We start from the raw sequence: 230,686 nt of genomic DNA, 5'->3' as shown, positions 1-230,686 counted from the left end.
CACGGGCTGGGGCCGGTTCCGCCACGTCACCCTGCCTATGCTCAGCCCGACCCTGTTCTACGTGCTGGTCACCGGGCTGATCGGCGCCTTGCAGATGTTCACCCAGGCGTTCTTCATCGAGACGCCGCGCTCCACCGTCACCTTCCTGCAGGTTTACATCTACCAGGAGGCCTTCGGACTCCGGCACATGGGCTACGCCTCGGCCATGGCCTGGGCCTTCCTGCTGGTGATCCTGGGGTTGACGCTGCTGGTGTTCCGCTCGTCGCCCCTTTGGGTGTATTACGAGAGCGAGGTGCGAGGTGAGGACCGTGCCGCGCGAGGTGCAAAGGCGCCTGGCCGACGCCTTGACGTATTTCGTGCTGGCCTTCGGCGGCGCCTTCGTGCTGGTGCCCCTGCTGTGGATGATCAGCACGTCGCTTAAGGGCCGGGACCAGCTCTACGTCTACCCGCCGCAGTGGATCCCCTCGCCGGTGCGGTGGGAGAACTACGTGGAGGTCTGGACGACCCTGCCCTTTGCCCGGTTCTTCCTGAACAGCCTGTTCATCACCATCCTGGCCACGGTGGCCGAGGTGGCCAGCGTGGCGGTGGTCGCCTACGGCTTTGCACGTTTCAACTTCCGCGGGCGGCACTTCCTGTTCATGTTGATGCTGAGCACCATGATGCTGCCCAGCGTCATCGGGATGATCCCCACCTTCCTCATCTGGCGCGAGCTGGGGCGGCTCGACACCTTCACCCCCCTGACGGCACCCGCCTGGTTCGCCTGGGGGCCGGCCAGCGTCTTCATGCTGCGCCAGTTCCTCCTGAGCCTGCCCCGGGATTTCGAAGACGCGGCGGTGCTGGACGGGGCCGGGCCCCTGCAGGTGCTGCGGCACGTGGTGCTGCCCATGGTGCGGCCGGCCTTGCTGGTGATCGCGCTGCTGGCCTTCCAGGGCAACTGGACCAACTTCATGGCGCCGCTGCTGTACCTGAACACGCCGGACAAGTTCCCGGTCACCCTGGGCCTCAAGTTCCTGGAGACGTCGCTGGGGCCGGGCAGCGAGGCGCCCATGTGGAACCTGATGATGGTCGTCTCGCTGCTGGTGGCGCTGCCGATCCTGGTGCTCTACGCCCTGGCCCAGCGGGCCTTCATCGAAGGGATCCGGCTGGGCGGGACCAAGGGCTGAGGGCTGAGGGCTGATATTCCCGAAAGGAGTTGTAGCGGTTGCTTCGCGTCCTCGATCCGCAGCACGCCAGGGCCTATCTTCTGGGGCCCTTTGCGAAACACCCCGGGAACCCCATCCTGGGTCCCCAGGGCACCACCTGGGAGGCCAAGGACGTCTTCAACCCTGCCGCGGTGGTCAAAGACGGGCGGGTGTACATGCTCTACCGGGCCGAGGACCACACGGGCCCCGGCCAGTGGAACGGGACGTCCCGCATCGGCCTGGCCGTCAGCGACGACGGGATTCACTTCGAGCGCTACCCCGACCCGGTGCTGGAACCCACGGAACCGTACGAGCTGCCCGGCGGCTGCGAGGACCCGCGGATCACGTGCATCGACGGGCGGTTCTTCCTGACCTACACGGCCTACGACGGCACCTCCGCGCGGCTTTGCCTGGCCACCTCGGACGACCTGGTGCGCTGGGAAAAGCACGGCGTGCTGTTCCCCGAATGGGACGGGGGAACGGGCCGCATCTGGTCCAAGTCCGGGGCCATCTGCCCGGTGAAGATCGACGGCCGCTACGTGATGTACTTCGGGGACACCTCCATCTGGATCGCCACCTCGGAAGACGGCCTGCGCTGGCAGCCGGAACCCGAGCCGGTTCTTCAGGTCCGCACGGCCGGCGACGCCTTTGACACCCTGCTGGTCGAACCCGGCCCCTCGCCCCTGGTCACGGACCGGGGCATCCTGCTGATCTACAACGCCGCCCACCGCCTGGCGGACGCCCCGCGGGTCCGCCGCCGCGTCCAGGCCGCCATGGCCGGGAACGGGGCCGGCGGCCCGGCGACGGAGCTCGAGGGAGAGAACCCGGTCGCCGTGGGCCAGCCTGCCGCCGGCCGGGCGCCCGGCGCGGAGCAGCCTGCCGCCGCGGGCCAACCGGCCGTCCCGGGCGAGCCCCCCGCCTACGGGGGACCCGCGGGCTCGGGCTATGTACGCTACGCCGCGGGGCAGGCGCTGTTCGACCTGAAGGATCCGCGCAAGCTGATCTGGCGGTCGGAGATCCCCTTCTTTGAACCCGAAACGCCCGAGGAGATCCGCGGCCAGGTGGACCACGTGGTCTTCGTCGAAGGCCTGGTCGAGCACCACGGCACCTGGTTTTTGTACTACGGGATGGCCGATTCCCGCATCGGCGTCGCCACCTACCGGCCCCAATCCTGACATGAGGTGAAGCCATTGGCCAGCGAGATCCTATCGCCGATTCAGGGCGCGGCCCCCCAGCCGGGGGCCGCGCTGGGTGCCGGCATACGGCCCGGCGCCCCGGCCCGGCCGGCCTCGTCCTTCTGGCTGGGCGTCAACTACTGGGCCAGCGGCCAGGGGGTGGCCATGTGGCAAGACTGGCAGCCTGAGGCCATCGCCGCCGAACTCCGGGCTCTGGCCGCAGCCGGCTGCCGGGTGGTCCGGTTCTTCCTCAGGTGGGTCCACTTCCAGCCTGAAGAGGATCGCGTGGACCCCACCGCCCTGGCCCGGCTCAAGGCCTTTTGCGACCTGGCCCATGGGGTCGGCCTGGCCGTCATCCCCACCTTTTTCACCGGCCACATGAGCGGAGAGAACTGGGACGTGCCGTGGCGGCGGGGTCGCTGCCCCTACACCGACCCGGCCATGCTGCGGGCCCAGGTGCGCCTGATCCGGGCCGTGGCCGAGACCATCGGGCACCACCCCGCGCTGCTGGCCTGGGACCTGGCCAACGAGCCGGACATCTTCGCCCGGCCGCCCTCGCCCGACGCCGGCTGGCTGTGGTGCCGGCTGCTCTACCGGGAGCTGAAGTCCGTGACCCCGGGGGTTCCCGTGACCCTGGGGATCCACGTGGCCTCCCTTGTGGACGACTGCGGCTTCCGGCCTGCCGACGTGGCCGAAGCGGCGGACTTCCTCTGCATGCACCTCTACCCCATCTACTCGCCCTGGTGCCCCGATCCCGTGGGGACGATCCGGCCCAACCTGCTGGTGCCCTTCGGCGACCGCCTGGTGGCCGCCATGGGGCAACGGCCGGCCCTGGCCGAGGAGTTCGGCGGGACGACCCTGATGATGTCGCCCGCCCGTCACGGCCGTTACGTCAGCGCCGTGCTGGGCAGCCTGCTCCTCCACGGCAGCATGGGGGCCGTCGCCTGGTGCGGCCTGGATTTCCGCTGCCAGGAAGACCTGCCCTACGACAGCACGCCCTACGAGGTGGCCTTCGGGATCCTGGACGATGAGGGCCGGCCCAAGCCTGCCGGCGAGGCTTTCGGCCGCTTCGCCCGGCTGCTGGAGCGGCTGCCCGGGGGACTGGTGCCTGCCCCGCGCCCCGCGGCCATCCTGCTGCCCGAGCGCTATTACGAGAACCAGGACCCCGACATCACGCCGGAGCGCAACTTCGCCGTGCTGTTCAACGCCTTCGTCCTGGCCCGGCGGGCCGGCCTGCCCGTGGACCTGGTGCGCCCCGACGCCGACTGGACCGGTTACAGGCTCCTGATCGTCCCCTGCCTGCCCCGGCGCAACAGCCTGTCCAACCGGACGTGGAACCGGCTGCGCCGCTGGGTGGAGCAGGGCGGCACCCTCTACCTCTCCTACGACGGGGCCGCCCTGCCCGGGATGGAGGCCGTCTTCGGCATCCGCATCGAGGACGCTTACCCGCGGGAAGCCGTTCACGGGCCGGGCCCGTGGGATCTGGTCCTGGACCTCGACCTGCGGCCGGAGCCGCAGAGCGGCCCGGAGACGCGGTGCGGCCCGGGGCCGCGTGGCGGTCCGGAGCCGCAGACCAGCGGCAAAAGCAGCCGGGACGGTGCCGCATTGGGGACACTGGCGCACTCCGGCCTGCAGCCTGTGGTCCGCCTGATCCCCGCGCCCCGGCCTGCCCCCCGCAAAAGGCTGGTGGCCTCGCCCGCCGGCGCCCGCGTAGCCGGTTGGATCCGCCCGGCCCCCGCCACCGGCACAGGCCCAGCGGGTCCGGTCCACCCTCCGGCCGCCGCGGCCCACGGCGGTCACCCCACAGGGCCCCTGGAGGAACCGGCCGTGTTCGTCCACCGGTACGGGCGGGGATGGGCGGTGCTGGTCACCGACCCCCTGGAATGGATCCTGGCGTGCACGCCCGGCGCCTATGGGAGCCAGGCCCACGGGAGCAGCGCCTGCGGGAGCGGCGCCTTCGGGAGCAGCGCCTACGGGAGCAGCGCCTGCGGAGTCGGCGCCAGCGGGAGCGGTGGCGAACACCACGGGCCCGAACCACACCGCGGGTACGGGAGAAGCCAGGATGGCCCCGGCAGCAAGGGGGGCGCAGGACCCGAGGGCGAAGCGCGGGCTGAAGCACCCGCAAGCTCTTCCGGCCTCGCCACCGCCGGCCGCACCCGACCGGAACAGGTGTACCGGCTGGCCGCCCGCCTGGCCGGCATCGTCCCTGAATGGGAGGCCGACCACCCGGATGTGGAGGTGGGGGTTCTGGTCCAGGGCGCGCCGGGCCAGCCCTTGACCGGCGGACTCGAGCCGGGCAGCCGGGCCACCGGAACCGTTCCCGAAAGCCTGCCCGTCACCGGGCCCGCCCGCTATCTCGTGGTGGTCAGCCACCACCCGCAACCCGTGAGCGTGGTCCTGTCAGGGCTGGCACCTGCCCGGCTGGTCGACGCCGAAACCGGCGCCACCCTCTACGCCCGCGCCGAAACCGCTCCACAGCGTGGTGCGATACATACGAACGGCCGAAGGCCCGTACCAGCCCCCTGGCCCCGCGCCGCCGTTCCCGACCCTGGTGCCAGGCCGGCTCCCGGCACCAACTGGGCCGCGGAGGCCCCTCCGGCGGGCGCAGGTGCTCCCCACCCCTGGAGCCATGGCGCGAGCCATGGCGAGGCGGGGCGCTGGCAAACGCCCCCCGTGCGGCTGGAACCGGGCAGCTGGCGGGTGTTTCGCATCGAAGACCTGGACCAGGAGATCCCCCGTGGCGATGACCCGCCTTGTCAATCGTCCAATCCAGATGTTGCGATCCAGGTTCATCACCGCTGACAGCCAGGGCCGAAGGTGCTGAACAGCCCGCTCACCGGTGACGGACACCCCGGCCGAACCCCCGGCCGGAGCCGGGGCCGGCACCGGCGCCCGTCCGGGACAGATACCGGCGGGCGCCGGGCCGGTTCCTCCGGTGAAGCTGGCGGAAGGTCGAAGGATGCCGCCGCAACCACAAGGCCAGTTCAACCAGGCTTTGCAGGCTGTGGGCCGGCGCCAGGACATCGATGTGGGGAAGGGCCACCTGCATGCCCCGGGCCAGCGGTTCGTAGCGAGGATCTCCCGCCAGGGGGTTCATCCAGACCACGGCCCGCACCCGGCGGCGGCACCAGCGCAAGGCCCGGTCCAGCAGGTCCAGGTTGCCCCGGTCGAGCCCGTCGCTGATGACCAGCAGCACGGTGTCGGTGTCGAGCAAATATGCGTACCGCTGCGCCAGGACCCAGAGTCCCTCGCCGAGCCGGGTTCCGCCGGACCAGTCCACGGTCACCACAGCGGCCCGGGCCATGGCGATCTCCGGCCGCGGGGTGCGCAGGACAGGCGTCAGCCGGGTCAGCCGCGTGCCGAGGGCGAAGGTTTCAACCCGCCCGCCCTGCTGCTGCAGGCCGTGAAGGAAGTGCAGGAAGAGCTGGCTGTAGACGTCCATCGACCCGGACACGTCCAGGACGGCGACGAGGCGCAGCTGGCCGGGACGCCGGCGCCGGCGGGGCCAGCGGAACAGGTCGCCCGCCTTGCGGGCCGCCTCCCTGAGGGCACGGCGGCCATCGATGGGGCCCTTCCGTGCCCGGACGAACCGGCGAGACGGGCGCGTGGCCAGCCAGCGCCCCAGCTCGCGGGCCGCGGCCATGACCAGGCGGCGGCTGGCGTCGTCCAGCAAATGGACGTCGCGGCGAGTGAGGACCGCCAAGGGGCTGTAGCCGCCGGGGCTTCCTCCTGCCCGTGCCCGCCAGGCGAGGCTGCTGGCTGGCGCGTCCTCTGACCCGGGGCTGCCTCCCTGGCCGCCGGGTCCCTGGCCGCTCGGCCCCTGGCCGCCCGGCGCCTCGCCTCCCGCACCCGCAGCCGAGGGGTCGTGCCCGCCCGCATCCCGCTGGCCCGGGCCCCGGCTGGGCTCATGCCCTGCGGTGTGCGGGTCATCCGGATTCGGGCTGCCTGCGCCTTGAGCTCCCGAACCCCAGCCGCCGCCGGGGGTATCGGGGCCGGGACCGGTGGCGTCACCGCGGGCACCCGGGGCACCGTCCGGCCCCCCCAGGGACACGGTGCCCGCCGGCGAGAGCAGGACCATGATGAGGTAATCCGCCAGCTCGGCCGGATCGACCACGAGGTTCGTGCCGTAGGATTCGTGTCGATCGCCGGGCTGGCGGGGAAGGGCGGTGATGTCGGGCACTCCGGGGTCCACCCCGGCCAGGCTGGGGTCATGCACGGGGAAACCTGCCGGCCCGTACGGGGAACCCAGGCCGGGGATGGAGCCGGGGCCGGCGGCGGCCATTGCCTCGCTGGGCGAGGCTGCGGTGGCGGCGGGTGCACCTGCGGAGGATGCGGCAGCGGCATCTGCGCTGGCGGCATCGACGCTGGCGGCAGCAGCGCCGGCCGAGGCCGCGTTGGCGTTGGCGGCGCCGGCCAAGTCCGCAACTGACGGCGGAGCTCCGGTCGGCGGCTCACCATCACCCGCCCCCCAGGGACCACCAGCGGGATCGCCCGGATACCCTGAAGGGCCTGAATCCGCCACCGGGCCTGCCTGGCCCGGGCGCCGGCGGGCCAGCCATTCGGGAACCCGCCGGTTCACCGGTTCACCCCAGAAGAAGGCATCCAGCGCCCGCTCCAAGACAGCCAGGTGCTCGGGCCGGCGGGCCAGGATCACCCGCAAGGCCGCTCGCACTTCCGCCGGATCCTCAAGGTCCACGTGCTCGAGCGCAGCGAGGACGTTGACCGCGTCGGCCGGACTTGTGGGAACTCCCGCGGCCCGCAAGCGACGCACCAGGTGGATCACGTGGTCCCGCAAGGTCTTGGCCGGCGCCTCCAAGGGATCATCCCCCCCGCGATGTTTTCGGCGCTCTTTTCGGTGCTGGTCCGTAGGATCGGCTTTTCATGCAGCTGTTTCCGGTTGTTCGCGCAGCCGCGCCCGTAGGCGTCTCTGTAACCGTTGCCGCAGTCAGTGTCCACCTACCCTAATGTTTTCTGTCGACCTCCGAATTCCCCCAAACCCCCGGAGGTCGACAGCAGGACCCACGTTTTTCCACCCCTTGGCCAGCAAGGCTTTGTCGCCTATTTGCATACATGAGGACCCAGTTGACCATTTTCTGGATCGACAGCACTGCCGTCGGTGAAGCCAAGAAGGACAAGGCTTCGGCGGGGCGAATGACGGGTTTGTAGGGTACCTATGAGGGATCGAAACCTACGCCCGCCACCCGGTCGCCTTCGTGCGGCACGTACGTTTGTAGGGTACCTATGAGGGATCGAAACGGCACGTCTCCTGACCGGAGACGTCCTATTCCCAGTTTGTAGGGTACCTATGAGGGATCGAAACAGTGGTGCGCCCCTGTGGGCCGTCCAGCTGAGCCAGGTTTGTAGGGTACCTATGAGGGATCGAAACCGGCGTCCTGCACGGCGTCGGGGCCGACACGGCGGTGTTTGTAGGGGTACCTATGAGGGATCGAAACGGTAGATCTCCGGATGCTCCTTGCGCAGCCGTGCGGTGTCGAGTTTGTAGGGTACCTATGAGGGATCGAAACAGATCACGCCGCTGGGCAAGGGATGGTTCTGCATCGTTTGTAGGGTACCTATGAGGGATCGAAACTTCCTCATCCTGCGAGACAGGATATTCGCCATAACCGTTTGTAGGGTACCTATGAGGGATCGAAACAATTTCGTCGTGGCCGGGCGCCGGATGCGGGCCAGGAGTTTGTAGGGTACCTATGAGGGATCGAAACGCGGCGGGGTTGAGGCATGGCGAGGAGGTCGGCGGCGTTTGTAGGGTACCTATGAGGGATCGAAACCGCCGACATGATGGCCACCCGGTCGCGCCGGGTCGGTTTGTAGGGTACCTATGAGGGATCGAAACCGGTCGCTGCCGGAGCGTGTCAGCGGCATCCTTTCGGTTTGTAGGGTACCTATGAGGGATCGAAACCCGTCATAGGTCAGGTTCGTCGTCTTGACCACTGTAGTTTGTAGGGTACCTATGAGGGATCGAAACGCCATAGCCATCCTCCCGTGGTACACTGGGGACAGAGTTTGTAGGGTACCTATGAGGGATCGAAACGGCCGAAACGTGGACGTGTAGCCCGGCGTCGTCGGGGAGTTTGTAGGGTACCTATGAGGGATCGAAACCCCACGCCGTGGCCGGATCGGACGGCGACGTTGCGGGTTTGTAGGGTACCTATGAGGGATCGAAACCAACATCGAGCACCCCACCATCGGCGTGACAGGCTCGTTTGTAGGGTACCTATGAGGTGTGCGTGCTAATCGAAAACTTGACCACCGTGCTAACCTAATTGTTGACCACCCCGGTGTCGGATTTAGAGGTTCGTCAGCCGGAGACGCCCTCCTTTCGCAGGCGCTGCTGGCTTTCGCGGAACCGGTAGGACTCGCCGTTGAACAGCAGCACATGGGACCGGTGGGTGAGCCGGTCGAGCAAGGCCGAGGTCAAGGCGGCGTCGCCAAAGACCTCGACCCAACGCGAGAATTCCAGGTAGGTCGTGATGAGCAGGCTGCCGCGCTCATAGCGGTGCGCGCAGAACTGGAACAGCAGCGGGCCCGCGGGACCCAGCCCCAGGTACCCCAGTTCGTCCAGAATCACCAGATCAAAGCGATCCCATGTCTTCAGGGCCTTGGGCAGGCGGGCCTCGTCGTGGGCCTGGAGCAGCTCTTGTCCCAGGGCCACGGCCGTGGTGAACCGGACCCGCCAGCCTGCATGGATGGCGGCCACGCCGAGGGCGTATGGGTCTTCTCCGTGCCCGGCGGGCGCAGGCAAACCACGTTCTCCCAGGCCGGACGGCCGCGGTCGGCCACAGCCATGGTCTCCATGCCAGTGCTCGGAAGCAAGAGTCATGATGTCCATCCCAACGCAGGGATCCGGGCGGGCACAAGGCAGGAAACGTGCCTAAAGAATATGATCTTCACCACCCTTCCGAATCCCCAATCGTTGCTGACGACTATACCGGAGGGTTTCAAATATATACGCCAGGATGCTGTCATGCTCCTTATCAACAATTTGTTCTAGACGTTTCCACAATATTTTAAACTTGGCTTCCGATATCTCACCTTCGAACACGGAGTTCTGTACCCAGGACAAATACTCCCGGCAGGTCTTAAGTACCTTTGCCACACGCTTAACGTGAACATCATATACAATGATTACAAACACCTGAAATCCACCCACCCTCCGCGCATCCCCACCAACTCCATCAATCCGCTATCACGACGACTCACCGGTACTCTTCAACTCACCGCTCGCTCACACTTCCAACTCTAAATCACCATTCGCTCACAAAGGGTTCGTATACGCCATCACCCGTCACATGCCTCTGGACCTTGTACACTTCTAGGCGAATCAAGCGTCGATAAGAAACCTGGCGGCGAAGCTTGCGTACCTTGATCGTGGTCCTGAGGCGCTTTTCATACTCCTCCACAATCACCTTTAAGGCTGACTCGCTTAAAAAGATGCCGCCTGCCTGATGGCGGAAATCAGCGGGCCTGATCATGCGTCGCCCAATAAGCGTAAAGATCAGCCGATCCACAATAATCGGTTTAAAGATTTCGGCAATATCCAGATTCAAAGAAAACCTGCGGAAGTTGGTTTCATGGAGATAGCCGATTCTTGGATCAAGGTGGGTTTTGTAAATATCAGACAAGACGGTAGTATACAAGAGGGAGTTTAAAAAGCTCAAAAGGGCGTTCGTTCGGTTCTCTGGTGGCCTTTTTGAGCGCTGCCCAAATTGAAAATCCGGATGGTCGATAATCTTATCCCAAGCGCCAAAGTAGGCCACGCGGGCATTTCCCTCCACGGCCATGAGCTCGGGAATCGATCGGGGCCGATCAAGCTGGCTTTCCAAAGTCTCCAAAGCGTTGACACTGGATTCAATGTGGGTTCCACGTCGGTTATAGTATCCGAGGACCTTCTGCATATTTCGAATGCTCCCACTCACAAACAACCTGGCCAGCTTGAGTCTTTCCCCCAAATCAAGGTATGCAGCGGCCTGCTTCAGAATAATATAGCCGGAGTTGTAATGTTCTCGGGGGTAAAACGTTCCCATATAATAGCCATGGTGACTAAAATAGTGCAATAGGATTTCATGCTGCGACAGGAACTCCAGCAGGCGTTTGTTGAACTCCACCTCGCCAAACACCATGATGTCCCGCACGGCCTCCACGGGGACGAAGCGGGTCCCACTGGCTGTTTCCAGGCCGAGGGTGTTTCCCTTGCGTACCAGCTTCCCCTTGGAAAAGAGGTACAGGGTTCGTTCCAAACCTGCGTCCTCCTCTTTCTGGTCCTTCAGGTCCAGCAATACTCCGCATATGCACACCTCGCACACCAGGAAATGCGTTTCGGCGGTGGCGGCGCGGGTTGTTCCACGAGGTCCTGGAGATCGCGTCGCACCTGCAAGACTTTGCGGCGGAGAGCATCGTCCAGCCGGACCCGCTCCCGCTTTTTCTGCTCCGGGAAATGCAGTTCTCCCTCGGTTCGGACGCCGTGTTCTTCCAACGTAAGGAGATAATGGGCCAACTGGAGCCGGGCACTGTCGCGGAACCGGTCGGATTTCTTCACTTCGACAACCACCACGTGCCCGTTCTCCTGGACCACCAGATCAAGCCGGTTGCCGGCGATCAGCACCTCCCGTTGAGACTTCCTTGGCGCCGCCGTATTCCGGTACCACTGGTGTAGGAAACGCCCGTAGACGATGTTGGGATCATCTTCGTCCGGTAAAATGGCGTGGGCCATAAGCCAGGCTTGCCGGCGGCAGATACTGTAATACCAAACCAGCGTGCCCCCGATCTGCCGCGGTTCCGGGGGTGTGGCCAGCCTGTCCAGGGTTTCTGGTGCATTGTTCAGCGGTTCTGCTACTTCGCTCATCGGTTCAGCTCCCTTCCCCGCCCGTGGCCCCGGATCGCCTGTGGTGGGGCTTACCTGTGGGTTCGCCGGCTGTTGGTCCCGGTGCGATGTCGGTCCCGGTGCGGCCGCGCTCCCAGGGTTGGGTGATTGGCCGCCACGGACCAGAGGATATTACCATGGCTAGGGACCCACGGCGCTTACCAGATGTCAACCGCCACCCCAGCAACGCCATCTTCGCCCGCGGTCACCTGACGCCACCTTCCAAACCCTGTATCTAGGTCGTAGGCTTGCAGATCGACGAGACAGAGGATTCGCCGGCCGGGGTGAGGGCTGGCCACCTGGTGAGCAAGGGAGAAGGGCACCGCGACAACGTAACGCTCCAGCAATCCGAGAAACCGGCGCCGCTCGCCCTGGCGCCGGCTGGATAGCCAACCAGGGCGTACGTAAAGCTGGTACAGGTCCTTTAGCGAAGCGACCCCCCAGCTGTCCAGCACAGCCCGGTCGTCGCAGGTCAACAGGTCATCGATGGGCACGAAAACCGGTATGCGCGGAGGCCCCTCATCGAAGGGCAATAGCCCGCCCAGGGCCGACCAGGTCCCGGTCGCCGCCTCGGATAGAGGTCCCCAGGCGTCGCTACCCGGCTTGCGCTCCCACCACCGCCGGTAATACTCCTCCACTGCCCGGTCCAGCTGGCGTTCCTTCCACACCTGCCCGGGGCGGAGCAGGGCATCGGTTTCATCCCGGGCGATGGGGTCGCGATAGACCCAGGGCCTGCTGTCTTTCCCGTCGGCCCGGATAAAGTCGAAGACCACCACCTGGGCGGGCTGGCGTAAGCCATGGCGGTTTGCACGTCCCGCCGCCTGAACCACCGAGGGCATCACGGGCCGGGCCCGGTAGAGGCGGTCAAAATCCAGGTCGACCCCGGCCTCGAGGGCCTGGGTTGCAACAACGATGGGGGCCCCTTTGGGTGCTCGCACGCGTTTCGCGCAACCCTGGAGGCGGGCACCGTCGTTCCAACGGCCGCAGCCAGGGCGGAGAGAACGATCCGAATCGCCGTCCTCCGTTCCGTTGGTTGGCCCGTCCGGTGCTACCGCTTTGCCCTCGAGGGCGCGGCGGATGGCCTCAACCTGCCTCGCCTTGTGGGCCGGGACCATCAGACCGTGGACCAGGAGCACACCGCCTGTGGCGGTATGACCCGTTGTGGCATTCTGGCCGAGCGCTGCGAGGTGTTGCCGCACAGCTTCATACACGCTCTGGGCATCGGCGATGGTGTTAAGAATGGCCGCCACCCGCAGACCCGCGGCGGCTTCGGCCACTAGGCGCCGGGCCAGGGTCTCGGGGTCCCAGCCCGGGTTACCTGAACCGTTTTCCTCCCGGCTGTGGTCGACCACCCGAAGCACATAGCGGCTCGGCAGCTGCACGGGTACGGACAGATCCACCGGCGTCACGTGCCGCGGTGGCCAGGGTGGCATGGTGGCCGTCATGATGAGGACCTGCATATGCCACGCCTCGCAGGCTGCCGCCAGCATCTCGGCCAGGAGCGCCCAGCTCCCTGGGTCCATGATCTGAGGCTCATCAAGGATCACGAAGGCGTCCCGCAAGGCCGGGATGCGCAACGTGTGCTGGGCGCGCCGTGGAAATAGGGCCCGGAAGAATTGGTGAAAGGTCACGGCCACCACAGGCGCCTGCCAGCTCTCCAGAACCAGGAAGGCCCGTTCTTCGTCCGTTGGGACGGCATCGGGGCCCGCCTCGTCGCCCGGCTCTGGGCCGGCAGGGTGTGTCTCGGGCACGGCCAGGTGGTGGTGGATCAGGACAGGCAACCCCGTATGGCGCCGGAACTGCTCGGCAGCCTGTTCGACCACCGTCAGGTACGGCCCCACGTAGACGATCCGCTTCCGCTCACCCCGCTGGCACCCTTCGAGAGCCACCCGGAAGGCTGTCAAGGTCTTGCCGCTGCCCGTGGGAAGAATCAGCACGTACAGCGGGGCGTGGGGCTGCCTCTGGAAGCCCTCCAGGACGGCCTTCTGCAACCGGCGGCGCTCACCGCCAATTCCCCGGGTGGCCCCGGACCCGGTGGTATCACCGTCGGCCGAACCCGCAGCACCCAGGGACGCTTCGAGCCGTTCGATGGCAGCCGCCGCCTCACCAGGCAGCAGCGCTTCGGGTTCGATCCCGGCTACCGAAAACCGGTCGGCCTGGATCAGCCGCGCCGTATGGTGGCGAAGGAGGCGCCGGACCTCCAGCGATGCGGTTTGTCTGCGGCGTTGCAGGCGGACGACCGCCCGCCCCCATGCACCCCGAGCCAGATCGACCCAGCGCCCCCATTCGGCACCGTCGCGAGGCCATCGGCCGGCGGCGATGGGGAGATTGGCCGCCCGCACGAGCCGGAGGAGTCCCTCCACGTCCATCTCGGCCAGTACGCCAGGGGTCCATAAAGCCTGCCATGGGGTGTCGGTCTCCAGGTCCGCCAGCGTTCCATGGTGATCCGCGATGTCCCGCGTCAACGCCAGCAGCCGGTCGACGGCCAGCGTGGCCGAAGGGGTGACGGTTCTGCCGGCACCCGCCTGCACGCCGGAGCCCCGGTTCCACTGAAGAACCAGCGCAGCGAACAGGGCGGATCCGACGAAGGCGTGGGGGCCCACGGGTCCCCTGCGCTGGGGATCCAGTAGCCGTTCCTGCCAGCTGCGACGTGCTTTGCCGGCATCGTGCAGCAGGCCCGCCAGATAGAGGAGTTGGTCGTCCACGGAGCCCTGCGGATCGCCCGCGCGGCGGGCCACTTCGGCCAGGTGATCGACCAGGGGGTAGGCGCGGCCCCCCTCGGGAGGCCGCGCCACACACCTTTCAAGAGGTATCCAGCCTCGCGCCGTGTTCATCTCCTGGCGGGCACCTCCGCCTGCCACCCTTCCCGTGGACTCCGCACCCGAACCGGAGCCACTCGGCCGCGCTACCAGAGACAAACCAGCCCATCCGAGCAGCGCACCCAGCGTACGGGAGGATCGTAGGGCCCCAGGGCCGGTCGGAACCGCAAGCTGCCCCCGTTGGGCTCGTAGAGGAAGCTCATCGAGCGCCGGAAACGCCGGCCACCTAGGTGGGTGTGCAGGACACCGCCGACCCGGGCGTAGACCCGTCCGGGAACGGGTTCAACGGCCTCGACGCAATGCGCAGGTACCACTGCGGGCGACTCCACAACGGCGGCACCCGCCACCTCGGAGGCCCTTTCCAGTTCCTCGGCTTGCTCCACTGTCACAAACCGCGGCACCGTCAAGGCAAAGGCGGAGCCGAGGTATGTCGGGTAGACGCTTTGCCGGTTGCGGATGCGTTCCGCCAGGTCATCGGCGTCAGGCCCAGCGTAGTAGACCCGGTAGGCGGGCTCCACCACCAGCTCGATGGCCGTCGGCCGGTTGAAACTATCGCTCCCGCCCAGCCATCCCTTTCCGAGCAAGGACAGTTCCTGGGAGCGGGTACGAATCGGGCGCAAGCACCGGACGCCCGTCCAGGCTTCCCGGGTGGTCCACTCGGGCAGCCCCAGTATGGCCCCCAACATGCCCCGTAAGGCGGTGCGGGTCGGAAAGGGATAGGTGGCATGAGTCACGGCGGTGTCCGGGCGCCGGTAATGGGCGATGGACCCGGCGACATCAAACACCAGCAACGGCAAGGACCGTGCCATGATCACCCCACCTACATGGCGGGCTGGGGCTCGCCGCCCAGTTCCCGCAGTGCTGCATCGCCCTGCAACCGGAAGGCCGGGTTCAGCCAGTAGCGGACCCGGGCAATGCGGTCATGAAATTCTAGCAGGCGCTGGCCGAGAGCCTGGACATCCAGGCTCACCTCGGCTACCGACGTGGGTCGCGACGGCTGGAGCCAGGCCTCCCGGCCCGGTTCCAGCCGAACCAGGCGGTCCAGGTCGCCGATGCGGAAGAAGGGATCCTGGTATTCCACGTGGAGCAGGAAGAGCGGCTCCTGAATGCCACGGCCCCGGGCCTGGCGGAACCGGGTTCCCTTCCAAAGGCCCTCCAGCACCAGGTCGACATCCTCACTGGACAATCCGGTCTCCTTCGCTAGGGTTGCGTTGATGATCCCATGCATGGCAAAGACGGCGAAAGGAACGATGTAAGTGGTCCAGATGGTGCCCTGTTCCTTGCCGCGGTCGTCCTCAGACGCCATGACCACCGTTCCCTGTACGTACCGGCTCTCCACGGGATGCAGGGAGTGGGCCCAGGCGAACTGCACCGGGCCGGTGAGGTGGAAGGACACATCCCGGACAGAGTAGACGACACCGAAGGCCCGGACGTCGAAGGCCTTGCGCGGCAACTCGGCCCGGGCCTCACCAGGGTTGATCCCGAGGACCTGTTCCGCCAGAGCCTTGCGCCCCAGCAGCTTCCCGTCGGCCGACCGGGCCTCCCGGACGTAGATATGGCGGGTACCGTCACCCCCATCTGGATACCGGGCCAGCACGTAATCCCGTACGTCCCGCTTGATGCTGACGTCCGAAAGGCTGATGCGCCCGTCCTCCTCGTCGAACAGCCGGCGCGCATCGCTATCGTTGAGCGGATCCCGGTTGGGAATACCGTCCTTCACCGACTTGACGAAGAGCAGTTCCCCGCTTCGAACGGCCATGGCTTCTCCTCCCCGCTTAGAACTCGATCTTTGTTCACTTCAGAACCCGTCATGCGGTCGCGCCGGAAGCCTCGTCCTCCAGCTCCCCGTCATACTCCCCGTTCTCGCTGCCAGCGCCCGGGCGGTTGGCATCCGCCAGGAGGTAGCCGGCCCAGAAGCCGGCCAGGAACCGGTCTGGCTGCGCCTGAATCTCACGGCGGGCCTGCTGCGCCTTGACCAGAAGCACACCGTTCAGGTGACGGAAACGCTCCGACAGGGCCATATTGAGGCGGGCAGCGTACTCGGGGAACCGGGTCAGAGCCCGTGTAATGATGGCCTCCGGCGTCAGGTTGGTGCCAAAGGTCATCACCCGGTGTTTGAGAAACTCCTTCCCCCGAGTGGCAGCATAATACTGCCGGGAGAACTGCCGGGTCAGGTCGCCAATGGCGAAGCCCAGTTCCTCGACATCCTGCAAGTCCAGTTCGTGCGGAGGAATGGACCGCAGCTCAGCCTGCAACTCCTGCCAGGGACGAATAGCAAACACCTCCCCTGCCGGCCACTGGCCGGCAATGTCGCGGTGATAGCGCTGCCAGAAGTCGCGAAACACCACGTAGAGGCGAACCTCAGCCTGCATGCGGTACATGGCCTGGCGGTCACCCAGCCGGTGAGCCAGCTCCGTCAGGCGAAGCGCCAGGTTGCGTACGAAGCGCCGGTAAGAGACGGGCCGCCGACGCAGTACGGACTCCATGCCCTGCCAGACGTAACCGGGGCCGTAGGCATTGATCAGTAGCGAAGGAAGGGAGCGGAGCCGCCGGAGGGCTTCATCGGCGAAGCGGTGGCCTCCCCGGATCAGCTCCTCGTGGGTGCTGACCACTTCATGCAGAACATCGCGCATCTCCGACGCCACCGCAGGGACGACATCCTCGATCATTGCCCGCAGGTGGATATCACCCCGTTCCGGCGCACCGCTGAAGTAGACCAGCGTGATGCGATAGTGGTCGGTAAAGAAGTCGTCGGCCACAGCAAACTCGAAACCGGCGACGGACTCCAGGTGCCGGGTCCAGCCGGCCTCCCCGGTCCGCATGTACATGAACCCCGTGCAAAACTGCTCCACCGCCTCAGGATCCCGGAGGATGCTGTCGGCCAGAGGGAGAACAAAACCCGTTCCATAAATGGTCCCGGGCATCCGCCCGCGCTCGGCCATCTCTCGGCCGCCGGGGCTGTCGGCGGGCGCGAACAGCTCCCGCGTGAGCCACATGGGCAGCGGTCGAGTCAACGCGTTGAAGACCTGAGCGCCCTGGGTCAGGGCTGCGTAGCAATCGGTGCAAAGGGCGGCACCCTCCACCAGTTCGTCCTTGGCAAGGGTCTCCGGAAAGGGGGCCTCCCACGTTGGTGCAAACCACGGCCAGGCCTTGGAGTAGATCGAGACCACATCGCCTTCCCGGTGACAAAGGGTGCACGGACCCTGCATCTGACCCAGGGTCGCCCCTTCCTCCGCCTTGGCCGCCCACACCAGGGGCACCAGGGCAGGCAGGTAAGCCACCACCCGGCGGCCGGGATATAACCGACTCGACCCCAGTTCCACTAGGGTGGTCGGGTCGGCAACCGGGCCCTCGACGTAGCGATAGGGTCCTTCGCCGGTGACGGGCAGTATCAAAAGGAGCCCCATAACCTTACGTCCCTTGCCGGCCTTGCCGAGGGAGGCACCGGTCACCATGGCCGCAGCAGCCCTGGCGATGCTTCCGACTGCGGCATCGGAACGGTGCAGGGTCCTTTCCCACCGGCCCTGAATGAAGCGTTCCACCGCACCCCCGTCGTGAAAGGTTGCCAGGTCGCCTTCGTAAATGATGTAGGCCGGGACAGGGTAGCGACCCTGGGCGTGGCGAGGGTTCCCACCCCGGGGCACTGTAAAAGGGGCGGCGACCGCGATATCCAGTTTCGTTTCGGCGACCTCGCCTTTGCCCTGGACGCGCCGGGAGGTCCAGTCCAGGATGGGCCACGCCGCAATGGGCTTATCAGGGTGGCTCTCATCAACTTCCACGATGATGACGTTGCAGAAGAAACCCACAGCCTGTGGGCTGCCCACGTCGGTGACGTCCAGGAGGGTCTCCCGGGCCGCCGCACTTTGGCCCAGAAACGGGCGCCCCAGCCGGACGAGGTTCTCAATCAGCACCCTCTTCCACCTCCTTGGCCACGGCCACCTCCGCCGCCGATGCGGTCTCCACACCGTTGCGGAAGGCGGGTACAGGCTGCCCGGTAGCGCGGCCATTCCCCTGGTACGGAGCCTGAGACCGCGGGGGCAGGAGGTCACACAACCCGAACCCCTGGGCGTTCTTCGAACCGAAGCCGGCTTCCAGGCCGAGGGCGATCAGGGCCGGGTCGCCCGTTACCTCGAAGGTGCCGGTATAGCCCTTGATGATCCCGTGGCGAAATCGGGCGACATGGCCGCGGGCTGTGCCCCGCCAGAGGATCTGAATACCTGGCCCCTGGTAGGTGCGCCCGGTGAAGGCCTCCCACTTGCGAACCAGGTTCTCGGCCACCAGCCGCTCGAACTCCCCGCTGCGCGGCTCGAAGAAGTACGTGAAGCGGCTGCCGTCGGGCCGGTTCACGGTGCTGTACACGGTGATGGGCGTCCGCGCCCGCAGGGTGACGGGCGGGGTGATGGAAGGCAGCTCTTCAAAGCGAACCGACTCGATTTCCACCAGCTGGCTGCCAAGCCGGAGCGTACCCAGCTGCAGGGCCCGGGAGGCCAGGGCATGGGCCACCGGAGCAAAGGGCGAGCTCACCGTGAGGCGGACGCTCCCGGCAAAGCGGATCACCTTGCTGCCGGTGGACCCGCTGGGGCCGTTGCCGTTGCTGAGGCCGGTGCCGTTGTTGGGGCCGTGGCCCTTGTCGGGGCCGCTGCTGCCGCCGGTGCCGCCCGTGATGTTGACGCCACTGGAGCCGGTGCCGGAGGTGCCGGAGGCACCGCTGGTGCCGCTGGCACCGTCGAGGCCCGTGCTGGCCGCACTGCCGGTTCCGCTGGCGAGGCCAGCCTCACCGGTTTCGCCGGCAATGCCGCCACCGCTGGCATGGGTTGTGCCGGAGGTTCCGGCCGAACCGGGGATGCCAGCGGTGCCGCTGGCGCCGGTGGTACCGCTCGCCTCGCCCTTGCGGTTCGGGCTGCCGTCCGAGCCCCGGCCGCCACGGGTTCCATGCCCAGCGGGCCCTCCGGGCGACCGCTCGATGGTGTACAGCCCCTCCAGCCGGGAGAAGGTGAACATCTTGTACCGGCGGGCACCGCGGGTAAAACCCTGGTCATGGAGGAACCCCGCCACATCGGTGCCTTCGAGAAGGTGGTAGACCAGCCCCTGGAGTAGACCGTTGTACTGTAGCGGCAAAACCAGCTGGCCCGAAACCGGTCGCAACTCCATGATGACCCGCACGGATGACTCCCCCCTGCTCCCCCCACTGGGGACATCAGTCGCCTGCCCCTCGTCCTTCCGCTCCTTGGGCCCGTGCCCAGCGGCCCCCGCCGGTAAGCCCCGTGGCGCACCGCCTCACCGCTCCGCGCCGGCCCCGACGCCCCGTTGGTCCGGCCGGGCTCGGTACCAAACCGCTGCCCGCCACCCCCTTCCCCGCCCGCACGTCAAGCCCTTGCGCCATCTCCCCCCGGGTATCCGGGTGTCTTCAAAGGTACGGGACCCGGGCTGACAAAACGTGTCATCCCCACCCGCGCCCTGGACTGGACCTGTTTTCGGGCCCTCCGCTACCCCGCCGCCATCCCGCCGCTCCGGGCTGCGCTCACCGGTAGAGCGCTCCGGGCTGCGCTCACCGGTAGAGGCGCACCATGGCCTCGGCTTCCGCAACCATGGCCTCCCGCAGGGAGGCGGGTTCCAACACCTCGACCCCAGCCCCAAACTGCAAGAGCCAGCGCATGATCTCTTCCGTTCCGAGCACCCGGAAGGATAGCACCAGCGATCCGTCCGGCTCTTCCCGGGACTCCTGGCTGGGATGCCAGGTCCGGCCCCGGACGTAACGGGCCTGGGGCGGATGGAACCGCACCACCACCTTCTGACGCTCGGCGCCCCTCTGCAGGCGCCAGGCCTCGCCGAAGTAGACATCGGGGGAAAAGCGATCGGGGGTCGGAGGAGGGAAGGTTTCCGCCAGCACCTGGATCTCCCGGATCCGGTCGACGGCAAAGGTCCGCACGTCCTGGCGCCAGCGGCAGAACCCCGCCACGTACCAGGCACCGTCGTAGTACCGCAGGTGGTACGGTTCGACCAGGCGCGTGGTCTCCTGGTCCCGGGAGGCGGTGTAATACCGCAGCCGGACCACCCGGCACGCCTCGATGGCGGCCCGCAGGGCTCCCAGCCGCTCGCCCACGGCTGCCGGGTCGCCGCGGGCCGGCTCGAAGAAGAAGGACACCTGGTGGGCCAGGGACGCCAGGTCGACCGTCACCTGGTCCGGCAGCAATTCGGGCAGCCGTTGCAAAAGCGCCCGGAAGGCGTCTTCCAGCCCGTGGGCCCGCACCGCCTCCAGGGCCTGCAGGCCCAAAACCAGCGCCAGGGCCTCACCGGCGCCCAGCCGGGCCAGCCCCGCGCCCACCGGCGGCTGCCACCCCGGGTCCGCCAGGTAATAGCCGTTGCGGCGGCGGTCGAACTCCAGCGGAGCGTGCCAGTCGTCGCGGAGCACGTCCAGGTCGCGGTGGATGGTCCGGGAGGTCACCTCCAGTTTCTCCGCCAGGGTACGGGCATTGGGATAGCGTTTCGCCCGCAGCTCGTCGACGATGTGCACCAGCCGGTGGAGCTGGGCACGGTTCATCGGCATCGGGTTCCCCCACCCCCAGGAACTCCCCCGAAAAACGGTAAAATCTCCCCCTGTGCGATATGACGCACCAGGAAAGAATTCCAAGGGATGGGTCAACTTCCTGCCGAATGTTGGCGCGAATTGTCGTGCATTGTCCAAATCAGCGAATGTGAACAAAAGCGCCGGGTAAGCCGCCCGAGGCGGCCCACCCGGCGCAGCCACGCTCGCCACCCGCCGCAGGCGGCCGGCAATCCAACGAGGCGGACGCCACCAGTTGCCGGTACCGGTCGCCAGCTCTGACAGCCTCTACCCCCCAACCTCTTGCGGCCTGCTCGCACTCCGGACGAACCCGGTTCGCTCCAGTTGCTCCCGGTCACGCCGCTCCCCGGCCGGACCTTGCGGCCCTCTCGCGCTCCGGACGAACCCGGTTCGCGACCTGGGCACACAAGGCCCGGGACCGGGACGAACCCGGCCCCGGGGCCGGCGTCAGCGGGATGCAAACATCAGGCGGTACAGGGCCCGGGCGTAGATCCGGACGCAGCGCACCAGGTCGTCGATGCTCCAGTACTCGTCGGGCTCGTGGGCCAGCTCCCGCTGCCCGGGGAACAGCGGACCGAAGGCCACGCCGTTCCTGAGCACCCGGGCGTAGGTCCCGCCGCCGATGGCCAGGGGCCGGGCCGCGGCATCCCCCGCCTCCTCCCGGTAGACGGCCAGCAGCTGGCGCACGATCTCGCTGTCCTCGGGCACGTGGTGGGGCGGCATGTCCTCCCGGGATTCGAACCGCCAGCCGGTTCCCGCCAGGGCGGCCACGACGCGCCGGGCCAATTCCTGGGCCAAAGCCGTGACCGGGTAGCGCACGTTGCAGTCGGCGTAGAGGATGGCAGCCGCCGTCCCGGCCCGCACGGCACCCCGGGAGGCCTGGGGCGCCGCCTCCCCCGGCGGATCACCGGGCAGGCGCGCCGCCCCTGGCGCCGGATCGTCCCCCACCAGCCGGATCAGGCCCAGGTTGACGGTGAGCGGCCCCGACACCGGGTCCGCCACGGCGATCCCAAAGCCCGAGCCGTCGGTCCGCACCCCCGCCCCGGCCAGGAACGCCAGGTCGGACGAGCGCGGCAGGGCGGGGCCCAGCGCCCGCACCAGGGCGTTCAGCAGACCGGCTACGGCGTTGATGCCCTTCTCCGGGTGCATCGCATGGGCCGCGGCGCCGCGGGCCTCGACCACCAGCCGTTCCCCCTCCACCCGGGCCGTGATGCGGGCCCGCCCCGGCCCGCCGCCGTCCTGGAGGCGGCGGGCCAGTTCGTCCAGGGAGGGGGCCCCGGGACCCTCGACGACCAGTTCCGCTGTGGCATGTTCGGGTACCACGTTGACCCGGGTACCGCCCTCCAGGCGGAGCAGGCGGGCGCGCCAGCCGGCGCCCGCGGCCTGGGCCTCACCGGGCAGCTCCAGGCTGAGGCGGAAGGTCCAGATCCCCTTCTCCGCGTTGACCAGCGGGAACATAGCGTCGGGGCTGAAGCCCAGGGCGGGCTGGGGCTCGCGGGCGAAGTAGTACTTGACGCACTCGAAACCCGACTCTTCGTTGCCACCCACCACCAGGCGGGCGCGGCGGGCAGGCCGGCGGCCTCTGGCCAGGGCCAGATCGGCCACGGCCTTCAGCGCATAGAGAGCCGCCACCGTGGGGCCCTTGTCGTCGACGACGCCACGGGCGTAGATGCGGCCGTCGTGGATCTCCGCCCCGTACGGCGGGTAGGTCCAGCCCGTGCCTTCGGGCACCACGTCCACGTGGCCGAGGACGGCGATCCACTCCTCCCCCTCGCCGATCTCGGCATCGACGGCATAGCCGTCGATGTTCCGGGTTCGGAAGCCCATGGCCTCGGCATGCCGGCGGATCCACTCCAGCGCTTCGGCCACCCCGGGCCCGAAGGGCTGGCCGGGGGCCGGTTCGTCCTGCACGCTGCGGATGCGGCAGAGGGCCTGGACGGCCTCGATCATGGCCTGGCGGTGCTCGCCCAGCCAGCGGTCGAGCTCGGCAACGAAATGGGCCTCGCCGGCAGCATCCTCGCCGGCCTGAGGCCCATGCCCGGCACCGCCTGCGTTGTCGCGCACCTCACCCTCGCCTGCCACGGCTGGCACTCCTTCCTGAACGGCAATGGCCCGGCACGGCACCGGTCGGGGGCGGATCAAGCCTGGGCGTGCCAGAGGACCCGGCCCAGGAAATCCCGGGCCCGCGGGTGGCCGGGATCGCGGAAGAACTGCTCCGGCGGCACGTCCAGCAGCACGCGCCCGTCGTCCATGAACACGATGCGGTGGGCCACCTCCCGGGCAAAGCCCATCTCGTGGGTGACCACCACCATGGTATACCCCTGCCGGGCCACGTCGAGCATCACGTTCAGCACCTCGCCCGTCAGCTCGGGATCCAGGGCGGAGGTGGGCTCGTCGAAGAGGATGACCTTGGGCCGCATGGCCAGGGCCCGGGCGATGGCCACCCGCTGCTGCTGGCCGCCGGAAAGTTTGGACGGGCGGTGGTGCATCCGGTCCGCCAGCCCCACCCGGGCCAGCGTCTCCCGCGCGATGCGCTCCGCCTCCTGGCGGGGCATGCGGCGCACGGTCACCAGCCCCTCCATGACGTTCTCGAGGGCCGTCATGTGGGGGAACAGGTTGAACTGCTGGAATACCATGCCGATCTCCTGGCGCTTGCGGTTGATCTCGGCCGGGGAGTCTTCCACCCAGCGGTTGCCCTGGCGGCGCCGCCCGATAGGCTCGCCGTCGACCAGGATCTCCCCTTCCTGCACCGGCTCCAGGTAGTTGATGGTGCGCAGGAGGGTGGACTTGCCGCTGCCGCTGGGACCGGCGACGACCACGACCTCGCCGCGGCCGATGGTCAGGTTGATGTCCTTGAGCACGTGCAGGTCGCCGAACCACTTGTTGACGCCACGGAATTCGATCATGGGCGCCTCACTCATACTCCTTCAACTTCCTTTCCAGCCACGACCCCAGGGTGGTGAAAAGCGTCGTCATCACCAGGTAGTAGAACGCGGCATAACCGAAGAACCATACCGACTTCAGCGTGGCAGAGGCAAACTGCCGCGAGTTGAGCATGATCTCTTGCAGCCCAATGACGGACACCAGGGACGAGTCCTTGAGCAGGATGACGAACTCGTTCACCATGGGCGGGATCATGCGGCGGTACGCCTGCGGCAGGATGACCCGGCGCATGGCCTGGCCATAGCTCATCCCCAGGGACCGGGCGGCTTCCATCTGGCCCCGCGGGATGGACTCGATGCCCGCCCGGATAATCTCCGCCAGGTAGGCTCCCGAGTTGATGGACAGCGCGGCCACTCCCGCGGGGAAGGCTTCCAGAACGATCCCGTAGTCCGACAAGCCAAAGTAGATGAGGTAGATCTGGACCAGCAGGGGCGTCCCGCGAATGATCCACGTGTAGGCGGAGCCGATGGTCCGCAACACCCCGAAGCGAGAGAGTTTCATGAGGGCCACCAGCAAGCCGATGGCCAGGCCGAGGGCGATCGAGACCACCGTCAGCTTCAACGTCAACCAGGCACCGGCCAGGTAAATCGGTGTTACCCGGTGCAACGCACCCCACAAGCCCAGATCCACCAGGCCTTCTTGCGGCATCTTCTGTCGCCGTCCTCCCATCCCCCGGGGTCGAGAGCCCGCCCGGCCCCGCACGCGGCTCCGGAAACCGCACGCCGGCGCTGCGGTTGCCGCGCGCCGGCGTGGCTCGTGCTCCGGACTCTCATCTCACCCGGCGTTGTGTGCTGATCGTGGTGGCGCAGGCGGGCCGGCCCACCTGCGGCCCGCCGGGCGGCCGCTCACTGCCCACCGAACCACTTGGCGTAGATCTGGTCGTAGGTCCCGTCCTGCTTCAACTCGTCCAGGGCCTTCTGGATCGCCTGCACCAGGTCCTCGTGGCCCTTTGCCACGGCGATCCCCACCGGCGCCCGCTCAAACGGTTCGCCCACGAACTCGTACTTGTCACCCTCGATGTTGGCGTAGTAACGGGCCACCGGCTCGTCCAGGATGGTGGCGTCAGCCCGCCCCACGTGGACCTCCTTCAAGGCGTCGGGGAAGGTCTGGAAGGTCTTCACCGTCGCGCCCTCGATCCCCCGGGCAATCTCTTCGTTGGTGGTGCCGATCTGGACGGCGATGACCTTGCCCTTCAGGTCATCCAGCGAGTGGATGCCCTTGGGGTTCCCCTTCGCCACGACGATCATCTGGCCCATTTCGAAGTACTGGACGAAGTCGGCGCTCTTCTGCCGCTCCTCGGTGATGTTCATGGAGCTCATCACCACGTCGTAGCGGCCGGACTCCAGACCTGCCAGGATGCCGTCCCAGTCCACCACCACCGCCCGGTGCTCCACGCCCAGCTTCTCGGCGATGGCCTTCCCCAGATCGATGTCGAACCCGATCAGCTCGCTGGGGTTCTCCGGGTCGGGGAACTCCATGGGCGGGTACGCGCCGTCGGTGGCGAAGGTCATGTACCCGCGCTCCTTGATCTCATCCAGCAGCGACTTCTCGCCACTTTCGCTCCCGGCGCCGGTGCCCGTGCCGCTGCTGGTACCGGAGCTGCTGCCCGAGTCCCCCGCGGCCGGCTGGCCGGATCCACCGCATCCGGCGACGATCACCAGGGCGGCCACCAGGGCCAGGGCGGCCCACAGCCGGGCCATGCGCCCCCTACGACCGAAGATTGCCAACACGTTCTCCCACCCTTCCTGCCGGAAACGCATAAAAATACAAGCAACACGTTTGAAAATAAAGATTCGGGGCCGGCTCGTCAACTCCTTGTGGACAGCGGCGAATTTCTGTCGTTTTTCGTTGCGGGGCCCGGTGGTTTCCAGAGGGAACGGCGCACCCGCGGCGAATCGCTGACGGGTTACGACAGCGATCGACACCGGCCCGGAGGCGCCCACGGGACCGGCCCGGACGTGCCCATCGATCCTGGCGCGGAGGGGCCCCAGGGTGGCCCCGCCGGGCCGGCCGGCGAAAGGAGGCATGTCCTTTGCAGGTCGAGGTCGTCATCGTGGGCGGCGGCATCACCGGCCTGCAGGCCGCCTGGCACCTGCGCGAGACGGGGATCCGGCGGATCGCCGTCATCGAGCAAGGGACTGTGGGGGGCGGCGCCACCTCCCACGGGGCGGGGTTCCTCTCCCACTTCACGTGGAACCCGCTGGACGCCCACCTGGTCCGGCGCAGCGCGGAGCTGTACGCGGCCCAGCAGGCGGAACTGGGCGGCACCTTTTTCCGGGTGACGGGCTCGTACGTGGTGGTGTCGCGGGCCGTGCCGCAGCCGGGGGCCACCGGCGGCCAGGCGAACCAGGGTGGTGCGCCAGACCAGGAGCCCATGGACGAGGCAGGCCGGGAGCACAGGGCCGAACAGGTCGCCCGCCAGCTGGCCGCGCGGGCTGCCATGGTGCGGGAAGCCGGCATCGCCGTCCACGACCTGACCCCCGCCGAAGGTGCGACGGCGGTGCCCGCCTGGAACTGGGCGGACGTGGAGGCGGCCTGGTTCGTCCCCGGAGACGGCACCTTGCTGCCAGGCGAGGTGGCCCGCACCCTGGCCCGGCGGCTGCGCCAGCGGGAGGTGGCCATCCTGGAGGAAACGCCCGCCCTGGAGCTGGGGCTGGGGCACGGTGCCGGCGGCCCGGCGGTGGCCGGGGTCCGCACCCCCCAGGGCCCCGTGGCGGCCGATGCGGTGGTGGTGGCCACGGGCGTCTGGACCCGCCGGCTGCTGCAGACGGCGGGACTGGACGCGCCCATCAAGCCCTATCGCACCCAGCTGTCCTTCTGGGCGCTGCCCGCCGGTCTTGACCCCTCCACCGTGCCGCCCCTGCACGACGTCACGGGCGAGTATTACTGGCTGCCCCGGGAGGGCTTCCTGGCCGTGGGCGACGGCACCCAGCTGGTGGAACAGGACCCTGCCGCCTTCCGCCGCGAGCCCGACCCCGAGTTCATCGCAGCCTGCCGGGCACGGCTCGAGCACCGGCTGCCGGCGGCCCGGGGCGCCGAGCTGGTTCACGGCTGGGCTCACCTGTGCGACGCCACCCCGGACCGGCGCCCGCTGCTGGGTCCCTACGGAGGCGTTGAAGGCCTGCACCTGGCGGTGGGTTTCAACGGCTTCGGCGTGATGCGAGCACCGGCGGTGGGGGAGCTGGTCGCCCGGTTCGTCCTGGGGGAAGAACCGGCGCTGGGCGGCCGCCCGCTGGAAGGCACCGAAGCCCTCCGCGCCAGCCGGTTCAGCGGCTATACCGACTTTGAGATGGGGCAGGGCTTCAACACGGCCGGCGAGGGCTAGCGGGTGGCGGCGCGATAGCGCGGGTGCGGACAGGAGCGGGCCGGGCGCCCCACCAGGCCCGCAGCCCCGGCCAGCGCCGGGTTCGGCAGGAACCGGGCCGCCCGCCCCTAAGCAATCACAAAGGACAGCCGTTCAAGGAATCTTCGCGCGCCTTCGACTTTCGGGTCGCGTCGTCTGGAGGGTCATGCCCGTGGACAAGCAGATTCCGGCCCCTGCCGCGGCCGCGGCGGGGGCCATCGACCTCTCCTGGTGCCGGGCGGAGTTCCCCGCCCTGGAGCTGACCGTCAACGGCCATCCTGCCGCCTTCCTGGACGGGCCCGGCGGGACCCAGGTCCCCCAGGCGGTGATCGAGGCCATGGCCGCCTACCTGGTCAAGAAGAACGCCAACACCCACGGCGCCTTCCTGACCAGCCGGGCCACCGACGAAACCATCGCCGAGGCCCGGGCTGCCCTGGCCGACTTCCTGGGGGCTACGCCCGCCGAGATCGCCTTCGGTGCCAACATGACCACCCTCAACTTCAACCTGGCGCGGGCCATCGGCCGCACCCTGCGCCCGGGCGACGAGATCGTGGTGACCGAGCTGGACCACGACGCCAACGTCAGCCCCTGGCTGGCCCTGGAGGAACAGGGGGCCGTCATCCGCTGGCTGCCCGTGGACCCGGAGACCTGCACCCTGGACCTGGATCAGCTGGCAGGCCTGCTGGGGCGCCGCACCCGGGTGGTGGCCATCGGCTGGGCCTCCAACGCGGTGGGCACCATCAACGACGTGGCCCGGGCCGTGCGCATGGCCCACGATGCCGGCGCCCTGGCGGTGGTCGACGCCGTCCACTACGCGCCCCACGGGCCCGTCGACGTCCGGGCCGTCGGCTGCGACTTCCTGCTCTGCTCGGCCTACAAGTTCTTCGGCCCCCACGTGGGCGTGCTCTACGGGCGCCGGGCGGCCTTCGAGGCGCTGGCCACCTACCGGGTGCGGCCCCAGTCGCCCTCGGCGCCGGAGAAGATCGAGACGGGGACCCTGAACCACGAGGGGCTGGCCGGGGTGGTCGCGGCCATCGACTTCATCGCCCGCCTGGGCCGCCGCTACCTGGACACCTTCCGGCCGGTGCTGGGCGAGGCCACCGGCCGCCGGGCCGAGATCCTGGCCGGCATGCACGCCATCGAGGCCCACGAGGCGCCCCTGGCGGCGCGGCTGCGGGAGGGGCTGGCGAGCCTGCCCGGGGTGCGGGTGTACGGCCCGCCCGAGGGTCATCCCCGCACGCCCACGGTGTCCTTCACGGTGGCGGGCCGCCACCCCGCGGACGTGGCGCGCCACCTGGCCGAGCGCGGCCTGTTCGTCTGGGACGGCGACTTCTACGCGGTGACCCTGATCGAGCGCCTGGGCCTCAAGGAGTCGGGCGGCCTGGTGCGGGTGGGCCTGGCACCTTACAACACCGCGGAGGAGATCGACCGGCTGCTGGCCGCCGTGGAGGAGCTCACCCGGAAGGGGTGATGGGGATGAACGCCGGGAGCGGGGATCCCGGCAGGCGGCGGGGCCGGCGGCGGCGCCGCCTGCGGCGGTACCGGTTCGTCCCCGTGGACTTCGAGACGTTCACGGCCTGGGCGGAGGAAATCGTCGACGACCTGCCTCCCCGCCTGCTGGAGGATCTGGAAGGCGGGGTGCAGGTCGACCCCGAGGCGCGGCGCAACCCGTCGGACCCGCCCGGGGTCTACCTGCTCGGGGAGTACATCACCGAGCCCTACCTGGGCCGGTTCATCCGGATCTACTACGGTTCCTTCGAGCGGGTCATGGCCGACGAGCCGCCCGCCGTCTGGTACGACGAGCTGGAGGAGACGATCCTCCACGAGCTCCGGCACCACGTGGAGGCGCTGGCCGGAGTCGACTGGCTGGGGCTGGAGGACCTGCGCCAGCTCCAGCAGCTCTGGGAGGAGGCGCGGCGGGGCGCCCGGGAGCGGGGCAAGCCCCCGGGTGCGGATCCCGGCCGGCCGGGTGGCGAGGGCGCACGCGCCGGCACAGGTGCCGAGGAAGCAGGCGGCGGCACGGGTGCCGAGGACGCAGGCGGCGGCACGGATGGCGACGGCAAGGGCCGCGGCAGCCCAGGCGGCCACGGTCCGGCCGGCGGCACGGGCCGCGACTCCGTCAAAGGTGACCGTCAAAGGTGACAAGGGAACGGACTCCGGGGACGAACGCGGCCCCGGGGCGCGCTGAATGCAGGCACGGCGGCGATGCAGGTCCGTGGCCGGCGCCCGCCAGCGTTCCACCCGGGCCCTGCCCTGAGCGGAGGGCCGCGCCGGCGACGCGCCGGTCCGCGTTGCATGCGGGGAGGAGGAAGCCGAGGTGAAGGGCCGTCAGGGACCCCTGCAGGGCATCCGCGTGCTGGACCTGTCGCGGGTGCTCAGCGGGCCGTACTGCACCATGATGCTGGCCGACTTCGGCGCCGACGTGATCAAGATCGAGCGGCCCGAGACGGGCGACGACACCCGGGCCTGGGGACCGCCCTTCGTCAACGGGGAGGCGGCCTACTTCCTGTCGGTCAACCGCAACAAGCGCAGCGTGGTGGTCGACCTCAAGGCGCCCGAGGGCCGCGACCTGGTCCGGCGCATGGCGCGGCAGTGCGACGTGGTGGTGGAGAACTTCCGCCCGGGCACCGCCGCCAAGCTGGGCATCGGGCCCGACGACCTGCTGCGGGAGAACCCGCGACTGGTCTACGCCTCCATCTCGGGCTTCGGCCAGGACGGGCCCTACCGGGACAAGCCCGGCTATGACGCCATCGCCCAGGCCATGGGCGGCATCATGCACGTCACCGGCGAGCCCGACCGGCCGCCGGTGCGGGCCGGCGTGGCCATCGCCGACATCGGCGCCGGCATGTGGGCCGCCTTCGGCATCCTGGCCGCCCTGTGGGAGCGGGAGCAGTCGGGCCGGGGCCAGGTGGTGGACGTCTCCCTGCTGGAAGGCCAGATCGCCTGGCTGACCTACGTGGCGGGCAACTATTTCGCCACGGGCCAGGTGCCGCGCCGGTACGGCTCGGCCCACCCCAACCTGGTCCCTTACCAGGCCTTCGAGACCGCCGACGGGCACCTGATCGTGGCGGTGGGCAACGACAGCCTCTGGCGGCGCTTCTGCGAGGCGGCGGAACGGCCCGACCTGGCCGCCGACCCGCGCTACGCCACCAACGCCGGGCGCGTGGAGCACCGGGACCAGCTGCTGCCGGAGCTCGAGGCCCTGATGCGCAGCCGGACCACCGCCCAGTGGCTCGAGCGCCTGGACCGGGCCGGGGTACCGGCGGGTCCCATCCTCAGCATCGCCGACCTGGCCCAGGACCCCCACGTGCAGCACCGGCAGATGATCGTCTCCCTGGAGCACCCCCGGGCCGGGGTCATCCGGGTGACGGGCATCCCGGTCAAGCTCTCGGCCACCCCGGGCGCCATCTACGCACCCCCGCCCCTGCTCGGCCAGCACACCGACCAGGTGCTGGAGGAACTCGGCCTGCCGGCCGAGGAGCGCCGGCGGCTGCGGGAGGCCGGGGTGATCGGCTGACGACCGCCCTGGCGGCCTCCCCGGCGCAGGGCCGGGCCGGGCGGGGCGGAGGACGAGCCAGCGGAACCGCCACCACATCCCAGAGAAACCGGATCGAGGAGAGGTGAGCATCCCCTGCGGCGAGAGCCGGTGACGCGCAACCCTTCCTTCGACGAAGTCCTCGAGTCGCTGGGGGAGGTCCTCGAGGCCGCACCCGAGCGGATCTTCTGGCGGGGTCGCGACTACGCCGACGACGGGCGCGTGCTGGACCTGGCCTGGGGGCCGGGGCCGGCGCTCCGGGCGCAGGTCGAAGGAACCGCCCGCGAGCCGTACCGGGTCGCCGTCTGGTGGGACCCCACCTCCGACTGCTGGCAGGCGACCTGCTCGTGCCCGTATGAGGGGTGGCCCTGCAAGCACGTGGTGGCGGCCATCCTCCGTTTCATGGACCGGTTCGAGGCAGGGGAAGACCTGCCGGACGACCCCGGGACCACCGGGCCCACCGCCGCCACGGCGGGTGACGGGACGCCCCCGCCGGCTGGGGCCCGGCCTGGGGAACCGGCAGGCGGCCTGGAACGTGCCATGGCTGCGGGCGGGCCGGCCCGAGCCGTGGCCTCCAGCGGACCGGACCGGGTCCCGGCCCCCGGCGGACCGGACCGAGCCGTACCCTCTGGCGGATCGGCGCCTGCGCCCGCATCGTCTCCCCCGCCTGGACCGCCGGCATCGGCACCGCCAGCGGGCTCGGCGCCGGCCGGCCGGCCCGGTTCCGCCGGGTGGCGTGCCGAGGTGGACCGGTGGCTCGAGCGGGCGGGGTCGGATGCTCCGGCCGGCCGCGGCCCGCAGTCCGGCCGTGACGGCCACCCCGGTGCCGGGCCGCAGCCCGGGACCGACCAGGTGGTGGTCCGCCTCTATTTCTACCCCGACGGCCTGCGGATCGCCATCCACCGCGCCCGCTGGGGCAAGCAGGGGCTTGGCAAGGAGCGGCCGCTGCACTTCGACCCCCTGTCGCCGTGGCTGCCCTCGCCGGCCGGGCCCCTGCACCGCCTGCTCTTCCGGATGCTGGAGCATCCCGTCCCCCACCCGGGACGGCCGGGGGCCGCCACCTACGACCCCCTCTACGAGATCCCGCCCGGGATGGTCGACCTCTGCCTGGAGCTCCTCGGCCGGTTGCCCTTCGTGTTCGCCGGGGACGGGCGCGAGCCGTTGCGCATCGAGCACGAGCCCTACCGGGTGGAGGTCGTCGCCGTCCCTGCGGGGGACGATCTGACCCTCACCACCCGCTGGTTCACCGGCGACGGTCGGCCGTGGTCGCCGCCCGCCGGCAGCGTCGGCATCCCGGGCGAGCGCTACCTGTGGGTCCAATGGGGGCCGGTCCTGCGGCCCGTGCTCACCGCTGGCGACGTGGCCCTCCACCTGGCCGTGGGCGCCCGGCCGGTGACCGTCCCGGCCGCCGAGGTGCCCGACTTCATCGGCCGGTACCTGCCCCGGCTCCAGCGGCGGGCGCGGATCCAGCTGCCGGGCGTCTTGCAGCAGCAGATCCGCGACGGGGCGCCCCGCCCCGTGATCCTGCTGTCCGAGCAGGAAGGCGCCCTGGTGGTGGAACTGGCCTTTGCCTACGGCGACGGCGAGCCCTCGATCCGCGCCGGCGACGACGAGCCGGCCCTGGTGCCGGGAGGCGTCCGGGTCTGGTACCGCCGCCGCCCGGACCTGGAGCGGGCGGCGTGGGACCAGTTCGCCGCCGCCATGGCGGCCGTCAACGCCCCGCCCGGGCCCGACGGCCGGGCCCTGCTCTTCGGCGACCAGGCCCTCGACTTCCTGGCCGAGACGCTGCCTCGCCTGGCCCAGCGCTGGGAGGTCCGGGGACAGGAACGGCTGGTCCGCTTCCGGGTGAGCCGCAGCCCCCTGCGATCCCAGGTCCGGATCGCCACCGGCATCGACTGGCTGGATCTGGACGTGACCTTCGCATCCCCGGAGGGCGCGGCCGGTTGGGAGGCGCTGCTCGACGCGCTGCAGCGGCACTCCCGGTACGTGCGTCTGGATTCGGGGGTCATGGCGCGCCTGCCCGAGGCGTGGCTGCAGCGGCTGGGCGTCCTGGCCGAGCACGCCCGCCATCACCGGCGGCGCCGGGGGGCGGGCGGCGAGCCGCGTTCGTCCGGGGAGGAACCGCTGCGCCTCAGCCGCTGGGCATTCGGCGTCGCCGCCCACCTGCTGGAGGCCGCCGACCGCCGCGAGGCGGACGAGGGCTTCCGCCACCTGGCCCGGCTGCTGGACGGCTTCGAGGGCATCCCCGAGATGCCGCTGCCCCGGGATCTCAAGGCGCGGCTGCGGCCGTACCAGGTCCGGGGTTACCACTGGCTGTGCTTTTTGCGTGACCACGGCCTGCACGGCATCCTGGCCGACGACATGGGGCTCGGCAAGACCGTCCAGGTCCTGGCCCTGCTCTTGGCGGAGAAGGAGGCCGGCCGGGCCGCGGCACCCAGCCTGGTGGTGGTGCCCACCTCGCTGGTCTTCAACTGGGTCGAGGAAGCCCGGCGGTTCGCGCCCGACTTGCGGGTGCTGGCCTTGACGGGACCGCGGCGGGCGCCCCTGTTCCGCCAGGCCGGGGAATACGACCTGCTGATCACCACCTATCCCCTGATCTGGCGGGACATCGCGCACCTGGAAGCGCGCGACTACCACTACCTGATCCTCGACGAGGCCCAGCACGTGAAGAACCCGGACACCCAGACCTGGCAGGCCCTGCGGCGGCTTCGCGCCCGCCACCGGCTGGCCCTGACCGGAACGCCCGTGGAGAACCACGTCCTGGACCTGTGGGCCCTGTTCGAGATCCTGATGCCGGGGTACCTGGGCCGGCAGGAGGCCTTCGTGCGCCGGTACGCGGGGGCTGCCGCGGAGCCGGCCCCGGCGGACGGTCGCCCCGACCCGCGGGTGGCGGAGCTCCGGCGCCGGGTCTTCCCCTTCATCCTGCGCCGGGTCAAGGACGAGGTGGCCCGCGACCTGCCGCCCCGCACCGAGGTGGTGCAGTACTGCGAGATGCTGCCCGCCCAGCGAAAGCTCTACCGCGAGCTGCTGGCCGCCTACCGCGCCCGCGTCCTGGCCGAGGTCGACCGGGCGGGCATCGCCCGCAGCCGCATGACCATCCTGGAAGCCCTGCTGCGCCTCCGGCAGGCCTGCTGCCACCCGGCGCTGCTGGACCTTCCGGGCTGCCGCAACGCGGGCTCCGCCAAGCTGGAAACCTTCCGGGAGCTGGTCCATCATGTGGCCGGCGGCGGCGGCAAGGTGCTGGTCTTCAGCCAGTTCACCAGCATGCTGGACATCCTGCAGCGGGAGCTGGACCGGCTGGGGCTGGGCTGGGAGCGCCTGGACGGGCGGGTCCGCAACCGCGAGGAGCGGGTGCGGCGGTTCCAGGAAGGCGACGTGCCGGTCTTCCTCATCAGCCTCAAGGCCGGCGGCACCGGCCTCAACCTGACCGCCGCCTCCTACGTGATCCACTACGACCCGTGGTGGAACCCGGCCGCGGAGGAACAGGCCACGGGCCGTGCCCACCGCATCGGCCAGGACCGGCCGGTGTTCAGCTACAAGCTGATCACCCGGGGCACGGTGGAGGAGAAGATCCTGCAGCTCCAGGAGCAGAAGCGGGCGCTGGCCGGCGCCCTGCTGGCGGGCGACGGCAAACTGGGCAAGGACCTGACCCGGGAAGACCTGGAGTTCCTGCTGGCGCCGGATTGATTTCCGGCGGGCCGTTCCGGCATGGTGGGACCGGACGGGCACGGGACGGGAGCGGTGGGATCGGCACGTCCCCGCCCACGGACCCGGAAGAACCGGACGGTGGTACGCCCAGCCGGACGAACCGGCTCTGCCGGCGCGGCCGGACGCGCCGGCTCACGGCGGGGACGACGGGAAGAACCGGCCCGCAGCGGGCGAGGGAGGGAGCCCGGCGGCATGAGCAAGCGTGATGACGGAATCCCCCAGACAGGGACGACGGCCGCAGCGGCATCCCCGGCCGCGTCGAGGACGGGCGAACCCGGTTCGGATGCCTTCCCGGTGCCGCCTGACGTCCGGCGGCGCCGGCGGCGCATCGCCCTGGCCGTGGCCCTGGTGCTGGCCGCCGCCTTCCTGGTGGGGGTCCGGTCCATGGGGCACATCCTGGCCTCGGCACCGGCACCGGGCAAGCCTGCGCCCGACTTCACCCTGCCCCAGCTGGACGGCCCGCCAGTGCGGCTCTCCGACCTGCGCGGCCGGGTGGTGGTCCTCAACTTCTGGGCTTCCTGGTGCATTCCGTGCCGCGAAGAGACGCCGGCCCTCAAGGCCTTCTACCAGCAGTACGGCGACCGGGTGGCCTTCTACGCCATCAACGTCGCGGAACCCGTGGACACCGTGCGCGCCTTCCTGGCGGAGTTCGGCGCCACCTACCCCGTGCTGCTGGACCGGGACAAGACCGTTTACCGCCAGTATCGGGTCACGGGGTACCCGGAGACCTTCTGGATCGACGAGCAAGGGATCGTGCGGATTCACTGGCGCGGCCCCATGACCCTGGAAGACATGGAGCGCTTCTACCGGGAGACGGCCGCGGCGGGCCGTTCGAGCAACCCGCCGCCGGCCGGGTGAGCGGCGGGCGCATCACCCGCCGAACAGGACGTCCAGGATCGTCGAAAGGGTGCCGCACTTGCCGCCCAGGATGCGGGGGTCGTACACCTCGGTGTAGCCGCAGTGGAGGCACGAGACAAAAGGGTAGTGGTTGTGCTGGATGTCGAAGAGCTTGCTGAGCCCCGTACCGGTCATGGCCAATTCCTTGACCCGTGCCTGGTCGTTGCCGCACTTGCTGCACTTGAACCGCTCCTGGATCGACGCCGCCACGTCCACCGGCACCGCCTGCTTCGCTTCGGGCAGGATCCCGACCGGGTCGCGTCGCCATCGGGTCGTCATCAGGGCAAGGATTCGGCCCGGGGTGCGCGGCCTCCTGTAACGTCCACCGGATGGCGAATGGATCGACGAAGGGATAGAAAACGGCCCGGGGCACCGGCATCCGCATGACCCATGCTGGATGCCGGTCGCCGCCGGGCCACATCGGACCGCCAAGCCTGGCGGGTCGCCCGTAGGGGCGCCTGCGCACCAACTCCGGCGCTCTGGTTCCAAGCGCCTTGAGGCGTTACGCCACCTCGTAGCCGGCGTCCTCGACGGCCTCCCGAACCCGGGTGTCGTCCAGGTCGCCCTCGTAGGTCACCGTCACACGGCCGGTGGCCAGGTCGACCTCCACATCCTTCACGCCCGCAATCCCGGAGATCGCCTTCTTGACCGCGGACTTGCAGTGGTCGCAGGACATGCCCTTGACCTGGTAGACCCGCGTCGCCATGGGATCCCCTCCTTGCATGCGACCGGCAGGCCCTGCAGGGCCCGACCGGATGCCCCCGGCGTTTAGGATAGCCCCAGGGGACGACTCCCCTGACGGAGCGGCTCCAAGCGGAACATACCCCGTAGGGGTATTCTGCATTCATGGTAGACCAGGGTCTCCTACCCTGTCAAACCCACCTATCGCCACCGGCCTGGGCCGGTGTTCGCACCCACCGTTGACTCAATATACCCCATGGGGGTATGATCGTGGCGAACGTCGCGTGAGTCCACGTCGAAGGCGCACCGCGGAACCAACGGGAGGGAACCACTTGACCGGCCGAAACGAGAGTGTGGCGACCGAAGACGCACGCCGGCAGCCCGCGGGGGCAGCCGGTCATCCTATCCGTGAACATTGCCATCCCGTGGTGCAGGCCGGGCTCCGCGATGATCGCGGTCCCGACGAACCCGGCACCGGCGGCACCGGACGGAACGCGACCGGTGCCGCCGGCGGGAGTGGAACGGACGCCGCCGGAAGGGGCGACGACGGCGCGGGCGGGGTGCAGGCGGGCGGGAACCGGCAGCGCCGGATGACGCCCTACGCCGACCGCAAGAAGCTGCTGGACCGCCTCCGCCGCATCGAGGGCCAGGTCCGCGGCCTGCAGCGCATGGTGGAAGAGGAGCGCTACTGCGTGGACGTGCTGGTCCAGGTGGCGGCGGTACGGGCCGCCCTGGACGCCGTCGCCCTGCAGCTCCTCGAGCAGCACACCCACCACTGCGTCCAGGAGGCCGTGCGCAGCGGCGACGGCGACGCCGCCATCGACGAGGTCATGGCGGTAGTACAGCGGCTGCTCCGGACCCCGTAGCCACGCCGTCTTCAGCCCGCTGGCCTGTTCACAGCAAGACAGCCTGTAAGGAGGTTCCCCCATGGCCGATACCAGCTTGCTTCACCAGCGCGCCGGCGCCGGGACCGGCCCCACGCCTCGCCCCGGCCCGGGTACCGGCACCGGCGACCGAACCGGCGACGGCGTCAGCCACCACACCGGCCACGGTACCGGCGGCCCCACCGGCCCCGGCAACGGCACGGTGGGCAACGGCACGGTGGACGGCGCCCGGAACCCGCGTGCCAGCGCCGACGGTGCAAGCGCCGCGACACCCTCCGCCTCCACGGCCGAGGTCACCCTGCCCATCGAGGGCATGACCTGCGCCGCCTGCGCCAACCGCATCGAGCGGGGGCTGAAGAAGATGGACGGCGTCGCCGACGCCGCCGTCAACCTGGCGCTGGCCCGGGCGCGGGTCCGGTTCGACCCCAGCCGGGTGACGGTGACCGACATGGCGGCGCGGGTGCGGGATCTGGGGTATGACGTCCCCCTGGAGAGCATCCAGCTGGCCGTCACCGGGATGACCTGCGCCGCCTGCGTCAACCGGGTCGAACGGGCCCTGCGCCGGGTCCCCGGCGTGGTCGACGCCGCCGTCAACCTGGCCACGGGCACGGCCACCGTACGGCTCATCCCCGGGGCGGCGGCGGCCGGCGACCTGACCGCCGCCGTCCAGGCGGCCGGCTACGAAGCCCAGCCCGTAGGAGAAACCCGCGACGAGGCCGAGGCGGCCCGCCAGCGGGAGATCCGCGGCTGGTGGAACCGGTTCCTGCTGGGCGCGGTGCTGTCCCTGCCCCTGGTGCTGGCCATGGCGGCCCACCTCTTCGGCTGGCACGGGCCGGCCGCCGCCGTCCTGCAGAACGGCTGGCTCCAGCTGGTCCTGGCCACGCCCGTGCAGTTCTACGTGGGCTGGGTCTTCTACCGCGACAGCTACTTCAACCTGAAGAACCGCAACGCCAACATGTCGGTGCTGGTCGCCCTGGGCACCACGGCGGCCTACCTGTACAGCGTGGTGGCCCTGCTCTGGCCGGGCCTCGGCACCACGGGCCTTTACTTCGAGACCAGCGCCGTCCTCATCACCCTGGTGGCGCTGGGCAAGTACCTGGAGGCCGTCGCCAAGGGACGCACGTCGGCCGCCATCAAAAAGCTCCTGGGCCTGCAGGCCCGCACGGCCCGGGTGATCCGGGACGGGCGCGAGATGGACGTCCCGGTGGAAGACGTGGCCGTGGGCGACGTGGTGGTGGTCCGGCCCGGCGAGAAGATCCCCGTGGACGGGGTGGTGCTGGAGGGCCGCTCGGCGGTGGACGAGTCGATGCTCACCGGCGAGAGCCTGCCCGTGGAGAAGGGCCCGGGCGATGAAGTGATCGGCGCCACCGTCAACACCACCGGCAGCTTCAAGTTCCGGGCCACCCGGGTCGGGCGGGACACGGCCCTGGCCCAGATCGTGCGCATCGTGGAGGAGGCCCAGGCCTCCAAGGCGCCCATCCAGGCCTTTGCGGACCGGGTGTCGGGCGTGTTCGTCCCCGCGGTCATCGCCGTGGCCCTGGTGACCTTCGGCGGCTGGCTCGCGGTGACCGGCGACTTCACCCGCGCTTTGCTGGCCGCCACCGCGGTGCTGGTCATCGCCTGCCCGTGTGCCCTGGGTCTCGCCACCCCCACGGCGGTCATGGTGGGCACCGGGCGCGGCGCGGAGAACGGCATCCTCTTCCGCGGCGGCGAGCACCTGGAGGCGGCCGCCACCCTGGACGCCGTCCTGCTGGACAAGACCGGGACCCTCACCGTGGGCAAGCCGTCGGTGACCGACGTGGTGGTGCTGGCGCTGCCGGACGGCCTCGATGCACGGGATGCCGGTCCAGCCGCCGGCCGCGAAGCCGCGAGCGGTGAGGCAGCCCCCGGCCGCGGCGGGGCCGGGTCGTCCGGCCTGGATGCCGCCCAACGGGCCCTGCTGCGCCTTGTCGCCTCGGTGGAACGGGCCTCCGAACACCCCCTGGCCGCTGCCGTCGTCGAGCGGGCCCGGGAAGCCGGCCTCGACCTGGACGAACCGGCCGCCTTCGAGGCCGTCCCCGGCCACGGGGTGACGGCGCAGGTGGCCGGCCGCCAGGTGGCGGTGGGCAACCGGCGGCTGATGGAGGCGCGGGGCGTCGCCGTGGACGCCGCGGCGGACCGGCTGGCCGCCCTGGAGGAACAGGGCAAGACGGTCATGCTGGTGGCGGTGGACGGCCGCCTGGCGGGCCTCATCGCCGTGGCCGACACCCTCAAGGAGACGGCCCCCGAGGCGGTGGCCGCCTTGCACGAGATGGGCCTCGAAGTCTGGATGATCACCGGCGACAACGCCCGCACGGCCCGCGCCGTCGCCCGGCAGGCGGGGATTCCCGCCGAGCGCGTCCTGGCCGAGGTGCTGCCGGCCGACAAGGCCGCCAAGGTGCGGGAGCTGCAGGAGCGGGGCCTCAAGGTCGCCATGGTGGGCGACGGGATCAACGACGCCCCCGCTCTGGCGGCGGCCGACGTGGGCATCGCCATCGGCACGGGCACCGACGTGGCCATCGAGGCGGCCGGCGTCACCCTGATGCGGGGCGACCTGCGCACCCTGGCGGCCGCCATCGACCTCAGCCGCGCCACCCTGGCCAAGATCCGCCAGAACCTGTTCTGGGCGCTGATCTACAACACCTTGGGCATCCCGGTGGCCGCCCTGGGCTACCTGAGCCCCGTGCTGGCCGGGGCGGCCATGGCGCTGAGCTCCGTCTCGGTCACGACCAACTCCACCCTGCTGAAGCGTTTCGATCCCATGCGGCGCTTCCGCCGCGATGAAAGGAGCCCGGCGTCATGAGCCGCCAGGGCCGCCGCAAGGGCCGCGGTTCGTCGCGAACAGGGCGCTGGCGAAGAACCGGCGTGTGGGTGGCCGTCATGTTGGCCGTGGCCGCCGTGGCCGGCGTCATGGTGGCGGGCGGGGTCCTGGGGTGGGGCGGGGCGGTCTCGTCCCCGTCCATCCGCCACGTCCACGGCATGGCGGTGGATCCCGGGGATCCAAACCGGCTCTGGGTGGCCACCCACGACGGCCTGCTGGTCTGGGAAGAACCCGGTGGCTGGCGCGGCCGCGTGGGCCCGGTGGCGGACCTGATGAGCTTTTCCGCGGGGCCGGACGGCCGCCTCTACGCCAGCGGGCACCCGGGACCGCAGTTGAACCTGGACAACCCCCTGGGCCTCGCCCGCAGCGAGGACGGCGGCCGGAGCTGGGAACCCGTCAGCTTGCAGGGCGTCGTCGACTTCCATGCGATGGCGGTGAGCCCGGCCCGCCCCGGCCTGATCTACGGTTACTTTTACGGTGACGGCCAGCTCTACCGCAGTGAAGACGGCGGGCAGACGTGGACCCGCGCCCCCGCTCCGGATCTGGCCGGCCCCCGCGGCCTGGGCCCGCTGCAGTTGGTGGCCCATCCGACCGATCCCGCGACGCTGCTGGCGGCCGGGGAGAACGGGCTGCTCCTGAGCACGGACGGCGGGCGAACCTGGGAACGGCTGCGGGACGGGGTGGTGACCGCGGCGGCTTTCGTTCCCGGAACGGACCGTGGGACCATCCTGGTCTACGACGCCGCCGAGGGGCTCCTCCGCTCCACCGACGGCGGCCGGACGTGGCAGCCCGCGGGGTCGGGCTTGCGGGTGGACCCACAAGACCCGCTGGCCGCCCTGGCGGCCCGCCCCGACGCTCCGCAGCGGATCTACGCCATCACCATGACCGGCACGCTCTGGCGCAGTACCGACGGCGGCGGGACATGGGAAACGATCGGGGCACCGCAATGACCCACGGCGCGCCCATTTTGACGGCTCCCAGCGCACCCTCCTTGCCCTCAGGCCATAGGTTGCGGACAGGTGGGGCCACGTCCGCCGCGGCCCCACCTGTTATCGCCGGGGATCCCTGGCAGACCTGTGGCGAAAGGAGCGGTGTGCGATGCCCATGCCGGACGTCGCGGGGCAAGAGGGTCACCTCGAGCAAGCCAAGGCGCCCCGTTGCCTGCCGCTGGCCGCGGACACCCACCACACCACCCGGGTGGCGGGCCGGCACCCCATCGCGACCAGCGTGGCCGCGTCGCAGACGGCGTTCCCCGACCCGTCCGTCCCCGAACTTCGTCCCGGTGTCGCCATCCTGGCCCGAGGCGACGAGGACCACTTTCAGGACGCCCTGGTCGCGTCTCCTCTGATGCATCACCCGCGCAACGGGCCGATTCTGCTGACCCTCCCCGACGAACTGGACCCGCTCGTCCGCGACGAGCTCCTCCGGCTGCGCCCTCCGGGTGTGGGCGCGCAGCCAGGGCACGGCACGGCGCCCGGTGCGGCGGAACCGGCCGGAACACCAGCGGGTATGGTCGCAGAGGGCACGGACTCCGGTCCCCTGCCGGAACTGGAGCCTGCCCCCGCCCCCGGTCCGGCGGAAGGCACGCACCAGGGTCCCGTCCAGGTGTTCCTGGTCGGCGACTTGTCGCACGCCGTCGAGCACCAGGTCCGGCGGCTGGGCTTCCGGTCCCTGCGCCTGCGAGGCCGCAACGTCTTCGAGACGGCCGCCCAGGTAGCGCAATTCGTCGGTGTAGGCAGGACCGTCATCGTCGTATCCGGCGAAGAGTTCGCCGAGGGGCTGGCGGCGGCGGCGTGGTCGGCCCACACGGGTCAGCCCATCCTGTTGACGCGCCGTGACACGCTACCCCTGGCCACGGCGCGGGTCATCGCCCTCGCCCGCAATCCCAACGTCTACATCGTGGGCAGCGAGCGGACCGTATCTCGAGAAGTGGAGCGAGCCATCCGAGGTCTTACGACCGGTCTGGTCCACCGGATCACCGGGGCGTCACCCTTCGCCATCTCCGTGGAACTGTCCCGCTTCCTCAGCCCGGCGGGCGACTTCGGCTGGGGCAAAACCGAACCCGCGGGTCACTTCTTCCGTTTCTCCGCCGTCGACGCCTGGCAGTCCGCCATCGTCGGCAACCTTTTCTCGCACCTCGCCTCCCACGCGCCGCTGCTGCTGGTTGAACGCGGGCAAGTCCCCGACGTGGTCCGCACCTATATCCTGAGCGTCAACCCTCGCCACACGGAGCCCGCCCCTCCGTTCATGCACGGCTACATCGTCGGCCCGCCCGGCGAGGTGGCCTGCCGGGTCCAATTCGAGCTGGAGGTGCTCCTCCGCACGGTCATCGAATGAAGCAGGCCGGCCGCATCAGGCCGGCCCGTCCGCCAAGGAGAGGCATGGCGCCCGCCGCCGGCGGCCCATGCCTCTCCCCTTGCTCAGCCCGCTCTCCCGCCGCTCACTCGAGCCGCAGTCGCCGCAGCAGCATCGCGTTGACCGCCACCGCGACCGTCGACAGGCTCATGAACACCGCGCCCATGGCCGGTGAGAGCAGGAGTCCCCACGCGGCGCCGACGCCTGCCGCCAGTGGCAGGGCGACGGTGTTGTACCCGGTCGCCCAGAACAGGTTCTGGACCATCTTCCGGTAGGTGGCTCGCGATACTTGCAGCGCACCCGCCACGTCCAGCGGATCGTCTTCGATCAGGACCAGGTCCGCCGACTCGATGGCGACGTTGGTACCGGCTCCGATGGCCACGCCCAGATCGGCTTCCAGCAGCGCCGGGGCATCGTTGATGCCGTCGCCCACAAAGGCCGTCGGACCTTCCTGCTTGAGCTGGCGAACGATCTTCGCCTTTTCTTCCGGCAATACCCGGGCGTGGTACCGCTGGATCCCCAGTTCCGAGGCGACCGAGCGGGCCACCGCCTCCGCGTCGCCGGTGATCATCACGACCTGGATGCCCATCTGCCGCAGCCTGTGCACGGCCTCCCGGGCCCGCCCCCGCACTTTGTCGGCAAGGGCGAACAAGGCCAGTGCGCCCTGCTCGTCCATCAGGGCGATGACGCTCTCGCCGCGAGCTTCCGCTTCATCCAGACCCCGGCGCAATGCGACGGGCAGTTCCAGCCCGAGCTCGGCGATCCACTCGGGGCGACCGATCCGATAGACCTTCCCGCCCACCGAACCGACCACCCCCTTGCCGGCGACCACCCGGAAGTCCTCCACCGCCGGGACTTGCAGATTCCGCTGGTCCGCCAGTTCGACCACCGCCCGGGCGAGGGGGTGCTCAGAACGCCGTTCCAGCGCCGCGCCGATGCGCAAGGCTTCCTCTTCCGGCAAGCCGGCTGTGTAGATGCCGCGCACGCCGAACTTGCCTTCCGTCAGCGTGCCCGTCTTGTCGAAGGCGACGATCTTCAGGTCCCGTGCCCGCTCGAAAGCTTCCCGGTTCCGCACGAGGATGCCCGCGCGCGCCGCCATCGACGTGGCGTTGACCGTCACCAGCGGAATCGCCAATCCGAGGGCGTGGGGGCAGGCGATGACCAGCACGGCCACCGCCCGCGTCAGCGCGAAGTCCAGGGGCTCCCCGGACGCCCACCAGGCCAGGAAGGTCAGGGCGCCGGCGCCGATGGCGATGTAGGTCAACCAGCCCGCCGCCCGGTCGGCCAGGTTCTGAAAGCGGCTGCGGGACGCCTGGGCTTCCCGCACCAGGCGCTGGATCTGGCTCAGGGTCGTGTCGTCGCCGGTGCGCGTGACCCGGACCGTCAGGGCGCCTTCGCCGTTGACCGACCCGGCGACCACCTCGTCGCCCGGTTCCTTGGGAACCGGCCGCGATTCCCCGGTCAGGAACGCCTCGTTGACACTGGAGCTGCCTTCCTCGACCACACCGTCCACCGGTACCTGCTCGCCGGGCCGGATCAGAATGCGATCCCCTTCCTTCAGCTGTTCCACCGGCACGTCGGTCACCGTACCGCCTTCCAGCTTGTGGGCCCGGGAGGGTACCAGCGCCGCCAGGTGCTCCAGCGCCCGGCTGGCTCCCTGGACCGACGACATCTCGATCCAGTGGCCGAGCAGCATGATGGTCACCAGTGTGGCCAGCTCCCAGTACAGCGGCATCCCCTTGAAGCCAAAGGTCACCGCCACGCTGTAGACGAAGGCCACCGTGATGGCCAGCGAGATGAGGGTCATCATGCCCGGGGCGCGCGCCCGCAGCTCGTGAGCCGCGCCTTTGATGAACACCAGTCCGCCGTACACGTAAATGGCAGTGGCCAGGAGGGCTTGGACCCATTCCGCCCCGGGAAGTTGGACCGCCCGGTAGCCCAGCCATTCCTGGGTGAGGGGTGCGAAGTAGAGGATCGGCACGGTGAGAGCAAGACAGACCCAGAACCGGTCCCGGAACATCTCCGGGCTGTGACCCGCGTGCTTGTCGTGGGCGCCGTGGTGGTCATGGGCACCGTGATGATGGTCTACACTTTGCGCGTCGCGGAGGTCACGGCCGTGGACACCTTTCTCAAGCCCTTGGGCTTCGGATGCAGAGACGGCCCTTTGAAGTGGAGATCGACCACCGTCGCTCCGGGAAGGCTTGTCCTCCGGCGAAACACTCTTCGCCGCAGGATGGGAAGGGTGGTGATGGTGGTGATGCGGGTGATGGGGTGGATGGGAGTGCACCGGATCGTGCGGGGCGTGCTCACCGCGATGGCGGTGTGGGCTCGATTCATCCATGTCATCGACGACCTCCTATGACCCTATGACCGGCCCGGCCACCTGGGGGATGACGGCTGTCGACGACACGATACCCCTACGGGGTATCACAGCCATGAATAACTTACCATCCGACGAGTGGGGAAGCAAGACGAGAGCCGGCCATCCCACGCCGACCCCGCGGCGGTCGGCCGTGGGGCACCGGCCGCTGTAGCGCGGCCTTCCGACGCCGATCGAGGAGGAGCGGCGAAGGAAAGCCCCGTCCTCCCGCACCCGGGATACGGGGCCGCACCGGGCGTTGATCGAGCATGGCGGGGGTGGAACAACCCCGGCGCGAGAGCGGAAGGCCGCTGGAGGATCCAGCGGCCTTCCGCTGCGCTGTCCCAGTCCCGTCCCGCCACGCGGCGAACGCGGTCACGCGGCCATCCGCCGGCACTCCTCGGCGCACGCGCGGCACTCGCGCGCGCACTCCTGGCAGTGCTCGTCTTGGAACCGGCCGCATTCCTGGGCGCAGGCTTCACAGATCTCGGCACAGACCCGGCAAATGGCCCCGGCAAAGTCGCTGCCTCGGGACATCACCCGGGAAGCCAGCGCACAAATGTCTGCACAATCGCGCAACAGCTGCACGCACCGGCCGCGCTGCGCGGCGTCCGGCTCCTTCAGGCAGGCCGTCAGGCATTGCTCGCAGGCCTGCATGCAGCTGTTGCAGGCGTCAATGCACTTTTTGTACTGCTGCACGTCCGTGTGAACAACCGCCACCCCGATACCCCCTTTCTTCCATAGGCTAGGATCGTGCCGGCCCGATTCCCGCGCCGGCACGATCCCCGTGGATAACGTCCTGCCAGGGCCGTCGCGCCATGCTGGCAATATACGGAACGAGAGACGGGTACCTCTCCGGGTTCTTCACTTCGTGACGGTGCTTGTCGCCCAAGGTTTCCGCCCGCTCCTCACGCCGGGCGCAGAGGCAGCCAAACGCGGAACGTCGCCCCTTGCCCGCATCTGCTTTCCGCATGGACCCGGCCACCGTGCAGCTCGACGATGCGCCTGACGATGGCCAAGCCGAGCCCCGCCCCTCCGCCGGCGCGGGAGCGCGACTTGTCGACCCGGTAGAGGCGCTCCCAGATATGCGGCAAGTCGTCGGGTGGAATGCCTTCCCCCGTGTCCCGCACGGTCACCACCGCCTCCCTCCCCTCGCGGCCGATGCTAACCGTCACCTCTCCTCCGGAAGGGGTGTGCCGGCGCGCATTGTCCAGCAGGTTGATCCACACTTGTTCCAGCCGTTCGCCGTCACCGTCCACCCAAAGATCCTCCGACGCATCCACCCGAAGGTTCACACCCTTTTCCGCAAAGGCCGGCAACAGGCGCGCCACCACCGCTTTGACGGTCTGGCCCACTTCCACCGGCTGGCGACGGAGGGAGAAGGTCGGCTCCTCCAGCCGCACCAGGGTGAACAGGTCCTGAAGGAGGCGGGTCAACCGGCCCGCCTCCTGGTGAATGGTGGCCGCCATCACCCGGCGCTGGGCTTCGTCCCCGTAACCTTTGACGAGGGCCTCGCTGTAACCCTGGATGTACGTCAGCGGAGTCCGCAGTTCGTGCGATACGTCGGCCAGGAACGCCGACTGCTGGGCGCGGTACGTTTGCAGGCTTTCGGCCATCCGGTTGATGGAAGCGGCCAGGCGAGCGATCTCGTCGTTGCCACGAATCGCCACGCGCTGCGTGTAGTCCCCTGCGGCAATGGCGGACGTGACGGCCGTCATCTGCCGCAACGGTCGGGTCAATCGTCTCGACAACACGACCGTCACCGCCGTTGCCAAGACCGCCATGATGCCGAGGGCGATCCAGCTGGCGACCTTGAACGCCTCCAGGTCACGTCGGAAGGGTTCCGTGGGTTCGAAGAGGACCACCGTGGCCACCCACTCACCGTTTCTGAACACGGGCGACCATACAACGAGGTAGGGTTCCTCTCGCCAGTCGCCACTGACGACGGCCCCTTCCGGCGTGGCGAGGGCACGGCCGTCTACCTGGAGGTAGCGCGCCTGCTCGGGGCCCAGCGGTTCCGAGGACGCCAGGACCGTTCCCCCACGATCCACGACGGCTGCGATCAGGGGGGTCTGTCGCTCCATGGCGACCACGTGGTTCAGGGCCTCCGGCCCCCACCGGCCGCTGAGCGCTTCGGCATGCCCGTGGCCGCGGTGCAATAGATCCGCCGCCGCCTGGGCCACCAGGGAGCGGCTGAAGACCACGTAGAGGACGGCGAGCAGGATCAGGCAGAGCGAGCTGAACAGGGCGAACAACAATAGCCCCAGTTTGGTCGACAGTTGCAGACGACTCATGGGATGGTCCCACCACGTCCGTCGTGGTGCGGGTTCAAACGGTACCCGATGCTGCGCACGGTCTCGATCAGGTGCCGGGAACAGCCGGCTGCGACCAATTTGGCGCGCAACGTCTTGACGTGGGTGTCGACGGTGCGCACGTCGCCGTCGTAATCCCAGCCCCATACCCGCTCGATGATCCGCGCGCGGTCCAGCACCTGCCCCGGATGCCGTGCCAACAAGGCCAGGAGATCGAACTCCTTAGGCGTCAGATTCAAACGGCGTCCATGGCAGTATGCCTCCCGGGCCGGCACGTCGATGAGCAGGGGCCCGGCGATCACCCGGTCGGCCGGTCGCCCCTCGACCCTTGGGGTGCGGCGCAGGACCGCTCGAATGCGGGCCAACAGTTCTTCTTCTGCAAAGGGTTTGACGAGGTAGTCGTCCGCCCCGGCTTCGAGACCGGAGACCCGGTCCCGGACGTCGTCCCGGGCCGTCAGCATGATGACCGGAACATCACTCTCCCTCCGGAGGATCCGGCACACCGCCCAGCCGTCGATGCCCGGCAGCATGATGTCCAGCAGAACCAGATCCGGTCGCTCGGTCCGGACGCGCTCCAATGCCTCATACCCGTCTTCCGCCTCGGAGACCGCAAACCCGTGCTGCTCGAGGAACAGCCGGAGCAAGGCGCGCATCGGAGCCTCGTCGTCGACCACCAGGATGCGCATGGTCTGCCCTCCCCGCCGCCTGGAGGATGCAGCGGCCCCGTTCCCCGGAACGCACCACCGGCCGCTGATCCCCGATCCGCTCCCCTTCAGCTTGACAACGGCGGCATCGACGGACAACCCGGCCTTGGCCGGCGCGCATCGTTTCCGTCCCAACAACAAACGGAAGACCAGAAGGGAGGCACCCCTTCTGGTCTTCCACGTCCCGCAACGGCTGGCGTCATTCCGGCCTGGCGTCGGGTTCCGGCTGCACGTTGCTTACGTATCCGTCGTAGAGCACTTGTGTCACCATGCCGCCCGCGGCGTGATGCAACTCGTGGCAATGGAACACCCAGTTACCCGGGTTGTCCGCACGGAAGGCAATCACGTATTCTTCGCCGGGCTTGACATTCAGCGTGTCCTTGATCACCGGGGCACCCGTCAAGGGCTTTCCGTTCCTGCTCAGAACCTGGAAGAAGTGTCCATGGAGGTGCATCGGGTGCTCATCGGTCGGGGAGCGGTTCACGATGCGTACCTGTACCAGATCGCCCTCCTTGACGCGGATGGGCGGCGTGTCCGGGAACGTCTTGCCGTTGATGGTGTAGATGACCCCGTTCTCGCCCATGCCCGTGCCCAGCTCCATCGTGTACTGGACGTCATATTCCTGGTCCAGGGTGAAGGGCCCCTGCTCATCCTGCCCATAATTCAGCAAATCGACCACCGGAAGCTGTGCCGTCTCGTTGGGCTGGCCCGTCTGCTGCGAGGCGCCGTCGTAGGCGATGGCCACCTTCATCCCCGAAGCGGCCGCAGCGCCCGCGTCGTGGGCCTCAAGGTACCACGTACCCGGATTGTCCGCCGCAAAGGCGATGTCGACACGCTCACCGGGCGCGATCGAGATCAGTTGATCCTTCAACGGTCGGCCCCCGGCCACGGGCTGACCGTCACGGGCCACCACGGTGAAGGAATGCCCGTGGAGATGCAGGTCATGCCGGAGGTATCCCATGTTGATCAGGCGGATCCGAACCCGTTCCCCTTCCGTCACCGTCAGGGGCTGCACCAGGGAACCCGACTTGCCGTTGATGGTGAAGATGTCGTACTGCATCGTGTGCATGGGCATCGACATATCCTGCGGGCTACCCATCCCGTCGTGGTTCGTGTCCCCGGACATGCCCGGCATGTCGCCCATGCCCTGCATGCCCTGCATTCCCTGCATCCCTTGCATGCCTTGCATGCCTTGCATGCCCTGCATGCCCTGCGCTTCCGTTCCCTGGCTCGATGGGCCCGACATGCCCCCCATGCTCCCGTGATCCATCCCGGTCCCGGCCGGTTCTGCGTTGCTTTCTCCCGCCTTGGTCCACTCGTCGAGAATCAGCGCGAAATCACGATCGTACGCGGATTCGGGTTCCTCCACCACCAGCGCACCGTACAGTCCCCTGTCGACCTGTTCGGCGCTCTCCTGGTGGGAATGGTACATGTACGTCCCCGCAACGGTCGCCTTGAACTCGTAGACGAACTCCTCGCCCGGCTTGACCAGGTTTTGCGTCACACCCGGTACGCCGTCCATTTCATTGGGGACCGGATACCCGTGCCAGTGGATGGTCGTCGGGACCGGAAGCTCGTTCTTGAACCGGACGCGAATCGTCTCGCCCTGCTTGACGCGGATTTCCGGCCCCGGAACGCTGCCGTTGTAGGCCCAGACTTCCTTCTCGACGCCCGGGGCGACTTCCAGCCTCGCCGGCTTGGCCACCAGGCGGATCTCACCGTTTGCATCGGGGCGCAAGATCGCCGGCGCCGTCGCCATCTCGCTGCCGGCAGTGTCGACCGGTGCCGCGCCGTCGCCGCCGCCCGCTGCGGGGCCGGCCGGTCCGACGCTCGAGCAGCCGGCCAGCAAGGCCAGCCCCGCGGCAAGCAACGCCGCGGTCCATCTCCTCCGCAACACGCGCATCGCTGGCTCCTCCTCGATGAGAGTGGAACTCTGAACCCGCCTCGACGGGTTCGACCACCCCGCTTGGCCGCTCGGGCCGCCACTGCGCGCTCCGATGCGGCCCGATGCGGCCCGCGCCGGCGATTTTAGGCCAGTCGTGTGAGAAGCGTGTGAAGAACGAGGGGAGAGCGTGCGCCCCACGGTGGCGAGGCGCCCTGCCTCGCCGGGGCGCGGCGCTGCACGCCACCTTGCCGTGCGCCGCGTCTGGCGCTTCCTTGCTGAGGAGGGTCACGGTTCCTTGACGACGGGGTGCTGCGGTTCCCCGCGCTCCGCTCTCCCGCGGGCCCGTGCGATGGCCACGGCGGCCCCATAGGCCAGCAGGCCGGTGATCGCGGCCATGACCTGGAAACGGCTGATGCCGCCAAGCATGACCGCTGCCGGGCGGAAGAAATCCGCTCCGACAGCCGCCACGCTGGCCAGAACGACGCCAGCCAAAGCGGCATGGCCCGGGAACGAAGCCAGTGGACGCAAGCGGGCGAGGATCCCTGCCGCCAGCACGAGACCCGTCGCCAGGGGAAATGCGCGCGGGTCGCGCAGCCCCAGCGCGACGACGCCCAGGCCCAGAAGCAACGGCGTCGCGACCACGTCAAGAACGGCCGGGATCTCGCGCCACCGCCGCGCCAAGGGACCGGCCAACAGCAAGGCTCCGATCAAGGCCCCGATCGCGGCGGTGGAACCGCCGGGCCAGGCGATCAGCAGGCGGGGGTTGTGGATGTAACTGGACGGCGAGCCCAGGATGTCGGCTGCCTTGGCGCCCAGCAAGAGACCGATGGCCACCCGTGTGAACAGCCGGTCGACGAGGGCCGGATCGGCAACCGGGGAAGGGGCCTGCGGGGAATGCGGCACCGTGGCCGGGGACGGTGCGGGCGCCGCCGGTCCCGCCGGGCCGGCGCGCGCGTCCGCTCGCTCGGCGAGCTTGACCGAGAGGACGTACGCCACCAGCGTACCGGCCACAGTGGCCAGGGGCCCGGTCGGGAAAGCCAGCGGGCCGAGGCCGATCACGTCAGGTAGAACCGGCAGCGACAAGCACCGTCCCTCCCTTGTCGACCATGCAGCGCGGGGCACCCGCCGGGGTTCACCCTCCCTGGCGCGCCCGTTCTACGTAGCTTTCCATGACCGGCAGGCTCATCGGCCCGATATACTTTGCCCAGACGATGCCATCCGGCCCGATGAAGTAGCTGGTCGGCAGGTAGACCACCCTGTAGATGCGGGCCACACGGCTGCCCGCATCGTAAGGAACGCGCCAGGTGAAGCCGTTCCGCTCCATGAAGGCCTTGACCTCGGCGGGCGTGGCCGGATCGCTGGTGTTCACGCCCAGCACCACCAGGTCCGGGACGCCCTTGTCGACCAGCCGCTGGATCTCCGGCATCTCCTCGCGGCAGGGCGGGCACCAGGTGGCCCAGAAGTTCAGGAAGACCACCTTGCCGCGGTAATCCGAAAGCCGCACCGTGCGACCCGTGACGTCCTGCAGTTCGAAGTCGGGTGCGGGCATGCCGACGGCGATCACCGGCGGGGACGGTTCCTGCGCCGTCCCGCCCTGCCCGGCGGGCGGCGGCGTCCCCTCGGGCGCCGGTGCCAGGCGCAAGTCCCCCGGCGGAGGGGCCGAAGGCGCCTCCGGCCTAAGGCTTCCGCCGGCAAGCAACATGGCCACGAGCAGCAGGACAGCTCCCCCGAGAATCCGGTTCATCGAGACCCTCCCCGTACCGGCGCGGCCGCGGCCCGAGGGGGCGCAGCGGCGGATCGACTATGAACGGCCGCCTCCCGGAGAACGGCCGCCGCCTGGACCACGCCCGCCTCCGGGAACGCGAAACAGGGGCAACGCGCCGTCCCCGGATGTCACCATGCAAGCACCCTTCCTCGTGTCTACACCGGGCGCCGCGCCACACCGAAAGCCTGCGGCCTGACGGGACCACCCACCGACAGGTCGAACCGCTCCAGCTCCTCCAGGACGAAGCCCACGGCCTCGATCACCTCCGTCGTCCGCCGGTTGGGATGGCATCCGGCGGCGACGAAGCGCCATACCGGGGTCAGGCGGTCCTGCCAGCGGGCCGCCCGTTCATCCCGGGCCCGCACGTGTTCGAGGAACCGGAAGGTCCCGCCCGGCCGGAGCACCCGGAAGACCTCGCGCAAGGCCCGCTCCAGGTCGCTGACGCTGCAGAATACATGGGTGGCCACCGCGGTATCGAAGGATTGATCCGCAAAGGGCATGTTCTCCGCCGGAGCGGCGACCAGTTCCATGGGGATGCCGAGGCGGCGGGCCCGGGCCGCCGCCCGCCGGCGCATGTGGGGGTCGGGCTCAAGCCCGACCAGCCGCGTGATTCGCTCCATCCGGTAAAACGGCAGGTTGAGGCCCGTACCGACACCGATCTCCAGCACGCGGCCGGTCGCCCCACCCGCCACGCGCCGGCGCCAGGGATCGATCAGGGGCGCCGCCGGGCGCTGGAACAGGTCGTACACGGCCGCGAAGAATGGGTGGCCTGCCACGGTGACTCCTCCCCTGGCCGTGGTCGTACCGGGTTCGGGAGTTCCCGGCCGCGATGCCGAAGACCCGCCCACCCCGCAACCGTACCGGCGGCCCGGCGTCGGGGTAGGCTTCTCGCTCCGGCCCGACCCCTCCTACCTTTTCACCGGACACCCTTCATTTCATTGTACCCCCCGGTCCCTCCGCTGCGGCGTTCCCCGGGGACGCCGGGTTGCCGCTTCGGAGCCCCCCGGGAGGCCGTTGGACGGCAACCACGGGATGGGATCGAAAGCCCCTGCCGCGCATACGGCATAAGTGACGGCCCGGGCGGAAGGCCACCCCTGGAAACTATCCCCCTTCTCCGCGCCTGACAGTGGCCTGTGCAGCCCGCTCGCGGCCCGCCGCACCTCGGCATCACGGGGAGGTGGCGCGGTGCTTGGTGACGCCCTGTTCCAGCGTTCGGCCTGGGCCGGGCTGATCGGGAGCTTCCTCGACCACAGCCTGTCGCTGCACGGGTTGCTGGCAACCGTGCTCGCCCTGGCCGCGCCGCTGACGGTGCGGCCCGCGGCGGAGGAGGAACATGCGGCCATGACCCTGGCCGGGCTTGGCGCTCTCGCCGGGAGCGCCCTGGCGGCGGCATCGACGACGTTCATGGACCTCTGGTCCGGCACGGCGGCGCACGGGCTCTCCGCCAGCGTGATGATCACCATGGGCGCGTCCATGGGCGGCATGCTGGGTGGCGGCTGGCACCTCTGGCGGTGGCGACGTCACCGCTGATCTTCGCCCGGAGCCCACCGCGGGCCACCCCGTGGGACGGAGGCACGGTCGGCAGGAGAGCAAGGTCCGCTGCCCAGAAGCGCCCGGCGGGCAAGCGCACTGGTCAGGCAAGCCCCCTCCTACCCCCGCACCGCACCGTGGGCGTCCCCTGCCGGCTCTTCCATGCCAACCGTGCGTGGCCAACCTTGCGCGGAACCAGCCCCTACGGCGGTAACAGGAAGCGGGGTGGACGCCACTGCCGCGCCGTCTCCCAACGTGGCACCGCGCCCCCACACCTCAACCACGGCCGCCCGGTTGCGCGCCGCGGGCGAAGGCATAGCACGCCTGCAGGATGGTCCACACGACCTCCAGCTCATCGTCGTCCCGGGGACCGTAGACCATCATCGCCGTGGGCGGCAGCCAGCCCCGGCGGGCAACCGGATGCAACTCGCCCCAACCCTTGGCGACCACCACGCGGGCCGTGGCTTCGGGCAGCATGAGATGCAGGCTCCCGTCGTAGGGCGGGTGCAGGTGGGCGAACTCCCGGCCGATCATGAACGCCTCCGGTGGCCCCGCCGCCAGCTCCTCATCGAGGATGAAGGCCCGGGCTCCCGGAACGGAAATCCCGCTAGGCCCCACGCGCACCCCGGGCAGAGCCCGGGCCCGCTCAAACAGCGCCTCCTGCAGCCGGGGGGGAGCGTTCTGGTCCAGCTGCTGGTGGGGGTTCGCCGGGGTGGTCCGGGGCCGTGGACCCCGTCGTTCGGGCAAGGAATCGATTGCCGGCATGGATACCGCCATCACCAGGCCCCCTTGTCCATGCCTACTCCACCTCGATACAGGTGACCGGAGAGGGCAAGCCCGCGATCCGGCGAGAGCCCTCTCCGGTGGCTGCGGTTCGGCCCCTACGGGCCGGTCTAGCGGCAGCACCTACAGGTCGATCCAGCGGCAGGGCGGGCCCCTGCCGGAAGGTTACTGCCCCGGCCCGGCCGGTTCTTCCGTGCTTCCCGGCTGCCCGGGGTGCAGATCCAGCGCCCGCCAGATGGCCGACCAGAGATAGTCCTCCGGCACCGCGCCCTCGAATGAGACACGGTCGTTGATCACCGTCTTGGGCACGGCGAATACCTGGTACTGCTGGGCCAGCTGCGGGTAGGAGGTGGCCTCCACGGCTTCGGCGGTCACCAGCGGGCTCTGCATGGCCAGGTTGATCGCGGAGCGCACGGCCCGCGGGCAATGCGGTCAGGTGGGGGTGAAGAAGACCCGCAGGTGAACGGGCCGGCCCGCCTCGCCAAGCAGGGCCAGAGCTTCGGCCTGGTGACCGGCCTGGCTCCCCGCCCCGCCGGCAGCGGGTGCGTCGCCCCCGGCACCTTCACCGCCGGCGGGCACTGGCGCCGAGGCCTCGATCAGCGCTTCGACCAGCGTCGCGAACTCGTAGCCGAGGGGCGGTCCGACGAACCGCACCCGGCCGCCGGCCCGGCCGTGGATCACCACCGTGGGCGGCCGCTCGACGCCCAGTTCCCTCGCCCGCTGGCTCTCCCGGTCGATGTCCCTGACCTGAAGGCGGACCGAAGGATGTAGCTGGGCCAGCTCCTTCATCAGCTCGACCGTTTCCTCGCAGCCGGGACACTCGCGGCCGGGAACGAACAGCCGCATGTCACGGGTGAATACCTCCACATCGACGGGGCCCGCCAGGTCCTGGAGCCGTTCCTGCAGCACCTTCCGGTCCTGCTCGCGAATCAGCGCCATGCCATCGCCTCCGCTGTGGGGGCCAGCCCGAGCCCCGTCCCGGCCGGCGACGGGGTTCGTCGCCGGGTGTTGGCTCCCCGGCGCGGCCCACCTTTCCGCCACGAGCACCGGCGCTAGCGGGCGCCGTCATGGCCGCGGCCGCCCGCACCTTCTTGTGACTCCCGCGCGTAACTTCCAGCCCCAGCATAGCCTGGGCGCGGAGGCGGCTCAAGGCACCACCGGCACTGGGGAGGGCCACGCCCTGGCCAGCGGCCGGGACGGAACGCCGGATACGGGTCCGGACTGGCGGGTTTCCTGCGCGCAGGACACGGGGGCATGCGGGCGCCCCCTGGTGCACCGTCCCCCGTCACTTCGTGGCCGCCGCAGCGCCGCTGGTCATGGCGGTGTGGTGGGCCTGGCAGAGGCGGATCATCTCGTCATACGACATGTTCATCATGGTCTGGTGCATCGCGTCCATGCCGGCCCCGGCCATGGGTCCCCGGGACGAACCGGCCCTCGCGGCCGCCATGGCCGGATGGTGAACGGCGCGCATGCCCGCCGGCACTGCAGCCCCGTTGGGCCCCCGCGGTCCGGCATTGCCGGACGCGGCCAAGGCGGCGGAGTACGCGCCCAGCACGAGAACCAGCCCCAACAGCAGCGTCCAACCTCTCCTCACCACGCGCTTCATCCCCTGCACCTCCTGTCGCTGGTGCCTGTCGCTGGTACCGGCCGTTTCGCGGCGGGCCAGCCGTTCCGGAGCAGCCCGGCCTTCCCGGCGTGGAAGGCCGGGACAGGTTGGCGGGGCCCTGCTGTGCCGGCCCCGGCCCACCGGTACCGTAACACGCCCCTGTGGAAGTCCAGTGCCGGCGGTGGGGAGAATCGGTGGAGGCGCGAAGGGCCTTCTTCATGCTTTCTGCACAGATTCTGCACCCGGGTCGCACACGCGGGCGGTACACTGGCCCTGGGAGGCGGGCCGGATCGCGGCGGGGTATCTGGCGTGCCCGGCCGGTTCGCCGGGCAGGCGGGTCACGCCGGAACCCTGGCGAGTCGCAACGGCGCTGGATCCCCGGCGACCTGGAACGGAAGGGCGGATCGACCGGTGCGTCCAAAGCCGCTGTTCCTCAGCCTGTGGGCCTTCGGCGCGGGCTTGAGCCTGCTGACCGCCCTGGTCCTCGGCTTCGTGTTCATCCCCGTGGCCGCCCAGGCCGGTCCGGCCGGTCGTGGCGGGGAGGCGGTGCTGCGGACCGTCATGGTGGTCATGGTCCTGGCTTCGGCCGGTGCCCTGTCCGTGGCCACCGGCCTCGCCTGGTTGATCTCCCGCCGGCTGGCCCGGCCCCTGGAACGGCTGGGCCAGGCCGCCCGAACCATTGCCCGGCAGCCCCTGGGCTACGTGGTCCAGCTTCCGCCGGCCCCATACCGGGAGGTCGCGGATCTGGCCCGGGCCCTGGAGACCCTGTCGGCCGAACTGGCCCGGGAACAGGCCCAGAAGGACGCCTTCCTGGCGGCGGTGGCCCACGAGTTGCGCACGCCCCTGACCTACCTCCAGGGTTACGCCCGGTCGTTGCTTGACGGCATGGTGGCCGACCCGGAGGCCGTGCGCGACCACCTGACGGTCATCGACCGGGAGGCCCGGCGGTTGGGGCGGATGGTCGGGGATCTACTGGATCGGGAAGCCCTGGCCTCGGGGCGCGTCTCCCTGCGTACCGGGCCGGTCGACCTGGCCGTCCTGGCGGGCGAGGCCGTTGAGGATGCGGCCCCGGCCGCCCGGGAAAAGGGCGTGGACCTCGAGCTGGAGGTGCACCCGCCCGTCCCCGCCGTGCAGGCGGACGCCGACCGGCTGCGCCAGGTGCTGTGGAACCTGCTCGACAACGCGCTGGCCCACACCCCACCGGGCGGCCGGATCTGGGTGGAGGTCTGCCGCGCCGGGCAAACGGTCGAGGTGACGGTCCACGACACGGGCACCGGTTTCGACCCCGCGGAGAGCGAGAACATCTGGCGCCCGTTCTACCGCGTGGACAGGGCTTCCGGAGGCCCCCGGCCCCCGGGGCGGCGGGGTTACGGCCTCGGGCTGGCCACGGTGCGGCAGGTCATTGAAGCCCATGGCGGTACGGTCCATGCCGACGGCCGGCCCGGGCAGGGTGCCTCGGTGGGCTTTCGCCTGCCGGTGATGCTGCCGGCCGGCGTTCCCGCCACGACGGCGCCGGCCGCCCGGCCAGGGAGGGCGATCCCCGGTGCTGCGGGCGATGGCGGTGATGGGGTCCTCCCAGCGGACGAACCCGGCCGCCGGGCGGCGTCCGGTCTCGGGCCACGCGCCTCCGTGCAAAAGCCGGCCCCGGGGCCGCTGCCGAGGGCCGGGGACCGTGCCTGGGCCGGCGGCGAGTCCCTGGTCGCCGTGCTCTTGGTGATCGTGGGCGTTCTGGCGCTGGCGACGGCCGCGCTCCTGCCCCGGCTGGTATCCCTGGCGGGGGCCAGAGGCTTTGCCGACCTGTTGATCATCGCCCTGACGGGAGCCGTTAGCACCGTTTTGCTGGCGGGCATTATCGCCCTCTTATACAGGGCCTGGATGGGAGGCCGGTCGACATGATGATGCATCCCGGGTGGAGCAACGGCTGGGGCCTGTGGGGGATGTGGCTGGCCATGGTGGCCTTCTGGCTCGTGCCGCTGGTGGTGGTTGCCGGCATCTTCTGGCTCTTCCTGGGACGGGACCGCCATCGTGGGGACCGGGGGTCCGAGCCAGCGGTTTTCGACGAGAACCGCCGGGCCCTCGCCATCCTCAAGGAACGGTACGCCCGGGGGGAGATCAGCCGCGAGGAGTTCGAACGGATCAAGGACGACATCACGAAATCGTAGGTGGCACAGGTCGCTCAGGTTGCGTAGGTCGCTCGCTCTTCGGATGGCGCCTTCGCGATGCGTTCGGGCTGCCGGCCCGGCGGGTGGCGGCCACGAGGACCGCCCCCGCCGCGGCACCGGCGTGGACGTCCTGGGGAGGTCACCCGGGAAATGGGGACGGGAGACCACCGCCACAATACCGGTGATGCACCTCCACCGGAGCGCCCGCCCGGCCAGGATGCCCTGGCCGTGCTGGTGGTCGACGACGAGGCAGAGATCCGGCGCCTGCTCCGGCTGTACCTGGAACGGGCCGGGTTCGTCGTGATGGAGGCCGGCGATGGTCCGTCCGCCCTGGCGGCTTTCGATGCCGCCGGGCGGCAAGGCCGCCCCGTGGCGGCGGTGGTGCTCGACCTGATGCTGCCCGGCATGGACGGGTGGGAGGTCTGCGAACGGCTCCGGGAACGCAGCCCGGTGCCCATCCTCATGCTGACCGCCCGCGGTGAGATCCACGAGCGGCTGCACGGCTTCCACCTGGGGGCCGACGACTATGTGGTCAAACCCTTCGACCCGCGGGAGATCGTGGCCCGCGTCCGGGCCCTCCTCCGCCGCGGGATACCGGCTGCCGGGGCGACCCGGCCCCCGGGGGCCGAACCGGCCCTTGAACTCGGCCGGCTGGTCATCGATCCCGGCGCCCGCACGGTGACGGTCGACGGGCAACCCGTCCCGCTGACCCGCACCGAGTTCGACCTTCTCTACATCCTGGCCCGCCACCGCGGCCAGACGCTGGGCCGCCAGCAGATCCTGGACCGCCTGCGGGGCGGCGACTATTTCGGCGACGAGCGGGTCGTCGACAGCCACGTTCGCAACCTGCGAGAGAAGCTGGAGCCGTTCGGGCTGCGCCACCTCATCGCCACCGTCTGGGGCGTGGGGTACCGCTTTGATGGTTAGGGCGATTGCAGCGCCCGGCCCTGCAGGCCCCTACCCCGAGCCCAGCCGTTGTCGCAGCACATGCCGTTGCAGCTTGCCGCTGGCGGTGCGCGGCAGGGGTTCGGAGGTGAAGAGGACCCGGCGGGGCACCTTGTACCGCGCCAGCCGCTCGGCGCAGAAGCGCAAGAGAGCCTCTTCCGTCACCGGAGACGGGTGCCGGGCCGGATCAGGGGCCGGGGACCCGTACCGGCTCGGTTGCGCAGCCAGGACGGGGGCTGAGGCGCGGCTCGGCTCCGGGTCCCGGGCAGGGGCCGCAGGAGCCGAAGTGCGGTCCGGTCGCACCCCTGGGGCCGGGGTCGAGATGCGGCCCGGTTCCGCTTCCGGGGCAGGGACTGGGGTTCGGCCCGGTTGCACCTCTCGGGCAGGGGCTGGAGTGCGACCCGCTTCCGGGACCGCGTGCCTCCCGGAGCCAAGGCCCGCATCCGGTGCGGCATCCAGGTGGGGGTCACGCAGCCGCACCACCGCCACCGGCACATGCCCCCACTCCGGATCCGGCACCCCGACCACCCCGGCCTCCTCCACCGCCGGGTGGGCCAGCAGCACCGCTTCCACCTCCGCCGGGTAGACGTTCTCGCCGCCGGAGATGATCAGGTCGTCCCGGCGGTCGGCCACGTAGAGGTAGCCCTCCTCATCCACATAGCCCAGGTCGCCGGTGTGGAACCAGCCCTCCCGCCAGGCGCGGGCGGTCGCGTCGGGCCGGCGGTGGTACCCCGGGCTGACCGTGGGGCCCTGCACGGCGATCTCCCCCACCTGGCCGGGCGGCAGGTCGCGCCCGCGTTCGTCCACGATGCGCAGCCGGTTGAAGAACAGCGGTTTGCCGGCCGAGCCCAGCTTGCGCAGGGCGTCGGCAGGAGCCAGGGTGGCGAACTGGGAGGCCGTCTCCGTCATGCCGTAGGTCTGCACCACGGGGATGCCGCGGGCGGCACAGGCCTCCAGCAGCGGCCGCGGGGCCGGCCCGCCGCCCAGCAGCACGCAGCGCAGGTGCTCGGGATAGGGCCGGGGGCCGCGCTCGTCCAGCATGCGCTGGAGCATGGTGGCCACCACGGAGATCACCGTCACCCGGTGCCGCTCGATGGAGGCGTTGACCGCCGCCGGGTCGAACCGCCGGTGCAGCACCATGGGGATCCCGTAGATCGCCGACCGGAAGACGATGGACAGCCCGCTGACGTGGAAGAGGGGCACGCAGCAGAGCCAGCGGTCGTCCCGGTGCAGGCCCAGGTTCAGGGCCGACTGGACGGCGCTCCAGAAGTGGTTGCCGTAGGTCAGGACGGCGCCCTTGGGCCGGCCCGTGGTCCCCGAGGTGTAGATGATGCAGTGGGGTGCCGCCAGGTCGATGGCGGCGCGAAGCCCCGCGGTCGAGGCGGTGGACGGCACCGCGGCAGAAGCCGGGACCCCGGCGGCCCCCGTGTCCCCGGTGGAAGGTGGGGCGGCGGGACCGGCGGAAGCCGCCGCAGCGGGCCCGGCACCGGCCAGATCGGCCAGGGAGAGAAGGCAAGGCCGCCCTTTCGAGCGGGACGGTGCCCGGTTGGCTTGCGCCGGCTCGGAAGAAGGGTGGGCCGCCACCGCCGCTGCGGTCTCCCCGAACCCCTGGCCGTAGATCAGCCAGCCGGCGCCGCTGTCGGCCACCTGCCAGGCCAGTTCGGCCGGCGTCAGGCGCACGTTGAGGGGGACTAGCACAGCGCCCGCCCGAATCAGGGCGTGGATCAGCACGACGTACCCGGGCTCGTTGGCCGCCAGCGCCGCGACGGTCTGGCCCGGCTGGACACCGGCTGCCCGGAGCCGCTCGGCCAGCGCCGTCGCCGCGGCGTCCAGTTCCGCGAAGGTCCAGCAGCGTTCGTCACGGCTCGCGGCCGGATCGCCGGCCACCAGCAAGGCCAGCCCGCCGGGTTGCAGTTCCGCCTGCCGGTGAAGCCACTCGGGCATCGGCCCGGTCCATGCCCAGGTAGCCGGCCCCCCGGCCGTCCCGGGTCGACCCGGCCCACCGTGCTCCGGCCGTTCCGCCTGATCGGGAAGGGGGGATTGGGGCGTGGTCACCTTTCGACCTCCACCTGCCTCTTCGGCGTCATGGCCGGGCAGCGGTCACGGCCGCCCTGCGCACCACCACACCACCACCATCATAGGACTCGTCACCGGACCAAGACAGGCCTTTCCCCGGTCGCCACCGAAATGGCATCCAGGGACACCATGCCGTTTGCAAGGAGGGAACCCCATGGCCCACACCATCCACTCCCGTCACGTCCACTACGGCTGGGACAACGGCCTTGAGCCGGTGCTGGAGGTCGAACCCGGCGAGGCGGTTGAGTTCGAGGTGGTCGATGCCTCGGGCGGCCAGCTGAACCCCGGTTCGACCGCCGCGGACGTGGCGCGGCTCGACTTCGAGCGGGTCAATCCCGTCACCGGACCGGTGTTCATCAAGGGGGCGAAGCCGGGGGACGTGCTGGAGGTCGAGATCCTGGAGTTCGGTCCCGCCCGCTGGGGCTGGACGGCCATCATCCCCGGGTTTGGCCTTCTGGCCGACGAGTTCCCGGAACCCTACCTCAAGATCTGGGACCTGTCGGGGCCCGGTGAGCGTGCCTGGTTCAACGACCGCATCGCCGTGCCCCTCGCCCCCTTCCCGGGCACCATCGGTGTCGCCCTGCCCGAGCCGGGGCGGCACAGCATCGTCCCGCCGCGGAAGAACGGCGGCAACATGGACATCCGCCACCTGACCGCCGGCACCCGGCTGCTCCTGCCGGTGTGGGTCGAGGGGGCGCTCTTCTCCATCGGCGACACCCACGCCGCCCAGGGGGACGGGGAGGTGTGCGGCACGGCCATCGAGGCGGCCATGCAGGTGGCCTGCCGCTTCCGCATCCGCCGCGACCTGCGCCTGGACGAACCGGCCTTCATCGTGCCGGGGCCGCTGGCGTCGGGCCAGGACCCGCGGGGCTACTTCGTCACCACCGGGATCAGCGACGACCTGATGGAGGCCACCCGCAAGGCCGTGCGGGCGATGATCCGCTATCTGGGGGAGACCTACCATCTGGAGCCTGCGGAGGCCTACGCCCTGGCCAGCGTGGCCGTGGACCTCAAGATCAGCGAGGTGGTCGACGCGCCCAACTGGTTGGTCTCGGCCTTCCTCCCCCAGTCCCTGTTCGTCCGGTGAGGGCCGGTGGGCAGGGCCGCGGAGGGATATCGACCGCGGCGTGCGGCCGGCAGCAGGGGGCGGTGCGGGCGGGACTCGCGCCGCCCCGACACGTTGGTCTGTAAGGGGCGCTCGGTCGATGTTCACGACAACTTCGCCTGACTGTCTCGTCTCCTGACCCACCGCTCCACCCATCGTGCCAGTTCCCGCTCATCCATGTGACCAACCGCTACCCGTTCCATGACCTCAACCGCCTCCGCTGGTGGCGGATCGAAGACGAGACCTTCGGACGCAAGCCAGAGGCCGAGTGCCAAGAAAGCCGTCCGCTTGTTTCCATCCACAAACGGGTGGTCGCGCACAAGGGCATAGGCACACGCCGCTGCCTGTGCAACAGGCGTCAGGTAAGCAGGTTGTCCACCGACAGTCTGGAGCGCCCTCGCAACAGCCACCTCAACGCGACCTACGTCAAGAACCCCTGGCGCGCCACCGCCGAACTCGAGGGCCAGGTCGTGTAAATAGAGGATCTGAGCGGGGGTGAGACTCATCGCCGGGCGAGCTCTTCGAGGATGACCCGATGCCTTTCGGCGAATCGCCGGGCCTCCTCGACAAACGACGGGTCAACGCCTGTCGCGGAGTCCAAGGGCCGGATGACCACCTGCCGCTGGACACGATCCACCTCGACCTCGACCGGAGCACCCTCCTTCAGCCCCAGCTCATGAAGCTCCCGGGCGGGCAGGGTAACACCAAGGCTCTGGCCGATCCGTAAGATTCGCCGGATCCCCATGGCCAACCCTCCCACGCAGATCCTGATGAAAACATTCTAACACCTGGTAGGTCCAGCTGCCGCCGCTGTTCCTGGGGTTCCTGGCGCTGGCGGTCCTGACCGTGACCCGCCGCGACGTGGTCTGAGCCCGCCCCTTTGGTCATCCTATCGGACAGGCCGCCGGGCAGCGGAGCACGGATGCGGCAGCCGCCGCGAGGGAGGATCGCCGCCATGCCGACCCTCTGGCCCTGGGTCATCACCTGGGGACTGATCGTTGCCGCCGGAATCGCCCTGTGGGCCTTCATGCGCCGGGCCCACTACCAGCGCCAGCGCCGGGACAAGATCTAGCGGCCGGTACCAGCGCATCGAGCCGCCGGTACTGGCGCATCGAGTCGCCCACCGGCGCAAGGGGTCCTAGGCGGCACCGGCCGGGAAGAACACGCCCGGATTGAGCACCCCCGCCGGGTCGAGGGCGGCCTTCAGCGCCCGCAGGGCCGCCACGTGCCCGGGGCCGTGCTCCCGCTCGAAGAACGGTGCAAAGTCGCGGCCGGTGCCGTGGTGGTGGCTGAGGGTGGCGCCGTGGGCAAGGAAGGCCTCGAACCCTGCCTGTTGCACGTCCCGCCACGCCGCCCACATCGCCTCCCGCGGCGGCCGGGTGATGAAGGTGAAGTAGAGCGAGCAGCCGTCGGGGTACGCGTGGGTCACGCGGCAGAGGACCATGGCCACCGGCGACCACCGTTCCATGCGCCGGAACAGCGCCTCCCGCACCGCCCCCCGCAGGGCCGCCGCCCGGGACCACACCGTCGCCGTCTCCAGGGTATCCACCACCAGCCCGTGGTCGATCATCACGTCCCGCCAGTAGGGCTGTTGGACGAACCCCTCCCGCCACGCCTGGACCCCCGTCGGCGGCACCTCCCGCCCGCCCGCAGTCCGGCAGAGGCGCGTGGCCTCCTCCCAGGCCGCCGTCACCGCCCGCTCGACGTCGGAGTCCGTCACCTCGAAGCCCAGGTGCAGGAAGGCGCCGGGCTCCATCCCCGCCCGGCCCCAGAAGGCCACCATGGCCTCATACTCGTCCAGCAGGCGCAGCACCGGCGGGTAGATCCCAGCCTGCACGATACGCCGCACCGCCTCGAGCCCGTCGGCGAAGGCGGGGAACCGGAACCCGGTGGCCAGCTTCCGCACCGGAGGAACCTGCAACCGCAGCACCGCCTCGGTAATCACGCCCAGGGCCCCCTCGGAGCCGACGAACCAGGCCTTGCCGTCGGGGCCGGAGGCCGACTGGGGCACCTCCCGGGTCTCGATCCGCCCCCGCGGCGTCATCACACGCAGGGCTTCCACGGCCGTCTCGATCTTGCCGTACAGGGTGGCGAAGTGACCGCCGGCCCGGGCGGCGATCCACCCGCCGACGGTGGAGCAGGCGTAGGACTGGGGGTAATGGCGGAAGGCCAGGCCCTCCCGGCGCAGGGCGTCTTCCAGGTCCGGGCCCAGGGTGCCCGCCCGCACCCGAGCGCGCCGGCTCACCCGGTCGATGTGCAGGACTCCCTTGAGGTCGCGGAGGTCCACGCTGATCACCCCGGTGTAAGCCGGGGGCACGTCGGGCTCGATGCCCCCCACCACCGAGCTGCCGCCGCCCGTGGGGATCAGGGCCACCTGCCGGGCTGCGGCGTACTCCAGGAGGCGCAGGACGTCCTCCTCGTCAGCCGGGTAGGCCACCAGGTCGGGGAAGCGCAGGTTCGTACCGGTGCGCAGGCGGATCAGGTCCCCGGTGCTCCGGCCGGCGGCGTGCAGGGCCCGCTCGTAGGGGGTGGCGGCCAGGCGCCCCCGGAACCCCTGCAGGCCAGGTAGACACCCCGCCCCGTCTAGTTCGAGGCGCGCCGGAGGCAGGCGCAGGCCGTCCAGCGGTACCGGTGACCGGTAATCCTCCGCCCGCACGCCGGCCAGCACTCCCAGCGACCGCCGCCAGCGCTCCACGGCCTCCGGGCCGGGTTCTTCCCCGGCATAGCCCCACCCGTTCCAGTGCCGCACCTTGCCCGCCCACGAGGGCATGACCATCCCCCTCCCTCTCCCGGCTTGAGCGGTTCTTTCGCCCTCCCCCGCAGCGGCCCCTGGTCGCCTCCCCCATACCCTGGCGGAAAGGCGGGCCGCCGGTTCCCCCTTGGGAACCGGCGGCCCGCAGGCCGGCGCGTCCCGGCCCGTCCAAAGCTGTCCTCTCTATTCCCGCCGCGTCCCGCCGCGATGCCCGCCGGGCTCTCGACCCGCCGGGCCTTCCAAACCCTTGCAGGCTTCCGGCGCTCAGGCGCCCACCCGGACGCCGGCTTCCGCCCCGGTCCCGGTCCCCGGGCCTGGCACCCGGCGCCCGCGGTACACGTCAACGTCCAGGCGTCCCGCCAGGCGGCTGGTCAGGATCCCCGCCGTCATGGCGCCGCTGACGTTGAGAGCCGTGCGCCCCATGTCGATCAGGGGCTCCACCGAGATCAGCAGGCCCGCCAGCCCCACGGGCAGGTTCAGCATGGACAGCACCAGCAGCGACGCAAACGTGGCGCCGCCGCCCACGCCCGCCACGCCGAAGGAGCTGATGGCCACCACGCCGACCACGCTGAGCAAAAAGCCCGGCGTCCAGGGGTCGATGCCGGCCAAAGGCGCCGCCATGACCGCCAGCATGGCGGGATAGACGCCGGCGCAGCCGTTCTGCCCGATGGACAGGCCCAGGGACCCGGCCAGGTTGGCGATGCCCTGGGGTACGCCGAGTTCCTCCACCTGGGTGCGGACGTTGAGCGGCAGGGTCGCCGCGCTCGACCGGGACGAGAAGGCGAAGGTGAGCACGGGCAGCGCCTTGCGCACGTAGGCCGCCGGGCTCAGGCCGGCCGCCCCCAAGAACAGCAGGTGCAGAAGGAACATGGCCACCAGCGCCGCGTAGGAGGCGACGACGAACTTGCCCAGTTGCCAGATGGCGCCGTAGTCGCTGGTGGCGGCCACCCGGGTCATGATGGCCAGGATGCCGTAGGGCGTGAGCCGGATCACCTGCCGCACCATGCCCATGACCACGCCCTCCAGCGCCCGGACGATCCCGGCGAAGGTCTCGGCCGCCTGGGGGTCCCGGTGCCGCAGGCCCAGGTACGCCGAGCCGACGAAGGCCGCAAAGATCACCACGGCGATGGTCGAAGCACGCCGCTGCCCGGTGAAGTCGAGGAAGGGGTTGGCGGGCAGCAGCTCCAGCAGCCGCTCGGGCGCCGACATCTGCTGCAGCTCGCCGAAGGTCTGCTCCAGCTGCTGGATGCGCTGGGCCTCCGCCTGGCCCTGGTGGAACTGGCTGGCGTCAAGGCCGAACAGGCCGACGGACCCGATGCCCAGGACGGCCGCGATGGCCGTGGTGGCCACCAGGATCGCGACCACGGTCAGGGCCAGCCGGCCGGTGTTGTCGGCCAGTTCCATGCGGGTGAAGGCGGAGACGATGGCGACGAACACCAGCGGGATGGTCACCATCTGGAGCAGCTTGACGTAGCCCGTCCCCACCAGGTTGAACCACTCCACCGAGGCAGGGATCACCCCGGGCTGCGCCTCGTAGGCGGTGTGCAAGACGAGTCCGTAGATCACGCCGAGCCCGAGGCCGGCGAACACCCGGCTGGAAAAGCTGAACCCGCGGCCCTTCATCCAGTAGAGCACCGCGATCAGGACGAACAGGCCCGCGACGTTCAGCGCCACGGGAAGCCATGCCATTGCGGGATCCTCCTTACCTGCCCGGTTTCCCCTGCTGCGGCCGCCGCGGTGGTCCCGCAGCATCCCTCCTAATCCGCTCGGCATACTCATTACATCCCAGGGCGCTCCCGGGCGCAAGGGACACCGGTCACGGTAACCCGGCCTGCACCGAACCCGCTGCAGCCGTGCCTACTTGAAGCAACACAATGGCCCCGCGGAACAGCGGGGCCTCCGGTCAACATCGGTGGGCGGACCGAACCCATGCATGGAACCGCGGTGTGCCCATCAGGGAAACCGCGGGAACTTGCTCCAGTCGGGCTTGCGCTTCTCCAGAAAGGCCCGCTGGCCTTCCTTGGCCTCGTCGGTGAGGTAGTAGATCAAGGTGGCGTCGCCCGCCAGCTGCTGCAGGCCCGCCAGGCCGTCGGTGTCGGCGTTGAAGGCCGCCTTGAGCATGCGGATGGCGATGGGGCTCTTGTCCAGGATCTCCCGGGCCCACTTGACGCCCTCCGCCTCCAGCTGGTCGGCGGGCACCACGGCGTTGACCAGCCCCATCTCCAGGGCTTCCTGGGCGGTGTACTGGCGGCAGAGGTACCAGATCTCGCGGGCCTTCTTGTGCCCCACGATGCGCGCCAGCAGGCCGGCGCCGTAACCGCCGTCGAAGCTGCCGACCCGGGGCCCCGCCTGGCCGAAGCGGGCGTTGTCCGCGGCGATGGTCAGGTCGCAAACCACGTGCAGCACATGGCCGCCGCCGATGGCGTAACCGGCCACCAGGGCGATGACCGGCTTGGGCAGCGTGCGGATCTGGCGCTGCAGGTCCAGCACGTTGAGCCGCGCCATGCCCCCTTCGTCCACGTAGCCGCCGTGGCCCCGCACCTTCTGGTCGCCGCCGCTGCAGAAGTTGCCTCCCGCCCCCGTCAGCAGGACCACGCCGATGCGCGGGTCGTTGCGGGCGTCGGTGAAGGCGTCCTGCATCTCCATGACCGTCTCGGGCCGGAAGGCGTTGAGCACGTGGGGCCGGTTGATGGTGATCTTGGCGATGCCCTCGCCGTCGGCCTTCTCGTAGATGATGTCCTCGTAATCCTTGACCTTGATCCAGCGCGGAAGCTGGACGTCCGTCGCCATCCCCTTCCCTCCCCGGTGACTCTGTCCCTTCGGGCTGCCTGTCCATCGTAGCACGCCATGGTACCTACCACGCCGTGGTACCCGCCGCGCCATCGTAGCACGCCGGGCGGACCTTGGGCGGGCCGGACTCTTGGGGCGGCGGCGACCCGCGCCGCACCGGCAACCGGGCGGCGGGGCCATCCTCCGGCTGCCCGGGGCCCGCCAGGGCTTTCGCGCCCGGGCTTTCCCGGATCACGGCCGGTGCTCCCGCCAGAAGGCTCCCACCTCCCGGACGAAGGCGGCCGGTTCTTCCAGGTGGACGGTGTGCCCTGCCCCCGGGACGATCACCGCCCGCCCGCGCGGAATCCGCTCGGCCATGGTGCGGGCCAGGGCGGCGTATTTGGCATCGGCCGCGCCCGCCAGGCAGAGCACCGGCATGGGCAGGTCCGGCAGGCGGTCCCAGAGGGGCGGCTGAACCCCGGCCCCCATGCCCCGCAGGCTGCCGGCCAGCCCCCGCGGCCGCTGGGCCAGGCGGGCGGCCCGGACCGACGCCCGGGCCGCGGGGTCGAGGTCCTTAAGCCCGGCAAAGAGGGGCAGCTCTTCCCAGGCCCGGGTGAAGGCCCCGACCCCCTCCTCCTCGATCCGGCGCGCCAGGGCCTCGTCGGACCGGCGGCGGGCCTCCCGCTCGGCGGGATCGGCCAGCCCGGGCGACGACGACTCCAGCACCAGCGAAGCCACCCGCTCCGGCGCCGCGGCCGCCAGGCTCAGGGCCACCCGCCCGCCCATGGAGTAGCCCACCAGGTGCACCCGCCCGATGCCCAGCCGGTCCAGCAGGGCCAAAAGGTCGGCGACCTGCTCCTCCATGCGGTACCGGTCCGGGCCGGCCGGCGCCGCCGAGCGGCCGTGGCCCAGAAGGTCCACGGCCAGCAGCGGCCCCGCGGCGGCCAGCTGGGACCAGACCCCCGCCCAGGTGGCGGTGTTGCCGGTGAAGCCGTGGAGCAGCAGCGCCGGCTCCGGGAGCCTGAAGCTGCCCCCTGCCGGCAGGAGCGCCGGTAGGAGCGGCCCCAGCTCCAGATGGTGGCGGAGTGGCCAGCCTTCGGCTTCGACGTAATAGCGGGCCCCGCGGACCCGGACGAACCCGGCCCGGGCGCCCCCGGCCGGCGGCGCAACCCCAGGCTCTGGAGCCTTCCCACCGGCTCCCTGGGCTCGAACCTGCCCGCCGGCCACTGCCAGCACCTCTGCCGGCCGGGATGCCGGGTCCTCCTGGCCTGGCCCCCCCCTGCCTTCCGCTGCCGGGGGGGTTGAACCCGCCGCAGCCCCATCGCCGGCGGGCTCCAGGGCCCGGGCGGTGGCCGCCTCCGGCGGCGCGCCGGCCAGCCCAGCCTCTGCCAGCGCGGCCGCCACCGCCTGCCAGATCTGCCGGTGGTGGTCCACATTGCGCTGCCGGTTCGTCCGGATCTCGATGATGGACGGGCCAGGGATGCTGGCGTCCGCAGGGCCGGTGCCCTCCGCGGGGGTACCCGCGGCGCCCGGGAGGCCGGTTCCACCGCCGCCCCGCGCCCGGTCCAGCGCCTCCTGCATGGCCGTCTGGAATTCGTCCCAGGTGTCGACCCGGCGGTAGGGGATCCCGTACAGGGCCGCTGCATGGCGAAAGTCAAGCCCGTGGGGCGTGCCCCAGAGCGCCTCGAACTCCGCCGGATCCAGCCGGCTCTGGGCCAGGAAGGAAAAGATCCCGCCGCCGTCGTTGTTCACCACCACCGTGACCAGGGGCAGGCCGTAGCGGGCGGCCGCCCAGAGACCGTTGAGGTCGTGATAGAAGGAGAGGTCGCCGATCAGCAGCACCACGGGCCCCTCGCCGGCCGCCGCCACCCCTGCGGCGGTGGAGACCACCCCGTCGATGCCGGCGGCGCCCCGGTTGGCCAGGATGCGGACGGGGCGCGGCCCCGCCGGGAAGAAGGTGTCCACGTCCCGGACGGGCATGCTGTTGCCGGCAAAGAGCAGGGTGCCCGCAGGCAAGAGCCGGGCCAGCTCCGCCGCCACCCGGGGCTCGGCCGGTTCGTCCCACCGGGCCAGCTGGCGGGCCATGGCCTGGCGGGCGATGTGGTTGAGGCGCTGCCAGAGGCCCAGCCAGGAACCTGCACCCGCCGGACTCAAGGCATCGCCGGGCACCGGTACGGGATCCGCCGGACCGCCGGCGGCTGCCGAACCGGCCGGGACGATCGCGCTGGAGAAACCTGTGGAGGAACCGGCGGCCCCCGGGCTGGACAGCGCGCCCTGATCCCGGGTCGCCGGCGGGCCGCCCGCCCGGGATGCCATCCCCGTCCCGGCGGGCTCCGTCCCCGCTACGGCTTCGGCCCCCGTCCCCGGGGGTCGCAGGGTCTGCGTCCCCGCGACGGCTCCGGCCCCCGTCCCGGCGCACCGCCGGGTCTCCGTCCCCGGGGCGGCTTCACCCGCCGCACCAGCCAGGGCCTGGGGCTCGCCTTGCCCGGCCGCCGGCTGGTCCTGCCGGGCCCGGGCCGGTTCGTCCCCGCCATGGGCCGCCGCTAGCTGCGCCAGCTGCCAGCAGGCCTGCACGGGGTCCGCCCGTACCACCAGCGCTGCCCCGTGGCTGGGGTCGGGCCAGCCGCCCTCGTCGATCACCACCTGCACGGCCCCGGGGTGCCGCTCCAGGAACTGGGCCAGCGGCTTGGACACCGGCATGCCGCCCAGGCGCAGGACCACGTCGGGGGCCAGGGCCTTTGCCAGGCCGGGGACCCGCAGGAACGCGTCGTAGGCGTCGATGATGGGGCCCGGGACCGGCCCCGGCACCACATGGGAGCCACACCGCACCCCGGATAGGGGGTCCGCCAACACGGGCAGCCCAAGGCGCTGGGCCAGCCGGGTCACCGCCACGGCCAGGGGCGGCCCCTCCGCGGGGGCGGCCGGCGCGCCGCCGGGGCCGCCTGCCGCCGGCCCCACGCCCGGAGCCGCCGCCAGCACGGGGGAAAGGGGCCCGCAGACGATGAGCCCCCGCCGCGCGCCGGCCAGCAAGCTGAAGAGCTCGTGGGCCTGGGCTTCCGTCAGGGCACCGGCCCCCAGCCGCGGCTCGACGGGCCGCGGCCGGGCAGGCCCCGGCGGGGCCTGCGGCGATGGGGCCTGCAGCCTTGGGGCCGGCGGCGGCACCTGCCACACCCCCGCCGGACGGGGTTCAACCGGCGCCTCGGGCACCAGGGGCTCCCGGAAGGGCACGTTCAGGTGGACGGGGCCCGCCGGGGCCGCCAGGGCCTCGGTCACGGCGCGCACCGCCGCCCGGGTCACGTAGGCGCGGGCAGCGGGGGCGTCTTCCGGCAGGGGCAGGTCGGCGAACCACTTGGCGTGCCGGCCGTAGAGGTGGATCTGGTCGACGGTCTGGGAGGCGCCGAACTCCCGCAGCTCGTGGGGGCGGTCGGCGGAGAGGACCACCAGCGGAACCCGGCCGTAGCGCGCTTCGATCACCGCCGGGTAGAAGTTGGCCGGCGCCGTCCCCGACGTGGCCACCACCGCCGCCGGCCGGCCCGTGGCGCGCCCGAGCCCCAGGGCGAAGAAGGCCGCCGAGCGCTCGTCCAGCTGCACCCAGAGCCGCACGCCCGGATGCCGGGCCGCCGCCAGGGCCAGGGGCGTGGACCGGGACCCCGGGCACACCACCACGTGCTCGACCCCCGCGCTCACCAGGCCGTCCACCAGGGCCAGGGCCCAGACCAGGTTGATCCGGCCCCGGTCCGGTTCCCCGAGGGCGGCAGATCCGGGCGCCACGGCGGGCGCAATGGCCCCCGGGCCGGAGGGCCCGGCGGACCCAGCAGGCCCGGCCGGCACGGCTGCCCCTCCAAGATCTCCAGGCCCGGCCGAACCGCCACGGCCGGCACGTAAAGCAGCCCCTGCCGGGCCCGCATGCCCCGCGGATCCACCCGGACCGCCAGGCACGGCAGCCCCGCCTGGACCCACGGGCGCAGCCGCCCCAGCGGCGCCCCAGGCTCCCGCGGTCCTGCTGCCGACATCGCCCCCGCCGGAGGATGCACCGGCCACCGCACCCCCCGCGGCGGGCCCGGCCGCGGCGCCGGCCCTTCCTGCGCCGGGCTCCTCCCGCTGCCCTTGGGGGCCCGCTCCCACCGGCTCAGCCACCGTGGTCCACCTCCGGGGCGCCGGGTTCCACCCCCAGGGCGGAGGCCAGCGGCTGCAGCTTCAGGGCCGTCTCGTGCCATTCGCGCCCGGGGTCCGACCCCGCCACCACGCCGCAGCCGGCAAAGAGCCACGCCTCGGGCCCCCGCACCACCCCCGAGCGGATGGCCACCGCCATCTCCCCCTCCCCCCGGTGGTCGAACCAGCCCAGGGGAGCCGCGTACCAGCCCCGGCTTCCGCCCTCCCAGCGGCGGATGAACTCCAGGGCCCGCTCCCGCGGCCAGCCGCCCAGGGCCGGTGTGGGATGCAGCCGCGCCACCAGCTCCGGCACCGTGGCGCCGTCGACCACCCCCGTGATGGGCGTGTACAGGTGCTGCACGTTCCGCAGCTGGAGCAGGCGGGGCTCCGCCGGGACGTCCAGCACCCGGCACACCGGCCCCAGGGTGTCCCGCAGCATCCGCACCACCAGCGCGTGTTCTTCCCGTTCCTTGGGACTGGCCAGCAGTTCCCGGGCCAGGGCAGCGTCGGCCTCAGGGGTCGCCCCCCGCGCGGTCGAACCGGCCACCGCGGCCGTCTCGACCCGCCGGTCCCGCAGCCGCACCAGCCGTTCGGGCGTGGCCCCCAGGAAGACGGTCCGGTCTCGGGCCACGGCGAAGATGAAGCATTCGGGGTAACCGGCCTGGAGCCGGCGCAGGGCCGTCCCGGGATCGAAGGCCGCCGCGGCCCGCAGGTGCAGGCGGCGCGCCAGGACCACCTTGGCCAGCTCGCCCCGGCCGATGGCGTCCAGCGCCGCGCCGAGCATCGCCTCCCACTCGTCCCGGCCGGGCACCGCCCGCGCACCCAGCAGGGACGGGAATCCACCGGCCCCGTGCGGCCGGGCGGACGAACCGGACCCCTCCCGACCGCCGGCTGACCCAGGCCAGCCCGGTGCACCGGGCGCAGCACCGAGCCCTGCGGCTCCGGCCAGTTGAAGACCGGCCCGGCCGCCTGGCCCGGCCTCCGCCTTGCCCGGCCCGCCAGGGCCCGCGGCACCGGCAGGCCCTCGGGGGTCCGTCCCGCCGCTTTCCGGGCCCCGCCCGGCCGTGGAAGCGACGGCCAGCAGCGAGAGCCAGCGGCGACCGCGCTCGCCGGCGGCGGTGGTGGCCGCCACGGGCACGCGCAGCCGGATGCCCCCGGGGAAAACCCACCCGGCTCCCTCGCCACCCGCGCCTGCGGCATCCGGGGTTCCGGCCCCCCTCTCCGCCGCCGTCACCACCCCGGGGACCACCACCCGGTTGAAGGTGAGCCAGGTCCCGCCGCCTGTCCGGGTGACCAGCAGCTCCGGCAGGACGAAGCGCGCCGCGGGGAAGCCGGCCCACAGCAAATCCGCCGCCTCCTGGGGGTCGAAGGCGAAGCCCCCCACCACCACCGGTCCCGTTCCCCACACGCCGTGGGGCGCATCGATGAGCGCACCCTCGCACAGGGCCTGCCAGGCGGAAGCCAGGGCTGGGGCGATGGCGGCCAGGGGCGCGCCGGGGCCGGCTCCCGCCGCTTCCGGCCCGGCCGGCGCATCCGGACCTGGAGCGGATTCCAGGACGGCTGCCGCCCCCAGCGCGACCATGGCCATGGTGCCGCCCGGAGCCGACCAGAGCGCCCGCTCGTGGGTCAGGATGGCGGCGCCCTCCCACAGCGCGACGGGGTCCAGGTCCTCGGCGGCGACGGTGAAGCTCACCACGGCAGGCCGCCGCCCGCGCCGGGCCTGGTCCCGGGCGCGGGCATGGAGCCGGTCCAGATCGCGACTGACGGGTCCCGTGAGGGACGCAAGACGGGGCACTTCCCTGGCCAAGGATGTCATCCCTCTATCCTAAGGATCGTAAGTTCGCCGAACCCGGCGGATTGCTGGTTCCTTGAATCGGCAACGGCTGGCGTCCCCGGTGAACTCTGGGTGAACATTCATTCACCGGCGACCCAAAGCAGGGATGTTCGTGAGCGAGGCCCAGATCCCTTCCTCAAGGCCACCCGGCCGGGCAGGGTCCGCCACACCCGTGCGCCCGCCTCGCCCGGCGGCTCGCCCCGCCCGGCTGCCGGCTGCGCCGTCCGCAACCCCGTTGCACCCAGGTCGCCGGGACTCTCAAGACCGGCGGCCCCGGCGATGGGCTCGGCCCATGGCGGGCGGGTGGGCCCGGCCGGCCGGCTCGCTCCCGCAAACCCCCGGTCCTGTCAGGACCACAGGGCCGATCGCAGCCACCACCAGCCGTATCCCGCCACCAGCGAGACCCCCGCCGCCTTGTAGAGCCCCAGGGCCAGCCGGCCCAGGCGGTAAAGGTCCTGGTGCCGGTAGGGTCGGGCCAGGAAGAGCGGGGCCTGCCGCAGGCAGCGGGCCGCGGGCACCAGCGTGACCAGCACCAGGGCGGGCAGCCGCCCGGCCGCCACCCCGGCGACGATCAGCACCGCCGTGGCCGCCACCCACCCGAAGTACAGGCGCAGGGCGCGCGTCTCTCCGAGCCGCGCCGCCACGGTCATCTTGCCGGTGGCCCGGTCTTCTTCGATGTCGTGGATCGACTCGGCATAGAGGATCAGGGCCACCAGGGACACCAGGGGCAAGGAGGCCACCAGCGCCTCCGGGGAAAGGGTGCGGGCCTGGACGTAGTACGAACCCAGCACCAGCACCGCGCCCATGTTGAGTCCCACCATGACCTCGCCGAGCCCGCGGTAGCCGTAGCGGACGGGCGGAGCCGTGTAGAAGAGTCCGCTGGCGATGCCCAGCAGGCCGAAGGCCAGGGCGGGCCAGCCCGTGCGGGCGGCCAGGTAGCCGCCCACCAGAGCGCCGAAGCCGAAGGTGGCCCAGGCTCCCCGGCGCAGGCTGTCCGGGCTGAGCCACCCCGCCTGGATCACGCCGCTGCCGCCGGTGAAGGGCGCATCGCCCTCGTACATGATGTAGTCGAAGTAGTCGTTGGCCATGTCGGTGCCGGCGTGGATGGCCAGGCTGCCCAGCATGGTGAGCAGCGCCAGCCACGGGTCGAAGTGGCCCTCCCCGCCGGCCACCAGGATCCCCACCAGCACGGGGATGATGGTGACCGGCTTGAGGTGGGGGCGGCTGGCCTGGAACCAGGCCCGGGCCAGCAGGCGCCAGGAGCGGGCGGTGGGCGCCTCGGCCCCTGCGCCCGCGGCCGCCGCCCGTGCCATGGCCGGGCCGTGTTCGTCCGCCTGGTGCACCGGATCTCTCCCCCATCCCGCGCCCGCCGGCCGGGTCACGCTCCCGTCCGGGTGGCCAGTGTACCGTTCCAGGTGCCCTGTTGCACGTCTCTTATTGTAACGAAGGACGCGCGTTCCGCCCTGTTGCCGGGATGGCGGAACCCGGCTATACTGTCCCTAATCTCCATTGACAACGCATGCGGCCGGCCGAGCCGGCCGACCCCTCTCTTATCCAGAGCGGTCGAGGGACGGGCCCGATGACGCCGCGGCAACCGGCGACCTTGGTCGTGCGGTGCCAACTCCCGCGGCTCCCTCCGGGAGCCGAGAGATGAGAGAAGGGGGACGGGGACCCTGCTGCGATCACCAAGCCCCTTCCTCCTTCGGAAGGGGCTTCTTCTTTGGCCGCCAGAGCTTAAGGGACCGGGGACCCCAGGTACCCAGGGGTCCCGGAGCCCGGCGAGCCAGGGGCCGGTGGGGCCGGGAAGGGCCCGTTCCCCCCCATCCTGCAGCGCCGAGCGCCGTGCGGAAGCCCAGGCACCCCGTGCCGGGGCGCTGTCGCCGGCGCCGCGAACTGGAGGTGACGACCAGGGTGACCCAGCCCTTCCGGCCGGCCGCCGGACCGCGACCTGCCCACCCGGCCACGGCCGACTCCCAGCCCGACGACGCGGCTCCGCCGCGGGCGGCCTTCCCTGCCGCGGGCCACCCGCCCGAGGACAACGGCCCTGCGGGCCCTGCCGGCCTCCCTCCGGCACGCCCGGTTTCAGGGGGCGGGGGCGGAGGAACCTTCGTGCCCTTCGCCCCGGATCCGGCTCCCCGAACCCTGCCGGTGGTGAGTCCTGGACCCGTCTTGCCCGCCCTGGCCGATGGCGACCCCTCCTGGGCCCTGGCCGCCCGCCCGGTCCGGCCCTCCCCCGCGGGCGACAGCCCGTCCGGCGGCGGACCCGCGCCGTCCCAGCCTGGCCCCGGGGCGCCCGGGGGGCCCCGGGGCACGGCCCGGGAGGAGGAAGAACCGGCTCCGGGCACCGCCCTCCTGCCCCTCACCGAACCCGCCGCGGTGGAAGGCGTCCACCTGGCGGCCATCCGGGCCGGGGCCCGCCTGGTCCGCACCGCCACCCGCTGGGCCAGCCCCTGGTGGCTGCCGTCCACGCCCCCGGAGCGGATCGAGGAGACCAACCTCTGGGCCGCCAAGCTGGCGCGATCCGCCCGGGAACTGGCCGGGCGGCCTTGCCTGGTGGCGGGGTTGTTGGGACCGCTGCCCGCCACCGCCGCTGCCGGCGGCGGTGCCGAGCCGGAGGCCGTCCTGGAAGGATACCGCTGCCAGGTGGCCGGGCTGCTGGCAGGGGGCGTCGACCTGTTCTGGGTCGAAGCCCGCCACCCCCTGGAGGCCGGCCTCGCCCTGAAGGCCGTGCGGGAGGCGGCCCGGTTGCCGGTGGGTGTCCTGCTGGTGGGGGAGGGGGAGCCGCCGGATGCCCTCCCCTCCCCCTGGCTGGAGGCGTTCCACTCGGCCGGCTGGCCCGACGCCCTGGGTGTGGCCACCGGCGGCGGGCCGGCGCGAGCAGCCCGCTGGCTGGCGGCGGTGCGGCGGGCCGGGTGGAGCGGCCCGCTGTGGGTCACCCTGGGACGGCTGAACGGCGGGGCCGCACCCGGGGCCCGTGGGCTGGCCGGGCCCAAGCCGGCCACCCAGGACACCGGCGGGTGGGATGCGTGGGATGCCCTGCGCCTTCTCGGACCCGGCTGGGTGGGTGGAACCGGCGCCTGGCAGCCTGCGGACCTGGAAGCTCTGGCCGCCCGCATCCAAGCGGTCCACCCGGAGCCGGAGGGCCCGGCCCCGGCCCTGCCGGTCCCCGGCCCTCTGAACCGGACGGGTCCGGGCAGCGGCCCCGCCGGGCCGGGCGCCGGCCATCCTGACGCCGGCCATCCTGACGCCGGCAAGCAGGCCGCCTCCTTGCCCGCCGCTGCCCTTTGGGGCAGGAGCCGGCCTGCCGGTGCATGCTCCCTCCCAGGCGCAACCACCAGCGGCGCGGGCGGGGCCACCGGCCCCGGAAGACCCGCTCCGCTGCGGGAGAAGCTGGGGCGCCGGTTCGTCATCAGCGTCGAGCTGGATCCGCCGCGGGGTCCGGTGGCCACCAAGTTCCTGGCCGATGCCCGCACTGTGGCGGCGGCCGGAGCCGATGCCGTCAACGTGGGCGACAGCCCCATGGCCCGGCCGCGGATGGCGGCCTGGGCCGGTGCCCTGCTGGCCCGCAGCGCCGGCATCGACGCCATCATGCACTGCACCACCCGGGACCGGAACCTGATGGCCCTGCAGGCCGACCTGCTGGCCGCCCATGCCCTGGGCGTCCGCAACGTCCTGGCCCTGACGGGCGACCATCCCCGCCTGGGTTCCAGCGGCACCTCCCCGGTCTACGACGTGGACTCCATCGGCCTGCTGGAGGTGCTGGCGGCCCTGCGCCGGGGCGAGGATCCCCGGGGCAACGCCCTGGGGGCGCCGGCCGACTTCACCGTGGCCTGCGCCCTGAGCCCGTCGGCGGACGACCTGGACCAGGAGCTGGACCGCTTCCGCCGCAAGCTGGCGGTGGGCGTGGTGGACTTCGTCATGACCCAGCCCCTCTACGAGCTGGAGCCCCTGGAGCGGGTCCTGGACCGGCTGGGCGGGTGCCCGGTACCCCTCGTCATGGGCGTGATGCCCCTGCACAGCGGCCGTCACGCCCATTACCTGCACCACCAGGTGCCCGGCATCTCCATCCCCGCCCGGATCCGCGAGGCCCTGGACCGGGCCGGCGAGCGGGGTCTGGAGGTGGGCCTCCAGCTGGCCGAGGAAGTGGTGGAGGCCGCCCGGCCCTACATTGCCGGGGTCTACGTCGTGATCTCCTACGGGAAGGCGGAGCCGGTGGCCGAGTTCGTCCGGCGCTTGCGGGCGCGGCTAGACGGCCCCCTTCCCGCGGCGGCAGCCCGGGGCCCGGCAGCCCGGAGCCCGGAGGAGGTGCGCCACCATGCCGGTTGAACCGGTCCCCGCCCGGTCCCAGGGCGGGGCGGTCCCGGACCCGGAGGGGACCCGCCCCGTCCCCCGGCTGCAGCCCGCCACCCGGGTGGTGCACGCGGGCGTGCGCCGCGACCCCCGCACCGGGTCCGTGGCCGTGCCCATCTACCAGACGGCCACCTACGAGCACCCGGGGCCCGGCCAGACCACCGGCTGGGATTACAGCCGGCTGCACAACCCCACGCGGGAGGCCTTCGAAGCGGCGGTCAACGGGCTGGAAGAAGGCTTCGCCGCCCTGGCCTTCGCCTCAGGTATGGCTGCCCTCACGGCGGTGCTGCACCTCTTCCGGCCCGGCGACCACCTGGTGGTGACCGAGGACCTGTACGGCCACACCTGGCGGGTGCTGGACGAGCTGTTCCGCCACCTGGGCATCGGCTACACCCTGGCCGACACCACCGACGCCGCGGCCGTGGCGGAGGCTCTGACGCCGGCGACCCGGGCCGTGCTGGTGGAGAGCCCGACCAACCCCCTCATGCGGGTGGCCGACCTGGACGGGCTGGCCGCCCTGTGCCGGCACCATCGCCTGTGGCTGCTGGTGGATTCGACCCTGTTCACGCCCCTCTTCCAGCGGCCCCTCACCCGGGGCGCCGACGTGGTGATCCACAGCGCCAGCAAGTACCTGGCCGGCCACAACGACCTGGTGGCGGGCGTGGCCGTGGCGGCGACCCCGGCCCTGGCGGACGAACTGACCTCCGTGCGCACCGTCACGGGCGGTATCCTGGGGCCCCACGACGCCTGGCTGGCCGTGCGGGGCCTCAAGACCCTGGCGCTGCGCATGGCCCAGGCCCAGCACAACGCCCTGACCCTGGCCCTCTGGCTGGAGGCCCACCCGGCGGTGGCGGCGGTGTACTATCCGGGGCTGCCGTCAAGCCCCTTCTTCCGGCGCTGCCGGCAGCAGGCGGAGGGCTTCGGGGCGATGCTCAGCTTCCGCCTGCAGGATGCCGGCCGGGCCGGCGACGTGCTGCAGCGGCTCCGGCTCATTCTCTTCGCGGAAAGCTTCGGCGGCGTGGAGAGCTTGATCACCCACCCCGCCAGCACCACCCACAGGGAGATGCCTGCCGCCTTGCGGGAGCGGCTGGGCATCGACGAGGGGCTGCTGCGGCTTTCGGTGGGCATCGAAGCGGTGGACGACCTGGCCGCCGACCTGGAGCAGGCGCTGGAGGGGCCGTCGGCCCTGTCCCTGGCGGAGGCCCGCGCCCGGGCCGAAGCCATCCTGGCCGGCCGGGCGCGGCAGGAGGCGTGAGAGCGGAGCCCCCCGTGCTCCCGGCTGGCCGGAGGCCTGTGCCGGCGGCTCGCCCGCATGGCGGCCCGGCCCCTGGGCTCGAGGCCCCCGGCCTCGAGCCCAGGGGCCTCGAGCCCCGCCTCGGCCTCGCCCTCAGCCCAAGGACGAGCCTTACGGCGTAACGCCGGTCAGTTCGGCATACACCACCAGCCGCTGCCGGGACGAACCCGGCGGGTGGCACGTGGTGAGGATGAGCCCCGGCCGGGGCCCCTCCAGCACCGCCCGCCAGTCGTTGCGGTGGGTGGCGAAGACGCGGCGGGCAGTGTACCGGTACCAGCGCCCCTGATACCACAGGGCAAGGGCGTCGCCGGGCTGCAGCCGGTCGAGGTGGCGGAACCAGCCGCCATAGGTGGTCCGGTGGGCGGCGATGGCCACCCGGGCCTGGGCGCCGGGCAGCTCGGCCTCCGGGTAGATGCCGGGTCCGCGCGCCAGGACGGCCCGGCTCGTACCGTAAAGGACCACGGCGTCCACACCGGCCCGCGGGATCACCAGCCGCGCCACGGGCTGCCCCGGTTCTAGGGCGGCCGCTTCGCGGCCAGCCGCCGCGTCTCCGCCGGCGCCTCCGGCGCCCCGCCCGGCTGCTGCCTGGAGCCGCTCCCCGCCGCGGAGCTCCCCGGAGCCAGGGACGGCCGCCGTGGCGGCCAGGCCGGGGTCTTCCCACCACCAGGCCAGCCACCCGTCAGGCACGCCCGCCCCGGTCAGACGCTCCCGCAACCAGCCGAGAAGCCTTTCGAGCCCGCCCAACCAGCGGCCCAGGAGCTCGAGGAGCCGGTCCGCGGCGGGGGACGCCCAGATCCGGCCGGCAGGCCCCAAGCCCGGCGGCGCGGGCTCCTCCGGGTCCCCGCCCGGATCATCCGGACCCGGCGGTACCAGCTGCGCCTGCAGGTGGGCCTGCCAGCCGGCGCCGTACACCCACTGCAAGGCGGGCGCCGTGGCCAGGGCGACCCCCACCAGGACGAGCACCCAGCCCGCCAGGGTTCCCCACCACCGGCGCGTGAACCGCACTGCCACGGCGCTTTCGTCTCCCATCAGGCTGGGATCCGCCCGCTGGGTCAGCAGGAAGGGGAGGGCTCGCCGTCCTCTGGCGGTGCGGGCGCGCCGGCCGCCATGCCGGCGGGGAATGGGCCGGCAACACCCGCCTCCGTCATCGTCCCGCAGGCTGCCCGCACGCCCCGGGCGCCACCGTTCAGTGCCCACCGCCGAACGGCCAGGCCGGCGCCGGCCGCCAAGGAGCCGGCGAGCAGAAAGGCCAGGCCGTTGCCGCCGGTGAACGGCAGGCTGCCCCAGCTGGCCCGCTCGTCGCCGGTACCGCCGCCGCCGCCGGGGCCGCTGCCGGTGGACCCGCCACCTGACCCGCCCGTGCCCGGTCCCGTACCAGGGCCGGGAGTGCCACCGCCCGGGCCGCCGGGTGGCGATCCCCCGTCACCGTCCTCACCGGGCTGATCGCCGGGAGGGTTCTGGGGGCCGGTGCTGGCGCGCTCCAGGCAGACCTTCACCGTGGCCGTGCCGTCGGGCCCCAGGGTGACGGGGCCGGAAGTAGTCACGGCGTATCCTCCGGCGCTGGCGGTGATGGTCAACCGGCCGCTGGAGGTGCGTCCGATGTCCAGGCTGAAGTTCCCGCCCAGGTCGGTCCGGGCGATGCCCAGGGCGGCGCCCAGTTCCTCACCCACCGACACCGTGGCGCCCGGGATGGGAAGACCGCTCAGGGCGTCGCATACCAGGCCGGTGATGGTGCCCGTGGGCAGGTCGGCCCGCACCGGCTCATCCCCTCCCCCGCCGGACGGGCCGCCACCGCCGGACCCGCCGCCGGATCCGCCGCTGCCGGCCTGGTCCCCATTGCCGCCGCCCGAACCTGACAGGAGCCCGCCCGTCGGGTCCGGGCTGATGCGGAGGCCGCCGTCCAGGCTGACCTCCACGTTCTGGTCGCCGATCTGCAGGTTCAAGGAGGGCCCGCCACCCGTGTTGCCGTCCTGGTCTCCGCCTCCCCCCGTGGACAGGAGGTCGCCGGCCGTGTCCAAGATGGCGCCGGTCAGGGTGCCGGCGGCGCCTTCCACGGTCCCGGCCACCCCCTCCACCAGGGAGCCGAGCGGGTCTCCCGCCAGGGTCCCGGCCGCCCCACCGGCCGTCTGGCCCGCCTGGTCCACCGTGCCCTCGACCGCCTCACCGCCTGTCCCTCCGGTCAGGGCGCCCGCCAGCTGGCCGGCGGCCTCGCCGGCGGTGGCGGCGATGGTGCCGGCGGTTCCTGCGGCGGTCCCGGTCACCGTGCTCAGGGCACCGGACAGCGTGCCCGTCGCAGCCGCCACCGTCCCGCCGGCTGCCGCTCCCGCATCCCGAGCCGCACTCCCGCCCGTGGCCAGAAGCCCCTGGGTCGCCTCCTGCACCTTCTCCGAGCCGGGCAGGCGCGGGCCGGCTGCCTTGGCCACCGGTCCTCCTCCCAGCAGGACGCCGCCCCCGGTGGCCACCACCAGGGCCACGCTGGCGACCCAGGCCACCGGGTGCCGCCAGCGGGAGCCCTGTTCCGCTTGCCGCATGCTCCCCCTCCCCCATACCGACTAAATGGACGTTTAGTATTTAGGATTCGTTGGGCTTGGCCTTTTTATGGTAGGTGTACGCTTTTAAAAGAAATTGTTTGATTCGACGCGGTATTGAGGCACAGTAGCGTCCATAAACAAGTCATTATTCGACAAAGAGTCCATCACGCTTATACGATACTTGCCGAAAATGCAGAGGACGGCTTCCCCTTCCCAGGGAAGCCGTCCCCATACCCCTGCCGGCCCCTTGCCGGTTGTCGAACCCTGTCGCCATCCGTCGCCTGCGGGCTGCAGGCTCCGGCCTACCGGCCGCCGGCCGCGGGAGCGGGTGCCCACTCCTCCCGCAGTTCCCGGGCCGCCTGGACCATGTGCCGCAGGGCCGGTTCGACCTCCTCGTAACGCCGGGTCTTGAGGCCGCAGTCCGGGTTCACCCAGAGCTGGCCCGGGTCGAGCACCGCGGCCGCCTTGCGCAGCAGCGCCTTGATCTCGTCCACCGGCGGCACCCGGGGCGAGTGGATGTCATACACCCCGGGGCCGATGTCGCTGGGGTAGCGGTGCTGTACGAAGGCGTCCAGCAGCTCCATGCCCGAGCGCGAGGCCTCGATCAGGATCACGTCGGCGTCCAGGGCGGCGATAGCGTCCAGGATGTCGTTGAACTCCGAGTAGCACATGTGGGTGTGGATCTGGGTCTCCTCCCGCACCCCGCCGGTGACCAGGCGGAAGCACTCGGTGGCCCAGGCCAGGTAGGCGGGCCGGTCCGCCTGCCGCAGGGGCATGGCCTCCCGGAAGGCCGGCTCGTCGATCTGGATGACCCGGATGCCCGCCGCCTCCAGGTCCTGGACCTCGTCGCGGATGGCCAGGGCGATCTGGCGGCAAGTCACCTCCCGGGGCTGGTCGTCCCGGACGAAGGACCACTGCAGGATGGTGACGGGCCCCGTCAGCATGCCCTTGACCGGCCGGTCCGTCAGCGACTGGGCGTAGGTGATCCACCGCACGGTCATGGGGCCGGGCCGGGCCACGTCGCCGTAGAGGATGGGCGGCTTGACGCAGCGGCTGCCGTAGCTCTGCACCCAGCCGTGGCGGGTGAAGGCGAAGCCCTCCAGCTGCTCGGCGAAGTACTCCACCATGTCGTTGCGCTCGGCCTCGCCGTGAACCAGCACGTCCAGGCCCAGCTCCTCCTGCAGCCGGATCACCCGGCGGATCTCGGCGCGGATGCCCTCTTCGTAGGTGGCGGTGTCGATCTCCCCGCGCCGCCAGCGCGCCCGCAGCCGGCGCACCTCCGGAGTCTGGGGGAAGGAGCCGATGGTGGTGGTGGGCAGGGGCGGGAGGCCCAGCCGCTCCCGCTGCAGCGACCGCCGCTGGGGCGCCCGGGAGGGCCTGCGGGCCTCGTCCGGGTTGAGCCGCGCCAACCGCTCCTGCACCTCCGGCCGGGTGCGCCGGGGCGAGCGGCGCCGGGCCTCCACCGCCGCCCGGCTGGCCTCGAGGGCGCCGGCCACGGCCTGCCGGCCCTGGTTCAAGGCGCGGGTCAGGACCGCCACTTCCTCCAGCTTCTGCTTCGCGAAGGCAAGCCAGCCCTTGATCTCCGGATCCAGATCCGTCTCCAGGTCCAGGTCGATGGGCACGTGCAGCAGCGAGCAGGAGGGGGCGACGAAGAGCCGCCCGGCCCCCAGGGCGTCCCGGGCCCGCTCCAGAAGGGCCAGGGCCGCCTCCAGGTCCGCCCGCCAGACGTTGCGGCCGTCCACCACCCCCAGGGAGAGGTGCAGGGTGGACGGAACCCCGGCGGCCAGCACCTGCTCCAGCTGGCCGGGGTCCCGCACCAGATCCAGGTGCAGGGCCTGCACCGGCAGGCTCAAGGCCAGCTCCAGGTTGTCCCGCAACCCCTCGAAGTAGGTGGCCAGGAAGAGCCGGAGCCCCGGGGCCGCCTGGGCCAAGGTGGCGTAGGCGCGGCGGTAGGCGGCCCGGGCCGGTTCGTCCAGGTCCAGGGCCAGGAACGGCTCATCCAGCTGGACCCAGGTGGCGCCGGCGGCCGCCAGCTCCCGCAGCACCTGCCCGTACACGGGCAGCAGGCCGTCCAGCAAGGCAAGGCGCGGCCCGGCGACCCCTTCCCCGCCGGAGGAACCGGCCGCCCCGCCGCCCAGACCCCCGGCCTCGCCGCGGCTCACCTCCGGGGCCCGGCCGGCGGCGCCCGCCCCGGCCGGAGTGCGGAGCTTGGCCAGCAGCAGGAAGCTGACCGGCCCCAGCAGCACAGGGCGGGCCTCAAAACCCAGGGAGCGGGCCTCGCGGAACTCCTCCACCACCTTGCGGGACGCCAGCTGGAAGGCCTGTCCCGGTTCCAGCTCGGGTACGATGTAGTGGTAGTTGGTGTCGAACCACTTGGTCATCTCCAGGGCGGGGACGCCCCGGCCGGGGGTGCCCCGGGCCATGGCGAAGTAGACGTCCAGGGGGACCTCCCCGGCAGCCGCGGCGGCCGCCGCGCCCGGGCCCGCCTCCGCCCTCTGGCCCGCCGCGGGGGTGGCCCGGCCCGCGCCGGCGGCATCGCCACCAGGAGCCGGGGGGATTGCGGCGCCGGCTTCCGCTGAAGGGGCCCACCCGTAACGGGCGGGCACGGCCCCCACCATGCAGGCGGTGTCCAGCACGTGGTCGTAGAGGGAGAAGTCCCCCACGGGCACCACGTCGATCCCCGCCGCCCGCTGCAGCTCCCAGTGCCGCCGCCGCAAGGCCGCCGCCGTCGCCAGCAGGGCGTCCGCGGAAATCTTGCCGTCCCAGTAGGCCTCCAGGGCCTGTTTCAACTCCCGGCCGGCCCCGATGCGGGGGAAGCCCAGGTTGGTTGCCACGGCCATGGGTTCTCGCCTCCTTCGCGGAATGGGTCCTTTGTGGGATGGGACTGAAAATGAAAAACCTCTCCGGGAAAGGAGAGGTTCCTCGCCTTTCCCTATCTCCCGGGAACGCCTCCCGCGGGAATTGGCACCGTGCCGCCTGGTTGGAGCGGCGGCCGGTTGCCGTGGCGTCATCGGGCCCGTCCCTCGGCCACTCTCGATAGGGCTTTGTCCGGTCATTCCCTTGTCAGCGACCGCGGGGTTGCAGGCGCTGCGGCCTGCAAGGCCCCCCGGGTTTCCGCATCCCGCAGCCAAGGAAGGGGCCCATGGCCTCGCGGCCTGCGGTGCGTCATCGCGGTCCGCGGCCCTCCGGGTCTCGTCCGGCCGGCGTGGGCCCGGTGGGCTTGCAAGGCCCGTTGCCCAGGTGCGGCCTGGCGCCCCGGCCCCGCAGCGGGCCGGAACCCTCGCGCGGGATGCGGGCATTGGGGACTGCTATTCGGGGCCGGAGACGAAAGTCCTGCTGCCCCCACACCCCAGGGCGGGCTGAAACCGCGCCATCCCCGGCGGTCGCCCGCTGCGGGCCCTGCCGGCCGCCGGCGTGCCATTGCGGCCCGGGCTCTGCCGGCCCGAGGTGGCCCGCATCCTGCCGGCGGCAGCCTATAAGCCTATAATTGAAGGGAAAACGGCGCAAGGAGGCAGCCCAGCCATGGACCGCCTGCAGCCCGGCGGCGCCGCGACGGGGGGCGGGGCGGCACCGGCCCCCGCCGGCGCCGTGACCCCCGAGGCAGCCGCCCAGCATCCTGACGCCGCCCTGGTGGTGGTGGACGTCCAGAACGACTTCTGTCCCGGCGGTGCCCTGGCCGTGCCCCAGGGCGACCAGGTGGTGCCCGTCCTCAACCGCTGGATCGAGGCCTTCCATGCGGCAGGCCGGCCCGTGGTCTTCACCCAGGACTGGCATCCCTCCGGCCATGTGAGCTTCCGCGAGCAGGGCGGGCCCTGGCCGGTCCACTGCGTGCAGGGCAGCCCGGGGGCCGCCTTCCACCCGGACCTGCAGGTCCGGGGCACCATCTTCCGCAAGGGGTTCGACCCCGACCGGGAGGCCTACAGCGGCTTCGACGGCGCCCTGGCCGCCGGTGAGGCCGGGGTCCGCCCCGAGGTCACCCTGGCCGGCTGGCTGCGGCAGCAGGGGGTCCGGCACCTGTACGTGGGCGGCCTGGCCACCGACTACTGCGTGCGGGCCACGGTGCTGGACGGCCTGCGGGAGGGTTTTCGGGTCACGGTGCCGGTTCCGGCCGTGCGGGCCGTCGACGTGACCCCGGGGGACGGGGAGCGCGCCCTGGCGGAGATGGAGGCCCACGGGGCCCTGCTGGCCGCCGGGGACGCCGGGGAGGCCCGGTGACGGTGTTCTTGCGGGACGAACGCGGCCGCGGCGAGCCGGCGGGCCCGGCCCACGATGCGGGCCAGGCCCGGCCCCCGGCCCGCCGCCTTCCCGCCGGGCCACCGGCGCCGGCGGCCGCCTCCACCCCAAACGCCCGCCCGGCGCCGGCTTCCGCCGGCGGCAAGCCCTCCGCCCTGGCGCCGGCAGCCCCCGCCGCCCGGCCCGGCCCCGGTCCGGACGGGCCGGCACCGGCCGGTCCCACCGTGCTGGTGGTGGACGACGAGGAGTCCCTGCTGGAACTGGTGGCGTACAACCTGCAGCGCAACGGCATGGCACCGGTGCTGGCCCGGGACGGTGCCGAGGCCCTGCGCCGCCTGGAGGAGCGCCGGCCCCAGGTGATCATCCTGGACGTCATGCTGCCCGATACCGACGGCTTCACCCTCTGCCGCCACCTGCGGGAGCGGGGCATTCAGACGCCCATCCTCATGCTGACCGCCCGGGACAGCGAGATCGACAAGGTGCTGGGGCTGGAGCTGGGCGCCGACGACTACGTGACCAAGCCCTTCAGCCCCCGGGAGCTGGTGGCGCGGATCAAGGCGCTGCTGCGCCGCACCGAGGGCCGGCGCCAGCAGATCGGCCCCATCGTGATCGACTACGCCGGCCATGAGGTCTACCGGGACGGCCAGCGGGTGGCCCTGACCCCCACGGAGTTCAAGCTGCTGGCCACGCTGGCTGCCGAGCCGGGCCGGGCCTTCACCCGGCAGGAGCTGCTGGACAGGGTCTGGGGTGAAGAGGCCTTCGGCGACCCGCGGACCGTGGACGTCCACGTGCGCCACCTGCGGGAGAAGCTGGAGCGCAACCCCAGCCAGCCGGAGTGGATCCTCACCGTGCGGGGACACGGCTACAAGCTGAACTCCCCGGTGGCCGGGCTGTGAGCCGGGGGGCCGGTTCCGGCGTGGTCCAGCGCTGGCGGGAGGCCTGGCTGCGCCGGCGCATGCCCCGGCCGGGCCGGGAAGCGCCGGACTTCACCCTGCCCCTGGCCGGGACCGGCGACGAATTCTTGCGGCTGCGCGATCTCAGGGGTCGCCCGCTGGTCCTGCTGTTCTTCCCCTTTGCCTTCAGCCCCGGCTGCTGCAACGAGATCGAGGACTTCACCGCCCGCTACCCGGACTTCGCCTCCCGGGGCGCCCAGGTGGTGGGGATCAGCACCGACAGTCCCTATGCGCTCCGGGCGTGGGCCGACCGCTACCAGGTGCCCTTCCCCCTGGCCAGCGATTACAACCGGCGGGTGATCCGGCGCTACGGTGTGGCCATCAGCCGCTGGGGCCTGGGCGATTTTGCCGACCGGGCCGTGTTCGTCCTGGATGAACGCGGCGTCGTGCGCTGGGTCTGGCGGGCCCCGGATCTGGGCTACCTGCCCGATCCGGACCAGGTGCTGGCCCACTTGCCCGATCCGCCCGGTGACCGGCCCGGCCCGGCCGGCCACCGCCCGGGCCGGCGCTGAGGGTCGCTGCCGGCAGCCGAGCGCGGAGGGGAACGCCGCGGCGAGGGGCATGGCGCAGCGCGGAGATGGTCCTCAACGTGGCGGTGGGCCTGGCGTCGCACGGAGATGGCCCCGAAGTCGCATCGCCCCGGCCCCGGCGCAGCAAGGGGCCGCCGCCGCGGCCCCTTGCCGGTTCGTTCTCGCAGCCGCGCAACCCCCAGCCCCGTGGGCCGGACCGTGAGAAGCGCCCCGCGGCCCGGACCGTCAGAAGCCCTCCCGCCAGGCGTGCATGGCCTGCACCTGGCTGAGGTACGCGGCCACCTCACCGTCCCGCCGCTCCTCGTCCCAGCCCAGGATCTCGCCCATGGCCGCCGCCGCGTCCGCCGCCACCCCGCGCCCGTTGTCGGTGCTCCAGAGGGCCTCGGGCACCCGCCGCCAGAGGGCGTCGGCCAGGGTCTGGGCCATCTCCTCCGCGGCGGCGTACCGGGCCGCCGCCCGGACCCGGGCCGCCCGCGGCCCCGCCTGCAGGTCTTCGGGGCGCAGGTAGCCCAGGACCCGGTCGATCTCATCGCCGTAGTGGCGGGCCAGCCACTGCAGTTCCTCCACGGGCAAGCCCGTCTGGGCCGCCTTCTGCCGCAATTCGGCCTCCGCCGGCACGCGGGCGCCGCCGGGCAGGGGCTCCTCGTCCACCGGTGCCCCTTGGGTCTCGGGGAACACCTGATCGACGATGTTGCGGGCCATGGCCTTGTAGGCCGTCAGCTTCCCGCCGGCCACCGTCACCAGGCCCGAAGGGCTGGTGTAAAGCTTGTAGTCCCGGGAGATGGCGCTGGGATCCCGCGTATCCCCCGGGTCGATGAGCGGCCGCAGGCCCGCCCAGGCGCTGATCACGTCGTCCGGTCCCAGGCGGGTGGTGGGGAAGGTGCGGTTGAGGGCGTCCAGCACGTAGCGGACGTCGGCGGCCTCGGGCCGGGGACGGGCCGGATCGTCCCGGTATACGGTGTCGGTGGTACCGGCATAGGCGAAGGCTCCCCGGGGCACGGCGAACATGATGCGCCCGTCCGGGCCGCGCATGGTCACCGCGTGGCGGATGGGCAACCGGTCGCGGGTGAAGGCGATGTGGATGCCCTTGGTCAGCCGCAGGAGGCGCGGCGAGCCGGGGTCGTCCAGCTGGCGCACCCGGTCGGCCCAGGGACCCGTGGCGTTGAGGATCCGGCGGGCCCGGATGACGAACTCGGCACCGCCGGCGCCCGCTTGGCCGGCCGCACCTCCGGCAGCCGCCTGACCGGCCGCCTGCACCGCCGGGCCGCCGGCGGCCCTCTCCTGCCCCGGCGTAGCCCCTTGGCCCGCCCCGGGCGCGACCTCGGCGCCGCCTGCCTCCGGCGTGCCGGCCGCCGCCGTCCCTACCCCGGTCCCGCCGCCCGCCAGCAGGTCCCGGACCCGGACGCCCACCACCTGCCCGCCCGCGTCCTTGACAAACCCGGTCACCTCGGCGTAGTTGACCACCACCGCCCCTGCGGCCACGGCCTGGCGCGCCACCGCCGCCGTCAGGCGCGCGTCGTCGGTGACGGCGTCGACGTACATGCCGGCCCCCACCAGCCCTTCCTGGCGCAGCAGGGGCTCCTCCTGCTGCACGCGGGCCGGGCTGAGGATCCGGTGCCGCAGGGTGCCCAGGCTCCGGCCGGCGTACCGGTCATAAAGCCAGAGGCCGATGCGCAGTTGCCACAGCGGGTCGGGGTCACCCCGGTACACGGGAAAGACGAACCACTCCGGCCGCACCAGGTGGGGTGCCAGGCGCAGCAGGCGCATGCGCTCCACCACCGCTTCGTGGACCAGCCGGAAGTCCCGCTCCTTGAGGTAACGCAGCCCGCCGTGGATCAGCTTGGTCGAGCGGCTGCTGGTCCCGGCGGCAAAGTCCCGCGCCTCCACCACCGCGACCCGGAGCCCCCGGTGCGCTGCCTCCCGGGCCACGCCGGTACCCGTGATGCCGCCCCCGATGATGAGCAGGTCGAAGGTCTCCCGCTGCAGTTGGGCCAGCGCCTGCTGGCGATTCACTGCCACCGCCTCCCACCGTCGAACTGCCGGCCGCTGCCGGCTGCCACTCCTTCCCCAGGGCGTGCGGGGCGGCCGGTCTGCCGGCCGCCCCGCCGCCCCCTCACTGGGCCGGTTCTTCCCAGCCCTTGGCCCGCTCCACCGCCCGCTTCCAGCCGGCGTAGAGCTTCTCCCGCACGTCCTCCGGCATGGCCGGCTCGAACCGCCGGTCCCGCTGCCAGAACTGCTCGATCTCCTCGCGATTCCGCCAGAAGCCCACCGCCAGGCCGGCCAGGTAGGCGGCGCCCAGGGCCGTGGTCTCGTTGACCACCGGCCGGTCCACCGGCACCCCCAACAGATCGGCCTGGAACTGCATGAGGAAGTTGTTGACCACGGCGCCCCCGTCGACCCGCAGGGCGCTCAGGGACAGGCCCGAGTCGGCCTCCATGGCGCCCAGCACGTCGCGGGTCTTGTAGGCGATGGACTCCAGGGCCGCCCGGGCCAGGTGGGCACGCCCCGTGCCCCGGGTGATGCCGACGATGGTGCCGCGGGCGTAGGGATCCCAGTAGGGCGCGCCCAGCCCGGCGAAAGCGGGTACCAGGTAGACGCCGCCCGTGTCGTCCACCGACCGGGCCAGGGGCTCGGTGTCGGCCGCCTTCTCGATGATCTTGAGCTCGTCCCGCAGCCACTGGACCACGGCGCCGGCGATGAAGATCGAGCCCTCCAGGGCGTACTCCACCTTGCCGTCCACGCCCCAGGCCACGGTGGTGATCAGGCCGTGCTCGGAGCGGGCAGGCCGGTCGCCGGTGTTCATCAGCACGAAGGCGCCGGTGCCGTAGGTGTTCTTGGCCATGCCGGGCCGGAAGCAGGCCTGGCCGAAGAGGGCGGCCTGCTGGTCGCCGGCGATCCCGGCGATGGGAATGGCGCCGCCGAGCCAGGCCGGGTCCGTCTCGCCGTAGACCTGGCTGGACGGCCGGGCCTCGGGCAGCATGGCCCGCGGGATGTTGAGCTCCTGCAGCAGCTCGTCGTCCCAGTCCAGGGTGTGGATGTTGAAGATCAGGGTCCGGGAGGCGTTGGAGTAGTCGGTGACGTGGACCCGGCCGCCCGTCAGCTTCCACACCAGCCAGGTGTCCACGGTGCCGAAGATCACCTCGCCGCGCTCGGCCCGCTCCCGCACCCCCGGCACGTTGTCCAGGATCCAGGCGATCTTGGTGCCCGAGAAATACGGGTCGACCACCAGGCCGGTCTTCTCCCGGAACAAAGCTTCCCGCCCGCGGCGCTTGAGGTCGGTGCACAGGTCGGCGGTGCGCCGGTCCTGCCAGACGATGGCGTTGTACACGGGGTCGCCCGTGGCCTTGTCCCACACGATGGTGGTCTCCCGCTGGTTCGTCACGCCGATGGCGGCGATGTCATCCGGGGTGGCACCGGCTTCCTTGAGCACCGCCCGGGCCACGGCCAGCTGCGAATCCCAGATGTCCAGGGGGTCGTGCTCGACCCAGCCCGGCCGGGGGTAGATCTGGCGGAACTCCTGGTTGCGCACCGCCACCACGGTGCCCTGGCGGTCGAACAGGATCGCCCGCGAGCTGGTGGTGCCCTGGTCCAGGGCGAGGACGTAACGTGCCATGTCCCTATCCCTCCTGGGCTTCTCCGCCCCGCGGGGACCGGCCGCTCCTGCGCCCGGTCCCCGGTGCTGGGTGTTCCGCACGCGTCGCCAGTGCTTTCCGGCGACGGCCCGTCAACGGCTTCCTTCCGCCGGAGGAACCGGCTCTTCAGGCACCTTGCGCATGCCCCGGGCCTCCTCGGCCCGCTCCCGCACGGCGGCCGCCCCGTCCCCCACCGAAGCCGCCACCGCCGCGATCACCGCGCCTTCCGCCAGGGGCGCGTCGGCCAGGACCACCCGACCGCGCTTCTCCTCGGGCAGCAGGTCCAGGGCGGTGGCGGTGTTCAGGTAGGCGCTGCCCAGGTCGAACAGGACCACCGCCTCCCTTGCCTGCTCGAGGGCCGCCTCGAGGGTGGACAGGATGGCGGCCGCGTCGGTCCCCAGGCTGCCGTCCTCCAGCCCGGCGGCGGTGAGGATGGGGACGCCGGGTCCTGCCATCTGGGCGGCCAGTTCCCGGACCCCTTCGGCCAGGGTGCGGCTGTGGGAGACCAGCACCAGGGCGGTGGGGGCGGCCGGCCCGGTCATGACGCCGGCCCCCCCGCCAGGGTCTCGGCTGCCGCTTCCATCATCAGGGTGGCGCTCAGGGAGCCCGGGTCGCGGTGGCCCCGGGAACGCTCGCCCAGGTAGCTGGCCCGCCCCTTGGTGGCCACCAGGGGAATGGTGGCATCGGAGCCCTCCCGGGCCGCGCGGGCGGCCTCCGCCAGGGCCTCGCCCAGGGAAGCCCCGCGGGCCAGGGCCGCGTCCAGGGCCTCCACCGCCGGCGCCAGGGCGTCGACCATGGTCTTCTCACCGCGGCCGGCCTTTCCCCGTTCCTGGATACCGGCCAGGGCCGCCTTGAAAAGGGCCGCCACGTCCCCCGGCTCCAGGGTGGCCTTGCCCGCCACCGCGGCGGCGGCCCGCAGGAAGGCCGTGCCGTAGAGCGGGCCCGAGGCCCCGCCCACCTTCGAGATCAGGGCCATGGCGACGGCCTTGAGCAGGTCGCCGGGTGCAGCGCCTTCCCCGGGCAGCCGCTCCAGGGCCGCCTGCAGGCCGCGGTCCATGTTGGTGCCGTGGTCCGCGTCGCCGATGGCCGCGTCCAGGGCCGTCAGCTCGTCCTTCTGGGCGGCCACCTTCTCGGCGAAGCGGCGGATGAAGGCCCGGATCCGCTCGCCGTCGACCGCCGCCGCTGCGTCCCCTGCCACCGGCGTCACCTCACACGCCCCACCGCAGGGCCGGCGTGTGGACGGGCGCGTCCCACAGCCGCAAGAGCTCGTCGTCGGCCCGCAGCAGGGTGATGGAACAGCCCTGCATCTCCAGGCTGGTGATGTAGTTGCCGACCAGGTTGCGGGCGATGGTGATGCCCCGCTGCCCGAGGATCTCCGCCAGCTTGCGGTACACGATGTAGAGCTCCAGCAGCGGCGTGCCGCCCATGCCGTTGACCATGGCGATCACCTGCTCGCCCTGCTTGAGGCCCAGGTCGTCGATCACGGGGCCGGCAAGCATCTCGGTGATCTCGTCGGCGGGCCGCAGCTTCATCCGCTCCCGGCCGGGTTCCCCGTGGATGCCGATGCCGATCTCCATCTCGTCGTCGCCCAGCTCGAAGGTGGGGGTGCCCTTGGCCGGCACCGTGCAGGAGGTCAGGGCCATGCCCATGGAGCGCACGTTGTCGCTGACCTTGCGGGCGATGCGCTCCACCTCGTCCAGGGAAGCCCCTGCTTCGGCGGCGGCCCCTGCGATCTTCTCGACGAACACGGTTCCGCCCACGCCCCGCCGGCCGGCGGTATAGAGAGAGTTCTCCACCGCCACGCCGTCGGCCACCAGCACCGAGCGCACGGCGATGCCCTCGGCCTGCAGGAGTTCCGCGGCCAGCTCGAAGTTCATCACGTCGCCGGTGTAGTTCTTGACGATGAAAAGGACCCCGGCGCCGCCGTGCACCGCCTTGGCCGCCTCGACCATCTGGTCCGGCACGGGGCTGGTGAACACCTCGCCGGGGCAGGCCGCATCCAGCATGCCGCGGCCCACGTAGCCCCCGTGCAGGGGCTCGTGGCCGGAACCGCCGCCGGAGATCAGGGCCACCTTGCCCTGCACCGGCGCGTCCGCCCGGGCCACGAAGCGCGGCTCGGCCTGGACCCGCACCAGATCGGGGTGGGCCAGTCCGAGACCCTGGGTGGCCTCGTCCACCACCGCTTCCACCCGGTTGATCAGCTTCTTCACAGTGGACCTCCTTCCCCCGGGCACCCGCGCCCCCTGGGGCGACCTCCCCGCTGCGAGGCGGTGCCCCGCTGGGGCGGCCGCCCTCCGGGCGGGCGGCCGCCGGTCACGCGCCAGGGGGCCGGGTTCGTCCGGAACCATCAGCCAAAGGGGTGAACTGCCCCAGGCATCAGCCGAACAGGCTCTGGAAGAGCACAGCGCCTACGATGCCGCCGATGACCGGCCCCACCACGGGAATCCAGGCGTAGCCCCAGTCGGAGCTGCCCTTGCCGGGGATGGGCAGGACGGCGTGGGCAATGCGCGGCCCCAGGTCGCGGGCCGGGTTGATGGCATAACCCGTGGGGCCGCCCAGGGAGAGGCCGATGGCCCAGACCAGGAAGCCCACCAGCAAGGGGTTGAGGCCGCCCGCCAGGTTGTTGGCCGGGTGGCCGATGCCCAGGATGCCCAACACCAGCGCCGCCGTGCCGATGATCTCCGTCACCAGGTTGGCGGCGGGGCTGCGCACCGCCGGCCCTGTCGAGAAGACCGCCAGCTTAAGTTCGGGATCGTCGGTGATGCCCCAGTGGGGCAGGTAGGTCACGTAGACCAGCACCGCGCCCAGGAAGGCGCCGATCAACTGGGCGATGATGTAGGACGGCACCTGGGCCCAGTCGAACTGGCCGATGGAGGCCAGGGCGATGGTCACCGCCGGGTTGATGTGGGCACCGCTGACGTGTCCCACCACATAGACCGCCACGGTCACGGCCAGGGCCCAGCCCGTGGTGATCACGATCCACCCCGAGTTCTGGCCCTTGGACCGGTTGAGCAGCACGTTGGCCACGACACCGTCGCCCAGCAGGATCAGGATCGCGGTGCCGAGGACTTCCCCAAGAAACGGGCTCACAGATCAACCCCCCTGAATGTTGTGGGCGGTCGCTCCCCTTCTTATCCCTGCTCCTTCAGCCCTGCCCGCCCCGCGGGCTCCGTCCCCGCCGGGCGGCCGGCGCGGCCTGGCCCCTGGCGCCGCCGCGCCCCACCCCTCCCCCCTTCCTGCCCGCCGGCGCGCCACCCGTCACCGCCCCGGCCGGTGGCCCGTCTCCGCACCGGGCCCAAAACAGGAAAGCCCTGCGCGAAGCGTGGTGCGCCTCGCGCAGGGCCTTTCTCCCAGGTCTCCGGCCCATGCCAACGGGTGCCGCGCCTTGAGGCAGCGGATTTTGCATGATGAATCCTGTTCTGCAAGGAAGGTTTCGCGGCAGGCTGCTCATCTCCTGCCGGCCGCCGGCCCCGTCCCCCACAGGGCGGGGTTGCTGGTCGACACGGCGGTGGCGCCGGCCGCCAGGACCTTCTTGATGTCCGGCCGCGTGCGCACCAGGCCCCCCGCCACCAGCGGCCCGCCGTGAACCGTGCGGATCTCGGCGAACACCCAGGCGGGCAGGGACGCCGGCAGCACTTCCACCGCGCCCGGCTGGGTCCGGCGGATCACCTGCACCGCCGTGGCCACCGCGGCGCTATCCAGGGCAAAGATGCGCAGGATGGTCTCCAGGCCGGCCTCCAGGCTGTAGCGGGCCACGCTGCTGCGGGTGGTGATGATGCCGTCGGGCCGGGCGTAGCGGGCCAGGAACTCCACTCCGCTGCGGTCCCCCGCCAGTCCCTCCACGAGATCGTAATGGACGAACACGGCCTTGCCGGCCCGCCGGCACCGGTCCAGAACCGCCGGCAGTCCCAGCAGGGTGGCGTGCAGGAGGAACACGGCCCCCGCCGGGCTGGCCAGGGCGGCTTCCAGGTCGTCCTCCCGGCGCACCGCCGGCAGGACGGGATAGCGGTGCAGGGCCTGGCGGGGGTGGGGCGTGGTGCCCGGCATCGGCTTCTCTCCCTTCGCCGGCAGCCCGTGCCGGAGACTTGCGCCGCAAGGGTTCGACCTTACGCGTCCTGAACCTCCCGCACCCACTCCTCCAGGCGCCGGGCCAGCTCGTCTCTCACCCGGCGGAAGGCGGCCAGGCGCTCGGCAGGAGGACCCTCCACCCGGGCCGGGTCGGGCAGGTCCCAGTGCCGGTGGACCGCCCCCGGGGGCGGGGCAGGGCAACGCTCGCGAGCATCGCCGCAGAGGGTGATCACCCAGCGTGCCCGGCCCAGTATGGCCGGGTCGATGCCCTTGGACGCCTGGCTTCGTATGTCGATGCCGAGCTCGTCCATCACCTGGACGGCCAGGGGGTGCACACCCCTCGGCTCGAGGCCCGCGCTGTGGACCTCCCATCCGGGGCCGAGAAGGCGCCGCGCCAGCCCCTCGGCCATCTGGCTCCGTGCCGAGTTGCCCGTGCAGAGGAACAGCACGACCCGGCCGGAGCGCAAGCCCTTCCCTTCAGCGGTCCCCTCCGGTTGTGCCATCTCGCTGCCTCCCGCCGGTGTCCCGCCGCCCACGGCCTGTCCGGACCGCGGCGGGCTCACCATCGTAAGGAACGGTCGCCGCCGAGCAACGGTTGGCCGCCCGCATCCGTCGTCATCAGTCGTTCAGTTCCTGCCGCACGCCCGTCACCAGGTAGATCACCCACTCCGCCAGGTTGGTGGCGTGGTCGCCGATGCGCTCCAGGTGCGACGCCACCATGAGCAGCTGGGTCGCCTGTTCCACCGTCCCCGGCTTTTCCCGCATGATCATCAGGAGCTCGCGGAAGATCTGGTTGAACAGGTGGTCCAGCTCGTCGTCCCGGGCCACCATGGCCCGCGCCAGCTCCACGTCGCCCTCCACGAAGGCCTTGAGCCCGTCCCGGACCATCTTCTCGGCGATCTCCGCCATGCGCGGGATGTCGACCAGGGGCTTGATGAGGGGCTCGCCACCCAGCCGCAGGGTCACCTTGGCGATGTCGTGGGCGTGGTCGGCCATGCGCTCCAGGTCGGTGATCACCTTCAAGGTCATGCCGATCTGGCGCAGGTCGCCGGCCATGGGCTGCTGCAGGGCGATGAGGTTGAGGCAGCGCCGCTCGATGTCGAGTTCCATGCGGTCGGCCTGGTCTTCCAGTTCGAGGACCCGCCGGGCCTTGGCCTCATCCCGTTCCTTGAGGGAGTCGACGGCCAGGCGGATCGCCTCCTCCACCTGGGTCCCCATGCGCAGCAGGTCCTGGCGCAGGGCATCCAGCTCGGCGTGATAAGAAATCCGTGCCATTCGCGGTCCTCCTCCTGGCGGCCACACCGCCCCTGGCGGCGGCGCGCCGGCGGGCCGGCCGGAATGCCGGGACGGGACCCGGCCGGGGCACCGGCCGCCTTCACCCGAAGCGGCCGGTGATGTAATCCTCCGTCCGGCGGTCCCGAGGCCGGGTGAACATCTCCGACGTAGGCCCGTACTCGATGAGCTCGCCGTTCAGGAAGAACGCGGTACGGTCGGCCACCCGCGCCGCCTGCTGCATGTTGTGCGTGACGATCACGATGGTGTACTGCTTCTTCAACTCGGTGATGAGATCCTCGATGCGGGCCGTGGCCGCAGGGTCCAGGGCCGAGGTGGGCTCGTCCATCAGCAGCACCTCGGGCTGGACGGCCAGCGCCCGGGCAATGCAGAGGCGCTGCTGCTGGCCGCCGGACAGGCTGTAGGCCGAGCGGCGCAGGTCGTCCTTCACCTCGTCCCACAAGGCCGCTTGCCGCAGGCTGCTTTCCACGATCTCGTCCAGGCGCCGCCGGTCGCGGATGCCGTGGATCCGCGGGCCGTAGGCGACGTTGTCGTAGATGCTCTTGGGGAACGGGTTGGGCTGCTGGAAGACCATCCCCACCCGCGCCCGCAGCTCCTCGACCTCCATGGCCCCGCTGTAGATGTCCACGTCCCGCAGCCAGACCTTGCCCTCGATGCGGACGCCCTTGATCATGTCGTTCATCCGGTTCAGGGTTCGCAGGAAGGTCGACTTGCCGCAGCCCGAAGGCCCGATCAGGGCCGTGATGGACCGCGCCGGGATGGCAAGGCTGATCCCCTTGAGGGCGTGGAAGGTGCCGTAATAAAGGTTGAGGTTCTCCACCCGCACCACGGGCTCCGCATCCTCTCCCCGGGCGGCCTGGCCGGCCGCGCCCGCGGGGGAGCCTTCGCCCGCCAGGGCAGCCGCCGCCGGGTTCGTCCCGTCCCCGGCTCCGGCCCGCTCCCCTGCTCGCCGGACCGTCGCGACGGGCAACGGGCTTCCCTCCGTTCCCGCCCGGGTGCCGTTGGCGGAAGCGGCCGGGCCGCCGGGTGCTCCGCCCGGGGCGACCCCCGGGGTCACCAGGGCCGCCCCCGCAGGAGCCCGGCCCTCGCGCTCTTCTCGGGTTTCTGCCACCGTCTTCATCCTCCCATCACCACCGCTGCTGGTAGCGGTTGCGCAGGTAGATCGCCGCGCCGTTCAGCAGCAAAAGCAGCACCAGCAGCACCACGATGCCGGCCGCCGCCAGCTCCTTGAACACATCCTGCGGCAGCATGATCCAGCTGTAGATCTGGATGGGGAGCACGGTGTAGGGGTCGAACAGGCTGGCGGGCACGAAGCGCACGAAGGTCACGGCCCCCACCACGATGAGGGGCGCCGTCTCGCCGATGGCCCGGGACAGGGCCAGGATGGTGCCCGTCATGATGCCCGGCAGGGCCGCCGGCAGCACCACCCGCCAGGTGGTCTGCCAGCGGGTGGCCCCCAGGGCGTAGGAAGCGTGGCGCAAGGAGGCCGGCACCGCCCGCAGCGCCTCCTGGGTGGCGACGATCACCACCGGCAGCACCAGCAGGGCCATGGTCAGGGCGCCGGCCAGCACCACCGTGCCCAGGCCAAGCCCCCGGACGAACAGGGCCAGGCCCAGGATCCCGTAGATGATGGAGGGCACGCCCGCCAGGTTGTCGATGTTGATCTTGATCAGGCGGGCCCAGAAGCTGTCCCCGCCGTACTCCTCCAGGTAGACGGCCGTGCCGACCCCCAGCAGGAGCAGCAGCGGCGCCGCCACGCCGACCACCCACAGGCTTCCCATCAGGGCCGCGTAAATGCCCGCCCGCTCGGCCACCCGCGAGTTGAAGTGGGTCAGGAACTGCCAGTCCAGGTGGCGCCAGCCGTCGGCCAGCACATCGGCCAGCAGGATCACCAGCACCGCCAGGCCCGTCAGGGTCGCCGCCAGGCACAACCCCCGGAAGAAGCGGTCCACCCGGCGCCGCCGGCGCAGGTGGGCCGCCGCGCGATCCGCGCCCCGCCGGAGGTCGAGGCCGGCTTCCATCACCCTTGCCATGCCGCCATCACCCGCGCCTTCACTGGTACTCCTCCCGGAACCGGCCCCGGATGTACAGGGCAAGCAGGTTCATCCCCAGGGTGAAGAGGAACAGGGTCATGCCCACGGCAAAGAGGCTGGTGTACTCCAGGCCGCCGTGGGCGACGTCGCCCAGGGCGGCCTGCACGATGTAGCCCGTCATGGTCTGGACGCTCTCCAGGGGGTTCCACGTCAGGCGGGGCGTCGAACCCGCGGCCACGGCCACGATCATCGTCTCGCCGATGGCGCGGGAGAAGGCCAGGACCACCGACGAGACGACCCCCGACAGGGCCGCCGGCAGCACCACCTGGGAGGCCACCTCCCAGCGGGTGGCGCCCAGGGCGTAGGCCCCGTCCCGCAGCCGCCGGGGCACGGCCGCCATGGCATCCTCGCTGAGGGACGAGATCAGGGGCGTCACCATGATCCCCACGGCGATCCCCGCGCTGAGGGCGTTGAAGACGCTGATGTCGGGGAACAGGCGCTTGAGCACCACCTGGGTGATGAAGGTCAGGGCAAAGTACCCGTAGACGATGGTCGGGATCCCCGCCAGCAGCTCCAGGACGGGCTTGAGGACCCGCCGGGCGCGGTCGCTGGCGTACTCGCTCAGGTAGATGGCGCTGCCGAGCCCCAGGGGGATGGCGATGAGCAGCGCGATGGCCGTGATCATCAGCGTCCCCGACAGCAAGGGCAGGATCCCGAAATGCTTGTCGGCAAAGAGCGGCGTCCACTGGCGGCCCGTCAGGAACTCCACCGGGCTCACCGAGCGGAAGAACACGGCCGTCTCGCCCGCCAGGGTCGCCACGATGCCCAGGGTGGTGACCACCGACACCAGGCTCAGCACCAGCAGCAGCCGCGGCATCCAGCGATCAGCCAGCCGGGGGCGCGGCCGCGCCACCGGCGCGGCCTGCCCCCCCGGGCGCTGCTGGTCCCATCCCGTCGCGGGACCTGCCATCCCGCTCCCTCCTCACACCCGTCGTCGCCGCCGCGCCGCCCCCGTCACTGCAGGGCGGCCAGCTTGTCCCGCTGCTGCTGGAGGCGCTCCTCCGGCAGCGCCACGTATCCCACGGCCGGCGCCATCTCCCCGGCAACCTCCAGGTAGAAGTCGACGAAGGCCTTGACCTCCGGCCGCGTGCGGTAGGCCTCATTGTTCACGTAGATGTAGATCGGCCGGGACAAGGGGGAGTAACTGCCGTCGGCGATGGTCTCTTCCGTGGGCGACACGGGGCCCTGCCCGCCGTCGATGGGCACCGCCTTGAGCTGGTTGCGGTTTTCCGCGTAATAGGCGAAGCCGAAGTAGCCGAGGGCATACTTGTCATTGGCCACGCCCGTGACGAGCTGGTTGTCGTCCTCGCTGGCCGTATAGTCGGTGCGGCTGGCCCCCTCCTCGCCGACGATGGCCGAGGTGAAGTAGTCGAAGGTTCCCGAGTCGGTCCCGGGCCCGTAGAGGCGGATGGGCTCGTCCGGCCAGGACGGCCGCACGTCCTTCCAGGTCTTCACCTTGCTGCCCGGTTCCCAGATCTTCTTGAGCTCTTCCACCGTCAGGTGATCGACCCAGTCGTTCTGCGGATGCACCACGACCGCGATGCCGTCCAGGGCGACCTGCAGCTCCGTGTACTCGACCCCCGCTTGCGCCGCCTGGGCCTGTTCGTCGGCTTCGATGGGCCGGGAGGCGTTGCTGATGTCGGTCTCCCCGCGGGTGAACTTCTGGAAGCCGCCGCCCGTGCCGGAAACGCCCACGGTGATGTTGACGCCGGGGTGCTCGATCATGAATTCTTCCGCCACTGCCTGGGTGATGGGGTACACCGTGCTGGATCCGTCGATGCGGATGGTGCCCGAGAGCCCTTGGGCATCCTGCGCGCCGCGCCCGCAGGCCGCCAGCAACAGGGCCGAACCGGCCGCCATGGCCGCCAGCCAGCGCCGCGCCTCACGGCGTCCTGTGACCCGCCGCCGGCGACCCGTCCCTTCCGCCAGGTCCACTTGCCCGTTCCGTCGCAAAGGCGACCCTCCCGTGGCTGAGTGTTTGCCGCACCTTTAGGGTAGTCCACGGGGCGGCCGCTGCAGGTTACGGGCTGATGGGACTTCCGCAAAGATTTTGTGAAGGTGTCTTAATCTGTCGAACCCGTGCCTGGCGCGCCGGCGCCCGCGTCCGGCCCCGGCCCGGTGCCATCCGGCGGGACCTGGAGGGGCAACCGGAACCGCACGGTGGTACCTCGCCCCGGGGCGCTCTCGGCCTCCACCGTGCCCCCATGGGCTTCCACCACATGTTTGACGATGGCCAGCCCAAGGCCGGTGCCGCCTGCCGCCCGGCTGCGGCCGGGGTCGACCCGGTAGAACCGCTCGAAGATGCGGGGCAGCGCCTCCAGGGGAATGCCCCGGCCCGTGTCCCGCACCTCGCCCACGGCCCAGCCCGCGCCGGGCCCGCGGTCGCGCCCGCCGGCCGGCGGGCCGCCCGTCCGGCCTCCCGGAGCGCCGTCCCCCGGCACCCGGCTGCGGGTCCCACGGTCCTGGGGGTGGTCCCGGAGATGGTCCTGGCCCCCGTTCCCCCCCGTACCCGCAGTCCCTTCGCCGGGCCGGGCCGATACGCCTTCCTCTCCCGGCTCCTCCCGGTACACCGCCACGGTGACGGTGCCCCCTTCCGGCGTGTGCTGGCGGGCGTTCTCCAGAAGGTTCGTCCAGACCTGTTCCAGCCGGTGCGGATCGGCCCACACCGGCACGGGCTCGGGCGGGAGTTCCAAGACCAGGTCGAGACCCGCCGCCTGCAGCTGGGGGCGCCACCGCTGCGCCACCGAGCGCGCGCTCTCCCGCAGGTCCAGGTGCTCCTGCTGCAGCCCGGGTTCCGCCGACTCCAGGCGCGCCAGGTCCAGCAGGTCCTGCACCAGCCGGCCCATGCGCTCCGCCTCCCGGTGGATCACCCGCGCGAAGTGTTCCGCCGCCGCGGGGTCGTCGTGCAGCGTGCCCTCGAGCAGCGTTTCGGCAAAGCCCTGGATGGCCGCCACGGGGGTGCGCAGCTCGTGGGAGACGTTGGCCACGAAGTCGCGGCGGATCTGCTCCAGCCGCCGGATGTCCGTCACGTCGTGGAGGACCACCACCACCCCCTGGGGAGCGGCGGGATCGCCGCCCGGGCCGGCCGCTCCCGTCACGGCGGCGGGCACCGTCACCACCGTCACCCGCAGGTGGCGGGGCGAGCCGCCGGGATCGGCCGGCAGCACGATCTCTTCCTCCACGGTACCGCCGCCCTGAAGGCCGGCCTCGACGGCCCGCACCAGGGGGTAGAACCGGGTCACGCTGAAGTAGTCCCGCCCTTCCGGCCGGGGCGGCAGGTCCAGCATCTTGCGGGCGGCCGGGTTGGCCAGGCGCAGCCGGCCGTCCCGGGCGATGAAGAGGACCCCGCTGGTCATCGCCGCCAGCACCGTGGCCAGCCGCTCCCGCTCGGCATCCAGTTCCTCCACCGTGGCCCGAAGCCGGGCGGCCATGTCGTTGAAGGTCCGGGCCAGGTCGACCAGCTCGTCGGGCCCGTCCACCTGGACCCGGCGGTGGAACTCGCCCGCCGCCAGCCGGCGCGCGCCAGCCACCAGCTCCCGTACCGGCCGGGTCACGCGCTCCGCCATGGCCCAGCCCAGGCCGGCGCCCGTCAAGGCCGCCACCACGAGGCCCAGGATCAGCGTGGGCAAGAAGGCCCGTGAAAAGAGCTGGGGGATCTCCCCCAGCAGCAGGGCGGTCACGGTCCCCACCACCGCCACGCCCAGGGGGAAGTACACCGCCAGCCGCCAGGCCAGGTATCGCCGCAGCCCCCCCGCCATGGTGCCGCCTCCTTCCGGAAGCCTCCCCGTCAACACCTCGGGCCGCACGGCCGGGCGCGGGGCGCCGGGTCTGCCGGGACGGGTGCCGGCGTACAACTGGGATGAACGGGCCCCGCGGAACGCGCGCCCGCAGCCGCACCCCCGCGGAACGCGCCCGGCCGGCCTGAAGGCCAGGAGGGAGTCTGGTGCGCGACCCTGCCCTTTGTCACCGGCCCGCCGGAACCCATGCCACGGACCGCGAGCACCCCGTCACGGGCCCGCCCGGCACCCGCGCGCCGGGTGGCGGCCGGGGCCCCGAAAATCCCTTGCCGCACCGGCGCTGCGGCCCCACCCCAGCCGGCTCCTTGACCCCCTGGACCTCGCCCCAGGACAGCCCCCTGCCCGCGGCGAGGGGCGGGCATTTCGCTCCCGCACCCGGGGGTGCCGCTCCCGCGCCCGGCGATCTCCGGGCCCGGCGGATCCCTGCGGACCTCGGGGCTGCCTGCCTGGCGCCGGGCACCGTGGGCGGCCGGCCCGGCGGGTTCCCTGCCTCCGGATCCACCCGGCACCGCGCCCCCCGCCATGCCCCCCGCCCGGCCAACCGCTGGCTGGCGGCGATCCTGGCCGGGCTTGTGGTCGCCCTGGGCCTTGCCGGCTGCGGCCCTCGGCCCTGGGGCCCCCGGACCATCACCCTGACCCTGACGCCGGAGTTCACCATGGAACCCCGGGAGCTGGTGGTGCACCCCGGCGAGAGGGTGCGGATCGCGGTGGAGAACACCGATCCCCGGCTGCCCCACCAGGTGCGCTCCGCCGGCCGCCTGGGACCCGACCTGGAGCTGGGGCCCGGCCAGCGGCAGGTGGTGGAGTGGACCGCGCCCGCCGAGCCCGGCGCCTTCCCCATCTGGTGCGGCATGCCGGGCCACCGGAAAAACGGCATGGTGGCCCGGGTGGTGATCCGCGGGGAGCGCTAAGCGCCGCGCGCCTCGACCCCATTGCCCGCACCCGGCGCCTTCGCCGCGCCCCGCCAGCCCCTGGCCGCCCTGCGTGCCCGTCCCCGCCTGCACCAGCCCCTCCGCCGCCTCCGCCCGGCCGGTGCTGCCGCCGGCATCGAGGCTGGCCCCGGCGGGCCCGCCCGCAATTTTGCGGTCGTCAGCGCTGCCGGTTCTTCCGGTAGGCGACGATCTCCACGTCCTCGAGGACGACCAGGCCTTCCTGCACCGCCTCGTCCAGGAAGGCCAGAAGGGGCTGGAGGCGCTCCACATGGTCGATGATCTCGACAATGACCGGCAGGTCCGCCGACAGCTCCAGCACCCGGGCCGCGTGGACGCGGCTGTTGGCACCGAACCGTTCCTCAAAACATAGGCATTTATTGCATCCGCCTATGACGCCGGGCGAACAGCGCTCCCGACGATTCGCGCCGGGGGATCGCACCCCGGACCCCAAGCCAGACCATCACACCCCGGGCCGTGCAGGTTGTGAGCTGCCGGTGCCAGGGTGGATCGGGGTTCTCCCCGACCTGGAGTGTCCTCGGAGGACCGCTGATAAAGCCGGTGCGCCCGCTTGCCGCGCACCGACGGGGCGATGCGCCGCCAATCGCTCCAGACGTGCCGCCCTCGATTCCTCGCGGGTAGAGGGCGGGCGGTTCCGGAGCAAAAGCGCTCGCCCAAACGAAGGCCCCGGCGGGCAATCGCCACCGCCGCTGCCGCGTGGGGCGACAGCCCGTACCGGGCCATAAACTTGACCTTGCCAATCATACTGGTGAAGGCCGGGTTGACGCGGATCACTTCCACGCCTTCCCGGGCGGCCCGGGAGAGCAGCAGGGTCATGAACGCGCCGTAGGCAAAGGCGGACAGCATCCGGGCGTACCGATCGCCCTCTTCTCGAAGACGAGCCTTCTTCTCCCGAAAATCCAGCCGCTCAACGACGATGGGCTTGCCGGCGCCCTTTGCCCATGCCACCAGGTCCGCCACCACCTCGCCCAGGATGGCCTTCACCTGCTCCCGGCGTTTGCCTTGAATCTGAAACCGGATGTCGCGAGCCGCCACGGGGTTGCCGAAGCGGTCGACCTCCGCCACGGCCAGCCGGTCGGGGTTCAGATCCGCGCCAAGGGCGCCAGCCCTCCGCGATGTGGTGATCGGAGCCGCGGGCCGTTCGGTGGTGGCGAAGACATACCAAGCGCCATTCTTACGGACAAAGCGGTAGGAAATCGCTTGCCCGGACGCAATGGCCGCCAAAATCACATCCTGTCCATAGGGAAAGCGGATGCCGTGCAGCCAAACATACCGCCCAAAACGGTCGGCCAGGGCGTTGGGCACCCGAAGGCGCAAGCTGTCCCCAAAGAGCGAGCAGGTTTGGTTGCCGCTCATCTCGTCTTTGGAGCCGATGCAGAAGAAGCTTTGGCTTCGGGCATCGCGCCATGTCTTGCGCCATTCGTCGTGGGAAGCAAAGCCGTTCTCTGCAAGGTGGAACTGCCGGTGAAACAAACGCCGAGAACCAAAGCAAATCGGCGGCAATCCCGTCCGGTCTTTTGCCGTTTCAAGGCGGGCGCGAAGCATCGCCAGCCGTCGCTTCTTCTGGTGCAGCCGAAACCGAACCCGGCGGCGACGCTCGGCCCGCTCTTCGGGCGGCAGGCCGGCCCCGCGGCCCTTTCCGGACGCCAGGGCCTTGTCTTGCTTTTGCAACTTGGCAATCGCTCGTTCCGTGGCTTGAATCTGGCCGCGCAGATGCACCAGATGGTGCCGATGGGCTTCCTCCGCCGCCTTCACCTTGGCCTGGAGTTCGGTGGCCAGCGCGTTGAAGTGGCGGGCTGTGATGCCGTAGCGGGCAATGTATTCCCGCTTGCATTCGACAAGGGAACGCTTCCGCACATAGACATCGACAAACAACCGGCGCAGCAGGCGACCGTACAGGGCGGCGATGGCGTCCAGCACGGGATAAACAGACGGGTCTTGAATCTTTGTCTGAAAGGTCGCCTGCATCGGCCCGATCATCCTCCTTTCCTCATAATACCAAACACCTTTTCCGTTCGTCAGCCGAAAGTGGGGGAAAGTGTCGGGAGTGGGGAACAAGTTATGGGAAAGATTCGCCTACGGCGGATAAGAGATGATGATGGAATGGTAAGCAGCTACGAGCCCCTCGATGCCGCGGTACACGGTGGCCCCGGCCAGCCCCAGCTCCCGCGCCTTGAGCACGATGGCGTGGTAGAGGGGTTGCCCCTACCACCGGTCCGTCTCCCCGATGTAGACCGTCAAGCGCCGGGCCGGCGCCTGGATGCGCAAGGCCCCTTCCCCCTCTTCCCGCGATGTCCGCCCCCGCTCCCTCACGACCGCACCCCCAGCGCCTGGCTGGCACCCCAGCCCAGCCAGGCGGCCGCCATCCCCAGGACCAGGCTCGCCCCCAGGTAGGCGGCGGCGGCCCCGGCGCGCCCATCCCGCAGCAGGGTCAGCGCTTCCCAGGTCATGGTGGAAAACGTGGTATAGGCGCCGACAAACCCGCTGGTCAACGCCAGGCGTACGGCGGGCGATGTCACGGTATTCAGCAGCAACGGATGCAGGAACGCCAAGATGAAGGCGCCCGTCAGGTTGATCGCCAGCGTTCCCCAGGGGAACCCTCCAGGCGTCCGTTCGGCGATCCACTGGGTCAGCCCGTACCGCGCCAGCGCGCCGGCCGCTCCCCCCAGCGCGACTCCAAGCCAGACCAGGACCGATCACTCCATTTCCAATTGCCGTCCCTCCCCAGTATAATCGAGGTGCAGATCCGGCCGGGGGCCGCGCCAGGCTCCCGAGCCCACAACCAGGATCCCTGAAGGGGAGTAGCCGCCGCGGGACGAACCGGCCGGTGCCGCCCATCGGGACGGCACCGGGGTGGTCGCCGGGGTCTCGCGGTCCCGCGGGCCGTCAATACGGGGCGACCAGGCGCCGCCCGGCCCGCGGTGCGCAGGTCCAGCGGGCAAGACCTTCGGGCGCTTGCGACCGTGCGATCGCAGCGGCCCGAAGGTTTTTTATTGAACGTCAGGGGTTCGGCCATGCTGTAGCCGACCTCGAGACCAACAGGAGGGACGGACGTTGGCCCTGGTCCTGTTCAATCTGCTGGTCGTCGCCCTGATCCTCTTCGACCTGGGCCTTGGCCGGCGCCAGGCCACCTTGACGGCTCGCCAGGCCGTCTTCCGGACGCTCTTTTACGTGGCCATCGCCGTCGGCTTCGGCATCTGGCTGGGGCAGGCCCGGGGCGGCACCACCATGGCGGAATACTTCGCCGGCTACCTGGTGGAGTACGCGCTGAGCATGGACAACATCTTCGTCTTCATCGCGCTGTTCTCGTTCTTCTCCGTGCCGGAGGAGCTGCGCCCCCGGGTGCTGCTGTGGGGCGTGCTGGGTGCCCTCATCATGCGCGGGCTGATGATCTGGGGCGGTGCCGCCCTGCTGGAACGCTTCCACTGGTTGCTTTACGTCTTCGGGGTCATCCTGATCGCCACGGGCATCCGCTTCCTGCGGCACAAGGACGACGAGGCCGGCGACGTGGAACGCAACCCCGTGCTGCGGCTGGTGCGCAAGCTCTTGCCCGTCACGGAGGAGTACCACGGGGGCCGGTTCTTCGTCCGGCGGAACGGCCGGCTGTGGGCGACGCCCTTGTTCGTCGTCCTGGTGCTGATCGAGACCACGGACCTGATGTTCGCCCTGGATTCCATCCCGGCCATCTTCGGCATCACCCGGGATCCCTTCGTGGTCTACACCGCCAACGTCTTCGCCATCATCGGGCTGCGGTCGCTGTTCTTCGTCTTCAGCGCCATCCTGCCGCTGATTCGCTACCTGAAGTACGGCCTGGCCGTCACCCTGGTGTTCATCGGGGTGAAGATGTTGCTGATCGACGTGATCCACCTGGCCCCCGCCACCTCGCTGGGCATCCTGGCTCTCATTCTGGGGGCGTCCGTGGTGGCCTCGGTCCTGTTCCCCCCGCGGGAACCGGCGGAAGCCGCGGGCAACCCTCGCCACAAGTCCTGACCTCCGTGGGGGCCGGCGACGGGCGCGGAGGGCCGGACCGGTCGCGCCGCCGGCACCGGCGCGCTCCGCCCGCCGCTTGCCGGCCCCCGCAGCCCCGTACGCCGCCACCCGCCCATGGTATGATCAGGATGGCACAAGCCATCCTGGTGGAGGTGGCACCCCGTGGCAGAACAGGCCTATCGCATCGAGCGGGACTCCATGGGCGAGATGCGGGTTCCGGCCGATGCGCTCTACGGCGCCCAGACCCAGCGGGCCGTGGAGAACTTCCCCATCAGCGGCATCCGGTTTCCCCGCCCCTTCATCCGCGCCCTGGGCCTGATCAAGCGCGCCGCCGCCCAGACCAACGCCGAGCTGGGTCTTCTGGACGCCCGGCTGGCCGAGGCCATCGTCCAGGCGGCCGGCGAGGTCATCGAGGGCAAGCTGGACGACCATTTCGTCCTGGACATCTTCCAGACCGGCTCGGGCACCTCGACCAACATGAACGCCAACGAGGTCATCGCCAACCGGGCCATCCAGATCCTGGGCGGCCAGATCGGCTCCCGCAGCGTGCACCCCAACGACCACGTCAACATGGGCCAGTCCAGCAACGACGTGATCCCTACGGCCATCCACATCGCCGCCCTGGAGCAGATCGAACGCAAGCTGATCCCCGCCCTGGAGTCCCTGCGGGACGCCCTGGCCGAAAAGGCCCGCGCCTTCGATGACGTCATCAAGATCGGGCGCACCCACCTGCAGGACGCCACGCCGATCCGCCTGGGCCAGGAGTTCTCGGGCTACGCCAGCATGGTCGACCACGGCATCCGCCGCCTGCGGTCGCTGCGCGAGCACCTGGCCGAACTGGCCCTCGGCGGGACGGCGGTGGGCACGGGCATCAACACCCACCCCGAGTTCCCGCGGCGCACCATCGCCCGCATCGCCGAGGCGACGGGGCTGCCCTTCCGCGAGGCGGAGAACCACTTCGAGGCCCAGGGCTCGCGGGACGCGGTGGTGGAAGCCAGCGGCCAGCTGCGCACCGTGGCCACCAGCCTGATGAAGATCGCCAACGACATCCGCTGGCTGGGCTCCGGACCCCGCTGCGGCATCGGCGAGATCCTGATCCCGCCGACCCAGCCGGGTTCGTCCATCATGCCGGGCAAGGTCAACCCCGTCATGTCCGAGATGCTGATGATGGTCTGCGCCCAGGTCATCGGCAACGACGCGGCCATCGCCGTCAGCAACACCCACGGCAACTTCGAGCTCAACGTGATGATGCCGGTGATGGCCCACAACCTGCTCCAGTCCATCGAGCTGCTGGCCAACGGGGCGGCCACCTTCACCGAGCGCTGCGTGCGCGGCATCGAGGCGAACCGGGAGCGCTGCGAGGCGCTGATCGAGGGGTCCCTGGCCATGGTCACCTCCCTGGTGCCCCGGCTGGGCTACGACACCGCCGCCGACATCGCCAAGGAGGCCTACGCCAGCGGCCGCACGGTGCGGCAGCTGATCCTGGAGAAGGGCCTGCTCTCGGAAGAGGAGACGGCCCGCCTGCTGGACCCGCGGCGGATGACGGAACCGGGCCGGGCCGAGTGAGGGCCCGGCCCGGCTCCAAGATGAACCCTACCGCGCCGGGCCGAGTTGTTCCTGAAAATCGTAGACGATCTTGCTGATCCGGGCGATGTCCTCGAAGCCCTGGTCGATGTTGTCCACGCCTTTCGAAAGGACGGCCAGGACGAAGGGCCGCCGGCCGAAGACGATGCCCACGTCGTCGGCCACACCCTCGATGTCCCCTTCCTTGTGGGCGACGAACACATCCGGGGGCAGCTCACCCGGCAGGCCGACGTGGAAGATGGCGTGACCCATGTCGTCCAGCATGCGGCCGCCCAGCAAGGGGTGCTGGCGAGCAAAGTCCAGCACGGCCTCCACGTAGATCCCCATGTCCCGGGCCGTGCTGATGCGACGGCCGCCGGGGAAGATCACCTCGCCCCCCAGCCGGCGCATGAACTCGCCCACGTTGTCCTTGCCGAAGTGGCGAAACAGCATGTTCGTCGTCACGTTGTCGCTGATGGTGATGGACAGGTTGGTGAGCACGCGCAGGGAGTAGCTCTTGCCCGGGAAGCCGTCCCGCTGCAGGATGCCGGCGCCGCCCGTCAAATCCCGGTCGGGCTCGTAGACGATCCGGTCGTCCATGCGGGCGCGGCCGGCGGCCACCTGGTGGTTCACGTAGAGCACCAGCGGCACCTTGATGGTGCTGGCGGCGTGGATCGGCTCCCGCTCGTTGATCCCCCAGGTGGCGCCCGTCTGCAGGTCTTTGAAGTAGATGCCGAAGGTCTGGGGCCGCGTCTCGATGAACTCCCGCACCCTGGCCACCAGGGGGCCGTAGTCGGGCTGCCGCGCGCCGGGACGCAGCTGGGCGCGGTCCAGCAGCTCGTCCAGCCGGGCCAGGGTGTCACCGGAATCGGGATCGACCACGGGGATGCTGGAGGCGCTCAGGCCGGGGGCCCTGCCGGGCTTGGCCGCCCGGTCGCCGTCGGGAGCCTGGGCCAGGTTCATCCGGCACCCGGCCACAAGGACGCTGAGGCTTACAAGGCCTGTCAGGGCCGCCACCCGCCACGCCCGGGAGCGGCGGTTCCTTTTCCTCCCGTCCCGCCTTCCGAGCCCGTCCGGGTGCCGGTCTTCAGGCTCAGGCCGGCCCGGTCCGGCTGCATGCCCGCGGCCCGTGTCCCCGCAGCACCGTGCCCCGTCATCCATGTCGCTGCGCCCTCCTGCCGTGCCCGGCCCGTGCCCGCAGCCGATGGGCCCTTGGGTTACCCGGTTCGCCATGCCCCGTCAGTAGGTGCCGATGTCTTCGATGAGGGTGGTCATCAGGGCCAGGGCGGTGATGGCTTCGCTCTTGTCCTGCAGCTCGATGGCTGCACGCAACGTCGCCAGCTGGGCCTCAAAGTCCCGGATGGCCGTGGCATCGCTGTTCACCGCCACGGGCACCCTCACCCTTTTCCACTCGGATTCCAGGCGCGCGGCGAGGGCGGCGGCCCGCTGCCAGTCCTCCGCCTGGACGGCCTCCCGCGTCGCCTGGATGCCCTGGCCGATGGAGCCGCTAGGGGTCAGGGGCTTGCGGAAGTACGTCGGCGCCACGCCCAGGGCGATCCCCATGATCACCAGCAGGGTGACGATGATGTAGCGCCGTGCCTTCATGGACCCGGCTACTCCTTACCGCCGCCGGCCGCCCCGCCGCCGGCGGCGCCCCGGCCTGCGGCCACCGGTTCGGCCTTGCCCCGCCGCCGGCGGGGACTCCCCTGGGCTCCCGCGAGCGGCTCGCCGGGTGCCGCCTCGGCCGGGGGCTCGGGCCGCTCCCGGGCCGGGGGACGGTGGTCGTTGTGCCCGTCGGCGCCGAACAGCTCGCCTCCAGGCGACTGGCGCGGGTATTCCGGTTCCTCCGCCGCCACCTTGCGAATGCGGCGTTCCAGTCCCTGTTCCATCACCCGCGCCTGGGCCGCCGCCCGGCGCAGGCGCTCCCGCTCTTCTTCCGACTGCGCGCTGGCGGCGAGGGAATCCAGTCCTGCCCGTACCCGCTTCAGGGTCGCCGCCGCCCGCAACAGCTTGGCGTAGGTCGTCATGCCACAGGCCCTCCTTGCAACGGCCGGTCGCGGCTTCCTGCGGAATCCATCCCATGGCGAAGGCCCGTCGCTTGCGAGTATCCCCCGCCGGCGAGGTGCGTATTTCGCGCCAGTGCCGCAGACACTGGGAGCGGACAGGCGTGACCGGCCGGCGGGCGGGCGTCACCGCCCGTTCGACCCGGCCTGATCAGTGCCGCTGCCGGGCCTTGCCGGCGGAGGGACCGCCGGTTGCGCGGTTTTGCGTCGACGTGATCCGGACGGTGGCTTGGGGGGACGTGCGGGTGCCGGAAACACTACTGGTGCTGATCCGGTCGATCATCGCGTTCGTCTGGCTCTTCTTCCTGACCCGGTTCGTGGGCCGCAAGCAGGTGTCCCAGCTGACGTTCACCGAGTACGTGGTGGGGATCACCATCGGGTCCATCGCCGCCCAGGCCTCCACCGATCCCCAGAACCGGTTGCTCGACGGTATCGTGGGCGTGGCCGTGTGGGCGCTGGCTGCGCTCGCACTGACCTACCTGCAGGAAAACAGCAACGCGGCGCGCAAGTTCATCGAAGGGGAGCCCGTGGTGGTGGTCGCCCGGGGCCAGGTGCAGGAGAAGGGCTTGCGTATGGCCCGGCTCTCGGTGGCGGAGCTCATGGAGCTGCTGCGCCAGAAGAACATCTTCGACCTGCGCCAGGTGGACTGGGCCCTCATGGAAACCGACGGGCAGCTCACGGTTCTCAAGAAGCCCGAACATGAGCCGCTGACGGCAAAGACCGCGGGCGTGCTGACCCCGTCCCGCCCCGAATTCCCGTATGTGGTGATTGCGGACGGGCAGGTTCTTCCCAACTCCCTGCGCGCGGCGGGCAAGGACGAGGCCTGGCTGCGCCAGGAGCTGTTGCGCAACGGGGTCGACGACCCGAGCCAGGTGATGGTGGGCCAGATCATCGGCAACCAGCTGTACCTGGACCTCAAGCAGGACACCCAGACCATCACCCAGCCCTCGCTCCGGGCCACCCTGGGCGCCGACCTGGAATCCCTCCAGGCGGACTTCGCCAGCTGGGCCCTGGAAACGGAGGACCCCGAGGCTCGTCAAATGTATGAGGAGTACGCCCGGAAAACGGGGGAGATCCTGAAGGATCTGGACGCCCTGGTGAGATAGCCCAGCGGTTTAGGGTTTGAATTAATCAATTCGCCCCCCGAAAGAAGCAGGGATACGAAACGAGGTGTCGAAAACCCATAGCGACGAGGGGACATACAGCATGCCCCGCCCCTCGTCAACCGGCCAGGTTCCTCACCGCTGGCCCCAAAGCTTCCGGCCCTGCCGGGCGGTCGCCTGCCCCGCCCGCCCGGAGCCGGGCCGGAGGGTACCCATGCCCCCAGCAGAGGCGATGCGCCACCCGCGCAGCGCCTCTGCTTTTTGCGGCTCTTGCCTGGCAGCGGCTCTTGCCCGGCAGCCACCGGCCCGCCGGCGTGCTCGTGCCCCAACACGGGGGCCGTCATGCGGGGGCCGGTCCCCCGGCACCGCCCGCCATGGGCTCCAGCGGGATCCCCGCCCGCTCCAGGAATTCCACCGCCCGCGGGTCGGGGTACCAGTCCCGGTAGACCACCCGCACCACCCCTGCGCCGATCAGCAGCTTGGCGCAGTGGAGGCAAGGGGTGGCCGTGGTGTAGAGCGTGCTGCCCTTCACGGTGACCCCGTGCAAGGCCGCCTGGAGGATGGCGTTGGCTTCGGCGTGGATGGTGCGGACGCAATGCCCGTCTTGCATCAGGCAACCGGCCTCGGTACAGTGGGGGAACCCCGGTGGCGCCCCGTTGTAGCCGGTGGCCAGGATGCGCCGGTCCCGCACCAGCACCGCCCCCACGTGGCGGCGCGGGCAGGTGGACCGCCTCGCCACCACCTCCGCCAGTTCCATGAAATAGGCATCCCAGGGGGGCCGCTGGTCGGCCGGATCCTCCTGGCGCGACCCGGCCGGAGGAGCCGGCTCCGGGTGCGGGTCGGGCCGGACGGCTTGATCCGGCCGGGCTGGTGGATCCTGCGCGCTCTGCTGCTCCGCCATCGGCGCATTCCTCCCCGCCTGATTGCCTGACCGCCTGAGTGGAGTGCCCGGCGACCGCTTGCCCAGACTCCCCGGCGGCTTGCACGGCCGGCTGGATGGGCCCGCCGTTGCCGCCGCCTGCGGCGATGTTACAATAACACCAGTTTGAGTCGAGGTGACCGCGATGCCCGCCGGAGGCCGCAAGTTCTTCACCCCCGAAGAGGCCACCGCCCTGCTGCCCGTCATCCGGCAGCGGCTCCTGCGCCTGCGCCGCCTCTACCAGAAGGCGCGCCAGTCGTACCGGGAGATGGAGCAGATCAAGGCCGTCGGCTACAAGCCCGACGGCACCCTGATCATGTCCTACGACTACAAGCTGGCGCGGCAGGCGCTGCGGGCGGCCGTGGAAGAGGCCAACCAGCTGCTGGCGGAGATCCACAGCCTGGGCTGCCTGGTCAAGGATGTCGACCTGGGCCTGGTGGACTTTCCGGCGCGCCTGAACGGAGAACCCGTGCTGCTCTGCTGGCGGCTGGGAGAGCCCCGGGTTGCCTACTACCACGGCGAGCATGAGGGCTTTCGCGGCCGCAAGCCGATCCCACCCGCACGGGACGGTGGCTCCGCTTCCTGCGGCCCCGCCGGCTGGGACGCGGCGCCGGAGGGCATCGGCCCGGGGGGATCCAGCGCGGGGTCCTCACCGCCGCGCTGGCGCCGCGCCGCCGGTCACAACGGATCCACGGGTCCCGGCACCGGTCCGGACGAACCGGCCGGCCCGGACCGGGAGGCCTGACCACCACCCGTCTCGCCATCAATCCAGGCCCCGACCGGCGGACCGCAACCGGAGGAAGGGGTTGGCCACGCGCTCGGTCCCGATCCGGGTTTCGGGCCCATGGCCCGGCAGCACCCGGGTGGCGTCGGGCAACACCATCAGTTCCCGGTGAATGCTCTGGAGCAACGTCTCCAGATCCCCGCCCGGCAGGTCGGTGCGGCCGATCCCGCCGGCGAAGAGGGTATCGCCAGCCAGCACCAGCCCCTCGGCGGCACCGCGGCCCACGTACACCACGTGCCCGGGGCTGTGCCCGGGGGTAAAGCGCACCTCGAATTCCATGGACCCGAACGCCAGCCGCTCGCCGCCCTCCAGCAGGTGATCCGCCGGCGGCGCCACCACCGGCTCCAGCCAGACCGACAGGTTCAGCTGGGGATCGCCCAGCCAGCTCGCCTCGTGGCGGTGGATCCACACCGGAGCCCCCGTGGCTTCCTTGATCGCCTGGAGGCCGCCGATGTGGTCGAAGTGGGCGTGGGTAAGCAGCACCGCCGCCACCTGGTAACCCCGGACGGCTTCCAGCATGGGATCGGGGTCATGGGGGGCGTCGACCAGCACCGCGACCTTGCCGGCATCATCCAGCAGCACGTACCCGTTGGCCTGGACGGGTCCCAGGGGAAAGGCCAGCACCCGCAAGGTGGGCTCCATCACCCGGTCCCCTCCCTGGTGGCCGGGGAGGCCGCCGCGCCCTCCGCACCCTGACCGGCCGCCTGGCCAGCCGGCCGGTACCCCCACGCCTCGAGCCAGCCTGAGTCGCCGGTCCACTCCAGGCGGCGCCCCAGGACCCGGGCCAGTTCCTCCGCGGCCACCTGCGCCACCGCTTCCAGGGCCGGTGCCCGGCCCAGCAAGCGGGCCATGGAGGTGACGCCCCGGTCCGTGATGCCGCAAGGGATGATGCCGCCGAAATAGGCCAGGTCGGGGTCGACGTTGAGAGCGAACCCGTGCCAGGTGACGCCCCGGCTCACGCGGATGCCGATGGCGGCGATCTTCTCACGGCCGGCCCACACGCCCACCAGCCCGTCCTCCCGGTGGGCTACGACGCCGAAGCGGGCCAGGGTCGCCACCAGGGCTTCCTCCAGGCCGTGGACATAGCGCTTGAGGCCCCCGGGCAGGTTCTTCAGGTCGACGATGCCGTAGCCCACCAGCTGCCCCGGGCCGTGATAGGTGACCTTGCCCCCGCGGTCGATGTGGAACACCTCCACACCCCGCTGCCGGCGCAGGGTGGGGCTGAGCAGGATCTCGTCGTCGCGGCCGCTGCGGCCCACGGTGTAGACCGGCGGGTGCTGGAGCAGGAGGAACAGGTCCGGCAGCCGGCCCTCGCCCCGGGCCCGGGCCAGTCGCTCCTGCAGCCGCCAGGCCGGTTCGTAGGGGGTGAGGCCGGGCAGCCAGGTGACCCGCAGGACGGGCGGGCCGTCCGGCAGCGCCGGGCCGGCAGCGGATGCCGCTGGGACGGCCCGCTGGGGCCCCGCGGCGCCACCCGCGCCGGTGGCGGTGGCGGTTCTTATGATGCCACCGGTCCGTATCCCGGTGTGGGGACCGGTTGGGGGATTCATGCTCCCGCTGCGCCCCCCGCTGCCCGGGCAGCCTGCAGGCCATGGACCGTTGCCAAGGGGGCCGCCTGGGCTGGGGCCCCGCGGTGGGTCTCCGGGGGCCCGGCCTGGACCTGCGCCGGTGCGGCTTCGTCCCCCGCCCCATCCCGCCGGCGCGCCCGGTCGGCCTGCTCGTGGGCATGGTACGAGCTCCGCACCAGGGGGCCGGATTCCACGTGGGAAAAGCCCATGGCCAGGCCGATGCGCTTGAGCTCCGCGAACTCGTCCGGGTGGTAGTACTTCTCCACCGGGAGATGGACGGGCTCCCGGGTCGGGCGCAGGTACTGGCCGATGGTGACGATGTCCACCTGGTGGGCCCGCAGGTCCCGCAGGGTCTGCAGGATCTCGTCCCACGTCTCGCCCAATCCCAGCATCAGGCCCGACTTGGTCTTGATGTGGGGTGCCCGCCGCTTGGCTTCGGCCAGGAGGGCCAGGGACCGGTCGTATCGGGCCCGCGAGCGCACCCGGTCGGAGAGGCGCCGCACCGTCTCCACGTTGTGGTTCAGGATGTCGGGTTCGGCGTCCAGGACCACCTGCAGGGCGTCCCAGTCGCCGTTGAAGTCGGGGATCAGCACCTCGACCGCGGTATCGGGACAGCGGCGCCGGATGGCCCGGATGGTCTCGGCGAAGACGGCGGCGCCCCCGTCCCGGAGGTCGTCCCGCGCCACCGACGTGACCACCACGTGTTGCAGGCCCAGGCGCTGGACGGCATCCGCCACCCGCTCCGGCTCCGCCCAATCCAGCTCGGTGGGCCGGCCCGTGGTGACGGCGCAGAACCGGCAGGCCCGGGTGCAGATGTTCCCCAGGATCATGAAGGTGGCGGTCAGGTTCTCGAAGCACTCGTAGATGTTGGGGCAGCGGGCCTCTTCGCAGACGGTGTGCAGGCTCATGCCGCGCAGCAGCCGCTTGAGCCGGTTGTAATTGGGCCCTTGGGCCAGCCGCACCTTGAGCCAGTCAGGATGGCGGCGCCCGGCGTGACCGCCGGCCAGGGCATGGCCGTCCGCCGCCGGGAGGTCACGAAACCCTCGGGTACGGGCATCGGAGCCGGATCCACCGGCCGCCGGCGCCGGTCCGGCCCCAGCGGGGGAGCGGCCGGGTTGGGCCGTGGCGGCGGCGTCGGGCCCGGGAAGAGCCGGACCGGTTTCCTGGCCGGCACCTGCCTGGCCAGGGCGAGCCGCCGGGGAAGCAGGTACGATGGCCGGGCCGGCGCCGGACCGAGGCTCCTGCGGTCCCGCCAGCGCTTCCGTTTCGGGCAAGCTTCCATTCCGGTGAAGGGCTTCCATGGGGCGCGATCCCACCTTCATTGGGGTGGCCGCCGCAGGGCCGGCCGGCCCGGCGCGGCTGCCAAATGGGCCTTCGCCTTCGGGCGCCGGGTTCCTCCCGGGCGGGTTTCCGCGGGCAGGTACCTGCGGGCGGGGGACTTTCGGCAGGGGCCTTCAGGCCGAGGCCTTGCGGCGGGGGCCTTGCGGCGCGTTGTGCCCACCAGTTCCCACCGCGGGCTCCCCCGGCTCGGGGAGCCGCGACGGCAGCACAGCACCGGCCGTCAACGCGACAAGGGGGCCGGGATGGAACCCGACCCCCTGGACGACCGCACCGGCGGCGGTCACGTCAACCCCGGAAAGCGCCGCCCGCCTGCTCGTTGGCCGTGGCCGACTGCCATTTGGCGGAGTAGTTCTCCGCCGGGTTGTAGCTCTGGGCCGTGGCGCCGTACTGGGCATGGCCGCCCGGGCCGGCCTGGTTCTGGAACTGCCCGTACTGGCCGGCCTGGCCCTGGAACTGGGCGGATGACCCCGCCTGGTTCTGGAACTGGCCATACTGGCCTCCGGCTTGGCCGTACTGGCCTACCTGGCTCTGGAACTGGCCTGCCGTGCTCTGGGTGTACTGGCCGCCGTACTGACCGTACGGGGCTCCCGCCTGGGCACCCGCCTGGCCATACTGGCCGTACTGGCCGAATTGCCCGGCTTGGTTCTGGAACTGGCCATACTGGCCGCCGGCTTGCCCGTACGGCTGGCCGTACTGGCCAGCCCCCGCGGCGCCATAGCCGGCGCCCCCGGCCTGGTTGCTCATATTCCCCCCACCGGCCGGGGACTGCCAGCGGCTGCTGTAGTTTTCCGCGGGATCGTAGCTCTGGGCCGTGGCGCCGTACTGGGCATGGGCGCTCTGGCCGTACTGGCCGAATTGCCCGGCCTGGTTCTGGAACTGGCCATACGTCCCCGCCTGGCTCTGGAACTGCCCGTACTGGCCGGCCTGGCCGCCAGCCTGCCCGTACTGGCCGTACTGGCCCAATTGCCCGCCGGCCTGGCCGGCCTGGTTCTGGAACTGGCCGTACTGGCCGCCGCCTTGCCCGTACGGCTGGCCGAACTGCCCGGCCCCCGCGGCGCCATAGCCGGCGCCCCCGGCCTGGTTGCTCATATTCCCCCCACCGGCCGGGGACTGCCAGCGGCTGCTGTAGTTTTCCGCGGGGTCGTAGCTCTGGGCCGTGGCGCCGTACTGGGCGTGGGCGCTCTGGCCGTACTGCCCGAACTGCCCGGCCTGGTTCTGGAACTGGCCATACGCCCCCGCCTGGCTCTGGAACTGCCCGTACTGGCCGGCCTGGCCGCCAGCCTGCCCGAACTGGCCGTACTGGCCCAATTGCCCGCCGGCCTGGCCGGCCTGGTTCTGGAACTGGCCCGAAGCCTGGTTGCCCAGGCCCTGCCCGCCCGCCGGCGACTGCCACTGGGAAGTGTACTGCTCCTGCGGGTTGTACGATTGCGGCGTTGCGCCGTAACGAGCGTGGCTCGGGCCACCAAAGGCGCTGGGTTCGTCCACGATGATCCCCCCTGACGGCTAGCTGTTTCCAGCGGTTAGATTGCGGAACCCCCCGGCTGCTATACCTTCCAGTTGCCACCATTTCCGGAGCCGTCGGGGGCCGTCCGCCCGGCAGCCCGGCCGGTCAAGCCCGGCCGGTCAAGCCGGTCACTCTACCGGTCACGGCCGGTCACGCCGGGGGCTCCGCGGGTCAAGGGCGGCCGGTCCCCCGGTCAAGGACCGCCGTCTCGCCGGGACGGGCAGGCCACGGGCCACGAGGCAGCCAGATGACGTACCGGCGAAGAGGTGAGCCCCGCTCCTGCGAGCGGGACGTGCAGGGAGGAGTCCCGCCGGCCGCCCCGCGTGGGACGGCGGCCCACGGGCGGCCATACAATGCCCTAGCCAGTGGTTCCAGGGGTCCAGGTCCGGGCGGCGACCCCGGCCAGCGGCGGGCCCTCAAGCCCGGATCCGCCGCGGTTGCCGCGGTTTCCCCGGAGGGCCCCCGCCCCCGGCACCGGGGCGGCCCGCAACCGGACCCGCGGGCTCCGCACGGAACGGGCGCGCTGCGCCCGCACCAGGCGCCCGCGCCATCGGGAGGGAATGCCTGTGGTCGAGGTTCGGCCCATCCCCCTCAAGGGCGGAACGGCCGTCGGCGTGAAGGTGGAACTGCCCAAGACCCGGCTGGTGGCCATCGCGACCCCCGCCGGGTACATCATGTGCGGCGCCCTGGACGTGCGCCTGCTGGACGACCTACTCGGAGCCCGCCGCATCGTGGCGGGCCGCGCTCTCGGCGTCCGCGACTTCGGCGATCTCCTGGAGCGCCCGCTGGAGTCGGTCACCAGCGCGGCACGGGAGTTGGGTATTCACCCGGGGATGACGGGGCGCGACGCCCTGGAACGCCTCCTGGCGGTGGAGCCGGCTCCCGCCGCGGCGGCGGCCGGCGGCGACAGCCCGGGCCCGGCGGCCGGGTGAAGGGCTGGGGGAGGAGGCCATGGGCTGGGCTCGGGGCCGGGAGAAGGGGGTACCGGAGAGCCGGCCGGAGCCCGGAAGCCCGGGTCAACGGCCCGCGAAAAGCCCGGAAGAGGCGGTCGGGGGGCGGGCGGTCAAGCCCGCCTGCCCGGCGGCCGCCGGGGTCGCCGGCCCGCCACCATTAAGGAGGGCAGGGCGCGGAGAAATCGAGTAGGAGGGGCCGGTGAAGGCCCCGTCCCCCTCACACCACCCGGCATGCGGGTCCGCACCGGGCGGTTCGTCAAGCACGGCGAAGTTCGTGGTAGCATCGAGTGAGGCTCAGCAGCCCCTGGGTAAGCCAGTACGGCTTGCCCAGGGCGCTGTTGAGCGGGCCACCGGCCATGGCCCAGTACCCGCGTCGCGCCATGGCCCACTGCCGGGCTCGCCACTCGGGGTGGCCCAGGGCCCGCAGTTCCCGCAACCGGGTGCGCGGCCGTTTCCACTGCTTCCAAAGGCACGCCTGCAAGCGTCGCCGGAGCCAACCTTCCACGTTGCGGAGCAGGTCCGCCATGTCCGCGATGCGGAAGTAAGCGAGCCAACCGCGCAAATAGACATTGATCCGGCGGATGCGCTCGGGCATGGAAACCGGCCAGGTCCGGCTCGTCAGGCCGCGGATGCGGTCTTTGAGCCGCTGCACCGTTTGCGGGGCCACGCGCAGGCGGATGCCTTCCCGGCCGCGGTACATGCTGAAGCCGAGGAACTTGCGTCGCCAGGGCCGGTCCACCGCGCTCTTTGGCTCGTTGATCTTGAGCCTCAGCCGCTTTTCGAGGAAGCGTCGCACTCCCGCCATGACCCGGTGCCCCGCCCGTTCCGAGCGAACGTAGATGTTGCAGTCGTCCGCGTAGCGAACGAAGCGGTGTCCCCGCCGCTCCAGCTCCTTGTCCAGCTCGTCCAGCAGGATGTTGGCCAAAAGCGGGCTCAGGGGGCCGCCTTGGGGCGTGCCCTCCTCCGTCCGCACCTTCACCCCGCCGACCATCACACCGGCCTGCAGGTAGCGGCGGATGAGCATCCGGACGCGCTTGTCCGCAACCTTCCGCATCACCCGGGCCATGAGGACGTCGTGGTGGACCCGGTCGAAGAACTTCTCGACATCCAGGTCCACCACCCAGGTGTAGCCTTCCTCGACGTGCCGGCGCGCGGCTTCGACCGCCTGATGGGCGGAGCGCCCCGGCCGAAAGCCGTAGCTGTGCTCCGAAAAATCGGGGTCGAAGATCGGCGTCAGCACTTGCAGCAAAGCCTGCTGGATCAGGCGGTCCAGGACGGTCGGAATCCCCAGGAGGCGCGTGCCACCTCCGGGCTTGGGGATTTCCACCCGGCGGACGGGTTGCGGCTTGTAGGTTCCCGCCAGCAGCTGGGCGCGCACCTGCGGCCACCGCTCCCGCAGAAAACCCCGCAGTTGTTCGACGGTCATGCCGTCGATACCCGGTGCGCCCCGGTTCTGCTCCACCCGTCGCAGGGCGGCCCCCATGTTCTCCCGGGCCACCACCTGCTCCATCAGGTCCACGCCACCACGTCCTCCGCGGGGAGGGGCGCCGGTCTGTCCCGGCCGGGTGCTCCGCTCTCGCCCAGGCCCCGGTGGGATTCACCACCGCCTCCTGGGCGAGGCCCTCTCGGGTTGGCTGCTCTCCTCGCACCCGGCGCGAACGCGCCAACACCCTCCCGGACTCGACGTTCGGCCCTTCCCGCCGGCCCGGCCGGCGGTACTACGGCCTCTGCTGACTCCTGCCGGCTCAGCCGCGCCTTGCGGTCGCGGGTTGCCAGCCATGCTGGCCTACCGGCAGGCCTCCCCGGGTAAGAGCGAGCACTTTCGTCGCACACCCGCCGCGTTTACAGCGCCGCCCTTCGGCCCATCTCGGGCTTCGCCGTGTGCTGCCGGCTCGCCCAGTCGGCACTGCCTCGCCCGCGGTTCCTGGTCGTCGGGTCGCGACTTTGCCTCCGGCTTCCTTCGGATCCCGCGTCGCCGCGGGCACCCTTGCCTTCGGCTAGCGGTTGTACGGGGCCACCCTCCGCAGGGGACTTTCACCCCTTAGCACTCGCCCATGCCGGGCGCACGGCAGGGGGCCGGTTCCTCCACGGGAACCGGCCCCCTTTTCCTGGGCTGTGACGCCGGGGCCCTGCCAGCCCAGGGCCTGCCAGGTGCAGGCGCCCCCCGGGCCCGCGCCCAGCGCCCTGCGGGTCGTGCAGGGCAGTCGCCAGGCCCCGCACCGCGGGGAGCCCGGCGCGCCCCCGCGCGACGCCGGGCTCCCCGGCCCGCCGTGCGCCGCAGCCGCCAGGTCCCGCGCCGTGCGGGCGCCAGGCTCCGCAGCTCGCCTGGCGCTGCAGCCCGCCGGGTTCCCCCTACGGGCGCCGCGGCTCCCCGGCCGCCTGGCCCGCCCAGCCCTCGGCCACCGGCGTGGCGAAGACGGGGTCGTCCAGCACGCGGGCGATGCGCGGGTAGGCCACCAGCGCCAGCACCCCGGTGGCCAGGCCCTTGATCAGGTTGAAGGGTGTGATGGCGGTGACCACCGTGGCCCCTACCTGCTCGGCGGGCACCCCCCACAGCGGCAGGAAGACGAAGTAGTTGGCCACGGCCATCACGGCGCTGGTGCTGGCGGTTCCCGCCAGCACGGCCAGCGCCAGGGCCCAGCGGCTGCCGATCTTCCGGTAAAGCCACGCGGCCGGCACCACATAGGCCAGGCTGGCCAGCAGGTTGGCGGCGATGCCAACCCATCCCGCCGTGGACTTGCCCGAAAAGAGGAACAGCAGGTCCTTGACCAGCGCCACCGTGGCGCCGGCCGCGGGGCCGTAGGCGAAGCCGCCCATCAACACGGGCAGATCGCCGGGATCGTACTTGAGGTACGCCGGGATGAAGGGGAGGAGAGGCGTCAGCTGGATCTCCCACAGCATGAGCAGGAACGCCATGGACGCCAGGAGCGCCAGGCGCACCATGCGACGAACCACCGGCATGCACCCCCTGCGCAGAGCGTGCGGGCGGGCATCAAAAAAGCCCGTCCCGCCCAGCCCTTCGGGGGAACGGACGCAGGTGGACCCGTAGGCTTGCGCTTGGGTCAACGATTTCCCGGTGACGCGCCGAATTCCGCGCTCGCGTGATCCGCACGGCCGCATGCGGCCGCGGGCGTACCGCACGGGAGATGGCGCCGCAACTGCGAGCGCCCATCGCGGTCGACCACGACCCCCGGCCGGCTTCCCCGCGCCGCACATTCCGCGGTCGAACGCCGAACCCCCGCGGTCGGCACGCTGGCGGCACTCCGCCGCGGCGACCCCGGCCCACCCCGCCACCGGCGTCGCCAGCAGGGCCCATCCGCCCGGTGCCAGGTGCGCGGTAGCGGAGCGCAACCACCACGTGCGCGGGACGTCCGCCAGGTGCTCGGTGCACAATGGCGGGACAACCGCCAGGACGCGGCACACCTGCGCGCGGCACTCCACCCGGCGAGCACGGCAAGGCCGCGCTCGCCTCTCCCGGGAAATCCCGCGTCCCTTCCTTCTCCCATCCGGACTATCACCGTCGGCTCCGGCTTCTCACCGGAATCGGCCGCGCCCTTCACCGCACCGGCGCCGGGGAGGCCTGCCTGCCTCGGCCCGGGCATGGGTGCTCCGGCGCGCGGTTCGCGGGCTGGTGCGGTCGCGCCAGGACTGGCGCGCCGCCATCACCGCCGGTCGGGACTTCCACCCTGCCCCGAAGGAAGGTCATGGATTGTGATGTGGAGGTGAGGACCGTCCGGACGAAAACCCACCTCTAAGATGACTATAACAGATCCGGCAAGACCTGAGATCCGCCAGCCCGGGAAATCCGGCGGCACCTGGAACAGCCGCAGGTGTCGCCCGCCGTGCCCTCGACCTGCCCGCGCTGTTACAAGGCTCCGGTCTGCGGCCCCGCCGTTCCGGGCAGGTTATTGCTGCGGAACCGGGTGAACCGGAACGGACGAACCGGTGGGGTGATCGGGATGGGCTGGGCATTGACGCTGGTGGTGGCCGGGCTGGCGCTCCTGCTGGTAGCGCGGCTGGGGATCTTCGCCCTTACGCTGGGGCTGGGCCTGCTGCCCTTCCTCCTGATCGCCGGCGGCGTCATCTGGGCCGTGTCCACCGTGATGGCCCGCCGGCGGAACGGAACCGGCGGGCCGGCTGGCACGGGCTGATGGACATGGGCTGATGCACCGTCGCGCCGTCGACGATCGCCTCCAGCGGAGGGATCGCCCCGGTATCCAAAGGAATCGCTGCCGGAATGCGGCCGGCATGCCGGAGGGGAGGAATCGCCCCCGGCACACCGGACCGTCGAGGCATTGCCCCCCCCCCCGTGACCGCTCTCCGTTACCGCTCGTTACCGCTTCCCCAGCACGTGGATGGCGTGGCCCAGACCCGCCTCCGCCGCCTCCATCACCGCCTCGCTCAGGGTCGGGTGGGCGTGGACGGTGAGGGCCAGATCCTCCAGGGTGGCGCCCATCTCGATGGCCAGGGCCAGTTCGGCCACCAGGTCGGACGCCTCCGGCCCCACGATGCCCGCCCCCAGGACCACCTTGCTCTCCCGATCCGCCACCAGCTTGACGAACCCGTCCCGCTCGCCCAGGGTCAGGGCCCGGCCGTTGGCCGCGTAGGGAAACCGCCCGACCACGGGGTCGTAGCCCTGCCGGCGCGCCTGGTCCTCCGTCAGCCCCACCGTGGCGATCTCCGGGTCGGTGAAGACGGGCGCCGGCACCGCCACGTAATCGGCCGCCGCGGGCAACCCGGCGATGACCTCCGCCGCCACGATCCCCTCCCGGCTGGCCTTGTGGGCCAGCATGGGACCGGGCACGATGTCGCCGATGGCGAAGATGTTCCGCTGGCTGGTGCGCAGCCGGGCATCGACCTTCACCCGGCCCCGCTCGTCCAGCTCCACGCCCGCCAGCTCCAGTCCCAGGCCGTCGGTGTTGGGCCGCCGGCCCACGCTGACCAGGACCGCGTCGGCCACCACGGCCTGTTCTTCCGATCCGGACGAACCCGCCGATCCCGGTACACCGGCTCCCGCCGCCCCCTCCCCGCGGGGCTCGGGCCGGAACACCACCCGGACCCCCTCGCCGCCGGGCTCCTCTTCCCACCCCAGGACGCAGACGCCGGTGTGGACCTTGACCCCCAGCTGGCGGAGGCGCCGGGCCACCACCTGCACCAGCTCCGGATCGGTGCCGGGGAGCAGCTGGTCCGCCAGCTCCAGCACCGTCACCTCCGACCCCAGCTTGGCAAAGGCGGTGCCCAGCTCGAGGCCGATGTACCCGCCCCCGATCACCACCAGCCGCAGGGGCAGGTGGTCCAGCGCCAGGGCGTCGGAGGAATCCAGGATCCGCACGCCGTCAAAAGCGAAGCCCGGGAGCTCGACGGGCCGTGAGCCCGTGGCCAGGATGCAGTGCTTGAAGCGGTATACCTCGTTGCCCCCGCCGGGGTTCTCCACCAGCACCTGGTTGGGCCCGGTGAAAGTGGCCCGCCCCTTCACCACCGTCACGCCGTTGCCCTTGAGGAGCTGCTCCACGCCCCCCGTCAGCCGCTGGACCACCGACTGCTTCCAGCCCTGCAGCCGGGCGAAGTCCAGGCGCGCCCCTTCGACCACGATGCCCCGCTCCGCCTCCCGGGCCAGCCGGTGGTAGGCCTTGGCGGCATCGATCAGGGCCTTGGAGGGGATGCAGCCCACGTTCAGGCACACCCCGCCCAGGCGGTCTTTCTCCACCAGGGTGACGTCCTTGCCCAGCTGGGCGGCCCGGATGGCGGCCACGTAACCCCCCGGGCCGCCCCCGATGACCAGGACCTCGGTCTCCGTCGCCACCTCGCCGACGACCATCCCATCCACTCCCGTTCTGCCCCGCCATCAGGCCATCTCCAGGAACAGCAGGCTCGGCTGCTCCAGGTACTCCTTGATCCGGTTGACGAACCGCACCGCGTCGGCCCCGTCGGCCACCCGGTGGTCGAAACTCAGGGCAAGGTACGTGATGGTCCGCACCACGATCTGCCCATCCCGCACCACCGGCGTCTCGCGGAACTTGTGCACGCCCAGGATCGCCACCTCGGGGTAGTTGATGATGGGCGTGGACCACACGCCGCCGCCCAGGGCGCCCACGTTGGTGATGGTGAAGGTCGAACCCCGCACGTCGTCCAGGGCGATCCGCCGCGCCCGGGCCGCTTCGGTCAAGGCCGCGATCTCCCGGGCCAGCTGGAAGATGCTCTTGCGGTCCACGTCCCGCACCACGGGGACGATGAGGCCCTCATCGGTGGCCGTGGCCACACCGATATGGTAGTAACCCTTGAGCACGATCTCCTGGCGCTCGTCGTCCAGGCTGGCGTTGAAGACGGGGAACTGCTGCAGGGCCGCCACCACGGCCTTGGCGACAAACGGCAGGTAGGTCAGCTTGATCCCTCGCTGCTCCGCCAGGGGCAGGGCCTTGCGCCGCAGCTCCACCAGTTCGGTGACGTCGACCTCCTCCACGTGGGTGACGTGGGGAGCGGTGTACTTGGACTGGACCATCTTCTCGGCGATGCGCTTGCGCAGGCCCCGCAAGGGTACGCGCTGCTCGCCCCCGGCGGGAACGGCCCACCGGGCGGCCGAACCGGCCCCGGCCGCCGGGGCGGCCGCGCCCGCCGTGGCTGCGGCGGCCACCCCCGGTACCCCCGCCGGGGTCGCCGCGGCGGCGCCAGGGGATGCAACGGCCGGTCCGGCAGACGGGGCCGCACCCGCTGGCGCAGTAGGTGCCACGGCCGGCGCCGCCCCCGGAGCTGCGGGCGGGGCCGCCACCGTCGCGCCACCCGCCGTCGCACCGGCCGCAGTCGCCGTGACCGCCGGCGTCCCGGCTGCCCGGGCCGCGGCAAAGGCCCGCACGTCCTCGGCTGTCACCCGGCCCGCCGGGCCCGTCCCGGGGACCAGCCGGATGTCGACCCCCAGCTCGCGGGCCAGGCGGCGGGTGGCCGGGGTGGCCAGGACCCGCCGCGCCTCCGCTGCCGGCCCAGCGCCTGGGGCTGCGGCCGCCGGCGCTGCATCCGTCCCGGGCACCGCGGCCAGGCCGGGTGGGGGCGGCGGCGTGACCCCAGGCGAAGCGGCCGGCACCCCTCCCGGGGCCGCGGCCGGGCCCGCGGCCGCCGGAGCCGGGGGCGCCTGGTGCGGCGCCGCCGGGGGCGCCGCCTGGGCCGCAGGGGCCGCAGCAGCAGCCGGCGCCGCCCCAGCCGGTTCGTCCCCCTGGGCTTCTGTCTCGATCACCACGATCACGCTGCCGACCTGGACCACATCGCCCTCGTTGCCGCGCAGCTCCAGCACCACGCCGGCCACCGGGGACGGGATCTCCACCGTGGCCTTGTCGGTCTGCACCTCCACCAGGGGCTGGTCCTCGCGCACCCGGTCCCCCGGCTTGACCAGCCAGCGAACGATCTCCCCTTCGTGGATGCCCTCGCCCACGTCGGGCAACCGGAATTCGTACGCCATCCGCCGCACCTCGCTTTTCCGGGGCCGCACCTGGCCGTTCCCGGGCCAGGAGCCCAGCACCCGCTCCACGGCCCGGGTCAGAAGCCCGGGTCACAAGCCCGGGTCAGACGTCCGGCTCGGAAGTCCGGGTCAGAAGTTCAGCACCCGTTCCACGCCCCGGATCACCCGTTCCTTGTTGGGCAGGTAGTAGTCTTCCAGGTGGAAGAGGGGCATCGGGGTGTCGAAGCCCGCCACCCGGTACACCGGCGCCTCCAGGTACAGGAGGGCCCGCTCGTTGATCAGGGCCACGATCTCCGCCCCGAAGCCGGCCGTCTTGGGCGCCTCGTGGACCACCAGGGCCCGGCCCGTCTTCTGCACCGCCGCCACGATGGCGTCCACGTCCACCGGGCTCAGGGTCCTGAGGTCGATGATCTCGCACTCGATGCCGCGGCCGGCCAGTTCCTCCGCCGCTTCCTCCACGATCCGCACCATGGCGCCCCAGGTGAAGATGGCCACATCCCGCCCTTCCCGGACCGTGCGGGCCCGGCCGATGGGGACGGTGTAGGCCTCCTCGGGCACCTCCTGCCGGAAGGCGCGGTAGATCCGCTTGGGTTCGAAGAAGATCACCGGGTCGGGGTCGCGGATGGCGGCGATCAAGAGACCCTTGGTGTCGTAGGGGGTGCTCGGGATCACCACCTTGAGCCCCGGCTGGTGGATGTACCAGGCCTCGGGGCTGTCGGAGTGGTGCTCCGGCGCCCGGATGCCGCCGCCCCAGGGCGCGCGGATCACCAGCGGGCAGGTGAAGCGGCCGCGGGAGCGGGTGCGGATGCGGGCCGCGTGGTTGACGATCTGGTCAAAGGCGGGCGGCATGAACCCCTCGAACTGGATCTCCGCCACCGGCCGCAGCCCGTAGATGGCCATGCCAATGGCGGTACCCACGATGGCCGACTCGGCCAGCGGCGTGTCGATCACCCGGTTCTCGCCGAACCGCTGGTAGAGGCCCTCGGTGGCGCGGAAGACGCCGCCGTTGACCCCCACGTCTTCGCCCAGGACCACCACCCGGTCGTCCAGCTCCATCTCGGTGCGCAGGGCGTCGGCCACCGCCTGGACGATGGTCAGCTTGGCCATCACCGCCCACCCCCTTGCTGGCCGTCCCGGCCCGGTGCGGCGCCCGGGGCCCCGCCCGCTGCGGTAGCGCCCTGGCCACCGGCCGTGCCGCTCCCGCCGGCCGCCGCTCCGCCCGGACCGCCCGCACCTGGACCCGGGGCCCCGCCCCCAGCAAAGCTGCCGCCCGCAGCCCCGGCCTCCCCCAGTTCCGCCAGCAGCTCCCGCCGCTGTTCTTCCAGGTGCCAGGGCAGCTGGGCGTAGACGTAGTCGAAAATGGCCGCCGGCGACGCCTTGGGCATGGCCTCCACCGCCTGCACCGCCGCCGCCACCCGCTGCCGGGCTTCCTCGGCCAGGGTCTGATCCTGGGCCTCGTCCAGCAGGCCCCGGGCCATGAGGAAGCGCCGCATGCGGTTCAGGGGATCCCGGCGCTGGCGCCACTCCTCCACCTCGTCCCGCCCGCGGTAGCGGGTGGGGTCGTCGGCGGTGGTGTGGGGCCCGTAGCGGTAGGTCAGCGCCTCGATGAGGGTCGGCCCCTCGCCGGCCCGGGCCCGGTCCAGGGCCTCCTTGGTCACCTTGTACACGGCCAGCACGTCGTTGCCGTCGACCCGGACCCCGGGGAAGCCGTAGGCCACCGCCTTCTGGGCGATGGTCTCCGACGCCGTCTGCCGGTGCAGGGGCACGCTGATGGCGAACTGGTTGTTCTGGCAGAAGAAGACCACCGGCGCCTTGAAGACCCCCGCGAAGTTGCAGCCCTCGTGGAAGTCGCCCTCGGAGGTGGCGCCGTCGCCGAAGTAGACGATGAAGGCCCGGCGGTCGCCGCGGATCCTGGCGGCCCAGGCGGCGCCGACGGCGTGGGGGATCTGGGTGGCGATGGGCACCGCCACGGTGAAGACGTTGACCTCCGGCGGGATCTGGTTGCCCTCTTCCCGGCCCATCCAGTAGAGCAGCACCTTCTCCATGGGCAGGCCGTGGATCATGGTCACCGCGTGCTCGCGGTAGGATGGGAAGACCCAGTCTTCGGGCTGCAGGGCAAAGGCGCTGCCCACCTGGGCGGCCTCCTGCCCTGCCAGCGGGGCGTACGTCCCCATGCGCCCCTGGCGCTGCAGGTTGAGGCAGCGCTCGTCGAAGGTACGGGCCAGGACCATCCACCGGTAGAACTCCACCAGCTTCTCATCGGTAAGATCCGGGGCCGGCTCCCCGACCAGGTTGCCGTCGGGGTCCAGCACCCGGACCAGCTCCAGGGTCTCCTCCCGGAGGTGGTGTAGGCTGCCCACGCCGCTCCCCCCTGTTGTCAGGAGCTCCCCCGGCGCGGGCGGCCCCGCGCCGCGAGGCTTCCAACGAGGCTTACAAACGGTCGTTCGGAACGAACCCACCGGGTTCAGTTCGGTTGTGCTCTGGCATTCCCTGCCGGGATCGGGCAGGTACCCCCGCCCCAACCCCGCCGCCCCAACCCCGCCACGGGCGCGGCCTACTCTTCTTCGAAGTGGTGCTCCTCGAACTTCAACGTGTTGCAGTTTTCCCGCACCGTCCGGATCACGGGCTCGGAGAACCCCGCGGGCAGCGACGCCTCGATCTCCAGCGTGATCCGGACCTCAGCCCCGGGCGGGGCCGCCAGGTGGGCGATGACCTCCTCGGCGATCTTCCCGGCATCCCCTCCCACCCGCATGGGGTTCAAGGTGGCCCTGCCGTAGAAGCGGCGAAAGACGGGCTGGGGCGGCGTGCCCGGCACAGCCCCCGGCCCTTGGCCCCCGCCCGGAGCGACCACCACACCGGCCACGGTCACCCCGGCGGCACCGGCGGTCGCGGGCTGCCCGGCCGGGCCTCCCGCCGCCCCCGCCGCTCCCACCGGCCCGGCCAGTTCGGCCTTGAGCTGCCGTTCCGCCACCGCCGGACGAACCAGCAGCCCCACCGGAGCAAGGGCATCCAGGGAGACCCCCTCCCCCGCCCTCAGCCCGCGGTAACGGCCGGCCGCCTCGTCATAGCTCTCGGCATACGCGAAGCCGTCTTGCAGCCACGTCAGCATCCCCACGCCGTTCTCGATCGCACCCACCAGCACCGACGGGTCTCTCAGCCGCGGGAGATAGACGTACCGGAAGAAGTCCTCCACAAGCTGGCGGGCCTCCACGTGGTCCCCCCGCCAGAGGGGCACCCGGTCCAGCTGGATGCGCAGCACGTTCCCGCCGAGCTGGGTGTACAGGTGACCGTCCGCCACCAGCTTCTTGCTGGCCCGTTCCACCAGGTTCCCGGACCCTTGCAAGCGCACGGGCACCCAGCCCACCTCGCCCTGGGGATCGGGCTGCTCGGGCACCAGCAGCCACTGGAAGGCCTCCAGCAGGCGCAGGGAAACGGTGGTGTCGGCCGCGGCCTTCTGCTGTTCCGCCGTGCGGGTCTGGTGCGGGTCCAGGTTGAGGGCCTCCCGCTCCTGCAGGATGGAGTCCCAGGCCAGGTAGCGCCGCACCGCCTCGTCCAGGCCGTCCAGCTGGGTGCGGTCCACCGCCAGGAACACCAGGGCGTTCCGGTAGGTTCGGGGCTGGTGGCCCCGCCACTCCAGGATCTGGGCGGCGGCGGACAGGGCAGGGCTCTCGCCGTTGCGCTGGTGGGGGGCGTCCAGGCCCAGGATCACCAGCCGGGCGGCCGGTTCGTCCGGTACCTCCTGGCTGGACTTGGGGAAGGGGTGCACCCCGGCGAAATGGCCCGAGGAGCGACGTACCTCTTCCCGCACCCGCCGCTCGATCTCTTCCGCCACCCGGTCCGGCTGGTACTTGAGCTGTTCCGCCCGTTCCTCCGCCAGGCTGTTGACGTTGGGCTGGGGGGCGTACCAGTACCGAGTCCCGTCGGTGTACAGGTAGGTGGCCCGACCGGCCAGGCGCCGCAGGGCATCGCCGAACACCGCCGGCGACTCGCCGGGCATGACGCAGCCGAGCTTGATGCGCCGGTCGTCCAGGCCCCGGTTGGCGGCCGTGTAGGTGGGGGCGGAGCCCAGGTAGATGGTGCGCGCCACCCGCCGGGTGGCGGAGTAGCGCCCGAAGGTGGACGACTCTCCATCGATCTGCAGCGGCAGCGAGCCGGGACCGTCCACGTCCCTTTGGATCACGGGCACCCAGTTGTCCGTCAGGTAGCGGGTGAGCTCCGACTCCACCCGCCGGTCGTCCATGGGCAGGGTGCAGGGCAGGATCAGGGGGCTGCGATCCCCCTGCTCCCACAGGCTGTGGATCACCGCGGCCATGAGCCGCAGCACGCCCCGGGTCCGCTGGAACCGCACCAGCGTGGCCCAGTCCCCGTACAGGCGGTCGAAGACTTCGGGGTGGATGGGGTACGCGGCCTTGATGCGCCGCTCGTACTGCGGCTCCCGGCACTCGGCAGGGAACTCCCCCGGATGAGCCTTGTACAGTTCCATGAAGGCCCGGGCCACCACGTCCCGCGCCTCGAACTGCTCGGGGTCCGTCATGGGCTGGAAGAGCCGGCGCCGGACGATCTCGAAGCTCTCCTCGGGGGTGGCCGGCCGCCAGGGCACCTCCACGCGCCCGATGACGTTGCGCAGCCGCTCCAGGGCTTCCCGGCCGCGGGAGCCGCCCACCTCGACGTCCTCGGCACCGGTGCGGGTGGCGGTGGGGCTCTCCGACGCGGGCAGGCTCACCACCAGCAGGGCGTTGGGGACGGCCTTGACCGCCTCGGTCAAGGCCTGGGCAAAGGTGAACTGGGTGTCGAAGCTGCCGGCGGGCAGGTCGCCGGCGTCGTGGAGCTGGCGGGCGTAGGCCACCCACTCGTCGATGAGGATCAGGCAGGGCCCGTAGTCCGCCAGCAGCTGGCGCAGGGTGTCGCCGGGATTGGTGGCCCGCTCGTCGTCGGCCCGCACCCGCTCGTAGGCGTCCCGCCGGCCCAGCTGCCAGGCCAGCTCGCCCCATAGGGTGCGTACCACCGTGCCGTCGTCCTTGACGCTGGGATTGCCGGGGGAGATGCGGTTGCCCACCAGCACCACCCGCCGCGCCCGGGGGATGGAGGTGAAGCCGGCCTCCTTCAGCACCTCCTCCACGCCGGGCAGGTTCCCCGGCCGCAGGCCGGAGAAGAGGTGGTACAGGGCCAGCATGGAGTGGGTCTTGCCGCCGCCAAAGTTGGTCTGGAGCTGGACCACGGGGTCGCCGCCCTGGCCCGACAGCCGGCGCACGGCGTTGACCAGCAGCCACTTCAGGCTCTCGGTGAGGTAGGTGCGCCGGAAGAACTCCACCGGGTCTTTGTACTCGTCGCTGCCCTCACCCAGGTACACCTGCCAGAGGTCGGCGGCGAACTCGGCGTGCTGGTAGCGGCCGCTGGCCACGTCCTCGTGGGGGCTCACCACCTCGCGCCAGGGCTTGAGCATGCCGCTGGCGGCTGCCTCGATCAGGGAGCCGCCCGCCTTGCGCCGCTGCTGCCGCACCTTTTCGTCGTACTGGACCCGCAGGAGCTCGGCGGTCATGCGGTCCAGTTCCTCCGCCTCGGGGGCGGAGATGGCGGCCAGCAGGCGCCGGGCGGAGTCCAGCACCCGGTAGGTGTCGTCGCTGCTGAAGGGCTCCTGGTGCGCCCAGCGGTTGCGCCACTCCCGGAGCTCGGAGACGAAGCTGCGCTCAGCATGGCCCAGGGTATGCCTGAACACGTCGTTCCACGTGTTCCACATCAGTTTGAGCAGGAGCGACACATCCCACTCTTCCACCGGCTTCTCGGCCACCAGGGGATCCTCGGCGAACTTGAGCAGGACGCGGTCGTCCACCCGCCCCTCCTTGCGGGCGAGGCGGATCTCCCGGGCGACGAAGGGCGCCAGCCCGTTACGCAGCAGCTCCAGGGCCCTGCGCACCCGCTCGTAGTTGCTGATGGACATGGTCTCCCCCACCCCCGTTAGAAGAGGGACTCTTGCTGGGCCGTGCGGTCGCGGGCCAGGCGCGCCAGCTCCGGCCAGGCCAGGACCAGGGCGTTGTAGGCCAGGGCCTCCTGGGTCCGGCCCTTGCGCTCGCTGATGCGGAACAGCCGGTAGGCCAGGTCCCGGGCCATCTCCGCCCGGCCGCCCAGCTTGGCCACCAGCCGGGCGGTGGCTTCCTCGCCGGCGTTCTCGTGGTAGTAGACCCGGAGGAGCTGGTGGCCGGCGCCCCAGACGGTGGGCGCCTTGTCGTGCTCGGGGTCCCAGCCGCGATCCAGTTCCTCCGGTCGCAGCAGACGAACGCGGCCGCGCTGCGCCCGCACAATCCCCGCCTGCTCCAGGCCGGACAGGGTGGTCACCTTGGCCTTGGACAGCAGCTCGGCCTCGCCGAACTCCCCCTCTTCGAACCCGTGCTGCTCGTACCAGGCGATGGCCCAGCGGGTCGCGTTGTCGAATTCGTCTTCCTGCTCGGCCAGCACCTCGGTGAGAACCTGGTTGATCAGGGCCAGGGCGGTACGGACCGTCATCTTCCGGCCGTCCGGTTCCAACACCTGGCTGTACCGGGAGAACACGGCCATGCCGGGGCCGACGGCGGCCTGGGCCAAGTCCACGGGGGCAACATTGCCTTGCTGGAGGCGCTTGATCGCCTGGGGTAGTTCACGCTTGAGCTCAGCCATGAACCCGTGCCGGTCCGTCCGCGGCGCATCCTTGGGCCGAGGCCGGCAGGCAAGCACGATGTAGGAGGCGAGAGCATTGGAACCAATGGCCCGCATCCGCCACTTCTGCGACGCCCGCACCGGCCAGGTGGCTGTGATCTGAAAGCCCGAGTTGATCAACGCTTCCAACATAGTCTCCCAGCCGGTGGTACGATCCACCCGGTTGCCATTCGTCTGGCCGGCCCCTTCGTCCGTGCCAGTCTCCTCGTGGTCCTGCTTAAAGGCATAGTAGACAGTCAAGGGAAAGCGTGGGTCCATCTTCTCGCGCAGTTGCGCGAAAGCCCGACGGAAGCCTTGTTCGAAGTGTTCCTTGGCTGCGTACTTGTCTCCATCGAACCGCTCCGGAGCGGCCACCAGTTCCGGCTCCTTGGGCACTAGGATCGTCGCGAAAAGATCCGGGTAAAGATCCCCGATGGTACGCCGCAGCCACACGTAGAAGAAGCCCGAGAGGGCCGCATAGCCGATATTGTCATAGTAGGGCGGGTCGGTGCTGACGAGAACGTCGTTCAAACCGTCCCACGGCCGAGTGGCTTCTACCACGCGGGCTGTACCCTTGCTGAGGCTGGCTTGTGCCAAACACTCAAGGCAGTCCGCAACCCGGCTTACAACAGTAGTCCACGCACCGACCGACTCGCCCAGAATATTTGCCTCCCCAAAGTCCCAAACCATGGGAATGGCCTGCCTACCGAAAAGGTTCTCCACTTTCTGGGTTTGTGGGACCCATCTGCATAAAGCATTGTTGTAATCCGCACACCTGTCTAGCGCCAACGCAAGAAATGTTACCACCGCGGTGGCATAGGCATCCGCCTCGTCGTGCGAAAGCCCTGCTGCGATTCCATCCCGCCGTACATCTGCCCGCACATCTCGCACGAGATCCGACAGCGTTACCATCGCTGTGAGCTGGCGGGGAGTGAACATTTGCCAGTGCTTGGTTATGCCGTACTTTTGGATGCGGAACCCAAGGGCGTTTTCAGGTAGGTCGGTCTCCGGGAATGCCGACGGGTTCGCTGACCTCGCAGCGCCTACATGCTCCGGCGTCGGGGGAAGGTAGACCCTTCCTCTCGGGCTCTCCGCCGCCACTGCCACCATGACGATGTCCATTCGCCCTTGCGATGCATGTTCCCGGACGTAGTCGAATGAAATCGGCGTTCCTGTTAGAATGCATTGAAATCCAGATCCCGTCTGCTTAGTTCCCGCCTTTGCCGCTGCCCGATCCTTCGGCGCCCCGGTCCGCACGTTGAAGCGCCAGGTGCCGGCTGCCCGGTCCACCACCGGCTCCAGGTACGCCTCGCTACCCTTCTTGCTCGAGAGCCAGAAGGTACTCATGAGCGGCACGTGGGCACCCCGGGCCGCCGGGTTCGGGCTCGGGACGGTCCGCGCCCAGATCCAGGCGATCACCGGCAGTTCCTTGCCCACGTGCGGCTGGAGGTCCGGCCGCCCCTCGGCCATCTCCGGCGTGACCTTGACCGGGGGATAGAGGTGGCCGATCTTCTCGCGGGCCCGCTCGAGGATCACTCGCCCGTAGTAACGCACGTCCGCTGCGAGCCCGGCCGTGCCACGCCACCGGGCGTTTCCACCGATCCTGCCGCGGTCCTCCGGGTTCACGGGCGGGTGGTCGGCCCACCGCGGTGCGATCTCCAGGTTGCACTTATTGAGGAGAACGGCCACCGGGTTGGTATCCCCCGCGTAGGCTTCGAACCCCAGGCGTGCCGCCTCCAGCGGGATGGAACCCCCGCCCGCGAAGGGGTCGAGCACCGGCGGCAGTTTCCCGTCACAGTGCTTGAGCATCTCGGCCCGGGCCTCGGCGTAGACCTCGGGGTGCTTGTGGAGCTGCTTCTGCATCATCTTCCGGATAATGCCAAAGAGGCGCTCCCGCTCCCGCGCCTGGTCCTCCTCGGTGGGAAACCGCTCGGGATGACTCGACGGGTCGTCGACCACCGAGGCAAACAGCACCGCCCGGGCCACCGGCAGCGGCAGGCGCGCCCACCAGTGATGGATCCCCTTGGGATGCGGCCCGATCCCCGGCATCTTGTCGTAGGCCGATGCGTCGTTGATCTCGGGCAAAGGCAGGGCGACTTCGATGAGTTTCTTCCGGGTCACGATGGGTGCACCTCACGAACGTTGATGACGCGTCCCTATACGGCGATGAGTCGGTGGCAGGGTCCTGCGTGGGGCCCTGTGGCTTGAGGCGGGGATCCTACCGGGGCTCCTCCCCCCGCCCCCACAATTCATCCCAATCGTAGTTGACACTGGCCGCCCCGAAGTCCGGTTCCCGCCGGAAGGGCCGCCGCACGTACCGGACCCCCTGCACCCGGCCCTCCTGCACCTGCACCAGGGCCAGGATGTAGTCGTCGGGCTTGTTGAGGGCCGTGAGGATCTCGTTCTTCGTCACCGTCACCGTCCGGGCGCCGGCGACGCGACCCTTGACCTCGATGAACCGCAGCCGGCCCGGCTGGGCGGGGATCCGGGATTCGATGTCGTACCCGCAGCGGTCCCGGCTCACGTCCCGGGGCTCGTAGCCGAGGGCCCGCTCCGACTCCATGACCGCCTCCATGGCCAGGCGCTCGACCTCTTCCGTCTCCCGGGCGAACAGGCCGGGTTCGTCCAACGTCCCCTCCCCCCGCAGCCGCCGCAGCAGCCCTATCGGGACCACCAGGGCGTAGCCCAGGACCTCCGGCGGCAGGGGGGCCAGGTTCTTCTCTTGCTCGAGCTCCCGCATGCGCTTCTCCAGCCGGGCCTGGAGCTCGTCGGCCCGCTGGCGGGCCCGGGCGGAGTTGATGCGGGCGTTGACCTTGCCTGCTTGCTCCTGCAGGCGCAGTTCCTCGGCCCGATGGTCCCAGTAGGCGATCTCCTTGGTGAGGCGGTCCTTGACGGCCGCCATGGTCTTGTCCACCAGGGCCACCTTGTGCCGCCGCACTTCCTCCAAATGCTCGGGCACCAGGTGCGCGATGGCATAGGAGACGGCCTGGGTTTCGAGATCGTGGGCCCGGGTTCCCCCCAGCCGGGCCTCGAGTTCGGCGGCCAGGAGGGCCTTCTCGTCCTCCGCCACAGGCCGGTAGTCCAGGTACGGGGCGTAGCCCGCGTTGCGGGCGCGACCTTCGGCATCGATCTCGACGAACTGCAAGCGCCGCGAGACCACCCGCACGCGGCCCTCGGCGTCCACCCGGCCGTCTCGGACGGCATGTTCGAGGTAGAAGAGCCAGCGGGGCGTCTCGCCGGGATCCCGCTCGTCCACCAGCACCGCCCCCTGCTTGAGCAGGGGCCGGCCCCGCTCAAGGATCACGTCGAGGGTCGCGTCCAGCAAGGGGTGGCCGGGGCAGACGAAGGCGGCGGGCGGCCGGCCGGGGACCCGGATGAGCTCCTTTTCGAAGCAGATGCGCTCATACCGCGGAAGAACCGGCGCCCCCCGGCCGATCACTCGGTCCCGCTGCCGGATCACCGAGGGCACATGGGTGATCTCGTAGCGCCGGGGCTCCCGCTGGCGGGCTGCGCCGCCCAGCTGGCGAAAGGCCTCAAGGAAGAAGGCTTCGATGAAGTGGGGCTGCAGCCTGCGGGCCTCGGCCCGCTCCATCTCTTCCCGGATCTGCTGGACCTGGCGGGCGTCCAGGGTGTCGCGGGCCAGGGCCCCCTCCTCCAGCAGCTGGCGCAGCCGCTCCCGGTCCAGCCGCACGGCGACCACCTGGTTCAGGCGGGCACGCACGTCGGGCCGGTCGCCGTAGCGGATGGCCTCGATCATCAAGTTGCGCAGCTCCGCCCCGTCGATGGCCTTGCCCAGCACGTCAAAGACGCGCCCGCCCAGGGCCCGCTGCTCCGCCTCCAGCTTGCGCAGCAGGGCCAGGTAGACCTCGCCCTCCCGGGTGTTCTGGGCCACCAGATTCCAGAGGTGACAGACTTCCGTCTGGCCGATGCGGTGGATGCGGCCGAACCGCTGCTCCAGCCGGTTGGGGTTCCACGGCAGGTCGTAGTTGACCATGAGATGCGCCCGCTGGAGGTTGATCCCCTCGCCGGCGGCGTCGGTGGCCACCAGCACATGCACGTTGGGATCCTGGGTAAAGAGCTCCTGCGCCTTGCGGCGTTCCTCCCGGCCCATGGTGCCCTCGATGACCACGACGGCCTCGGGGCGCCCCAGCAGGGTCTGGATCCGCCAGGCCAGGTATCGGGCCGTGTCCCGGTGCTCGGTGAAGATCACCAGCTTGCGCCGGTGCCCCCGGGCGTCGAACATGACCTCCCGGTCCTGGAGGATCTTGGAGAGCTCCTCCCACTTGCGGTCGGTGCCGCTCTGGCGCACCCGTAAGGCCAGGGCTTCAAGCTCTTTGAGGGTTTCGATCTCCGCTCGGAGCTCGGCGATGGTCTGGGCGGCCGTCGCCTGATCGACGATGGCCTCCTCGACCTGCTCCAGCTCGCCGGCGGGCGCGTCGTCCTCCAGGTCCGCCCACTCCGACGCGTCCAGTTGCGGCAGTTCATCCCACCATTCTAGGCGTGGGCCCCGTCCGGCTGCAGCGCCTGCGACCGCCGGGGCCAGGTGAGCCAGGCGCCGCTGCGCCTCGGCACCGCGGCGCAAGGCCTCTTCCTCCCGCAGGCGCCGCTCCAGCCGTTCGCGGCGCCGGCGCAGGGACTGGTAAATGGCCTCCGGGGACGAGGCCAGCCGCCGCTGCAGGATGGTCAGGGCAAACCCGACGGTGCCCTTGCGCCCCTCGTTCTGCAGGGCATCGGCGCGGTTGAACTCCTGGCGGACGTAGTCGGTGACCGCCTTGTAAAGGGCTGCCTCGCCGTCGGAGAGCTCGTAGGCGACGGTATAGGCCTTGCGCTCCGGGAAGAGGGGGGTCCCGTCGAAGCGGACCAGGTCTTCCTTGACCATGCGGCGCATGAGGTCGGACACGTCCGTGGTGTGGACGCCGTCCCGGAACCGCCCCTCGAAGCGGTCACCGTCCAAAAGGGCCATGAAGAGCTGGAAGTCTTCCTCCTTGCCGTTGTGGGGCGTGGCCGTCATCAGCAGGAGGTGCCGGGTGACGGAGGCCAGCAGCTTGCCCAGCTTGTACCGCTTGGTCTCCCGGATCTCACCGCTGAAGAAGGAGGCCGACATCTTGTGGGCCTCGTCCACCACCACCAGGTCCCACTCGGTACGGGCCAGCTTGGACTGCAGCACCTCGTCCCGCGCCAGCTTATCCAGGCGGGCGATGACCAGGGGCATCTCCGCCAGCGCGTTGCCGGTCCGGGCCGCCTCGATGCGGTCGTTGGTCAGGATCTCGAAGGGCAGGTCGAACTTGGCCGACAGCTCGTCCTGCCACTGCTCCACCAGGCTGCCAGGGCAGACGATCAGGCACCGGTGCACGTCGCCCCGCAGCATCAGCTCCTTGATCAGGAGCCCGGCCATGATGGTCTTGCCGGCGCCGGGGTCGTCCGCCAGGAGGAAGCGCTGCGGCTGCCGGCGCAGCATCTCCCCGTAGACCGCCGTGATCTGGTGGGGCAGGGGTTCGATCAGCGACGTGTGCACCGCCAGCAGCGGGTCGAAGAGATGGGCCAGGCGGATGCGCAAGGCCTCGGAGACCAGGCGCAGGGCCGCCCCGTCGGCCTCCAGGTTCCACGGCCGGCCGGGCGTGACGATCTCCAGGGCCGGTTCCCGGTCCCGAAAGACCAGCTCGGTGCCCGGCCGCCCCGACGGGTCCTTGTAGAAGAGCTCGATGACGTTGGACCCGTGCCAGCGGACGTCGACGACCGTCACCGGCCCGCTGGGCAGGATCCCCTTCAATTGCGTCCCGCGGGTGATCTGTTCAAGGCGAACCAAGGCTGGGGCCCCTCTTCGTCCGGCGGATTGTGGGACATGGGTGCGTTCGAACACACGGGGTATTTACTTCGCCATCCGGCGCGGTTCCCTGCTGGCGGGTGGCGGTCGCCGTGAGCGGTCGGGAGGCTCCCTTCCGACCCGTTGGCACGTGGGAGCACCCGGATCGTCAGCGGATCGCCTGTTCGGCGCTAGCCCGTGCGTCTACTGGACCGGCGGGGCCGGCTACGGCACCAGCTCGTCGAGCCGCACCCAGCGGAACCCGCGCCGGCGCGCCGTCTCGATGATGGTGGGGAGCGCCGCCACCGTATTCTCGGGTGCCCCCGGGGCTCCGCCGGCGTCGTGCAGCACGATCACGGCGCCCGGGTGCAAGCGGCGGGTCACACGGTCGACGATGCGGTGGGCGGTCTCCCGCCGGGACCAGTCGCCGCCGGTGATGGACCAGAGCACGGGCCGCTGCCCGGTGAAGGTCGCGGCGACGCGCGTCGCCAGGTTGAACGCGCCCCAGGGAGGCCGGAACCAGCGCGGCCGGACCCCCGCCGCCGCGGCCACGCTCTCGGCCCCGTGCGTGACCTCGCGCCAGGCGGCCCACGGCAGCAGCAGGTAGGCGTGCCGGTGGTGCTCGGTGTGACTGCCCACCAGGTGCCCCTCGGCCATCATCCGGCGCACCAGCTCGGGGTGACGCCGGGCCCGCTCCCGGTTCAGGACCTCGGCCTCGACCCGCTCCTTGCGGGTGCCCCAGTTGCGGCACGTTCGGAGGCGGCCTTCCATCGTGCCGCCCTGCTTGCACACGTAGTACGCATACCGGCTCTCCCGCGTTCGCGTCGTCCGCTTCGGCTACGTTCGCCCCCGCGGTTGGCGGCTTTGGCTAAATCCCCACATCGGCGAACCGCAGGCCCCGCAGTAGACGAGCCCGCTTAGGATGTACGGGGACGGCCTGCTTCGGGGCCCGAAGGCCTGCCGCTTCTTGAACATCGCCCGAACCTGCTGCCACCGGTCCGGGTCGACGATCGCCTCGTGTCGACTGGGGAGCAGGGTGCCGTTCAGGGTCGCACGTCCGCAGGCAGCTCCGGGACCCCTCCTTGGGGGCCATAGCGATCCGCATCGAGCCCACGCCACGGGGACACTGGTCGTAGATCCACCGGACGGCGGCGGCCTCGCGTTCGTCGACCCGCCAGACCTCGCCGTTGCCGGGAATGATGTATCCCAGGGCTTTGGGGCGGCCGCGAATGTAGCCGGCCTTGATCCGCTGGTGGATCCCCTGGGTCACGCGCTCGCGGATCAGCTCGCGCTCGAACTCCGCGAACATCGCCAGCATCTGGAGAAAGGCCCGACCGGCCGCGTGGCTGGTGTCAAAGGGCTCGGTGACCGACCGGAACGCGCACCCGTGGCGGTCGAATTCCTCAATGAGCTGGGCAAGGTGGGAGACGCGCCGGGAGAAGCGGTCTACCTTCCAAACAAGAACCAGGTTGATCCGGCAGGCCTTCACGTCCTCACTGAGCCGAGTGAGCTGCGGTCGGTCCAGGGTCGCGCCGGGGTGGCCCTCGTCGACGTAGACGGCTGCCACACCCCATCCCTGGGCATGGCAAAAGGGCAGGAGTCGGTCGCGTTGGGCGGTAATGGAAAAGCCGTTACGGGCTTGTTCGTCGGTTGAGACCCTACAATACATGCCAACCAGCGGTGGTGACATACTATGTTCCCGTCCTAGCCATGACGTTGCTGACGATGAAAAGAAGTCTATGTAGTTGGATCCTTAAACGCGGCCGGTCTTTCCTAACTCAGCACGGTTGGACCCCAATACAGCGATGCTAGTAGTCACAAAGTTAATTAATCCGCTACAACCGTGGAGCAGATTTTTGGCATTTAAATGTAGATCATCGATTGTGATCGGTAGCGAGCCGCATCAAGCTATTCAAGTACACCTCCGCAGTTTCAATCAAATGATCGTATGTCTTAATGGTAATACGATGTAGATATGAGTTCCGAGAAACTAGCAGGCGCTCTCCATCCCGCGATAGGCTGGACCGTCGTCCAATGACTACCCAAGCATGCGAACTTACTACCCCCGGGAAAATGTTTCTTGCGTATGCAATGTTGTCTTGAACCCAAGTCAACCAGTCTTGGACTTGGCGTTCGGCGTGACTTAGGTACTGTGAGGGATCGCCACGCTTCGTGAATAGAGGGTATCGAGGCTGTTCGATTTCAACAAGCACATATTCACTGTTCGGCTTTATAATCACGAAATCAGAAATATACTCAGAACCAAGCTTTACCTTCGGTCGAATCTCAAGCGCTAATGGATCCAATAGGTATGGATGTTGTTCCAAGAACAATTGAATCTCTTCCTCCCGATTGGCCGAGTCCAATAGCGATCTAAAATCCCTTATGGCGTGACTTAGTCTCTGGATGGTGAGATCGCGAACTCTAGACACATCACTTTCCCGAAGATTCATTAGATGCGCGGTGACGAAGGATAAAAACTCACTTCTTGCATTAGCACGCCCAAGTTCCCTTGTCCAGTGGCTGGATTTAAATGGTATTAAGATTTGAGCCCGGCACCATTCTGGTTTCCAATGCACACTACCGTCGTGCCGGCGAATTTCGATGTCAGCAATGTCTAGGTGCAACTGCCTACTACCACGTTCGATTTCGATAATTCCCCGTGTCACCTGTCGCGTAATGCGGTCAATAGGTTCAGATGTGGACCAGCAATAAAATTGGAATGTAGATGCTGGGTAGTGGAGAATGACCACTCCACCGGTAGAAAGGTGGGCTTCTACTCGGCACGTTGTCCGAAGAAATCGAGGAAGGGCATCTAAAATTCCGGCATACTGTCCGATTAGAATGCATTGCTCATCATAGTAAGCTCTCTGGTACTGTTCAATTTTCTTAGCCACTCTTGTATAAGCCATTGTTAAGTCGCTCCTTTGTCCCCACCCTATTCATATACGCGCAATTTAGGCCTGCCAATATCTACGTTCCTTCACTCATTGCTCGTTATCAATCGATGGTACGGCCAGGCCATCTTGTTTGCGCCGCACCAAGGTCAACATCCTTTTCTTTTCGGCTGACTTGATCCTCTTAACATATCGAGAAAAGCGATGGTCAGATCGCATTTCCTCAAGGATGGGCCATTCCTCCAACTCCTTACTCAAAATTCGCTTTGCTGCAGCGAGCTGATCAAGACATTCGAAGAACTTATTCCTGTCGTCGATGAGTGCGTAATAGGCCAATGCGAATCTGGGATGGACAATGTGAAGGTCAAATTCTCCTAGTATTTCCTGGAGCGATTCTAGTCGACCCATTCGCTTATAGCATAAACAGAGATTAAGTTTGAATATCATTCGGGACTCGTCTGTTAGTACAGAATGGTTTAGGAGTCCCTCATAGAGCAAAGACGCAGCACGCCATTCGGAATCCCTTAGGAGCCTATAGCTGACCTTGGATAGAACCTCCTCTCGAATGGGGTCGTCGGGTCTCAACTTTGCCCAAATGGCATCACAGAGCAGTAATCCGCTAGACAGAAACAACTCAATTCTATTTTCAAGATAGCTTGACGAGGGAAATAGTTGTTTTCCTACCTGGATCGGAGGGTTCTGTGTCTTAATCCACTTCTTGCTTACTTTGTTGAGGTAATGGGTATTGGCTCGTCCACCGTTGTGAACAATGATATGTCGGCGCTGAAAGGTCTCGTAAAAGCTGTCCCAATCCTGAACGATATTTTGAACGTAGATGTTATGGTCGGATAGGAACTCACACCATTCATCTATGCCGCCACGCATAATACCATCGAGTTTTTTGCCGATTACGTACTGCATAACTTCGTCTAGGGAGGACATTCTCACCAGCTCTTCCCATGAGATAGCTTTGTCCTTTGATGCCAATATCTGAGGCCGTAACATTAAGTACTGGTGGAGGAGTTCAGTAATCAAGAGTTCAAAGGTGCTGACTAAAAGGACGAGAATACTTCCCGAAAGTAGCAAGCTGCGGAGGGGCTGCGGACCAAAGATCGCATCGTCAAAGATGTCAAGTAGTTCTAGCAACTGCCTTTGGTTCAGGCTTGGAGGACTCGAAGTAGCCGCTGACTCTCTTTCTGGCAAGTCCAGATAAGGGGAGAAGGCATCAAAAACCTCCTGTGCGCGTCTTCTGTCCTGCTCTTTGGTTAAGGGTGCAAGTTCACGCACGAGATCGCGGAGGCCTATGATCCTGTGCCAGTATTGTAGGAACATCCGCAAGAATGGGTTCTTCGCCATGCCGATCGTCCTCCTGAGCTGTGTAGATCAGCACGGTGCCGAAGTGACTCGGCCCGAACGGTCCATGGCGTCACGTCCCATCCATGAGGTAACCGGCGAGCCGCCGCCTCCGTAGCGGTTGGTCTCGCTGACGTCCTTCTCAAGCCGCACCGTCTTACCCTCGAGCTGGCGCTTGGTGTAGGCGGGCGCTTCTTTGCCGTAGGGCTGCACCTGGGTCGTGCTCTCCGGCGTATCCACGCCGATGAGGCGGACCCGGGTGGCTGGCAGTTGGGCGCCGGCGATGTAGACAAACTCGATGGTGTCGCCGTCGATGACCCGGAGGACCTTGGCCTGGGTGACGCCAGCAGGTAGCTCGGCCTTTGCCGCCTGCTTATCCCCCTGTTGCCGGGGCTGGGACTGTGGCTCCTGCTTCGGCTGCTGACCCGATTCCGCTGCCGGCTGGGGCTGCGGGGAAGCCTGTTGCTCCTGGGCAGGCGGTGAGGGTGGCCCGCCCTGCAGGCCCGCTTCGAGGCCTTCCCCCGCCGCCTCTCCGCACGCTGCCAAGACCAACCCTAGCATCAAGAACAGGGGCACGGCCAGCTTACGCACCGAGTCATCCCCTCCATCGCGAAACGGCCGATGTGAGCCGAAAGCCGTCACACGTCCCGCGCCGCTGCCGGCTCGAATGTCACCTGCGTGACTCACCCCGCGATCCGGACCTCGTCGGGTCGAAGTACCACGGGCGGATAAGAGGGGTTGTCAGCGGTCAGGACCACGTGCTCACTCGCCCTGCGGACCCGGCGGAGGACCGCCTCGTCCTCCCCCTGGGGAGGAAGACCACGGCGACCTGCCCGTCCTCGACCTCCGGCTGGACACGGACCAGGACCCGGTAGCCCTCACGGATGGGGGCGGGGCCACCGTCCAGCAATCGCCCCGGACGATGAGGAAGAAGTATGTACCGCCTCGGACGTCGTCCTCGGCCATCCATTCGTAACCTTCGAGGTGCTCGGTTGGAGGCATCGACTCGCCTGCATGAACCCGCCCCACAACGGGCACCCGCACGAGCCGGACGGGAACGCCCCCGATCCCCGCGGGCAGATCCCGCGGATCCGGCGTGACTTCGCCCGGGACGGGCTGGTCCGGTTCTCCCAATAGATAGGAAACCGGAACCCGGTACAACTTGGCAAGCTGCACCAGCGCTTCGGGATCCGGCCTGCGGGTGCCGGATTCCCAGGCCTCGACTTCCTGTTGGGGAGCGTTTGCTTTTTGCCCGGCCTGCTTCCGCGAAAGGCCAGCAAGCAGTCTTGCTCTGCGGAGCCGCAACGGCAGCCCCAGGGCCAAAAGCGCCGCAGGATTGAACGTGCCTCGGTCATCCTCGTACAGTTCACGGATTGCGACGCCCAGCGCCGCAGCAAGCCGCCGGCGTGTGGGCCGGGACGGCAGGGGATGCGCGGACCATCCTGGACCATGGGGACCGGGTGAGCCACGTCGGGCTGTTCTTCTTCCGCGTGGATGCCACGGGGACCATCTCCAGGGTGGGCGTCGCCGGCAATGCCCTGACCAGCCTCCCGGCAGGGCTCAGCCAGGCCGTCGCCGCCTGGCCGCACATCGCCCGGCTCATGACCGTCCGCAACGACGGTACGAGTCCATCTTGCGGGCCCTGGTGGAGGATGCGGCGGCCCAGGACACCTTCATCGCCGAGCCGCACCGCATTCTGGATGCGCACCCGTGGGCGGCAGGCGTGGACCCCCAATCGATCCCCCAACCCCCATCGCGGAGGTCTTGCCGGGATCGCCAGCGGCGGTCCCGGCTTTGTTTTGCCGGAAAGGAGGGGCGCCGCGCGAGCGAGACGGGCTTCAAGGGGGCCATCACCCTGGTGGGGAGCTTGGGGACCTACCTGCTGGGGGCCGGGACACGGGGCCCGCCTTGACCCCGCCCCATCGGTTAGCTAGACTAAACTTTAGCATGGCGAAACGAATGCCCGCGTAGCCCGTCGGCAAAGGAGATCCTGCCATGTCGTCCTCCCTCACGGCCGAAGCCTGCGCCCGCGCCATCACTGAGGTGGTGCCGCGGGTGATGCACCTGATCCGCACAGAGATGCGCCGCCACCAGCCGGGCCGGCTGTCCGTCCCCCAGTTCCGCACCCTGGTCTTCTTGGACCGCCATCCGGGGGCGTCGCTGTCGGCCGTGGCGGAGCACCTGGGTGTGGCCCGTCCTACCGCGTCGACACTGGTCGGCCGGCTCGTCCAACGGGGGCTGGTCACCCGGGAGACCGATCCCGCCGAGCGCCGGCGGGTGGTGCTGCACCTGACCCCGGCCGGCCGCGAGAACCTGGAGGTCGCCCGCCGCCGCACCCAAGCCTCCCTGGCCGCCCGGCTGGCCGGGTTCGACCCCGACGAGCTCTCGGCCCTGGCCGAGGGGCTGCACCTCTTGCAGCGGGTGGCCGAGGAGGTGGCGCAAGGTTGATTACCGGTCCCCTGGCGGAGGCCTCCCCTGGGGGCGCTCCCGCCGCCGTCGAGACCCGCGGCCTGACCCGCACCTTTGGTGACTTCGTGGCCGTCGACCGCCTCAACCTGGTGATCCCCGCAGGGTCGATCTTCGGCTTGCTCGGCCCCAACGGCGCCGGCAAGAGCACCACCATCAAGATGCTGACCACCCTCCTGCCGCCCAGCGGCGGCACGGCCCGGGTGGCGGGCTTCGACGTGGTCCGCCAGCCCGCCGCGGTCCGCCGGCGGGTGGGCTACGTGCCCCAGTTCCTCTCCGCCGACGGCTCCCTGACAGGGTACGAGAACCTGTTGATCTTCGCCAAGCTCTTCGGGATCCCGGCCCGGGCGCGCCACCGGCGCATCATGGTGCTGCTGGAGCTGGTCGGCCTGGCCGACGCCGCCCACACCCTGGTCCGTCGCTACTCGGGCGGGATGATCCGGCGCCTGGAGATCGCCCAGTCCCTGCTCCACCGACCCGCCGTGCTGTTCCTCGACGAGCCCACGGTAGGCCTCGACCCCACCGCCCGCCGCGGCGTCTGGGAGCAGGTGCGCCTCCTGCGCGACCGCTTCGGCACCACCGTGGTGCTGACCACCCACTACATGGAGGAAGCCGACGAACTCTGCGACCAGGTGGCCATCCTCCACCGCGGCCGGGTCGCGGCCGTGGGGTCGCCGGCGGACCTCAAAGCCCAGGTGGGTGCAGGCGCCGCCCTGGAGGACGTGTTCGTCCACTTCACCGGCAGCTCGCTGGAGACGGGAGGGACCTACCGCGATGTCGCCCGCACCCGCCGCACCGCCCGGCGCCTCTCCTGACGCCCCTGGTGCCCTGGCCCCGAGTCCCGGCGGCACCGCCAGCGCCGGCGGCGCTCTCACCACACCGGGTGGAACCGGCTCCGCCGCCGCCCTGGAGCCCGGGCCGCTGGCCGCAGCGGCCGCGTTCGTCCGGCAAACCCTGGCCCTGGTTGAAGCCGAGGTGCGCAAGCTGCGCCACGATCCGGTGGAGCTGCTCACCCGGGCGGTCCAGCCGGCCCTGTGGGTGCTGGTCTTCGGGCAGGTGATGGGGCGGCTGCGGGGCATCCCCACCGGCGGCCTGCCGTACCTGGATTTCATGGCCCCGGGCATCCTGGCCCAGAGCACCTTGTTCGTGGCCATCTTCTACGGGATCTCGCTGATCTGGGAGCGCGACCTGGGCATCCTGCACAAGTACATGGCCAGCCCGGCGCCCCGCACGGCCCTGGTGCTGGGCAAGGCCCTGTCGGCGGGGGTGCGGGGCCTCAGCCAGGCGGTGGTGATCTACCTCCTGGCCGCGGCCGCGGGGGTGGCGGTGCGGTACGATCCGGCCGCCCTGGCCGGCGTGCTGGCGGCGGTGGTGCTGGGGGCGGCGGTGTTCTCGACCTTCTCGCTGATCGTGGCCTGCCTGGTGCGGACGCGGGAGCGGTTCATGGGGATCGGGCAGGTGCTCACCATGCCGCTGTTCTTCGCCAGCAACGCCATCTACCCGCTGAGCCTGATGCCGGCCTGGCTGCACGGCGTGGCGCGGGTGAACCCGCTGACCTACCAGGTCGACGCCCTGCGGGCGCTGATGATCCGGGGCGGCGCGGCCCAGTTCGGCCTGGGGTGGGACCTGGGCGCCCTGGCGGTGAGCCTGGTGGTCCTGGTGGCCGTGGCCTCCCGCCTCTACCCGCGGGCCGTGACCTGACGGCCGTAAACATGACCTGGGGACAGGCCGTGAACATGACCTGGGGACCGTGAACATCCGGGACGGTGAATCGGGAAGGTGGCAAGGGCGGAGCGAAGCCGTCCGGAGGCCGCCCGCGGCCTATTGCTGGCCGCCGTGGCCTTCGGCGCCCTTTTGAATCCCCTCAACTCGTCGATGATCGCCGTGGCGCTGCCCGCCATCGCCCGGGACTTCCGGGTGCCCATCGGGCGGCTCACCTGGGTCATCGCCGCCTTCTACCTGGCCAGCGCGGTGGGCCAGCCGGTCCTGGGCAAGGTGGCCGACCGGCTGGGCCGGCGGCGGGTCTTCTTCACCGGGCTCGTCCTGGTGGCCGCCGCGTCGGCCCTGGCGCCCCACGCCCCGACCCTGGGGGCCCTGGTGGCCGCCCGGGTGCTGCAGGCGCTGGGGAGTTCGGCGCTCTACCCGGCCGGCATGTCTGCGGTCCGCGACGCCTTCACCGGACGAGCGGACCAGGCCCTGGGCATCCTGGCGGTGTTCGCCTCCACCTCGGCGGCCCTGGGCCCGTCCCTGGGCGGCTTCCTGGTCAAGGCCGGCGGCTGGCAGGCGCTGTTCTACGTGAACTACCTGCCCGTGGCCCTCAGCCTGGTGCTGGCGGCCCGGGCCTTTCCGCCCGGCGGAGCAGCCGGCGGCGATCCCGTCGGCGCCGGCCGGGGCGGGGTCGCCGGTAGGAAGCCCGGCAACGGGGACCCGGGCGGCGTCGCGGGTGGCGGGCCCGGCGCTGCAGGCGCCGGCGAAGCGGCCGGGGGCGGGCCCGGCGCCGCGGGCCTGGGCGGGGTCACCGCCGCCGGGACCGGGTATGCCGGGCGGCCGGGTTCGTCCCCCGCCCCGGGGGCCCGGGCGGCGGAAGGGGCCGGCGGGCTCGACCTGCCGGGCATGATGCTCTTCGGTGGAACCGTCGTGGCCGGGCTGGTGGCGCTGCTCTCCCTGTCCGAGCCCCGCCCGGCCTGGTGGGCGGTGCCCGTGGCCGTGGCCCTGGGCCTGGCCCTGGCACGCCGGGAAGGGCGCATCAAGGCGGCGGGCGGGGAGCCCTTTCTGGACCTGGAGGTGCTGCGCCGCGACCGGGCCCGCAGCGCCGTCTACGGCGCGTGGATCCTCTCCAACCTCGCCTTCTACACCATCTTCTTCGGCATGCCGGCCTATTTCGAGGAGGTCCGCCACCTGGACCCCGGGCGCAGCGGCCTGATGATGCTCTCGGTGGCGGGTTTCAGCAGCGTCGCCTCGCCCCTGGTCGGCCGCTGGGTCGACCGGGCGGGTCACCGGCCGGCGCTGTGGGCGGCGGGGCTGTCGCTGCTGGGCGGCACCTTGGCCCTTCTGGCCCTGGGACCTTCCGCGCCCCTGCCGGCGCCCTTCGCCGTCCTGGCCTTTCTGGGCGCCAGCAACGGCGTGAACAACCTGGCGCTGCAGGCTGCCCTGTACCGGTTCGTCCCCCGGGAGGAAACGGGGGCCGCCTCGGGGCTCTACATGACCTGCCGCTACATCGGCAGCATCCTCTCCAGCAGCCTGCTGGGGATCCTGCTGGGCGGGCCGCTGGGGAGCGCCATGCTGCGGGAGCTGGCCCTGGCGCTGCTGGTGCCGGCCGCGGGCCTCCTGCTCTTCATCCGGTGGATCCCGGCCCGGGGCCGTGCCTACGAGCCCGCCCGCGGGTAGCGGGCGAGCTCCCTCTCCAGCCGGCGCACCACCGCCTTGCCCAGGCGCCGCTCGGCGGCGGCGCGAAATTCCTCCCAGCTGTCGAAGCCGAACTGGTGGGCCACCTGTTCCGCCATGGCCTCCCGGGTCGGGGTCCGGCCGGCGTGCATGGCGAGGCCCGGCCCTTCCGCGCCCTGGAGGAACCGGCCGGGGTCCTGGGTGAACCCATCGCCGCGAGGAACCAACCTGCCACCCCCCTTTGTCACGGTCCTTTGTCACGATCCAGCCGCTGGCATGCCGCCCCGCGCCCCCCAATGGAGTGCCCCCGGCCGCCCGCATCTATGACGGGCCGGGGGTACAGCACGGGCCGTAGCACCGCCGCCCGCCCCTCGCATACCGCTGCGGTGCCGGTGACACCTTAGACATCGGCGAAGGGAGGAATCACCGGTGCCGGAATTCAGCGAGGTCTTCCGCCAGCAACTGACCGTCCTGGCCGACAAGGTCCGCACCATGGAGAACCTGGGGATGTCCAGCGAGGGCATTACCGGCGTGGTGACGGAGGTCGGCGACTGGCTGGCGCGGGAAGCGGAGCCGCGCAGCGCCGAGCAGCGGCTCTTGAAGGAAATGTGGCAGAACGCCAGCAATCAGGAGCAGGCGCAGATCGCCTCGGCTTTGATCAAGCTGGCCGACCGCACCGTCGGCCGCAACGTGGCCAGGTAGCCTCCTAGCCCCCTCCCCTCACCCGCGGGGCCGGTGCCGCCTGGGGCATCGGCCCCGCTGCCGTTGCGACCCGCCGCTGTAGCAAGGGGGATCAATCCACGAACGTGGCCGTAGCCAGGTCAAAGCGCAGTTCATCACCCGAGCCGGCCCGCAGGATCAAGACCCCGTCCCCGGCGCCGGTGATCCGCAGGCTGCCCTGCGCACGGGGCGATTCCACCGGCCTCCCCCTGACGAACCGCCACTGGTCATCGTACCAGTGGACGATCACCAGGCCCTGCTCCGGCCGGTCGCGGTAGGCACCGGCGAAGACCGCCATATGGCCGTCCCCGGCGGGGCCCTGCCAGCGGTTCTGGATCACCACCGTGGGATCCGGATACTCGCCCGATTCGATGATGCCCGCCGGTCTTGCGGGGTCACCCTGTTGCACGGCCTCCCGCGCCCCCACCTGGTCCTTGGGTGCCGGAGGAGAAGAGCGCATGCCGGCATCTTCCCGGGCCACCAGCTCCCGCTTCTCGCCGGGAAGCAGGCCGAACCACCACGGCTGCGAAGCGCGGGACGCGGACCCCACGCCGGCCAGGAGCACAGCCCCCACCGCGACCAGCACCGTTGCGACCACCCGCCTCACCTTCGCCCTCCCCCCGACCATGGTTCCAGGGGTCCCACCGGACCCGGGGGTTCCGGGGTCCTGTGCAGGGGTCCTTCCCGCAGGGGTCCTGCCCGGTGTTCCCAGGGTGCGGCGCGAGGCCCCTCGTCCATTGTGGATGCCCATCCAAGTCTTTCCATTTACACCAAGGCTACATGTTTCGTGACGCCAAAGCTACATTTCCTTGACGCAGTTCAGTGCACCGGAGGAGTGCACCAGCGCAGTGTACACCCACCGGAATGAGACCAGCCCGGTTCGGCCGTTGCTGCAGCGCCGCCGGCACGACTACACTCGTAGTGCCAGGCCCGTACGCGGGATGCCGGAGCCCGGCCTGGGGAGCGAACCGTCATGCACCGGTTGCTTTATGTGGCCGTCATGGCCGCCTTCTTCGACCAGTTCGCCCAGATACCCCTGATCGCCCCCTATGCCCACCGGCTAGGGGCCCCGTCTTTCCTGGCGGGACTCATCGTGGGGGCTTATTCCATGACCAATCTGGCCGGCAACCTGGCCGCCGGCCGCTGGCTGGATGGGGGCCGGCGCAAGGGCGTGCTGGTGCTGGGTCTGGCGCTGGCGGCCCTGGGCGCCGGCGCCTACGCCCCGGCGGAAACGGCCGCCCAGCTGGCGCTGGCCCGGCTGGTGCATGGCTTTGGTGCAGGCCTGGTGACGCCGGCGGCCTTCGCTCTCCTGGGGGACCACGGTGAGAGCACCCACCGGGGGCAGATCATGGCCGGTGCCGGTGCCGCCATCGGCCTGGCTTCGGTGGTGGGCCCGGCTTACGGGGGCCTGCTGGCTCAGCGCCTGGGTCCGGGCTGGGTGTTCGCCACCACCGCAGCGCTGCTGTTCCTGGTGTCCATGATCGTGGCCCGTTGGGTCCGGGATGAGGAGGTACCGGCCTTCCACGGGCCCGCCCCCCGGACCGACCAGGCCGCCGGCAACGGTGACATGGCGGCGTACGGCAACCCGGCCCTGGCCGCGGCTGCGGCCCCGCAGGGTTCATCCCCTTCCCCGGCCCGCTCCCCGGCCCGGGGAAGGCGACCCGCCCCAGAGCCCGGCGCCCCGGCGGTCACCCGCACCACCCCCCTTTGGAGGAACGCAGCCCTGCGCCTAGCCTACCTGGGGGCCCTGGCCCTGATGTTCGCCCTGGGGCTCCTGGTGTACACCCTCCCCGCCAAGGTGGCCGCCCTGAGCGCTGGCCCTGCCGCCACGGGGATGTTGCTCAGCCTGTTCGGGCTTACCGCCATCGCCCTCTTCCTCTCCCCCGCCAGCCGCCTGTCCGACCGCTGGGGGCGGGTTCGGCCGCTGCTGGCGGGCCTGCTGGCCGTGGCGGCGGCCCTGGCGGGCCTGGCCGCCTTCGGTTCCCTGCCCGGCCTGGCGCTGGCCATGGTGGTCTTTGGCACCGGCTTTGCCCTGGTGTTCCCCGCGGCTGCGGCCCTGGTGGTCGATGCCACGGGCCGGGGGCAGCGGGGCCGGGCCTTCGGGCTGTTCTATGCGTGCTTTTCGGTGGCCGTCGTGGCCGGTTCCGCCGCGGCGGGGTTGCTGGGCCATCCCACCTGGACCTTCCTGGCCGGGACCGCTGCGGTCGGCATCCTGGCGGTTCTTCTCGCCTGGACGGGGCGAGCCCTGACGGGACAAGCTAGCCCGGCCGCCGCGGCCGGTCAAGACGGGCAAGGTCCCCCGGCCAGCGGTCGCCCCCTGGGACTTGGCTGAATCCTCTCGCCTCGCCGCCGCCGAACCGGCCTGCAGTTGGGCTTCGCTACCCGGGCTTCCCTACCTGGCTTCCCTGCAGGGGCCCGTTCCACGCGCCAAGACCCAGTTTACCTTTCAACTCAATAAAGACTTAAAGCGCCCCTCCTCCGCCGGATCTTGCCCTTTAACCCACCCGATCTGCCGATTTCGTGTGATCTTCGTCACACGGCGCCTCCCCGTCCCCTCCCTAGCGTGGATCCTGGAAGCCCCGCCCAGGGGAAGGACGCCCGACCCCGGGGACAAGGGGGGACGCGCCATGCCCGGGGACAAGGGGGGACGCGCCATGACGGGAAGCACCACGGACGCCGCAGGCGCCCCGCCACAAGCGGCCCCGAGGACGGCTCCGGTGCTGCCGTCCCGGCAGGCTCCGGTTCCGGGCGCCACGCCATACGGCTGTTCTCCGTGCCGGGCCCTTGCCCCCACGGATAAGGTCCGGATGATGCTGGACCTGGTCATCCTCACCAAGCCGCGCATCGTCCTGATGCTGGTCCTGTCGGGGGTGCTGGCGGGGTACGCCGGGGCTGGCGGGCAGCCCGATCCGGCCCGGCTCGCCGGCTTCGCCCTGGCCGGCGGCATGGCCGCCGCCGGGGCGGCGGCGTTCAACCACTTCGTAGACCGGGACGTGGACGGGCACATGGACCGCACCGCCGCCCGGCCCCTGCCGGCGGGGCGCCTGGAGCCCCTGCGGGCGCTGGAAGTGGGGGCGGTCCTGTCCCTGGCCGGCGTCTCCGCCGCCGCGGTGCTGCTGGGCGGCGCCGTGGTCCTGGTGCTGCTGGCGGGCATCGCCGTCTACGCCGAGCTCTACAGCCTCTGGCTCAAGCGGCGCACGGCGTGGAACATCGTCCTGGGCGGCACCGCCGGCAGCCTGATGGTGCTGGCCGGGTGGCTGTCCCAGACCGGCACCCCGGGTCCCGGAGCGTGGCTCCTGTTCGCCTGGCTCTTCCTCTGGACGCCTTCCCATTTCTGGCCCCTGGCCATGGTGGTCCGGGACGAGTACGCCCGGGCCGGCATCCCCATGCTGCCCGTCACCGCGGGTCCCCGCCGGGCGGCCTGGCTCACCCTGGCCAATACCCTGGCGCTGGTGGTCCTTTCCCTGATCCCCGCCCTCTGGGGCTGGTACCGGGGCGGGCACACCCTGGCAGTGGCGGCAGCGGGGGCGGTCATGGTGGCGCTCAACCTGGCGGTCGCCCTGGCCGGCCCCGGCCGGCGGGAGCGCCTGGCCTGGCGGCTGTACAAGCTTTCCGGCCCCTACCTGGGCTGGATCCTGGCGGTCTTCGCGCTGGCCCTGGCAGGAAGGGGGTGAGGCCATGGACGGAGGGCGCGCGGCGGCGCAGACGGACCCGGTGCCGGAGCCGGTGCCGTGGATCCAGCGGCTGCTGGATGACGAGTTCTTCCTGCTCGGCGTGGGCCTGATGGTCCCGGTGCTGCTCTACATCGTGTGGGGCCTGATGGAACTGGCCCAGGTGCCCCTGTTCCCGCGGTGATCCCGCCCGGCCGGAGCCGGGAACGGGACGCGGCAGTGAGCTCAAGGGCGGTGGAACCGGCAACGCCGGCAGCCTGATAACAGGCGCTGCGCCCCCTCGCCCCAGGAGAGGCGGCAGCCGCCGGCGGTACCGCAGCGCGCAAAGGAGGTCAAGGGGATGAACGCAGCGGAACGTGGTCCGGCCCTCCATCCCGTGGCCGGTCCGGGGGGCGCCTCGGCCCTCGAACCGCCCCCGCGGGTGTGGTGGGGTCCCCTGGGCCGGATTGAACGGGTCTGGCTCATCGCGGCCCTGATCTGGGCCCTGGTGATGTTCGCCATGATGTGGATCTGGCCCCACGTGGGCCACCAGAACACGCCCATCGAGAGCTACCGCATGGCGCCGGCCGACTTTAAAGCCGCGGCCGAGGCCTTCATCAAGGAGCACCAGGTGGGCGAGGAGTTCGGCGTGCCGGTGGTGGAACCGGAGCCGGGAGGCGAGGTCTACCTGGAGGCCATGGCCTACCAGTGGCGGCCGATCCTGCGGCTCAAGCGCGGCGAGACGTACCGGCTCTACGTCTCCTCCACCGACCTTCAGCACGGCCTCTCCATCCAGCCGCTGAATCTGAACTTCCAGGTCCTGCCCGGCTACGTCTACGTGATCGAGCTGACGCCCCAGCAGACCGGCGAGTACGCCGTGGTCTGCAACGAGTACTGCGGCGTCGGACACCACCTGATGAGCGGCCGGCTCATCGTGGTCGACTAGGTGGGGGGGATGGCTCATGGCGTCAAGCACCGTGGTGGCGACCCGCACCCCGGCGCCGGCAGGGCCTGCCGCCGGCTTCCGCACGTGCCCGGTCACCGGATTGGCCGTCCACCGGCCGGCCGAGACGCTGATCATCGTCAACGCGGTCACGGCGGTGGTCTTCCTGGCCTTCGGCGGCCTGCTGGCCCTGCTCATCGGCCTGACCCGCTGGCCGGCGGTGCACCTTCTCCCGGCGGAGCTGTTCTACCGGTTCGTCACGGCCCACGGCACCACCATGCTGGTCTTCTGGATCCTGTTCTTCGAGGTGGCGGGCCTGTACTTCGGCAGCGCCGTCCTGCTCAATACCCGTCTGGTGACGCCGCGGGCGGGCTGGATCGCCTACGCGCTCATGCTGGCGGGCGCCCTGGTCACCGAGGCGGCCATGCTCACCGGCGAAGCCAACGTGATGGTCACCGCCTACCCGCCCCTGAAGGGCCACCCGGCCTTCTACCTGGGGCTCATCGTCTTCACCGTGGGGGCGCTGGTGGCTGTGGGCGTGTTCTTCGCCACCGTCCTGCGGGCACGGGCGGAAGGCCTGGTGAAGACCTCCCTGCCCCTGGTCACCTATGCCTTCCTCGCCGCAGCGGTGCTGGCGGTCTTCACCCTGGTCTCGGGCGCCCTGGCCCTGATCCCGACCTTCCTGTGGAGCATGGACTGGCTGCCGTCGGTCGACCCGGCCGTCTACCGGCTCCTCTTCTGGGGCTTCGGCCACGGCTCCCAGCAGGTCAACCTGGCCGCCATGGTGGGCGTGTGGTATGCCCTGGCCAGCCTGACGGTGGGCGCGCGGCCGCTCCATGAGGGGCTGAGCCGGCTGGCCTTCTTCCTCTACGTGGCCTTCATCCAGCTGGGCTCCATCCACCACCTGCTGGTCGACCCCGGCCTGGGCACCAGCAACCGCATCATGAACACCAGCTACTTCATGTACCTGGCCACGGTGGGCAGCATGATCCACGCCTTCTCCATCCCCAGCGCCGTGGAGGTCGCCCAGCGGGAGCGGGGGCATCACCGCGGCCTGTTCACCTGGCTGCGCAAGGCGCCCTGGGGCGAGCCCGGCTTCGCCGCCCTGGCCCTGTCCGTGCTGTGGTTCGGCTTCGTGGGCGGCGTGACGGGCGTGATCATGGGCCAGATGCAGCTCAACATGCTGGTGCACAACACCCTGTTCGTCCCGGGGCACTTCCACTCCACGGTGGTGGCCGGCACCACGGTGGCCTTCATGGGCATCGCCTACTACCTGCTGCCGCTGATCGGCCAGCGGCCCCTGGCCTTCCCGGGCCTGGCCCGGTGGCAGCCCTACATTTATTCCCTGGGCCTGGCCGTCCTGACCGGAAGCATGATGGCCGCCGGGAAGCTGGGCGTGCCGCGGCGCCTGTGGGACATCACCTACCAGCAGGCGGCCATCCCGGTGACGGTCTTTGAAGATCCCCGGGTCCAGCTGCTGCTCGCCGGGGTCGGCATGGGCGCCGTGTTGGCGGTGCTGGGCGGGGCGATGTTCGTGGCGGTCATGCTGGGCACCCTGTTCTCCCACCGCACCACCACCCGGGTCGGCGCGGGGCTGCGCCTCGCCCTGCCGCCGGCTACCCCGCCCATCGCGGCCCCGCCCATCACCGGCGGGTCGGACCCCGAGGGGCCGGGCGGGGAACAGGGCCGGCAGGCCCAGGGTGCACCGGGCGGCGCGGGCCCGGCGGGCCACAGGGCGGGCCCGGCCGCGGGGGCCGGCTACGGGGCGGCCCCGGAGCCCAGGGCTCCCGGGGCCCGGGTGGAGGCGCCGGGCACCGTGGTGCTGGTCTTCGCCTTCCTGGCCTGGTTCGTCCTGATGTACGTGGTCGCCTGGTCGAACCTGCACAAGGTCTGGCCGGTGGGCTGAGCTCCCGGAACCCCGGGGCCGGCGGCCCGATGGCCGCCGGCCCCGCCGGTTCCTCCCCCCGGTGCGGCGGGTCCGGCCGCAAGTTGACTTGGCTTGCAAGCCCAGTGGTATACTCGCGTCGAGGGGCACGGGAGCCCCTGGGGAGGAAGATATGCCACTCGTAACCACCGAGAGCGGGAAGAAGCTCTTCGTCACGGAAGACGGCCGCAAACTCGTCACCGTCATTCCCGGCGACGGGATCGGCCCGGAGTGTATCGACGCGACCTTAAAGATTCTGGAGGCAGCCAAGGCCCCCCTGGTCTTCGAGATCCGAGAAGCGGGGGCCAGTGTATTTAAGAAGGGCCTTGCCTCCGGCGTGCCGCAGGAGACCATCGACTCCATCCGCAAGTCGCGGATCGTCCTCAAGGGGCCCCTGGAGACCCCTGTCGGCTACGGCGAGAAGAGCGCCAACGTCACCCTGCGCAAGCTCTTCGAGACCTACGCCAACGTGCGGCCGGTGCGGGAGCTGCCCAACGTGCCCACTCCCTATTCGGGCCGGGGCATCGACCTGGTGGTCGTCCGCGAGAACGTGGAAGACCTGTACGCCGGCATCGAGCACCAGCAGACTCCGGGGGTCGCCCAGACCCTCAAGCTGATCTCCGACAAGGGATCGGAGAAGATCGTCCGCTTCGCCTTCGAGCTGGCCCGGGCCGAAGGGCGAAAGCGGGTCCACTGCGCCACCAAGTCCAACATCATGAAGCTCAGCGAGGGGACCATGAAGCGGGTCTTCGAACGGGTGGCGCAGGAGTATCCGGACATCGAGGCCCAGCACATCATCGTGGACAACGCCGCCCACCAGCTGGTCAAGCGGCCGGAGCAGTTCGACGTCCTCGTCACCACCAACATGAACGGGGACATCCTCTCCGACCTCACCTCGGGCCTGGTCGGCGGGCTGGGCTTCGCCCCCTCGGCCAACATCGGCAACGAGGTGGCCATCTTCGAGGCGGTTCACGGCTCCGCCCCCAAGTACGCCGGCAAGAACGTGATCAACCCCACGGCGGTGCTCCTCTCGGCGGTGATGATGCTGCGCTACATCGAGGAGTTCGCCGTGGCCGAGCTGATCGAGAACGCCGTCCTCTACACGCTGGAGGAGGGCAAGGTCCTGACGGGCGACGTCGTGGGCTACGACCGCGGCGCCAAGACCACGGAGTACACCGACGCCATCATCGCCAACCTGGGCCAGAAGCCGCGAAACGCCCAGGTCCGCTCCTACCGCGCCGTCAAGCTGCCCCAGATCAGCCCCGAGCCGGCCTACGTGAAGGCCCGGAGCCGCCGCATCGTGGGCGCCGACGTGTTCGTCGAGAGCGACCTCTTGCCGGAGCAGCTGGGTCCCGCCCTGGAGGAACTGGCCGAGGGCAGCGCCTTCCGCCTGAAGATGATCTCCAACCGCGGGACCCAGGTGTACCCGCCCACGGGCGGGCTGATCGACCTGGTGGACCACTACCGCTGTCGCTTCCTCTACAAGGGCGACGGCGAGGCGCGCCAGGAGGACGTTGTCGACCTGGTCCAGCGCGTGGGCAGCCGCTTCCGCTGGATGCAGATCGAGGTGTTGCAGGAGTTCGACGGCGAGCCCGGCTTCACCAAGGCCCAGGGCGAAGCCTAAGGGTGCCTATCGGCGCCGCGGCGGCGCCGGGGGGCGAAAAGGCATCGATAGCTCTTGTGGGATATCAGACGTTCGGGGGGCTCGGCCGGTGGTTGCCGGGCCCCCGACTTTTTGCGACCCGGGATGGGACCGGCAGGTCCTGGCCGGGCAGAAAAAGCGTTACAATGGCCCCAGAGAGGGGGACGACGGATGGCCGAGCGACGCGACCCGTTTGGCGTGCGCACCACCCTGGAGACGCCGGGCGGCCCCGTGGTGATCTACAGCCTGCCCAGGCTGGCCGAGGCGGCCGGCGTCGACCTGGATCGCCTGCCTTTCACCATCCGCATCCTGCTGGAGAACCTGCTGCGCAACCTGGACGGCGAGACCGTCACCGAGGACGACGTCCTGGCCCTGGCCCGCTGGCAGCCCAAGCCCGACGGGCGGGAGATCGGCTGGATGCCCTCCCGGGTGCTGCTCCAGGACTTCACCGGCGTGCCGGCGGTGGTCGACCTGGCCGCCATGCGCAGCGCCGTGGCCCGCATGGGGGGCGACCCCAAGCGGATCAACCCGCTGGTGCCGGCGGATCTGGTCATCGACCACTCGGTAATTGTCGACGCCTTCGGCACCCAGTATGCCTTCTTCTACAACGTGGAGAAGGAGTTCGAGCGCAACCGCGAGCGCTACACCCTGCTCCGCTGGGCGCAGAACGCCTTCGACAACTTCCGCGTGGTGCCGCCGGGGACGGGCATCGTCCACCAGGTGAACCTGGAGTATTTGGCCAAGGTGGTCCACCGCCGGGAAGAACACGGCGAGGTGCGGGCCTACCCCGACACCCTGGTGGGCACCGACTCCCACACCACCATGGTCAACGGCATGGGGGTGCTGGGCTGGGGCGTGGGCGGCATCGAGGCCGAGGCGGTGATGCTGGGCCAGCCCTACTTCATGCAGGTGCCCGAGGTGGTGGGCTTCCGCCTGACGGGCCAGCTGCCCGAGGGCGCCACCGCCACCGACCTGGTGCTCACCGTCACCCAGATGCTGCGCAAGAAGGGCGTGGTGGGCAAGTTCGTCGAGTTCTTCGGGCCGGGGCTCTCCAACCTGCCCCTGGCGGACCGGGCCACCATCGGCAACATGGCCCCCGAGTACGGCGCCACCTGCGGGTTCTTCCCCGTGGACGGCGAGACCCTGGGCTACCTGCGCCTGACGGGCCGGGACGAGGACCACATCGCCCTGGTGGAGCGGTACTGCAAGGAGCAGGGCCTGTTCCGCACCGACCAGACGCCCGACCCCGTCTACAGCGACGTGCTGGAACTCGACCTGGGCGACGTGGAGCCCAGCCTGGCCGGGCCGCGGCGGCCCCAGGACCGGGTGCCGCTGCGGGAGGCGGGCCGCGCCTTCCGCGAGGCGCTGGCCACCTTCGGCAAGAAGCCCGGCGACACCTCGGTGCCCTTCCGGCCGGGCGCCGAGCCGGGGCGCGAGGCCGCCCGGGCGGGTGCGGCCGCGGCCGGCGGGGACGGCACGGGAGCCGGAGCGGCCCATGCCGGTTCGTCCGGCGAGGGCGGCGGCGTGGCGGTGCTGACCCGGCCCAGGACCACCACCGAGCTCACCCACGGCTCGGTGGTCATCGCCGCCATCACCAGCTGCACCAACACCTCCAACCCCTCGGTGATGCTGGCGGCGGGGCTTCTGGCCAAGAAGGCCGTGGAGCGGGGCCTGACCGTCAAGCCCTACGTCAAGACCAGCCTGGCGCCGGGCTCCCGGGTGGTGACCGACTACCTGCGGGAGGCGGGGCTGCTGCCGTATCTCGAGGCGCTGCGCTTCCACGTGGTGGGTTACGGCTGCACCACCTGCATCGGCAACAGCGGCGCCCTGCCCGAAGACGTGGCCCAGGCCATCACCGAGAACGACTTGGTGGCGGCGGCCGTGCTCAGCGGCAACCGCAACTTCGAGGGCCGCATCAACCCGCTGGTCAAGGCCAACTACCTGGCCTCGCCGCCCCTGGTGGTGGCCTACGCCCTGGCCGGCACGGTGGACATCAACCTGCTGGAAGACCCCCTGGGCTATGACCCCAACGGGCGGCCCGTCTACCTGCGGGACATCTGGCCCACCCAGGAGGAGATCCAGGAGACCATCCGCCAGGTGGTGCGGCCCGAGCTGTTCAAGAAGGAGTACGCCCGGGTCTTCGAAGGCCCCGAGCAGTGGCGCCAGCTGCCCGCGCCCGAGGGCGACCTGTACAACTGGGATCCGGCCTCGACCTACATCCAGGAGCCGCCCTTCTTCAAGGACATGGGGGACGAACCCGGCCGGCCGGAGGACATCGTCCGGGCCCGGGTGCTGGCCCTCCTGGGCGACTCCATCACCACCGACCACATCTCGCCGGCGGGCTCGATCCCCAAGAACAGCCCGGCGGGCCAGTACCTCCTGGAGCGCGGCGTCAAGTGGGAGGAGTTCAACACCTACGGCTCGCGCCGCGGCAACCACGAGGTGATGATGCGGGGCACCTTCGCCAACATCCGGCTGCGCAACCAGCTGGTCCCCGGCACCGAGGGCGGCTGGACCCTGCACATCCCCAGCGGCCAGAAGATGACCATCTACGACGCCGCCATGCGCTACCAGCAGGAGGGCACGCCGCTGATCGTCATCGGTGGCAAGGAGTACGGCACCGGCAGCTCCCGCGACTGGGCGGCCAAGGGCACCTACCTGCTGGGCGTCAAGGCGGTGATCGCCGAGAGCTTCGAGCGCATCCACCGCAGCAACCTGGTGGGCATGGGCGTGCTGCCGCTGCAGTTCGTGGACGGGCAGAACGCGGCCACCCTGGGCCTGACCGGGACCGAGGAGTACTTCATCACCGGCATCGGCGAGGGCCTGGCTCCGCGCAAGCGGTTGCAGGTCACGGCCCGGCGGGACGACGGCAGCGAGGTCCGCTTCGAGGTCCTCTGCCGGCTGGACACGCCCATCGAGGTGGAGTACTACCGCCACGGTGGCATCCTGCAGAAGGTGCTGCGGCAGATCATGCAGGCGGCGTGACGGTGCCTGGGCGGGGCGACAGCAAGGCGAGAGGGTATGCGAGATGACCGGCGGGGCGGCTCCAGGGAGGGCCGCCCCGCGGCCCTTGCCGCTGGGAAAGGAGAGAAGCCGTGAGTGGTACAAGATGCGACCTAGGCGAAACCGCCGTTCTGGAGAAGATCCAAACTTGGCAGGAACCCTTCCGGTCCTACGGCTTGCGCCTGCATCGGGTCATCCTAGATGCCGTGCCCGAACTCACCCCGCGGCTGTGGTACGGCATGCCCGGGTACGCAAAGGGCAGCGGTCCTGTCCTCTGCTTCTTCCGAGCCGACGACCGCTTTATGACCTTCGGCCTGACGGACAAGGCCCATTTCGAGCGGGAGCCGAACCGGGCTGACCAGCTCATGCCCAGTGCCTGGTTTTTCACCCACCTGGACGAGCCAACGGAGGGGCGCATTGCGGCCATCGTGCGGCACGCCGCCGCGGCACACCGGCCCTGAGACAAGGGCCGGCCCTGATTTTCGGGTAACCGCCCCCTGGTTCTTCCAAGAAGACAAAAACGCGCCCCGGAGGCGGCTCCGGGGCGCTGTGGGCTGGCATGATCGGTGATGGGAGCAGGGGTCGCCGAGGATCAGAGCTGGCCGCGTTCCTCGAAGAACTTGCGGGCCTTCTCCTTGTAGTGCTCCCACTGCTCGGGGACCTCGTCCTCGTCGTAGATCGCCTCGACGGGGCAAACGGCCGCGCAGGCGCTGCAGCCGATGCACTCCTCCGGGTGGATGAAGAACTGGTCCTCGCCCTCGTAGATGCAGTCCACCGGGCAGACCTCGACGCAGGACTGGTCCTTGGTGCCGACGCACGGCTCGCAGATGACGTAGATCATCGGCCGGTGCTCCTTTCCTCGCCGGTTTACCCCTCTAAGTCTATGGCAACCCCGTCCACCGTGGCAAGGCGGCTGGCAGCTGTGGTTGCCCCTGGCGGACCCCCGTGGACCGGCCCCGGCGTGCAAGCGCCTGTGGGCCGGAGCGCCCGGCTCGCTCCCGTCGACCGGGAGGCGTTGCCGGAGCCGCGGATCAGCGCCCGCCTCTCTTACTGTACCGCATGGCCGGGCGAGAATCCTGCCGGGAACTCGCAAAATCGCGCGATTTCGGCAGAAAAGAAGTGATATTCATTTTCACCCATCCCAAAGGGTTCTCCCAGCCCTTGCTTCTCCCGGCCCTTGCCCCTCCCAGCCCGACTGCGGGCAGGCCGCCCGCGGCATGCCGCCGTTCCGTCCGGGGTCTAGAGTTCCGGCGACGGGCGCTGCAGCATGGCGACCAGCAGCCGCACGGCCCCCTCCAGGTCGCCGGCATCGACCATCTCCCCCGGCGTGTGGGCGTACCGGGTGGGGATGGAGAGGGTGCCCGCCGGCACCCCGGCCCGGGCCAGCTGCATCGCGCCGGCGTCGGTGCCGCCGAAGGGCAGCACCTCCAGCTGGTACGGGATCCCCTCCGCCTCCGCCGTGCCTTCCATCCAGCGGCGCACCAGCGGGTGGGCGATCTGGCTGTTGTCCTTCACCTTGACGGCCGGCCCCTTGCCCAGTTCCACCGCCACCCGGTGCTCAGGCTCCGGGGTGTCCCCGGCCAGGGTGATGTCCACCGCTACCGCCACGTCCGGCTCGATGCCGAAGGAGGCGGTGCGGGCGCCGCGCAGGCCCACCTCCCCCTGGACCGTGAAGACGAAGAACACCTCGTGGGGCGAGTCCTCCAGCCGCGCCATGGCCTCCATGACCACCGCGCAACCCGAGCGGTCGTCCATGGCCTTGGCGACCAGGCGCCGGCCCGCCCGCTCCAGGGGCCGGTGGAACACGGCCATGTCGCCGACCCGCACGGAGCGGCGCGCGTCGTCGCCCGAAGTGGCGCCGATGTCCACGAAAAGCTTGCCCATCTTGAGGTCGCGCGCGCCGTCCAGTTTCTCGCTGGAGACCACGCCGATCACGCCGCCGGCAAACTCGACCCGCTGGCCCATGAGGATGACGGGATCCTGCCCGCCCACCGGTTCGACCCGGATGAAACCCTTCTCGTCGATGTGGGTGGCGATGAGGGCGATCTCGTCCATGTGGGCGGCCACCATGATCCGCCGGCCCGAGCCGCCGCCGCAGCCCGGGGCCGCCCCGCCCCGCGGCCCGCGCCGCGCGATCAGGTTGCCCAGGGCGTCCACCCGCACCTCGTCGGCCCAGGCCTCCACCCGCGCGCGAATGTACTCGCGCACGGCCTCTTCCCGGCCCGACGGGCCGTAGGTCTGGGTCAGGTCGCGGAGGAACCCGATCAGGCGGGATTCGCCCGCCGGCTCCTCCCGCTCCCCGGCCGGGGCGGCAACGGGCTGCGGTTCGCGGGCCGCACCGGAGGGGTGCGGCGGCTCGCCGCCCGGCCCGGCCCGGCCGGCCGTCATGTCGTCAGTCACCATGGCGGGGCACGCCTCCTTCGCTCAGATCTTCAAGAAACCCGCGGACCAGCCTGGCCGCATCGTGATAGTCCTGCTGGCTCATCACCGCGCAGGGGGAGTGGATGTATCGGCACGGCACCGAGACCACCGCCGACGGGATGCCGGTGCGCGCCTGGTGGATCCGGCCGGCGTCGGTGCCGCCGAAGGTGGTCCGCTTCCACTGGTAGGGGATGCCCCGCCGCTCGGCCGCCGCCACCAGCCGATCCGTCAGCCAGCGGGGCGGGATCACCGTCCGGTCCATGGCGGTGATGGCCGGCCCGTGCCCGAGGCGGGTGGACTGGCCGTGTTCGTCCGCACCGGGGATGTCGGCGCAGGTGGTGCCCTCCAGCACCAGGGCCACGTCGGGCGCGATGGCATAGGCCGCCGTGGCCGCGCCCCGCAGGCCGATCTCCTCCTGGACGGTGAAGGCGCCGTAGAAGGGGAAGTCGTAGTCCTCCTCCAGAAGGGCGGCCAGCAGCGCGCAACCCACCCGGTCGTCGAAGGCCTTTCCCTTCCAGCAGCCCTGGCCCAGCTCGCCGAAGGCCGTGTCGAAGGTGGCGTACTGCCCGGGACGAACCAGCTTCTCCGCCTCCTCGCGGGAGGTGGCGCCGATGTCGATGTAGAGCTCGTCCGCAGGGGTCACGCTGCTCGCCTTGCGGTCCAGGTGGATCGGCTTGCTGCCGATGACCCCGGGCACGCCGTCCGGCCCCACCCGCACCCGCTTGCCGGGCAGCAGCCGGTCGTCCAGGCCGCCGACCTTGGCAAAACGCAGGAGGCCGCTCTTCTCGATCCGGGTGATCATCACGCCGACCTCGTCCATGTGGGCGGCCACCATGACCCTGGGGCCGGGCTTGTCCTTCCCCTTGACGACCAGCAGGTTGCCCATGCCGTCGATGCGGTAGGCGTCGATGTGGGGGCGCACCGCCTCCAGCAGGAGCTCGCGCACCGCCCCCTCGTCCCCGGAAACGCCCCGGGCCTCACTGAGCCGCGCCAGCAGCACCCGCCCTCACCTCCTGCCAGCCCGGACCCACCAGCCGGCTGGCAGCCCCGGCGTCGAGCCGGGCCGCCGTGGCGGCCAGCAAGCGGGCCGCCTCCTGGACGTCGCCCAGGTCGACCACCTCCGCCGGGCTGTGCATGTGCCGCAGCGGCACCGACACCAGGCCCGTGGGGATCCCCTCGCGCGCGATCTGGATCGCCCAGGCGTCGGTGCCGGAGGCGCCCGGAATGGGCTCGGGCTGGGTGGCGATGCCCTCGGCCTTCGCCGCCTCCCGCAGGGCCTCCAGCACCCGCGGGTGGATGTTGGCCCCCTGGGCGACCGCCGCGCCCTTGCCCAGTTCCACGGTCTTGCCGTCGGGCACGCCGGGCTGGTCGCCGAAGGTCACGTCCACGGCGATGGCCAGGGTGGGGTCGAGGCCGTAGGCGCTGGTGGCGGCCCCCCGCAGCCCCACTTCCTCCTGGACCGTGGCCACGGCGTACACGTCCACGGCGTGGCGCCGGCGGGCCAGTTCGGCCAGGGCCAGGGTCAGCACCGTGACGCCCACCCGGTTGTCCAGGCTCTTGCCCGTCATGCGCCGGCCCTGAAGGCGCGCCGGCGACTGGCGGATGGTGATGGGGTCGCCCACCCGCACCCGGCGCCGCACCGCCTCCGCCGGCAGGCCCACGTCGACGAACAGGTCCCGCAGGCGGGGCACCTGGCGCGCCTCTTCGGCGCTGGTCAGGTGGGGCGGCTTGGTTCCCACCACACCGGCGAGGGGCCCGCCCGCGGTGTGGACCGTGACCTCCAGCCCCAGCAGGTTGCGGGGATCGGCGCCGCCGGCGGCGTCGACCCGCAGGAAGCCCTCGTCCTCGATGGCGGCCACCAGCAGGGCGATCTCGTCCATGTGGGCCGCCCACATCACGCTGGCCCGCCGCCCGCCGGGGAGGGCCAGCCCCTCGCCCCGCACCACGGCGATCACGTTGCCCAGGGCGTCCCGGCGCACCTCGGCGGCCAGGGGCCGCCAGAGCTCTTCCACCGCCGCCGCCACGGGCCCCTCATGGCCCGGGGGACCGGCGATGGAGGCGAGGCGGGCCAGCACTTCCGCCGCATCCAACAAGCAACCCTCCTCCCACCCGCCGTTCCCGCCGGTCGAACCGGCCGTCCGGCCCGGCCCGCCGTTGGGCGGCACCTGTTGGCCCGGGGAACGGCGCCTGGAACGGACCCGCCGGTGCGGCGCAAACCAGGGCGAACCGCACCGGCGGGCCGTCCTTCTTCCGAAGTTCGATGATACCACTTCTGGCCGGATGATCTGCGGCCGGGCGTGGCGAGAGCGGACCGCGGAGGCGGGACAGCTGGGCAACGGTAGGCCACGACGGCAGCAGGCTGCCAGGGCGGCGGGCCACCGGGGCTGCGGCAGGGCGCCGCCGGCGCGGATCACGGGGCCGCTGCGGAATGGGCCGTCGCAGGGGGTGACCCCGCGGTCTTCCGGGTATCCGGGCTTTCGGGTTTCCTGGCTGCGGCCGGAAGGGTGCGGGACGGTGTGCCCGCTACTCTCCCGGCACCGGCCGGGCCAGCCCCCGTGTCTTCAAGTACCGGTGGAAGAAGAACTCGGCGATGCCCAGGGCCAGGGACGCCAGCCCCACCGGTCCCGGCCGCAGGGCCAGGGCCGGCCACAGGTAGCCGGCCACCGCCAGGATCAGGGCCGCCAGCAGGACGTCCACCACCATCGCCACCGCCTGCCCGCCGACGGGCAGGACGATGCGATCGCCGGTGACGTAACCGGCCAGGGTGACGGCGGCAGCCAGAAGGAGCAGAGCACCGGGTCCGGCCATGCTCCCGCCTGCAGGGAGGATCCAGAGCAGGACGGCCGCCGTGGCGACGAATTTCACGGCCAGCGCCGAGAGGTGCGGCACGGCTCTCACCCTGGTTAGGATTCCCCGCAACCCGGGCGGCCGCCACCCGTGCCTCCGGCCGGCCGGACCCCCGGCCTGCCCCGCGGGCCGCCCAGGGCCGCCAGGGGACAAGGGGCGCGCACCGCCGGCGCGGCGCGGGCTGGCCCACCGCGCCGGCGAGGGCGCCACCCTGGCCCCGCCGGGGACCACCGCCGGCGCCACGACCGTGGCCCGCCGGGCAAGGGCGCGAGGGGCGGCGGCCCGGGCGGCGGCAAGACCCGCCACCGGCGAGACGATCCCCGGGGTGACCCGCGCCTTGACCAGGGGACTGGGGCGCGAAGCCGGCAAACCTGGAGAGGGCGCCGGGCGCACCAGCGACCGGAGGATGCCGAAGGGGCCGTGGGCCGCGGGCAACTCGACGGTCCACCGCAACCCGCCGGGCGCCGCCCGCCAGCGGCCGGCGTGCAGGCCCGCTACCGCCGCCACCAGCTCCAGGGCCAGGGGCGAGGTCACGCCGCGGCGCCACCGGTTGCCCACGGCCGCCCCTCCCGCGGGGCCGGTTCGTCCTGCAGTGGAACCGGCGGGGCCTGCCGGGCCGCCGGCCCGGGAGCCGGCCGCAACGGCGCCAGGCCGAGCGTCGCGGACCGCCTGCGGCAAGAGCACCGCCCTGCCCTCCGCCGGGTTCATCCCGGGCCGGCCCCCGTCGCCGCCCGGAGCCGGCAGCTGCGCCTCCAGGTCCAGCACGACCGCCGCCCCGTCACCGTCAACCCGCATCTCCAGGCGGCTTCCGGGCGGGCAGCGGTCGATGACCGCCGCCACCAGGCTCGAGCACAGCAGCTCAAGCAACGCCCGGTCGCCGCGCACCACCATGGCCGTCCCGGACCGGCCGGCCAGCGTGACCTGCACCTGGCGGGCCAGGGCCACGGCAGCCAGCCGGCGGGCGACCCGCTCGGCCACGGCGGCCAGGTCGACCCGTTCCCGTTCGGGCCGCACCCGCCGGGTCTGGAGGCGCAGCCAGCAGGCCAGCTGCAAGGCGCTGAGGCGCAGCAGCTCGGCCTCGGCCTCCAGCTGGACCAGCACGTGGGTGTGGGACCGCTCGTCAGCGAACCGGCCGGCGGGCAACCCCTCCTGCACGCGAAGGGGAACGATGCGCCCCCACCCGCCGCCAGGGCCGGCGAGGGACGCGCGGGCGTCCGGCCTGTCCGGGGGATCAGGAAGCCGGGGTCTGGGGATGGCGGCAGTCTCCCTAGCCGCGGCAGCCGGCGCCACCGGGGAGGCGGGAGCCGGCACCGCCGGGAAGGTCGCCGGCGAGACGGGCGAGGCCGGGCCAGCGGGCGCGGCCGGGGTCGCGGGATCTACCGCAGAGGCCCCGCGGGAGGCCTGGGAGCGGCTGCGCCGCAACATGCCGGCCGCCAGGGTGACGGCGGTGGCCCGGGAGCGGAACTCGTCCAGGACCGTTTCCACCAGCCAGCGCCGGTCGTCTTCCTGCCGGCACCAGCGGCCCCACTGCCGGTCGAGCCAGGCGGTACCCGCCGCCAGAGGTACGGCTGCGGCCAGGACCACCAGCCAGGCCGGGCTGCCTGCGCGGCGGGCCAGTTCGGTCGCGGTGACGCTGGCCACCACCGTGAGGATGACGCCCGCGGCCTGGCGCCACCGCCACCCGCCGGCGGCGCTCCGGTGCCGGTCCCCCTCAGGCCCGGGGGGAAGGCCCTGCTCCTCGGCTGCTGCCGGCCCGGCCCGCAGCACCCTGCCTTCCCACCCCGATCTGGAGGATCTGGCCGTCCAGCGTGCCGGAAGGCACGCCATCCGCGCCATGCCCGGAATATCCCGGATCCCCATGCCCGCTCCCCCCACCGGTCCCGCGTCCACCCGGGCAGAACCCGGTCACCGTCCCGGCCGGGGCGGGGTCTCGCCTCGCCGGGGCACCGGCCCGCCGCGGGTACTGGCCCAAGTTCGCCCGGACCTGTCCATTTCCTGGCACGAAATGTTCCGAAATACCACGAAATCAACGAGATTCGTGCGACAATTCTCGACGAGCCCGGCGACGGCCCGCCGCGATGCCGCCGGCCGGTTCCGGCCGCAGGGCGGCCTATCGGGTCAAAGCCTTATAGTCCTTCGACCTGTCGTGATGGCCATCTGTCTCGCCTGCCCTGATCGCCCCGGTGGCGGCAGGATCGCGGACGGCCGCCCGCGAACCCAGGGGCGACGCCCAGCCGAGAGCCACGGGCGCGGGGCGCGAGGCGGGTACCCATGGCACCCTATGCGCATCCTGCCAGGCGAGAAGGAGGGCCGGCGATGTCCCGCGACCACCAGTCCGAGGCGCGCCGGGCGCGGCCCGGCCGGGGCATCGCCGGGCCCGGTGAGGAGGGCCCGGCGGGGTACCGGGTGATGCAAGTCCTCAACAACAACGCGGTCCTGGCCCGGGACGGGAACGGCCGGGCCGTAGTGCTGCAGGGCCGCGGCCTGGGTTACCGGTCCCGGCAATCCCGCTGGGTTGCCGCCGGTGATCCCGCCATCGAAGCCGTCTACATTGCCGAACCGGCGGCGGTGCCCGCCCCGGACTGGTTGCCGGGCGTGGTGGCACGGCTCGTGCAGCGGGCGGAGGCGGCCCTGGGCGAGCCGGTGGACCCCCACATCGTGCCCGCCCTGGTGGACCACCTGGCCTTCGCCCTGCACCGGGTGCGCCAGGGCCTCCCCCTGGAGAACCCTTTCCTGGACGAGATCGAGGTGCTGTTCCCGGAGGAACTGCTCCTGGCCCGCCAGCTGCTGGCGGACGTGGCCGCTGCCGGCGGGCCGGCTCTGCCACCGGCGGAAGCCGGTTTCGTGGCCCTGCACCTGCGAGCGGCCCGGGCGGGCGTCCCGGTCAAGCAGCCGGCCCGGGACACGGCGCTGGTGCACGAGCTGGTGGAGTGGGTCCGGCGGCGGCTCGAGGTGCCGCTGCGCCCTGGCAACCTGGATCACGCCCGGCTGGTGGCCCACCTGCGCTACCTGGTCGACGCCGTGGCGCGGGGTGGCGGAACCCCCAACCCCCTGCTGCCCCGGATCCGGGAGGAGTTCCCCCAGGCCATGGCCCTGGCGGAGGAGATGGGGGCGGAAATCGCCCGGCGGCTGGGCAAGCCCGTCCCCGAAGACGACCTGGGCTACGTGGCCCTGCACCTGGCCAAACTCATGCTGGAGGGCAGGCCCCCGGAAGGAACGGCACCCTCAGGGCGCGAATAAAGGCGATGCCTAGACCACCATCGAAACCCGGTGTGTTACGGGTTCGACCCGGCATGAACCGGAGGCGTGCGCGGCCCGGCAGCAAGGCCGTGCATCCTCCGGTTTTTTGCTGGCAAGGTGGACATATTCAGAGGAGGGGTGTCCGCGATGAACGTCATGGGGGGATTGCAGCGGGTGGGCCGGGCGTTGATGGCGCCCGTGGCGGTGCTACCCGCGGCCGGCATCCTGCTGCGCCTCGGCCAGCCGGACCTTTTGAACATTCCGGTGATGGCGCAGGCCGGGGATGCCATCTTCTCCAACCTGCCCCTGCTGTTCGCCATCGGCGTCGGCATCGGCCTGGCCAACCAGGCGGGTGTGGCCGGACTGGCGGCTCTGGTCGGGTACGTGGTGTTCCAGAAGACCCTCACCACCATCAACGAGGACCTCAACATGGGCGTCCTGGCGGGCATTCTCACCGGCGCGCTGGCCGCGGCCATGTACAACCGCTACCACAACATCCGGCTGCCGGAGTGGCTGGGCTTCTTCGGCGGGCGCCGGTTCGTCCCGCTGGTCACCGCCTTCTGGGCCCTGGTCCTGGGCGTGGTCTTCGGGTTCGTCTGGGGCCCCGTCCAGCAGGCCATCGACGCCCTGGGCAACTGGATCGTGGGGGCGGGGGCTGCGGGGGTCTTCGTCTTCGGGGTGCTGAACCGGCTTTTGCTGCCCTTCGGCCTGCACCACATCATCAACAGCCTGGTCTGGTTCGTCTTCGGCGACTTCACCAACCCCCAGACGGGCGAGGTGGTCCACGGCGACCTGCACCGGTTCTTCGCCGGCGACCCGTCGGCCGGGATCTTCATGGCCGGGTGGTATCCGATCATGATGTTCGGTCTGATCGGCGTCGCCCTGGCCATGATCCACGAGGCGAAGCCGGAGAACCGGGCGGCGGCCCGGGGCATCCTGCTCTCCGCGGCCCTGACCTCCTTCGTCACCGGCATCACCGAACCGCTGGAGTTCGCCTTCATGTTCCTGACACCTGTGCTGTACATCACCCACGCGGTGCTCTCGGGCATCTCCATGGCCCTGGTCTACGAGCTGGGGATCCGCCACGGGTTCACCTTCTCCGCCGGTCTCATCGACTACGTGCTGAACTGGGGCATTGCGACCCAGCCCGCCCTGCTGATCCCCATCGGCCTGGTCTTCGGCGTGGTCTACTACTTCCTGTTCCGGTTCCTGATCCGGCGGCTGGACCTGCCCACGCCCGGCCGGGAGCCGGTGGAGACACGCAGCAATCCGCAGGGTTAGTCTGAAACCGGGGCCGGGTTCGTCGCAGACCCGGCCCCGGAACGGGACCACGTCCCAACCCGCGCGGAGAGAGCCACGAAGCGGGTGGGCCCGGGCGGCGTCGCCGGGCCCGCCCGCGGTGGCTCCACGGCGCGGCCCGATCTGGTAGCCGGGGAGGCGAGAACGATGTCGGACAAGGCCCGGGCCGTCATCGAGGCCCTGGGAGGACCGGACAACATCCGGGAGCTGGACAGCTGCATCACCCGACTGCGCCTGGTGCTGGCGGATCCGGGGAAGGTGGACGAAGCCGCCCTGCGGCGCCAGGGAGCCATGGGCGTGGTGCGCATGGGGGGCGGCGCCGTGCAGGTGGTCTTCGGTACCAGCGCCGAGCACCTGGAAGCCGAGATGAAGGAGCTTCTGGGCCGTGGGTGAGCGGCCGAACCCGGCCGGCGGCGGCCCGGCCGGGGCCGCCGCGGCGGAGCCGGCCGGCGGCGGCGACCGCAGGGAGCTGGCCGTGCCGGCGCCGGTGACGGGCCGGGTCGTCCCGCTGGAGGAGGTCCCGGATCCCGTCTTCGCCGAGCGGATGGTGGGCGACGGGGTGGCCCTGGATCCGCAGGCGGGCCCCGTCATCGCCCCGCTGGCCGGCACCGTCACCGCCCTTTTCCCCACCGGCCATGCCGTGGGACTGCGGACGCCGGAGGGCGTCGAGCTGCTCATCCACCTGGGGATCGATTCGGCCCACGCCGAGGGGGCCTTCGAGGCCCTGGTGGCGGTGGGGCAGCAGGTGGAGGCGGGCCAGCCCCTGATCCGGATCGACCTGGAGCGCCTCAAGGCAGGAGCCCGCTCCCCTCTCTCGCCGGTCCTGGTCACCAACCTGGACGAGCTGGGGGGCCGGGTCGCGCCATTGGCTCAGGGCACCGCGCTGGCGGGGAAGAGCGTGCTGTTCCGGGTGGTATGGGCCGCCGGGCCCGCCTGAGGACCGGCGAGCGGCGCATGCCGGGTGGCGAAACCCCAGGAGGTCGAACCGTGAACGTCCCGTTCCATCCCGGCGAGCCCGCCGGGGAGAACTTCTCCCAGCCCTCTGGATCCCCGCAGCCGCGTGCCGCGGGGGCACCGCAAGAGAGCGTGCGGGCTGCCGCCGTACAGGCTGCCGTGCCGCCGGCGCCGGAAGGCCGGCCCGCAGGGCGGCTGCTGGAGTTGGTACCGGCCGAGCTGGTGCGCCTGCGGGGCACGGCCCTGCGGCAGGCCATCGCGGCCAGCGAGGGCCGGGTGCTGGCCGCCGAGGTGGTGGCCGTGGCCGCGCCCCTGGTGGACGGCGTGACCAACGGCGAGCTGGCCGCCGCCTTCGGTGCGGACCTGTTGCTGGTCAACGTCTACGACGTGCGGGCGCCCCGGATCGCCGGCCTGCCGGGCTGGGACGAACCGGCCGGCGCGGCCCCCGCCTGGGCCGCGCCGGGTCCGGCGGCGGTTGCCGGCGAGCCCGCCACCTTGCCGGCTGCCCCGCCGGCCTTGACCGGGCGCGCCCAGGCGGCAGCCGGGGCCCCGGCCGTCGCGCCCGGCACCATGCCAGCCGGGGTGGCGACCACCGCGCCCGGTCATGCTCCGGCCTCTGCCGCGTCTACCGAGACCGGTCGTGGTGCCGCCATGCCGGCCGCCTCCGCACCCGCCGCACCCGCGGGTCAACCCGCGGCCCCTGCCCTCGCCGGGCAGGCGTTGCCGGGTGCCGGGGCGCTCGACCTGGCACGCCCCTTGGCCGCCCTGGCCCTGCTGGCCGGCCGGGTGGTGGGGATCAACCTGGAGCCCAGCGACCGGGTGCCGCCGGGGCGGCGGGCCACCCCGGAGAATGCCCTGCGGGCGGTGGAGCAAGGGGCCCAGTGGATCCTGTTGACCGGCAACCCCCAGACGGGGGTCAGCCCGGAAGGCATCCTCCGGGCGGCGGAGGCCATCCGCCGGATTCTTCCGCCCGAGCGGCTGCTGCTGGCCGCCGGCCGCATGCACGGCGCCGGCCGCTGGTTCGGGCAGGAACCCTTTCTGGACGAGGGTGACGTCAAGGACCTGGTGGCGGCCGGGGTCGACCTGGTGGTCCTGCCCGCGCCGGCCACCGTGCCGGGAGTCACCCTGGACCAGGCGCGCCGTTGGGTGGAGGCGGTCCACGCCGCCGGCGCCCTGGCCATGAGCACCGTGGGCACTTCCCAGGAGGGGGCCGGCGAGGAGACCGTGCGGCAGATCGCCCTGATGGCCAAGGCGGCGGGGTTCGACGTGCATCATCTGGGGGATGCGGGCTACCACGGCATCGCCCTGCCGGAGAACATCATGGCCTACGGCATCGCCATCCGCGGCCGGCGGCACACCTACCGGCGCATGGCCCTATCGCCCTGGCGGCGGTAATTGCAGAACCGCCAGCGCCCGGTCCAGGAAGGGATCCAGCACCCCGGCGGCCACCTTGTGGGGAAGGTCGGCCGGCCGCCCGGCCCCCAGGTCCAGAAGAACCCGGCCCGTGGCGGGCTCGTCCCGGTGCCCGGGCAAAGGCCGGCGGGGCGCCTGCAGGCGCCCCGCCGGCCCCGCTCCTCCACTGCCCGCTGGCACTCCCCTTCGGGGGAAGCCGTCCCCCGCTCCGCCCGCCGGCGCCGGGGCCGCCGGCGGATTCCGCGGCGCCGCGGCCGGTTCGTCCTCACTGGGACGGTTCGGCGATCAGCCGCAGCGGGACGCTGGCGCCCAGCCACAGGGCGGCCACCACGAACCGGGTGCCGCCGGGGATCACCGCCGACTCGTCGGCGGCGGCCGACGCCTTGCTGCCCAGCATCTGGCAGTTCGCCGCATAGAAATAGAGGTCGAAGTCGTAGGTCCCCGTGCCCGGGCCGGCGGCGGTGATGCGATGGGTCCCGTCACCGAAGGACTCGGGCAGCTCCATCACCCACCCGTCGAGGCCCTGGCTGGAGGGGTCGGGGTTGCAGGTGGCGACGAACTCGTTTTGCGTCACGCCGCCCACCGTGTCCGAGGTGGGGTTGCCCACCTGGACCGTCCCCTCCTCGATGATCGGATCTTCCTTGGGCAGCGGCGCCGGTTCGACCGCCGTGGCCCGGTCCCCGCCGAAGACCTGGATCTCCGCCACCTGGGCGTATCCCAGGCTGTTGTCCTGGGCGCTATCGGCGAAGAACCGGATGTAGGCCGCCTGCACCGGCTGGCTCAGCGTCCAGAGCTTGTAGTGCAGGGCGGGCGCCACGGGACGCGGCTTCTCCGTGGGGAAGCTGCCCTGGAGGATGGTCTTCCACACCACCCCGTCGGTGGACACCTGCAGGGTGAAGTCCTTCAGGGCCGCGAAGCGCGCCTTGGCGATGTCCTTGAAGGCGCTGACCTGGACCGCCGTGATGGGCACGGGCCGATCACCGGCCAGGTCGACCACGATCCACTCGCCGTCATAGCCCTGGTCGTTGACGGCCGTGGCCCAGACCGTCGCCTCGGTGTCGTCCAGGGCGTTCTTGGCCGGCAGGGTGGCGTCCTCGCCCAGACGGCTGACCTGGATCACCTTGGCCCCGTTGGCCAGGGAGGCGTAGTTGGGCTGGAGGCTGAAGCGCAGGGAGGTGGTCCGGCCCGCGGCGACCTTGATGTTGCGGAAGGTCCGGGCCCCGAAGCCCCGCGCCTGGATGGTCACGGTGTAGGCACCGTCCACCATGTCGAGGGCAAAGCCGCCTTTGGCTCCTGTCACCGCCGCCGGGCTCACCCGCGCCTCGTACTCGCCGATGATCACCCGGGCGCCGGCGATGGGCTTCCCGGTGGTGGCGTTGACCACCGTCCCCACCAGCCGGCCGTTGCGGGCTTTGGCCAGGTGGTCGAAGGCCGGGTGGGGGTCGGTGTCGTCGCCGGTGTTGCTCACGGCTCCGGCCCCCAGGCCGCGGCGGGCGAAAGCGGTCCAGAGCAAATCGAAGTGGTCGCCGTGGTAGCGGTCCACGTCGGCCGTGAGGATGGCATCCCGCATGTCGATCATGCTGGGATCGGGCGGCGAGATGGGCATGGCATCGGTCACCAGCTGCTCGGCGATCCGAGCGCCCTGCGCCTTGCCGTACTTGCCCACCAGAGCCTTCCACACGTCCCACAGGATGACGGCCCAGATCTCGCCGTCGGCGTGGACCTCCGGCCCCGTGATGTCATAGCCGATGTCGCCGAAGCCCAGGGGGCTCTGATCCAGGGCGTAGTTGCGGATGCCCGTCTTGCTGTTGCCGGTGACGTACTGGCCGACGATGGGCCGGTCCTGCAGCCCCCGGGCGATCAGGTAGGACATGCCGTACCAGTCGCCCCAGGCTTCGCCCATGGACCCCGCCTGGTGGCTGTTGAGGGCCTCGCCGCCGGCCACCAGCCGGTTCGACAGGGCGTGGCTGTACTCGTGGTAGATCACCCCGGCGTCGAAATCGCCGTCGGCGCACTGGCCCTCAAAGGCCCCCGGAATGGGCTCCCAGAGGAACATGCCGCTCCAGGAGGGCAAGCCGTCGGGCAGCGTCAGCATGTAGGCGTTGTCCCGGCCGGTGTAGAGCGGCTCGCCGCCGGTCAGCGCCCCCGCCTGGGCCAGGCCGAGGATCGGGTCGCCGCCCTGGCCGCCCTTGCCGAAGTTGTCGAGCTGCATATTGCCGGCCGGCTCCGTCCACCCCAGCTTGTAGAGGTGGTCATGGAACAGGTTGTGGTGGTAGAAGAGGTTGGTCACCGCGGCCTCCACGTCTTCGGCGTAGGAGGGTGGCGTCGCCTGGCACTGGGTGCGACCCCACTGGTCCGTGAAGGCATAGTTGAAGTGGGAGAGCAGGTTCACCGGACGAACGAGCCCGGGTCCTTCCGGCACCAGGAAGTTGCTCCAGTTGGCGAAGGTGTCGGCGTTGTTGCCGAAGGTGGTCGGACCGCTGACACCGGGTAGCACCCCTACCCAGCCCCTGGGCGAGGCGCTGGGATCCCCGGCGAAGGACTTCACCACCTGGCTCCCCCCCGCCGGCGCCCCGGGGTAGTTCTCAAACACCAGCCCCTCGGGCCCGCTGAAGTTCACCAGGGGGCGGCGGTACAGGATCTGGCCGCTGGTGGCGTCGACCAGGACCTCGTAACCTTCGGTGAGTTTGGGGATGAACAGGATCCGCCAGGCAGGCCGCAGCTCCTTCCCCATGGGGAAGAGGGCCTTGCGCGCGTACTGCACGGTGGCGAAGGGCCCCTGCGCGAGGACGGTCCAGCCGGCGCGGGTGCCGGTCACCTCGGGCACGTAGTCCACCGCCGGCGCCAGGGCGCCCACCACCTTCTCCAGGGCCTCGGTCACGCTGAGGTCGAACCCGCCCTTGACGGGCGCCGCCGGCTGGGCGCTGGCCGCCACCGACAGGATCCGCCCCTCCCGGTTGACGGCCACGATGATGCGACCGCCCGCGGCCGTCTCGATCCCGCCGAAGGTCTGCTGGAAGGTGACCGGGCGCAGGCCCGTGCCGGGCAGGGCGTAGTCCCGGACCACCTTCAGCCCGTCGACCACCTCGTCGGTCCAGCCGAAGAGGTCCTTATGCTCCCGCAGCCACCGCCGGGCGATCTCTACCGCCTGGCCCTCGGCCGGCCCCGTCAGGTAGCCTTGGCTGCGGGTGATCATGGACGGGGTCTTGTAGAAGGGGTTCCACCGGATGCGCAGGCCGCCGCCGACCTCGGCAGCCAGCTGTGCCGCCGCCTCCCGGGTCCGCTCCCGCAGGTCCAGGGCCTGCAGGTCGTCCCGGATGTCGAGGGACGGTTCCAGGGCCGCCGCCCGTTCGTCCCCATGCGCCCGCGCATCGAGCCCCTGAAAGGCCTGGGCGGGTGCCGTAAGGAACGAGAGGGCGATGAGAGCGGCCGTCACCAGGCAGGCCAGCGCGGCCCGCCGTTGCCGCTTGGACATGCAGTCCCCTCCTCCCCCGCCCGGACCGGCCCGGGTTCCGGCCCTGACGGGCGGCGATTCCTGCCATCCCCTGGGGATTCACTTAGGGATTCGCGGGCGGGATAGACTTTGTGCACAGCAGAAGGGCGGTCGCGCCGGCAGGATCGGGTGCAAGCCCAGGGGCGGGCGGGTCCGGTGGACGGGGCAGAAGGGGTCGGACAGGCCGTGGGGCGGGCGGAGCACGCGGGGCGGTCGGGCCGGGCGGCCCAGGGGGGTGGGCGGGGCAGGCGGGGCGTCCGGGCGGCACAGGTGGGCGGGCGGAGCAGGCGGGGGCGGGCCGGGCGGCACAGCTGGGCGAGCGGAGCAGGCGGGGGCGGGCCGGCACGCTGTTCGGGCGTGGCGGGAAGAACCGGCGGTCCCCCCAGGGACGGGCCCACGGTCCACGCCAGGGACGGGCCCCCACAGTCCACACCAGGGACGGCGCCCCGGGTTTCCGGGACCCCCAGGCTCCCCTCCGGCGCCAGGGGCTTACTCCTTATCAAGCAGAAAGCCCAGCTCGCGCAGGGCCTGTTCCACCCGGGCACGGGCGGTGGGGTCGTCGGCCTCCAGGGTGTGGAGGTGCGGGCCGCCCGTCAAGGTGAGCAGGGGCTCGGCCCCGGTGGCCGCCATCTGCCGGCAGAACCGGTCGACGTCGTGCCGCGAGCGCAGGTCCAAGAGCCCCCTCAGTTCACCATAGACCGGGTGTTCCACGATGACGTCCCGCACCGTCACGCCCTGGTCCACCATGGCGTAAAGCTCCCGGCGGATGGTCTCCAGCTCGGGGCCGTGCTCGACGGCCACCTGCCAGGTGAAGCGGGCCGGAGGCCGGTTCAGGACATATCCGGCGGGGGTGGCCAGGATGGGCTCCCCCTGGGCCCGCAGCAGCGCGATGTCGTGGACGATCACGGCCCGCGTGACGCCCAGCTGCCCGGCCAGCCGCTGGCCCGGGACGGGTTCCTCCGCTCGCGCCAGAAGCTGGAGGATCGTCTGGCGCCGGCGGGCGGCATCACCCGGCCGGGTCAGCCCCTCGAAACCAGGAGCCCCGCGCCCAGGCGTCAAAGCAGCGGGAGCGTGGGAGCCGGCTGGCCCGGCATGCCCGGAATCAGTAGGTTCCCCCGGAGCCTGCCGGCGGGCCCCCGGCGGATCCAGCCGGGTCCCGTCCCCCTGCCCATGGGAGGGCGTGGTACGCCGGGGTCCGTGCCCCCCGGGGGCCTGGTCTTGCCCCTGCCCGCCTGTCCCTTCGTTCGAGCGGCGCCGCGGCGACATGGCCCCCTCCTTCGCCAGTGGCGGAACCTGGGGTTCGGGCGGTTCCCGTGGCCAACCTCCCGTGGTGGAACCGGGACGCAGGCCGGAACGAACCGGCCCGTGCTCTCCTTCGCAGGATCGCCCCCGCTTTCCTTGTCGCCCCATCGTGGTCCTTGCGGCCGGCGACCAGGCCGCGCCCAAGGTGCCTGTTGATTTGTATCGCTGCCCCTGTGTATATACACCTGTAGATACAGATGTATAGATACAATCGCTCCGGTGTCGATACACCGTTTCCGGATCTCGGCTTCAGAGCCGGAGTCTCGGCAACCACGCCCGCCGGCGCGTTGAGCCACGCGCCCGCATCGCAGGGAGTGGCCGCCGCGGGGCGCAGCCCGTCCCAGGCCGTGCGGCACCCAACACGAACGGTGCGGTACCCCGCAGGACCGGGGGTACCCGCCCGGGGAGGAAGGATCGCATGCCCGCCAGGACGTCCCCGCAGGCTTCGCCTGCCGCCACCGCGCCCGTGGCCCGCCAGGTGGTGCTGGGCGGTCTGCTGACCGCCCTTGCCCTGATGATCCCCATCTTCTTCCGGGGAACGCTGCAGCTCACCCTCGGCCCCTACTACACCGCCACCCTGGCGTCCCACGTCCCGCCCATGCTGGCGATGACCCTGGGCCCGGGGGTGGCCGTGATGGTGGGCCTGGGCGCCACGGCCGGGTTCTTCCTCACCCTGGGCCCGGTGGTGGCCGCGCGGGCTTTCGTGCACGTGCCCTTCGCGGTCCTGGGTGCCTGGGCCCTGCGCCGGGGATGGCCCCTCTGGGCCGCGCTGCTCTTGACCCTGCCGGTGCACGCCGCCGGTGAAGGCCTGGTGGTCTGGCTGGCCTCCGGCACGGCGCTCCAGGCGTGGCTCACCACCGGTGGCACCGCGGTGCACCACCTGATCGACGGCGCCCTGACCCTGGCGGTGCTGCGCCTGCTGCGGCGGGCGGGCATCCGGCTGGAGGGCACGGGCAGCTAGGACCCGACGCCGCCCCTGGCACCAGGTGGCGGAGCGGCGCCCCGCCTGGCGCGCCGGCCCTGCCGCCGGATCGGGAACCGGGCCCGCGCGGGCCCGGTTCTTTACGGGCCCGAATCGTTGTGCAACAGGACACCGGAAGAACCGCGCCCGCCGCCGCAAGCCGGCCGCGTGGCATAAGCCCGCCCGCGCCGGTGGCCTCCCGGGATCCGGCCGGCTAGCCCGCGTGGTAGCGGCGGGCCCCGGCGTACTTCTCCCCGTAGGGCGGCGTGTCCAGGGGGATCTCCTCTACCACCCGCCCGGAGCTGGGGGCGTGGATCATGCGGCCGTCGCCGGCGTACATCCCCACGTGATGCACGCTGCCCTTGCCGCCGTCGTGGGCGAAGAAGACCAGATCGCCAGGCTGCAGCCGGTCCCGCGCCACCGGCCGCCCGTCGCCGTGGTCCCGCTGCGGGGCCGCGTCGCGGGGGATCAGCAGGCCGTGGAAGCGGTGGACCAGGTACACAAAACCCGAGCAGTCCACGCCGAAGCCCGAGGTGCCGCCCCACAGGTAGGGGAGCCCCAGGAACCGGCGCGCCGTTTCCAGGAGGGCCGTCCCCGGCACCTTGGCGGGTGAAGCCTGGCCAGCGGGTGGAACCCGGCGGGGAGGGTCCAGGCGCACGGCCGCCCGCCGCACCCACGCCACGGTGGGAGGTCCTGCGGCCAGCGGGCCATCCTCGGCCGCCGGGAGTTCGATCGGGCCGCTGGCGTGCCGGTGCCGGGCCGGATCGCCGGGCGCCGGGCCCGCCGTGGCGGCCCGGGCCGGACCGCCGCCGCCCGCGTCCGGGGTCAAGGCTGCCCTGTGCCCGGGCGCCGGGTTGGGGGTGGGCACCGCCACGGGGAGCCACTCGCCCTCCGCTCCACCGGCGGCCTCGCCACCTCCCGCCGCCGGGCTGCCGTCCAAGACCGCAGGCAGGCTCCCGCTGCCGCCGTCTCCGTAGGACAGGACGGGGAGGCAGGTGCCGAAGCTCACCTCCAGCCAGCGAGCCTGCGGGTGGGGTCGGTGGTAAAGCCACGTGGTCAGGGCCGTGACGGTCGCGGTGGTCAGGCCCTCCCCGGCTTCCTCCGGCGCCGGTGCCCCGGCAAGACCCGCCCGGCGCGCCACCGCCGCCCAGGCGGGATCGGCCGTCAACTGCCAGCCCGGGATCCAGCCCGGATACCCACCGGGAGCGCCGGGTTCCGCCTGTTCGGGAACGGCCACCCGGGCCCACCCGTCCCGTTCTTCCAGCACCGTGACCGGCTGGCCCAGCAACACCTGGGTCTCGATGCGGCCCACCAGGTCCTTCCGGGCCTCCACGTCCAGGGCGGACAGCCACTCCCGCAAGCCTGCGGGGGCCGCCAGCGCCGGCAGGTCGACGGGCCGGGGCCGGCCGGGATCCCGCCAGACGGTGGCTACCGCTACGGCCACCCAGCGGGTGACCGCGGGCCCCACGGGGCTCTCCTGGCCTGAACCGGCGCTCGCAGGCGAAGGGGTTGCCATGCCTTGCCGCCTCCCTCGGACTTGACCTTGCACCGCCTCCGGAGTCGAAACCGGCGCCCGTGCCGCCCGCCCCCTGCCTTGCCCCCACCGCACCCAGCAGCCCGGCACCTGTAGGGGGCCGGCGCGCCGTCCGCAACAGGCAAGCAGGACGAGGAAACGGCGGCGCACCGCAGCGAGCCGGCCTTCCCACGGGAGCGGACCGGCCTCTTCAGCGGCCTGGGAGGCCGGCACGCCCTTTCCCTTCCGGCCTCAACCGGCTTTCCAGTCTCATCCGGCCAGATGGCAGGCCACCCGGTGCCCCGGCGCCAGCTCCCGGAGTTCGGGCACCTCCTCCGCGCAGCGGGCCTGGGCCAGGGGACAGCGGGTCCGGAAGGGGCAGCCCGAAGGCGGGTTCACCGGATCGGGCGGCTCGCCCTGGACCAGCTGCCGCTCCCGGCGCCGCGCCCGCACCGGGTCGGGGACGGGGATGGCTGCCATCAGCGCCTGGGTATAGGGATGCAGGGGCCGCGCAAAGAGTTCCTCGACCGGCGCCTCCTCCACCACCCGCCCTAGATACATCACCGCCACCCGCTGGCAGACGTGCCGCACCACGGCCAGGTCGTGGGTGATCAGCAGGTAGGAGAGGCCCAGTTCCTCCTGCAAGGATCCGAGCAGGTGGAGGATCTGGGCCTGGACCGACACGTCCAGGGCCGAGAGGGGTTCGTCGGCGACCACCAGCTCGGGTTCCACCACCAGCGCCCGGGCGATGCCGATGCGCTGGCGCTGGCCGCCGGAGAACTCGTGGGGATAGCGCAAGGCGTGGTCGGGGCGCAACCCCACCCGCGCCAGCATGGCCCGCACCCGTTCCCGCTGCTCCCGACGGCTCAGGCCGGGGACGAGGTGGAGAGGCTCGGCGATCAGATCTTCCACCCGCATGCGGGGATCCAGCGAGGCGTACGGGTCCTGGAAGACCATCTGCAGGTGGCGCCGCACGGGGCGCAGGGCCGGTTCGTCCAGCGGGGCCAGGTCCCGGTCGCGGAAGAGGATCCGTCCCCGGGCCGGCCGGTACAGGCGCACGATGGTGCGGCCCAGGGTGGTCTTGCCGCAGCCGCTCTCCCCCACCAGCCCCAGGGTCTCGCCCCGCCGCACTTCCAGGGACACGCCGTCGACCGCCCGCAGGAAGCGGGTTTGCCGCCACCCGCGCTGGACGGGAAAGACGGTGGCCACATCCTCGAGACGGAGCAGGACTTCCGGCTGCCTGGGATCACCGCCCGCCGCCCCGCCGCGGGCGGCCTGGGGAGCCTGCCGCCGATCCTGCCGGCCCGCCTGCCCCAGGTCCCGCTGCCCATCCTGCCCCACGGTCCGGGTCGCCTGCCCCGGGGCCTCCCGCGGGGGCTGCCAGGGATCCTGCCAAGTCGCTTGCCCCGGGTCCGGCCCCAACCCCCGTCCATCGTGGGGACGAACCGGCTCCCCAGGGCCGCTGCCGAAGGTCACCCGCACCCGCGGTCCCGCCGCACCCTGGCCCGAGGCGCGTTCCGCGCCGGCCCCGGCACTGCCCGGTCCGCCAGCGGCCCGGCCGGAGGTCGCCAGCGGGGCGCCTTGGCCGCCGCCTCCGGCCAGCGCTTCCCGGCCGGCGGGCCCTTCCCCTTCGCCCGCCTCTTCCAGCAGCCAGCAAGCGGCCACGTGACCGGGGGCCAGCTCCCGCAACGGCGGCACCTGGTGAAAGCAGCGTTCTTCCGCCAGCGGGCACCGGCTGGCGAAGGGGCAGCCGGCGGGAAGCCGCCGCGGATCGGGGGGATCGCCGGGGATGGGGTCGGGAGGCCGCGGCTCCGCTGCGAAGGGATCGGGCACCGCGGCCAGCAGCGCCCGCGTGTAGGGGTGGGCCGGCCGGGCGAAGAGCCGGTCGACGGGCGCGGCCTCGGCGATGCGGCCCCCGTACATCACGTACACCCGGTCGGCCAGCTCCGCCACCACCCCCAGGTTGTGGGTGATCAGCAGCAGGGAGGCGCCCGTCTGGCGGCGCAGGTCGTCGAGGAGCGCCAGGATCTGGGCCTGGATGGTCACGTCCAGGGCGGTGGTGGGCTCGTCGGCGATGACCAGCCGCGGCGGGGTGGCCAGGGCCATGGCGATCAGCACCCGCTGGCGCATGCCGCCCGACAGCTCGTGGGGATACTGGCGCAGCCGGTCGGCCGGCCGCGGCAGGCCGGCCAGCGCCAGCAGCTCCTCCGCCCGCGCCAGCGCCCTGGCCCGGGGCATCCGGCGGTGGGCGGTGATGGCCTCCACCAGCTGGTCGCCCACGGTGAACAGGGGGTCGAGGGAGGTCATCGGATCCTGAAAGACCAGCCCCACCTCCCGGCCCCGGATGGCGCGCCAGGCGGCTGGGCTCAGGTCGAGGAGGTCGCGGCCTCCCAGCCGGATCCGGCCGCCCACCACCCGGCCCGGCGGCGGCACCAGCCCCGTGATGGCCCGGGCGGTCACCGACTTGCCCGACCCGGACTCGCCCACCAGGGCCACCACCTCGCCCTGGCCCACGGTGAGGCTCACCCCCCGCACCGCGGGCACCGGCCCCTCGGCGGTGAAGAAGGTGACCTCCAGGTTCTCCACTTCCAGCAGGGGCCGGGCCCCCGGCACCGTGCTGCCGGCCGGATCGTCCGGGCCCTGCGGTTTCACCCCCGCCACAGCCCGGCCGCCGCCCGCCGGCTCCGTCGCCGGGGCTGGCCCGGAGCCGGCCCTTACCTCACCCGTCCCGCCCACAGCGCTGCCTCCTTGATTGCAAGATCGCCATGTCGTCCTTGTCTAGCGCAGCCGCGGGTCCAGGGCATCCCGCAACCCGTCGCCGAGAAAGTTGAAGGCCAGCATGGTGACGCAGATGAAGGTGGCGGGGAAGAACAGGGCCCAGGGTGCCGCCCGCAGGGCGCGGTTGCCCTCGGCCGCCAGCACGCCCCACGAGGCGAAGGGGGCCTGCACCCCCAGCCCCAGGTAGCTCAGAAAGGCCTCGCTGAAAATGGCCTCGGGCACCAGCAGCGTCATGGTGACCAGGATCGGTCCGATGGCGTTGGGCACCAGATGGCGCCACACCACCCGCCACGGCGGCACGCCCATCACGCGGGCGGCCAGGACGAACTCCCGCTGCTTGAGGCTCAGGACCTCCCCGCGCACGATGCGGGCCATGCCCGTCCAGTACACCGCGCCCAGGGCGATGAACACGTTGTCCAGCCCCGGGCCCATGACCACCACCAGCAGGACCACGTACAGGATGAAGGGCAGGCCGTAGATCACGTCGATGATCCGCATCATCACGTTGTCGACCAGGCCGCCGTAGAACCCGGCGATGGCGCCGTAGGTGACGCCGATGGTCAGGCCGATCAGACTTGCCATGATGCCGACCGCCAGGGACACCCGCGCCCCCCAGAGCACCCGGGTCAGGATGTCGCGCCCGAGATGGTCGGTGCCGAACCAGTGGGCGGCGCTGGGCGGCTGGTTGGCCTCGGCCAGCACCTGCTCCTCGTAGCCGTAGGGGGACAGCATGGGCCCCACGACGGCCGCCACCACCATGAGGACCACCACCACCAGGCCCGCCATGGCCAGCGGGTTCTTCCGCAACCGCCGCCAGGCCTCTTGCCAGTATCCGGGCGCCGGAGCTGCCAGCGTCTCGGCGAGCAGTCCGTCCCCACCGCTTCCTCCCGGAAAAGGGGGGGCCAGGGAACCGGCATCTCCGCCGGGCAGGGGATGGGTCGAGGGGGTCGCCATGGCGTCATCCTCCCGTAACGGCGCCACCTACAGCCGGATGCGCGGGTCGACCAGCCGGTACGCCACGTCGACCAGCACATTGGCCACCACCAGCAGCGCGCTGTAGAACATTGTCACGCCCATGATGACGGAGTAGTCGCGGTTCGTGACACTCTGCACGAAGTACTTGCCGAGCCCGGGGATGGCGAAGATGTTCTCGACCACGAAGCTTCCCGTCAGGACGCCGGCGGCCAGCGGGCCCAGGTAGGTGATGACGGGCAGCACGGCGCTGCGCAGGGCGTGGACGAAGATCACCCGCCGCGGGCTCAGCCCCTTGGCATGGCAGACGGTGATGAAATCCTGGCGCAGGACCTCCAGCATGTTGGACCGCACCAGCCGGGCGATGACCGCCGTGGGCAGGGCCGCCAGGGCCAGGGTGGGCATCACCGCCTGGGCGGGCTTGCCCCACAGGCCGGCCGGCAGCCACCGCAGATGGTAGGCGAAGACGTAGATCAACAGACCGCTCAGGATGAAGTTGGGGATGGAGATGCCCAGGGTGGCGGCAAACATGGCCACCCGGTCGGGCCAGCGGGTGTGATAGACCGCGGCCGCCACGCCGACCCCGATGCCGGCCACCAGGGCGACGCCGATGGCCAGGGCGCCCAGGGCGGCCGAGACCCGGAACCCGTCGGCCACGATGTCGTTCACCGTCCGGTTGGGGTAGGTGAAGGACGGCCCCAGGTCCCACACGGCGGTGCGGTAGAGGTAGTCCAGATACTGGCGCCAGAGAGGCCAGTCCAGGTGGTAGCGGGCCTCCAGGTTGGCCAGGACCGCCGGCGGCAGTTCCTTTTCGGCGGCGAAGGGACCGCCGGGCACCGCCCGCATCATGAAGAAGGTCAGGCTGGCGATGGCCCAAAGGGTGATCAGGGTCACCACAAGGCGCTGGCCCGCGTACTTCACCGTGCTGCCTCCTTCGGGATGAACGCCGCCTCGACCGGCCCCAAGGCATCACAACCCGACCGCCCCCAAGGCATCACAACCGGGCCCGCAGCCCCCCAGCGCCACGGGCCCGGTCGCCTGGGTCACCCAGGGCGATACGCGCCAACGTCCGGCGAGGGGCCGGTCGCACCGCGGGCGTGCCGGGCGGGCAGGGGGCGGGCTGCCGTCCCGCTGCGGCCAGGGTGGCGGGAGGGCTCCCGGGACCCGCGGTAACGCGCCCCGCCGCCGGCCGGGGGAGCCGCCCGCGACGGCGGCTCCCCCGGCGGCGGAAGCGGCGCTTATGGCGAGCCGGGCGCCCCGGCTCGAGGCTCACTGCCCCTTGCCCTCGATGTAGGCCCACTTGTAGTCCGTCGTGCCCAGGGCGGTGCGGAAGACGCCCTTGACGTAGGGCTTTTCCTGGTAGACGTTGACCCCGAAGAAGATCGGGCCGATGGGCATCTCGTCCATCAGGATCTTCTCGGCCTCGTGCATGTTCTGGAAGCGCACCTGCTGATCGCCGGTGGCCTTGGCCTCCTCGATCAACCGGTCATATTGCGCGTTGGACCAGCCCACGCGGTTGTTGCCGCCGCCGGTGACCCACAGGTCGAGGAAGGTCATGGGATCCAGGTAGTCGCCCACCCAGTTGCCGCGGCTGAGGTCGTAGTCCCCTTGCTTCTGGGCGGCGAGGAAGACCTTCCACTCCATGGACTGCAGCTCGACCTGGACCCCCAGGTTCTGCTTCCACATCTGCTGGTAGGCCTCGGCCAGGGCCCGGTTGGTGTCGTTGTCGTTGTACAAGTAGGTCACCTTGGGGAAGCCCTGGCCGTCGGGATAGCCCGCCTCCGCCAGCAGCCGGCGCGCGGTCTCGGCGTCGGCGTCCTTGAAGTAGTCGCCGCCTTCCTCCCGGAAGTCCTGGTTCGTCACCGGGTTGGGAATGCCGAAGGGCACGAAGGCCAGGGCCGGCTTCTGCCCGCCCTTGAGGATCTGCTCGACGATGGCCTTGCGGTCCAGGGCGAGGGTGAAGGCCTTGCGCACCCGCGGGTCGTCGAAGGGCGCCTTGCGGGTGTTGAAGTAGATGGACGTCACGCTGATCATGGGCGACGTCTTCGCCTCGCCGCTGGCCAGCAGCTGGGGGATGTCCTGCGGGTTCAAGCTGCCGTTGGAGTCCAGCTCGCCGTTGGCGAACATGGTCTCCGCCGTGGCGCCCTCGTTGACCATCACGATGTGCATCTTCTCCAGGCGCACGGTGTCCTTGTCCCAGTAGGTGTCGCTCTTCACCAGGTCGATGTGGCTGTCGTGGACCCACTCGGCGATCTTGAAGGGACCGTTGCCCACATAGGTGGCCGCCTCCCCGGCCCAGTCCGGGTTGGATTCCACCGTCGCCTTGTGCACCGGCATCAAGGTGGGGAAGGCCGTCAGGCTGAGGAAATACGGTGTGGGTGACTCAAGGGTCACCTGCAGGGTCTTCTCGTCCAGCGCCTTGACGCCGACCTGGGACGGGTCCGTGATCTCACCGCTGTTATAGGCCTCGGCGTTCTTGATGTAGTAAAGCTGGTATGCATACGGGGCCCCGGTCTCCGGATTCAGCACCCGCAGCCAGGCGTAGACGAAGTCTTCGGCGGTGACGGGATCGCCGTTCTGCCACACCGCATCCCGCAGGTGGAAGGTGTAGGTCAGCTGGTCGTCGCTAACCCCCCACTCGGCCGCCATGCCGGGTTCGACCCCGTTGGGACCGATGCGGGTCAGGCCCTCCATCACCGAGTTGACGATCTGGAAGCTGGTCAGGTCGGTCATCAGGGCCGGATCCAGCGTCGGCGGCTCCGATCCGATGTTGTCGTTGAGGACCTGCTCCTCGCCGCCGCTCCCGCCGGAACCCGGCGAGCCGCAACCACCGAGGATCAGGGCGACCAGCACCACGCCCGCCAGGACCGCACCGCCCGCACGGCGAATCCGCCGTAGAACGGTTCGGTGCCACCCTCCTTGGTTCACCGTACCACCCCTTCGCTCCCCGTCCGGGGGTTCTCGGCCCGGGGTCCGCAACGCGGCGGCCGCCCCCTCGCGACCACAGCCACCGCACCGCCATGCCTGCCGGTCCCCCAGGATCCAACGCCATGGGCATTTCTTAGCCGAAACCGCTATTTCCTGCTTGTGGGGCAGTGCATTGCGCAATATCGCAGGCAATGGCCCGCTTCCCCCGCCCGTCTTCGGGGTCGGCAGAACGGTAGCCCACCCGCTGGAAGCCCCCATAGGACGCTGGGCAAAGCCGAGGGGAAGGGAACATTCCGCCCGGCAGGGAAACGTCCAGACGAAGGTTGGGTTTTCCTATAGGGGGATACTGCCAGGCGCAGGAAGCCGGTTCGCAGCCGGGTCGAGTCCCGAGGTGAGCCCGTGATGCATGAAAACCCACCGGAACGGAAGCCTCTGCCCTCCGCGCCTTCCGGCGCAACCACGGTGGACGAACAGCCTACCCGGGGCAAAGACGCCGCGCAAGACGAGCTGGAGCAAGGCTGGCGGGAGCCCATGACGGTCTGGGAGTGGGTCCTTGAGATCCTGTCGGCGCTCTTGCTCCTGGCGGCCCTAGCGTGGATCATCGCCCTTTGGCCCAACCTGCCCGACCGGATTCCGGTGCACTTCAACCTGCGGGGCGAGGCCGATGGCTTCGGGGCCAGGGCCAGCATCTGGGGCCTCTGGGGGATCGGCGTGTTCCTCTACGCGCTGGTCACGGCGGTGACGCGATTGCCGGCATCGTTGCTCAACTGGCCCGTCGAACCGCGGCCGGAGACGGCCCGGGCCATGGCCCGCGCCAGCCGCCACCTGGTCCGCGGGATGAAGTTCCTGCTCATGGCCACGCTGCTGCATCTCACGGTGGGCGTCACCGCCGTCGCCCTGGGCCGGTGGGCTGGCCTTACACCCTGGTTTTATCTGTGGATCGTGGCCCTGCTGACGGTGGCGATCGGGGGATGCGCGGGGGTGTACCGGGCGGGGCTGCGCCTTCCGACGGCGCCGGCCGCGAGAGGGCCGGACGGCCCCTGGCCGGAGGTGGTCGACTTCCCCGCCGCCCGCAGCACGATCCTGCTGGCCCTGACGGCCATCCCGCCGCTGATTCCCTTCTTCATGGCGCTGCGCGGCGACGAGACGGCCATCGTCGGGCTTGTCGCTTTGGGGCCATACCTCTTGGTGGTGGGCTTCACCTTCTGGCGCCCGTCCTACTACCGTGTGACGCCGACCCACCTGCAAATCCGGGTGGGGTTTGCGGACTTCGACATCCGACTGGCCCGGATCCGCCGCGTTCGCCCGACCTGGAACCCGATTGCAAGCCCGGCACCGTGCCTGCGCCGGGTGGCCATCGAGACCGACCAGGGCGAGACGGTGCTGGTGTCTCCGTTGGATCGCGACGGCTTCATCGCTCTCCTGCGGGAACGGTGCCCCCAGGCCGTGGTCGAAGGGGGCTGCGGTTCGCGCCGCTGAGCGGCCCTTCTCCGTCCTTGACCGGCCCTCGCCCGGGACCTGCCCCGGCGGGACCGGGACGCCCCAGACCCCGGTGGGGATCACGGAAGCAACGGACTCCCGCGGCATCGGCGGCACCGCCGGCAGCCCCCTAGGGCAGCCCCGCTGCCGATGGCCTGCCGCAGCAGGCCCCCTAGCCCTCCCGCTCCAGGGACGGGGGGATGCGGTCGTGGCGCAAGAGATCGTCGTAGGTCTCCCGCTCCACGATGACGGCGGCCTCGCCCTCCCGTACCAGCACCATGGCGGGCCGCGGGAAGCGGTTGTACTGGCTGGACATGCTGTAGTTGTAGGCGCCCGTGCTGAAGACCGCCACCACGTCGCCGGGCTCGACCCGCGGCAGTTCGATCTCCGGGATCAGAATGTCGCCCGACTCGCAGTAGCGGCCTACCAGGCAGACCCTCTCGGCCGGTTCGTCCAGGGGCCGGTTGGCCAGCACGGCCGTGTAGAGGGCGCGGTAGAGGGCGTAGCGGGGGTTGTCGGCCATGCCGCCGTCGACGGCCACGTAGGGCATCAGGCCCGGAACCCGCTTGACGGACCCCACCGTGTACAGCGTGACCCCGGCCTCGCCCACGATGGAGCGGCCGGGCTCCAGGATGAGCCGCGGCACCGGCAGGCCGCGCTCACCCGCCGCCCGCTCCACGGCGGTCCGGATGCGGGTCACCGTCTCCGCGATGGAGGGCGGCTCATCGCCCGGGACATAGCGGATGCCCAGGCCGCCCCCCAGGTCCAGTTCCCGGACGAACCGGCCCGTGCGCCGGTGCGCCTCGGCGGCCAGGTCCATCATGATCCGGGCCGCCTGCTCCCAGGGCTCGACGGCCAGGATCTGCGAGCCGATGTGGCAGTGGAAGCCGTGCCAGTCCAGGGCCGGTTCGTCCAGCACGCGGTCCAGGGCCTCAAGGACCTGGCCGGTGGCCAGGTCGAAGCCGAACTTGGACTCCTGCTGGCCGGTGCGGATGAACTCGTGGGTGTGGGCCTCGACCCCCGGCGCCACCCGCAGCAGCACGGGTACGGACCGGCCCGCGGCCCGGGCCATGGCGGCCAGGCGGTCGAGCTCGTGGAAGTTGTCGACGACGACCCGGCCCACTCCCGTCTCGATGGCCAGGCGCAGTTCCTCGTCGCTCTTGTTGTTCCCGTGCAGGAGGATCCGGCCGGCCGGGAAGCCGGCGGCCAGGGCGGTGTGGAGCTCGCCGGCGGAGACGGCGTCGACCCAGAGCCCCTCCTGGTCCATGATGCGGAGGATGGCGGTGGTGCAGAGGGCTTTGGCCGCGTAAGCGATGACGCCGGCGCCGCCCATGGCCTCGCGGTAGGCGCGGCAGCGCTGTCGGATCACGGTCTCGTCCAGGACGTACAGGGGCGTTCCGAATCGTTCGACCAGCTCGATGGCGTCGGCGCCGCCGATCACCAGATGCCCCCGGGGGCTGGTGACGAGGGGGGGCCAGATGGTGCGGGACTGCAGCTCCGGCTGCGGCAAGGCGCTCTCCTCCTGGTGATGCCGGTGGTACTCCGGGTGTCCGGCTTGTGCTCAAGCAAAGACACGCAACCAAAGGCACCAACCAAAGCACGCACCGCTCCCGGCAAGCCCGGCAGTCACGGACGGTCCCGGGCCGGCGAGGTGCAGACGGTCCGGGGCGGGATTCGCCGGGATTTGGCACGGGTTGGCGTTAGGTTAGCACAGGCATCCAAGCCGGGACAAGGCGCCACCCAAGGGATGGCGCACCCGCCACGGCATGTGGGGCGCACTGCCAACTTGCTCGTCTCGCCGCCTGGCTCCACCCTCACCCTGGGCCCGCGGCCGTGCTTCGCCCAACGGGTAGGCTGGCCCCGCCCCGCCGGCTCGCCCACCTCGCCCGCTGGCTCTCACGTTCAACAAGGCGGGCCCCCTTGGGGCCCGCCCACCGACGCACTCTTTGTGGCTACGGGTTCCTGACCCCTACGGCTGCCGGTCCCAGTCGCGGCAGCGAGCTTCTCGCCGCGCCCGATTCACATCGCGCCGGCGCCGAAGCCTGCCCCACCGTCTGGCGGCACGACGAACGACGTCCCGGTGGTGCCCATGACCGAAGCCGTGGGTTCACCACGGGCAGAGCCGGCATCGCCGCTTGCGGCCGAACGGGAGGCGCCGGCTTCACCGCTACGGGCGGCGCCGGGTGGGGTGAACTGCCGGTCCAGCAGCGCGCTGGCTCGTTCCTTCAGCCGCTCGAGCCGTTGGCTTGCCTGCTGCGGGGTCAGCCGCCCGGCGGCCACCGCTGCCTCAAGGCGCCGCTTCGCCGGGCCGGCGATGGCGTCCGTGACCTGCTGGCGGGGGACACCCTGCTCCTCGGCGATCTGAGCCAGGGTCTTGCCCTGCCAGAGCCGGTCCAGGATCTGGCCCGGAGTCAAGTCCAGCGTGTCGCTCAGCGCCTGCAGCAAGCCGCCGAGGCGCGCCGGCTGGCCTTTTAGGAACGGCCCGGCGCGCCGGTGCTTGCCGCCCTGTCCGTGGCCCGGCACCCCCATGGGCGGCACCAGCCGGTACTGCCCCTGGGCGATCCGCTGGCGCAGGGCCGCGGCCTGCTCGGATGAGAGCCGCCCGTTCTGGGCGGCCTCGTCCACCATCCCGGTGAGCACCTCCCGGATGGCGGCGTCTACCCGCTCCCAGGGCAGGTCAAGCGCCTGGGCCAGACGCCGAACGAAGGTGCCCGTCAGGGACGACGGATCGACCGACGGATCCCGGGCTGCACCTGCCGTGCCGGCAGCATCCTGTGTGGACGTGTCGGGGCCGGAGGAACCCCCGGCCGCGGTACCGCGATCCTCCGCCGGGAACACCGCGACGCGACCACCCAACGAAGCGTCCAAGGGACCGGACAGCGGCTGGGCCGCGCCGGCCCGGGCGGTCACCACCCCCGCCACGGCGGCCACGATCCCGGCCCCCAGCAGGCCGCCCAACCACCTGCGGTTGTTCATGATGGGCCTCCTTTCTCCACCCGCACCGGTGTGGGTTGGCAATGACTACGGTACCCGGCCCGTGTTGCGCCCGTTTATGGAGAATGTAAAAGACCTGTAAAACGGCAGGCCGGCAGGCCAGCGGGCCGGCGAACCTGCAAGGAACCAACGCGAGCATCCTGCTGCCGCGTCCGAGCGAACCAGACCCTACACCCCGGTACACGGGGTGAGGGCCCGGGCCGGGTGAGATCCGTTGGCCGCGACCTGGAGCCGACCCGGAGCCCCCGTTGACGCGCAGGCCCGCTGCATGCTAGAAAGCAGATGTCTTGCTTCCATGATACCACTTTCTGGAAGAAGAGGGGAGGGAGGCAGCCATGCGCACCGTCACGCCTGGGGCCGGAACAACCGCGCCTCGAATGGGGACACCGGCTGGAGCGGGCGGTCCCGGCTGCCTCACGATGCCCCCCGGCCTCCATTGATCCCTCCAGGATCGCGACCGCGACGCGAGGCTCGCTACCGTCGCCGGCCGGTCCCCGCAATCCGCGCAATCCAATGCAACCCGGTGCACCGCCGGCGCTGGACCGGCGCGGTCCCGTCCCTGGGCCGGCGCCGCTACCGCGCCGTGCCCATCGAGCGCCGGCCCCGAAGAGGCGCACTGGCGGCGTAGCACCCACGCACGCCGGCACAGGGTCGGCGACGGCGTAGTATCCGCGCAGCAGCAGGCGCAGGGGGTACGCTGCAGCGGTGTCGTGCCGGCAAAGTGCCGGTGCAGGAGACGCGCTGCGGTGGCGCGGCGCCGGGGAAGTGCCGGTTCAAGAGGTGCGCTGGGCACGGCGCAGCGCCCGCGCCGTGTCCAGCGCGGCGTTCCCTGTGGGATCCCCAGCAGGGTTCCGCGGGGTGACCCGTTGACCTGAAGAAGGAGAGTGCCAACCTATGCAACGCATCGCCGGGCATCCGGGCCGCACCGGCGGGGCCAGGCAACCCGACCGCGCAGGCGGAGCCTACCCGCCCGCGGCCTGGATGGCCCGCCTGGTCAGGACCGTGGTGCCTTCGGGACTCCCACCTTCCGTGTACTGGCTCACCGCCGGTCAGGTGGTCGACTCCCTGGGGAGCGGGCTGGTCTTCCCCTTGACAACCCTTTTCGTTGTGCAAGTGCTGGGCCGGGATCTGACCTGGGCGGGCACGGTGGCCTTCTTCCACTCGCTGTCTGCCACCCTGGGCGCCGCCCTGGGCGGCCGCCTGGCCGACGGCACAGGGCGAAAGCCCGTCCTGCTCTGGAGCCTGCTCGGCTCCGCGGCCTGTTCCTTCGTGCTGGGCTGGCGGCAGGAGGCCACCACCTACGCGGCTGTCACCGTCGTCTTCGGCCTGGCGATCAGCCTGTTCCGGCCTGCCTCCCAGGCCCTGGTCAGCGACCTGGTTCCCGGGCGGGAGCGGCAGGTCTTTGGGCTCCTCTACATGGCCAACAACCTGGGCGTGGCCGCCGGCGCGGCCCTGGGCGGCCTCCTGGCCAGCTGGTCCTTCCGGGTGGTCTTCTGGGCGGACGCCCTGACCTATGCCGCTTTCGCGCTGCTTCTCCTCAAGGCCGTTCCCGATCCCTACGGGGAAACGCTCCGCCGGCGGCGCCGGCGGAGCACCTGCCCCTCCACCGGCCTCGCCCCGGAAACGCCCGCCCCGGGGACGGCCGGAACCGCTGCCGGGGAGCCTGCCGGCCCTCGCCACGGGTCCGGGGCGGCCGCCGGCAAGCTTGCGGAGGCCGGATTTGCAAGCCCTGCGGAAGCCGCCAGCGATCCCCCCGGCAGGCCCGCGGACGCCGCAGGAGCCACCTCGGTCCGGGTCCCCACCCCAGGGGATGAGCCCGCCCGCCCGGCCGCGGCAACCGCGGAGGCGCACCCCGCACGGAATTCCGGTGGTGCAGGCGTTGCGGCGGGCCCGCTGCCACAGATCTCGCCGGGGCCGCAGCGGCCGGTCGCCAACCCGGTTCCGGCCCGGCCGGCCTGGCACACGCGACTGGCCGCCTGGCATGCCCAGGGACTCGTCACGGTGGTGCTCCTGGCCGTGGGCAGCGTCGGCCTGTTCTTCCCGTATGCCCAACTGCATACGGCCCTGCCGGTCGACATGACGCGCCGGGGGTTCAGCGAAGCGGCCTACGGCCTGCTCTGGAGCCTCAACGCGGTGCTGGTCGTCGCCCTGACTCCGGTGGCCTCCGCCTGGGCCGAACGGCGGGGCTGGACCCTGGACGGGATGCTGAAGGCCTCCGCCGCCCTGCACGCCGCGGGCTTCGGCCTGCTGACCTTCACGACGGAGTGGACGGCTTACGCCCTCTTTGCCTCGGCGATGGTGATCATCACGGTGGGCGAGGTGCTCCACGCGCTGTCATACAGTGCCGCCGTGGCACGGGTCGCGCCCGCCGACCGCCGCGGCTCGTACCAGGGGCTGGCCGGCACCATCGCCGGGGTGGCCTGGATGGCCGGGCCCCTGGGAGGCGGGCTGATCGCCGACCGGCTGGGCATGGTGGCCCTCTGGTCCCTCACGGCGGCCACCAGCCTCGGCGCCCTGGCCGTCTTCCGGCTGGCCGAAACGGCCGAGGCCTTGCGGCGCCGCTCGGCCGGTTCGACCGGGTCCGGCGCAGCCGGTTCGGCCGAGGTCTCCGCCACTCCGCTGTGATGGTCACCCCGGGGAAGCCGGTGCACGGGCAGGCCGGTGCGCCAGAGCCCGGGAACCCGGCCGGTGCCGCACCCCTCGAACCTTGCTGCGAGCGGGCCTCGCGAGCGGTGCCCCAAGCAGGGTCCCGCGCCCATGCCCCGAGCAAGGACCGGCGGTGGGGCCTGCTGGGTCACGACTCGCGGTCACGACTCGCAGCCGATGCCGTCGCGGTCGCGGCCGTCCAGCCGGTGCGGGTCGGGGGGCAGGACGCGAAAGTTGCGGTAGGAGAGGTCGCCGCAGTCCAGATCAGGCGGCGGCGGCGGAATGCACACGCCGGGATAGGCCGGGTCGCAGCCGGCCCGGCCGCCCCCGCCGGACGAACCGGCCCCGGCGACCGCACGGCCTGACCGGGCCCCGCCGCTACCGGCTGACCCGGATCCGCTGCCACCGGCGGAAGCGCCGCCGGTTTCGCCCCAGAGGCCGCGGCCCGCCTGCCGGGCCTCTCGCTGGAGTTCGACCAACAGATCCGCGTAGCGCACGTCGGGCGGGTAGGTAGCCACCTGGGCGTAACCCTCCCGCACCAGGACGGCGTTGAACATGCTCTGGCGGACGTCCGCCGGAGCGGGGTCGGCGGGCGGCTCCACCAGCCACACGTATCGCAGGGCACGCCCGTACCGGTCCGTTTCGGAGACGTCCTTCTCCAGCCACACCTGCCGGCCGGCTAGCTGGCGCTCGGTAAAGCGAGCGGCTTCAAAGCCATAGGGTTCCACCCGGCCGTGGATCTCCGGGGTGTTGACACCGATCAGCCGGATGCGGGTGGCGGGAAGCGGCGCCCCGGCCAGGGGCCGGACTTCGATGGTATCCCCGTCGATGACCTCCACCACCCGGGCCAGGGTGATCCCTCCCCGCAGCGGCTCCGCCGCAGGCTGCACCCCGCCCGCCGAAGGGGCCCCGGCGCCGCCGGTACCGGTGGAGTTGTCGAGGTTTTCGGACGGCACCGACGGCACCGCCTCCGATGGGCCTTCCCCCGCAGGCTGTTGGGTCGCAGCGCCGCACCCCGCCATGCTGACAGCGACGGCCACCACCAGCACGGCCAGCAGCACTGCTCGGAGGACAGCCCCCCCTGGGACGGCCCCGCACTGGCACGCCGGCCCCTGCCGGTTTGCGCACCGTCAGGTTCTCCATCGCTCGCCCACTCCTCCCCAGTTCCTTGGCGAGCATGATCGCGGGATCCGGCCTGTCTCTGACCCCGGCGGCGATGGCACCGCGCCGGGTTCCCCGTCGCAGGTACTGCACCATACCCACGTTACTTGTGTGCCGCAGGTGCGGGCACCGTCAAGGGCCGCGCCGGGTGGTGAGGCGACACAGCCAACCCGCTGGGGCGCCGGCTTGGGTTCGTGCCGCCAGCCGCCTGCCGGCCCCGTGAATCAGGTCTTCCCAGACTATGTTGCAAAACACGATACCATCCACTATGCTCAAAAGGGTACCTTGCATTACAAGACATCAGGGCCGGGAGGGTTGCGTGATGCTGCGCGGTCCGGACAACCCCGTCACCGAGGCCGTTGACTCGTGCATCGTTTACTGGGTCGCGGCAGGCCTCCCCCGCACGCAGGTCGACCAGATGGCAGCAGAGCTGCGGGTCCACCTCGAGCAAGCCGTGGCAGTCGGTAAATCCGTGGAGACCGTGATCGGCGCCGACATCGCCCGGTTTGCCGAGGAGTGGCGCCGCGCCGTGGATCGCCACCGCTCCGGCTGGGAGCGGTTGCTGTTCGCGGCACACATCATCGCGCTGGCAGTGTTCTTCACCCTGTTGCCGGCCGTCCTTTTTCAACCTGTGGTCGTGGTGGAGGTAGCTCATCTCCTTCAGGTGCTGTGGATGGCAACGGGTGTCGGGATCCTCTTTATGCCCCGGTTGGGGGCGCGCTGGCTGGCGAATAGCGCGAACGAGCGCTACGGGCGGCTGTGGGTCGCGGCGGCGATCGGCACCTTCACCGGCATGCTGCTCCTCAGCCCGGTCATGCCCTGGGTCCCCCAATGGACTCTCTTCGCGGTCCCGCGGTGGCAGGCACTGCTCGTCATGGCGGCTTGCATGGCGATCAGCGGGCTGGCGATTCTTCGGGACCCTGGTCGGCCGCGGGCACCGGCCTCCGTCCGGTAGGCGGAAAGCTCCATGGACTTAATAATCGCAGACCACCGTTGCTGGAGGAGGTGTTCGCGCCATGCCCGCCCGTAACCGGGACGAAACCCGCGGCAGCCAGTTGCTCAAAGGCGTGCTTGACATGCTGCTTCTGGCCCTGATCGCCGAGCAGCCCCGTTACGGCTACGAGATGGTGGAAGAACTCGGCCGGCGCGGGCTTCACCTCGTCAGCGAGGGAAGCATCTACCCCGTTCTCGCCCGCCTGGAGCGGGCCGGGTTCGTCCAAGGATACTTCGAGCCTTCGCCGCAAGGGCCGCCACGCAAGTACTACCGCATCCTGCCTCACGGCCAGCAGGTCCTCCAGCGCTGGGTGGACGAGTGGCAACGGTTCGCGCAGGGCGTGGACGCGGTGGTGGCGGGCCAGCCCGCCACCGGCGCACCCAACCCGACCTGCGGACGCGGCGATTCCGCCCCCGACCCCGCCATCCCCCTCCGTGGGGGTGCGGGCCCCTGACCGCGCCCGCCCGTTACAACCGGGGCCGCCCCCCCGAAGGGACCTCCTCTTGACCGCCTCACCGGGCCAGACCCCCGCGAACCCGCGACCAAGGGATGCACCCCTTGATGGGTTCACGATACGTAGTTTAATATTCAGACAAACTTCTAAAAACCGCCTCAAGGAGGCACAGCGTGGGTGAGCCCCAGCTGGTCTTCAAAGCCCTGGCCGACCCCACCCGCCGGGCCATCCTGCGGCTGCTCCGCGACCGCGACCTGACGGCGGGGGAGATCGCCGCCCACTTCCCGGTCACCCAGGCCAGCATCTCGCACCACCTGAGCCTCCTCAAGCAGGCGGGGCTGGTGCTGGATGAGCGGCGAGGGCAGCACGTGGTGTACTCCCTCAACACCACGGTCTTCCAGGAGGTGATCGCATGGCTGATGGACCTGGCGGGCCCGCGGTGACCTCCCACGGCCCCGGGGCCGGCCCGGAAGCCGGCGCCCCCGCGACGTCCACGCGCGGTGGGCATGCGGCTCCGTCGCAAGACGGCCAGGGGCCGGACCGGGACGACCGCGGTCGCCACGACCTGGAATGGCTGCTCCTCGCCCTGGCGGCCCTGGCAACTGCCGCGGTCTACCCGCGCCTCCCGGATCAGATGGTGATCCACTGGAACGCGGCCGGGCAGCCAGACGGATGGGCCCCCAGGGCCTTCGCAGCGTGGTTCGGCTGGGCGACGGCGGCGGGCACGTACCTCTTGCTGAAGGTTCTTCCGTCCATCGACCCGCGCCGCGCCAACTACCCCCGGTTCGCAGGCGCCTACCGGCTGGTCCGGCAGATCATCGTCCTGTTCTTGCTGGGCGTCCACGCGGTGGTCCTCATGACCGGCCTCGGCATCCCTGTCGCCGTCGACCGGGTCATCGGTCTTGGCGTCGGCCTGATGCTGATCATCATGGGCAACGTCATGGGTCAAGTGCGCCCCAACTTCTTCTTCGGCATCCGCACGCCGTGGACGCTGTCCAGTGAGGCGGTGTGGCGCAAGACCCATCGTGCCGGGGGCTGGCTGTTCATCCTCGCGGGGCTGGCCATCGCGACGACCGCCTTCCTACCGCCCAGCTGGACGGTGCCGGTGATCCTCACCAGCGTCATCGGGGTCACCATGGGAACGACGGTCTACTCGTATCTGCTCTGGCGGCGGTTGAACGGCGCCGACATGGGCTGAACGGGCAAGCCGGCGTGGCCGGCCCGGAACGCGCGAGGACCGCAAGGATGGGAAACGGGTGCGGGTCGATCGACCCGTACCCGATCCTGGCGCCGGATCTGCCCGGGCCCCTCTTCCCTCGCCCAGCCTGGCACCCCGCCGCCGGTTCGTCCCAGTGGCGGGGTGCCTCGGTCCGGCAGGGCCGTCACCGCAAGGGGATCTCCACCGACCACGGGCCGTCCACCACTGACTGCGGGGTGGCGAAACGGACCACGAGGACCCCGTCCCGGGGAAGAAGGACTGGATAGGTCAAGTGCACTCGGTCCAACTGGCCGGTGTGGGGGTCGTGTTCGGTGGCCACGCCGTCCGGTATCCAGCCCGCCTCCGCTCCGGGGGAGACTTCCGCCACACCTTCAGGGATGACGCTCGCTGTGACGGATACGCGCTCGAGCACCCTCCCGTCCTGCGCCGGCCCCAGGTCCAGGTTCAACACGATCCGCGCCCCGTCGGGCCGAGCTACTTCCTCGACCGCAACGGTCCACCGACCCACCCGGACGCGCCGGTCGACACGCCGGGTGCTGCCGGGCGCCAGTTCGTCCAGGGGGATCCGCATCACCCCAGCCCCCGGCTCGAGCACGCGGATGCGGGAGGCCGACAGGTGCAGCGATCGGACCCAGGACGGAAGGACCCCGCGGAAGCGTGCCACCAGCTGGAAGGTGGGGGCGTCAACCCAGCCGTGGGGCACCTGCACGTCGGCAAGCTCCAGCCGGGTACCCAGCGGGCCCGCAAGGCGCAGGTCCTCCACCCCGACCAAGTGCCAGGAGGCTGTTTGCCCGGAGTCGCCGGCTTCACCCGGCCCCTGGCTCGCGTCCGGGACGGCGCCGGCACCGTCCGGCCGCGATGCGCCGGAACCGGCCGCTGGCCGCACCTCTAGATGGAGGACCACCTCGTCCCGTCCCCCGACCAGGTGGGGAACGCCGAGCTGCAGCCCCGCCCGGGCGCTGGACCAGGCATCCGGATCCATGGCCGCCCTGCCGGCACGAGCGCCATCCACGAGGACCAGGGGAAGCCGCAGGTCCGGCTCGTGGGCCAGCGTCACCTCTGCGATCCCCGTCGGGAGGGGAGGGAACCACAGGTACAGGGGGTCGTCCGGCCCCCACGACACCACCTTGGGCGTGAGGACCGTTCCATCGGGCAGCTGCAGGGCCCATCCGTGCATGAGCTCATCGCTCCCGTCCCGCTCCCCCTCCCCCTCCCGGTTGGTGCCGCCCCGGGTTCCGCTGGCGCCGTCGCCACCCATCCGGATCCGGACCTCGGTCAGCTCCGGTAGCGCCACCACCGACTCGACGGTCAGGCGGTCCGGGCCGGGGCCGAGCCAAGCCACCGGCACCGAGACAGGCTCCCGCAGCGCCCGGACCTTGGCCCCTTCCTCGCGGACGAACCCGGCCCCCGGCAGCCACCGGGCAATGTGCTCCAACGCGGCCTGGACCACGGCCGGGTTCGTCCAGACCAGCAGGCCCGCCGCGGCCAGGACCGCTGCGGCCACGAGCCATGGGCGGGAGCTGGCGAGAGCACCCTGAGCCACAGGCCGGCCCCGGAAGGACCGACGTGAGCCGGCGCCCTGTTTGGCCAGGCCGTCCTTGGACTCCGCGCCCATGGCCATCCGGGCGGCAACACGCTCCTGCAGCCGCTCCAGGCTCCCTGCCGGCGCCGCAGGCGCGGATACCGCCACGCGTTCGAGGAGCAGATGCCCTACCGCTTCCAGGCGGCTAGGGGGAATGCCCAGCTCTTGCAGGAACGCGGCTTCCTCAGCGGTCCAGCGGGGAGTCACGCGCGCCGACTCTCCATCGCCCGTGGAGTCGGGTCCTCGCCGGTCCCGCGCCAGGCGAAGCAGCTTCACACCGGGATGGCTCCGTTGTACGTGCCGCCCCCCTCTTCCCCCGTGCCGGTCCCCGCTGCGTCCCATTCGCTGCCGCGTCATGTGGGATCTCCTTTCCTATCGGCGGATGCCGGCCGCCTACCGGCCGCTGGCGCCCGTTCGACCAGCGCCTTCCGTAGGGCCTGGCGCGCCCGCCAGAGCCGGCTGTCCATGGCGTTCCGCGAGATGCCTGCCTCCCGCGCCATCCGTTCGATGGGTTCTTCCATCCAGTACCGGCGGATCAGCAGGTCCCGTTCCGCCGGGGACAGGGACTCCAGGGCCATGCGCAGCCGCACCGCCTCGTCCCGCGCCGCCACCAGCTCGGCGGGGTCCGCCGGTGAGACCAGGGCGTGGCCGCCCGAAGGCAAGCCTTCGTCAAGGCTGGACCAAGCCGGGCCGCCAGCGTGCGACGCGGGACCGGGACGCCTTCCCGGGCCGGCCCCGGCCCTGTGCAGCCACCCGCTGCGACGGCGCAGCTCGCGTTTGAGCTGCCTGCGCCGGTCCAGGGCCGCGTACTTGAGTAGCATGAAGACCCAGGTCCTGAACCGGCCGCGCGCCGGGTCGAACTCGGCCGCCCGCTGCCAGGCGGCCACCAGGGCGTCCGCCGCGACTTCTTCGGCGTCGGCGTCGGTGCCCGCGGGCCCGAGGATGAGCCGGGCCAGGTACAGCACGGATCCCCCAAGACGCCGCACCATCTCCGCCACGGCGTCCGGGTCGCCCCGGCGAATCCGGTCGACCAGGTCCGGTGGAAAGTCGTCGGTCAGGCCCGCCGGGACGGTGGCCGCAGGGGTCGGGGCCACCGGGGTTGGGCCGGCACCGTCCGGACATGCGGTGGGGTCCTGCGCGTGCGTGACGCCTTCCGGTGACTCCGTGACGCCTTCAGATGACGCCATGACGCTTTGCGGTGCCTTGGATCGAATGCGGAATGGTGGTGGGGTCGAGCCCCCCGCCGGCCGATGGGAGATGGCCCGTCGCCTCCTCGCAGAGTACCCTTCACCCGTTACTACGGTGGTCACCGGAGTCTTCTTGCGAGGGAAGGATCCGGTCGGTGGCATGGGACGGGGCGGGGCGGGACCGGCCGTGCGCCTGCCACCCGTAAGGCCAGCCGAGTGCGCGCCCCGAAAAACCCACGATCAGGAGGCAGGTGGCTAAAGCGACGGAGGTCACCAGCACCGCAGTTGATCAGGCCCACGGCAGCCATGACAAGGTCGTCTCCCGGGTACGCCGGCTTGAGATCCGCGAGCCGGTAGGAAAAGGCGGCCGCCAGAAACAAATACGGGCTGCTGCCCAGGAGTGCCACCCGAACGCTGTCGCGGCCCCTCACCCGGCAGGCGGCGGCTGTGCATAGCCAAAGGTACACACTGGTAACGACCGCATCGACCATGACGAGCCAGTGCCAATACGGAATCCGTAGCCGAACCACGCCCGACAGCAACGCCAGCGCCGCGCCGAACAGCAACAGGTTCGATGCCAGCAAGAACCCGCCAGCGCCCGTATCCCGGTGGAACCACGGAAATCGTAGCAGGTGACGGGTCAGGCCATGGCCCTGCACCCGGTCGACCAGCGATCGCCGGATCCCAACCACCCCCAACACCCCGGCAAGACCGGCGAACAGCAGGACGACCACACCCTCTCCCTCCCCGATGGGCCGCCCGAGATACGGAACAACGTACGGTCACGGTGCGGCGTGAATCCATTCCCTGTAGCCTAGTCTGCAGTCATCTCCCTCCGCTTACCGGGGCAGCCGTGCGGGGGTCCGGGGGCACGGGTCAGGCGATGGCCCTGGCCGAAAGAACGGGCAGGGACAGTCGCTTCCGGTTATCGCCTTCGAGGTATGGTGAGACTCTGCCACCGCTCGCCAGCCCTGGCCTTGGCCAGGTAGACGATCTGGCCCACGTGATAGGAGGTGTGGAACAGCTGGCGCTCGATGGCGTCGATCACGGTGTGCGGCTCGCCGCGGATGGACACGGTCCGCAGCAGGTCGCCCGGCCTCAGGGCATCCAGCGCCGCAAAGAGCGCCCGCCACCCCCTCTCCCAGCGCGCCATCAGCTCCTGCCGGGGCAGCCGCTCTTCGACGAACTCGGCATCCCGGTCGCGATCGGGCTTCTCGCCGTCCGAGGTCAAAAAGTCGGTCCACCGGGAGACCATGTTGCCGCTCAAGTGCTTGATGAGCACCGCGATGCTGTTGGACTCCCCGCCGGGAGACCAGGCGAGGGCGTCGTCGTCCACCTGCGCCAGCGCCCGCTCGGCGAGGTCCTTGATGTAGCGGAACCGGCTCTTGACCGCCTCAAGGTAGACCTCCGCCAACCGTGGGCCGTCCACCAGGTCGTGCACGGGCCTTCCCTCCCTGGGCTGGGAATCATGCACCTCGCCTCCCGGCCGGCGGCGTGGCGCCGGGCTCCGAACGAGGGCGCGCGTAGAGAGTTCGTTGCACATCGTGCCGGGCGGTTCCTGCGCCTCCCGGCCCCCCTTCTTCTTGGTTCCTATTGTTAGAGCCCTCGGTCCGTTGACCCGCTCGCTGGATCCGTGATAGCGTCGTGACAGACAACGGGGTCTGGCCATCTCCGATTTCCGAAGGCGATGAACGGGAAGAGTACCCGGGAAGCGCGCCTCCCAGCGAGCCGGGACGGTGGAAGCCGGTAGGTCGCGCCTGGGGAATCCGCCCGGGAGCCCGCCGCCGAGCCACGGATGCAGTTCGCGCGCCGTCGCGTGCACAGGCCTGGTGGGAAGGCGGCCGGCTGCCGCCCGATACGCGGCACGAGCGGGCGCCGTCACGGCGCCAAGTCCGGTGGCACCGCGGGACGACTCCCGCCCGGAAGGGCGGGAGTCTCTTTTTTGCAGTGCCGAAGGGGGAGACGATCGTGATCGATCCGGAACTGCTTCGCAAGGATCCCGAGCGCATCCGCGAAGCGGCCCGACTCAAGGGCTTCGACCCTGAAACGGTAGACCTGGCGGTCACCCTGGACCGGCGCCGGCGCGAGCTCCTCGCCGTCGTCGAGCGCCTGCGGGCGGAGCGCAATGCCCTATCCAAGAGGATCGGTAGCCTGCCCCCGGAGGAGCGTCACGCGGCCCTCACTCGCGCGACCGTGCTCAAGGAGCGGTTGGCACAGCTGGAACCCGAGCTGCGGGACGTCCAGAACCGGCTCCAGCACCTCCTGCTGTGCCTGCCCAACCCGCCTGCGCCCTCGTCCCCGGTAGGTTCATCCGACGAAGACAACGTCGAGGTCCGCCGGTGGGGCCAGCCGCCCTCGTTTCCCTTCCCGCCACGCGACCACATGGAACTCGGGCAGCTGCTGGGGATCATCGAGACGGAGCGGGCCGTGAAACTGGCGGGTTCCCGCGCCTATTTCCTGAAGAACGAGGGGGCCCTCCTAGAATGGGCCGTCCTCCGGTTCGCCGTCGACCTGTTGCTTCGGCGGGGCTATACGTTGCTGGCACCACCGGTGCTGGTCCGGGACGAGGCCATGACGGCCACGGGGTACTTCCCGCTGGGACGCGAGGAGGTGTACCGGCTCGAGCGGGACGAGCTGAACCTGGTCGGCACCGCCGAAGTCCCGCTGGTGGCTTACCACATGGATGAGACCCTCGAGGAGAACGAGTTGCCCCGGCGCTACTGCGCACTCTCCCCGTGCTTTCGACGCGAGGTCGGCAGCGCGGGCCGCGACGTCCACGGCCTTTACCGGGTCCACCAGTTCTTCAAGGTGGAGCAGGTGATCATCTGCGAGGCCGATCCCGACGCCTCCCGCCGCTACCACGAGGAACTCCTGAAAAACGCCGAGGACATCCTGCAGGCCCTCGAACTACCCTACCGGGTCGTGCAAGTCTGTACGGGCGAGATGGGACAGGGACAGGTCTTGAAACACGACATCGAGACCTAGATGCCCAGCCGCGGCCGGTACGGAGAAACCCATTCGTGTTCCAGCTTCCACGACTTCCAGGCGCGCCGCGCTCGCATCCGCTATCGGGACAGGAACGGGCGGGTCCGGTACGCCTACACCCTGAACAACACCGCCGTCGCCTCGCCTCGGATCCTGATCCCGCTCCTGGAGATCCACCAGCGGGAAGACGGCAGCGTCCGCATCCCGGAGGCCCTCCGGCCCTACATGGGCGGCTTGGAGGCGCTGGTCCCCCGGGTTACGTAAGTGTAACGGCAGCGTAACGGCCGCCGAGGGGCAGTCCCGGGGGAGGGCGGCAGGCGGCAGCGCCGCGGCAGGGAATCTCTTGCAGAGACGCCCAGCGCCCCGCCCGGCACCCGCCACCCCGAACGGGAGGCATCCGCAGGCGCCGGTGGGCCGGCTGGTGGGTCCGGACCGGTGACCCGCCGCGGCGGGAGAGGAGCACGCCAATCCATGGACCACACGACGGGCACGCCAACCCTGGTCGCCGCGGTGACCGCCGAGACCATCGCCCTCGAGGTCCACTGGGGCCGGGAGGTTTACTACCTGGAGGTCTCGGACGGTGCCGTGCGCTACCGGGAGACCACGCGCTGGGACCGCAATGCTTCGTACATCGAGAACCTGCTGGACCTGGACAAGCTGGTCGGGGATCTCCGGAGCTGGTACCGGACAAGGTACCCGTCCCTGGGGTCCCGGTCCGTTCTGGCCGAGTTGGAGTTCGACAACCACCAGTTGACCGTCAGGCGCTGCACCGAGCGGGCCACGCCGCACCCGGTCCGCTGGACGGTGGAAGAACGGTGGCCCCGGGAAGCGGCATGGTATGAGAAGTGGAGCGAGACCCGGTTCGTATGGGGTGCCTTCGACTGCGAGGGCGTCGTGGCCTGCGTCGATGATTGGCATGGCCGCCCGGACGAACCGGCCGCCGGCGGGCGGGGTCGCCATCGGGGCGGGCCTCCCGCCGTGATCCTGCTCACCGGGCGCCGGCCCCTGTGGGAGAACAGGCGACTGGCTGCCCTGCTGCGTCAGGGCCAGCCGGTCGTGGTGCTCGATACGGAGGACGGCTTCCATCTCGCCCCGCGGCATGACCGGCTGCCTCCCCCGGGGGTCCCCAGGGACCGCTTCGGCTACATGTCCGTCGCCTGGCTTCCGGCCCAGGCGCTGGTGGGCCGGACCGTGCGGGTCATCGCCGACGGGCAACAGGGTATCCTCCTCGTACGTCGCCCTGACCGTCCAGCCCATGCCCCCGCGATACCTGGCGGGACACACGATAAGACCCACGATCACGGTAAGACCCACGATAAGGAAGACGCCCTGGGGAACGCCCCCCACCCGACCGGTGCCGGGAACGCCGGCGACCGGGCCCGTTCTGTGCAGGACCGACGGCGCACCGACCTGCTGCCGGCCAGCCGCCACCGGGTCACCCTGACTCCCGTGCCGAAAGACTTCATACCCCCCTTCGAGCAGGTCACCAGCGTGGGGGTCATCGCTTTCACCCGGGAGGGAAAGGTCGCGGTCACTCTGCAATCCCGGGGCTTTGACATCCCCGGCGGCCACGTTCAGCGGGGTGACCGCAGCCTGGAGGAAACGGCCCGGCGGGAAGCCCTGGAGGAAGCCAGGGTGACCCTGGGCAAGGTGGAGTACCTGGGCGCCCTTCGCTCGAACTACTACTCCGAGCCGACCTACATCGTGCTGATGGCGGCCATGGTGGAACAGGTCCTGCCCTTCGCACCGTCACCGGATCACCGGCTGCGGCTGTTTCTGACCCCCGAGCAGTTCGCGTCGGTGTACTCGGCGGGGGACCGGGAGAGGATGCAGGCGGCTGTACGACAGGCCCGGGCCTTGTTCTTCCCATAGGCTCCTGCCCATATGGGTATCCTTCCCAGATCTATGGGGCCGCGCCGTCGTCTCCGGCGGCTGAATCGACAGACAAGTCAGCCGGCACCGGCAAGGGGGCCGGCCCGGGCGCTGCGGCCGGGGCGCCGCAGCCGCGCCGCCCGCTCACCCGGCTAGCGCAGGGGACTAGCGCAGGGGAATGGAAACGGTCCAGGGACCCCCCACCACCGTTGTCGGGTTCGTCAGCCGCACAACCAGCACTCCACCCCGGGGAAGCGGGCGTGGAAAGTCGAGCCATACTTCCACCAGCCGGTTCTGGCCATCGTACGTCCCGCCGATGGCGTTCGCTGCGAAGCCGCCGTCCAGGCTCTCACCATCCTCGCCCACCTCCTCGCCGACCTTCCCACCGGCACCATCCCCCTCCGGTAGAACGAGCCCCTGCACGCTGACCGTCCGGAGGGTCGCACCGTCCCGAGCCGGACCCAGGTCGAGGCCCAGGCGGATGAGGTGCCTCCCCCGTAAGGGCCCCTTACCCTCTACTACGCCCGTGGGCGACGGGATCTTGCGGCCCGGCGCCCAGCAGGCATCCGGCCCCCAGCAGGCATCCGGCCTTCCGAAAGGGAATGTCTGCTAAGAACCCGCGTCATGGGAGGGGAACCGACGTGCTGCCGCCTGGAACGCTGCAGGACCGCGTCGCCATCATCACCGGGGGAGGAACCGGCCTCGGCAAGGCCATGGCCCTGGAGTTCACCCGCCTGGGGGCCCGGGTGGTCCTGGCCAGCCGGAAGCCGGAGAACCTGGACAAGGCCGCCGCCGAGATCGCCGAACGGGGCGGCGAGGCCCTGACCGTCCCCACCGACGTGCGCGACCCCGAGCAGGTCGACCGCATGGTCCAGGCCGCCCTGGACCGCTTCGGCCGGATCGACATCCTGGTCAACAACGCCGCCGGCAACTTCGTCTGCCCCGCCGAGGAGCTGTCCGTCAACGGCTGGAACGCCGTCGTCAACATCGTGCTGCACGGGACCTTCTACTGCACGCGGGCCGTCGCCCGGCACTGGATCGCCCAGGGCCGGGGCGGCAACATCCTGAACATCATCGCCACCTACGCCTGGACGGGCGGGCCCGGCACGGTCCACTCGGCTGCAGCCAAGGCGGGCGTCCTGGCCATGACCCGCACCCTGGCCGTGGAGTGGGCGCCCAAGGGGATCCGGGTCAACTGCATCGCCCCTGGCCCGGTCGACGGCACCGGCGCCGCGCCCCAGCTCTGGCCCACGGAAGAGGTCCGGCAGGCGGTGCTGCGCTCGATCCCCCTGGGCCGCATGGGCCGGCCCGAAGAGATCGCCCATGCCGCAGCCTACCTGGTGTCCGACTACGCCGCATTCATCACCGGCGAGGTGCTGACCATCGACGGCGGGCAGTGGCTGGGGCGGGGCGTGTTCAAGGGCCAGGGGCGATGAGCCGTGCGCGCCGCCCTGTTCGTCACCTGCTTGTGCGACCTGTTCTTCCCCGAGGTGGGCGAGAGCACCGTCCGCCTGCTGCGCCGGCTGGGGGTCGAGGTCACCTTCCCCGCCGGGCAGACCTGCTGCGGCCAGCCGGCCTACAACACGGGCTACACCGCCGAGGCCCGGGACGTGGCGCGGGCGCTGATCGAGGCCTTCGAGCGGGAGGCGCCGGGCCTGCCGGTAGTGGCGCCGTCCGGCTCCTGCGCGGCCATGGTGCGGCACCACTACCCGCGGCTGTTCGCCGGCGACGCGGCCTGGACCGCCCGGGCGGCGGCCTTCGCCGAGCGGGTGTACGAGCTGTCGGAGTTCATCGTCCACGTCCTGGGCCGGACGGACCTGGGCGGCCGTTACCCCGCCGTCGCCACCTTTCACCGCTCCTGCCACATGGCGCGGGGACTGGGCCTCGTGGAGGAACCCCTGGCCCTCCTGCAGGCGGTGGAGGGGTTGGAGCTGGTGGACCTCCCCCACCCCGGCGAGTGCTGCGGCTTCGGCGGCACCTTCGCCGTGAAGATGGCGGAACTCTCGACGGCCATGGTCGACGCCAAGGTCCAGGCCGTCGAGGACACCGGCGCCCAGCTTCTGGTCGGTTGCGACGTGGGCTGCCTCATGCACGTCGGTGGGCGGCTGCGGCGCCTGGGCCGGCCGGTGCGGGTTCTTCACCTGGCGCAGCTCCTCGATGAGGCCACCCGGTCCGCCCGGCATACGGCGTAGGCCCCCAGGGAGGTACCATTCTGGCCCGGCGGAGCGGCCTGGGCCACGAGTGCCGTGCCATGGCAGCGGCGACGGGCGGCCGGGTACCGTGTAGCCCGGCGCCTGGGTCCCACGGGTCGACCCGGAGCCTGCTGGCGCTTGCGAGGGCGGTCTCAGGGCCGCCTCGGGTCCGCCTCGCGACGACGGGGCGCCGTCCGCCGGGTTCGTCCGGCGGGTGACCCCTTGACCGACGTACCGGGGGGAGGAACCGGCCATGCGGAACGCAACCCCAGATCACGCCGAAGCCCGCCGTGCGGCGGTCACGGCGGGGGCCGCCGCGCCCGCCACCGCGCCCGGCGGCACCGGTGCGGTGGCGAGCACGACCACGAACCGCATCGTGAGCAGCACCCCCCGCCCCGCCAATCCCTCCCACCGCCCCCCCGCCGAGCCCTTCCAGCAGCGAGCCGCCGCGGCCCTGCGGGACGACTTCCTCCGCGTCGCCGTCCCCCGCGCCACCTACCGCCAGCACTACGGCCGCGAGCAGGCGCTGGCCCAGTTGGGCGATCCCCTCAAGTGGCGGGAGCGGGCCCGCAGCATCCGCGCCCGCACCATCGCCCAGCTCGATCGGTACCTGGACCAGGCCATCGCCGCGGTCCAGGCCCGGGGCGGCCACGTCCACCGGGCGGCGACGGCGGCCGAGGCGGTGGAGACCATTCTGGGCATTGTGCAGCGGGCCGGCGGCCGGCGGGTGGTCAAGTCGAAGTCCATGGTCACCGAGGAGATCCACCTCAACCCCCACCTGGAGGCGGCGGGCGTCGAGGTGGTGGAGACGGACCTCGGGGAGTACATCATCCAGCTGGCCGGTCACCGGCCGTCCCACATCGTGGCGCCGGCCGTGCACCTGTCCCAGCAGCAGATCCAGGAGATCTTCAGCCGCGAGGCGGGCCACGAGCTCCCCGACGACCCCGTCGCCCTGGCCGCCTTCGCCCGCCGGCGGCTGCGGGAGAAGTTCCTCCGCGCCGACGTGGGCATCTCGGGGGTCAACTTCCTGGTGGCGGAGTCGGGCACCGTGGTGCTGGTGACCAACGAGGGCAACGGCCGCATGGTCACCTCCCTGCCGCGGGTGCATATCGCCGTCATGGGCATGGAGCGGGTCGTGCCCACCTGGGCGGACCTGGCCGTGCTCCTGGAGGTCCTGGCCCGCAGCGCCACGGGCCAGAAGATCACCGTCTACACCACCTTCGTGGGCGGGCCGCGGCGCCCGGGCGAGGCCGACGGGCCGGAGGAGTTCCACCTGGTCATCGTCGACAACGGGCGGTCGAACCTGCTGGGGACGCGGTTCCAGGAGGCCCTGCACTGCATCCGCTGCGGGGCGTGCCTGAACGCCTGCCCCGTGTACCGGCAGATCGGGGGCCATCCCTACGGGGGCGTCTACAGCGGGCCCATCGGCGCCGTGATCACGCCGCTGCTGGGCGGTCTGGACGGCTGGGACGACCTGCCCTACGCCTCCAGCCTCTGCGGCGCGTGCTACGAGGCCTGTCCGGTGATGATCCCGCTGCACGATCTTCTGGTCGACCTGCGGGAAGAGGTGGTGAACCGGGGGCGGTCCGGTCAGGCGCCCACCGGCAACGACGACGCCACAGCGGCGGGCACGAAGGGCCTCCACGACCACGCGGAGCGGTGGGCGTTCCGCCTGTGGCGGTGGGTCTTCTCCGACCCGCGGCGGTACCGGCTGGCGGCCCGGTTGGCCGCGTGGGTGCAGGTGCCGTGGCTCGATGCGGAATCCCACACCAGGGACGAACCGGAGGCCAGGCTGATGGCCGGTACCGTCCTCCGCGGCGGGCCGGGGCCCCTGGGCGCCTGGACCGCCTCCCGCGACTTCCCGGCCGTCGCCTCCCGGCCCTTCCATGCCCGCTGGGCCACCCTGGCCCGGAAAGTAGATCCCGGCCCCGCAGGGCCCCAGGACGCCGAGCCCGGGGGCAACCGCGGTCCATCCCTCACGCCCGCCTCCGCCGAAGCCGGCTCACCGGCCAGGGACGCAGCTGCGATCCAGCCCCAGCCCGCGCCGACGACCCGGTCCCAAGGTACGGCCGAGGCGCCGTCGCACCCCCGCTCCGGAGCCCGGTTCGACGACGGGTCCCGGCCTGAGAACGGATCCGGGAAGGGATCCGAGGCCGGGTCCGAGCCCCGGACCCCGGGCCGGGCGATGGCTCGGTGCCTGGCGCCCGCTGCACCTGCCTCCACCCCCTTCCCCGTGGTGGCGTCCGGTCCCACCGCCGGCTTGCCGCGGGCGGACCACCCGGGCCCCGACCCTGCCGGCTGGCCCGAGCGCTTTGGTCGGGAGCTGGAAGCCGTCCACGGCACCTGGACCCGCGCCCAGGGCGGAACGCCCGAAGCCGTGGCGGCGGCCTGCGCCGCCGCCTGTGCCGCGTTCGTCCGGTCTCGCGGCTTACGGCGGGTGGTGGCCTGGGACCCCGCCGCCCCGGACCTGCCGGAGGGAGCCGGGCCGGTCCTGGAAGCCGTGCTTCACGCCCTGGAGGAGGCAGGCTGCCAGATCACCCGCTGGCGGGACCAGGAACCGGGCCTTTCCCCGCTGAGGCTGCGCGAGGCCGTGGCCATCGCGGACCTGGGTATCGTGGTGGCCCACTTCGCCATTGTCGCCACCGGCACTGTGGCCGTGGTCCACGGTGCGGGCCGCGGGCGGGCCGTCAGCCTGCTGCCGGAGCACCTGGTGATCCTGGTCCCCGGCGCCGTGCTGGTCCCCACCCTGGCCGAGGCCATCACGGGCCTCACCGGCCGGTACGGGGTCGCCGACCCCACCACCGCTCCGCAGAACGTTACTTTCATCACCGGTCCCAGCAAGTCGTCGGACATTGAGCTGCACCCGGTGGTGGGGGTCCACGGGCCGCGACACGTCCACGCCGTGATCTACGGAACGCAGTGATCGCTTGTGCATGACGGTAAGGATGACGAAAGTTGTACCGGGAGTTGTTGACGAACAAAGCCTTCTTGCTATTGTTTTTGGGCCGCTTGATCACCAACGCTGGCGACAGCGTCTACCTGGTGGCGACGCTGTGGTACCTGAGCCAGTCTGATGCTTCCGGTGTGGTGGCCGGACTGGCGGGATTTCTGATCACGGTGCCACAAGAGCCTGTTGCACCGACCCTGAGAGATCGGGCCTAGTGGGAACGTACCGGGTCGATTCGCTCATGTCACATGGGCTGACGGTCAGGACTGTGTAGGCCGGCGGCCCGATCGTGACCCTTCTACGCCAAGCCCGCCACCGTACATTCAAAGGGCAAGGTGGCGGATCGCTCCCTGACCCTCCGCCAGAGCTTCAGCAAGTTGTGGGTCAAGCAAAGTAGCTTCCACTCGCTGTCACACGCCGCCAGACCCCGACGCAGGAACCGGTCGGCGCCTGCCTGACGTTCGCCTCGCTCCAGTACCCCGCGTCGGCCACCACGGCGCGGATGGGCTTGTCCACGCCCGCGGCCCGCAGGTTGGCTTGCGCCTGCTGGAGCATCGGGTGCAGTTGGCCGACGTCGTTGGCGTCCTGCGTCACCGCCGCGGCCACGATGAGTTGGTCCTCCGTGACCACCGCCTGGGCGTTGTACCCTTGCACAAAGCCCTGCCGGGTCTTGAGGATCCGGCTGTCCGGATCCGTCACGTTGGCTTTGGCCGCCGGATCCACCGAGGGATCCGGCGCCTTCGGCTTCCGCCCCCGCCGCTTCTTGCCGGTCGCCTGCTCCTGGGCCTTCCGTTCGTCGATGCGGGCCTGCTGCCGGGCCGCTTCCCGGGCCGCCTCTTCCTCCAGCCGCCGCTTGCATGCCTTCAGCCGCTCCAGCCGGCTCTGGCGGGAGCGCAGTTCCTCCGGCAACTCATCCCCACGGCGCCCGGGGCCGTACCGCTCATCTTCTTCCCGGTCCGTGGCCTCCGCCTCCCGGAGCATCTTCTCCACTTCCTGGCGAATCGCATCGTAGGTGCGGTTGGCCGCCAGCGAGGCGTTGGCCTTGACTTTCGTCCCGTCCAGTGCCACCACGCCGACCTTCCCCAGCCCCGCTTCGCGGCACAGCCGCAGCACCTGCGTGAACAGCTCGGCCAGTTCCCGCGCATGGCGCTGGCGGAAGCGGGCAATGGTCACGTGATCCGGCTTCTGGTTGGCGGTGATCACCCGGAAGGCCACGTCCTCGAGGCACAACCGCTCGATCCGCCGGCTCGACCGCTCGCCGACGCAGTAGGCGTACAGCAGCAGCGTCACCATCATGGTCGGGTCGTAACTCTCTCCACCCCAGCCGTCGGCGCGGTACTTCTCGCAAAAGGCCCGCAGGTCCATCTGCTCCACCGCATCGATCAGGAACCAGGCCAGATGATCCTCGGGCAGCCAGTCGCGAAGGCTCGGTGGGAGCAGGTACAGTTGGTCACGGTTCACCGGGCGGAGGTTGTAGGCCATAGGGACACCTCGGGCAACGGAGAATTCCAATCCATGGCTTCACTTAAACCCACGTGGGGGCAATCCTGCGGAAATACCTGGGTTCGTGAAACAGGCTCAGGTCGCCCGGCGGAACCACCACGGTGACGCCCGTGCGCACCGGGCCGCGGCCCGGGCGAAGCGGCCCGTCCCCCTCGATGAGGGTTACGTGGTCCACGCGCACACCGGCCACGTCGGTGATGGCGTTGTGGGGGCCCCGCCGGAAGGAAGGTTTCTCGTGCACGAGCATACCGGCCTTCCCCTCTTGTTGAGGCCCGGCACTCGAGCTGAATCTCCGGGCTCCGGCTTCCAACACCGGTTTTCCCCCGCAAGGCGGCCCGCCGGCCGCTCACGAGCCGTGGCCGGCCACGGCGGCCGGCGAGGGAGCCTGCCCGAGAAGCTCTCGCGCCCGCCGGAAGATGGCGTCGAACATCGCCTCCGTCAGCACGCCGGTGTTGGTGTTCTGCCGGCTGGGGTGGTAGCTGGCCAGGAGGACGGGCGGCTGGCGGTCACCCTCGCCGTCGGGGGTATGGAGCCAGCGATACTCACCGCCGTGGCGAAAACGGGGCTTTTTCGGGCGGGCTGCAGGCGCCGTGCCTCGGGCCCGCCCGGCCGGTGAGGTGGTCGCGGCGGCCACCGCGGGCTCGCTGCTGCCCGCGGCCGTGGAGATCCCGCCGGTCGCTGCCCCGGTGGAGGCGAGGGAGGAGGTGCCGTCCACCGCCACCTCCACCGGCCAGCCGTAACCACGCTCTTTCATCAGCCGGAGGACGTTGTCGAAGGCGATCTGCCCCAGGCAGACGATCACCCGCACCGTCCGCATAACCTCCAGCTCGCGGGCCAGGAACGTGTCGCAGGTCAGGATCTCCTCCCGGGTGGGCCGGTTATCGGGCGGGGCGCAGTGACAACTGGCGGTGATGTAGGCGTCGATGAGCTGCAGACCGTCGCCCCGGTGGGTGCTGGTGGGCTGGTTGGCGAAGCCGGCCCGGTACAGGGCGCGGTAGAGCCAGTCTCCCGAGCTGTCCCCGGTGAACATGCGGCCGGTGCGGTTAGCGCCGTGGGCCGCGGGGGCCAGGCCGACGATGAGCAACCGCGCCAGGGGGTCGCCGAAGCTCGGCACGGGCCGGCCCCAGTACTCCCAGTCGCGGTACGCCCGCCGCTTGGTGCGCGTCACTTCCTGGATGTAGCCGATGAGCCGCGGGCAGCGGCGGCAGGCAACGACGGCATCGGCCAGTTCGCGCAGCGCTGTCACCTGGGCTTGCGCTTGCTTCTGCATTTCGTTCATCTTCATCTGTCACCTGATCTTCATCTTTCACCTTGTCGCTGGCGCACGGTGTTCATCGCGTCGATTGTCTCACGGAACTTGGGCCTTGGCCAGGCTTCGCCGCGATCATCCCATTTCAGCCGTTGGCGAGCGTGCCGCCTGTACGGGTCCGCGGTAGGAAGCGCCAGTTCGCCCCATACGTTACCCCATACGTTACCATGGACCTTGAACCGCGAACCGCGGGACGGTGCCCCAACGGGCCCAATCGGGACTTTCTCCGCCGGGAGGTTGGAGCCATGTGGACCATCCGGCCCGCTCGGTGGCCGCAGGACCTTGCGCCCCTGGCCCGCCTGGATACCGGCTTCGTCACGGATCGGATCTACCGGGTGGATGCCATGGAGCTCGGCTTTGTACTGCGGGAAGAGCGTGTGGACCCGCCGCTGCGCAAGATCTACGATCCGCCGGCGGAAGAGGACCTGCAGCGGCTTCCCTTCACCCTGGTCGCCGCGGACGACGGCGCCCTGGTTGGGCTGGCGGCGGCGGGCCACGTCGAGTGGAACGGGCGGGTGCATCTCTGGCACCTGTACGTGGCGCCGGAAAGGCGTGGGCTCGGCATCGGACGGGCACTCGTGGAACAGGCGCTGGCACATGCCCGCCGGCTCGGGGCCAGGCCCCTCTACGTGGAGACCCAGAACGTCAACTATCCGGCCATCCAGTTCTACAGGCGTCTCGGCTTCACACTGGCGGGACTGGACACGTCCCTGTATGACCCTCGTGGTCCGGGTGCCGGCGAGGTGGCCTTGTACCTGGTGCGCGATGTCTAGCCTGCCGGGATGTCCCGACGAGACCGGGCCGGGGTGGGATTCAGGGCTGGCGGGGTAGTGAAGTACCGGCTGAACCCCAGCCGCCGCAGGATGGGAGCCGAGGTGCCCTCCCGGGCCAGGCAGGTGTCCACCCGGCACCCGTGGGCCCGCGCCAGTTGCAGCCGTCAGGCCAGCCTGCACCGTACCCGTTTCCGCTAGGAGTTCGGATGAGACTTCGGAACCACCATCTCAAGCATGGAACGAATGTACGTTTGCTTATCCTCGTCCGGGAATAGGATATGCCTACTTAGCATCTCGTCCTTACTCATATTCCAGAGTCTTGCCATCGTCCAGGATGGTCTAGTCGAGAGGATGAAAGAATGAAGGTGCACGTTCGGGTCACCTAGTCGTCGTTCGATATCTTTGATGGTTCTATGAAATTCAATCTTGGGGGAGGTGGGACCAATGTGTTCGAGGCCTCCCTTGGGATCAATAAACACTATATCTTGCCGAGGACCAGATACAACCCAGAGTATAAAATCCGGGTGGAAGTTCCCCGCCTCAAAGAAGCCAACCCCGCGGCCTTTACTAAAGTTCCTCAACAAGTATAGTTCCCTTCCGGCAAGGAACTCGGCATGAGCCGTGTCATGGAAAACTTTCAAGTCTTCGACAAACTGGAACTCTCCCTTATTGAGAGGAACTGGAGTGATCTTAACGGCATCGCCATCTAAGTACAGCAGAGGTTCGTAAAGGTGTTGCTTGAACAAAATCGCCTTGATTCCGCGGTATTCCCAGAACTTCAGTTTGCCTTCCTGAATCAGCCGCTTCAATTCCTCAAGCTTCAAAATGATATCGTCCGCAGACTGTGGAACATAGACCCGATAGTAGCTGCCACCCGCGTCCTCCTTCCACTCCAGGTTCGGGTCATTCTCTTCCAGAATACGATACTCGAGGTGCTTCAGTTCCCACTCTCGCTTGCGAAATGTATAAAACCGTTCCATGTACTTCTTTAGAAGGGTCAGGGCAATCTCTTCCCACAGGCGGACCTTGTCGAACGAATCGAAAGATAGTTCCTCATCCGGTATCAACAGCTTATACCACGTGTGATCAAGCAGGATCTCCATGATACCTTCGCGGGTAAGGTTCAAGTTGTACCAGCCGCGCTCGGCCTTGAAGCGTTCCAGCTCGAAGTAGAGCCTGTCGATATCGAGAAAGGCTACATGCCGACCCGTGAGGTGTGTCTCGTTGGGGGCAGCGTCTACTTCGTCGGACGCCTGTTCCCGGGACCTCAGTGTTTGGATTCGCGGATACCAGTTGAGCGCCACCTGGTTCCTTAGCAGGTACTCTGTACTGGGGTCCCGGGCGGGATCCGGCTTCGTGAGGGTGGGGACGGGCCCTAACCTTCGGAAAGCATCGCCAACCTCGGTGTTTACGCCGTTGATGGTCCTCTTTAGCCGAATGATCTTGAGCTTCTGGGTGCCCAGGTTTCGAACCACCGGCAATATAAACTCGATCCGGTCCTCGTTAGTGGGTAGGCCTTCCTCTTTCAAAAAGTCGCGGAACTGTGCCATGTAATTGGCGCGGATACCAAAGACACCGAGCGTCTCGAGTATGCTGATGTGCTTGGGGGGCATCAAGTCCGCAGGAAGGCGCGTTTCGCTGCTACGCTTCAGACTCATGCCGTACCCCTTGAGGCGCACTCCCCGCCCAAAGAGCTGGATGATCTGCGGTCCCTCCCCTTGGCCGATGTTCATCAGGCCCATGGTACTAACACGCCAGCTATTCCAGCCCTCAGTGAACTTCTTGGAGCCGATGAGAAGGTTGATGGTGGAATCTGGCTCATTTATTGTGTGAAAAAGGGAGTCGGAAAACTCGCGCTCAGTGACGGTTAACTCTGGGTACTCCTCACATAGCTTACATAGCTTGCTGTCATCCCCGACATTGATCACTCCAAAAGGCTTGTTGTCGCCCACGCGAAGCGCGATCTCACCGCTGGCTCCCTTCAGATTTTCAACATAAAGTCGGCCGCCGCCGGGCGCGTTAAATACTGTGGCCAACGTTTCGTCAAAGATCTGCGCAGCAGTCATCCCGCTACTTTGAAGGTAGTAGAAGTGACGAGCAAACAGGTTCTTCCCGTCAGCAGTGATCAGCCCGCGCTTCAGCAACCGATCGATAAGGGCTATGCTACTCCGTCGATTTGCCACGTAGCGTGCAAGGAAGCGCAGGATTTCAATGATGTCGGAAGCTTCCCGGGTCGTGAGCGTCTTTGTTACGCTTCCACCGACGAAGATCCACAGCGGCTTCTCAATGTTAAACGGGCGAAATGCCTCCACTTGTTCCCGGTATAGCCGTTGCTGCTGGTAAAATGAGAGCAGACATGCGACGAGGTAGAGTTCAAGATGGTTCTGCTGTGTCTCATCTTCGAGGTTGAAAATCTGATAGTCCTTACCAAATCCGTCACCGTAGAAGTAGCGGTAGGAATAGTCGAATATTATGCTCTTGGCATACAGGTCGATGAGCGCCTTGTTTCCTTTTACCGCTTGCCCAAAGGTGGCCGAATATTCGAATGAAAACCCTTTGTCGCAAAGCGCATTACGATAACGCATCCAGGTGCCTTCGTCACCGCTACTCGCCCCACGGTGACCCTCATCCACCAGGACCAGGTTATTGCCTTCGAAGGCTTCGACGGCGACGGTCTTATCACCCATTTCGTCGCTCAGCTTATGGATGTCAAGGATTTCTACAGATTTACCGGCAAACAGATCGGGTCCATCCTTGTTAAACAGTTGCGCAAGGATACCTGATACTTGGAATTCTCGAAGGTGTTGTTGGCTCAGGCCCTCGTTGGGCGTAAGAAGGATGATACGGTTTAACTCTCGCCGCCGTCCGTACTTTTCCAAGTAGTACTGATACTGCAGGATGTTGACATGCATCAGCAGCGTCTTGCCGCTGCCCGTGGCGCTCCAGTAGGCCAGCTTGTTGAGCTGGGTCCAAGCTTCTGCCTGTTCATCGAAGGGGGCAATCTGGTCGGATGCGGGCTTGCCAGCGTTGTAGGCGGCCACGTGTGCATTGAGGGCTCGTAGCAGCCCTTGTGGATCCCGGAAGTAGCGATCTAAGTAAATCTCCGTAAAGAGTAGCATGAGATACTGGAAGTATTTCCATGTTATCGGTTTTTCGCCGTGGGTAAGGCGGTGCTCATTCAGCCAACGGGTGTGCTTGACGATGTTCTGGTCGTACGCGAGCAGCAGGTCGCTGGGCAGCTGTGGACGGTCAGGGAAGTGGGTCGTGAGCGCGCGGTAGAAGCGATGGACTCCGTCCTCATCCAACCCTTCCAAGGACTCGTCGCGCAAATACTGGGCGAGATCCCTAAAGCTTTGTACACCGAAAAGCGATAAGAGCCACTGGTTTAATACGAGCTTGTGGGCGAACGGTACCTGTGGCCGGTTCTGGGTACGGCGGTGCGATGCGGTGGTCTGGCCTGCAGTGCGACGACGTGCCCTTGGCATCAGACTCCCTCCATGTCGAACATGCGCCGGTGTAATTCCTCCTCAATGAGCCGTACTGTCCAGGTGTCACATGGCTCTTTAAGGTTCTCCAAGGTATTGTCGCCATTGACGTAAATCAGATCGATTTCTTTAGCCCCGAGTGCATACCCCTGCGACTTGAACCACTCTTCCAGAACTAGGTTGTCTTGCTCTGGCTTACCGGTAAGCTTGCGCCAGATAACCAGAGTGCGTCGACCGTCCGGCGTCGTTCCAGTGACGGTGCGGAACCACCATGGTCCCGCAGGGTCCTGCCGGAGACTGCCCTTAAGGCGTAGTCGCTGCTCGTTATCACGTTCGAACTCGGCTGAATATTTCTGCGGCGTAGATATGCGCTTCACGTGCAGCCCGATGAGCCAGTTAAATGTTTCTATCAGGTCGACGTTAATCTCACAGCTCTCATCCGATCCCGGACGCTTTACCTTAAGCTTGTAGGCCGTGGGATCCTTGAAGGCCTCCACGTTGAGCAGGGACTGGCTACCTCGAGTTTCCACATCGAGCATATACTTCAGTAGGTACTGCTCCTTAAACCCGTCGGGACCCTGCGCTTCCACGAGGTCCAGAAGACTTTGCTGAGCATCGGTGCGGCGGAGTTCCAAATTATTGAGTGTGTCCTCGTACGATTCCAGACGGATGACTTTAACGATGCGCGGGCTCAATTCTGCCTCCTCTGCAGTGGCCATGCGCTTGGGTTTGCCGTCTTGCCAGTCGGGCGTGAAAATAACCTTCTTAATACGGGGTATCAGTATGGTGTCAAAATAGTCCGCCATCTCAACAAGTATGAACTTACGTTGGCCACCGTCTCGACGGTTCAAATTGATAACGGCGTGTGCTGTGGTGCCCGAACCGGCGAAGAAATCAAGAACCAGGCTGTTCTTACCGGCCGTCTGATTTATAAAACGTTCCGGCAAGGTTGTAGGTTTGGGGGTGGGGAAAAGACCCGTTACTCCAAAAAGGGCAGCGATCTGTTTCTCACCATCGGTGTAGTCATGGAAAAATGATTTGGCTACGTTAGTGTCTACTTCGTCAAGAAAGCGCTTGAATTGTGGAATCTTGGTTTCGTCTTCGCCCCATACAATCCGCCCCTTACGGTCTAGCGACTCGAAACTGTCGCGGCTGTCGTCCGGCCACGAATATGGCCATAGCCAACCGCGCTTAGGGTGGGGACACGGCTTGCCGGTCTTTGGATGGATCGGCCGATAGAAACGATAGTTTGGATCGTTTGGATCGCGCGTGCTGTCAGCCTGTTTCTGTGCTGGGGCGGAGGGGTCGCTTTCTCGCCAAACGACAATACGTGCTTTCCTGGCCCTAGCTTCACTTTCAGGTACCAATCGTCCCTCCGCGTCGCGATATTCGGCGTGGCAGTAATTGTAGACCCCACGCCACGGGTCGAGCTTCTTGGTCTCCTCGGTATATTCAAGACCCTGTTCCTGAAGCTGGGCCTTGAACTCCTCGAGATGTCGAGCAAACAATGCCTGGATCTGGCGCTCTACTTCGGCGATTGGTGGGTATTTGGGATTCAACTCGGCCACAAGTGCAGCGATTTCGGCATGGCCCGGTTTTGGCTCGCGGAACATCGTGGGATCACGTTCAACAACTCCACGGTCTCTCGCATAAACCTGGATGTACTCGTGATTGGTGGAATAGAGCGGCGACTGGCTATGCGTGGTATTCTGGGCCCAGACGAGTTCTTCGACGCGATTCTTGTGCCCAAAAATTTCATTCAGCACAGCCTGGAGGCTGTCCCGCTCATGTTGATCGATGTGCGAGAACAGTACACCATCGCTCCGTAAGAGGTGCCACGCTAGAGCAAGGCGATCATGCATCATGCTGAGCCAGGATGAATGACGGTAATTATCCTTGTAGGGAAAGCCATCACCCAGACGGTTATAGGGTGGGTCAATGATTATGGTCTTCACCTGATCACGATACCGTGCCTTCATCAGGGATAATGCGTGAAAGTTCTCGCTGTGCCAGAGGATCCCATCAACCTGCTCATCCAGGTCGCCGATAGTCGCCAGAACCCGAGCTGTGAAGCCGCTATCAAAATGGCGCGTATCCACTACTAACGTTGGGTGCGCTTTCAGAAAGTCAACGGTTAACGGTACACTGTAGCCTGGCGTCATTAGATCTCCTTTGATCTCATCAATCGCGAACAGCCGCACCCATTCCTGCCGCTGGGCGTCGTTGGCCGCGATTTCAGGATAAAATTCCTCGGGGATTTTGCCGATGGGAATTAGGTACTGCGTCTCAACGACGAACTTCTTCTTAAGCCAGAGTTTCTTCTGGAAATTCTCCAGTTGGGCTAAGAAGTCGATGATCTTGTGGGCGATCTTCCGGATCACCTTGATCTTGGCAAGGTACTGCTCGACCCGCGGAGCGGTTTCATTCTCTATGTCATCAATGTGCATGACCTCGTTCTTGATGTAGAAATCGAGTTCCCGACGAAGGAATCCGCCCAGGTCTTTATGGATGAAGTAGTCGAATGTGTTGCGGGCCGTGTAGCGCCGTAGGTGCGCCTCAAGCCTGGTATAGTCAGCCGGCTGCCCGTTGCTGAGAATGTGTGGCTTAGCGAGTTCGGCAATCCACGGAGCGGGCGCCGGATCCTCCACCGCTAACACTCTTTGGGTAGCCAGAGCGATGAGGTCCTTCTACTTAGGCGGCCTCGTTTTTTCCCCGCGTGCCGCCTCTGGCCAATCATCGAGCGTCGCAGGGCGGTACTCGAAGCGGATCACTAGTTCGCCGTTCTCTTCGCTAATGAAGTCACGTCCTGATTCGCCGGGAGGTGCGAGAATGAAAACGCGTTCCCTTTCGGTAGATGGCTTGATGTCTCCGTGTTCCCCTTCGGTAGCACCCACGAGACGGAAGTGTACCCGCATCGGCTGTCTTGTGTCTTCCGGTCGAAGGCGGAAGGTATAGTCGCGCAGGTACTCGCTAGTCTTTATGTAATACTGGTCGCGAGTGGCCCAGTGAAGATGGACCTCCTCGCCCCCGTAGGGGATGGCGTACACGCCGGGCTTGAATACTCTGTTGGATAGGAAGTCGCCTTCGGAATAGTACCTCCGGAAAAAGTTGTACAGGTGGTCGTAGATCTCGTCCTCCAGCGCTGCAAGGTTAACGGACTCGTTGGCAAGTTTTGCCCGAAGGTCCTGAACCTTCTGAGTCGCCTCGGGGTCCACCCCCAGCGACCGCGCCTGCTCAATGGCTCTGGCCAACTCTTTCTCAATTTCCGCCTTGTCTGCGGTTTTGTACTCGCTAAGCGCCTGTTTGACCTGCGGCAGCAGGTCCCTTTCAAGGAACTGTTTCACCTCGGCGCTCTTTACGTGCATGATCCGATAGAGGCCGAAGTCCAGCTCGGGTTGGTCGAGCTGGAACAGTTCCATTAGCAGAGACTTTAGCTTTTCGTACTTCTTCTGGCTCATTACGGGTTCCCTTCCTCTGTTCACGAGCGCTGCTGCTTACACTCAGCCACCACTCGGCGAATGATGAACACGAGGCACGCCTCGTACACTGGGGACCCTGGTAGGCCAACCGGTAGCAGCCCCGTGGGGTCGCCACCAGCATCGGTCCGCTGCCCGCGCCAACGGCGCCGGGCTGGACCTGGATCGACCCACAACTGTTTGTGGCGTTCCGGCACAAGTGACGATGAACAGAGCCGGGCGCGCGGGACCATGGCGGGCAACGGAGCCGCCCGCCGCAGCCGGCTAGGAAGGCGCGGACACGGCCTACGCGGTGACACCCACTGTGGCCATGACGGCGCGTGTGACCGCAAACCACACGGTTCACACAACCAGGGCTACGGCCTCATTGGGACTGTGGGCTCTGACCGGCCGCGCGGACGCTAGGTCGAAACAGTGCTACCGAGGTATGTTTTAGCACTCCTAGCCAGCCCCCTCACCTCGGGGCAAAGCGTACTGCACCCTTGTTCCGATCCTGCGGGCCGATTCCCGTATTCCTGTTCGCTGTCACCGCTAACGTACCTCTGTCAATCGCTGGCCGGCCGGCGAGCTTCCGTCAATGGGTGTGTAAACGTGCTCAGGCGGCGACCCCCTTCTCCGTAACCTCGATGCCGTCTTCGTACCGCGCCCCGGCGTAGACCTTGGCCAGCAACTCCGGAGCATTCAACCTCCGAAACCGTGACTGGGCCACCATCAGCATCTTCCAGATCACCGCCGTGGCCCGCTCCACCTTCTTGAACCGCTTGGCCGCGTCCGTACGCAGCCGCAGCGCGGCGAAGGGCGATTCCACCACGTTTGTGGTCCGCAGGTGGCGCCAGTGCTCCTTGGGGTACCGGTAAAACGTCACCATGCGCTCCCAGTCCCGCCCCAGCGTCTCCGCCGCCTTCCCGTAGCCGTGCCGGTGACACCAGGCCTCGAACGCCTTGCGCTTCCGTTCCGCCTCCGCCCGGGTCGGGGCGTAGGCGATGGCCCGGAGCATGGGCTTGGCCACGGCCTGCTGCCGGCGCGGCAGCTGCTCCAGCACGTTGAGCACCTTGTGGTTCCAGCCGCGCTGCTCCTCCGCTTCCGGCCAGACGTTGCGCAGCGCGCCCCAGATCCCTAGGTGCCCGTCCCCGATCACCAGCCGGGGCGCGTTCATCCCTCGGTCCCGCAGGTCCCGCAGCACCTCCGACCCGCTCGCCACCGACTCCCGGTCGCCCGGCACAACCGCCACCACCTCCTTGCGGCCGTCCACCAGGCCCGCCACGGCCACGAGCAGCGCCGCCCGCTCCCGCTCCAACCCCGCCTTCACGTACACCCCGTCCACCCACAGGTAGACCACCTGCAGCTCATCCAGCCGCCGCGTCCGCCAGGCCTCCCACTCCGCCTGCCACCGCTCTTTCAGGCGCGCCACCGTCCGGGCGGAAAGCGGCGCCTCTTCACCGAGCAGCCCCCGCAGGGCCAGGTCGAAGTCCCCCTCGGCCAGCCCATGCAGGTACAGCTCCGGCAACAGCTCCGAGACCTCCTTCGTGCGCCGAACGAACAGAGGCAGGATCCGGCTCTCGAACCGCTCCTCGAGGCCCCGCACCCGGGGACGCCGCAGGGTCAGGGTGCCCATGGGGGTGGTCAGCTTCCGCGGCTTGCCGTACCCGTTCCGGTACCCGGCCGGTGCATCGACGGCGGCACGCCGCTGGTAGCGGACCCGGCCCAAAAGCTCGGTCACCTCGGCCTCCAGCGCCTCCTGGATCAGCGCCTGGATCGCGTTCCGCAGCCACTCGTGCAGTCCTTCCCAGGTGGGGCTTGACGTCAGGTTCCCCGACGTGGTCCGCTGGTGCATGGCGGTGGCTCTCCTCCCTCCGGGCTTCCAAGCCCTCGTTGTTCACCAAGAGGAGGGTACACCGCCTTCGCCATTTACACACCTTTTGAGGGTACCTCGCTACGGGCTTTTCTGCCCCTTTTGTGTGGGAGCCAAGTGTCAAACTCGGGGTGGGGTTCTTCGGTACCGCTCGGGCGGTGGAACGGGCCCTCGACGCCGAGGGAGCTCGATGGCCGGCGGTAGCAGGGGTGGCCATCGTGGCGGCCGCAGCGGCGGTCGACCTGTACCTGAACGGGGTGGGGATCTTCGATGCACTGCTCCAAGCGCTGGCCGGCGGCGGGACGTAGGTCGAACGCAGCCGGCCGGCGGACGGCGATGGCCGGCCGCCGAGGCACGGCCTCCATTCCGCCCGCAGGGAGCCACGCGGCTTGAAGGGTGGGCCGGCCTAGCCGAGGAAGGATCGAAGGTGCCGGCTCACCCTTTCCACCGCATCCTTCCGGCTGGCGTACAGGACGTAGTAGCCGTCGCGTCTCGCCCTCACCAGGCCCGCATCATGAAGGATCCTGACGTGGCGGGAGATCGCGGCTTCGGACAGGCTGAGGGCCCGGGCCAGTTCCTGGGTGCTCTTGGGCCCCTCATGGCAGAGCTTCAGGATCTGCAGGCGCGCCTCGTGGGCCAGGGCGAACAGCATGCGCTGCAGGGCAACCGGAGGCTCGGCAGGCGGTCGCAGCAGGGGCCCCTCGAGCCCATAGACCAGGCAGGGCGGCCACGGCGGGTCGCACTCCACGCGGGTCTTGACCCGGGTGAAGAGGCTGGGGACCAGCAGCAAGGGCCGGGTTGGGGTGACGTCGACCACGACGTGTTCGGGGAGCCGGTGGAAGATGAGAAGGTGGCGGTCGCGGACCACCCGCGCGTCGGGTGCCACCTCGTGCAGCACCGTCCACACGTCCGTCGCACGGAGTCGTTGCGAGCGCCGCTCGGCATCGGCCAGCAAGGCGGAGTGGATGCGCGCCCACTCCCCTTTGAAGGCAACCTCCCAGAACTGGTCGAGCATGGCCACGAGTCGCCGCCGCAACCGGTCGGGGCTCCGGATCAGCTCCTCGCAGGCCTCCCCATACCGCGGGTCGAGACGTCGGGCATGCTCAAGGAGCATCGCCTGGGTCGCGCCGTCCCGCATCACCTCGTCCCAGGTGGGATCCCGCTCTGCCTCCCATGGCGTGAACGCCCTCGCACATTCCTCCACGAAGGTCTCCAGGGGCAGCCGTTCGATGTCCGCCAGTTCATCATGGAACTCGGGAACGCCCTCCCGCGGCCGCGGGGTGAAGAAGCCCAGTTGCCAGTCCCGATAGGCGAAGCCCAGCTTGCGAATCTCCGCGAGCAGGGAACGGGGCAGCCGCTTGCGCGTCTCCAGAACCCAGTGAAGTTGCAGGGGGTGGGCCCGCGGGTTCACGATCGCCTCGAGGGCGCAAACCGCCTCGAGGAGAGGCGACAGGTGGAAGGTCACGGCCGCTTCGGGATTCGCTGGAAGCTGGATCTCGATGGTCACCGTCCGACACCATCCGTCTCGGTGCTACCCGTCCGACACCATCCGTCGCGCCGTCGCGGTCCGCCACCATGCCTGGCGAGCTCGCCCAACGCCATCTGATTGCGAATTCTTCGAATGTGTTGAACCGCCGGGCGAGCACCCCATAGGCTTGTGAGCAGCGACACCGCCGAGGAGAGGCTTGTGAGCAGCGATACCGCCAAGGAGGTGCCCCGATGCCCGCTTCCGCCCATCCCGTGCCCAAGTGCTACCTTGTGGTGGCCTACGCACCGCCGCGGGTGTCCGCCCGCGCCGCCAACGACGCGTTCAACCGGTACATCGCCGATACCAGCCGCGGGTTGGTCCTTACCCATGACCACTTCATCCACCCGCGCGGCGGCTACGCCATCTTCGCCTGCGAGCGGGAAGAACAGGTACGGCGCGTGACGGACGCCCAAGACGAACTGCCCGGCTGGCAGGTTTCCGTCCACCCGCTCACCTTCGCCCACGATGCCGTGACCTGGCTCTACCAGAGCGACTTCACCCTGGCCTGGTACCGCGGCGGGCAGCGACTCCGGACGTGGATGAACCGGTACGAGGCGTCGGAGCATTGCCACCGTCTCGAAAGCCGGCTTCCGTCCCAGACGGGTTGACCGTTCCGGCCACGGCGGCCCACCGGCCGGCGGCACCAGACTTCGACCCTGCACCGGCCGCCGGCGGGACGTTCAACCTTCCGCCCGGCCCTCGCTCAAAGGCCCCAGCAGGAAGATCACGTTGCCATCGGGGTCGTGGAGGCTGCATGCCCGGGCACCCCAGTCCTGATCGGCCGGCTCGGTGGCGAAGGTGAGCCCCTGTTCGGCAAGCCGCCGGTACGCCGCGTCGACGTCGCCCACCCAGAAGCTGATGTGGTCGAGGCCCGGCGGGTTGCCCACCAGGTCCGGGCTGCGCCGCGCGCCGCCCGCGGGCCGGTTCGTCTGAAAGAGGTAGAGGCGGGCGTCGCCGGCGACCAGCAAGGCCCCCGGCGTCTCGTCCCGGCTCTCCACTCGGAATCCTAGCTGCGCGTAGAAGGCCTCGGCGGCCTGAAGATCGCGCACTGCCAGGCCGACGTTGTCGATCCGCTGGACCATGATGCATCCCCCCTGGCCCACCCATCTCGTCTGCGTCGCCCGCCGAGCCCCGAGCCTTTGACGAGCCGGCTCCCGGACGGAACTCCGCACCGTCACCTGCGCTCCCCCACCGCGCTGCGCAGTGCGCCTGCTCCACTGAATCCGGCCGCCAGCCCTGGTCCCTGCTGCAGGCAGCCGTGGGGGTGACGATTCCGCTCCTGCTTCCGGTTCCGCGCCCCCCGGCTCCGAGTTGTTGTCCCTCGGGGCCCTTCGCTCGGATCCGCGCATTATCCTGCTGGCGGTACCGGGGGCAGGTACCGGCGTGCTGGTGGCCGTGGCGGCTGCGTTTCTCAACCGCCTGCTCCATTGCTTCACGAATCTGTCCTTATGCCAGATCATGGCACGGGTGCGACGTGCCCGGCGGGACACCATCTGGGGGCGGCCATCGCCCCCGTCCCCGTCATGGGCAGCCACATCGTGGGACTCGGTGGAACTCATGGCCCGCTTTGGCTCGGAGCGCATCCGCGAGCACGGCATCCCCGGGACGGCCACCTTGGGCACGCCCTTCCCCGCGGTGTTGTTCGGCATCGAGCCCTGGCCCTTCGCGCGGCCGGAGAGCACAGCCGGGAGCTTGGGTTCGCTCTCTTCCGCACCGGGGCTCGCAGGGCCGCTGGCGTCCGCCTAAACCGGGAGCGGTGGCTCGACGGGAAGCCGTCCTTCGGCGTAGGGTCAAGGTGAGGGACCACCATGATGGAAGGTCCGTCAAACTGCACCTGGGGCGTTGGGTGAAGGCAGGCGGTCGCGTTGTTAGCTCCGGCCCTGGTTGGTCTTGGCTTTGTCGTCGGTGCCATCGGCACCCTGATTGGCGCGGGGGGCGGGTTCCTCCTCGTTCCCGTCCTGGCCCTGCTCTACCCGGTGGACGATCCCGGTACCCTGACGGGCATCTCCCTGCTGGTGGTGGCCGTCAATGCCCTCTCCGGGTCCGTCGCCTATGCCCGGATGGGCCGGATCGACTTCCGGCCGGGCGCCTGGTTTGCGGCGGCGGCCATCCCGGGGGCCGTGCTCGGGGCGTGGCTTTCGACCCTGATGTCTCGGCGGGTGTTCGAAGCCCTGCTGGGGACGCTGATGGTGGTGGCGGCGGTCTGGCTGCTGGCCCGGGCCCACCGGGCGGCGGTGGCAGGGGCGGCGGGAACCGCCACCCCGGGAACAGCGGCAGCCGGGGTGGCGCGGGCCACGACCGCCGGGGGGCCAGCGGATATGGCCCCTTCGCTGGGAGCGGCGGGGGCGAAGGGGGCGCTGGGGGCGCCGCAGTCGAAGGGGGCGCCGGGGACGCGGGTTGCAACGGCTTTGTCAGGGCGACCCAGTCCGGCGGCCGCGCCGGCCAAAGCCCGCCCGGGTGATGGGCCCATGGAGGACCCGGCCGCCTTACCACAAGAAAAGTCCCGCCGGGGCAACCTGGGCCGCGGCATGGCCATGAGCTTCCTGGTCGGCGTCGTGTCGAGCCTGCTGGGCATCGGCGGCGGGATCATCCACGTCCCGTTGCTGGTCACCCTGCTGGACTACCCGGTCCACGTGGCGACGGCCACGTCCCACTTCGTCCTGGCCCTGACGGGGTGGGCTGGGGTGGCCGTCCACGCCTGGGCGGGAACCTACCACCACGGGCTCCACCGGGCGACCTTGCTGGCGGCCGGTGTGATCCCCGGCGCCCAGGTGGGCGCCCTGCTGTCCCGCCGGGTGGACGACCGCTGGATCCTCCGGGGCCTCGCCTTGGCCCTGTTGCTGGCGGGGGTGCGGGTGCTGACCGAGGCGGCGGGGGCGTGAAGGGCGGGACCACCGGCACACGAACCGCGCCGGCCGACGGAGTAGGGCCGGACGGGGCGCAACCTGCTAGACGCCGTGATCACCCCACGGCGGGGCCAGCCGGCGGAGTACGCCCGCCGCGTCGCGGGAAGTCGTTGCCTTCTCGACGGTTCTCAGCGATCCCCTCCCGACCGGTTCTGGCCCTCCGCGGAGCTTCTCCTCAGAGCCCCTGGCCGGAGGCCCCTGGGCCGGGGACTTGCCCACCCCCCAGCCGCTCCAGCAACCACTGGCGGAGCACCCGCACGTGGCTCCGCTCCGGGTTGCGGGCTGCCGTCAGCAACACCACCGTCTCGTGTTCCCGGCATGCCGCGAGGGCCGGGGCCGTCACCTCGGTGCCCAGGGCGTCCAGTTCCTCCCGGTACCGGCGCTGAAACCCTTCCCAGCGGGCCTCCGGATCCTGGTGGAGCCAGCGGCGCAGGGCGTCACTGGGGGTGAGTTCCTTCCACCAGGCATCCCAGGGCGCACCCTCCTTGCGGACCCCGCGGGGCCATAGCCGGTCGACCAGCACGCGGTAGGCTCGCGGTGGTGCCGGTTCGTCCCCGTAGACGCGGCCGATTTGCAAATCCACGCCGCCTCACCTCGCCCTCCCCTCATTGTCCCACAGGGCGCCCTGAGGGTCCTCCCATGGCCACCGCATGACGCGGGGGCCCCGCGGTTCGGCCGCTCTCGGCCGGGGGGGGGGGGGGGCACCGCCCGGCTGCACGTCGCCGCCGGACGTTGGGTCCTGCCGCCATGCCCCGCCCGACCCGTTCGTCAGCCTGCCAGGGCCACCGCCAGACCGCCGGCCACCATGGCCACGGCCCAGACCAGGTCCAGATTGATCCAGGCCCTGCGCAGGAAGAACAGGCCGAACCGGTAGTACACCAGCAGCGCCACAGCTCCCGCCGCCAGCAGCATGCTGGCGGCATGGACGGCCGTGGCCAGGACCACGCCAGCCCCGTCCGTCAGCCCCAAACGCACTGCGGCCTCCGCCCCGGCCCCCAGGCCTGCCTTCAAGACGGGCCCGGTCCCCACAGCGGACCCGGCCGAGGGCCCCAGCCCCGAACCCACCGCGGCCCCGTCCGCAGACCCCGGCCCGGCCTCCAACCCGGACCGGGTCCCACCCGCCCCGCTTGCTGCTACCGGGACCGCCGCCCCGTGGGGACCCGCCAGGTGGGCGCCGTGTTCGACCCCCGCCGCCGTCGTCGCGGCCGGCCCCGCCGCCGGCGCCGCGGCCGGAGCCGCCTCGCCCGGAGCCGCACCCGAGAAGGCCACCCCGCCCGGCCCAGGCTCCTCCCACCAGACCAGAGGTGCCAGCATCAGCCCGGCGCCGTGGGCGGTGGCCATGAGGAACGACCACAGCACCAGGCCGGCAAAGCCCACCTGCATCCCCACCCGCCCCCCGGCATGGCGGGACCGGAACAGGTGGAACAGCCCGTAGCCCACCAGCAGGGCGGCCACCCCGTAGCGTAGGGGCACCGCGGGGAGCGCGGCCCGGGCACCCCACAGCAGCGCCAGCACGAGCCCGACGGACAGGGCGTGCCCGAGCCCAATGGGCAGGAGCGCCCACAGCACCCGCCGTCCGCTCCGGGCCTGCATGCCCAGGGCCACCGCGAACAGCCAGCCCATGGCGGGGTTGAGGCCGTGGTAGGCACCCAGCAGGACCAGGATCAGCCAGGGCCACGGGCTCCCGCCGTGGGCTGCGCTCGTTACATGGTGCAGGTGGTCGTGCATCGGCGACGCCCTCCGGCTGCCTCGACCTTGCCCCCATCTTCCTAGGGAGCCTTGGCCCACGCGGCGAGACACCATTCCCGGGCCCGCTGGGTGCCCCCGGCTGCGCCTCCCGGCCGACGGGCCGTGTTCGTCCGAAAGACGAATCGATCACCGTGGCGCCCGCCCCGGCGCCATACGGCGCGCCGGGTCACGACGGGAAGCAGAAGGAATCCGACGAGCTGTCGCCGCCCTGGAGCCGCACCTGATGCGGCCGGCTCTCGCCGAAGTCGACGAAGAACCGGGGGTCCACCGCCAGCCCCCCCGCCGGGTCGGCGTCCAGCTTGGCGAGCCAGCCCCGCAGCCCGGGATAGAACTGGTCATCCCAGGTGCTGTAGAGGGAGTTGGTGACGTACACCCGCCGCCCGTCGCGGCTGACCTCGACCATCTGGGGTCCGCCGGTCAGGGGCCCCGCCGCCGGGTGGGCCGCCCGCCGCACCACGCCACCCAGGCGAACGGAGCCCGTCAGCTTCGGGTGGAAGGGGTCCGATACGTCGTACTGGCGCAGCTCGCCGGTCCCCCAGCAGGAGACGTAGAGGAAGCGGTCGTCCAGGGACAGGTTGATGTCGGTGATGAGGGGCGGCACGGCGCCCAGGGGCTTCAGGATGTCCGGCAAGGCGTCCTTATCCTCAGCGGGTTCGGCCGGGGTCTCGATCACCTTGCGCACCGCCCAGCGGTCCCCGTCCCGATGCCAGACCCAAACGGAGCCCGAGAGGTCCTCGACGCTGACCACCACGCCGACGAACCCGTACGCCTTGCTGGGGTCGTGGGCGGGCCGCAGCTCGAGGACCATCTGGTGCTGGTCGCCCAGGTCGACCTCCTGCACGTGCCGGCGCCGCCGCAGGTCCCAGAAGTGCAGCCGGTGCCCGTACCGCCGGTTGACCACGTCGTCCAGGTTCAGGCCGCCCTCGAATAGCGAGGGGGCGCCCCACTCGCTGGTGACCACGGTGTCGTGGCCCAGGTGCCACCAGAAGTCGTAGGCGTAGACCTGCGGGCCGCGGTCCACCTCCCAGCGGCCGAGGACGTCGAAGCTGTCGTGGTCGAGGATGAGGATGCCGCCCGGGCCGTCGCCCTCGCGGCCGCCCAGGGCGCTGACACAGATGCCGTCGGGACCGCAGTGGACGGTGTGCAGGCGGGAGTACCCGGCCCGGCGCAGGACCTCTTCCGGTTCCACCACCTTGACCAGCCGCGGCGCCGCCGGGTCGGGCTTGGTGTCGAGCACATAGATCCGGGACGAACGCAGCCCCGGGACCAGCAGGTAGCGTCGCTCCACGTGGGGGTGGGGCGCGAAGGGGCAGAGGGCCGAGCTGCAGGCGTTCCAGCCGAAGTGGTGGACCTCGTCACCGGTGTAGGGGAAGTCCAGCGTGTGGACCATCCGGCCGTAGGTGGCGGAGCGGGGATCCACGTCGACCACGGCGAAGCCGTCGGGCCGGCCGCCGGTGCGGAGCAGGGCCACGTACGCCAAGCCCTCCCCCGGCGCCTCCATGGCGAGGCGCGGGGAGGGATAGAAGGTGGGGTCGGGACGCCAGACGGGCATGTTCGTCCCCCTTTCAGCACGGTGCATACGCATTGCTTACGATACCAATACGGTTAGTTGGATATCAAGGGCGAGCTGTCATGAGACCCCGGGGTCGATCCCCTGTGGCGGCCGGCTGGTAGCCGGGAAGAGCATGCAGGGCAACGAATTCCGGGCAGGGATGAGCGTGCCAGCCGCGAATGGTCGCCGCATGAGGTGTCGTCCCCATGAGGTGGAGCACCGTTCTCATTTGGCGTGGGTGGGCGCTGCTCGTCCTCTGTGTGTTCGCCGTAGTCGTCGACACCTACGGATGGAACCCGTGGTTTGCGTTGGTCCCCCTCCTCGCCCTTCCTGTTGCATATGCCTATGTTCGTCAGCCCAACGACGAGCCACCACCGGAGGCGTCGCGGGCGGCGCAGTACTATCGTCTCGCACCTGCGTTTTTCGTTGGTATTCTCGTCGTGCAATGGGTCATGGAAGGCCCGTTGAACCCAGCCTACGCCATGGGGATGACGTCTTTGATCGCCGGGCTCGGTGTGATCACTTCCGGGCTCCGCTTGCTAGCCAACGGCGAGTAGGTGCGAATCAGACAGGGGGGCGACCCGACTCGAAGAGGGGGAGTCTCCAAGGGGGAAGGGACGTGCCAGGCGTTATTAGGCGGTTTGGCATGGTCGCCGTGGTGCTCGCCATCATCGCGGTCACCCTTGCGGCGCTGCCAACCCTCACCGCGATCGTGCCCCTCGGACTGGCAGTCGGGATCGTCACCGCCCGCGCCCGCAGGGAAGC

The 230,686-nt window shown here is 70.5% G+C and carries 189 protein-coding genes, 1 pseudogene, 1 CRISPR repeat array and 2 riboswitches (2 of these 193 only partly in view); of the genes and pseudogenes, 73 read left to right on the top strand and 117 right to left on the bottom strand.

Annotated elements, in window-relative coordinates:
• The 4 genes in view from ACZ5T9_RS06135 to ACZ5T9_RS06120 are tightly spaced (at most 38 nt apart) and all read left to right on the top strand, a layout consistent with a single transcriptional unit that may run on beyond the window.
• A protein-coding gene (locus ACZ5T9_RS06135) for a carbohydrate ABC transporter permease (protein WP_464832227.1) crosses the window boundary here: on the top strand, positions 1 to 421 show its end. It extends 683 nt beyond the left edge of the window; the window shows 421 of its 1,104 coding nt (coding positions 684-1,104); its start codon lies off the left edge, out of view; it ends in the stop codon at positions 419 to 421.
• Positions 309 to 1,163: a carbohydrate ABC transporter permease gene (locus tag ACZ5T9_RS06130; RefSeq protein ID WP_464832226.1), complete on the top strand. Its 855-nt coding sequence runs from the start codon at positions 309 to 311 to the stop codon at positions 1,161 to 1,163. Before ACZ5T9_RS06135 ends, ACZ5T9_RS06130 begins: the two co-directional genes overlap by 113 nt.
• Positions 1,164 to 1,201: 38 nt before the next feature.
• Complete coding sequence (locus ACZ5T9_RS06125) at positions 1,202 to 2,356, top strand: glycoside hydrolase family 130 protein (protein WP_464832225.1); 1,155 nt, start codon at positions 1,202 to 1,204, stop codon at positions 2,354 to 2,356.
• 15 nt (positions 2,357 to 2,371) lie between these two features.
• The gene (locus ACZ5T9_RS06120) at positions 2,372 to 5,158 is read left to right on the top strand and encodes a beta-galactosidase trimerization domain-containing protein (RefSeq protein ID WP_464832224.1); all 2,787 of its coding nucleotides are present in this window, start codon (positions 2,372 to 2,374) and stop codon (positions 5,156 to 5,158) included.
• Positions 5,159 to 5,189: 31 nt separating this feature from the next.
• Here ACZ5T9_RS06120 and ACZ5T9_RS06115 read toward each other — a convergent pair whose 3' ends face one another.
• The 15 genes from ACZ5T9_RS06115 to ACZ5T9_RS06045 form a co-directional block, all read right to left on the bottom strand.
• Entirely contained in the window at positions 5,190 to 7,172 is a 1,983-nt protein-coding gene (locus ACZ5T9_RS06115; RefSeq protein ID WP_464832223.1) for a vWA domain-containing protein, read from the bottom strand.
• 342 nt (positions 7,173 to 7,514) lie between these two features.
• Positions 7,515 to 8,542: direct repeats of the CRISPR family, unit length 30 nt; unit sequence GTTTGTAGGGTACCTATGAGGGATCGAAAC.
• Positions 8,543 to 8,675: 133 nt separating this feature from the next.
• Positions 8,676 to 9,119, bottom strand: a complete 444-nt coding sequence (locus ACZ5T9_RS06110) for an ATP-binding protein (RefSeq protein WP_464832222.1) — start codon at positions 9,117 to 9,119, stop codon at positions 8,676 to 8,678.
• Positions 9,120 to 9,248: 129 nt separating this feature from the next.
• Positions 9,249 to 9,527 (bottom strand): CRISPR-associated endonuclease Cas2, encoded by a 279-nt coding sequence (gene cas2, locus ACZ5T9_RS06105; protein ID WP_464832221.1) that lies wholly within the window; start codon positions 9,525 to 9,527, stop codon positions 9,249 to 9,251.
• 94 nt (positions 9,528 to 9,621) lie between these two features.
• A complete protein-coding gene (gene cas1b, locus ACZ5T9_RS06100) occupies positions 9,622 to 10,614 on the bottom strand; it encodes a type I-B CRISPR-associated endonuclease Cas1b (RefSeq protein WP_464832220.1) in 993 nt (330 codons plus the stop codon).
• 26 nt (positions 10,615 to 10,640) lie between these two features.
• Positions 10,641 to 11,219: a CRISPR-associated protein Cas4 gene (gene cas4, locus ACZ5T9_RS06095; protein WP_464832219.1), complete on the bottom strand. Its 579-nt coding sequence runs from the start codon at positions 11,217 to 11,219 to the stop codon at positions 10,641 to 10,643.
• Positions 11,220 to 11,395: 176 nt separating this feature from the next.
• Positions 11,396 to 14,098, bottom strand: a complete 2,703-nt coding sequence (locus ACZ5T9_RS06090; protein ID WP_464832218.1) for a DEAD/DEAH box helicase — start codon at positions 14,096 to 14,098, stop codon at positions 11,396 to 11,398.
• A 44-nt stretch (positions 14,099 to 14,142) separates the two neighbouring features.
• Entirely contained in the window at positions 14,143 to 14,865 is a 723-nt protein-coding gene (gene cas5 / locus ACZ5T9_RS06085) for a CRISPR-associated protein Cas5 (protein ID WP_464832217.1), read from the bottom strand.
• A gap of 11 nt (positions 14,866 to 14,876) precedes the next feature.
• On the bottom strand, positions 14,877 to 15,815 hold the full coding sequence (locus tag ACZ5T9_RS06080; RefSeq protein WP_464832216.1) for a CRISPR-associated protein: 939 nt from the start codon (positions 15,813 to 15,815) through the stop codon (positions 14,877 to 14,879).
• A 49-nt stretch (positions 15,816 to 15,864) separates the two neighbouring features.
• Positions 15,865 to 17,967, bottom strand: coding sequence for a hypothetical protein (locus ACZ5T9_RS06075; protein WP_464832215.1), 2,103 nt, complete (start codon positions 17,965 to 17,967; stop codon positions 15,865 to 15,867).
• Positions 17,957 to 19,219, bottom strand: a complete 1,263-nt coding sequence (gene cas6, locus ACZ5T9_RS06070) for a CRISPR-associated endoribonuclease Cas6 (protein WP_464832214.1) — start codon at positions 19,217 to 19,219, stop codon at positions 17,957 to 17,959. The genes ACZ5T9_RS06075 and cas6 overlap by 11 nt, the downstream gene beginning before the upstream one ends.
• 385 nt (positions 19,220 to 19,604) lie before the next feature.
• On the bottom strand, positions 19,605 to 20,603 hold the full coding sequence (locus ACZ5T9_RS06065; RefSeq protein ID WP_464832213.1) for a helix-turn-helix transcriptional regulator: 999 nt from the start codon (positions 20,601 to 20,603) through the stop codon (positions 19,605 to 19,607).
• A 465-nt stretch (positions 20,604 to 21,068) separates the two neighbouring features.
• Entirely contained in the window at positions 21,069 to 22,703 is a 1,635-nt protein-coding gene (locus ACZ5T9_RS06060; protein WP_464832212.1) for a Sapep family Mn(2+)-dependent dipeptidase, read from the bottom strand.
• Between the two features lie 56 nt (positions 22,704 to 22,759).
• The gene (locus tag ACZ5T9_RS06055) at positions 22,760 to 23,527 is read right to left on the bottom strand and encodes an amino acid ABC transporter ATP-binding protein (protein WP_464832211.1); all 768 of its coding nucleotides are present in this window, start codon (positions 23,525 to 23,527) and stop codon (positions 22,760 to 22,762) included.
• A gap of 7 nt (positions 23,528 to 23,534) precedes the next feature.
• Entirely contained in the window at positions 23,535 to 24,212 is a 678-nt protein-coding gene (locus ACZ5T9_RS06050) for an amino acid ABC transporter permease (RefSeq protein WP_464832210.1), read from the bottom strand.
• A 197-nt stretch (positions 24,213 to 24,409) separates the two neighbouring features.
• On the bottom strand, positions 24,410 to 25,294 hold the full coding sequence (locus ACZ5T9_RS06045; RefSeq protein ID WP_464832209.1) for a basic amino acid ABC transporter substrate-binding protein: 885 nt from the start codon (positions 25,292 to 25,294) through the stop codon (positions 24,410 to 24,412).
• A gap of 302 nt (positions 25,295 to 25,596) precedes the next feature.
• Between ACZ5T9_RS06045 and ACZ5T9_RS06040 the strand changes: the two genes are divergently transcribed.
• The 6 genes from ACZ5T9_RS06040 to ACZ5T9_RS06015 all read left to right on the top strand — a co-directional run bounded on the left by ACZ5T9_RS06040 (position 25,597) and on the right by ACZ5T9_RS06015 (position 35,008).
• The gene (locus ACZ5T9_RS06040; RefSeq protein ID WP_464832208.1) at positions 25,597 to 26,889 is read left to right on the top strand and encodes an NAD(P)/FAD-dependent oxidoreductase; all 1,293 of its coding nucleotides are present in this window, start codon (positions 25,597 to 25,599) and stop codon (positions 26,887 to 26,889) included.
• Positions 26,890 to 27,079: 190 nt separating this feature from the next.
• Positions 27,080 to 28,378, top strand: a complete 1,299-nt coding sequence (locus tag ACZ5T9_RS06035; RefSeq protein WP_464832207.1) for a cysteine desulfurase-like protein — start codon at positions 27,080 to 27,082, stop codon at positions 28,376 to 28,378.
• Positions 28,379 to 28,383: 5 nt separating this feature from the next.
• Entirely contained in the window at positions 28,384 to 29,049 is a 666-nt protein-coding gene (locus tag ACZ5T9_RS06030) for a metallopeptidase family protein (RefSeq protein WP_460039662.1), read from the top strand.
• A gap of 175 nt (positions 29,050 to 29,224) precedes the next feature.
• Entirely contained in the window at positions 29,225 to 30,424 is a 1,200-nt protein-coding gene (locus ACZ5T9_RS06025) for a CaiB/BaiF CoA transferase family protein (RefSeq protein WP_464832206.1), read from the top strand.
• Between the two features lie 129 nt (positions 30,425 to 30,553).
• Positions 30,554 to 34,129 (top strand): DEAD/DEAH box helicase, encoded by a 3,576-nt coding sequence (locus ACZ5T9_RS06020; RefSeq protein WP_464832205.1) that lies wholly within the window; start codon positions 30,554 to 30,556, stop codon positions 34,127 to 34,129.
• Between the two features lie 315 nt (positions 34,130 to 34,444).
• Positions 34,445 to 35,008, top strand: coding sequence for a TlpA family protein disulfide reductase (locus tag ACZ5T9_RS06015; RefSeq protein WP_464832204.1), 564 nt, complete (start codon positions 34,445 to 34,447; stop codon positions 35,006 to 35,008).
• A 12-nt stretch (positions 35,009 to 35,020) separates the two neighbouring features.
• On the opposite strand, the gene ACZ5T9_RS06010 is transcribed toward ACZ5T9_RS06015, so the two are convergent.
• Positions 35,021 to 35,326, bottom strand: a complete 306-nt coding sequence (locus tag ACZ5T9_RS06010) for a zinc ribbon domain-containing protein (RefSeq protein WP_464832203.1) — start codon at positions 35,324 to 35,326, stop codon at positions 35,021 to 35,023.
• A gap of 223 nt (positions 35,327 to 35,549) precedes the next feature.
• Positions 35,550 to 35,753, bottom strand: coding sequence for a heavy-metal-associated domain-containing protein (locus ACZ5T9_RS06005; RefSeq protein WP_006903539.1), 204 nt, complete (start codon positions 35,751 to 35,753; stop codon positions 35,550 to 35,552).
• 307 nt (positions 35,754 to 36,060) lie between these two features.
• On the opposite strand from ACZ5T9_RS06005, the gene ACZ5T9_RS06000 reads away from it, so the two are divergent.
• From ACZ5T9_RS06000 to ACZ5T9_RS05985, 4 genes are all read left to right on the top strand, one after another.
• Positions 36,061 to 36,594 carry a metal-sensitive transcriptional regulator gene (locus tag ACZ5T9_RS06000; RefSeq protein ID WP_464832202.1) on the top strand — a complete coding sequence of 178 codons (534 nt, stop codon included), beginning with the start codon at positions 36,061 to 36,063 and terminating at the stop codon, positions 36,592 to 36,594.
• A 61-nt stretch (positions 36,595 to 36,655) separates the two neighbouring features.
• The gene (locus ACZ5T9_RS05995; RefSeq protein WP_464832201.1) at positions 36,656 to 39,433 is read left to right on the top strand and encodes a heavy metal translocating P-type ATPase; all 2,778 of its coding nucleotides are present in this window, start codon (positions 36,656 to 36,658) and stop codon (positions 39,431 to 39,433) included.
• Positions 39,430 to 40,401 (top strand): F510_1955 family glycosylhydrolase, encoded by a 972-nt coding sequence (locus tag ACZ5T9_RS05990; RefSeq protein WP_464832200.1) that lies wholly within the window; start codon positions 39,430 to 39,432, stop codon positions 40,399 to 40,401. The genes ACZ5T9_RS05995 and ACZ5T9_RS05990 overlap by 4 nt, the downstream gene beginning before the upstream one ends.
• A 148-nt stretch (positions 40,402 to 40,549) precedes the next feature.
• Entirely contained in the window at positions 40,550 to 41,788 is a 1,239-nt protein-coding gene (locus ACZ5T9_RS05985; RefSeq protein WP_464832199.1) for a cell wall-binding repeat-containing protein, read from the top strand.
• Positions 41,789 to 41,891: 103 nt separating this feature from the next.
• On the opposite strand, the gene ACZ5T9_RS05980 is transcribed toward ACZ5T9_RS05985, so the two are convergent.
• Positions 41,892 to 43,826: a heavy metal translocating P-type ATPase gene (locus ACZ5T9_RS05980; RefSeq protein ID WP_464832198.1), complete on the bottom strand. Its 1,935-nt coding sequence runs from the start codon at positions 43,824 to 43,826 to the stop codon at positions 41,892 to 41,894.
• A gap of 18 nt (positions 43,827 to 43,844) precedes the next feature.
• On the opposite strand from ACZ5T9_RS05980, the gene ACZ5T9_RS05975 reads away from it, so the two are divergent.
• Positions 43,845 to 44,168, top strand: a complete 324-nt coding sequence (locus ACZ5T9_RS05975; RefSeq protein WP_242823239.1) for a hypothetical protein — start codon at positions 43,845 to 43,847, stop codon at positions 44,166 to 44,168.
• Positions 44,169 to 44,540: 372 nt separating this feature from the next.
• Here ACZ5T9_RS05975 and ACZ5T9_RS05970 read toward each other — a convergent pair whose 3' ends face one another.
• The 7 genes from ACZ5T9_RS05970 to ACZ5T9_RS05940 form a co-directional block, all read right to left on the bottom strand.
• A complete protein-coding gene (locus tag ACZ5T9_RS05970; RefSeq protein WP_006903533.1) occupies positions 44,541 to 44,885 on the bottom strand; it encodes a four-helix bundle copper-binding protein in 345 nt (114 codons plus the stop codon).
• Between the two features lie 188 nt (positions 44,886 to 45,073).
• Positions 45,074 to 46,459 carry a sensor histidine kinase gene (locus tag ACZ5T9_RS05965; RefSeq protein ID WP_464832197.1) on the bottom strand — a complete coding sequence of 462 codons (1,386 nt, stop codon included), beginning with the start codon at positions 46,457 to 46,459 and terminating at the stop codon, positions 45,074 to 45,076.
• Positions 46,456 to 47,163, bottom strand: coding sequence for a response regulator transcription factor (locus ACZ5T9_RS05960; protein WP_135225746.1), 708 nt, complete (start codon positions 47,161 to 47,163; stop codon positions 46,456 to 46,458). Before ACZ5T9_RS05960 ends, ACZ5T9_RS05965 begins: the two co-directional genes overlap by 4 nt.
• A 217-nt stretch (positions 47,164 to 47,380) precedes the next feature.
• On the bottom strand, positions 47,381 to 49,084 hold the full coding sequence (locus ACZ5T9_RS05955; RefSeq protein ID WP_464834377.1) for a multicopper oxidase family protein: 1,704 nt from the start codon (positions 49,082 to 49,084) through the stop codon (positions 47,381 to 47,383).
• 267 nt (positions 49,085 to 49,351) lie between these two features.
• Positions 49,352 to 50,149 (bottom strand): diacylglyceryl transferase, encoded by a 798-nt coding sequence (locus ACZ5T9_RS05950; protein WP_464834376.1) that lies wholly within the window; start codon positions 50,147 to 50,149, stop codon positions 49,352 to 49,354.
• 49 nt (positions 50,150 to 50,198) lie between these two features.
• Positions 50,199 to 50,810, bottom strand: coding sequence for a TlpA family protein disulfide reductase (locus ACZ5T9_RS05945; RefSeq protein ID WP_006903528.1), 612 nt, complete (start codon positions 50,808 to 50,810; stop codon positions 50,199 to 50,201).
• A 176-nt stretch (positions 50,811 to 50,986) separates the two neighbouring features.
• The gene (locus tag ACZ5T9_RS05940) at positions 50,987 to 51,607 is read right to left on the bottom strand and encodes a class I SAM-dependent methyltransferase (RefSeq protein ID WP_464834375.1); all 621 of its coding nucleotides are present in this window, start codon (positions 51,605 to 51,607) and stop codon (positions 50,987 to 50,989) included.
• Positions 51,608 to 52,016: 409 nt separating this feature from the next.
• Between ACZ5T9_RS05940 and ACZ5T9_RS05935 the strand changes: the two genes are divergently transcribed.
• Positions 52,017 to 52,361, top strand: coding sequence for a hypothetical protein (locus ACZ5T9_RS05935; RefSeq protein WP_006903526.1), 345 nt, complete (start codon positions 52,017 to 52,019; stop codon positions 52,359 to 52,361).
• A 276-nt stretch (positions 52,362 to 52,637) separates the two neighbouring features.
• On the opposite strand, the gene ACZ5T9_RS05930 is transcribed toward ACZ5T9_RS05935, so the two are convergent.
• The 3 genes from ACZ5T9_RS05930 to ACZ5T9_RS05920 all read right to left on the bottom strand — a co-directional run bounded on the left by ACZ5T9_RS05930 (position 52,638) and on the right by ACZ5T9_RS05920 (position 54,750).
• Positions 52,638 to 53,138 carry a luciferase domain-containing protein gene (locus ACZ5T9_RS05930; protein ID WP_135225751.1) on the bottom strand — a complete coding sequence of 167 codons (501 nt, stop codon included), beginning with the start codon at positions 53,136 to 53,138 and terminating at the stop codon, positions 52,638 to 52,640.
• Between the two features lie 171 nt (positions 53,139 to 53,309).
• Entirely contained in the window at positions 53,310 to 54,083 is a 774-nt protein-coding gene (locus tag ACZ5T9_RS05925) for a thioredoxin family protein (protein WP_464834374.1), read from the bottom strand.
• Positions 54,084 to 54,429: 346 nt separating this feature from the next.
• Positions 54,430 to 54,750 (bottom strand): hypothetical protein, encoded by a 321-nt coding sequence (locus ACZ5T9_RS05920; RefSeq protein WP_464834373.1) that lies wholly within the window; start codon positions 54,748 to 54,750, stop codon positions 54,430 to 54,432.
• Positions 54,751 to 55,161: 411 nt separating this feature from the next.
• Between ACZ5T9_RS05920 and ACZ5T9_RS05915 the strand changes: the two genes are divergently transcribed.
• From ACZ5T9_RS05915 to ACZ5T9_RS05905, 3 genes are all read left to right on the top strand, one after another.
• Positions 55,162 to 56,646 (top strand): HAMP domain-containing sensor histidine kinase, encoded by a 1,485-nt coding sequence (locus ACZ5T9_RS05915; RefSeq protein WP_464834372.1) that lies wholly within the window; start codon positions 55,162 to 55,164, stop codon positions 56,644 to 56,646.
• Positions 56,643 to 56,912, top strand: a complete 270-nt coding sequence (locus ACZ5T9_RS05910) for an SHOCT domain-containing protein (RefSeq protein ID WP_135225759.1) — start codon at positions 56,643 to 56,645, stop codon at positions 56,910 to 56,912. Before ACZ5T9_RS05915 ends, ACZ5T9_RS05910 begins: the two co-directional genes overlap by 4 nt.
• Before the next feature lie 150 nt (positions 56,913 to 57,062).
• The gene (locus ACZ5T9_RS05905; RefSeq protein WP_464834371.1) at positions 57,063 to 57,839 is read left to right on the top strand and encodes a response regulator transcription factor; all 777 of its coding nucleotides are present in this window, start codon (positions 57,063 to 57,065) and stop codon (positions 57,837 to 57,839) included.
• A 30-nt stretch (positions 57,840 to 57,869) separates the two neighbouring features.
• Here ACZ5T9_RS05905 and menE read toward each other — a convergent pair whose 3' ends face one another.
• Complete coding sequence (menE, locus tag ACZ5T9_RS05900) at positions 57,870 to 59,801, bottom strand: o-succinylbenzoate--CoA ligase (protein WP_464834370.1); 1,932 nt, start codon at positions 59,799 to 59,801, stop codon at positions 57,870 to 57,872.
• Between the two features lie 286 nt (positions 59,802 to 60,087).
• Here menE and ACZ5T9_RS05895 point away from each other — a divergent pair, with 286 nt between their 5' ends.
• Positions 60,088 to 61,020: an acetamidase/formamidase family protein gene (locus tag ACZ5T9_RS05895; RefSeq protein ID WP_464834369.1), complete on the top strand. Its 933-nt coding sequence runs from the start codon at positions 60,088 to 60,090 to the stop codon at positions 61,018 to 61,020.
• A gap of 122 nt (positions 61,021 to 61,142) precedes the next feature.
• Here the strand turns inward: ACZ5T9_RS05895 and ACZ5T9_RS05890 are convergent, their stop codons facing one another.
• Positions 61,143 to 61,544 carry a type II toxin-antitoxin system death-on-curing family toxin gene (locus ACZ5T9_RS05890; RefSeq protein WP_464834368.1) on the bottom strand — a complete coding sequence of 134 codons (402 nt, stop codon included), beginning with the start codon at positions 61,542 to 61,544 and terminating at the stop codon, positions 61,143 to 61,145.
• The gene (locus ACZ5T9_RS05885; RefSeq protein ID WP_464834367.1) at positions 61,541 to 61,783 is read right to left on the bottom strand and encodes an AbrB/MazE/SpoVT family DNA-binding domain-containing protein; all 243 of its coding nucleotides are present in this window, start codon (positions 61,781 to 61,783) and stop codon (positions 61,541 to 61,543) included. The genes ACZ5T9_RS05890 and ACZ5T9_RS05885 overlap by 4 nt, the downstream gene beginning before the upstream one ends.
• A 210-nt stretch (positions 61,784 to 61,993) precedes the next feature.
• On the opposite strand from ACZ5T9_RS05885, the gene ACZ5T9_RS05880 reads away from it, so the two are divergent.
• A complete protein-coding gene (locus tag ACZ5T9_RS05880) occupies positions 61,994 to 62,110 on the top strand; it encodes a hypothetical protein (RefSeq protein ID WP_006903515.1) in 117 nt (38 codons plus the stop codon).
• A gap of 66 nt (positions 62,111 to 62,176) precedes the next feature.
• On the opposite strand, the gene ACZ5T9_RS05875 is transcribed toward ACZ5T9_RS05880, so the two are convergent.
• From ACZ5T9_RS05875 to menA, 6 genes are all read right to left on the bottom strand, one after another.
• Positions 62,177 to 63,808 carry an FAD-binding oxidoreductase gene (locus ACZ5T9_RS05875; RefSeq protein ID WP_464834366.1) on the bottom strand — a complete coding sequence of 544 codons (1,632 nt, stop codon included), beginning with the start codon at positions 63,806 to 63,808 and terminating at the stop codon, positions 62,177 to 62,179.
• 246 nt (positions 63,809 to 64,054) lie between these two features.
• Positions 64,055 to 65,479: an L-cystine transporter gene (locus ACZ5T9_RS05870; RefSeq protein WP_464834365.1), complete on the bottom strand. Its 1,425-nt coding sequence runs from the start codon at positions 65,477 to 65,479 to the stop codon at positions 64,055 to 64,057.
• Between the two features lie 264 nt (positions 65,480 to 65,743).
• A complete protein-coding gene (gene menB / locus ACZ5T9_RS05865; RefSeq protein ID WP_006903512.1) occupies positions 65,744 to 66,580 on the bottom strand; it encodes a 1,4-dihydroxy-2-naphthoyl-CoA synthase in 837 nt (278 codons plus the stop codon).
• A gap of 231 nt (positions 66,581 to 66,811) precedes the next feature.
• Positions 66,812 to 70,330 carry a 2-succinyl-5-enolpyruvyl-6-hydroxy-3-cyclohexene-1-carboxylic-acid synthase gene (menD, locus tag ACZ5T9_RS05860; protein WP_464834364.1) on the bottom strand — a complete coding sequence of 1,173 codons (3,519 nt, stop codon included), beginning with the start codon at positions 70,328 to 70,330 and terminating at the stop codon, positions 66,812 to 66,814.
• Positions 70,331 to 70,688: 358 nt separating this feature from the next.
• Complete coding sequence (locus ACZ5T9_RS05855) at positions 70,689 to 72,527, bottom strand: isochorismate synthase (protein ID WP_464834363.1); 1,839 nt, start codon at positions 72,525 to 72,527, stop codon at positions 70,689 to 70,691.
• Between the two features lie 365 nt (positions 72,528 to 72,892).
• Entirely contained in the window at positions 72,893 to 73,888 is a 996-nt protein-coding gene (gene menA, locus ACZ5T9_RS05850; protein WP_464834362.1) for a 1,4-dihydroxy-2-naphthoate octaprenyltransferase, read from the bottom strand.
• Positions 73,889 to 74,092: 204 nt separating this feature from the next.
• Positions 74,093 to 74,202, top strand: a riboswitch (SAM riboswitch).
• A gap of 452 nt (positions 74,203 to 74,654) precedes the next feature.
• Here menA and ACZ5T9_RS05845 point away from each other — a divergent pair.
• Both ACZ5T9_RS05845 and ACZ5T9_RS05840 read left to right on the top strand, forming a co-directional pair.
• Positions 74,655 to 76,871, top strand: coding sequence for a methylenetetrahydrofolate reductase (locus ACZ5T9_RS05845; protein WP_464834361.1), 2,217 nt, complete (start codon positions 74,655 to 74,657; stop codon positions 76,869 to 76,871).
• Positions 76,861 to 78,150, top strand: coding sequence for a trans-sulfuration enzyme family protein (locus ACZ5T9_RS05840; protein ID WP_464834360.1), 1,290 nt, complete (start codon positions 76,861 to 76,863; stop codon positions 78,148 to 78,150). Before ACZ5T9_RS05845 ends, ACZ5T9_RS05840 begins: the two co-directional genes overlap by 11 nt.
• A 150-nt stretch (positions 78,151 to 78,300) precedes the next feature.
• Here the strand turns inward: ACZ5T9_RS05840 and ACZ5T9_RS05835 are convergent, their stop codons facing one another.
• From ACZ5T9_RS05835 to metE, 3 genes are all read right to left on the bottom strand, one after another.
• Positions 78,301 to 79,200 (bottom strand): class E sortase, encoded by a 900-nt coding sequence (locus ACZ5T9_RS05835; protein WP_464834359.1) that lies wholly within the window; start codon positions 79,198 to 79,200, stop codon positions 78,301 to 78,303.
• Between the two features lie 41 nt (positions 79,201 to 79,241).
• Positions 79,242 to 80,720: a carboxypeptidase-like regulatory domain-containing protein gene (locus ACZ5T9_RS05830; RefSeq protein WP_464834358.1), complete on the bottom strand. Its 1,479-nt coding sequence runs from the start codon at positions 80,718 to 80,720 to the stop codon at positions 79,242 to 79,244.
• 302 nt (positions 80,721 to 81,022) lie between these two features.
• Positions 81,023 to 83,560: a 5-methyltetrahydropteroyltriglutamate--homocysteine S-methyltransferase gene (gene metE / locus ACZ5T9_RS05825; protein WP_464834357.1), complete on the bottom strand. Its 2,538-nt coding sequence runs from the start codon at positions 83,558 to 83,560 to the stop codon at positions 81,023 to 81,025.
• An 89-nt stretch (positions 83,561 to 83,649) separates the two neighbouring features.
• Positions 83,650 to 83,763, bottom strand: a riboswitch (SAM riboswitch).
• 479 nt (positions 83,764 to 84,242) lie between these two features.
• On the opposite strand from metE, the gene pncA reads away from it, so the two are divergent.
• The 3 genes from pncA to ACZ5T9_RS05810 are packed head-to-tail and all read left to right on the top strand — an operon-like array spanning position 84,243 to position 86,418.
• Complete coding sequence (gene pncA / locus ACZ5T9_RS05820; protein ID WP_464834356.1) at positions 84,243 to 84,935, top strand: bifunctional nicotinamidase/pyrazinamidase; 693 nt, start codon at positions 84,243 to 84,245, stop codon at positions 84,933 to 84,935.
• Entirely contained in the window at positions 84,932 to 85,849 is a 918-nt protein-coding gene (locus tag ACZ5T9_RS05815) for a response regulator transcription factor (RefSeq protein ID WP_464834355.1), read from the top strand. Before pncA ends, ACZ5T9_RS05815 begins: the two co-directional genes overlap by 4 nt.
• Positions 85,850 to 85,869: 20 nt before the next feature.
• Positions 85,870 to 86,418, top strand: a complete 549-nt coding sequence (locus ACZ5T9_RS05810; RefSeq protein WP_464834354.1) for a redoxin domain-containing protein — start codon at positions 85,870 to 85,872, stop codon at positions 86,416 to 86,418.
• 243 nt (positions 86,419 to 86,661) lie between these two features.
• Here the strand turns inward: ACZ5T9_RS05810 and ACZ5T9_RS05805 are convergent, their stop codons facing one another.
• From ACZ5T9_RS05805 to ACZ5T9_RS05740, 14 genes are all read right to left on the bottom strand, one after another.
• Positions 86,662 to 88,455, bottom strand: coding sequence for a glycerol-3-phosphate dehydrogenase/oxidase (locus tag ACZ5T9_RS05805; RefSeq protein ID WP_464834353.1), 1,794 nt, complete (start codon positions 88,453 to 88,455; stop codon positions 86,662 to 86,664).
• A gap of 94 nt (positions 88,456 to 88,549) precedes the next feature.
• Positions 88,550 to 90,049: a glycerol kinase GlpK gene (gene glpK / locus ACZ5T9_RS05800; protein WP_464834352.1), complete on the bottom strand. Its 1,500-nt coding sequence runs from the start codon at positions 90,047 to 90,049 to the stop codon at positions 88,550 to 88,552.
• Between the two features lie 111 nt (positions 90,050 to 90,160).
• On the bottom strand, positions 90,161 to 90,610 hold the full coding sequence (gene dhaM, locus ACZ5T9_RS05795; protein ID WP_464834351.1) for a dihydroxyacetone kinase phosphoryl donor subunit DhaM: 450 nt from the start codon (positions 90,608 to 90,610) through the stop codon (positions 90,161 to 90,163).
• Positions 90,607 to 91,266 carry a dihydroxyacetone kinase subunit DhaL gene (dhaL, locus tag ACZ5T9_RS05790; RefSeq protein WP_006903496.1) on the bottom strand — a complete coding sequence of 220 codons (660 nt, stop codon included), beginning with the start codon at positions 91,264 to 91,266 and terminating at the stop codon, positions 90,607 to 90,609. The genes dhaM and dhaL overlap by 4 nt, the downstream gene beginning before the upstream one ends.
• A 10-nt stretch (positions 91,267 to 91,276) precedes the next feature.
• Complete coding sequence (dhaK, locus tag ACZ5T9_RS05785; RefSeq protein ID WP_464834350.1) at positions 91,277 to 92,278, bottom strand: dihydroxyacetone kinase subunit DhaK; 1,002 nt, start codon at positions 92,276 to 92,278, stop codon at positions 91,277 to 91,279.
• Between the two features lie 166 nt (positions 92,279 to 92,444).
• Positions 92,445 to 93,158, bottom strand: coding sequence for an MIP/aquaporin family protein (locus ACZ5T9_RS05780; protein ID WP_006903494.1), 714 nt, complete (start codon positions 93,156 to 93,158; stop codon positions 92,445 to 92,447).
• Positions 93,159 to 93,515: 357 nt separating this feature from the next.
• Positions 93,516 to 94,115, bottom strand: a complete 600-nt coding sequence (locus tag ACZ5T9_RS05775; protein WP_464834349.1) for a glycerol-3-phosphate responsive antiterminator — start codon at positions 94,113 to 94,115, stop codon at positions 93,516 to 93,518.
• A 59-nt stretch (positions 94,116 to 94,174) separates the two neighbouring features.
• Complete coding sequence (locus tag ACZ5T9_RS05770; RefSeq protein WP_464834348.1) at positions 94,175 to 94,639, bottom strand: arsenate reductase ArsC; 465 nt, start codon at positions 94,637 to 94,639, stop codon at positions 94,175 to 94,177.
• Positions 94,640 to 94,754: 115 nt separating this feature from the next.
• Complete coding sequence (gene phoU / locus ACZ5T9_RS05765; RefSeq protein ID WP_464834347.1) at positions 94,755 to 95,411, bottom strand: phosphate signaling complex protein PhoU; 657 nt, start codon at positions 95,409 to 95,411, stop codon at positions 94,755 to 94,757.
• 100 nt (positions 95,412 to 95,511) lie between these two features.
• Entirely contained in the window at positions 95,512 to 96,258 is a 747-nt protein-coding gene (gene pstB / locus ACZ5T9_RS05760) for a phosphate ABC transporter ATP-binding protein PstB (protein ID WP_464834403.1), read from the bottom strand.
• Positions 96,259 to 96,556: 298 nt separating this feature from the next.
• The gene (pstA, locus tag ACZ5T9_RS05755) at positions 96,557 to 97,462 is read right to left on the bottom strand and encodes a phosphate ABC transporter permease PstA (RefSeq protein ID WP_464834346.1); all 906 of its coding nucleotides are present in this window, start codon (positions 97,460 to 97,462) and stop codon (positions 96,557 to 96,559) included.
• 19 nt (positions 97,463 to 97,481) lie between these two features.
• On the bottom strand, positions 97,482 to 98,339 hold the full coding sequence (pstC, locus tag ACZ5T9_RS05750; RefSeq protein ID WP_464834402.1) for a phosphate ABC transporter permease subunit PstC: 858 nt from the start codon (positions 98,337 to 98,339) through the stop codon (positions 97,482 to 97,484).
• 137 nt (positions 98,340 to 98,476) lie between these two features.
• A complete protein-coding gene (locus ACZ5T9_RS05745; RefSeq protein WP_464834345.1) occupies positions 98,477 to 99,475 on the bottom strand; it encodes a PstS family phosphate ABC transporter substrate-binding protein in 999 nt (332 codons plus the stop codon).
• A 110-nt stretch (positions 99,476 to 99,585) separates the two neighbouring features.
• Complete coding sequence (locus ACZ5T9_RS05740; RefSeq protein WP_464834344.1) at positions 99,586 to 101,280, bottom strand: HAMP domain-containing sensor histidine kinase; 1,695 nt, start codon at positions 101,278 to 101,280, stop codon at positions 99,586 to 99,588.
• Positions 101,281 to 101,465: 185 nt separating this feature from the next.
• Between ACZ5T9_RS05740 and ACZ5T9_RS05735 the strand changes: the two genes are divergently transcribed.
• Entirely contained in the window at positions 101,466 to 102,230 is a 765-nt protein-coding gene (locus tag ACZ5T9_RS05735) for a cupredoxin domain-containing protein (protein ID WP_464834343.1), read from the top strand.
• A gap of 178 nt (positions 102,231 to 102,408) precedes the next feature.
• Here ACZ5T9_RS05735 and ACZ5T9_RS05730 read toward each other — a convergent pair whose 3' ends face one another.
• The 4 genes from ACZ5T9_RS05730 to ACZ5T9_RS05715 form a co-directional block, all read right to left on the bottom strand.
• Complete coding sequence (locus tag ACZ5T9_RS05730; RefSeq protein WP_464834342.1) at positions 102,409 to 102,570, bottom strand: DUF190 domain-containing protein; 162 nt, start codon at positions 102,568 to 102,570, stop codon at positions 102,409 to 102,411.
• A 68-nt stretch (positions 102,571 to 102,638) separates the two neighbouring features.
• The gene (locus ACZ5T9_RS05725) at positions 102,639 to 104,249 is read right to left on the bottom strand and encodes an IS200/IS605 family accessory protein TnpB-related protein (protein WP_464834341.1); all 1,611 of its coding nucleotides are present in this window, start codon (positions 104,247 to 104,249) and stop codon (positions 102,639 to 102,641) included.
• 96 nt (positions 104,250 to 104,345) lie between these two features.
• Positions 104,346 to 104,450, bottom strand: a complete 105-nt coding sequence (locus tag ACZ5T9_RS05720) for a hypothetical protein (protein ID WP_464834340.1) — start codon at positions 104,448 to 104,450, stop codon at positions 104,346 to 104,348.
• A 128-nt stretch (positions 104,451 to 104,578) separates the two neighbouring features.
• Positions 104,579 to 104,890 (bottom strand): FluC/FEX family fluoride channel, encoded by a 312-nt coding sequence (locus ACZ5T9_RS05715; protein ID WP_464834401.1) that lies wholly within the window; start codon positions 104,888 to 104,890, stop codon positions 104,579 to 104,581.
• A gap of 433 nt (positions 104,891 to 105,323) precedes the next feature.
• On the opposite strand from ACZ5T9_RS05715, the gene ACZ5T9_RS05710 reads away from it, so the two are divergent.
• Together ACZ5T9_RS05710 and ACZ5T9_RS05705 are read left to right on the top strand one after the other, a co-directional pair.
• Entirely contained in the window at positions 105,324 to 106,259 is a 936-nt protein-coding gene (locus tag ACZ5T9_RS05710) for a TerC family protein (RefSeq protein ID WP_006903479.1), read from the top strand.
• Positions 106,260 to 106,421: 162 nt separating this feature from the next.
• On the top strand, positions 106,422 to 107,825 hold the full coding sequence (locus ACZ5T9_RS05705; RefSeq protein WP_006903478.1) for a class II fumarate hydratase: 1,404 nt from the start codon (positions 106,422 to 106,424) through the stop codon (positions 107,823 to 107,825).
• Between the two features lie 27 nt (positions 107,826 to 107,852).
• Here the strand turns inward: ACZ5T9_RS05705 and ACZ5T9_RS05700 are convergent, their stop codons facing one another.
• The 3 genes from ACZ5T9_RS05700 to ACZ5T9_RS05690 all read right to left on the bottom strand — a co-directional run bounded on the left by ACZ5T9_RS05700 (position 107,853) and on the right by ACZ5T9_RS05690 (position 109,849).
• Entirely contained in the window at positions 107,853 to 108,785 is a 933-nt protein-coding gene (locus tag ACZ5T9_RS05700) for a serine hydrolase (protein WP_156821841.1), read from the bottom strand.
• 276 nt (positions 108,786 to 109,061) lie between these two features.
• Entirely contained in the window at positions 109,062 to 109,427 is a 366-nt protein-coding gene (locus tag ACZ5T9_RS05695; RefSeq protein WP_006903476.1) for a DUF4363 family protein, read from the bottom strand.
• Positions 109,428 to 109,435: 8 nt separating this feature from the next.
• Positions 109,436 to 109,849, bottom strand: coding sequence for a translation initiation factor IF-2 (locus ACZ5T9_RS05690; RefSeq protein ID WP_464834339.1), 414 nt, complete (start codon positions 109,847 to 109,849; stop codon positions 109,436 to 109,438).
• 140 nt (positions 109,850 to 109,989) lie between these two features.
• Between ACZ5T9_RS05690 and ACZ5T9_RS05685 the strand changes: the two genes are divergently transcribed.
• A complete protein-coding gene (locus ACZ5T9_RS05685; RefSeq protein WP_464834338.1) occupies positions 109,990 to 110,991 on the top strand; it encodes a DUF421 domain-containing protein in 1,002 nt (333 codons plus the stop codon).
• 337 nt (positions 110,992 to 111,328) lie between these two features.
• On the opposite strand, the gene ACZ5T9_RS05680 is transcribed toward ACZ5T9_RS05685, so the two are convergent.
• Positions 111,329 to 111,889, bottom strand: a complete 561-nt coding sequence (locus ACZ5T9_RS05680) for a deoxycytidylate deaminase (protein WP_464834337.1) — start codon at positions 111,887 to 111,889, stop codon at positions 111,329 to 111,331.
• Between the two features lie 163 nt (positions 111,890 to 112,052).
• On the opposite strand from ACZ5T9_RS05680, the gene ACZ5T9_RS05675 reads away from it, so the two are divergent.
• Positions 112,053 to 112,652, top strand: coding sequence for a DUF2203 family protein (locus ACZ5T9_RS05675; RefSeq protein ID WP_464834336.1), 600 nt, complete (start codon positions 112,053 to 112,055; stop codon positions 112,650 to 112,652).
• An 18-nt stretch (positions 112,653 to 112,670) separates the two neighbouring features.
• On the opposite strand, the gene ACZ5T9_RS05670 is transcribed toward ACZ5T9_RS05675, so the two are convergent.
• The 4 genes from ACZ5T9_RS05670 to ACZ5T9_RS05655 all read right to left on the bottom strand — a co-directional run bounded on the left by ACZ5T9_RS05670 (position 112,671) and on the right by ACZ5T9_RS05655 (position 117,082).
• Positions 112,671 to 113,333, bottom strand: a complete 663-nt coding sequence (locus ACZ5T9_RS05670; RefSeq protein ID WP_464834400.1) for an MBL fold metallo-hydrolase — start codon at positions 113,331 to 113,333, stop codon at positions 112,671 to 112,673.
• Positions 113,333 to 114,238, bottom strand: a complete 906-nt coding sequence (gene lipB / locus ACZ5T9_RS05665; RefSeq protein WP_464834335.1) for a lipoyl(octanoyl) transferase LipB — start codon at positions 114,236 to 114,238, stop codon at positions 113,333 to 113,335. The genes ACZ5T9_RS05670 and lipB overlap by 1 nt, the downstream gene beginning before the upstream one ends.
• A complete protein-coding gene (gene lipA / locus ACZ5T9_RS05660; RefSeq protein WP_464834334.1) occupies positions 114,235 to 115,557 on the bottom strand; it encodes a lipoyl synthase in 1,323 nt (440 codons plus the stop codon). The genes lipB and lipA overlap by 4 nt, the downstream gene beginning before the upstream one ends.
• 325 nt (positions 115,558 to 115,882) lie before the next feature.
• A complete protein-coding gene (locus tag ACZ5T9_RS05655) occupies positions 115,883 to 117,082 on the bottom strand; it encodes a hypothetical protein (protein WP_464834333.1) in 1,200 nt (399 codons plus the stop codon).
• Between the two features lie 579 nt (positions 117,083 to 117,661).
• Between ACZ5T9_RS05655 and ACZ5T9_RS05650 the strand changes: the two genes are divergently transcribed.
• Complete coding sequence (locus tag ACZ5T9_RS05650; protein ID WP_305849857.1) at positions 117,662 to 118,033, top strand: YunC family protein; 372 nt, start codon at positions 117,662 to 117,664, stop codon at positions 118,031 to 118,033.
• A 277-nt stretch (positions 118,034 to 118,310) separates the two neighbouring features.
• Here the strand turns inward: ACZ5T9_RS05650 and ltrA are convergent, their stop codons facing one another.
• Both ltrA and ACZ5T9_RS05640 read right to left on the bottom strand, forming a co-directional pair.
• Entirely contained in the window at positions 118,311 to 119,564 is a 1,254-nt protein-coding gene (gene ltrA, locus ACZ5T9_RS05645) for a group II intron reverse transcriptase/maturase (protein WP_464834379.1), read from the bottom strand.
• A gap of 842 nt (positions 119,565 to 120,406) precedes the next feature.
• Positions 120,407 to 121,015 (bottom strand): ECF transporter S component, encoded by a 609-nt coding sequence (locus ACZ5T9_RS05640; RefSeq protein ID WP_464834332.1) that lies wholly within the window; start codon positions 121,013 to 121,015, stop codon positions 120,407 to 120,409.
• Between the two features lie 998 nt (positions 121,016 to 122,013).
• Here ACZ5T9_RS05640 and ACZ5T9_RS05635 point away from each other — a divergent pair.
• Positions 122,014 to 122,205, top strand: a complete 192-nt coding sequence (locus tag ACZ5T9_RS05635; protein WP_464834331.1) for a hypothetical protein — start codon at positions 122,014 to 122,016, stop codon at positions 122,203 to 122,205.
• Between the two features lie 182 nt (positions 122,206 to 122,387).
• Here ACZ5T9_RS05635 and lpdA read toward each other — a convergent pair whose 3' ends face one another.
• The 14 genes from lpdA to ACZ5T9_RS05565 form a co-directional block, all read right to left on the bottom strand.
• Positions 122,388 to 123,872: a dihydrolipoyl dehydrogenase gene (gene lpdA / locus ACZ5T9_RS05630; RefSeq protein ID WP_464834330.1), complete on the bottom strand. Its 1,485-nt coding sequence runs from the start codon at positions 123,870 to 123,872 to the stop codon at positions 122,388 to 122,390.
• 27 nt (positions 123,873 to 123,899) lie between these two features.
• Positions 123,900 to 125,501, bottom strand: a complete 1,602-nt coding sequence (locus tag ACZ5T9_RS05625) for a dihydrolipoamide acetyltransferase family protein (RefSeq protein WP_464834329.1) — start codon at positions 125,499 to 125,501, stop codon at positions 123,900 to 123,902.
• Positions 125,502 to 125,630: 129 nt separating this feature from the next.
• Positions 125,631 to 126,608, bottom strand: a complete 978-nt coding sequence (locus ACZ5T9_RS05620; protein ID WP_464834328.1) for an alpha-ketoacid dehydrogenase subunit beta — start codon at positions 126,606 to 126,608, stop codon at positions 125,631 to 125,633.
• Positions 126,608 to 127,861: a pyruvate dehydrogenase (acetyl-transferring) E1 component subunit alpha gene (gene pdhA, locus ACZ5T9_RS05615; protein ID WP_006903459.1), complete on the bottom strand. Its 1,254-nt coding sequence runs from the start codon at positions 127,859 to 127,861 to the stop codon at positions 126,608 to 126,610. Before pdhA ends, ACZ5T9_RS05620 begins: the two co-directional genes overlap by 1 nt.
• Before the next feature lie 194 nt (positions 127,862 to 128,055).
• Positions 128,056 to 131,439 (bottom strand): Swt1 family HEPN domain-containing protein, encoded by a 3,384-nt coding sequence (locus ACZ5T9_RS05610; RefSeq protein ID WP_464834327.1) that lies wholly within the window; start codon positions 131,437 to 131,439, stop codon positions 128,056 to 128,058.
• A gap of 17 nt (positions 131,440 to 131,456) precedes the next feature.
• The gene (locus ACZ5T9_RS05605) at positions 131,457 to 134,291 is read right to left on the bottom strand and encodes a DUF1156 domain-containing protein (RefSeq protein ID WP_464834326.1); all 2,835 of its coding nucleotides are present in this window, start codon (positions 134,289 to 134,291) and stop codon (positions 131,457 to 131,459) included.
• A gap of 97 nt (positions 134,292 to 134,388) precedes the next feature.
• Positions 134,389 to 137,976 carry a protein NO VEIN domain-containing protein gene (locus ACZ5T9_RS05600; RefSeq protein WP_464834325.1) on the bottom strand — a complete coding sequence of 1,196 codons (3,588 nt, stop codon included), beginning with the start codon at positions 137,974 to 137,976 and terminating at the stop codon, positions 134,389 to 134,391.
• Positions 137,977 to 138,198: 222 nt separating this feature from the next.
• Entirely contained in the window at positions 138,199 to 138,744 is a 546-nt protein-coding gene (locus tag ACZ5T9_RS05595) for a polysaccharide deacetylase family protein (protein ID WP_464834324.1), read from the bottom strand.
• A 97-nt stretch (positions 138,745 to 138,841) separates the two neighbouring features.
• Positions 138,842 to 139,642 (bottom strand): recombinase family protein, encoded by an 801-nt coding sequence (locus ACZ5T9_RS05590; RefSeq protein WP_464834399.1) that lies wholly within the window; start codon positions 139,640 to 139,642, stop codon positions 138,842 to 138,844.
• A gap of 205 nt (positions 139,643 to 139,847) precedes the next feature.
• Positions 139,848 to 140,426, bottom strand: coding sequence for a Shedu anti-phage system protein SduA domain-containing protein (locus ACZ5T9_RS05585; RefSeq protein ID WP_464834398.1), 579 nt, complete (start codon positions 140,424 to 140,426; stop codon positions 139,848 to 139,850).
• 534 nt (positions 140,427 to 140,960) lie between these two features.
• Positions 140,961 to 142,226, bottom strand: coding sequence for a hypothetical protein (locus ACZ5T9_RS05580; RefSeq protein ID WP_464834323.1), 1,266 nt, complete (start codon positions 142,224 to 142,226; stop codon positions 140,961 to 140,963).
• A gap of 27 nt (positions 142,227 to 142,253) precedes the next feature.
• Positions 142,254 to 142,814 (bottom strand): thermonuclease family protein, encoded by a 561-nt coding sequence (locus ACZ5T9_RS05575; protein WP_464834322.1) that lies wholly within the window; start codon positions 142,812 to 142,814, stop codon positions 142,254 to 142,256.
• Positions 142,815 to 142,906: 92 nt separating this feature from the next.
• Positions 142,907 to 142,981 (bottom strand): hypothetical protein, encoded by a 75-nt coding sequence (locus ACZ5T9_RS05570; RefSeq protein ID WP_464834397.1) that lies wholly within the window; start codon positions 142,979 to 142,981, stop codon positions 142,907 to 142,909.
• Positions 142,982 to 142,985: 4 nt separating this feature from the next.
• A complete protein-coding gene (locus ACZ5T9_RS05565) occupies positions 142,986 to 143,528 on the bottom strand; it encodes a helix-turn-helix domain-containing protein (RefSeq protein WP_464834396.1) in 543 nt (180 codons plus the stop codon).
• Between the two features lie 328 nt (positions 143,529 to 143,856).
• Here ACZ5T9_RS05565 and ACZ5T9_RS05560 point away from each other — a divergent pair, with 328 nt between their 5' ends.
• From ACZ5T9_RS05560 to ACZ5T9_RS05540, 5 genes are all read left to right on the top strand, one after another.
• Positions 143,857 to 144,135, top strand: coding sequence for a hypothetical protein (locus ACZ5T9_RS05560; protein ID WP_464834321.1), 279 nt, complete (start codon positions 143,857 to 143,859; stop codon positions 144,133 to 144,135).
• 83 nt (positions 144,136 to 144,218) lie between these two features.
• Complete coding sequence (locus ACZ5T9_RS05555; protein WP_464834320.1) at positions 144,219 to 144,671, top strand: MarR family winged helix-turn-helix transcriptional regulator; 453 nt, start codon at positions 144,219 to 144,221, stop codon at positions 144,669 to 144,671.
• Entirely contained in the window at positions 144,668 to 145,504 is an 837-nt protein-coding gene (locus ACZ5T9_RS05550) for an ABC transporter ATP-binding protein (protein ID WP_464834319.1), read from the top strand. Before ACZ5T9_RS05555 ends, ACZ5T9_RS05550 begins: the two co-directional genes overlap by 4 nt.
• A complete protein-coding gene (locus ACZ5T9_RS05545; protein ID WP_464834318.1) occupies positions 145,464 to 146,390 on the top strand; it encodes an ABC transporter permease in 927 nt (308 codons plus the stop codon). Before ACZ5T9_RS05550 ends, ACZ5T9_RS05545 begins: the two co-directional genes overlap by 41 nt.
• 78 nt (positions 146,391 to 146,468) lie before the next feature.
• Complete coding sequence (locus ACZ5T9_RS05540) at positions 146,469 to 148,076, top strand: MFS transporter (protein WP_464834317.1); 1,608 nt, start codon at positions 146,469 to 146,471, stop codon at positions 148,074 to 148,076.
• On the opposite strand, the gene ACZ5T9_RS05535 is transcribed toward ACZ5T9_RS05540, so the two are convergent.
• Positions 148,055 to 148,300 carry a hypothetical protein gene (locus ACZ5T9_RS05535; protein ID WP_464834316.1) on the bottom strand — a complete coding sequence of 82 codons (246 nt, stop codon included), beginning with the start codon at positions 148,298 to 148,300 and terminating at the stop codon, positions 148,055 to 148,057. The two genes, ACZ5T9_RS05540 and ACZ5T9_RS05535, sit on opposite strands and share 22 nt — an antisense overlap.
• Before the next feature lie 202 nt (positions 148,301 to 148,502).
• Between ACZ5T9_RS05535 and ACZ5T9_RS05530 the strand changes: the two genes are divergently transcribed.
• Positions 148,503 to 148,775 (top strand): DUF3243 family protein, encoded by a 273-nt coding sequence (locus ACZ5T9_RS05530; RefSeq protein ID WP_006903451.1) that lies wholly within the window; start codon positions 148,503 to 148,505, stop codon positions 148,773 to 148,775.
• A gap of 91 nt (positions 148,776 to 148,866) precedes the next feature.
• Here the strand turns inward: ACZ5T9_RS05530 and ACZ5T9_RS05525 are convergent, their stop codons facing one another.
• Positions 148,867 to 149,400 (bottom strand): hypothetical protein, encoded by a 534-nt coding sequence (locus ACZ5T9_RS05525; protein ID WP_464834315.1) that lies wholly within the window; start codon positions 149,398 to 149,400, stop codon positions 148,867 to 148,869.
• Positions 149,401 to 149,766: 366 nt separating this feature from the next.
• On the opposite strand from ACZ5T9_RS05525, the gene ACZ5T9_RS05520 reads away from it, so the two are divergent.
• The 8 genes from ACZ5T9_RS05520 to ACZ5T9_RS05485 all read left to right on the top strand — a co-directional run bounded on the left by ACZ5T9_RS05520 (position 149,767) and on the right by ACZ5T9_RS05485 (position 160,416).
• A complete protein-coding gene (locus ACZ5T9_RS05520; protein ID WP_464834314.1) occupies positions 149,767 to 151,125 on the top strand; it encodes an MFS transporter in 1,359 nt (452 codons plus the stop codon).
• 475 nt (positions 151,126 to 151,600) lie between these two features.
• Positions 151,601 to 152,467 (top strand): heme o synthase, encoded by an 867-nt coding sequence (gene cyoE, locus ACZ5T9_RS05515; protein ID WP_464834313.1) that lies wholly within the window; start codon positions 151,601 to 151,603, stop codon positions 152,465 to 152,467.
• Between the two features lie 4 nt (positions 152,468 to 152,471).
• The gene (locus ACZ5T9_RS05510) at positions 152,472 to 152,648 is read left to right on the top strand and encodes a hypothetical protein (RefSeq protein ID WP_006903447.1); all 177 of its coding nucleotides are present in this window, start codon (positions 152,472 to 152,474) and stop codon (positions 152,646 to 152,648) included.
• A 156-nt stretch (positions 152,649 to 152,804) separates the two neighbouring features.
• Positions 152,805 to 153,389, top strand: coding sequence for a cytochrome C oxidase subunit II (locus tag ACZ5T9_RS05505; protein WP_464834312.1), 585 nt, complete (start codon positions 152,805 to 152,807; stop codon positions 153,387 to 153,389).
• Between the two features lie 16 nt (positions 153,390 to 153,405).
• Positions 153,406 to 155,292 (top strand): cbb3-type cytochrome c oxidase subunit I, encoded by a 1,887-nt coding sequence (locus ACZ5T9_RS05500; protein ID WP_464834311.1) that lies wholly within the window; start codon positions 153,406 to 153,408, stop codon positions 155,290 to 155,292.
• 151 nt (positions 155,293 to 155,443) lie between these two features.
• Positions 155,444 to 156,934 carry an NADP-dependent isocitrate dehydrogenase gene (locus ACZ5T9_RS05495; RefSeq protein ID WP_464834310.1) on the top strand — a complete coding sequence of 497 codons (1,491 nt, stop codon included), beginning with the start codon at positions 155,444 to 155,446 and terminating at the stop codon, positions 156,932 to 156,934.
• A 189-nt stretch (positions 156,935 to 157,123) separates the two neighbouring features.
• Positions 157,124 to 159,937, top strand: a complete 2,814-nt coding sequence (acnA, locus tag ACZ5T9_RS05490) for an aconitate hydratase AcnA (protein ID WP_464834309.1) — start codon at positions 157,124 to 157,126, stop codon at positions 159,935 to 159,937.
• Between the two features lie 110 nt (positions 159,938 to 160,047).
• Positions 160,048 to 160,416 carry a DUF1801 domain-containing protein gene (locus ACZ5T9_RS05485; RefSeq protein ID WP_464834308.1) on the top strand — a complete coding sequence of 123 codons (369 nt, stop codon included), beginning with the start codon at positions 160,048 to 160,050 and terminating at the stop codon, positions 160,414 to 160,416.
• Positions 160,417 to 160,547: 131 nt separating this feature from the next.
• On the opposite strand, the gene ACZ5T9_RS05480 is transcribed toward ACZ5T9_RS05485, so the two are convergent.
• The 5 genes from ACZ5T9_RS05480 to ACZ5T9_RS05460 all read right to left on the bottom strand — a co-directional run bounded on the left by ACZ5T9_RS05480 (position 160,548) and on the right by ACZ5T9_RS05460 (position 166,990).
• Positions 160,548 to 160,796 (bottom strand): ferredoxin, encoded by a 249-nt coding sequence (locus ACZ5T9_RS05480; protein WP_013496099.1) that lies wholly within the window; start codon positions 160,794 to 160,796, stop codon positions 160,548 to 160,550.
• Between the two features lie 398 nt (positions 160,797 to 161,194).
• Entirely contained in the window at positions 161,195 to 162,358 is a 1,164-nt protein-coding gene (locus tag ACZ5T9_RS05475) for a M42 family metallopeptidase (protein WP_464834307.1), read from the bottom strand.
• The gene (locus ACZ5T9_RS05470) at positions 162,348 to 163,376 is read right to left on the bottom strand and encodes a M42 family metallopeptidase (RefSeq protein WP_464834306.1); all 1,029 of its coding nucleotides are present in this window, start codon (positions 163,374 to 163,376) and stop codon (positions 162,348 to 162,350) included. The genes ACZ5T9_RS05475 and ACZ5T9_RS05470 overlap by 11 nt, the downstream gene beginning before the upstream one ends.
• Positions 163,354 to 164,466, bottom strand: coding sequence for a M20/M25/M40 family metallo-hydrolase (locus tag ACZ5T9_RS05465; RefSeq protein WP_464834305.1), 1,113 nt, complete (start codon positions 164,464 to 164,466; stop codon positions 163,354 to 163,356). Before ACZ5T9_RS05465 ends, ACZ5T9_RS05470 begins: the two co-directional genes overlap by 23 nt.
• 433 nt (positions 164,467 to 164,899) lie before the next feature.
• On the bottom strand, positions 164,900 to 166,990 hold the full coding sequence (locus ACZ5T9_RS05460) for a DUF2512 family protein (RefSeq protein WP_464834304.1): 2,091 nt from the start codon (positions 166,988 to 166,990) through the stop codon (positions 164,900 to 164,902).
• A gap of 549 nt (positions 166,991 to 167,539) precedes the next feature.
• Between ACZ5T9_RS05460 and ACZ5T9_RS05455 the strand changes: the two genes are divergently transcribed.
• The 5 genes from ACZ5T9_RS05455 to ACZ5T9_RS05435 all read left to right on the top strand — a co-directional run bounded on the left by ACZ5T9_RS05455 (position 167,540) and on the right by ACZ5T9_RS05435 (position 172,111).
• Complete coding sequence (locus ACZ5T9_RS05455) at positions 167,540 to 168,463, top strand: PRD domain-containing protein (RefSeq protein ID WP_464834303.1); 924 nt, start codon at positions 167,540 to 167,542, stop codon at positions 168,461 to 168,463.
• 147 nt (positions 168,464 to 168,610) lie between these two features.
• A complete protein-coding gene (locus tag ACZ5T9_RS05450; protein ID WP_006903435.1) occupies positions 168,611 to 169,744 on the top strand; it encodes a PTS transporter subunit EIIC in 1,134 nt (377 codons plus the stop codon).
• A gap of 165 nt (positions 169,745 to 169,909) precedes the next feature.
• Entirely contained in the window at positions 169,910 to 170,155 is a 246-nt protein-coding gene (locus ACZ5T9_RS05445; RefSeq protein ID WP_006903434.1) for a PTS sugar transporter subunit IIB, read from the top strand.
• A complete protein-coding gene (locus tag ACZ5T9_RS05440) occupies positions 170,148 to 170,699 on the top strand; it encodes a PTS sugar transporter subunit IIA (RefSeq protein ID WP_464834302.1) in 552 nt (183 codons plus the stop codon). The genes ACZ5T9_RS05445 and ACZ5T9_RS05440 overlap by 8 nt, the downstream gene beginning before the upstream one ends.
• 50 nt (positions 170,700 to 170,749) lie before the next feature.
• A complete protein-coding gene (locus ACZ5T9_RS05435; protein ID WP_464834301.1) occupies positions 170,750 to 172,111 on the top strand; it encodes a DUF7916 family protein in 1,362 nt (453 codons plus the stop codon).
• Here the strand turns inward: ACZ5T9_RS05435 and ACZ5T9_RS05430 are convergent.
• The 3 genes from ACZ5T9_RS05430 to ACZ5T9_RS05420 form a co-directional block, all read right to left on the bottom strand.
• Entirely contained in the window at positions 172,091 to 172,309 is a 219-nt protein-coding gene (locus ACZ5T9_RS05430) for a hypothetical protein (protein WP_464834300.1), read from the bottom strand. The two genes, ACZ5T9_RS05435 and ACZ5T9_RS05430, sit on opposite strands and share 21 nt — an antisense overlap.
• An 85-nt stretch (positions 172,310 to 172,394) precedes the next feature.
• Positions 172,395 to 175,604, bottom strand: a complete 3,210-nt coding sequence (locus ACZ5T9_RS05425) for a M36 family metallopeptidase (RefSeq protein ID WP_464834299.1) — start codon at positions 175,602 to 175,604, stop codon at positions 172,395 to 172,397.
• A gap of 507 nt (positions 175,605 to 176,111) precedes the next feature.
• Positions 176,112 to 176,681, bottom strand: coding sequence for a 3H domain-containing protein (locus tag ACZ5T9_RS05420; RefSeq protein ID WP_464834298.1), 570 nt, complete (start codon positions 176,679 to 176,681; stop codon positions 176,112 to 176,114).
• A gap of 661 nt (positions 176,682 to 177,342) precedes the next feature.
• On the opposite strand from ACZ5T9_RS05420, the gene ACZ5T9_RS05415 reads away from it, so the two are divergent.
• Positions 177,343 to 177,885 (top strand): hypothetical protein, encoded by a 543-nt coding sequence (locus ACZ5T9_RS05415; RefSeq protein WP_464834297.1) that lies wholly within the window; start codon positions 177,343 to 177,345, stop codon positions 177,883 to 177,885.
• 214 nt (positions 177,886 to 178,099) lie between these two features.
• On the opposite strand, the gene ACZ5T9_RS05410 is transcribed toward ACZ5T9_RS05415, so the two are convergent.
• The 5 genes from ACZ5T9_RS05410 to ACZ5T9_RS05390 form a co-directional block, all read right to left on the bottom strand.
• Positions 178,100 to 179,401 (bottom strand): C40 family peptidase, encoded by a 1,302-nt coding sequence (locus tag ACZ5T9_RS05410; RefSeq protein WP_464834296.1) that lies wholly within the window; start codon positions 179,399 to 179,401, stop codon positions 178,100 to 178,102.
• Between the two features lie 267 nt (positions 179,402 to 179,668).
• Positions 179,669 to 182,134: an ABC transporter ATP-binding protein gene (locus ACZ5T9_RS05405; protein WP_464834295.1), complete on the bottom strand. Its 2,466-nt coding sequence runs from the start codon at positions 182,132 to 182,134 to the stop codon at positions 179,669 to 179,671.
• Positions 182,135 to 182,176: 42 nt separating this feature from the next.
• Positions 182,177 to 183,130: an ABC transporter permease gene (locus ACZ5T9_RS05400; RefSeq protein ID WP_464834294.1), complete on the bottom strand. Its 954-nt coding sequence runs from the start codon at positions 183,128 to 183,130 to the stop codon at positions 182,177 to 182,179.
• Between the two features lie 27 nt (positions 183,131 to 183,157).
• On the bottom strand, positions 183,158 to 184,069 hold the full coding sequence (locus ACZ5T9_RS05395; RefSeq protein ID WP_006903423.1) for an ABC transporter permease: 912 nt from the start codon (positions 184,067 to 184,069) through the stop codon (positions 183,158 to 183,160).
• Positions 184,070 to 184,417: 348 nt separating this feature from the next.
• Positions 184,418 to 186,076 carry a peptide ABC transporter substrate-binding protein gene (locus tag ACZ5T9_RS05390; RefSeq protein WP_464834293.1) on the bottom strand — a complete coding sequence of 553 codons (1,659 nt, stop codon included), beginning with the start codon at positions 186,074 to 186,076 and terminating at the stop codon, positions 184,418 to 184,420.
• Between the two features lie 462 nt (positions 186,077 to 186,538).
• Between ACZ5T9_RS05390 and ACZ5T9_RS05385 the strand changes: the two genes are divergently transcribed.
• Positions 186,539 to 187,555, top strand: a complete 1,017-nt coding sequence (locus tag ACZ5T9_RS05385) for a PH domain-containing protein (protein WP_464834292.1) — start codon at positions 186,539 to 186,541, stop codon at positions 187,553 to 187,555.
• A gap of 172 nt (positions 187,556 to 187,727) precedes the next feature.
• Here ACZ5T9_RS05385 and lysA read toward each other — a convergent pair whose 3' ends face one another.
• A complete protein-coding gene (gene lysA / locus ACZ5T9_RS05380) occupies positions 187,728 to 189,065 on the bottom strand; it encodes a diaminopimelate decarboxylase (RefSeq protein WP_464834291.1) in 1,338 nt (445 codons plus the stop codon).
• A gap of 509 nt (positions 189,066 to 189,574) precedes the next feature.
• Positions 189,575 to 190,531 carry a hypothetical protein gene (locus ACZ5T9_RS05375; RefSeq protein WP_464834290.1) on the bottom strand — a complete coding sequence of 319 codons (957 nt, stop codon included), beginning with the start codon at positions 190,529 to 190,531 and terminating at the stop codon, positions 189,575 to 189,577.
• Between the two features lie 912 nt (positions 190,532 to 191,443).
• On the opposite strand from ACZ5T9_RS05375, the gene ACZ5T9_RS05370 reads away from it, so the two are divergent.
• Positions 191,444 to 193,174, top strand: coding sequence for an MFS transporter (locus ACZ5T9_RS05370; RefSeq protein ID WP_464834289.1), 1,731 nt, complete (start codon positions 191,444 to 191,446; stop codon positions 193,172 to 193,174).
• Between the two features lie 182 nt (positions 193,175 to 193,356).
• On the opposite strand, the gene ACZ5T9_RS05365 is transcribed toward ACZ5T9_RS05370, so the two are convergent.
• On the bottom strand, positions 193,357 to 194,151 hold the full coding sequence (locus ACZ5T9_RS05365) for a thermonuclease family protein (protein WP_464834288.1): 795 nt from the start codon (positions 194,149 to 194,151) through the stop codon (positions 193,357 to 193,359).
• Positions 194,152 to 194,678: 527 nt separating this feature from the next.
• Between ACZ5T9_RS05365 and ACZ5T9_RS05360 the strand changes: the two genes are divergently transcribed.
• The 4 genes from ACZ5T9_RS05360 (at position 194,679) to ACZ5T9_RS05345 (ending at position 197,002) form a co-directional block, all read left to right on the top strand.
• Positions 194,679 to 195,311, top strand: coding sequence for a hypothetical protein (locus tag ACZ5T9_RS05360; protein ID WP_464834287.1), 633 nt, complete (start codon positions 194,679 to 194,681; stop codon positions 195,309 to 195,311).
• A gap of 61 nt (positions 195,312 to 195,372) precedes the next feature.
• Positions 195,373 to 195,804 carry a PadR family transcriptional regulator gene (locus ACZ5T9_RS05355; RefSeq protein WP_464834286.1) on the top strand — a complete coding sequence of 144 codons (432 nt, stop codon included), beginning with the start codon at positions 195,373 to 195,375 and terminating at the stop codon, positions 195,802 to 195,804.
• 173 nt (positions 195,805 to 195,977) lie between these two features.
• Positions 195,978 to 196,247 (top strand): autorepressor SdpR family transcription factor, encoded by a 270-nt coding sequence (locus tag ACZ5T9_RS05350; protein WP_006903413.1) that lies wholly within the window; start codon positions 195,978 to 195,980, stop codon positions 196,245 to 196,247.
• A complete protein-coding gene (locus ACZ5T9_RS05345) occupies positions 196,217 to 197,002 on the top strand; it encodes an SdpI family protein (protein WP_464834285.1) in 786 nt (261 codons plus the stop codon). Before ACZ5T9_RS05350 ends, ACZ5T9_RS05345 begins: the two co-directional genes overlap by 31 nt.
• Positions 197,003 to 197,186: 184 nt before the next feature.
• Here ACZ5T9_RS05345 and ACZ5T9_RS05340 read toward each other — a convergent pair whose 3' ends face one another.
• The 4 genes from ACZ5T9_RS05340 to ACZ5T9_RS05325 form a co-directional block, all read right to left on the bottom strand.
• The gene (locus ACZ5T9_RS05340) at positions 197,187 to 198,881 is read right to left on the bottom strand and encodes a hypothetical protein (RefSeq protein ID WP_464834284.1); all 1,695 of its coding nucleotides are present in this window, start codon (positions 198,879 to 198,881) and stop codon (positions 197,187 to 197,189) included.
• A gap of 77 nt (positions 198,882 to 198,958) precedes the next feature.
• Positions 198,959 to 199,699, bottom strand: a complete 741-nt coding sequence (locus ACZ5T9_RS05335; RefSeq protein ID WP_464834283.1) for an RNA polymerase sigma factor — start codon at positions 199,697 to 199,699, stop codon at positions 198,959 to 198,961.
• Between the two features lie 212 nt (positions 199,700 to 199,911).
• Positions 199,912 to 200,526, bottom strand: a complete 615-nt coding sequence (locus ACZ5T9_RS05330; protein ID WP_464834282.1) for a hypothetical protein — start codon at positions 200,524 to 200,526, stop codon at positions 199,912 to 199,914.
• A gap of 191 nt (positions 200,527 to 200,717) precedes the next feature.
• The gene (locus tag ACZ5T9_RS05325; RefSeq protein WP_464834281.1) at positions 200,718 to 201,233 is read right to left on the bottom strand and encodes a DUF1572 family protein; all 516 of its coding nucleotides are present in this window, start codon (positions 201,231 to 201,233) and stop codon (positions 200,718 to 200,720) included.
• Between the two features lie 527 nt (positions 201,234 to 201,760).
• Here ACZ5T9_RS05325 and serS point away from each other — a divergent pair.
• The 3 genes from serS to ACZ5T9_RS05310 all read left to right on the top strand — a co-directional run bounded on the left by serS (position 201,761) and on the right by ACZ5T9_RS05310 (position 204,649).
• The gene (gene serS, locus ACZ5T9_RS05320; protein WP_464834280.1) at positions 201,761 to 202,777 is read left to right on the top strand and encodes a serine--tRNA ligase; all 1,017 of its coding nucleotides are present in this window, start codon (positions 201,761 to 201,763) and stop codon (positions 202,775 to 202,777) included.
• Positions 202,778 to 203,041, top strand: coding sequence for a hypothetical protein (locus tag ACZ5T9_RS05315; RefSeq protein ID WP_464834279.1), 264 nt, complete (start codon positions 202,778 to 202,780; stop codon positions 203,039 to 203,041). It begins immediately after the preceding gene.
• 207 nt (positions 203,042 to 203,248) lie between these two features.
• The gene (locus ACZ5T9_RS05310; protein WP_464834278.1) at positions 203,249 to 204,649 is read left to right on the top strand and encodes an NUDIX hydrolase; all 1,401 of its coding nucleotides are present in this window, start codon (positions 203,249 to 203,251) and stop codon (positions 204,647 to 204,649) included.
• 165 nt (positions 204,650 to 204,814) lie between these two features.
• Here ACZ5T9_RS05310 and ACZ5T9_RS05305 read toward each other — a convergent pair whose 3' ends face one another.
• Positions 204,815 to 205,015: a hypothetical protein gene (locus tag ACZ5T9_RS05305; RefSeq protein ID WP_464834277.1), complete on the bottom strand. Its 201-nt coding sequence runs from the start codon at positions 205,013 to 205,015 to the stop codon at positions 204,815 to 204,817.
• Between the two features lie 275 nt (positions 205,016 to 205,290).
• On the opposite strand from ACZ5T9_RS05305, the gene fadH reads away from it, so the two are divergent.
• The 4 genes from fadH to ACZ5T9_RS05285 all read left to right on the top strand — a co-directional run bounded on the left by fadH (position 205,291) and on the right by ACZ5T9_RS05285 (position 210,003).
• Positions 205,291 to 206,085 carry a 2,4-dienoyl-CoA reductase gene (fadH, locus tag ACZ5T9_RS05300; RefSeq protein ID WP_464834276.1) on the top strand — a complete coding sequence of 265 codons (795 nt, stop codon included), beginning with the start codon at positions 205,291 to 205,293 and terminating at the stop codon, positions 206,083 to 206,085.
• Between the two features lie 3 nt (positions 206,086 to 206,088).
• Positions 206,089 to 206,841, top strand: coding sequence for a (Fe-S)-binding protein (locus tag ACZ5T9_RS05295; RefSeq protein WP_464834275.1), 753 nt, complete (start codon positions 206,089 to 206,091; stop codon positions 206,839 to 206,841).
• Between the two features lie 253 nt (positions 206,842 to 207,094).
• Positions 207,095 to 209,764 carry a LutB/LldF family L-lactate oxidation iron-sulfur protein gene (locus ACZ5T9_RS05290; protein WP_464834274.1) on the top strand — a complete coding sequence of 890 codons (2,670 nt, stop codon included), beginning with the start codon at positions 207,095 to 207,097 and terminating at the stop codon, positions 209,762 to 209,764.
• Between the two features lie 32 nt (positions 209,765 to 209,796).
• Positions 209,797 to 210,003, top strand: coding sequence for a hypothetical protein (locus tag ACZ5T9_RS05285; protein ID WP_135224079.1), 207 nt, complete (start codon positions 209,797 to 209,799; stop codon positions 210,001 to 210,003).
• 83 nt (positions 210,004 to 210,086) lie between these two features.
• Here ACZ5T9_RS05285 and ACZ5T9_RS05280 read toward each other — a convergent pair.
• The 3 genes and pseudogenes from ACZ5T9_RS05280 to ACZ5T9_RS05270 all read right to left on the bottom strand — a co-directional run bounded on the left by ACZ5T9_RS05280 (position 210,087) and on the right by ACZ5T9_RS05270 (position 212,576).
• Positions 210,087 to 211,270: pseudogene (locus tag ACZ5T9_RS05280) on the bottom strand (transposase).
• Between the two features lie 43 nt (positions 211,271 to 211,313).
• The gene (locus tag ACZ5T9_RS05275) at positions 211,314 to 211,538 is read right to left on the bottom strand and encodes a P1 family peptidase (protein ID WP_464834272.1); all 225 of its coding nucleotides are present in this window, start codon (positions 211,536 to 211,538) and stop codon (positions 211,314 to 211,316) included.
• A 99-nt stretch (positions 211,539 to 211,637) separates the two neighbouring features.
• Positions 211,638 to 212,576 (bottom strand): uracil-DNA glycosylase, encoded by a 939-nt coding sequence (locus tag ACZ5T9_RS05270; RefSeq protein WP_464834271.1) that lies wholly within the window; start codon positions 212,574 to 212,576, stop codon positions 211,638 to 211,640.
• Positions 212,577 to 212,845: 269 nt separating this feature from the next.
• On the opposite strand from ACZ5T9_RS05270, the gene ACZ5T9_RS05265 reads away from it, so the two are divergent.
• Entirely contained in the window at positions 212,846 to 213,373 is a 528-nt protein-coding gene (locus tag ACZ5T9_RS05265; RefSeq protein WP_464834269.1) for a GNAT family N-acetyltransferase, read from the top strand.
• Positions 213,374 to 213,567: 194 nt separating this feature from the next.
• Here ACZ5T9_RS05265 and ACZ5T9_RS05260 read toward each other — a convergent pair whose 3' ends face one another.
• From ACZ5T9_RS05260 to ACZ5T9_RS05245, 4 genes are all read right to left on the bottom strand, one after another.
• Positions 213,568 to 216,858: a DEAD/DEAH box helicase family protein gene (locus ACZ5T9_RS05260; RefSeq protein ID WP_464834267.1), complete on the bottom strand. Its 3,291-nt coding sequence runs from the start codon at positions 216,856 to 216,858 to the stop codon at positions 213,568 to 213,570.
• Positions 216,858 to 219,506, bottom strand: a complete 2,649-nt coding sequence (locus ACZ5T9_RS05255; RefSeq protein WP_464834265.1) for a site-specific DNA-methyltransferase — start codon at positions 219,504 to 219,506, stop codon at positions 216,858 to 216,860. The genes ACZ5T9_RS05260 and ACZ5T9_RS05255 overlap by 1 nt, the downstream gene beginning before the upstream one ends.
• A gap of 39 nt (positions 219,507 to 219,545) precedes the next feature.
• Positions 219,546 to 220,316, bottom strand: coding sequence for a hypothetical protein (locus ACZ5T9_RS05250; RefSeq protein WP_464834263.1), 771 nt, complete (start codon positions 220,314 to 220,316; stop codon positions 219,546 to 219,548).
• A 613-nt stretch (positions 220,317 to 220,929) separates the two neighbouring features.
• A complete protein-coding gene (locus tag ACZ5T9_RS05245) occupies positions 220,930 to 222,168 on the bottom strand; it encodes an IS256 family transposase (protein WP_464834261.1) in 1,239 nt (412 codons plus the stop codon).
• A gap of 149 nt (positions 222,169 to 222,317) precedes the next feature.
• Here ACZ5T9_RS05245 and ACZ5T9_RS05240 point away from each other — a divergent pair, with 149 nt between their 5' ends.
• The gene (locus ACZ5T9_RS05240; protein WP_464834259.1) at positions 222,318 to 222,494 is read left to right on the top strand and encodes a hypothetical protein; all 177 of its coding nucleotides are present in this window, start codon (positions 222,318 to 222,320) and stop codon (positions 222,492 to 222,494) included.
• Positions 222,495 to 222,592: 98 nt separating this feature from the next.
• Here the strand turns inward: ACZ5T9_RS05240 and ACZ5T9_RS05235 are convergent, their stop codons facing one another.
• A complete protein-coding gene (locus ACZ5T9_RS05235; protein ID WP_464834258.1) occupies positions 222,593 to 223,693 on the bottom strand; it encodes an ArsR/SmtB family transcription factor in 1,101 nt (366 codons plus the stop codon).
• A gap of 212 nt (positions 223,694 to 223,905) precedes the next feature.
• Here ACZ5T9_RS05235 and ACZ5T9_RS05230 point away from each other — a divergent pair, with 212 nt between their 5' ends.
• Positions 223,906 to 224,322, top strand: coding sequence for a hypothetical protein (locus ACZ5T9_RS05230; protein WP_464834257.1), 417 nt, complete (start codon positions 223,906 to 223,908; stop codon positions 224,320 to 224,322).
• Between the two features lie 72 nt (positions 224,323 to 224,394).
• On the opposite strand, the gene ACZ5T9_RS05225 is transcribed toward ACZ5T9_RS05230, so the two are convergent.
• Positions 224,395 to 224,796 (bottom strand): VOC family protein, encoded by a 402-nt coding sequence (locus ACZ5T9_RS05225; RefSeq protein ID WP_464834256.1) that lies wholly within the window; start codon positions 224,794 to 224,796, stop codon positions 224,395 to 224,397.
• Between the two features lie 301 nt (positions 224,797 to 225,097).
• Here ACZ5T9_RS05225 and ACZ5T9_RS05220 point away from each other — a divergent pair, with 301 nt between their 5' ends.
• Positions 225,098 to 225,460: a hypothetical protein gene (locus ACZ5T9_RS05220; RefSeq protein ID WP_464834255.1), complete on the top strand. Its 363-nt coding sequence runs from the start codon at positions 225,098 to 225,100 to the stop codon at positions 225,458 to 225,460.
• 119 nt (positions 225,461 to 225,579) lie between these two features.
• A complete protein-coding gene (locus tag ACZ5T9_RS05215; protein WP_464834253.1) occupies positions 225,580 to 226,596 on the top strand; it encodes a sulfite exporter TauE/SafE family protein in 1,017 nt (338 codons plus the stop codon).
• A gap of 199 nt (positions 226,597 to 226,795) precedes the next feature.
• Here ACZ5T9_RS05215 and ACZ5T9_RS05210 read toward each other — a convergent pair whose 3' ends face one another.
• The 3 genes from ACZ5T9_RS05210 to ACZ5T9_RS05200 form a co-directional block, all read right to left on the bottom strand.
• The gene (locus ACZ5T9_RS05210) at positions 226,796 to 227,203 is read right to left on the bottom strand and encodes a DUF488 domain-containing protein (RefSeq protein WP_464834252.1); all 408 of its coding nucleotides are present in this window, start codon (positions 227,201 to 227,203) and stop codon (positions 226,796 to 226,798) included.
• Positions 227,204 to 227,388: 185 nt separating this feature from the next.
• Entirely contained in the window at positions 227,389 to 228,348 is a 960-nt protein-coding gene (locus tag ACZ5T9_RS05205; protein ID WP_464834250.1) for a hypothetical protein, read from the bottom strand.
• Between the two features lie 187 nt (positions 228,349 to 228,535).
• Positions 228,536 to 229,921 (bottom strand): selenium-binding protein SBP56-related protein, encoded by a 1,386-nt coding sequence (locus ACZ5T9_RS05200; RefSeq protein ID WP_464834249.1) that lies wholly within the window; start codon positions 229,919 to 229,921, stop codon positions 228,536 to 228,538.
• 206 nt (positions 229,922 to 230,127) lie between these two features.
• Here ACZ5T9_RS05200 and ACZ5T9_RS05195 point away from each other — a divergent pair, with 206 nt between their 5' ends.
• Both ACZ5T9_RS05195 and ACZ5T9_RS05190 read left to right on the top strand, forming a co-directional pair.
• The gene (locus ACZ5T9_RS05195) at positions 230,128 to 230,478 is read left to right on the top strand and encodes a hypothetical protein (RefSeq protein ID WP_464834248.1); all 351 of its coding nucleotides are present in this window, start codon (positions 230,128 to 230,130) and stop codon (positions 230,476 to 230,478) included.
• A gap of 89 nt (positions 230,479 to 230,567) precedes the next feature.
• A protein-coding gene (locus tag ACZ5T9_RS05190; protein ID WP_464834246.1) for a hypothetical protein crosses the window boundary here: on the top strand, positions 230,568 to 230,686 show its beginning. 211 nt of this gene lie beyond the right edge of the window; the window shows 119 of its 330 coding nt (coding positions 1-119); its start codon is at positions 230,568 to 230,570; the stop codon falls past the right edge of the window.

It is taken from the genome of Thermaerobacter nagasakiensis (assembly GCF_055396825.1).
This window is presented reverse-complemented; position numbering and strand designations above follow the sequence as displayed.

What these genes read in the sequence shown, in the direction of transcription:
- cas4 (WP_464832219.1), bottom strand. Translation starts at nt 11,219, where the DNA reads ATGAGCGAAGTAGCAGAACCGCTGAACAATGCACCAGAAACCCTGGAC.
- cas5 (WP_464832217.1), bottom strand. Translation starts at nt 14,865, where the DNA reads ATGGCACGGTCCTTGCCGTTGCTGGTGTTTGATGTCGCCGGGTCCATC.
- ACZ5T9_RS06080 (WP_464832216.1), bottom strand. Translation starts at nt 15,815, where the DNA reads ATGGCCGTTCGAAGCGGGGAACTGCTCTTCGTCAAGTCGGTGAAGGAC.
- ACZ5T9_RS06065 (WP_464832213.1), bottom strand. Translation starts at nt 20,603, where the DNA reads ATGCCGATGAACCGTGCCCAGCTCCACCGGCTGGTGCACATCGTCGAC.
- ACZ5T9_RS06055 (WP_464832211.1), bottom strand. Translation starts at nt 23,527, where the DNA reads ATGATCGAATTCCGTGGCGTCAACAAGTGGTTCGGCGACCTGCACGTG.
- ACZ5T9_RS06050 (WP_464832210.1), bottom strand. Translation starts at nt 24,212, where the DNA reads ATGCCGCAAGAAGGCCTGGTGGATCTGGGCTTGTGGGGTGCGTTGCAC.
- ACZ5T9_RS06030 (WP_460039662.1), top strand. Translation starts at nt 28,384, where the DNA reads ATGAACGCCGGGAGCGGGGATCCCGGCAGGCGGCGGGGCCGGCGGCGG.
- ACZ5T9_RS06010 (WP_464832203.1), bottom strand. Translation starts at nt 35,326, where the DNA reads ATGACGACCCGATGGCGACGCGACCCGGTCGGGATCCTGCCCGAAGCG.
- ACZ5T9_RS06005 (WP_006903539.1), bottom strand. Translation starts at nt 35,753, where the DNA reads ATGGCGACGCGGGTCTACCAGGTCAAGGGCATGTCCTGCGACCACTGC.
- ACZ5T9_RS05995 (WP_464832201.1), top strand. Translation starts at nt 36,656, where the DNA reads ATGGCCGATACCAGCTTGCTTCACCAGCGCGCCGGCGCCGGGACCGGC.
- ACZ5T9_RS05990 (WP_464832200.1), top strand. Translation starts at nt 39,430, where the DNA reads ATGAGCCGCCAGGGCCGCCGCAAGGGCCGCGGTTCGTCGCGAACAGGG.
- ACZ5T9_RS05985 (WP_464832199.1), top strand. Translation starts at nt 40,550, where the DNA reads ATGCCCATGCCGGACGTCGCGGGGCAAGAGGGTCACCTCGAGCAAGCC.
- ACZ5T9_RS05980 (WP_464832198.1), bottom strand. Translation starts at nt 43,826, where the DNA reads ATGTTCCGGGACCGGTTCTGGGTCTGTCTTGCTCTCACCGTGCCGATC.
- ACZ5T9_RS05965 (WP_464832197.1), bottom strand. Translation starts at nt 46,459, where the DNA reads ATGAGTCGTCTGCAACTGTCGACCAAACTGGGGCTATTGTTGTTCGCC.
- ACZ5T9_RS05960 (WP_135225746.1), bottom strand. Translation starts at nt 47,163, where the DNA reads ATGCGCATCCTGGTGGTCGACGACGAGGCTCCGATGCGCGCCTTGCTC.
- ACZ5T9_RS05955 (WP_464834377.1), bottom strand. Translation starts at nt 49,084, where the DNA reads ATGCGCGTGTTGCGGAGGAGATGGACCGCGGCGTTGCTTGCCGCGGGG.
- ACZ5T9_RS05945 (WP_006903528.1), bottom strand. Translation starts at nt 50,810, where the DNA reads ATGAACCGGATTCTCGGGGGAGCTGTCCTGCTGCTCGTGGCCATGTTG.
- ACZ5T9_RS05930 (WP_135225751.1), bottom strand. Translation starts at nt 53,138, where the DNA reads ATGGCGGTATCCATGCCGGCAATCGATTCCTTGCCCGAACGACGGGGT.
- ACZ5T9_RS05920 (WP_464834373.1), bottom strand. Translation starts at nt 54,750, where the DNA reads ATGAAGCGCGTGGTGAGGAGAGGTTGGACGCTGCTGTTGGGGCTGGTT.
- ACZ5T9_RS05910 (WP_135225759.1), top strand. Translation starts at nt 56,643, where the DNA reads ATGATGATGCATCCCGGGTGGAGCAACGGCTGGGGCCTGTGGGGGATG.
- ACZ5T9_RS05905 (WP_464834371.1), top strand. Translation starts at nt 57,063, where the DNA reads ATGGGGACGGGAGACCACCGCCACAATACCGGTGATGCACCTCCACCG.
- menE (WP_464834370.1), bottom strand. Translation starts at nt 59,801, where the DNA reads ATGCCCGAGTGGCTTCACCGGCAGGCGGAACTGCAACCCGGCGGGCTG.
- ACZ5T9_RS05895 (WP_464834369.1), top strand. Translation starts at nt 60,088, where the DNA reads ATGGCCCACACCATCCACTCCCGTCACGTCCACTACGGCTGGGACAAC.
- ACZ5T9_RS05890 (WP_464834368.1), bottom strand. Translation starts at nt 61,544, where the DNA reads ATGAGTCTCACCCCCGCTCAGATCCTCTATTTACACGACCTGGCCCTC.
- ACZ5T9_RS05885 (WP_464834367.1), bottom strand. Translation starts at nt 61,783, where the DNA reads ATGGGGATCCGGCGAATCTTACGGATCGGCCAGAGCCTTGGTGTTACC.
- ACZ5T9_RS05880 (WP_006903515.1), top strand. Translation starts at nt 61,994, where the DNA reads ATGCCGACCCTCTGGCCCTGGGTCATCACCTGGGGACTGATCGTTGCC.
- ACZ5T9_RS05875 (WP_464834366.1), bottom strand. Translation starts at nt 63,808, where the DNA reads ATGCCCTCGTGGGCGGGCAAGGTGCGGCACTGGAACGGGTGGGGCTAT.
- ACZ5T9_RS05870 (WP_464834365.1), bottom strand. Translation starts at nt 65,479, where the DNA reads ATGGCATGGCTTCCCGTGGCGCTGAACGTCGCGGGCCTGTTCGTCCTG.
- menB (WP_006903512.1), bottom strand. Translation starts at nt 66,580, where the DNA reads ATGGCGACGGACGTCCAGCTTCCGCGCTGGATCAAGGTCAAGGATTAC.
- ACZ5T9_RS05855 (WP_464834363.1), bottom strand. Translation starts at nt 72,527, where the DNA reads ATGACATCCTTGGCCAGGGAAGTGCCCCGTCTTGCGTCCCTCACGGGA.
- ACZ5T9_RS05840 (WP_464834360.1), top strand. Translation starts at nt 76,861, where the DNA reads ATGCCGGTTGAACCGGTCCCCGCCCGGTCCCAGGGCGGGGCGGTCCCG.
- ACZ5T9_RS05830 (WP_464834358.1), bottom strand. Translation starts at nt 80,720, where the DNA reads ATGCGGCAAGCGGAACAGGGCTCCCGCTGGCGGCACCCGGTGGCCTGG.
- metE (WP_464834357.1), bottom strand. Translation starts at nt 83,560, where the DNA reads ATGGCCGTGGCAACCAACCTGGGCTTCCCCCGCATCGGGGCCGGCCGG.
- pncA (WP_464834356.1), top strand. Translation starts at nt 84,243, where the DNA reads ATGGACCGCCTGCAGCCCGGCGGCGCCGCGACGGGGGGCGGGGCGGCA.
- glpK (WP_464834352.1), bottom strand. Translation starts at nt 90,049, where the DNA reads ATGGCACGTTACGTCCTCGCCCTGGACCAGGGCACCACCAGCTCGCGG.
- dhaM (WP_464834351.1), bottom strand. Translation starts at nt 90,610, where the DNA reads ATGACCGGGCCGGCCGCCCCCACCGCCCTGGTGCTGGTCTCCCACAGC.
- ACZ5T9_RS05775 (WP_464834349.1), bottom strand. Translation starts at nt 94,115, where the DNA reads ATGCCGGGCACCACGCCCCACCCCCGCCAGGCCCTGCACCGCTATCCC.
- ACZ5T9_RS05770 (WP_464834348.1), bottom strand. Translation starts at nt 94,639, where the DNA reads ATGGCACAACCGGAGGGGACCGCTGAAGGGAAGGGCTTGCGCTCCGGC.
- phoU (WP_464834347.1), bottom strand. Translation starts at nt 95,411, where the DNA reads ATGGCACGGATTTCTTATCACGCCGAGCTGGATGCCCTGCGCCAGGAC.
- pstA (WP_464834346.1), bottom strand. Translation starts at nt 97,462, where the DNA reads ATGGCAAGGGTGATGGAAGCCGGCCTCGACCTCCGGCGGGGCGCGGAT.
- pstC (WP_464834402.1), bottom strand. Translation starts at nt 98,339, where the DNA reads ATGCCGCGGCTGCTGCTGGTGCTGAGCCTGGTGTCGGTGGTCACCACC.
- ACZ5T9_RS05740 (WP_464834344.1), bottom strand. Translation starts at nt 101,280, where the DNA reads ATGGCGGGGGGGCTGCGGCGATACCTGGCCTGGCGGCTGGCGGTGTAC.
- ACZ5T9_RS05725 (WP_464834341.1), bottom strand. Translation starts at nt 104,249, where the DNA reads ATGATCGGGCCGATGCAGGCGACCTTTCAGACAAAGATTCAAGACCCG.
- ACZ5T9_RS05700 (WP_156821841.1), bottom strand. Translation starts at nt 108,785, where the DNA reads ATGAACCTGGCCCAGGCTCCCGACGGCGACCGGGCGGCCAAGCCCGGC.
- ACZ5T9_RS05695 (WP_006903476.1), bottom strand. Translation starts at nt 109,427, where the DNA reads ATGAAGGCACGGCGCTACATCATCGTCACCCTGCTGGTGATCATGGGG.
- ACZ5T9_RS05690 (WP_464834339.1), bottom strand. Translation starts at nt 109,849, where the DNA reads ATGACGACCTACGCCAAGCTGTTGCGGGCGGCGGCGACCCTGAAGCGG.
- ACZ5T9_RS05680 (WP_464834337.1), bottom strand. Translation starts at nt 111,889, where the DNA reads ATGGCGGAGCAGCAGAGCGCGCAGGATCCACCAGCCCGGCCGGATCAA.
- ACZ5T9_RS05675 (WP_464834336.1), top strand. Translation starts at nt 112,053, where the DNA reads ATGCCCGCCGGAGGCCGCAAGTTCTTCACCCCCGAAGAGGCCACCGCC.
- ACZ5T9_RS05670 (WP_464834400.1), bottom strand. Translation starts at nt 113,333, where the DNA reads ATGGAGCCCACCTTGCGGGTGCTGGCCTTTCCCCTGGGACCCGTCCAG.
- lipB (WP_464834335.1), bottom strand. Translation starts at nt 114,238, where the DNA reads ATGAATCCCCCAACCGGTCCCCACACCGGGATACGGACCGGTGGCATC.
- lipA (WP_464834334.1), bottom strand. Translation starts at nt 115,557, where the DNA reads ATGGAAGCCCTTCACCGGAATGGAAGCTTGCCCGAAACGGAAGCGCTG.
- ACZ5T9_RS05650 (WP_305849857.1), top strand. Translation starts at nt 117,662, where the DNA reads ATGCCTGTGGTCGAGGTTCGGCCCATCCCCCTCAAGGGCGGAACGGCC.
- ltrA (WP_464834379.1), bottom strand. Translation starts at nt 119,564, where the DNA reads ATGGAGCAGGTGGTGGCCCGGGAGAACATGGGGGCCGCCCTGCGACGG.
- ACZ5T9_RS05640 (WP_464834332.1), bottom strand. Translation starts at nt 121,015, where the DNA reads ATGCCGGTGGTTCGTCGCATGGTGCGCCTGGCGCTCCTGGCGTCCATG.
- ACZ5T9_RS05635 (WP_464834331.1), top strand. Translation starts at nt 122,014, where the DNA reads ATGGGCTGGGCATTGACGCTGGTGGTGGCCGGGCTGGCGCTCCTGCTG.
- lpdA (WP_464834330.1), bottom strand. Translation starts at nt 123,872, where the DNA reads ATGGTCGTCGGCGAGGTGGCGACGGAGACCGAGGTCCTGGTCATCGGG.
- ACZ5T9_RS05625 (WP_464834329.1), bottom strand. Translation starts at nt 125,501, where the DNA reads ATGGCGTACGAATTCCGGTTGCCCGACGTGGGCGAGGGCATCCACGAA.
- ACZ5T9_RS05620 (WP_464834328.1), bottom strand. Translation starts at nt 126,608, where the DNA reads ATGGCCAAGCTGACCATCGTCCAGGCGGTGGCCGACGCCCTGCGCACC.
- ACZ5T9_RS05610 (WP_464834327.1), bottom strand. Translation starts at nt 131,439, where the DNA reads ATGTCCATCAGCAACTACGAGCGGGTGCGCAGGGCCCTGGAGCTGCTG.
- ACZ5T9_RS05595 (WP_464834324.1), bottom strand. Translation starts at nt 138,744, where the DNA reads ATGGAAGGCCGCCTCCGAACGTGCCGCAACTGGGGCACCCGCAAGGAG.
- ACZ5T9_RS05590 (WP_464834399.1), bottom strand. Translation starts at nt 139,642, where the DNA reads ATGTATTGTAGGGTCTCAACCGACGAACAAGCCCGTAACGGCTTTTCC.
- ACZ5T9_RS05585 (WP_464834398.1), bottom strand. Translation starts at nt 140,426, where the DNA reads ATGAATCTTCGGGAAAGTGATGTGTCTAGAGTTCGCGATCTCACCATC.
- ACZ5T9_RS05580 (WP_464834323.1), bottom strand. Translation starts at nt 142,226, where the DNA reads ATGGCGAAGAACCCATTCTTGCGGATGTTCCTACAATACTGGCACAGG.
- ACZ5T9_RS05555 (WP_464834320.1), top strand. Translation starts at nt 144,219, where the DNA reads ATGTCGTCCTCCCTCACGGCCGAAGCCTGCGCCCGCGCCATCACTGAG.
- ACZ5T9_RS05545 (WP_464834318.1), top strand. Translation starts at nt 145,464, where the DNA reads ATGTCGCCCGCACCCGCCGCACCGCCCGGCGCCTCTCCTGACGCCCCT.
- ACZ5T9_RS05520 (WP_464834314.1), top strand. Translation starts at nt 149,767, where the DNA reads ATGCACCGGTTGCTTTATGTGGCCGTCATGGCCGCCTTCTTCGACCAG.
- cyoE (WP_464834313.1), top strand. Translation starts at nt 151,601, where the DNA reads ATGATGCTGGACCTGGTCATCCTCACCAAGCCGCGCATCGTCCTGATG.
- ACZ5T9_RS05510 (WP_006903447.1), top strand. Translation starts at nt 152,472, where the DNA reads ATGGACGGAGGGCGCGCGGCGGCGCAGACGGACCCGGTGCCGGAGCCG.
- ACZ5T9_RS05505 (WP_464834312.1), top strand. Translation starts at nt 152,805, where the DNA reads ATGAACGCAGCGGAACGTGGTCCGGCCCTCCATCCCGTGGCCGGTCCG.
- ACZ5T9_RS05500 (WP_464834311.1), top strand. Translation starts at nt 153,406, where the DNA reads ATGGCGTCAAGCACCGTGGTGGCGACCCGCACCCCGGCGCCGGCAGGG.
- ACZ5T9_RS05495 (WP_464834310.1), top strand. Translation starts at nt 155,444, where the DNA reads ATGCCACTCGTAACCACCGAGAGCGGGAAGAAGCTCTTCGTCACGGAA.
- acnA (WP_464834309.1), top strand. Translation starts at nt 157,124, where the DNA reads ATGGCCGAGCGACGCGACCCGTTTGGCGTGCGCACCACCCTGGAGACG.
- ACZ5T9_RS05480 (WP_013496099.1), bottom strand. Translation starts at nt 160,796, where the DNA reads ATGATCTACGTCATCTGCGAGCCGTGCGTCGGCACCAAGGACCAGTCC.
- ACZ5T9_RS05475 (WP_464834307.1), bottom strand. Translation starts at nt 162,358, where the DNA reads ATGGTGACTGACGACATGACGGCCGGCCGGGCCGGGCCGGGCGGCGAG.
- ACZ5T9_RS05455 (WP_464834303.1), top strand. Translation starts at nt 167,540, where the DNA reads ATGTCCCGCGACCACCAGTCCGAGGCGCGCCGGGCGCGGCCCGGCCGG.
- ACZ5T9_RS05450 (WP_006903435.1), top strand. Translation starts at nt 168,611, where the DNA reads ATGAACGTCATGGGGGGATTGCAGCGGGTGGGCCGGGCGTTGATGGCG.
- ACZ5T9_RS05445 (WP_006903434.1), top strand. Translation starts at nt 169,910, where the DNA reads ATGTCGGACAAGGCCCGGGCCGTCATCGAGGCCCTGGGAGGACCGGAC.
- ACZ5T9_RS05425 (WP_464834299.1), bottom strand. Translation starts at nt 175,604, where the DNA reads ATGTCCAAGCGGCAACGGCGGGCCGCGCTGGCCTGCCTGGTGACGGCC.
- ACZ5T9_RS05415 (WP_464834297.1), top strand. Translation starts at nt 177,343, where the DNA reads ATGCCCGCCAGGACGTCCCCGCAGGCTTCGCCTGCCGCCACCGCGCCC.
- ACZ5T9_RS05410 (WP_464834296.1), bottom strand. Translation starts at nt 179,401, where the DNA reads ATGGCAACCCCTTCGCCTGCGAGCGCCGGTTCAGGCCAGGAGAGCCCC.
- ACZ5T9_RS05400 (WP_464834294.1), bottom strand. Translation starts at nt 183,130, where the DNA reads ATGGCGACCCCCTCGACCCATCCCCTGCCCGGCGGAGATGCCGGTTCC.
- ACZ5T9_RS05375 (WP_464834290.1), bottom strand. Translation starts at nt 190,531, where the DNA reads ATGAACAACCGCAGGTGGTTGGGCGGCCTGCTGGGGGCCGGGATCGTG.
- ACZ5T9_RS05370 (WP_464834289.1), top strand. Translation starts at nt 191,444, where the DNA reads ATGCAACGCATCGCCGGGCATCCGGGCCGCACCGGCGGGGCCAGGCAA.
- ACZ5T9_RS05360 (WP_464834287.1), top strand. Translation starts at nt 194,679, where the DNA reads ATGCTGCGCGGTCCGGACAACCCCGTCACCGAGGCCGTTGACTCGTGC.
- ACZ5T9_RS05355 (WP_464834286.1), top strand. Translation starts at nt 195,373, where the DNA reads ATGCCCGCCCGTAACCGGGACGAAACCCGCGGCAGCCAGTTGCTCAAA.
- ACZ5T9_RS05345 (WP_464834285.1), top strand. Translation starts at nt 196,217, where the DNA reads ATGGCTGATGGACCTGGCGGGCCCGCGGTGACCTCCCACGGCCCCGGG.
- ACZ5T9_RS05315 (WP_464834279.1), top strand. Translation starts at nt 202,778, where the DNA reads ATGCCCAGCCGCGGCCGGTACGGAGAAACCCATTCGTGTTCCAGCTTC.
- ACZ5T9_RS05310 (WP_464834278.1), top strand. Translation starts at nt 203,249, where the DNA reads ATGGACCACACGACGGGCACGCCAACCCTGGTCGCCGCGGTGACCGCC.
- ACZ5T9_RS05290 (WP_464834274.1), top strand. Translation starts at nt 207,095, where the DNA reads ATGCGGAACGCAACCCCAGATCACGCCGAAGCCCGCCGTGCGGCGGTC.
- ACZ5T9_RS05275 (WP_464834272.1), bottom strand. Translation starts at nt 211,538, where the DNA reads ATGCTCGTGCACGAGAAACCTTCCTTCCGGCGGGGCCCCCACAACGCC.
- ACZ5T9_RS05270 (WP_464834271.1), bottom strand. Translation starts at nt 212,576, where the DNA reads ATGAAGATGAACGAAATGCAGAAGCAAGCGCAAGCCCAGGTGACAGCG.
- ACZ5T9_RS05265 (WP_464834269.1), top strand. Translation starts at nt 212,846, where the DNA reads ATGTGGACCATCCGGCCCGCTCGGTGGCCGCAGGACCTTGCGCCCCTG.
- ACZ5T9_RS05260 (WP_464834267.1), bottom strand. Translation starts at nt 216,858, where the DNA reads ATGCCAAGGGCACGTCGTCGCACTGCAGGCCAGACCACCGCATCGCAC.
- ACZ5T9_RS05250 (WP_464834263.1), bottom strand. Translation starts at nt 220,316, where the DNA reads ATGAGCCAGAAGAAGTACGAAAAGCTAAAGTCTCTGCTAATGGAACTG.
- ACZ5T9_RS05245 (WP_464834261.1), bottom strand. Translation starts at nt 222,168, where the DNA reads ATGCACCAGCGGACCACGTCGGGGAACCTGACGTCAAGCCCCACCTGG.
- ACZ5T9_RS05230 (WP_464834257.1), top strand. Translation starts at nt 223,906, where the DNA reads ATGCCCGCTTCCGCCCATCCCGTGCCCAAGTGCTACCTTGTGGTGGCC.
- ACZ5T9_RS05225 (WP_464834256.1), bottom strand. Translation starts at nt 224,796, where the DNA reads ATGGTCCAGCGGATCGACAACGTCGGCCTGGCAGTGCGCGATCTTCAG.
- ACZ5T9_RS05205 (WP_464834250.1), bottom strand. Translation starts at nt 228,348, where the DNA reads ATGCACGACCACCTGCACCATGTAACGAGCGCAGCCCACGGCGGGAGC.
- ACZ5T9_RS05200 (WP_464834249.1), bottom strand. Translation starts at nt 229,921, where the DNA reads ATGCCCGTCTGGCGTCCCGACCCCACCTTCTATCCCTCCCCGCGCCTC.
- ACZ5T9_RS05195 (WP_464834248.1), top strand. Translation starts at nt 230,128, where the DNA reads ATGAGGTGGAGCACCGTTCTCATTTGGCGTGGGTGGGCGCTGCTCGTC.